This is a genomic window from Streptomyces sp. NBC_00247, assembly GCF_036188265.1.
In the GTDB taxonomy this organism is placed as follows: domain Bacteria; phylum Actinomycetota; class Actinomycetes; order Streptomycetales; family Streptomycetaceae; genus Streptomyces.
The window spans coordinates 3263403-3491682 of sequence record NZ_CP108093.1 but is presented as its reverse complement, the minus strand read 5'-3'; the positions used below and the strand labels follow the sequence as shown (position 1 = coordinate 3491682).

198 protein-coding genes, 3 tRNA genes and 5 pseudogenes (1 of these 206 running past the window's edge) are annotated in these 228280 nt (G+C 70.8%); 103 read left to right on the top strand and 103 right to left on the bottom strand.

Translation table 11 applies throughout. From position 1 onward, the window contains the following. Nucleotides 1–372: 372 nt before the first annotated feature. Nucleotides 373–2130 carry an SDR family oxidoreductase gene (locus OHT52_RS14840; protein ID WP_328720621.1) on the top strand — a complete coding sequence of 586 codons (1758 nt, stop codon included), beginning with the start codon at nt 373–375 and terminating at the stop codon, nt 2128–2130. A 728-nt stretch (nt 2131–2858) separates the two neighbouring features. Next, nucleotides 2859–3401, top strand: coding sequence for an RNA 2'-phosphotransferase (locus OHT52_RS14835; RefSeq protein ID WP_328720620.1), 543 nt, complete (start codon nt 2859–2861; stop codon nt 3399–3401). A 43-nt stretch (nt 3402–3444) separates the two neighbouring features. On the opposite strand, the gene OHT52_RS14830 is transcribed toward OHT52_RS14835, so the two are convergent. Then, nucleotides 3445–4338: an LLM class flavin-dependent oxidoreductase gene (locus OHT52_RS14830; RefSeq protein ID WP_328720619.1), complete on the bottom strand. Its 894-nt coding sequence runs from the start codon at nt 4336–4338 to the stop codon at nt 3445–3447. Nucleotides 4339–4842: 504 nt separating this feature from the next. Here OHT52_RS14830 and OHT52_RS14825 point away from each other — a divergent pair. Beyond that, nucleotides 4843–5706, top strand: a complete 864-nt coding sequence (locus OHT52_RS14825; protein ID WP_443046580.1) for a Cof-type HAD-IIB family hydrolase — start codon at nt 4843–4845, stop codon at nt 5704–5706. A 91-nt stretch (nt 5707–5797) separates the two neighbouring features. Here OHT52_RS14825 and OHT52_RS14820 read toward each other — a convergent pair whose 3' ends face one another. The 5 genes from OHT52_RS14820 to hisC form a co-directional block, all read right to left on the bottom strand. After that, nucleotides 5798–7564, bottom strand: coding sequence for a GAF domain-containing sensor histidine kinase (locus OHT52_RS14820; protein ID WP_328720617.1), 1767 nt, complete (start codon nt 7562–7564; stop codon nt 5798–5800). A gap of 128 nt (nt 7565–7692) precedes the next feature. Further along, on the bottom strand, nt 7693–11280 hold the full coding sequence (gene cydD, locus OHT52_RS14815; protein WP_328720616.1) for a thiol reductant ABC exporter subunit CydD: 3588 nt from the start codon (nt 11278–11280) through the stop codon (nt 7693–7695). Between the two features lie 110 nt (nt 11281–11390). Then, nucleotides 11391–12392: a cytochrome d ubiquinol oxidase subunit II gene (gene cydB, locus OHT52_RS14810; RefSeq protein WP_328720615.1), complete on the bottom strand. Its 1002-nt coding sequence runs from the start codon at nt 12390–12392 to the stop codon at nt 11391–11393. 17 nt (nt 12393–12409) lie between these two features. Further along, on the bottom strand, nt 12410–13921 hold the full coding sequence (locus OHT52_RS14805; RefSeq protein ID WP_328720614.1) for a cytochrome ubiquinol oxidase subunit I: 1512 nt from the start codon (nt 13919–13921) through the stop codon (nt 12410–12412). 438 nt (nt 13922–14359) lie between these two features. Further along, nucleotides 14360–15439 (bottom strand): histidinol-phosphate transaminase, encoded by a 1080-nt coding sequence (gene hisC / locus OHT52_RS14800; protein WP_328720613.1) that lies wholly within the window; start codon nt 15437–15439, stop codon nt 14360–14362. Nucleotides 15440–15865: 426 nt separating this feature from the next. Between hisC and OHT52_RS14795 the strand changes: the two genes are divergently transcribed. The 3 genes from OHT52_RS14795 to OHT52_RS14785 all read left to right on the top strand — a co-directional run bounded on the left by OHT52_RS14795 (nt 15866) and on the right by OHT52_RS14785 (nt 19288). Further along, nucleotides 15866–16978, top strand: coding sequence for a LacI family DNA-binding transcriptional regulator (locus OHT52_RS14795; protein ID WP_327176775.1), 1113 nt, complete (start codon nt 15866–15868; stop codon nt 16976–16978). 174 nt (nt 16979–17152) lie between these two features. After that, a complete protein-coding gene (locus OHT52_RS14790; protein ID WP_328720612.1) occupies nt 17153–18232 on the top strand; it encodes a metallophosphoesterase in 1080 nt (359 codons plus the stop codon). Nucleotides 18233–18415: 183 nt separating this feature from the next. Further along, nucleotides 18416–19288, top strand: a complete 873-nt coding sequence (locus OHT52_RS14785) for a hypothetical protein (protein WP_328720611.1) — start codon at nt 18416–18418, stop codon at nt 19286–19288. On the opposite strand, the gene OHT52_RS14780 is transcribed toward OHT52_RS14785, so the two are convergent. Then, nucleotides 19197–20114, bottom strand: coding sequence for a hypothetical protein (locus OHT52_RS14780; RefSeq protein WP_328720610.1), 918 nt, complete (start codon nt 20112–20114; stop codon nt 19197–19199). The genes OHT52_RS14785 and OHT52_RS14780 overlap by 92 nt on opposite strands. 46 nt (nt 20115–20160) lie before the next feature. Next, nucleotides 20161–21951 (bottom strand): phosphomethylpyrimidine synthase ThiC, encoded by a 1791-nt coding sequence (gene thiC / locus OHT52_RS14775; protein ID WP_328720609.1) that lies wholly within the window; start codon nt 21949–21951, stop codon nt 20161–20163. 196 nt (nt 21952–22147) lie between these two features. Between thiC and OHT52_RS14770 the strand changes: the two genes are divergently transcribed. Beyond that, a complete protein-coding gene (locus tag OHT52_RS14770; RefSeq protein WP_328720608.1) occupies nt 22148–23473 on the top strand; it encodes a YibE/F family protein in 1326 nt (441 codons plus the stop codon). 35 nt (nt 23474–23508) lie between these two features. Here OHT52_RS14770 and OHT52_RS14765 read toward each other — a convergent pair whose 3' ends face one another. From OHT52_RS14765 to OHT52_RS14750, 4 genes are all read right to left on the bottom strand, one after another. After that, complete coding sequence (locus OHT52_RS14765; protein WP_266706557.1) at nt 23509–23946, bottom strand: SsgA family sporulation/cell division regulator; 438 nt, start codon at nt 23944–23946, stop codon at nt 23509–23511. 101 nt (nt 23947–24047) lie between these two features. After that, on the bottom strand, nt 24048–24818 hold the full coding sequence (locus tag OHT52_RS14760; protein WP_328723744.1) for an IclR family transcriptional regulator: 771 nt from the start codon (nt 24816–24818) through the stop codon (nt 24048–24050). Nucleotides 24819–25139: 321 nt separating this feature from the next. Beyond that, nucleotides 25140–25361 carry a DUF5326 family protein gene (locus OHT52_RS14755; RefSeq protein ID WP_328720607.1) on the bottom strand — a complete coding sequence of 74 codons (222 nt, stop codon included), beginning with the start codon at nt 25359–25361 and terminating at the stop codon, nt 25140–25142. A gap of 211 nt (nt 25362–25572) precedes the next feature. Then, the gene (locus OHT52_RS14750; RefSeq protein WP_328720606.1) at nt 25573–25890 is read right to left on the bottom strand and encodes a cupin domain-containing protein; all 318 of its coding nucleotides are present in this window, start codon (nt 25888–25890) and stop codon (nt 25573–25575) included. An 81-nt stretch (nt 25891–25971) separates the two neighbouring features. On the opposite strand from OHT52_RS14750, the gene OHT52_RS14745 reads away from it, so the two are divergent. The 3 genes from OHT52_RS14745 to OHT52_RS14735 all read left to right on the top strand — a co-directional run bounded on the left by OHT52_RS14745 (nt 25972) and on the right by OHT52_RS14735 (nt 28211). Next, nucleotides 25972–26349 (top strand): phage holin family protein, encoded by a 378-nt coding sequence (locus OHT52_RS14745; protein ID WP_328720605.1) that lies wholly within the window; start codon nt 25972–25974, stop codon nt 26347–26349. An 84-nt stretch (nt 26350–26433) separates the two neighbouring features. Beyond that, the gene (locus tag OHT52_RS14740; protein WP_328720604.1) at nt 26434–27558 is read left to right on the top strand and encodes a cystathionine gamma-lyase; all 1125 of its coding nucleotides are present in this window, start codon (nt 26434–26436) and stop codon (nt 27556–27558) included. Between the two features lie 173 nt (nt 27559–27731). Next, entirely contained in the window at nt 27732–28211 is a 480-nt protein-coding gene (locus OHT52_RS14735; RefSeq protein WP_328720603.1) for an NUDIX hydrolase, read from the top strand. Between the two features lies 1 nt (nt 28212). Here OHT52_RS14735 and OHT52_RS14730 read toward each other — a convergent pair whose 3' ends face one another. Next, nucleotides 28213–29505, bottom strand: coding sequence for a globin domain-containing protein (locus tag OHT52_RS14730; RefSeq protein ID WP_328720602.1), 1293 nt, complete (start codon nt 29503–29505; stop codon nt 28213–28215). 321 nt (nt 29506–29826) lie between these two features. On the opposite strand from OHT52_RS14730, the gene OHT52_RS14725 reads away from it, so the two are divergent. Then, a complete protein-coding gene (locus tag OHT52_RS14725; protein WP_328720601.1) occupies nt 29827–30714 on the top strand; it encodes a GNAT family N-acetyltransferase in 888 nt (295 codons plus the stop codon). Between the two features lie 83 nt (nt 30715–30797). On the opposite strand, the gene OHT52_RS14720 is transcribed toward OHT52_RS14725, so the two are convergent. Further along, nucleotides 30798–31226 carry a GlcG/HbpS family heme-binding protein gene (locus OHT52_RS14720; protein WP_328720600.1) on the bottom strand — a complete coding sequence of 143 codons (429 nt, stop codon included), beginning with the start codon at nt 31224–31226 and terminating at the stop codon, nt 30798–30800. A 70-nt stretch (nt 31227–31296) separates the two neighbouring features. Further along, a complete protein-coding gene (locus OHT52_RS14715) occupies nt 31297–32511 on the bottom strand; it encodes an MFS transporter (RefSeq protein ID WP_328720599.1) in 1215 nt (404 codons plus the stop codon). 138 nt (nt 32512–32649) lie between these two features. On the opposite strand from OHT52_RS14715, the gene OHT52_RS14710 reads away from it, so the two are divergent. Both OHT52_RS14710 and OHT52_RS14705 read left to right on the top strand, forming a co-directional pair. Continuing rightward, complete coding sequence (locus OHT52_RS14710) at nt 32650–33108, top strand: MarR family winged helix-turn-helix transcriptional regulator (protein ID WP_328720598.1); 459 nt, start codon at nt 32650–32652, stop codon at nt 33106–33108. Nucleotides 33109–33148: 40 nt separating this feature from the next. Continuing rightward, the gene (locus OHT52_RS14705) at nt 33149–33601 is read left to right on the top strand and encodes a GNAT family N-acetyltransferase (RefSeq protein ID WP_328720597.1); all 453 of its coding nucleotides are present in this window, start codon (nt 33149–33151) and stop codon (nt 33599–33601) included. A 94-nt stretch (nt 33602–33695) separates the two neighbouring features. On the opposite strand, the gene OHT52_RS14700 is transcribed toward OHT52_RS14705, so the two are convergent. Further along, entirely contained in the window at nt 33696–35078 is a 1383-nt protein-coding gene (locus OHT52_RS14700) for a serine hydrolase domain-containing protein (RefSeq protein WP_328720596.1), read from the bottom strand. A gap of 74 nt (nt 35079–35152) precedes the next feature. Continuing rightward, on the bottom strand, nt 35153–35515 hold the full coding sequence (locus tag OHT52_RS14695; protein WP_328720595.1) for a MerR family transcriptional regulator: 363 nt from the start codon (nt 35513–35515) through the stop codon (nt 35153–35155). Nucleotides 35516–35574: 59 nt separating this feature from the next. Between OHT52_RS14695 and OHT52_RS14690 the strand changes: the two genes are divergently transcribed. After that, nucleotides 35575–35913, top strand: a complete 339-nt coding sequence (locus OHT52_RS14690; protein ID WP_328720594.1) for a putative quinol monooxygenase — start codon at nt 35575–35577, stop codon at nt 35911–35913. Here OHT52_RS14690 and OHT52_RS14685 read toward each other — a convergent pair. Together OHT52_RS14685 and dnaB are read right to left on the bottom strand one after the other, a co-directional pair. Next, nucleotides 35876–36082, bottom strand: coding sequence for a hypothetical protein (locus tag OHT52_RS14685; protein ID WP_328720593.1), 207 nt, complete (start codon nt 36080–36082; stop codon nt 35876–35878). The genes OHT52_RS14690 and OHT52_RS14685 overlap by 38 nt on opposite strands. A gap of 108 nt (nt 36083–36190) precedes the next feature. Beyond that, nucleotides 36191–37657, bottom strand: a complete 1467-nt coding sequence (dnaB, locus tag OHT52_RS14680) for a replicative DNA helicase (RefSeq protein ID WP_328723743.1) — start codon at nt 37655–37657, stop codon at nt 36191–36193. Between the two features lie 476 nt (nt 37658–38133). On the opposite strand from dnaB, the gene OHT52_RS14675 reads away from it, so the two are divergent. Further along, complete coding sequence (locus tag OHT52_RS14675) at nt 38134–39471, top strand: MATE family efflux transporter (protein WP_328720592.1); 1338 nt, start codon at nt 38134–38136, stop codon at nt 39469–39471. A 167-nt stretch (nt 39472–39638) separates the two neighbouring features. Here the strand turns inward: OHT52_RS14675 and rplI are convergent, their stop codons facing one another. From rplI to rpsF, 4 genes are all read right to left on the bottom strand, one after another. Beyond that, the gene (rplI, locus tag OHT52_RS14670; protein WP_266706586.1) at nt 39639–40085 is read right to left on the bottom strand and encodes a 50S ribosomal protein L9; all 447 of its coding nucleotides are present in this window, start codon (nt 40083–40085) and stop codon (nt 39639–39641) included. Between the two features lie 18 nt (nt 40086–40103). Then, a complete protein-coding gene (rpsR, locus tag OHT52_RS14665; RefSeq protein ID WP_003967857.1) occupies nt 40104–40340 on the bottom strand; it encodes a 30S ribosomal protein S18 in 237 nt (78 codons plus the stop codon). A gap of 44 nt (nt 40341–40384) precedes the next feature. After that, nucleotides 40385–40984, bottom strand: coding sequence for a single-stranded DNA-binding protein (locus tag OHT52_RS14660; protein ID WP_328720591.1), 600 nt, complete (start codon nt 40982–40984; stop codon nt 40385–40387). A gap of 71 nt (nt 40985–41055) precedes the next feature. Beyond that, nucleotides 41056–41346, bottom strand: coding sequence for a 30S ribosomal protein S6 (gene rpsF / locus OHT52_RS14655; protein WP_266706588.1), 291 nt, complete (start codon nt 41344–41346; stop codon nt 41056–41058). Between the two features lie 276 nt (nt 41347–41622). Between rpsF and OHT52_RS14650 the strand changes: the two genes are divergently transcribed. The 3 genes from OHT52_RS14650 to OHT52_RS14640 all read left to right on the top strand — a co-directional run bounded on the left by OHT52_RS14650 (nt 41623) and on the right by OHT52_RS14640 (nt 44376). Then, a complete protein-coding gene (locus tag OHT52_RS14650; protein ID WP_328720590.1) occupies nt 41623–41949 on the top strand; it encodes a hypothetical protein in 327 nt (108 codons plus the stop codon). 172 nt (nt 41950–42121) lie between these two features. Next, nucleotides 42122–43240, top strand: coding sequence for a lipid II:glycine glycyltransferase FemX (locus OHT52_RS14645; RefSeq protein WP_328720589.1), 1119 nt, complete (start codon nt 42122–42124; stop codon nt 43238–43240). 104 nt (nt 43241–43344) lie between these two features. Beyond that, the gene (locus OHT52_RS14640; protein ID WP_328720588.1) at nt 43345–44376 is read left to right on the top strand and encodes an alanine racemase; all 1032 of its coding nucleotides are present in this window, start codon (nt 43345–43347) and stop codon (nt 44374–44376) included. 34 nt (nt 44377–44410) lie between these two features. Here OHT52_RS14640 and OHT52_RS14635 read toward each other — a convergent pair whose 3' ends face one another. Next, entirely contained in the window at nt 44411–45910 is a 1500-nt protein-coding gene (locus OHT52_RS14635; protein ID WP_328720587.1) for a glycosyltransferase family 87 protein, read from the bottom strand. 131 nt (nt 45911–46041) lie between these two features. Further along, nucleotides 46042–48795, bottom strand: coding sequence for a transglycosylase domain-containing protein (locus tag OHT52_RS14630; protein ID WP_328720586.1), 2754 nt, complete (start codon nt 48793–48795; stop codon nt 46042–46044). 387 nt (nt 48796–49182) lie between these two features. Between OHT52_RS14630 and OHT52_RS14625 the strand changes: the two genes are divergently transcribed. From OHT52_RS14625 to OHT52_RS14615, 3 genes are all read left to right on the top strand, one after another. Next, on the top strand, nt 49183–49866 hold the full coding sequence (locus tag OHT52_RS14625) for a PadR family transcriptional regulator (RefSeq protein ID WP_328720585.1): 684 nt from the start codon (nt 49183–49185) through the stop codon (nt 49864–49866). 64 nt (nt 49867–49930) lie between these two features. After that, on the top strand, nt 49931–51013 hold the full coding sequence (locus OHT52_RS14620) for an inositol-3-phosphate synthase (protein ID WP_328720584.1): 1083 nt from the start codon (nt 49931–49933) through the stop codon (nt 51011–51013). Nucleotides 51014–51135: 122 nt separating this feature from the next. Next, the gene (locus OHT52_RS14615) at nt 51136–52407 is read left to right on the top strand and encodes an MFS transporter (RefSeq protein WP_328720583.1); all 1272 of its coding nucleotides are present in this window, start codon (nt 51136–51138) and stop codon (nt 52405–52407) included. A 113-nt stretch (nt 52408–52520) separates the two neighbouring features. Here OHT52_RS14615 and OHT52_RS14610 read toward each other — a convergent pair whose 3' ends face one another. Further along, complete coding sequence (locus tag OHT52_RS14610; RefSeq protein WP_328720582.1) at nt 52521–53963, bottom strand: CCA tRNA nucleotidyltransferase; 1443 nt, start codon at nt 53961–53963, stop codon at nt 52521–52523. Nucleotides 53964–54148: 185 nt separating this feature from the next. On the opposite strand from OHT52_RS14610, the gene OHT52_RS14605 reads away from it, so the two are divergent. The 7 genes from OHT52_RS14605 to trxA all read left to right on the top strand — a co-directional run bounded on the left by OHT52_RS14605 (nt 54149) and on the right by trxA (nt 63698). Then, complete coding sequence (locus OHT52_RS14605) at nt 54149–56446, top strand: DUF6049 family protein (RefSeq protein ID WP_328720581.1); 2298 nt, start codon at nt 54149–54151, stop codon at nt 56444–56446. A 49-nt stretch (nt 56447–56495) separates the two neighbouring features. Continuing rightward, complete coding sequence (murJ, locus tag OHT52_RS14600; protein ID WP_328720580.1) at nt 56496–58652, top strand: murein biosynthesis integral membrane protein MurJ; 2157 nt, start codon at nt 56496–56498, stop codon at nt 58650–58652. Between the two features lie 131 nt (nt 58653–58783). Next, nucleotides 58784–60478: a protein kinase family protein gene (locus OHT52_RS14595; RefSeq protein WP_328720579.1), complete on the top strand. Its 1695-nt coding sequence runs from the start codon at nt 58784–58786 to the stop codon at nt 60476–60478. 27 nt (nt 60479–60505) lie between these two features. Beyond that, a complete protein-coding gene (sigM, locus tag OHT52_RS14590; RefSeq protein ID WP_328720578.1) occupies nt 60506–61225 on the top strand; it encodes an RNA polymerase sigma factor SigM in 720 nt (239 codons plus the stop codon). Next, nucleotides 61222–62220 (top strand): hypothetical protein, encoded by a 999-nt coding sequence (locus OHT52_RS14585; RefSeq protein WP_328720577.1) that lies wholly within the window; start codon nt 61222–61224, stop codon nt 62218–62220. The genes sigM and OHT52_RS14585 overlap by 4 nt, the downstream gene beginning before the upstream one ends. Before the next feature lie 128 nt (nt 62221–62348). Further along, nucleotides 62349–63320 (top strand): thioredoxin-disulfide reductase, encoded by a 972-nt coding sequence (trxB, locus tag OHT52_RS14580; protein ID WP_328720576.1) that lies wholly within the window; start codon nt 62349–62351, stop codon nt 63318–63320. 45 nt (nt 63321–63365) lie between these two features. Continuing rightward, on the top strand, nt 63366–63698 hold the full coding sequence (trxA, locus tag OHT52_RS14575; RefSeq protein WP_328723742.1) for a thioredoxin: 333 nt from the start codon (nt 63366–63368) through the stop codon (nt 63696–63698). 112 nt (nt 63699–63810) lie between these two features. Here trxA and OHT52_RS14570 read toward each other — a convergent pair whose 3' ends face one another. From OHT52_RS14570 to rpmH, 9 genes are all read right to left on the bottom strand, one after another. Next, nucleotides 63811–64428: a GNAT family N-acetyltransferase gene (locus OHT52_RS14570; RefSeq protein ID WP_328720575.1), complete on the bottom strand. Its 618-nt coding sequence runs from the start codon at nt 64426–64428 to the stop codon at nt 63811–63813. A 148-nt stretch (nt 64429–64576) separates the two neighbouring features. Then, nucleotides 64577–65653 carry a ParB/RepB/Spo0J family partition protein gene (locus OHT52_RS14565; RefSeq protein ID WP_328720574.1) on the bottom strand — a complete coding sequence of 359 codons (1077 nt, stop codon included), beginning with the start codon at nt 65651–65653 and terminating at the stop codon, nt 64577–64579. Continuing rightward, nucleotides 65650–66726 carry a ParA family protein gene (locus OHT52_RS14560; protein ID WP_328723741.1) on the bottom strand — a complete coding sequence of 359 codons (1077 nt, stop codon included), beginning with the start codon at nt 66724–66726 and terminating at the stop codon, nt 65650–65652. The genes OHT52_RS14565 and OHT52_RS14560 overlap by 4 nt, the downstream gene beginning before the upstream one ends. Before the next feature lie 312 nt (nt 66727–67038). Next, nucleotides 67039–67755, bottom strand: a complete 717-nt coding sequence (gene rsmG / locus OHT52_RS14555; protein ID WP_328720573.1) for a 16S rRNA (guanine(527)-N(7))-methyltransferase RsmG — start codon at nt 67753–67755, stop codon at nt 67039–67041. Nucleotides 67756–67863: 108 nt separating this feature from the next. Then, complete coding sequence (locus OHT52_RS14550; protein ID WP_266706608.1) at nt 67864–68373, bottom strand: Jag family protein; 510 nt, start codon at nt 68371–68373, stop codon at nt 67864–67866. An 11-nt stretch (nt 68374–68384) separates the two neighbouring features. After that, nucleotides 68385–69638, bottom strand: coding sequence for a membrane protein insertase YidC (gene yidC, locus OHT52_RS14545; protein ID WP_328720572.1), 1254 nt, complete (start codon nt 69636–69638; stop codon nt 68385–68387). A 3-nt stretch (nt 69639–69641) separates the two neighbouring features. Next, nucleotides 69642–70019, bottom strand: a complete 378-nt coding sequence (gene yidD, locus OHT52_RS14540) for a membrane protein insertion efficiency factor YidD (protein WP_328720571.1) — start codon at nt 70017–70019, stop codon at nt 69642–69644. Beyond that, complete coding sequence (rnpA, locus tag OHT52_RS14535; RefSeq protein WP_328720570.1) at nt 70016–70387, bottom strand: ribonuclease P protein component; 372 nt, start codon at nt 70385–70387, stop codon at nt 70016–70018. Before rnpA ends, yidD begins: the two co-directional genes overlap by 4 nt. Nucleotides 70388–70405: 18 nt before the next feature. After that, nucleotides 70406–70543: a 50S ribosomal protein L34 gene (rpmH, locus tag OHT52_RS14530; protein ID WP_112448007.1), complete on the bottom strand. Its 138-nt coding sequence runs from the start codon at nt 70541–70543 to the stop codon at nt 70406–70408. A gap of 380 nt (nt 70544–70923) precedes the next feature. Here rpmH and dnaA point away from each other — a divergent pair, with 380 nt between their 5' ends. From dnaA to OHT52_RS14485, 9 genes are all read left to right on the top strand, one after another. Next, complete coding sequence (gene dnaA / locus OHT52_RS14525) at nt 70924–72708, top strand: chromosomal replication initiator protein DnaA (protein ID WP_328720569.1); 1785 nt, start codon at nt 70924–70926, stop codon at nt 72706–72708. 1147 nt (nt 72709–73855) lie between these two features. Further along, nucleotides 73856–74986, top strand: coding sequence for a DNA polymerase III subunit beta (gene dnaN, locus OHT52_RS14520; protein ID WP_328720568.1), 1131 nt, complete (start codon nt 73856–73858; stop codon nt 74984–74986). A gap of 139 nt (nt 74987–75125) precedes the next feature. Then, nucleotides 75126–76004 carry a phosphogluconate dehydrogenase (NAD(+)-dependent, decarboxylating) gene (gnd, locus tag OHT52_RS14515; protein WP_328720567.1) on the top strand — a complete coding sequence of 293 codons (879 nt, stop codon included), beginning with the start codon at nt 75126–75128 and terminating at the stop codon, nt 76002–76004. 38 nt (nt 76005–76042) lie between these two features. Beyond that, a complete protein-coding gene (recF, locus tag OHT52_RS14510; protein ID WP_328720566.1) occupies nt 76043–77167 on the top strand; it encodes a DNA replication/repair protein RecF in 1125 nt (374 codons plus the stop codon). Continuing rightward, nucleotides 77164–77763 carry a DUF721 domain-containing protein gene (locus OHT52_RS14505; protein WP_328720565.1) on the top strand — a complete coding sequence of 200 codons (600 nt, stop codon included), beginning with the start codon at nt 77164–77166 and terminating at the stop codon, nt 77761–77763. Before recF ends, OHT52_RS14505 begins: the two co-directional genes overlap by 4 nt. A gap of 461 nt (nt 77764–78224) precedes the next feature. Further along, nucleotides 78225–80294 (top strand): DNA topoisomerase (ATP-hydrolyzing) subunit B, encoded by a 2070-nt coding sequence (gyrB, locus tag OHT52_RS14500; protein WP_328720564.1) that lies wholly within the window; start codon nt 78225–78227, stop codon nt 80292–80294. Nucleotides 80295–80340: 46 nt separating this feature from the next. Further along, nucleotides 80341–82968 carry a DNA gyrase subunit A gene (gene gyrA / locus OHT52_RS14495; RefSeq protein WP_328720563.1) on the top strand — a complete coding sequence of 876 codons (2628 nt, stop codon included), beginning with the start codon at nt 80341–80343 and terminating at the stop codon, nt 82966–82968. A gap of 93 nt (nt 82969–83061) precedes the next feature. Continuing rightward, on the top strand, nt 83062–83628 hold the full coding sequence (locus OHT52_RS14490; RefSeq protein ID WP_328720562.1) for a DUF3566 domain-containing protein: 567 nt from the start codon (nt 83062–83064) through the stop codon (nt 83626–83628). 71 nt (nt 83629–83699) lie between these two features. Beyond that, nucleotides 83700–83776: transfer RNA gene (locus OHT52_RS14485), tRNA-Ile, on the top strand. Between the two features lie 111 nt (nt 83777–83887). On the opposite strand, the gene OHT52_RS14480 is transcribed toward OHT52_RS14485, so the two are convergent. Both OHT52_RS14480 and OHT52_RS14475 read right to left on the bottom strand, forming a co-directional pair. Next, entirely contained in the window at nt 83888–84199 is a 312-nt protein-coding gene (locus OHT52_RS14480; RefSeq protein WP_328720561.1) for a DUF6234 family protein, read from the bottom strand. A 189-nt stretch (nt 84200–84388) separates the two neighbouring features. After that, nucleotides 84389–84766: a DUF6344 domain-containing protein gene (locus OHT52_RS14475; protein WP_328720560.1), complete on the bottom strand. Its 378-nt coding sequence runs from the start codon at nt 84764–84766 to the stop codon at nt 84389–84391. A gap of 328 nt (nt 84767–85094) precedes the next feature. Here OHT52_RS14475 and OHT52_RS14470 point away from each other — a divergent pair, with 328 nt between their 5' ends. Then, the gene (locus OHT52_RS14470) at nt 85095–85229 is read left to right on the top strand and encodes a DLW-39 family protein (RefSeq protein ID WP_219818897.1); all 135 of its coding nucleotides are present in this window, start codon (nt 85095–85097) and stop codon (nt 85227–85229) included. A 289-nt stretch (nt 85230–85518) separates the two neighbouring features. After that, on the top strand, nt 85519–86877 hold the full coding sequence (locus tag OHT52_RS14465) for a hypothetical protein (protein WP_328720559.1): 1359 nt from the start codon (nt 85519–85521) through the stop codon (nt 86875–86877). Nucleotides 86878–86985: 108 nt separating this feature from the next. On the opposite strand, the gene OHT52_RS14460 is transcribed toward OHT52_RS14465, so the two are convergent. Together OHT52_RS14460 and OHT52_RS14455 are read right to left on the bottom strand one after the other, a co-directional pair. Beyond that, nucleotides 86986–88371: a serine/threonine-protein kinase gene (locus tag OHT52_RS14460; RefSeq protein ID WP_328720558.1), complete on the bottom strand. Its 1386-nt coding sequence runs from the start codon at nt 88369–88371 to the stop codon at nt 86986–86988. Between the two features lie 201 nt (nt 88372–88572). Then, a complete protein-coding gene (locus OHT52_RS14455; protein WP_328720557.1) occupies nt 88573–89121 on the bottom strand; it encodes a DNA-binding protein in 549 nt (182 codons plus the stop codon). A gap of 161 nt (nt 89122–89282) precedes the next feature. On the opposite strand from OHT52_RS14455, the gene OHT52_RS14450 reads away from it, so the two are divergent. Beyond that, a tRNA-Ala gene (locus tag OHT52_RS14450) sits at nt 89283–89355 on the top strand. A gap of 194 nt (nt 89356–89549) precedes the next feature. On the opposite strand, the gene OHT52_RS14445 is transcribed toward OHT52_RS14450, so the two are convergent. Next, nucleotides 89550–92825 (bottom strand): glycoside hydrolase family 3 protein, encoded by a 3276-nt coding sequence (locus OHT52_RS14445; RefSeq protein WP_328720556.1) that lies wholly within the window; start codon nt 92823–92825, stop codon nt 89550–89552. 510 nt (nt 92826–93335) lie between these two features. On the opposite strand from OHT52_RS14445, the gene OHT52_RS14440 reads away from it, so the two are divergent. Beyond that, nucleotides 93336–94502 carry an ROK family transcriptional regulator gene (locus OHT52_RS14440; protein ID WP_328720555.1) on the top strand — a complete coding sequence of 389 codons (1167 nt, stop codon included), beginning with the start codon at nt 93336–93338 and terminating at the stop codon, nt 94500–94502. Between the two features lie 85 nt (nt 94503–94587). Here OHT52_RS14440 and OHT52_RS14435 read toward each other — a convergent pair whose 3' ends face one another. After that, the gene (locus OHT52_RS14435) at nt 94588–95898 is read right to left on the bottom strand and encodes a PP2C family protein-serine/threonine phosphatase (RefSeq protein ID WP_328720554.1); all 1311 of its coding nucleotides are present in this window, start codon (nt 95896–95898) and stop codon (nt 94588–94590) included. Between the two features lie 318 nt (nt 95899–96216). Next, nucleotides 96217–96927 carry a DUF5324 family protein gene (locus tag OHT52_RS14430; protein WP_328723740.1) on the bottom strand — a complete coding sequence of 237 codons (711 nt, stop codon included), beginning with the start codon at nt 96925–96927 and terminating at the stop codon, nt 96217–96219. Between the two features lie 327 nt (nt 96928–97254). Here OHT52_RS14430 and OHT52_RS14425 point away from each other — a divergent pair, with 327 nt between their 5' ends. Then, on the top strand, nt 97255–97782 hold the full coding sequence (locus tag OHT52_RS14425; protein WP_328720553.1) for a peptidylprolyl isomerase: 528 nt from the start codon (nt 97255–97257) through the stop codon (nt 97780–97782). A gap of 201 nt (nt 97783–97983) precedes the next feature. Continuing rightward, complete coding sequence (locus tag OHT52_RS14420) at nt 97984–98889, top strand: rhomboid family intramembrane serine protease (RefSeq protein ID WP_328720552.1); 906 nt, start codon at nt 97984–97986, stop codon at nt 98887–98889. A 404-nt stretch (nt 98890–99293) separates the two neighbouring features. Here the strand turns inward: OHT52_RS14420 and crgA are convergent, their stop codons facing one another. After that, nucleotides 99294–99548, bottom strand: a complete 255-nt coding sequence (crgA, locus tag OHT52_RS14415; RefSeq protein ID WP_328720551.1) for a cell division protein CrgA — start codon at nt 99546–99548, stop codon at nt 99294–99296. Between the two features lie 137 nt (nt 99549–99685). On the opposite strand from crgA, the gene OHT52_RS14410 reads away from it, so the two are divergent. The 5 genes from OHT52_RS14410 (at nt 99686) to OHT52_RS14390 (ending at nt 103786) form a co-directional block, all read left to right on the top strand. Next, a complete protein-coding gene (locus tag OHT52_RS14410) occupies nt 99686–100453 on the top strand; it encodes a DUF881 domain-containing protein (RefSeq protein WP_328720550.1) in 768 nt (255 codons plus the stop codon). A 118-nt stretch (nt 100454–100571) separates the two neighbouring features. Then, nucleotides 100572–100757 carry a hypothetical protein gene (locus tag OHT52_RS14405; RefSeq protein ID WP_328720549.1) on the top strand — a complete coding sequence of 62 codons (186 nt, stop codon included), beginning with the start codon at nt 100572–100574 and terminating at the stop codon, nt 100755–100757. Further along, nucleotides 100754–101392, top strand: a complete 639-nt coding sequence (locus tag OHT52_RS14400; protein ID WP_328720548.1) for an aminodeoxychorismate/anthranilate synthase component II — start codon at nt 100754–100756, stop codon at nt 101390–101392. Before OHT52_RS14405 ends, OHT52_RS14400 begins: the two co-directional genes overlap by 4 nt. Next, nucleotides 101389–102981 (top strand): class E sortase, encoded by a 1593-nt coding sequence (locus OHT52_RS14395; RefSeq protein ID WP_328720547.1) that lies wholly within the window; start codon nt 101389–101391, stop codon nt 102979–102981. Before OHT52_RS14400 ends, OHT52_RS14395 begins: the two co-directional genes overlap by 4 nt. Nucleotides 102982–103045: 64 nt before the next feature. After that, nucleotides 103046–103786: a class E sortase gene (locus OHT52_RS14390; RefSeq protein ID WP_328720546.1), complete on the top strand. Its 741-nt coding sequence runs from the start codon at nt 103046–103048 to the stop codon at nt 103784–103786. 144 nt (nt 103787–103930) lie between these two features. Here the strand turns inward: OHT52_RS14390 and pknB are convergent, their stop codons facing one another. The 6 genes from pknB to OHT52_RS14360 form a co-directional block, all read right to left on the bottom strand. Continuing rightward, nucleotides 103931–105916: a Stk1 family PASTA domain-containing Ser/Thr kinase gene (pknB, locus tag OHT52_RS14385; RefSeq protein WP_328720545.1), complete on the bottom strand. Its 1986-nt coding sequence runs from the start codon at nt 105914–105916 to the stop codon at nt 103931–103933. 168 nt (nt 105917–106084) lie between these two features. Continuing rightward, nucleotides 106085–107539 (bottom strand): peptidoglycan D,D-transpeptidase FtsI family protein, encoded by a 1455-nt coding sequence (locus OHT52_RS14380; protein WP_328720544.1) that lies wholly within the window; start codon nt 107537–107539, stop codon nt 106085–106087. Next, nucleotides 107536–108957: an FtsW/RodA/SpoVE family cell cycle protein gene (locus OHT52_RS14375; protein ID WP_328720543.1), complete on the bottom strand. Its 1422-nt coding sequence runs from the start codon at nt 108955–108957 to the stop codon at nt 107536–107538. Before OHT52_RS14375 ends, OHT52_RS14380 begins: the two co-directional genes overlap by 4 nt. Nucleotides 108958–108980: 23 nt before the next feature. Then, nucleotides 108981–110465: a Stp1/IreP family PP2C-type Ser/Thr phosphatase gene (locus OHT52_RS14370; RefSeq protein ID WP_328720542.1), complete on the bottom strand. Its 1485-nt coding sequence runs from the start codon at nt 110463–110465 to the stop codon at nt 108981–108983. 132 nt (nt 110466–110597) lie between these two features. Then, nucleotides 110598–111113 (bottom strand): FHA domain-containing protein FhaB/FipA, encoded by a 516-nt coding sequence (locus OHT52_RS14365; RefSeq protein ID WP_328720541.1) that lies wholly within the window; start codon nt 111111–111113, stop codon nt 110598–110600. Between the two features lie 10 nt (nt 111114–111123). Continuing rightward, the gene (locus tag OHT52_RS14360; RefSeq protein ID WP_328720540.1) at nt 111124–112020 is read right to left on the bottom strand and encodes a DUF3662 and FHA domain-containing protein; all 897 of its coding nucleotides are present in this window, start codon (nt 112018–112020) and stop codon (nt 111124–111126) included. Between the two features lie 314 nt (nt 112021–112334). Between OHT52_RS14360 and OHT52_RS14355 the strand changes: the two genes are divergently transcribed. The 4 genes from OHT52_RS14355 to OHT52_RS14340 all read left to right on the top strand — a co-directional run bounded on the left by OHT52_RS14355 (nt 112335) and on the right by OHT52_RS14340 (nt 116028). After that, nucleotides 112335–112417 (top strand) — tRNA-Leu (locus OHT52_RS14355). Between the two features lie 728 nt (nt 112418–113145). Further along, nucleotides 113146–114516 carry a DUF2252 domain-containing protein gene (locus OHT52_RS14350; RefSeq protein ID WP_443046793.1) on the top strand — a complete coding sequence of 457 codons (1371 nt, stop codon included), beginning with the start codon at nt 113146–113148 and terminating at the stop codon, nt 114514–114516. Between the two features lie 60 nt (nt 114517–114576). Next, on the top strand, nt 114577–115638 hold the full coding sequence (locus OHT52_RS14345) for a J domain-containing protein (RefSeq protein ID WP_328720538.1): 1062 nt from the start codon (nt 114577–114579) through the stop codon (nt 115636–115638). Between the two features lie 45 nt (nt 115639–115683). After that, entirely contained in the window at nt 115684–116028 is a 345-nt protein-coding gene (locus tag OHT52_RS14340; protein ID WP_328720537.1) for a rhodanese-like domain-containing protein, read from the top strand. A 759-nt stretch (nt 116029–116787) separates the two neighbouring features. Here OHT52_RS14340 and OHT52_RS14335 read toward each other — a convergent pair. The 5 genes from OHT52_RS14335 to paaA are packed head-to-tail and all read right to left on the bottom strand — an operon-like array spanning nt 116788 to nt 120516. After that, complete coding sequence (locus OHT52_RS14335; protein WP_328720536.1) at nt 116788–117885, bottom strand: 2Fe-2S iron-sulfur cluster-binding protein; 1098 nt, start codon at nt 117883–117885, stop codon at nt 116788–116790. Beyond that, on the bottom strand, nt 117886–118383 hold the full coding sequence (gene paaD, locus OHT52_RS14330; protein WP_328720535.1) for a 1,2-phenylacetyl-CoA epoxidase subunit PaaD: 498 nt from the start codon (nt 118381–118383) through the stop codon (nt 117886–117888). Next, nucleotides 118377–119078: a 1,2-phenylacetyl-CoA epoxidase subunit PaaC gene (gene paaC / locus OHT52_RS14325; RefSeq protein WP_328723739.1), complete on the bottom strand. Its 702-nt coding sequence runs from the start codon at nt 119076–119078 to the stop codon at nt 118377–118379. The genes paaD and paaC overlap by 7 nt, the downstream gene beginning before the upstream one ends. Before the next feature lie 56 nt (nt 119079–119134). Continuing rightward, complete coding sequence (gene paaB / locus OHT52_RS14320; protein ID WP_328720534.1) at nt 119135–119425, bottom strand: 1,2-phenylacetyl-CoA epoxidase subunit PaaB; 291 nt, start codon at nt 119423–119425, stop codon at nt 119135–119137. Then, on the bottom strand, nt 119422–120516 hold the full coding sequence (gene paaA / locus OHT52_RS14315; protein WP_328723738.1) for a 1,2-phenylacetyl-CoA epoxidase subunit PaaA: 1095 nt from the start codon (nt 120514–120516) through the stop codon (nt 119422–119424). Before paaA ends, paaB begins: the two co-directional genes overlap by 4 nt. A 339-nt stretch (nt 120517–120855) precedes the next feature. Between paaA and OHT52_RS14310 the strand changes: the two genes are divergently transcribed. Genes OHT52_RS14310 through OHT52_RS14300 form a run of 3 tightly spaced genes read left to right on the top strand, consistent with a single transcriptional unit; the run spans nt 120856 to nt 123664 of the window. Then, nucleotides 120856–121662 (top strand): DUF5819 family protein, encoded by an 807-nt coding sequence (locus tag OHT52_RS14310; RefSeq protein WP_328720533.1) that lies wholly within the window; start codon nt 120856–120858, stop codon nt 121660–121662. Further along, nucleotides 121659–122954, top strand: a complete 1296-nt coding sequence (locus tag OHT52_RS14305) for an HTTM domain-containing protein (RefSeq protein ID WP_443046579.1) — start codon at nt 121659–121661, stop codon at nt 122952–122954. The genes OHT52_RS14310 and OHT52_RS14305 overlap by 4 nt, the downstream gene beginning before the upstream one ends. Continuing rightward, the gene (locus OHT52_RS14300) at nt 122951–123664 is read left to right on the top strand and encodes a TrmH family RNA methyltransferase (RefSeq protein ID WP_443046578.1); all 714 of its coding nucleotides are present in this window, start codon (nt 122951–122953) and stop codon (nt 123662–123664) included. The genes OHT52_RS14305 and OHT52_RS14300 overlap by 4 nt, the downstream gene beginning before the upstream one ends. Nucleotides 123665–123780: 116 nt before the next feature. Here OHT52_RS14300 and paaN read toward each other — a convergent pair whose 3' ends face one another. Next, nucleotides 123781–125490 carry a phenylacetic acid degradation protein PaaN gene (gene paaN, locus OHT52_RS14295; RefSeq protein ID WP_328720532.1) on the bottom strand — a complete coding sequence of 570 codons (1710 nt, stop codon included), beginning with the start codon at nt 125488–125490 and terminating at the stop codon, nt 123781–123783. Nucleotides 125491–125613: 123 nt separating this feature from the next. On the opposite strand from paaN, the gene OHT52_RS14290 reads away from it, so the two are divergent. Further along, nucleotides 125614–126243 (top strand): TetR/AcrR family transcriptional regulator, encoded by a 630-nt coding sequence (locus tag OHT52_RS14290; protein WP_328720531.1) that lies wholly within the window; start codon nt 125614–125616, stop codon nt 126241–126243. Nucleotides 126244–126278: 35 nt separating this feature from the next. On the opposite strand, the gene OHT52_RS14285 is transcribed toward OHT52_RS14290, so the two are convergent. Next, nucleotides 126279–126791, bottom strand: a complete 513-nt coding sequence (locus tag OHT52_RS14285; protein ID WP_328720530.1) for an Lrp/AsnC family transcriptional regulator — start codon at nt 126789–126791, stop codon at nt 126279–126281. A gap of 288 nt (nt 126792–127079) precedes the next feature. Here OHT52_RS14285 and pdhA (OHT52_RS14280) point away from each other — a divergent pair, with 288 nt between their 5' ends. From pdhA (OHT52_RS14280) to OHT52_RS14260, 5 genes are all read left to right on the top strand, one after another. After that, complete coding sequence (gene pdhA / locus OHT52_RS14280; protein ID WP_328720529.1) at nt 127080–128276, top strand: pyruvate dehydrogenase (acetyl-transferring) E1 component subunit alpha; 1197 nt, start codon at nt 127080–127082, stop codon at nt 128274–128276. Further along, a complete protein-coding gene (locus OHT52_RS14275; protein WP_328720528.1) occupies nt 128273–129295 on the top strand; it encodes an alpha-ketoacid dehydrogenase subunit beta in 1023 nt (340 codons plus the stop codon). The genes pdhA (OHT52_RS14280) and OHT52_RS14275 overlap by 4 nt, the downstream gene beginning before the upstream one ends. After that, nucleotides 129295–130641, top strand: coding sequence for a dihydrolipoamide acetyltransferase family protein (locus OHT52_RS14270; RefSeq protein WP_328720527.1), 1347 nt, complete (start codon nt 129295–129297; stop codon nt 130639–130641). The genes OHT52_RS14275 and OHT52_RS14270 overlap by 1 nt, the downstream gene beginning before the upstream one ends. Nucleotides 130642–130719: 78 nt before the next feature. Further along, entirely contained in the window at nt 130720–131595 is an 876-nt protein-coding gene (locus tag OHT52_RS14265; protein ID WP_328720526.1) for an NTP transferase domain-containing protein, read from the top strand. A gap of 44 nt (nt 131596–131639) precedes the next feature. Then, nucleotides 131640–133160, top strand: coding sequence for a molybdopterin molybdotransferase MoeA (locus OHT52_RS14260; protein ID WP_443046792.1), 1521 nt, complete (start codon nt 131640–131642; stop codon nt 133158–133160). A gap of 179 nt (nt 133161–133339) precedes the next feature. Here the strand turns inward: OHT52_RS14260 and OHT52_RS14255 are convergent, their stop codons facing one another. Continuing rightward, nucleotides 133340–134404, bottom strand: coding sequence for a potassium channel family protein (locus OHT52_RS14255; RefSeq protein ID WP_443046791.1), 1065 nt, complete (start codon nt 134402–134404; stop codon nt 133340–133342). A gap of 300 nt (nt 134405–134704) precedes the next feature. Here OHT52_RS14255 and OHT52_RS14250 point away from each other — a divergent pair. The 3 genes and pseudogenes from OHT52_RS14250 to OHT52_RS14240 form a co-directional block, all read left to right on the top strand. Further along, nucleotides 134705–135403: pseudogene (locus OHT52_RS14250) on the top strand (potassium channel family protein); the annotation flags it as partial. A 74-nt stretch (nt 135404–135477) separates the two neighbouring features. After that, entirely contained in the window at nt 135478–136473 is a 996-nt protein-coding gene (locus OHT52_RS14245) for an NAD(P)H-quinone oxidoreductase (protein ID WP_328720524.1), read from the top strand. Between the two features lie 243 nt (nt 136474–136716). Then, on the top strand, nt 136717–137229 hold the full coding sequence (locus OHT52_RS14240; RefSeq protein ID WP_328720523.1) for a DinB family protein: 513 nt from the start codon (nt 136717–136719) through the stop codon (nt 137227–137229). A gap of 57 nt (nt 137230–137286) precedes the next feature. Here the strand turns inward: OHT52_RS14240 and OHT52_RS14235 are convergent. The 4 genes and pseudogenes from OHT52_RS14235 to OHT52_RS14220 all read right to left on the bottom strand — a co-directional run. After that, nucleotides 137287–137679, bottom strand: a pseudogene (locus OHT52_RS14235) (IS630 family transposase); the annotation flags it as partial. 70 nt (nt 137680–137749) lie between these two features. Then, on the bottom strand, nt 137750–138295 hold the full coding sequence (locus OHT52_RS14230) for a bacterial proteasome activator family protein (protein ID WP_328720522.1): 546 nt from the start codon (nt 138293–138295) through the stop codon (nt 137750–137752). 150 nt (nt 138296–138445) lie between these two features. Next, complete coding sequence (locus tag OHT52_RS14225) at nt 138446–139069, bottom strand: hypothetical protein (protein ID WP_328720521.1); 624 nt, start codon at nt 139067–139069, stop codon at nt 138446–138448. A 487-nt stretch (nt 139070–139556) separates the two neighbouring features. Beyond that, on the bottom strand, nt 139557–141167 hold the full coding sequence (locus tag OHT52_RS14220; protein WP_328720520.1) for a protein kinase domain-containing protein: 1611 nt from the start codon (nt 141165–141167) through the stop codon (nt 139557–139559). Between the two features lie 400 nt (nt 141168–141567). Between OHT52_RS14220 and OHT52_RS14215 the strand changes: the two genes are divergently transcribed. Continuing rightward, nucleotides 141568–143172 (top strand): protein kinase domain-containing protein, encoded by a 1605-nt coding sequence (locus OHT52_RS14215; RefSeq protein ID WP_328720519.1) that lies wholly within the window; start codon nt 141568–141570, stop codon nt 143170–143172. A 33-nt stretch (nt 143173–143205) separates the two neighbouring features. Here the strand turns inward: OHT52_RS14215 and OHT52_RS14210 are convergent, their stop codons facing one another. The 3 genes from OHT52_RS14210 to OHT52_RS14200 form a co-directional block, all read right to left on the bottom strand. Continuing rightward, the gene (locus OHT52_RS14210) at nt 143206–144222 is read right to left on the bottom strand and encodes a phosphotransferase (protein WP_328720518.1); all 1017 of its coding nucleotides are present in this window, start codon (nt 144220–144222) and stop codon (nt 143206–143208) included. A 66-nt stretch (nt 144223–144288) separates the two neighbouring features. Beyond that, nucleotides 144289–144714, bottom strand: a complete 426-nt coding sequence (locus tag OHT52_RS14205; RefSeq protein ID WP_328720517.1) for a pyridoxamine 5'-phosphate oxidase family protein — start codon at nt 144712–144714, stop codon at nt 144289–144291. Between the two features lie 125 nt (nt 144715–144839). Next, nucleotides 144840–145502 carry a response regulator transcription factor gene (locus OHT52_RS14200; RefSeq protein WP_328720516.1) on the bottom strand — a complete coding sequence of 221 codons (663 nt, stop codon included), beginning with the start codon at nt 145500–145502 and terminating at the stop codon, nt 144840–144842. 346 nt (nt 145503–145848) lie between these two features. On the opposite strand from OHT52_RS14200, the gene pdhA (OHT52_RS14195) reads away from it, so the two are divergent. Genes pdhA (OHT52_RS14195) through OHT52_RS14185 form a run of 3 tightly spaced genes read left to right on the top strand, consistent with a single transcriptional unit; the run spans nt 145849 to nt 149464 of the window. Further along, the gene (pdhA, locus tag OHT52_RS14195) at nt 145849–147003 is read left to right on the top strand and encodes a pyruvate dehydrogenase (acetyl-transferring) E1 component subunit alpha (RefSeq protein WP_328720515.1); all 1155 of its coding nucleotides are present in this window, start codon (nt 145849–145851) and stop codon (nt 147001–147003) included. Nucleotides 147004–147005: 2 nt separating this feature from the next. Then, nucleotides 147006–147986, top strand: coding sequence for an alpha-ketoacid dehydrogenase subunit beta (locus OHT52_RS14190; protein WP_328720514.1), 981 nt, complete (start codon nt 147006–147008; stop codon nt 147984–147986). A gap of 17 nt (nt 147987–148003) precedes the next feature. Continuing rightward, nucleotides 148004–149464 (top strand): dihydrolipoamide acetyltransferase family protein, encoded by a 1461-nt coding sequence (locus OHT52_RS14185; RefSeq protein ID WP_328723734.1) that lies wholly within the window; start codon nt 148004–148006, stop codon nt 149462–149464. Nucleotides 149465–149547: 83 nt separating this feature from the next. Here OHT52_RS14185 and OHT52_RS14180 read toward each other — a convergent pair whose 3' ends face one another. Both OHT52_RS14180 and OHT52_RS14175 read right to left on the bottom strand, forming a co-directional pair. Then, nucleotides 149548–150006: an NUDIX domain-containing protein gene (locus OHT52_RS14180; RefSeq protein WP_328720513.1), complete on the bottom strand. Its 459-nt coding sequence runs from the start codon at nt 150004–150006 to the stop codon at nt 149548–149550. An 89-nt stretch (nt 150007–150095) separates the two neighbouring features. After that, nucleotides 150096–150545 (bottom strand): ATP-binding protein, encoded by a 450-nt coding sequence (locus tag OHT52_RS14175; protein WP_328720512.1) that lies wholly within the window; start codon nt 150543–150545, stop codon nt 150096–150098. 231 nt (nt 150546–150776) lie between these two features. Between OHT52_RS14175 and OHT52_RS14170 the strand changes: the two genes are divergently transcribed. Beyond that, entirely contained in the window at nt 150777–151655 is an 879-nt protein-coding gene (locus OHT52_RS14170) for a helix-turn-helix domain-containing protein (RefSeq protein WP_328720511.1), read from the top strand. A gap of 2 nt (nt 151656–151657) precedes the next feature. Next, nucleotides 151658–151822 (top strand): annotated as a pseudogene (locus OHT52_RS14165) (DUF397 domain-containing protein); the annotation flags it as partial. A 119-nt stretch (nt 151823–151941) separates the two neighbouring features. Here the strand turns inward: OHT52_RS14165 and OHT52_RS14160 are convergent. The 3 genes from OHT52_RS14160 to OHT52_RS14150 all read right to left on the bottom strand — a co-directional run bounded on the left by OHT52_RS14160 (nt 151942) and on the right by OHT52_RS14150 (nt 154170). Continuing rightward, the gene (locus OHT52_RS14160) at nt 151942–153087 is read right to left on the bottom strand and encodes an SMI1/KNR4 family protein (RefSeq protein WP_328720509.1); all 1146 of its coding nucleotides are present in this window, start codon (nt 153085–153087) and stop codon (nt 151942–151944) included. A gap of 163 nt (nt 153088–153250) precedes the next feature. After that, nucleotides 153251–153565, bottom strand: coding sequence for a DUF6980 family protein (locus tag OHT52_RS14155; protein ID WP_328720508.1), 315 nt, complete (start codon nt 153563–153565; stop codon nt 153251–153253). A gap of 104 nt (nt 153566–153669) precedes the next feature. Next, a complete protein-coding gene (locus OHT52_RS14150; RefSeq protein WP_328720507.1) occupies nt 153670–154170 on the bottom strand; it encodes a DUF1203 domain-containing protein in 501 nt (166 codons plus the stop codon). Between the two features lie 251 nt (nt 154171–154421). Between OHT52_RS14150 and OHT52_RS14145 the strand changes: the two genes are divergently transcribed. The 5 genes from OHT52_RS14145 (at nt 154422) to OHT52_RS14125 (ending at nt 159604) form a co-directional block, all read left to right on the top strand. Then, entirely contained in the window at nt 154422–156407 is a 1986-nt protein-coding gene (locus tag OHT52_RS14145; protein WP_328720506.1) for a WD40 repeat domain-containing protein, read from the top strand. A 223-nt stretch (nt 156408–156630) separates the two neighbouring features. Continuing rightward, nucleotides 156631–157767 (top strand): YihY/virulence factor BrkB family protein, encoded by a 1137-nt coding sequence (locus OHT52_RS14140; protein ID WP_328720505.1) that lies wholly within the window; start codon nt 156631–156633, stop codon nt 157765–157767. A gap of 54 nt (nt 157768–157821) precedes the next feature. Then, nucleotides 157822–158415 (top strand): phosphatase PAP2 family protein, encoded by a 594-nt coding sequence (locus OHT52_RS14135; RefSeq protein WP_328720504.1) that lies wholly within the window; start codon nt 157822–157824, stop codon nt 158413–158415. 134 nt (nt 158416–158549) lie between these two features. Next, the gene (locus OHT52_RS14130) at nt 158550–159047 is read left to right on the top strand and encodes a phage holin family protein (protein WP_328720503.1); all 498 of its coding nucleotides are present in this window, start codon (nt 158550–158552) and stop codon (nt 159045–159047) included. Then, nucleotides 159044–159604: a DUF3618 domain-containing protein gene (locus OHT52_RS14125; protein WP_328720502.1), complete on the top strand. Its 561-nt coding sequence runs from the start codon at nt 159044–159046 to the stop codon at nt 159602–159604. Before OHT52_RS14130 ends, OHT52_RS14125 begins: the two co-directional genes overlap by 4 nt. Nucleotides 159605–159797: 193 nt before the next feature. Here the strand turns inward: OHT52_RS14125 and OHT52_RS14120 are convergent, their stop codons facing one another. Further along, nucleotides 159798–160361 (bottom strand): TetR/AcrR family transcriptional regulator, encoded by a 564-nt coding sequence (locus tag OHT52_RS14120; protein ID WP_328720501.1) that lies wholly within the window; start codon nt 160359–160361, stop codon nt 159798–159800. A 235-nt stretch (nt 160362–160596) separates the two neighbouring features. Here OHT52_RS14120 and OHT52_RS14115 point away from each other — a divergent pair, with 235 nt between their 5' ends. Beyond that, entirely contained in the window at nt 160597–161505 is a 909-nt protein-coding gene (locus tag OHT52_RS14115; RefSeq protein ID WP_328720500.1) for an NmrA/HSCARG family protein, read from the top strand. Nucleotides 161506–161587: 82 nt separating this feature from the next. Here the strand turns inward: OHT52_RS14115 and OHT52_RS14110 are convergent, their stop codons facing one another. Further along, a complete protein-coding gene (locus tag OHT52_RS14110) occupies nt 161588–163615 on the bottom strand; it encodes a PA14 domain-containing protein (RefSeq protein WP_328720499.1) in 2028 nt (675 codons plus the stop codon). A 131-nt stretch (nt 163616–163746) separates the two neighbouring features. Next, entirely contained in the window at nt 163747–164646 is a 900-nt protein-coding gene (locus OHT52_RS14105; RefSeq protein WP_328720498.1) for a D-alanyl-D-alanine carboxypeptidase family protein, read from the bottom strand. A 264-nt stretch (nt 164647–164910) separates the two neighbouring features. On the opposite strand from OHT52_RS14105, the gene OHT52_RS14100 reads away from it, so the two are divergent. Both OHT52_RS14100 and OHT52_RS14095 read left to right on the top strand, forming a co-directional pair. Further along, a complete protein-coding gene (locus OHT52_RS14100; protein WP_328720497.1) occupies nt 164911–165594 on the top strand; it encodes a GntR family transcriptional regulator in 684 nt (227 codons plus the stop codon). Further along, nucleotides 165591–166898, top strand: a complete 1308-nt coding sequence (locus tag OHT52_RS14095; RefSeq protein WP_328720496.1) for an MFS transporter — start codon at nt 165591–165593, stop codon at nt 166896–166898. The genes OHT52_RS14100 and OHT52_RS14095 overlap by 4 nt, the downstream gene beginning before the upstream one ends. 127 nt (nt 166899–167025) lie before the next feature. On the opposite strand, the gene OHT52_RS14090 is transcribed toward OHT52_RS14095, so the two are convergent. Beyond that, on the bottom strand, nt 167026–167850 hold the full coding sequence (locus tag OHT52_RS14090) for a maleylpyruvate isomerase family mycothiol-dependent enzyme (RefSeq protein WP_328720495.1): 825 nt from the start codon (nt 167848–167850) through the stop codon (nt 167026–167028). Between the two features lie 212 nt (nt 167851–168062). Here OHT52_RS14090 and OHT52_RS14085 point away from each other — a divergent pair, with 212 nt between their 5' ends. Continuing rightward, complete coding sequence (locus OHT52_RS14085) at nt 168063–168875, top strand: carbon-nitrogen family hydrolase (RefSeq protein ID WP_328720494.1); 813 nt, start codon at nt 168063–168065, stop codon at nt 168873–168875. Nucleotides 168876–169146: 271 nt separating this feature from the next. Here the strand turns inward: OHT52_RS14085 and OHT52_RS14080 are convergent, their stop codons facing one another. Further along, entirely contained in the window at nt 169147–169644 is a 498-nt protein-coding gene (locus OHT52_RS14080; protein ID WP_328720493.1) for an LURP-one-related/scramblase family protein, read from the bottom strand. A 305-nt stretch (nt 169645–169949) separates the two neighbouring features. Between OHT52_RS14080 and OHT52_RS14075 the strand changes: the two genes are divergently transcribed. Together OHT52_RS14075 and OHT52_RS14070 are read left to right on the top strand one after the other, a co-directional pair. Beyond that, complete coding sequence (locus tag OHT52_RS14075) at nt 169950–170426, top strand: hypothetical protein (protein WP_328720492.1); 477 nt, start codon at nt 169950–169952, stop codon at nt 170424–170426. A 73-nt stretch (nt 170427–170499) separates the two neighbouring features. Next, nucleotides 170500–172347 (top strand): NHL domain-containing thioredoxin family protein, encoded by a 1848-nt coding sequence (locus tag OHT52_RS14070; protein WP_328720491.1) that lies wholly within the window; start codon nt 170500–170502, stop codon nt 172345–172347. A gap of 65 nt (nt 172348–172412) precedes the next feature. On the opposite strand, the gene OHT52_RS14065 is transcribed toward OHT52_RS14070, so the two are convergent. The 5 genes from OHT52_RS14065 to OHT52_RS14045 form a co-directional block, all read right to left on the bottom strand. After that, on the bottom strand, nt 172413–173114 hold the full coding sequence (locus OHT52_RS14065; protein ID WP_328720490.1) for a DUF4232 domain-containing protein: 702 nt from the start codon (nt 173112–173114) through the stop codon (nt 172413–172415). A gap of 186 nt (nt 173115–173300) precedes the next feature. Then, complete coding sequence (locus OHT52_RS14060) at nt 173301–176123, bottom strand: AfsR/SARP family transcriptional regulator (RefSeq protein WP_328720489.1); 2823 nt, start codon at nt 176121–176123, stop codon at nt 173301–173303. A gap of 165 nt (nt 176124–176288) precedes the next feature. After that, nucleotides 176289–176516: a DUF6458 family protein gene (locus OHT52_RS14055; RefSeq protein ID WP_328720488.1), complete on the bottom strand. Its 228-nt coding sequence runs from the start codon at nt 176514–176516 to the stop codon at nt 176289–176291. Nucleotides 176517–176618: 102 nt separating this feature from the next. Next, the gene (locus OHT52_RS14050; RefSeq protein ID WP_328720487.1) at nt 176619–177926 is read right to left on the bottom strand and encodes a M18 family aminopeptidase; all 1308 of its coding nucleotides are present in this window, start codon (nt 177924–177926) and stop codon (nt 176619–176621) included. A gap of 197 nt (nt 177927–178123) precedes the next feature. Further along, nucleotides 178124–179950: an acyl-CoA dehydrogenase gene (locus tag OHT52_RS14045; protein ID WP_328720486.1), complete on the bottom strand. Its 1827-nt coding sequence runs from the start codon at nt 179948–179950 to the stop codon at nt 178124–178126. A gap of 187 nt (nt 179951–180137) precedes the next feature. On the opposite strand from OHT52_RS14045, the gene OHT52_RS14040 reads away from it, so the two are divergent. The 5 genes from OHT52_RS14040 to OHT52_RS14020 all read left to right on the top strand — a co-directional run bounded on the left by OHT52_RS14040 (nt 180138) and on the right by OHT52_RS14020 (nt 184779). Further along, nucleotides 180138–180593: an SseB family protein gene (locus OHT52_RS14040; protein WP_328720485.1), complete on the top strand. Its 456-nt coding sequence runs from the start codon at nt 180138–180140 to the stop codon at nt 180591–180593. 180 nt (nt 180594–180773) lie between these two features. Next, nucleotides 180774–181730, top strand: a complete 957-nt coding sequence (locus OHT52_RS14035) for a pirin family protein (RefSeq protein WP_328720484.1) — start codon at nt 180774–180776, stop codon at nt 181728–181730. An 84-nt stretch (nt 181731–181814) separates the two neighbouring features. Continuing rightward, entirely contained in the window at nt 181815–182894 is a 1080-nt protein-coding gene (locus tag OHT52_RS14030; RefSeq protein ID WP_328720483.1) for an AI-2E family transporter, read from the top strand. A gap of 119 nt (nt 182895–183013) precedes the next feature. Continuing rightward, entirely contained in the window at nt 183014–184240 is a 1227-nt protein-coding gene (locus tag OHT52_RS14025) for a phage baseplate protein (protein ID WP_328720482.1), read from the top strand. Nucleotides 184241–184326: 86 nt separating this feature from the next. After that, complete coding sequence (locus tag OHT52_RS14020) at nt 184327–184779, top strand: hypothetical protein (protein WP_328720481.1); 453 nt, start codon at nt 184327–184329, stop codon at nt 184777–184779. 31 nt (nt 184780–184810) lie between these two features. Here OHT52_RS14020 and OHT52_RS14015 read toward each other — a convergent pair whose 3' ends face one another. After that, entirely contained in the window at nt 184811–186946 is a 2136-nt protein-coding gene (locus OHT52_RS14015) for an ATP-binding SpoIIE family protein phosphatase (protein WP_328720480.1), read from the bottom strand. A 224-nt stretch (nt 186947–187170) separates the two neighbouring features. On the opposite strand from OHT52_RS14015, the gene aspS reads away from it, so the two are divergent. Together aspS and OHT52_RS14005 are read left to right on the top strand one after the other, a co-directional pair. Next, nucleotides 187171–188988, top strand: a complete 1818-nt coding sequence (gene aspS, locus OHT52_RS14010) for an aspartate--tRNA ligase (protein ID WP_328720479.1) — start codon at nt 187171–187173, stop codon at nt 188986–188988. A 334-nt stretch (nt 188989–189322) separates the two neighbouring features. After that, nucleotides 189323–190114 carry a L,D-transpeptidase family protein gene (locus OHT52_RS14005; RefSeq protein WP_328723733.1) on the top strand — a complete coding sequence of 264 codons (792 nt, stop codon included), beginning with the start codon at nt 189323–189325 and terminating at the stop codon, nt 190112–190114. Nucleotides 190115–190263: 149 nt separating this feature from the next. Here OHT52_RS14005 and metG read toward each other — a convergent pair whose 3' ends face one another. Both metG and OHT52_RS13995 read right to left on the bottom strand, forming a co-directional pair. After that, nucleotides 190264–191871, bottom strand: a complete 1608-nt coding sequence (gene metG, locus OHT52_RS14000) for a methionine--tRNA ligase (RefSeq protein WP_328720478.1) — start codon at nt 191869–191871, stop codon at nt 190264–190266. 199 nt (nt 191872–192070) lie between these two features. Next, nucleotides 192071–193693, bottom strand: coding sequence for a VWA domain-containing protein (locus tag OHT52_RS13995; RefSeq protein ID WP_328720477.1), 1623 nt, complete (start codon nt 193691–193693; stop codon nt 192071–192073). A 330-nt stretch (nt 193694–194023) separates the two neighbouring features. On the opposite strand from OHT52_RS13995, the gene OHT52_RS13990 reads away from it, so the two are divergent. After that, nucleotides 194024–194437, top strand: coding sequence for an RNA-binding S4 domain-containing protein (locus tag OHT52_RS13990; protein WP_328720476.1), 414 nt, complete (start codon nt 194024–194026; stop codon nt 194435–194437). 74 nt (nt 194438–194511) lie between these two features. Here the strand turns inward: OHT52_RS13990 and OHT52_RS13985 are convergent, their stop codons facing one another. The 4 genes from OHT52_RS13985 to OHT52_RS13970 form a co-directional block, all read right to left on the bottom strand. After that, the gene (locus OHT52_RS13985; RefSeq protein WP_328723732.1) at nt 194512–196431 is read right to left on the bottom strand and encodes an FUSC family protein; all 1920 of its coding nucleotides are present in this window, start codon (nt 196429–196431) and stop codon (nt 194512–194514) included. Nucleotides 196432–196568: 137 nt separating this feature from the next. After that, a complete protein-coding gene (locus OHT52_RS13980; protein WP_328720475.1) occupies nt 196569–196814 on the bottom strand; it encodes a DUF2630 family protein in 246 nt (81 codons plus the stop codon). Nucleotides 196815–196873: 59 nt separating this feature from the next. After that, nucleotides 196874–197863, bottom strand: coding sequence for an NADP-dependent oxidoreductase (locus OHT52_RS13975; RefSeq protein WP_328720474.1), 990 nt, complete (start codon nt 197861–197863; stop codon nt 196874–196876). Between the two features lie 122 nt (nt 197864–197985). Then, complete coding sequence (locus OHT52_RS13970; RefSeq protein WP_328720473.1) at nt 197986–198849, bottom strand: hypothetical protein; 864 nt, start codon at nt 198847–198849, stop codon at nt 197986–197988. A 121-nt stretch (nt 198850–198970) separates the two neighbouring features. Between OHT52_RS13970 and OHT52_RS13965 the strand changes: the two are divergent. Next, nucleotides 198971–199381, top strand: a pseudogene (locus tag OHT52_RS13965) (hypothetical protein); the annotation flags it as partial. 239 nt (nt 199382–199620) lie between these two features. Here OHT52_RS13965 and OHT52_RS13960 read toward each other — a convergent pair. The 3 genes from OHT52_RS13960 to OHT52_RS13950 form a co-directional block, all read right to left on the bottom strand. Then, nucleotides 199621–200043: a universal stress protein gene (locus tag OHT52_RS13960; protein ID WP_328720472.1), complete on the bottom strand. Its 423-nt coding sequence runs from the start codon at nt 200041–200043 to the stop codon at nt 199621–199623. Nucleotides 200044–200173: 130 nt separating this feature from the next. Further along, nucleotides 200174–200848 carry an FMN reductase gene (locus OHT52_RS13955; RefSeq protein ID WP_328720471.1) on the bottom strand — a complete coding sequence of 225 codons (675 nt, stop codon included), beginning with the start codon at nt 200846–200848 and terminating at the stop codon, nt 200174–200176. Nucleotides 200849–200853: 5 nt separating this feature from the next. Then, a complete protein-coding gene (locus tag OHT52_RS13950; protein WP_328720470.1) occupies nt 200854–201942 on the bottom strand; it encodes an LLM class flavin-dependent oxidoreductase in 1089 nt (362 codons plus the stop codon). Between the two features lie 483 nt (nt 201943–202425). Between OHT52_RS13950 and trpS the strand changes: the two genes are divergently transcribed. After that, entirely contained in the window at nt 202426–203538 is a 1113-nt protein-coding gene (gene trpS, locus OHT52_RS13945) for a tryptophan--tRNA ligase (RefSeq protein WP_328720469.1), read from the top strand. Between the two features lie 20 nt (nt 203539–203558). Here trpS and OHT52_RS13940 read toward each other — a convergent pair whose 3' ends face one another. From OHT52_RS13940 to OHT52_RS13930, 3 genes are all read right to left on the bottom strand, one after another. Further along, entirely contained in the window at nt 203559–204344 is a 786-nt protein-coding gene (locus OHT52_RS13940) for a class I SAM-dependent methyltransferase (RefSeq protein WP_328720468.1), read from the bottom strand. A gap of 90 nt (nt 204345–204434) precedes the next feature. Beyond that, nucleotides 204435–205262 (bottom strand): alpha/beta fold hydrolase, encoded by an 828-nt coding sequence (locus OHT52_RS13935; RefSeq protein WP_328720467.1) that lies wholly within the window; start codon nt 205260–205262, stop codon nt 204435–204437. Nucleotides 205263–205455: 193 nt separating this feature from the next. Further along, nucleotides 205456–207480: an NAD-binding protein gene (locus OHT52_RS13930; protein WP_328720466.1), complete on the bottom strand. Its 2025-nt coding sequence runs from the start codon at nt 207478–207480 to the stop codon at nt 205456–205458. Between the two features lie 385 nt (nt 207481–207865). On the opposite strand from OHT52_RS13930, the gene OHT52_RS13925 reads away from it, so the two are divergent. Continuing rightward, entirely contained in the window at nt 207866–208939 is a 1074-nt protein-coding gene (locus OHT52_RS13925) for a PucR family transcriptional regulator (protein WP_328720465.1), read from the top strand. 31 nt (nt 208940–208970) lie between these two features. Here the strand turns inward: OHT52_RS13925 and lysA are convergent, their stop codons facing one another. From lysA to OHT52_RS13910, 3 genes are all read right to left on the bottom strand, one after another. Beyond that, nucleotides 208971–210449, bottom strand: a complete 1479-nt coding sequence (lysA, locus tag OHT52_RS13920) for a diaminopimelate decarboxylase (protein WP_328720464.1) — start codon at nt 210447–210449, stop codon at nt 208971–208973. Nucleotides 210450–210461: 12 nt separating this feature from the next. Beyond that, complete coding sequence (locus OHT52_RS13915) at nt 210462–210926, bottom strand: SAV_915 family protein (protein WP_328720463.1); 465 nt, start codon at nt 210924–210926, stop codon at nt 210462–210464. 419 nt (nt 210927–211345) lie between these two features. Next, on the bottom strand, nt 211346–211801 hold the full coding sequence (locus tag OHT52_RS13910) for a tellurite resistance TerB family protein (protein WP_328720462.1): 456 nt from the start codon (nt 211799–211801) through the stop codon (nt 211346–211348). Between the two features lie 376 nt (nt 211802–212177). Here OHT52_RS13910 and OHT52_RS13905 point away from each other — a divergent pair, with 376 nt between their 5' ends. The 3 genes from OHT52_RS13905 (at nt 212178) to OHT52_RS13895 (ending at nt 214456) form a co-directional block, all read left to right on the top strand. Then, nucleotides 212178–212600 (top strand): BlaI/MecI/CopY family transcriptional regulator, encoded by a 423-nt coding sequence (locus tag OHT52_RS13905; RefSeq protein ID WP_328720461.1) that lies wholly within the window; start codon nt 212178–212180, stop codon nt 212598–212600. 13 nt (nt 212601–212613) lie between these two features. Continuing rightward, nucleotides 212614–213648, top strand: a complete 1035-nt coding sequence (locus OHT52_RS13900) for a M56 family metallopeptidase (protein WP_328720460.1) — start codon at nt 212614–212616, stop codon at nt 213646–213648. A gap of 244 nt (nt 213649–213892) precedes the next feature. Continuing rightward, the gene (locus tag OHT52_RS13895; protein ID WP_328720459.1) at nt 213893–214456 is read left to right on the top strand and encodes a hypothetical protein; all 564 of its coding nucleotides are present in this window, start codon (nt 213893–213895) and stop codon (nt 214454–214456) included. Between the two features lie 167 nt (nt 214457–214623). On the opposite strand, the gene OHT52_RS13890 is transcribed toward OHT52_RS13895, so the two are convergent. Both OHT52_RS13890 and OHT52_RS13885 read right to left on the bottom strand, forming a co-directional pair. Continuing rightward, on the bottom strand, nt 214624–215892 hold the full coding sequence (locus tag OHT52_RS13890) for a cation:proton antiporter (protein ID WP_328720458.1): 1269 nt from the start codon (nt 215890–215892) through the stop codon (nt 214624–214626). Nucleotides 215893–215894: 2 nt separating this feature from the next. After that, nucleotides 215895–216365: a cation:proton antiporter regulatory subunit gene (locus OHT52_RS13885; RefSeq protein WP_328720457.1), complete on the bottom strand. Its 471-nt coding sequence runs from the start codon at nt 216363–216365 to the stop codon at nt 215895–215897. A gap of 212 nt (nt 216366–216577) precedes the next feature. Here OHT52_RS13885 and OHT52_RS13880 point away from each other — a divergent pair, with 212 nt between their 5' ends. Continuing rightward, nucleotides 216578–217516, top strand: a complete 939-nt coding sequence (locus tag OHT52_RS13880) for a polysaccharide deacetylase family protein (RefSeq protein ID WP_328720456.1) — start codon at nt 216578–216580, stop codon at nt 217514–217516. Between the two features lie 28 nt (nt 217517–217544). Here OHT52_RS13880 and OHT52_RS13875 read toward each other — a convergent pair whose 3' ends face one another. After that, nucleotides 217545–218906, bottom strand: a complete 1362-nt coding sequence (locus OHT52_RS13875) for a helix-turn-helix domain-containing protein (RefSeq protein WP_328720455.1) — start codon at nt 218904–218906, stop codon at nt 217545–217547. A gap of 503 nt (nt 218907–219409) precedes the next feature. Between OHT52_RS13875 and OHT52_RS13870 the strand changes: the two genes are divergently transcribed. The 5 genes from OHT52_RS13870 (at nt 219410) to OHT52_RS13850 (ending at nt 222070) form a co-directional block, all read left to right on the top strand. Further along, nucleotides 219410–219775, top strand: a complete 366-nt coding sequence (locus OHT52_RS13870) for a hypothetical protein (RefSeq protein ID WP_328720454.1) — start codon at nt 219410–219412, stop codon at nt 219773–219775. Nucleotides 219776–219920: 145 nt separating this feature from the next. Beyond that, complete coding sequence (locus OHT52_RS13865; RefSeq protein WP_328720453.1) at nt 219921–220337, top strand: sortase-dependent protein; 417 nt, start codon at nt 219921–219923, stop codon at nt 220335–220337. Further along, nucleotides 220334–221008, top strand: a complete 675-nt coding sequence (locus tag OHT52_RS13860) for a class F sortase (RefSeq protein ID WP_328720452.1) — start codon at nt 220334–220336, stop codon at nt 221006–221008. Before OHT52_RS13865 ends, OHT52_RS13860 begins: the two co-directional genes overlap by 4 nt. Then, nucleotides 221005–221532, top strand: coding sequence for an RNA polymerase sigma factor (locus tag OHT52_RS13855; RefSeq protein WP_328720451.1), 528 nt, complete (start codon nt 221005–221007; stop codon nt 221530–221532). The genes OHT52_RS13860 and OHT52_RS13855 overlap by 4 nt, the downstream gene beginning before the upstream one ends. Beyond that, the gene (locus OHT52_RS13850; protein ID WP_328720450.1) at nt 221516–222070 is read left to right on the top strand and encodes a hypothetical protein; all 555 of its coding nucleotides are present in this window, start codon (nt 221516–221518) and stop codon (nt 222068–222070) included. Before OHT52_RS13855 ends, OHT52_RS13850 begins: the two co-directional genes overlap by 17 nt. Before the next feature lie 160 nt (nt 222071–222230). Here the strand turns inward: OHT52_RS13850 and OHT52_RS31475 are convergent, their stop codons facing one another. Both OHT52_RS31475 and OHT52_RS31470 read right to left on the bottom strand, forming a co-directional pair. Next, nucleotides 222231–222452, bottom strand: a complete 222-nt coding sequence (locus OHT52_RS31475) for a DUF6281 family protein (protein WP_443046790.1) — start codon at nt 222450–222452, stop codon at nt 222231–222233. Then, nucleotides 222428–222730: pseudogene (locus OHT52_RS31470) on the bottom strand (DUF6281 family protein); the annotation flags it as partial. The pseudogene OHT52_RS31470 and the gene OHT52_RS31475, both read right to left, overlap by 25 nt. Before the next feature lie 204 nt (nt 222731–222934). Between OHT52_RS31470 and OHT52_RS13840 the strand changes: the two are divergent. Next, nucleotides 222935–224680, top strand: coding sequence for a hypothetical protein (locus OHT52_RS13840; protein WP_328720448.1), 1746 nt, complete (start codon nt 222935–222937; stop codon nt 224678–224680). 71 nt (nt 224681–224751) lie between these two features. Here the strand turns inward: OHT52_RS13840 and OHT52_RS13835 are convergent, their stop codons facing one another. The 3 genes from OHT52_RS13835 to OHT52_RS13825 form a co-directional block, all read right to left on the bottom strand. After that, a complete protein-coding gene (locus OHT52_RS13835) occupies nt 224752–226230 on the bottom strand; it encodes a flotillin family protein (RefSeq protein ID WP_328720447.1) in 1479 nt (492 codons plus the stop codon). A gap of 61 nt (nt 226231–226291) precedes the next feature. Further along, on the bottom strand, nt 226292–226816 hold the full coding sequence (locus tag OHT52_RS13830; RefSeq protein WP_328720446.1) for a hypothetical protein: 525 nt from the start codon (nt 226814–226816) through the stop codon (nt 226292–226294). Between the two features lie 199 nt (nt 226817–227015). Further along, a complete protein-coding gene (locus tag OHT52_RS13825; RefSeq protein WP_328720445.1) occupies nt 227016–227420 on the bottom strand; it encodes a hypothetical protein in 405 nt (134 codons plus the stop codon). A 105-nt stretch (nt 227421–227525) separates the two neighbouring features. On the opposite strand from OHT52_RS13825, the gene sigJ reads away from it, so the two are divergent. Next, a protein-coding gene (gene sigJ / locus OHT52_RS13820) for an RNA polymerase sigma factor SigJ (protein WP_328720444.1) crosses the window boundary here: on the top strand, nt 227526–228280 show its 5' portion. It continues 157 nt past the right edge of the window; the window shows 755 of its 912 coding nt (coding positions 1–755); the start codon lies at nt 227526–227528; the stop codon falls past the right edge of the window.

The window sequence follows — 228280 nt, the reverse complement described above, 5'->3', positions numbered from 1 at the left end:
TCGTGGGACACGGGGTTTGTGGGACACGGGGTCTGTGGGACACGGGGGACCTCGGGCAAGGGAGCTGCCGGGCAGGGGCGTCGACGGATGGCACCGCGTACCGGTCTCTCACCGGCATACCGCCCGGCTCTCCGTCCGGGACTCCCGCTCGGGCCTCTCGTCGCCGGTCTCCGCAGTGGGTTGTCCACAGGAGGTTGTCCACAAGCCGGGCTTCCCTCTTGACCCCTCGCCGGGCCTGGTCACATTCTTCAGTGTCACGTTACTGGCGCGTACAGCTCGTCAAGTGCGCTGTCCGTGGCCGGGTTTCGGGCGGCACGGGCCGAGGAAGACGGGTGGCGCAGGAGCGCCGCCCGACCGAGGAGAGGTGGCGGGATGCATCTGCCGGGAGCGCGTGAGCGCTGGGTCCGTACGGGCGGCATCGAGCTCTGCGTGGCCGAGCTGGGGAATCCGGACCGGCCGACCGTGGTGCTGGTGCACGGCTATCCGGACAGCAAGGAGGTGTGGTCGCGGGTCGCCGGGGCGCTGGCCGAGCAGTGGCACGTGGTGCTCTACGACGTACGCGGACACGGCCGTTCGACCGCGCCGAAGCCGCTGCGGGGCGGGTTCACGCTGGAGAAGCTGACCGACGACTTCCTGGCCGTGGTGGACGCGGTGAGCCCGGACCGGCCGGTGCATCTGGTGGGCCACGACTGGGGATCGGTGCAGTCCTGGGAGTTCGCCACGGTAGGCCGGACAAAGGGCAGGATCGCCTCCTTCACCTCGATGTCCGGACCCTCGCTGGACCACTTCGGGCACTGGATCCAGGACCGCCTGACCCGGCCCACCCCCCGGTCCGTGTTCCAGCTCGCCGGCCAGGGCGCCAAATCCTGGTACGTCTACCTGCTGCACACCCCGGTCCTGCCCGAACTCGCCTGGCGGGGACCGCTGGGACGCCGGTGGCCGGACATCCTGGAGCGGCTGGAGAAGGTACCGGCGGGCGAGTACCCCACCGCCTCGCTCCCCCGGGACGCCGCCCACGGCGCCTGGCTCTACCGCGACAACGTCCGTACCCGGCTGCGCAGGCCGCGCCCCGACGCCCACGCCCACGTACCGGTACAGCTGATCACGCCGACCGGCGACGCCTTTCTGTCGGAGTCCCTCTACGACGACCTGGACCGGTGGGCTCCGTCCCTGGTCCGCCGCCGGCTGCCCGCCCAGCACTGGGTGCCCCGCACCCGTCCGGATCAACTGGCCTCCTGGATCTCCGAGTTCGCCGCCGCACAGGAATCCACCGGGACCGGCCGGACGGTGGCGAAGGATCCGCTGGGCTCCGGCCCGTACGCGGACCGGTTCGGCGGGCAGCTGGTGCTGGTGACGGGCGCGGCCGACGGCATCGGACGGGCCACCGCCCTGGCGTTCGCCGAGGCCGGTGCGCGGGTGGTGGCCGTGGACCGGGACGCGGCGGGCGCCGCCCGTACCGCGCGGACGGCCCGGCTCGTCGGGGCACCGGCGTCCTGGGCGGAGACCGTCGAACCGGGCGACGAGCACGCGGTGGAGAAGCTCGGCGCGAAGGTCGCTGCGGAGTACGGCACCGTGGACGTGCTGGTCAATGTTCCGGTCGATTCCGCCGGTACGGCCCCGTCCGGGGCCTTCCTGGAGACCACGGCCGAGGAGTGGCGGGGCTTCCTCGACGCGGGGCTCATGGGTATCGTCCACAGCTGCCGGGTGTTCGGCGGGCGGATGGCCGAGCGCGGCCAGGGCGGCCACATCGTCAACGTGCTCCCGGCCAACCCCGGTGCGCAGTACCGCAGTCCGGGGTTGGCCGCCCACGGCACGGCGCAGGCCGCCGTCCTCGCGCTCAGCCTGGGCCTGCGGGCCGAGCTGGGGCCCCGTACGGTCTCGGTGAGCGCGGTGCGACCGGGGACGACCGACTCCGGAGGGGTTCCCATCGGCCGGAGTTCGGGACGAGAGGCGGGCGCCTCGTCGGAGCGGTCCGGGACCCTCGCGGCGGAGCGTGTCGTCGAGGCGGTCCTGGAGGCGGTGGTCCGCGATCAGCCGCTCATGGAGGTACCGGGCCGACGCAAGGGCCTCGCCGGACTGCTCCGGGGCGGCGGCAGGCACGGCACGGCAGTACCGCGCAAGCGGAGCTGAGCCCGACGGAGTTGGAAGCGCCTCCGCGTCCGGCGCGGGGCGGCGCGTTCTTCCTGGAGGGACTCCCGCGTCAGTGACGGCTCTGCCCGCCTGAGCACTTGGCGCCGGAACGGGCCATTCGGAATGCCAGGAGGCCGAGTTCGGGACGGGAGCGCCACCCCTTCGGGTGACCCGCTCCCGGCCGCCCGTGCACCCGCACCGGTTTCCGTCCACCTCGCGGCGCCCGGAACAAAGGGACACGCGTCCGAGCCCGGGGAGTGGATCTCCCCAGCCGATGCGGGAGAGCCCGTGGACGGAACGGCGTCCAGCGCGCGAACTGTTCGGCCTGGTTCGGCGCCGCCGTGTTCCGTCCGTACGGACGGCACCCAGAACGTCCCTCGTCCGTGCGACCGGCGGGCAGGCATGTCTCCTCCGCGCACAACGGCCGCACCAGCCCCGACGGATGGGAGGCGAGGGATGGAGGGGCACCTGCCCCGCGCCTCGAACTCAGTACGCAAGTGGGTTATTTATTATGAAACGGCACATCTTGCCTGTTTCAGGCCAAAGTTGATCAAATTGCTCATTTAGCAAGGGCGTTGTCCACAGGATCGCCAAATACCCTGTGGATAAGTCAAGTTGCTTGTGGATCAAACACGAAATCCCTCGCCAGTTCCTGGACCTCTCGCCAGTTCCTGCACAGGGGAAAGAATCCGGATGCGCGGCCAGGAGCAGCGGGGCACTCTGGCCGGATGGATGACAGACGCACCGTGAAGGTGTCGAAGTACCTCTCCCGGCACCTGCGACATCAGCCGGAGCGCATCGGGCTGACGCTCGATCCGAACGGTTGGGTGAACGTCGCGGAGCTGCTGGAGGCCGCGGCCCGCAACAACTTCCCGATCACGCGGGCCGAACTCGAGCACGTGATCGAGGTCAACGACAAGCAGCGCTTCGCCCTGGAGGGGGACCGCTTGCGCGCCAACCAGGGCCACACCGTCGCCGTCGACCTGGACCTGCCACCGGCCGAGCCGCCGCCGTTCCTCTACCACGGGACGGTGGCCCGGTCCCTGCCGGACATCCGGGCCGAAGGGCTGCGCCCCATGGCCCGCCACCACGTCCATCTCTCGCCCGACCGCGAGACCGCCACCCGGGTCGGGGCACGGCGTGGCAGCCCCGTGGTGCTCTCCGTGGACGCGGGAGCGATGCACCGCGCCGGTCACGTCTTCCGCGTCAGCGCCAACGGGGTGTGGCTTGCGGAGTCCGTACCCCCCGCATACCTGCGGTTCCCGGGCTGAGGCGCGTAGGACGCCTCGGCCCGCCCCACGACCGGTTCTCCGGTCAGCCCAGCCGGCCGAGCGCCTCGGTGGCGATCCGCTCGAAGACGACCGGGTCGGTGTCGAAGTCCGAGTCCGGGATCGGCCAGTGGACGACCAGTTCGGTGAAGCCCAGGTCCCGGTGGCGGCCCGCGAAGTCCACGAACGCCTCGACCGACTCCAGCGGACGGTTACGGTCGGGGGTGAAGGCGGTGAGCAGGATCTTGTCGAGCTCCGCCACGTCCCGGCCGGCCTCCGCGCACGCCGCGCCGAGCCTGCCGATCTGGCCGCGCAGCGCCTCCACGGACTGCTCCGGCGTGCCGTCATCGAACAGCTTCGGGTCCCCCGTGGTCACCCACGCCTGCCCGTACCGGGCGGCCAGCCTCAGCCCTCGCGGGCCGGTCGCGGCAACGGCGAACGGCAGCCGGGGCGACTGGACGCAGCCGGGGACGTTCCGGGCCTCCTGCGCCGTGTAGAAGGCGCCCTGCTGCGAGACCGCACCCTCGGTGAGCAGCCGGTCCAGCAGCGGTACGAACTCGCCGAAACGATCCGCCCGCTCGCGCGGGGTCCACGGGTCCTGGCCGAGCGCCGTGGCGTCGAAGCCGTTCCCGCCCGCTCCGATGCCGAGGGTGACCCGGCCGCCCGAGATGTCGTCGAGCGAGATGAGTTCCTTGGCGAGCGTCACCGGATGCCGGAAGTTCGGCGAGGTCACGAGGGTGCCGAGCCGCATGGTTTCGGTGGCGACGGCCGCTGCCGTCAGCGTCGGGATCGCCCCGAACCACGTCTTCTCCCGGAACGACCGCCACGACAGGTGGTCGTACGTGTAGGCGGCGTGGAAACCGAGTTCTTCGGCCCGCCGCCAGATCTTCTGTCCTTCGCCCCATCGGTGGACAGGGAGGATCACGGTGCTCAGACGCATGGCTCCGACGATACGTGGATTCGCACCACCACCGACGCCCCGATCGACCGGAGCGGTTCGGGGGACCACGCGTCCGAGCTACCGCAGGAGCTCGCGGAAGCGGACACCACCGGTGCCCTCCACGACGAGGTCGACGGGCTGAACTTCTCCACCGACTACGGGCTGCTGCGAGAACTCTTCGCAGAGCCCAGAGCCCGCCCGTGCGGGCCGCAGGCGGCACCAGGATCTGCCGCGCACGTACTCTGCGCGAGGAGTCGATCCGGCGGGCCGTCCGTCTCGCGCGGGGCGCCGGGCCGCGGGCCGGGACGCCGGAGTCCGCGCACCCGCACCCGCGCACCCGCACGCCCGCCATCCGCGTCCGGCCCCGCGCACCCCGCACCCGCACCCGCACCCGCACCCGCACAAGATCGCTCGGCTGCGGGTTGGCATATGCCGGAGGTCTATCTTCCTGATCAGAGGCGCGTGGCACTCATATGTGCGCCCCCCTGCACGCCCGTGCACCGAATGCGGGAGAATGGCAGGGTGACCACGCCTACCGACGCACCGCCTGCCGCCGTGCCCCGGCTGATAGCCACCGATCTGGACGGCACGCTGCTGCGCGACGACAAGACGTTGTCGGCACGCACGATCGCCGCCCTCGTGGCAGCCGAACGCGCGGGCGTGCACGTCCTCTTCGTCACGGGGCGCCCGCCCCGATGGATGGACGCGGTGGTGTCCCACCTGCCCGAACACGGGACCGCGATCTGCGCGAACGGCGCCGCGGTGGTCGACCTGAGCGCCGGTGGCCGGCTGATCAGGGTCCACCCGCTCGGCCGGGCCGAAGCACTCGACGTCGTGCACCGGGTACGGGCCGCCGCGCCCGGCACCACGTTCGCGGTCGAGTTCACCACCGGCCTCCACTACGAACCGCTCTACCCGCCGTTCCACAAAAACCCCTGGGCGACCGTGGCCCCCGTGGAGAAGCTGCTGGACGAGGAGACACCGGGCGCGGGCGCTCCCGTGCTGAAGCTACTCGCCCACCACACGGCGATCGCCCCCGACGCCTTCCTCGCCCTGGCCCGCGAGGCCGCCGGGGACCGGGTCTCCTTCACCCGGTCCAGCCCTTCCGCGCTGCTGGAGGCCGGTGGGGCGGGCGTCTCCAAGGCCCGCACGCTCGCGGAGTACTGCGCCGAGCGCGGGGTGCTGCCCGAGGAGGTCGTCGCCTTCGGCGACATGCCGAACGACGTCGAGATGCTGAACTGGGCCGGCACCTCGTACGCGATGGCCAACGCCCATCCGGCCGCCGTGTCCGCCGCGTCGGGACGGACGCTCACCAACGAGGAGGACGGTGTGGCGGTCGTCCTCGAACGCCTCCTCGCCGCCCGCTGACAGCTCGCGCCCGCCGCTCCCGCCGGGCGCCGCCCCCGCCGGACAGCTTTCCGGCCGGACGCCCTCACCGACGACCGGGGACACCGGGGCCTCAGAGCGGCGCCTCCCAGACCACCGACGTACCGCCGCCGTCCTCCCCGAGCCCCGGGCCGAACCAGCTCGCCCCGCCCAGCGACTCAGCCCTGCGGGCCAGGTTGCGCAGACCGCTCCGGCGGCCGCCCTCCGGGATACCGACTCCGTCGTCCGAGACCGTCAGCCGGACGGCGTCCCGCCCGTCCGGCAGGGTGGCCGTGGCGTCGACGACCACCTCGATCCGCGAGGCGTGGGCGTGCCGGAAGGCGTTGGAGAGGGCCTCGCGCAGGGCCGCGATCAGGTTCTTCCCGGTGAGCTCGCCCACCAGGGTGTCGATCGCCCCCAGAAAGCGGTGCGAGGGCGTGAAGCCGAGGGGCACCGACGCCATGTTGACCTCGCGCAGCACTCGGACCCGCAGCCCGGACGGCGCCTCGGCGGGCTCCTGCTGGAGGGCGAAGATGGCGGTGCGGATCTCCTGGATGGTGATGTCCAGCTCGTCCACGGCCCGGCCGACGCCCTCCCGCACCTCCGGCACCACCGAGCGGCGCTGAGCGCTCTCCAGCATCATCCCGGTGGCGAACAGCCGCTGGATCACCAGGTCGTGGAGGTCCCGGGCGATCCGGTCGCGGTCCTCGTACACCGCGAGCCGCTCCCGGTCGCGCTGCGCCTCCGCCATCATCAGCGCCAGCGCCGCCTGTGCCGCGAACTGCACCCCGAGGGTGCGTTCCGCCGCGCTGAACGGGCGCTGCCCCTGCGCCCGGGGCATGGACAGCGCCCCGAGCATCCGGCCGTCGCTGCGCATCGGCAGCAGCATGTTCGGGCCGTACCGCTCGGACGCGCGGCTGATCAGGCGCGGGTCGGTCGCGGCGTCGTCGATGAACACGGGCTCCCCGGCCAGCAGCGCGGACACCACCGGGCTCTCCGGCCCGATGATCACGCCCAGCGAGGTGGAGGGATCGTCGGAGGCGACCGCGACGACTTCCAGCCCGTCCGCCCCGTCCTCTCCCACCGGCAGCAGAACGGCACCGGCGGCCGAGCCGGCCAGCCTGCGGGCCTGCTCGGCGACGACGCTCAGAGCGTCGTCCGCGTCCCCGCCCGCGAGCAACGCCGTGGTGACCGCGACCGATCCGTCGATCCACCGCTCGCGCTGACGGGCCGCCTCGTAGAGGCGGGCGTTGCCGATGGCGATGCCCGCCTCCGTGGCGAGCACCCGGACCATGTGCAGGTCGTACTCGTTGAACTCACCGCCGTGGTGTTTCTCGGCGAGGTACAGATTGCCGAAGATCTGCCCCTGGACGCTGATGGGGACGCCCAGGAAGGTGCGCATCGGGGGATGCCCCGCGGGGAACCCGGCGTAGCGCGGGTCGGCGGTCAGGTCGGTCAGCATCACCGGAGCCGGGTCGTGGATGAGCGCCCCGAGGAGCCCTTCGTGGCCGCTGGGAGGGCGTCCGATCGCGCGCGCCTCCTCGGCCGACATGCCGTGGGTGACGAAGTCGAGGAGCCCTTCGGCGGACTCGTCCACGACACCGATCGCGGCGTACCGGGCGTGGGCCAGTTCGGCGGCGGTCTCGCAGATGCGGTCGAGCGTGGAGTGCAGTTCCAGGCCCGTACCGACCGAGCGCATGGCTTCCAGCAGTTGCGGCACTCGGGCGGTGAGCTCGGGGGAGAGCCCTTGCAGATCGCGGGCGGCCCGGGTGGCCGCTTCGAGCGATTCCTGGTCCCAGGCGCTCCGGCTCACCTCCCCGCGGTCCGCCGCGCCCTGCCGGTGCCCCTGCCGCTCTGCCATGCGTCGAGCGTACGGAGGGACCCTGCGCACGGAAAGTCGGAATCATCCCCTTCGGCGGGTGGGCCGCGGACGGGACAGGACCGGGCGGGGCGGGGCGGCCCGTGTGGCCGGCCTCCTCGGGGTGGGGCTCAGGCAGCCACCGTTCCGGCAGGTTCGAGCGGGCGCACCGCGCGCAGGTCCGCCTCCCGTTCGCGCTCCAGCATCCGGCGCAGCGGCCCGTCCACCGCGGCCAGCTCGGCGTGGGTGCCGCGCTGGACCACGCGTCCGCCGTCCAGCACCACGACCTCGTCCACCGCGTCGAGGCCTGCCAGACGGTGGGTGATGAGCACGGTGGTGCGCCCTCGGGTGACGTCGAGGAGGTCCTCGGTCAGCGCGTCCGCCGTGGCGATGTCGAGGTGTTCGGCGGGCTCGTCGAGTACGAGGACGGGGAAGTCGGCGAGCAGGGCGCGGGCCAGCGCGAGGCGCTGCCGCTGGCCGCCGGAGAGCCGGGCGCCGTGTTCGCCCACCAGGGTGTCGAGCCCGTCCGGCAGCGAGTCGGTCCAGTCGAGCAGCCGCGCCCCGGCGAGCGCGTTCCGCAGGTCCTCCTCGGTTGCGTCGGTGCGGGCGAGCCGCAGGTTCTCGCGTACCGAGCTGTCGAAGACGTGCGCGTCCTGGGCGCAGAGCCCGACGTACCGACGGACCGTGTCGCCGTCGAGCGCGGAGGCGTCCGTGCCGCCGAGCCGGTAGGTGCCCCGCTCCGCGTCCAGGAAGCGGAGCAGGACCTGCGCGAGGGTGGTCTTGCCGGAGCCGGACGGGCCCACGACGGCGATCCGGCGCCCCTGCTCCAGGGTCAGGTCGACCGAGTCCAGAGCGGGCCGCTCCGCTTCCGGGTAGCGGGCCGTCAGGCCGCGTACTTCCAGTGGGAAGGGGGTGACGGGGGCCGGGGCGGGGTGGGCGGGTTCCCGTACGGGGACGGGGGCGTCCAGCACCTCGTACACCCGCTCCGCGCTCCGGCGGGCCCGCCGTCGGTACTGCACGGCGAGCGGCATCCCGTTCACGGCCTCGAAGGCGGCGAGCGGGGTGAGCAGGACGACCGCGAGTTCCAGGCCGCCGAGCCGTCCGCCGTGCACGGCGGGCAGCGCCACCAGGGCACAGGCGACCACGGTCAGCCCGCTCAGGAGCGAGGAGAGACCACCGCCGAGCGCGGTGGCGGAAGCGGCGCGGGCGGCGATCCGGGTGAGGACCCCGTCGGCCTCCCGCACCCGCGCGGTGCGCGAGGGCAGAGCACCGGCGACGGTCAGCTCGGCCGTGCCGCCGAGCAGGTCGGTGACCCGGACCGCGAGGTCGGCACGGGCCGGGGCGAGCCGGCGTTCCGCCCTGTCGGCGACCGCCCCGCTGACCAGCGGCACACCCGCTCCGGCGAGCAGCAGCGCTACGGCGAGGACCACGCCCGCCTCCGGGAGGAGCATCCCGAGGAAGCCCGCCGAGGCCAGGCCGACGACCACGGCGGTACCGGCGGGCAGCAACCAGCGGAGCCAGTAGTCCTGGAGTTCGTCCACGTCCGCCACCAGCCGGGAGAGCAGGTCGCCCCGGCGGGTGGTGCGCAGTCCGGCGGGTGTCACACGCTCCAGCCCTCGGTAGACGGCGACGCGCAGTTCGGCGAGCAGCTGGAGCACGGTGTCGTGGGAGACGAGACGTTCGGCGTAACGGAAGAAGGCCCGGCCGATGCCGAAGGCGCGGGTCGCGGTGACGGCGACCATCAGATAGAGGACCGGGGGCTGTTCGGAGGCGCGGGAGATCAGCCAGCCGGACACCGCCATCAGCCCCACCGAGGAGCCGAGCGCGAGGCTGCCCAGCAGCAGGGCGAGGGCCAGCCGCCGGCGCCGGGCGCCCGCCGCCGCGCGGACCCGTGCGAGCACCTCGCCGGTACGGGGCGTGGTCTCTCGCAGGTCCTCGGTCTCCCGCAGGCTTTCGTTCCCCCGCAGGGTCTCGGTCTCCCGCAGGGTCTCGGGGGTGGTGGGGGCGGGTGCCGACCGCGCGGGTGTCTCCGCGTCCCCGGGTTCCGTACCGATAGGCCCCGTACCCACGACGGCTTCGCCGGTGGCGGCCGGCTCCAGCGTCACGACGCGATCGGCCAGCGGCAGCAGCGCGGGGCGGTGCGCGACCAGCAGGACGGTACGGCCCTGGGCCAGTCGGCGCACCGCGTCCACGATGCCCGCCTCCGTCGCGCCGTCCAGGCTCGCGGTCGGCTCGTCGAGCAGCAGTACCGGCCGGTCGGCGAGGAAGGCGCGGGCCAGCGCGAGCCTCTGGCGCTGCCCGGCGGAGAGCCCGGCGCCGTCCTCCCCGAGGAGGGTCCGCTCCCCTTCGGGCAGCAGGCCGACGAACTCGTGGGCACCCGCGTCCCGCAGCGCGGCGGCCACGGCGGCGTCGTCGGCGTCCGGCCGGGCGAGGCGCACGTTCTCCGCGACGGTGCCGGCGAAGAGGACAGGACGCTGCGGGACCCAGGCGATGTGCTCGCGCCAGCGTTCGGGAGAGAGGGTGGCGAGATCCACGCCACCCACCCGTACGGCCCCCGCGTCCGGCGACGTGAAGCCGAGGACCACATCGAGCAACGTGGACTTGCCGGCCCCGCTCGGGCCGACCAGCGCCACCGTTTCCCCCGGCTCGACCACCAGGGAGGCATCCGCCGGGGAGGCCCCGATCCGGCCCTGGTGCCGGACCGTCACCCCGGCCAGCTCGATACGGAGCGACCCCGGCACGTCCGCCGTACCCGCCACCGGGAGCTCGGTCTCCAGCACGGCGAAGATCTCCTCCGCGGCCGACAGCCCCTCCGCCGCCGCGTGGTACTGCGCGCCGACCTGACGGATCGGCAGATACGCCTCGGGGGCGAGAATCAGCACCAGCAGGCCGATGTAGAGGTCGAGTTCGCCGTTGACGAGCCTCATGCCGATCGTCACGGCGACGAGGGCCACCGAGAGGGTCGCCAGCAGCTCCAACGCGAAGGAGGAGAGGAACGCGATCCGCAGGGTCCGCACGGTCGCCAGCCGGTACTCCGAGGTGATCTTCCGGATCGACTCGGCCTGTGCCTTCGCCCGGCCGAAGACCTTGAGCGTGGGCAGCCCTGCCACCACGTCCAAGAAGTGGCCGGAGAGCCGGGAGAGCAGCTTCCACTGCCGGTCCATCCGGGACTGGGTGGCCCAGCCGATCAGCATCATGAAAGCGGGGATGAGCGGCAGCGTGATCACGATGATCGCGGCCGAGACCCAGTCCTCGGTGACGATGCGCGCGAGGACCGCGACGGGTACCACCACCGCGAGTCCGAGCTGCGGGAGATAGCGCGAGAAGTAGTCGTCCAGCGCGTCGACACCGCGGGTCGCGAGGGCGACGAGCGACCCGGTGCGCTGCCCGTCCAGCCACCCGGGACCGAGCTGTGCGGCCCGCTCCAGCAACCGGCCACGCAGCTCGGACTTGACCGCCGCACTCGCCCGGTGCGCGGCCAGCTCGGTGAGCCAAGCGACCAGCGCCCGGCCCGCCGCGACGGCGACCAGCAGGATCAGGGGGGTACGGAGACCGGAGACGCTCAGCCCGTCCTCGAACCCGCCGACCACGATCTCGGCCACCAACATCGCCTGGGCGATGACCAGCACCGCACCCACCGCGCCCAGCGCCACCACGGCCATCAGAAAGAAGCGGGTGGCACGGGCGTACCGGAAGAGACGCGGATCGATCGGTTTCACGTGAAACATCCCCTGCAGTTCGGTGCGGCCGGTACGGGCGGCTCGACGCCCGGTGTTCGGCGGCGGCCGGTCGGACCGCCGCCGGACAGGCGGGACTTCCACCACACGCGTTAATGCGCGTCGGCGATGTGCTGGGTGCCGATGCGCTTGCGGAACACCCAGTAGGTCCAGCCCTGGTAGAGCAGGACCAGGGGCGTGGCGATCCCCGCGCACCAGGTCATGATCGTGAGCGTGTAGGGCGTGGACGAGGCATTGGTGACGGTGAGGCTCCACGCGCCGTTCAGCGAGGACGGCATGACGTCCGGGAAGAGCGCCAGGAAGAGCATCGCCACGGCCGCGGTGATGGTGAGCCCCGAGAGCGCGAACGACCAGCCCTCACGCCCGGCGGCGATGGCCACGATCGCTCCGGCCAGGGCCAGGACGGCGACGGCCATCGCGAGCAGCGACCAGCCGTCACCGGTGCGCACCTGCGTCCAGATCAGGAAGCCCAGCGCCAGGACCGCGGTGAGGAACCCCAGCCGCAGCGCGAACCTCCGGGCCCGGACGCGGATCTCCCCGACCGTCTTCAGGGCCGCGAACACCGCTCCGTGGAAGGTGAAGAGGGTGAGCGTCACCGCCCCGCCGAGCAGTGCGAAGGGGTTGAGGAGGTCCCAGAACCCGCCCACGTACTCCATGTGCGCGTCGATCTTGACGCCGCGCACGATGTTGCCGAAGGCCACGCCCCAGAGGACGGCGGGGATCAGCGAGGTCCAGAAGATCGCGTGTTCCCAGTTGGTCTGCCAGCGCTCCTCCGGTCGCTTCGCCCGGTACTCGAAGGCGACGCCCCGGAGGATCAGGCAGAGCAGGATGATCAGCAGGGGCAGGTAGAAGCCGGAGAAGAGGGTGGCGTACCAGTCGGGAAAGGCCGCGAAGGTGGCGCCTCCGGCGCTGAGCAGCCAGACCTCGTTGCCGTCCCAGACGGGTCCGATCGTGTTGATCAGGACCCGACGCTCCTTGCGGTCACGGGCCAGCACCTTGGTCAGGACCCCGATGCCGAAGTCGAAGCCCTCCAGGAAGAAGTAACCGGTCCAGAGGACGGCTATGAGGACGAACCAGACGTCGTGGAGTTCCATCGTTCCGCTCCTTCCTCTCAGTACGAGAAGGCCATCGGCCGGTCGGCGTCGGCGGCGTCGTGACCACCGATCGTGGCGGGCGGGTTGAGGTCGTCCTCGGTGAGTTCGGGAGGTCCGGCCTTGATGTACTTCACCAGCAGCTTGACCTCGATCACCGCGAGGATCGCGTAGATCAGGGTGAAGGCGATCAGCGAGGTGATCACCTCACCCTGCGAGACGCCGGGGGAGACCGCGTCCTTGGTCTTGAGCACCCCGAAGACGACCCAGGGCTGCCGTCCGGTCTCGGTGAAGATCCAGCCCCAGGAGTTGGCGATCAGGGGGAAGAGCAGGGTCCAGAGCGCGACCAGCCAGTACAGCTTGGTGAGCTTCGGGCTGAGGGCCTTGTTCTTGAAGAGGACCAGATGCGGCACCTCGTCGTCGCCGGTCCGCATACCCGGCGGCAGCATGAACTTCTTCCGGGTCAGCCAGAGCCCGAGGATGCCGAGTCCGAAGGAGGCCATCCCGAAGCCGATCATCCAGCGGAAGCCCCAGAAGGCGACGGGGATGTTGGGCCGGTAGTCCCCCGGACCGTACTTCTCCCGCATCTGTTCGTTCAGCTCGTTGATGCCCGGGATGTACGAGGTGAAGGTGTCGTCGGCGAGGAAGGAGAGCACTCCGGGGACCGAGATCTCGACGTCGTTGCGGCCCTCGGAGACGTCGCCCACCGCGAAGATCGAGAAGGGCGCGCCCTCCTGCCCCTCCCAGAGCGCCTCGGCCGCCGCCATCTTCATGGGCTGCTGCTTGAACATCACCTTGCCGAGCAGGTCACCACTGATGGAGGTCAGCAGGCCGGCGACGACCACCGTGATGAGCCCGAGCCGCAGCGAGGTCCGCATGACCGGGATGTGCTTCTTGCGCGCCAGGTGGAAAGCGGCGATCCCGACCATGAAGGCGCCTCCCACCAGGAAGGCCGCCGTGATGGTGTGGAAGAACTGGGCGAGCGCCGTGTTCTGCGTCAGCACGTGCCAGAAGTCGGTGAGTTCGGCGCGTCCGCGTTCCTTGTTCATGCGGTAGCCGACCGGATGCTGCATCCAGGAGTTGGCCGCCAGGATGAAGTACGCGGAGAGGATCGTGCCGAGCGAGACCATCCAGATGCAGGCGAGGTGGATCTTCCGGGGCAGCTTGTCCCAGCCGAAGATCCAGAGTCCGATGAAGGTGGACTCGAAGAAGAAGGCGATCAGCGCCTCGAAGGCCAGCGGCGCACCGAAGACGTCACCGACGAACCGCGAGTAGTCGGACCAGTTCATGCCGAACTGGAATTCCTGGACGATGCCGGTGACCACGCCCATGGCGATGTTGATCAGGAAGAGCTTGCCCCAGAACTTGGTGGCCTTGAGGTACTTCTCCTTGTTGGTCCGGACCCATGCCGTCTGCAGCCCCGCCGTCAGTGCGGCGAGGGAGATCGTCATGGGGACGAAGAGGAAGTGGTAGACGGTCGTAATGCCGAACTGCCAGCGCGCCATCGTCTCGGGCGCCAGAGCTAGTTCCACGTCGTCGTCTCCTTACGTCGCCGTAGTGACAGCCGCGGTTCGCCCGATTGATCCCACCCATACGGGACCAATCGGGGTGCGCTTGTGAACGCGTTCACATTCACAAGCAAAGTATGGCGCACACGCTTCCGGATCTTCGAACGGGGGGTCCCCTCCTGAACGTGCCCGCCCGGCTCCGGACAGAACCGACGGGCACCGGCGGTTTCAGGACAACCACTGGCATCGCGGGCGACGCCGCGCGGTCTCGCCCGCGACGCATCGCGGACGAGTGGCCCCGCCTTCGGGAGAGACCGAGGGCGGGGCCACCGGAACGGCGCTCCGGAGACGGCCGCGACACCCCGCCTCGGCGCCCGGGGCGCCAGCAGCGCGCGACCACGACTGCGCGCGGAACGCCGGCAGCGCGGGCCACAGCCGCGCGCGGGACGTCAGGAGGGCGGGCTACAGCCGCGCGCGGAACGCCTCCGCCGACTTCAGGAAGAGGTCGTTGGCCTCGTTCTCGCCGATCGTGACCCGTACGCCCTCGCCGGCGAACGGCCGCACGACCACCCCTGCCCGCTCGCAGAACGCGGCGAAGTCGCCCGTACGCTCGCCGAGCCGCAGCCAGACGAAGTTGGCCTGGCTCTCCGGCACCGTCCAGCCCTGCTCCACCAGCCCGCGGTGCACCCGGTTCCGCTCGACCACCAGCGAGCCGACCCGTCCCAGCAGTTCGTCCTCGGCCCGCAGCGACGCGACCGCCGCGTCCTGGGCGATCCGGCTCACACCGAAGGGCACGGCCGTCTTGCGCAGCGCCGCCGCCACCGGCTCGTGCGCCACCGCGAATCCGACCCGCAGTCCGGCCAGCCCGTACGCCTTCGAGAAGGTGCGCAGCACCGCGACGTTGGGCCGGTCCCGGTAGATCTCCAGGCCGTCGGGGACATCGGCGTCACGGACGAACTCCTTGTACGCCTCGTCGAGCACCACCAGCACGTCGGAGGGGACCCGGTCGAGGAACCGTTCCAGCTCGGCCCGGCGGACCACCGTCCCGGTCGGATTGTTGGGGTTGCAGACGAAGATCAGCCGGGTCCGGTCGGTGACGGCGTCCGCCATCGCGTCGAGGTCGTGGACATCCCCGTCGGTCAACGGAACCTTCACCGAGGTCGCCCCGCTGATCTGCGTGATGATCGGGTACGCCTCGAAGGACCGCCAGGCGTAGATCACCTCGTCGCCGGGCCCGGAGGTGGCCTGAAGCAGCTGTTGCGCCACGCCCACCGAGCCGGTTCCGGTGGCGAGGTGCCCCAGGGGCACCCCGAATCGGTCGGCCAGTTCCTCCGTCAGGCCCGCGCAGGACATGTCGGGGTAGCGGTTGAATTCCGAGGCGGCCGCGAGCGCGGCTTCCAGCACGCCGGGCAGCGGCGGGTAGGGGTTCTCGTTGGAGGACAGCTTGAAGGCGACCGGCCCGTCCTGGGAGGCCGGCCGGCCCGGCACGTAGGCGGGGACACCGTCCAGCTCAGGGCGCAGCTTGGGGTTCGTCTCGCTCACCACGGGTTCTCCTCGACCGTCGACGCACTTCGATGCGTCTCACCTTATGAGGAGGCGCCGGGCCTCCGACCCGCGAACGGGAGCGGCCGGCACCGCTCCGGCACGGTGGACGGCCGCAGGACACCCGGTTCGGCCACGGAACGCGACGAACGGGGCACATCGAGAGGGGGCGTGCGTACGCTCCGTCACACGCCGGTGGCTCGCGCCGTGGCGCGCATCCCTCGAAGTGGTGAGTTGATACCTCTTCCCTCCACCACCCTCTGGGTCGACTCGGACCGATGGATGCATGACACATCCGGCCCCTTCCTGCCAACTCCCTTGCTTTACAAGGCAATCACTCCTGAATGACCTTGCAGAAACGTGCCTGTCAACAGTTGCATATGCGTCCGGTCGAGTTGGCCTCCCGAGCCCTACTATCGGCTCGCCATGACAGCAGCAGGGAAGCACCAGGTGAGCCGGACCGAGACCCCCCGGCGCAGCGGCCGGCCAGGACGCGCGGGCATTCGCGACGTCGCCGCCGCGGCGGGGGTATCGATCACGACCGTCTCCGACGCGCTCAACGGCAAGGGCAGGCTCCCGGACGCCACCCGCCGCCACGTCCGCGAGGTCGCAGAACGCCTGGGCTACCGCCCCTCGGCCGCGGCCCGCACCCTCCGTACGGGCAAGTCGGGCCTGATCGGCCTGACCGTGACCACGTACGGGGATGAACCTTTCACCTTCACCGAGTTCGCGTACTTCGCGGAGATGGCGAGGGCCGCGACCTCGGCCGCGCTCGCCCGGGGGTACGCCCTCGTGATCCTCCCCGCCACCTCGCGCCACGACGTCTGGTCCAACGTGGCCCTGGACGGGACCGTCGTCATCGACCCCTCGGACCAGGACCCGGTGGTCACCGAACTCGTCCGCCAGGGCCTGCCCGTGGTCTCCGACGGCCGGCCCGCCGGATCGCTCCCGGTGACCGCCTGGGTCGACAACGACCACCGCGCGGCCGTGCTCGACCTCCTCGACCACCTCGCCGCGGCAGGCGCCCGCCGGATCGGGCTGCTCACCGGCACCACGACCGACACGTACACCAGGCTCTCCACCACCGCGTACCTGCACTGGTGCGAGCGCGTGGGCCAGGACCCGGTGTACGAGTCCTACCCGGCCCACGACCCGTGCGCCGGGGCGGTGGCCGCCGACCGGCTGCTCGCCCGCCCGGACCGCCCGGACGCCGTCTACGGCCTCTTCGACCCCAACGGCACCGATCTGCTCGCCGCGGCCCGCAGGTACGGCCTGCGGGTCCCCGACGACCTCCTGCTGGTCTGCTGCAGCGAGTCCACGGTCTACGCCACCACCGAGCCGCCCATCACCACGCTCTCGCTGAAGCCGCGCCGCATCGGCACCGCCGTGGTGCAGCTCCTCATCGACGCGATCGAGGGCGTCGAACACGACGGACCGGTCGAGCAGGTGATACCGACCGAGCTCATCGTCCGGACCTCCTCGCAGCGCCGGCCGCCCCGCACGACGGTGAGCGCGCCACGCTCTCCGAGCAGGGACTGAACGGATTAATCCGGACCAATGGACAGGTGAACGGCGCACTCGCCCGGATTCACCGCCCCTGGTGCGTCACACGGGGCGATCCGCGTTCCTATGATGGGCGAACGACACCGCGGACCACCTCTACCAGGCATGGCCCGTCAGGTGTACGGCGGCGCGACGGTGGTGGAGGGGTCGATGACTCAGAGGGCCGGTCAGGAACCCGTGGTGCGTACGGCGACGTTGCGCGACTTCCGCGTTCCGCCGTACGCGCGCACGACCATGCCCGGAGAGGACCCGCATCCGGACGTCGCGCTCACGCATCCCGGGAACGCCGTTCCCGAAGGCGGGGTGCCGGAGGGCTACACGCCGACCGAGCGCGATCTGCCCGTGATCACCCCGGCCGGTGCGCCCGTCGTGGCAGCCGTGCCGGAAGCGGGTCCCGGCGGGGCCGACGGACTCGGCCCGCTCTACGTCGTCGGCGACGTGCACGGCTACCTCGACGAGCTGAAGGCCGCGCTCGCCGACCAGGGCCTCATCGACGTCAACGGCAACTGGTCGGCCGGCAACGCCCGGCTCTGGTTCCTCGGCGACTTCACGGACCGGGGCCCCGACGGCATCGGCGTCATCGACCTGGTCATGCAGCTCTCCGCCGAGGCCGCCGCCGCGGGCGGCTACTGCAAGGCGCTGATGGGCAACCACGAACTGCTGCTCATCGGCGCGAAGCGGTTCGCGGACACCCCGGTGAACTCCGGCGCCGGCACGGCCACCTTCCAGGCGGCCTGGCTGCTCAACGGCGGCCAGAAGCACGACATGGACCGGCTGCGCGACGTCCACCTGCAGTGGATGTCGCGGCTGGACGCGGTCGTGGAGGAGGACGGGCATCTGCTGATGCACTCCGACACGACGGCGTACCTCGACTACGGGGCGACCATCGAGGACGTCAACGACACGGTCCACGCCATCCTCACCCGTAACGACGCGGACGAGTGCTGGGACCTGTTCCGCAAACTCACCAAGCGGTTCGCGTTCCGGGACGACGACGGCGCGCAGGCGGTACGCGAACTGATGGCCGCGTACGGCGGCCGGCGGGTCGTCCACGGCCACAGCCCCATCCCCTACCTCCTGGGCGAGGTCGGCTCGGAGGACGGCGAGAACGGCGCGGGGCCGCTGGTGCACGGACCGCACGTGTACGCGGACGGGCTCGCCATCGCCATGGACGGCGGAGTGACCATGGCCGGAAAACTGCTGGTCGCCCAACTCCCCCTGCATGACTGACATTCCACCGGGTAGGGCTCCGTCGACCTGATCGTTCACGGTCGGCGGGCCTATTTCCGGAAACACCCTGTCACCCCTCGCCCTGGGCGCTCTACCATCGGCGTATCAGTAGCAGGCTCTCCTCCGTTTCGACCGAAATGCCCTGCCATGCGTGGGTATTCGGGCGCCACGGAGCATCGGGGGATGCAGATGACAAGCGCTCCGCACCTGCTGGCCGAAGACCGGCCCGAGTACGAGCGAATCCTCGGCGACGCGCTGCGCCACGCGCACGAGCGCCCGGATCTGGCCGGAGTCGGGGAACGGCTCAACCGGGAGCAGTTGCGGACCATGGCGCTGAGCGCCACCGCGCTGATCACCGCGGCAGCCGCCACCGAGTACGAGCACTACGTGAAGGCGCGCGGGGAGCTCCGGGTCCGGACCGGGGACGCCGACCAGGAGCCGGACGAGGTGCGGGACCCTCCGGGCCGGACGGGCGAGGGCGTAGGAGTCGGCGCGGTCGTCACCGCGCTCGCCCCGCTCCTCGCGGGTTCCGCCGCGGTGATCTTCCTGCTGATCGGCTATCTCCTGAAGGCGGTGAGCCCGTCCCTGTCCGTCGCGGGTCCGATGGTCACCGCGGGGTGGCTCTTCGCCGCCCTCGCCGCGCTGGCGATACTCGCCGCCGCCGTCGGACTGCTGGTCACGGCGCTCCGCAACAGCTCCAACGAGCTGGCCGTCGCCATGGAGGAGGACGACATCCCGGAGGAGATCGCCCGGGCCCGGGAGGCCTGGCGCCACGCCCTGCTGGAGCGCGGCATACTCCCGTTCCTCCGCGACGCGCTGGACGACCCGGCCGCCGCGCCGGCCGCCCGCGTCCCCCGGCAGTCTCCGAACCGCATCCCGAAGATCGGATACAGCAGCCCGGACTTCTCGAACCCGCAGGACGGCTCGCGCCAGAGCCCACGGCCCTCCTTCACGAGCCCCGATTTCAGCAGCCCGGACTTCGACAGCCCCGGCTTCGGGAGCCCCGGCATCGGCGGTCCGGGCCCCGGCACCCCGGAATCCGACGCGGGAGCCTGACCCACGGGGGCGGGCGTGGAGGGCGTCCTGCCGCACCTCGCCAGGGCGTCCTGCCGCACCCCGCCCCCGTTCGGCCCACCCCGGCCACCGCGACCCGCCCCTCGGGGCCCGCTGCCCTCAGCCCTCGCACCTGGGGCGAGAGCGGAGCTCCCGCGGTGGCCGGCACCACCAGGACCGCGCAGCCGTACAGCGCCGGTCCCGACCCCACCGCGCCCGCGACGGGCCCCGCGACCAGCAGCCCGAGCGGGGCGAAGGCGAGCGAGCCGAAGAGGTCGTACGAACTCATCCGAGAGAGGGTGTCCTCCGGGATCTCCCGCTGCACGGTCGTGGACCAGAGCACGGCGAAGACGTCACCGGCCACTCCCGCGCAGAACATGGCCGCGGCGATCACGGCGAGCGAGGCGTGAGCGCCGAGGAGCGCGATGGGCGCGGCGGCGGGAAAGGTCGCGAGGACCGCGACGAGGACGGGACGCCCCACCCGCGGACGGGCCGACGCCCCGGCCCCGGCGATCATGCCCAGCGCCTGGGCGGCCACCAGCACCGACCGGGCCCGCGCGCCGAACTCCTCCTCGGCGACCAGCGGACCGAGCACGCCCAGCATGGCGTTGAGCGCGGCCACCACGAAGGTGTACTGCCGCCGGCACCGCCAGCGCGCACATCGCCCCAGGGGCGTGTGGCCGCTCAGCACCGTCGCCGCCAGCCCTGCGTAGGCGGCGGCCCCGGTGGCATCGGCCGCCACCATCAGCCGGGACCGTGACATCCGGTCCGCGACCACCCCGCCGACCAGTACGAAGACCAACCGGGGGAGGGCCCGGCAGGCGAGCACCGCCCGCCGCCTCCCCCCGGAGGCAGCGGGCGGCCGGTCCGGCGGTTCAGTCCGCGAGCGGCAGATAGACGCGGCTGCCCGAGGCCGCGAACTCCTTCGACTTCTCCAGCATCCCGGCCTCGATCTCCTGGGGAGTGGCGGCCGCGTCACCGCCGAACTGTTCGGTGATGCTCCGGCTGATCTTCATCGAACAGAACTTGGGCCCGCACATGGAACAGAAGTGCGCCGTCTTGGCCGGTTCGGCGGGCAGCGTCTCGTCGTGGAACGCGCGTGCGGTGTCCGGGTCGAGCGCCAGGTTGAACTGGTCCTCCCAGCGGAATTCGAAGCGGGCGTCGGACAACGCGTCGTCCCAGTCCTGCGCTCCCGGGTGCCCCTTGGCCAAGTCGGCGGCGTGGGCCGCGATCTTGTAGGTGATGACCCCGGTCTTCACGTCGTCCCGGTCGGGGAGCCCCAGGTGTTCCTTGGGGGTCACGTAGCAGAGCATCGCCGTGCCCCACCAGGCGATCATCGCCGCCCCGATCCCGGAGGTGATGTGGTCGTACGCCGGTGCGACGTCGGTGGTCAGCGGGCCGAGGGTGTAGAACGGCGCCTCCTCGCAGATCTCCTGCTGGAGGTCGATGTTCTCCTTGATCTTGTGCATCGGGACGTGCCCGGGGCCCTCGACCATCGTCTGCACGCCGTACCGCTTGGCGATGGTGTTGAGCTCGCCGAGGGTACGCAACTCGGCGAACTGGGCCTCGTCGTTGGCGTCCGCGAGGGAACCCGGCCGCAGTCCGTCCCCGAGCGAGTACGTCACGTCGTACGTCGCGAGGAGTTCGCACAGCTCCTCGAAGTTCTCGTAGAGGAACGACTCCTTGTGGTGCGCGAGGCACCAGGCCGCCATGATCGAGCCGCCCCTGGAGACGATGCCGGTCTTACGACGAGCGGTGAGCGGGACGTACGGCAGGCGCACGCCGGCGTGCACCGTCATGTAGTCCACGCCCTGCTCGGCCTGCTCGACGACCGTGTCCCTGTAGATCTCCCAGGTCAGCTCCTCCGCACGGCCGTCGACCTTCTCGAGGGCCTGGTAGAGCGGGACGGTACCGATGGGCACCGGGGAGTTCCGGAGTATCCATTCACGGGTGGTGTGGATGTTGCGGCCGGTGGACAGGTCCATGACCGTGTCGGCACCCCACCGGGTCGCCCAGGTCATCTTCTCCACCTCCTCCTCGATGGAGGAGGTCACGGCGGAGTTGCCGATGTTCGCGTTCACCTTCACCAGGAACCGCTTGCCGATGATCATCGGCTCGATCTCCGGGTGGTTCACATTGGCCGGCAGCACCGCCCGGCCTGCCGCGATCTCCTCGCCGACGACCTCCGGGGCGACGTTCTCGCGGATCGCGACGTACTCCATCTCGGGGGTGATCTCCCCCCGCCGGGCATACGCGAGCTGGGTGACGGGACGTCCGTCACGGCTGCGCCGGGGCCTGCGCGCGCCGCCGGGGAAGACCGCGTCGAGGTTGCGCAGGCCGTCGCGCGAGGCGGGCGAGCGGCCGTCGTCCTCCGGCCGGACCGGGCGCCCCTCGTACTCCTCGGTGTCCCCTCGGCCCTCGATCCAGCCGCCGCGCACCGGGGCGAGGCCCCGGCGGACGTCGGTGGTGACGGCGGGATCGGTGTACGGACCGGACGTGTCGTAGAGCGTCACGTCCTCGCCGTTGGTCAGGTGCACCTGACGGACCGGCACCCGGAGGCCGGGGCGCGAGCCCTCGACGTACCCCTTGTGCCAGCCGATGGACTTACCCGCCCCGACGTTCTCGTTCGAACTGGAGACAGGCGTGATCGCGTCCGATGTGGTCATGAGACCTACTCCCTACGCCGGCATTACCCGGTAACAGGTTCGGCGGTCGGCGCAGCCTGTCCCGTGAGGAATCACGAGGTCAGCGCCCTCTCAGCCCGGTGCTCCGAGCTCCCGCGTGTGCAAAGGTGCCACCACGCTAACGCCCGCCCGGCCGTGCTGACCAGAGGGCCTCCCCCGTTCTTGCGATGATCGCCCGGTGAACTCCTCCCAGGACACTCCAGAACCTCAGGACCCCTCACACGGCCATGCGCACAGCCATGGCCCGGCGGCGCCCGTCTCGACCCATCTGCGCAAGGTCATCGCATGCGTGCTGATCCCCTTCGCCGCCGCGGTGGTCGTCGGCCTGGTGGTGCTCTGGCCCGGCGGAACTCCCGCGCACGAGCGCACCGGCGTGGGCTTCGACCGGCAGACCGAGCAGGGACAGGTGGTGAAGGTGGAACGGGTGGACTGCGCGGACGTCAACGCCGCCCAGGTGCCCGCCACGGGTGCCACGTCGACGGGCGGCGGCCCGGCCGTGACGGAGGACGGCGACTGCAAGAAGGCCACCATCGAGGTGACCAGCGGCAACGACAAGGGCCGCACCTTCGCCGAGATCGTCCAGCCGGAAGCCTCACGGCAGTTGAGGGAAGGTCAGGGGGTGGTCCTGGCATATGCGCCGGACGCCCCGCACGACCTGCAGTACTCGGTCACCGACGTGGACCGGAAGCTTCCGATGGCGCTGCTGGCCGGCATCTTCGCCGTCGCCGTCGTGGTGGTGGGACGGTTCAAGGGCGTCATGGCGCTCGTGGCACTCGCGGTCTCCTTCGCCGTGCTGACCCTGTTCATCCTCCCCGCGATCCTGCAGGGCTCCAACCCGCTGCTCGTGGCGGTGGTCGGGGCGAGCGCGATCATGCTCATCGCGCTGTACACCTGCCACGGAGTGACCGCCCGCACCTCGGTGGCGGTCATCGGCACGCTGATCTCGCTGGTGCTGATCGGTCTGCTGGGCTCGGTCTTCATCGGCTGGGCGGGACTGACCGGCAACACCGACGACAACACCGGCCTCATCCACGGCCTCTATCCGGACATCGACATGAGCGGGCTGCTGCTGGCCGGTGTCATCATCGGTTCGCTCGGGGTCCTGGACGACGTGACGGTCACACAGACGTCGGCGGTGTGGGAGCTGCACCAGGCGAACCCGACCATGGGTGCGCGCGGGCTCTACCGGGCGGGCATCAGGATCGGGCGCGACCACATCGCCTCGGTGGTCAACACCCTGGTGCTCGCGTACGCGGGCGCGGCGCTGCCCCTGCTGCTGCTGTTCTCGATCGCGCAGAGCAGTGTCGGCACGGTCGCCAACAGCGAGCTGGTGGCGGAGGAGATCGTCCGTACGCTCGTCGGCTCGATCGGACTGGTCGCCTCGGTGCCCGTCACGACGGTGCTCGCCGCTCTGGTGGTGTCCGCGGACCGTACAGGGCTCGGCGCGGAAGCCGAAGCTCCTGCACCCGTACGGACCGGGAGGGGCCGCCGCCGCAAGGCGTGAGCGCGAGGCCCAAAAGGCAACGGGCTGACAGCCTGTCAGCCCGCGTTCTGCTCCTCGGCGAGGATCCTGCCGAGCGCCTCTTCGAGATTCCCGTCGAAGTCACCCTGCGTGTGCTCCTGCCCCAGTGGCACCAGCTTGTCCGTCCTGTCGAGAAACGCCACGAGCGGTGCCGTCCCGGCCCGGAACAGGGCCCGGTCCGCGCCGACCTGGAGCCGGATGTGCACGTCGCAGAGCCCCTCCGGCTCGGTGGGACCGATGTGCACATCGCCGTCGCCGCTGGGGCTGTTGAGGCCGTCGAGCAGGAGCTCACGGCCAAAAGCCCAGGTGACAGGGGCGTCACCCGGCAGGTGGAAGGTCATCCGGATCGCGTACGGATCGCTCACCTCGTACCGGAGCTCCACCGGAATACGGAACGAGAGCTCCTCCGAGACGAGGAAACTCATCATGACCTCTGCTTGAACCGACTCGCGCATCGTTCAACCCCGCAGTAGATGAATCTGGCCAGGAATGATCCCCCATGGCCCTATTGACGCCATCGTGGTGCACGCGATAGCAGATCACAAGGAGTGATTTTTCAGATACTGATAGAGAACACGAACGAACGCAAGAGCCGCGCCACTTCGCCACGTAGTTGTTCGACTGCGGGGAGCAACTGGTCCTGCCGGTCCAGGGGTAGAGAAATGGCCATCGCCGCGACGGCCGAACCTGCGGTGATGGGGATGGCGGCACAGACTGTTCCGAGTGCGTACTCCTGTCGCTCAATGACAGGTTTCATACGCTCCATCGAACGCAATCGCTCAAGTAGGACCGGGCGATCTCGCACTGAGTAACGGGTCAGCGGACGCACCGGATGGCGGAGCAGATGGTCCTCCCGCGCCTCCTCGTCGAGCTGCCCGAGCAGACACTGCCCCAGGGCGTGCGCGTGTCCGGTCTCCGCGAAGGGGGCCCACTCGTCCACGGCCGGTGTCGCGGCCGAGTCCGCCACGGCGACCAGCTCGATCTCGCCCTCGCGGTAGACCGCGCAGTACACCGGGGCCCCCAGCTCGTCGCACCACCGCGCGAGGGAGTCGTTGAGCCTGCCGCGCCTGCTCTCCTCGGCCGCCCGGCCGGACATCCGCTCGGCTGCCGCGCCGAGGACGAAGACACCGTTCTCCCGGCGGAGATAACCCTCGTGGGCCAGCGTGCGCAGCAGGTGGTAGGTGGTCGGCAGGGGCAGACCCGCTTCCCGCGCCAACTGCTTTGCGGGAGCGCCGTCCTGATGGGTGCCCACCGCCTCCAGCAGTCTCAGGGCCCGCTGGACCGAACCGATCAGCGTCGGAGCAGTGGTGGTCGATGCCGTGGTCACGGTCACCCCCAGGCATGGTGACGGGCGGTCAGCCCTCCCGTGGAGGCCGCCCCCACGGGCGTGCCGCGAGCCCGGGGCGCACTCTCGACTGTCGCGGAACCATTGGTCAGGATGGTGACGGACAGTTATCTCCCGGGCGGCGGCAGCGAAGCGCCACTGTAGCCGCCAGGGCCATTCGTGGGGCGGTTTCGGGACTCGCTTAGCTCTGCCGGGCTAATCCGCGCGACTCTCCGTGACCATCGTGCCCGACGCGAGCCTTCCCGGGCCGTCCGCACCGGCACCGCTCGCGGGCGCCGGGGTACGCGCCCGAAGCATCCGCGCCTACCAGTCCTTCCGGGAGTCCGAGGAGGACGAGAGGAACTTCCGCACGACGAAGATCAGGCCGCCGACGAGGATGACGAACAGCAGCACCTTGAAGAGCAGCGCGACCACGAAGGTCACCACGCTGGCGATCAGCCCGCCGAACACCACGATCGCGATCACCGGCACCGCGATCCACTTCACCCACCAGGGCATTCCCGCGAATATCTCCCGGACCGCCATCGTCCCTACCTCGTCTCTCGTGTCCCTGCCCCGTCGGGCCGGGGATCTCCGGCCCTGGTCCCCGGCCTCCCGGTTCCCGCCTCCGATGCTAGAGCGGAAGAGATGGCCCCGGGGGGTCCGTACCCCCCGGACTCCCCTGATCGATCCCCTAGGGAGCGCAGCCGGGCCGGTCAGGGGCCTGGGGGCGGGGACCGCGGAACGGACGGGAGGATCAGGCTTCCGCCGGGGAGAAAACGACCATGACGCGCAGGTCCTCGGTGATGTGGTGGAACTTGTGGGCCACACCGGCCGGCACGTAGACGACGCTTCCCCGGCTCACGACGGTCGTCTCCACGCCCACGGTGATCGACGCCCGCCCGCTGACGACGAGATACACCTCGTCCTGGCTGTGCGGGCTCTGCGGATCGAGGGCGCCGGCGTCCAGCGCGTAGAGACCCACGGACATGTTCCGCTCGCGAAGGAACTGCAGGTAGGCGCCGTCGTTGGCAGCTCGTTCCGCTTCCAGCTCGTCGAGCCTGAATGCCTTCATGTGAGGTGCGCCCCTCGTGGTCGTCCAGGGTTCCCGTACGGACGGTGTACCCGGTGGTGGGTGTCTGCCACGATCAGACACATGAAGAATTTCGTAGTCAAGACGACCGCCAACGCAGCCGCACTGGCGGTGGCCATCTGGCTGCTCCAGGACATCACGCTGACCGGCACCGGCACGGGTCGCAAGGTCCTCACCCTGATTCTGGTCGCCCTGCTCTTCGGCCTGGTCAACTTCATCGTCAAGCCGGTCGTCAAGCTCCTCACGCTGCCGCTCTTCATCCTCACCCTGGGGCTGATCACCCTGATCGTCAACGCCCTCATGCTGAAGCTGACTTCCTCACTGGCCGGTGCCGTCGACCTCAGCTTCCACGTGGAGGGTTTCTGGACGGCCGCGCTGGGCGCCCTGATCATCTCCGTCGTCTCCTGGGCCATGCACGTCGCGCTCCCCGACGAGGACTGAGACACCCCGGCGGGCCTCTCTCCCGGGCTGAGAAGGTGCATACAGCACCGGCGACGGCCCGGGAAGGAACCAAGGGAGCGCAGCATGAGCACCATCGGCGACGGAACTCGGGCGGTACGGGCAGGTCTCCCCGAGCCGCAGCAGTACGAACCCACCCTTCCCGGGCCGGTCTTCGCCGCGCACTTCCATCTCTCGGGAGAGCCGGTCGGACCGTACACCTACGGCCGGGAGACCAACCCGACGTGGACGCACCTGGAGAAGGCCATCGGCGAGCTGGAAGCGCCGGGCGAGGAGGTCGTGACGACCGTCTTCGCCTCCGGCATGGCCGCGATCTCCGCCGTCCTGTTCTCCCAGACACGCGCCGGCGACGTCGTCGTCCTGCCGGACGACGGCTACCAGGCACTGCCGCTGGTCCGGGAGCAGCTGGAGGCGTACGGCGTGGAGGTCCGCACCGCGCCCACCGGCGGCGACGCCCAGCTGACCGCCCTCGAAGGGGCCAAGCTGCTCTGGATCGAGACGCCGTCCAACCCGGGCCTCGACGTGTGCGACGTCCGGCGGCTGGTCGAGGCGGCACACGCGGGCGGCACCCTGGTGGCCGTCGACAACACCCTGGCCACCCCGATCGGCCAGCGCCCCCTGGACCTGGGCGCCGACTTCTCGGTGGCCAGCGACACCAAGGGCATGACCGGTCACGGAGACATCCTGCTCGGCCACGTGACCTGCCGGGACGCCGATCTCGCCGCAGGGGTCCGCCGCTGGCGCAAGGTCGTCGGCGCGATCCCCGGCCCGATGGAGGCCTGGCTCGCGCACCGGTCGCTCGCCACGCTCCAGCTGCGCATCGAGCGCCAGTGCGCCACCGCGCTGACCCTGGCCGAGGCGCTCGTCGAGCGGCCCGAGGTGACCGGGCTGCGCTACCCGGGCCTCCCCTCCGACCCCTCGTACGCGGTCGCCGTGCGGCAGATGCGCCGCTTCGGCTCGGTGGTCTCGTTCGAGCTGGCCGACCGGAAGACCGCAGAACGCTTCCTGCAGGCGCTCAGGCTGGTCGACGACGCCACGAGCTTCGGCGGACTGCGATCCACCGCGGAGAGGCGCGGGCGCTGGGGAGGCGACGCGGTGTCCGAGGGTTTCGTCCGTTTCTCGGTCGGCGCCGAGGACCCGGAGGATCTGCTCGCCGACGTGGCGCAGGCTCTGGACGCGGCCACCGCCTGACCGCGCGGCGATCATCCGGAGTTCCGGTGCGCACGGGTGGAGGTCTCCGTGCGCACCGGAGCCCTTCCCCTTCCACGCGGGCGCGTACGGATGACGGACCGGTGCTGCCGCTCACCACTCGTGAAACGGCCGCCGGGAGTTTCGGAAGGGTGCCGACGGGCCACTCTCTTGCCATGACCGAACGCCCTGTGGTCAAGCGCACCGCACGCGCCATCCTGCTCGACGGCGACCGACTCGTCCTGATCAAGCGGACCAAGCCGGGGGTGGACCCCTACTGGGTGACACCAGGCGGCGGGGTCGAACCCGAGGACGCGACCGTCGTCGACGCCCTGCACCGGGAGATCGACGAGGAGTTGGGAGCCAAGATCGTCGACGTGGTGCCCTGCTTCGTCGACACCGTCGAACACATCGCGGAAGGCGGGTCGGCGGGGGTGAAGGTCCAGCATTTCTTCGTCTGCCGGCTGGCGTCGATGGACCTCTCCAAACGCCACGGCCCCGAGATCGAGGCTCCCTGCGGGGAGTACGAGATCGTCCGGATCCCCTTCAGCCGGGTCGGGATCGCCGCCGTCCACCTCGTCCCGCTCTCCCTCCGCCACTACCTGGACGGCAACATCGAAGGCGTACGGGCCATGCACGCTCCCGACCTGGGTTGATTCAGGCCGGGTCGGTCCGTACCGGCTCCTCGACGGTGTCGTGGTGGATGCGCCCCGCCGGGACGCCCACGTCCCGCAGGGCGCGCACGCCCCTGCGGATCATGCCGGGCGGTCCCGCGAGATAGGCGTCCCGTCCGTCCCACGGTCCCGTCTCCCGTACCGCCTGCGGGATCTCCCCGGTCCGGCCCCGGGTCGGACCGCCAGCGACCACCGGGTGCACGGCGAGCCAGGGGTACGTCCGCTGAAGTCGCAGCATGGCGTCGAGGTCGTAGAGGTCGCGCTCGCTGCGGGCCCCGCAGAAGACGTCGACGCGCCGGCGGTCGCCGTGTTCGGCGACATCCTCGACCAGCGCCCTGATGGGCGCCATGCCCGTGCCGCCACCGAGGCAGAGCAGCCCGGTGTGGCTGGTGTGGTCGACCGTCATCGCCCCCTCCGGGGCGCCGAGCCTCAGCACGTCGCCGGGTCCCGCCCGGTGCACCAGGGCCTGGGAGACCCAGCCGGCCGGGACCGCTCTGACGTGAAAGGTGAGCAGACCGTCGGGGCGCGGCGCGGAGGCGAAGGAGTACTGCCGCCAGACACGCGGCCACCAGGGTGTCTCCACCGCCGTGTACTGCCCGGCGAGAAAGGGGTAGGCACGGTCCGGCCGCACGGTGATCACCGCGATGTCCGGAGTTCTCCGCTCGTGCGTGACCACCTCGGCCTGCCACCAGGCCGGGGTCCGCGCCTCCTCCTCGGCCGCCGCGTCGATCATGATCTGCGAGATGGTCGTGTAGGCGCGGACCCAGGCGGCCTCGCTCTCGCTGTCCCAGGTGAGTGGCGCGTGGCGGCGCACCGCGGCCAACAAAGCTTCTCCGAGAGCGGGGTAGTGCGTGGGGTGCGTGCCGTACCGGCGATGTCCCCTCCCCAGAGCCGACAGGTGAGCGGTCAGCGCCACCCGGTCGTCGAAGCGGTCGGCCGCGGTCAGCAGTGCGTGGAAGAGCCGTTCACGTTGTACGTCCATGGCTGCCGGAAACATCTCGCGCAGTTCGGGACTGCCCAGGAAGAGCACCGCGTAGAAGTGCGCCGTGGCCCGGTCGGCGCGCGGGCCGATCTCCGCCAGATTCCGTCGGATCAGTACCGCGTCGGCCGACGGTTCGCCGTCCTGCGGAGGGGCGGCCGGTTCACCGTCCTGCGGAGGGCCCGGCCGGGGGAAACCGGCGGGTTGTGGGATGGCGGCCCGCGCCGCACGGCGCGGGCGGGGTGGTGGGGGCGGCTGCGGAGATCCGGCAGCCGGACCACTGGTCGGAGCGTCCATGACTGTGCCTCGCCTCGAACTGTCTCTCGGTCGACTGAATGGCCCGACACTGTTCGCGGCTCCCCGGCTCGTAGTCTGCCGGATTCTTCGCCCCAACGGACACCTAACGGGCATACCGGCACGCCCCGACACCGCACCCCGGTGGCGTTTCACGTGAAACACGCCCTACGGCTAGCCCGGCGCAGCGCCGACGCCGCACCTCGCACCTCGATCCGACGCGCGGACGGAAGGCGAGCCGCCCGGGACAGGCGCGGAAAACCTTGGCGAAGGAAGGGACAAACGGGTGGACGGGCCGCCTCACGGTCGGACAGCCTGGCTTCCATGCCCAGCATCCGGCACGCCCTGCCCGACAACCTGCCCATCCGGCTTCTCACCCGGGACGACTTGGTCGCCTGTGCCGATCTCAGCGAGGACCGGGGATGGCCCCGGGACGAACACCGGTGGGGCCTGCTCCTCGCGGCGGGTACGGGCTACGGCATCGACGATCCCACCGGCAAGGGGCTGGCGGCCGCCTGTGTGGTGACCTCCTACGGACCCACTCACGCCGCGCTCGGCATGATGCTGGTCGCGGAGCGGTTCGCACGACAGGGCGCGGGCCGCCGTCTGCTCGTCCATGTTCTGGCCGCACACGGGGACACACCCATGACCCTCTTCGCGACGGATCAGGGCCGTCCTCTCTACGAGAAGCTGGGCTTCGCCGTCGTGGGGAGCGTGGAGAGGCTGGTCGGACGTTTCCTGGAGGACGTGCGGGCGGAGGCCGAAGGAGCGGACGACGCGTCCGCGACGACGCGTCGGGCGACGGCCCGGGATCTGCCGGCGGTCATGGCGCTCGACGCCCCGGTCTTCGGCGGCGAGCGGACGCAGGTGCTCGCCCGGTTGCCCGCTTTCTCGGATCACTTCCGGGTAGCCGAGCGGGCGGGCGAGCTGGTGGGATTCGCAGCGCTCTGGCCCAGCGACGGGAGCCACGTGGTCGGGCCGCTCATCGCCCTGGACACGGAGACCGCGAAGGCGCTGGTGGCCTCGCTCGCCTCCGTCACGGAACTCACCCTGCGGGTGGAAGTCGACGCCCGGCACACCGAGCTGCGGCGCTGGCTCGCCGAGCACGGCCTGACATCCGTGTCCAGCACGGCGCTGATGGCCAAGGGGTGCCCGGATGTGCCCGGCGACTGGAGTCGTAGATTCGCCCCGCTGACCGTCGCGACGGGCTGACGGGGCGGCCGCTCCCTCGCGGCTGCCGGGTCAACGGGACGCTCCGCGACCGGACCCGGCCGCGGAGCGTCGGGAGAAAGACGTCAGACCAGCGAGGCCACGGCGCCGGTGGCGAATCCGTGGTCCTGCTGGGGAGCACCGCCACCGACACCCACGGCGCCGATCAGCTGACCGTCGCGGTGCACCGGCACTCCGCCCGCGATGAAGAGCAGCGGACGGTCGAGCGCGGTCGTCAACGAGTGGAAGATCCCGCCGGGCTGGACCGCCTCCACGAGGTCGGCCGTGGGGGAGTTCAGCTGCAGGGCGGTGTAGGCCTTACGGGTGCTGGTCTCGCCCGCGATGAGGACGGCGCGGTCGTCCCGGCGGAAGGCGAGCAGGTGCCCACCGGCGTCGAGCACGGTGACGGCGGCTGCGACGCCGGCCGCCTCGGCGGCGGTACGGGCTGCCTCGATCAGAGCCTCCGCGTCCTCGATGGTGAGCGGCGCGACGGCGGTGCGGGTGGTGGTGCTCAAGGTGTTCTCCTGGGTGTTGCGTGATGCGGTGCGAGGTACGGGCCGTCGTGGGGACGGCCCGGGGGGAAAGTCAGGACTGGGCCGTCGCCGGCACGGCTGCCGGTTCGGGGACGTGGGTGGCGGCGATCCGGCTGTCCCGCGCCTGGTGGCGCTCCAGCAGGCTGGAGACCACCGCGAGGATCAGAGCGGCTCCCGCGAGTGCGGCACCGACCCAGTTGGGCGCGGTGTAGCTGAAACCGGCCGCGATCACGATGCCGCCGAGCCAGGCGGAGAGCGCGTTGCCCAGGTTGAAGGCGCCGATATTAACGGCGGAGGCCAGTGTCGGAGCACCCGACGCCTGGTCCAGCACCCTCTTCTGCAGGGGCGGCACGGTGGCGAACCCCAGGGCGCCGATGAGGACGATGGTGACGGCCGCGGCGATCTTGTTGTGCGCGGTCACGGTGAACAGGGCCAGGACGACGGCGAGTGAGCCGAGCGTGACGAAGAGCATCGGCATCAGATGCCGGTCCGCGAACTTCCCGCCCAGCAGGTTGCCGCCCACCATGCCGACTCCGAAGAGAACCAGCAGCCAGGTGACCGAGGACGGCGCGAAACCGGCGATCCCGGTCATCATCGGAGTGATGTAGGTGATCGCGGCGAAGACGCCCCCGAAGCCCAGCACCGTCATGGCCATGGCGAGCAGGACCTGAACGTTCCGGAAGGCCGCCAGCTCATGACGGAGTCGTACGCCTTCGGGACGGGGCTGTTCCGGCACGAGCTTCGCCACGCCGAGCAGGCCGATCACTCCGAGGCCGGCGACGACGAAGAACGTGACCCGCCATCCGGCGGTCTGGCCGATGTACGTGCCCAGCGGAACGCCGACCACGTTGGCGACGGTGAGACCGGTGAACATCATGGCGATGGCGCCGGCCTTCTTCTGCGGGGCCACCAGGTCGGCCGCGACGACCGATCCGATACCGAAGAACGCTCCGTGGGCGAGCGAGGCGATCACTCGTCCGACGATCATGACGCCGAACACGGGGGCCAGGGCGGACACGACGTTACCGATGATGAAGAGGCCCATCAGCAGCATCAGCATGCGCTTGCGACTGATCTTGGTACCCAGCAGCGTCATGAGCGGGGCGCCCGCGACCACACCGAGCGCGTACCCCGTGACCAGGAAGCCCGCGGCCGGGATGGACACCTGGAAGTCCGCGGCCACCTCGGGGAGCAACCCCATGATCACGAACTCGGTGGTCCCGATTCCGAAAGCCCCGATGGCGAGGGCGAGGAGCGCTAGCGGCATGGGTTCACCTCTTCTGAAGATTGCGTCTGCGCCTTACAGGCGTCCACAATAATTGCAGACGCTGGTTAATTGCAAGCGCGGGCTATTGCACGCGTCCCCTATCCTGGAGGCAAGCAGCTCCCGCACGGAGGAGAGACGATGACCGCCACGGACCCCGCCCTGACCGCCCTTTCCCAAGGCTGGTGCGCTCTTTCCCTGCTGCACGGAAAGATCGAGGCGCACATCGAGCGGGCTCTGCAGGCCGGTCACGACCTCAGCGTCCGCGAGTACTCCCTGCTGGACGTACTGAGCCGACAGCACCAGGGACCCGGCGGCCATCTCCAGATGAAGCAGGTGGCCGACGCGGTGGTGCTGAGCCAGAGCGCCACCACTCGCCTGGTGACCCGCCTGGAGGACAGGGGGCTGCTCACCCGGTACCTCTGCGACACGGACCGCCGGGGCATCTACACCGACGTGACCGAAGCGGGCATCGCCCTGCTCACGGAGGCCCGGCCCACCAACGACACCGCGCTGCGGGCCGCTCTCGACGAGGCGGCCGAGCATCCCGAACTGACGCCGCTGGTCAGGGCGGTCGAGGGGCTCAAGGTCCCCGCGTAGGCAGTGTTCGTCGGGACGGCCGCTGCATAGGGTGTTGATCATGAAGGAACTGCTGATACGGCCCGCGACCCTGGCCGACATCCCGACCATCGTCGCGCTGCTCGCCGACGACCCATTGGGCGCACAACGCGAGTCTCCCGACGACCTCTCACCGTACGAGAAGGCGTTCCACCGGCTCGCGGGCGATGCGAATCAGCACCTGATGGTCGCCGTGCGCGGCGACCGGGTGGTGGGGACCGCCCAACTCACCATCGTCCCCGGCCTGTCGCGGCGTGGCGCCACCCGTTCCGTCATCGAGGGGGTCCGGGTGCACAGCGAGGAGCGCGGCAATGGTCTCGGAACGCGGCTGATCCAGTGGGCCGTTGACGAGTCCCGTCGCCAGGAGTGCCAGTTGGTCCAGCTGACCTCCGACGCGTCCCGGACGGACGCTCACCGGTTCTACGAGCGCCTGGGCTTCACCCCGAGCCACGTGGGCTTCAAGCTCGCGCTCTGAACCAACGTCCATGGTCCTCCCGGTCCGGTTCGGCGTTTCACGTGAAACGCCGAACCGGACCGGGAGGACCGGATACGGAGACCGGATGCGGCTCTCAGCGAGCCAGCCCTCGCCAGCCCTCCGGGTCGACACCGCCGGGGATGGCCGCCACCGGGTCGTAGGGCTCACGGGTGAAGACGAAGGATCCCAGGTCCAGATGGGCCACCGACCCGTCGTCGTTCCGTACGATCCGCAACCGCTCCCCCGCGTGGTATCCGCTGAGACCGGTCCAGCCGCCGTCCTGCTCCGCCCGGAACGTCGCCCCCCGGCCGGTCCCCGCCAGCGGGGCCAGCTCCAGACCGCGGTCGTCGAGCAGCTTCACCACGTACCGCTGGGTGCCCCAGTACCAGGGTCCCGTCAGGGCCAGCAGGTCCTGGTCGACCTCGGGCAGCGGGCGCCAGGGCTCCGGGATGCGGGGTTCCGCCTCCGCGACGATCCGTACGAGGTCCTGGGCCACCTCGGTGATCGGGGGACCCGACGTCGCGTTGGTGAGCACCACGGCCGCCACGTCGTCCTCCGCGCACACCCAGAGGCAGGCCAGGAACCCGGGCAGCGAGCCGGAATGCCCGAACAGAGTGCGCCCGCCCCTGCGGACGACCTGGAGCCCGAGACCGTACGTACCCTCCCAGTCGCCGCTTTCGAGCGGCACGGAGGGGGCCCGCATCTCCTGGACCGAGGCAGCGCTCAGCACCCTGTCGTCCCCCTCGGCGAGGAAGCCCGCGAAGGTGAGGAGATCCCCGACGGTCGACCAGAGCTGCCCGGCAGGAGCCATCAGCCCCAGATCGTGGCTCGGCTCGGGCAACATCACATCCGCCCAGGGGTGCACTGCCCAGCCTCCCGCGTGCGGAGCCCGGGGCTCCACGCTCGTACGGCGCATCCCCAACGGCTCCAGGATCTCGCGCTGCAGGACCGCCTCCCAGGAGTCACCCCGTACGGCCTCGACGAGGGAACCGAGCACGGTGTAACCGGGGTTCGAGTAGTGGTGACGGAGGCCGGCCGGGTGCCGGAAGGGCTGCTCGCCCAGGACAGCGGCCAGGTCCGGGCGAGTCTCTCCGGGCGTCCGTTCCCACCACGGGGACGGTGTCTCGGCGGTGAGGCCCGCACCGTGGCCGAGAAGCTGGCGGATGCTCACCCCTCCGACTCCGGAGCCGGGCAGGTGCTTCTCCACCTGCTCGTCCAGGTCGAGCAGCCCCTCGTCCCTCAGCCGGAGGACCAGGACGGCGGTGAAGGTCTTGGTGATCGAGCCGATCCTGTACTGGGTGTCGCTGTCGGGTTCATGTCCGTCGACACCGCTGCGCCCCCCGCTCCAGCCGATCCGCCCGTCCCGGAGCACTCCGGCCACCATGGAGGGGGTGCGCCCGTCCCGCTGAGCGGTGGCGGTGCGGTGCAGCAGGGCCCGGCGGGTAGCCGGCAGCAGTTCTTCGTTCCACGACGTCATGGAACGAAGAATGGTCGAGACGAGCACCGCCCCGCGAATCCATTCCGTGCCGGGGCGTTCAGGCCCCGGCACCGTCATGGGGCGGACGAACCCTCGTGGGCCTGAGTGGCGGTGATGAGCCCGGTCAGCGAGGTGCGCGCCTGCGACAGCGCGGAGATCCGGTCGTCCAGACCCCCCAGGTGGTCCTGAAGAGCCTCCAACTTGCAGCCGTCGACCGTGCCGTCAGCGTCGACGCACGGCAGCAGGTCCCGGATGACCCGGGTCGGCAGGCCGGCGTCCAGGAACGAGCGAATGCGGCGGACCTCGACCGGGGCGCCGTCCTCGTAGCGGCGGTGGCCGCTCGCGAGGCGATGAGACTCCAGGAGGCCCTGCTCCTCGTAGTAACGCAGCAGCCTGACGGAGGTGCCCGTCGCCTCGGACAGCTCACCGATCTTCATGTGGCGCTCCTCACAACCCCTTGAACCTCACACGGATGAGAGATCCTAGTCTCGCCGCCATGACCACCACGACGAACACGGCTCGCCCCATCGCCCTCTACGGCTTCCTCCGGCCCCGGCCGGAGCGCGCGGACGAGGTCCGGCGCCTCCTCCTCTCCTTCGTGGCGCCCACCAGGCAGGAGCCCGGCAACCTGCAGTACCACCTGCACGAGCACGAGGACGGCCGCATCTTCCTGTACGAGGTCTGGCGCTCCCAGGAAGACCTCGACCGCCACAACGCGACGCCCCCGCTGCGCGCCTTCCTGGAGAACCTGTCGACCTACCTGGACGGGCCCTCGGACGGCTTCTTCGACACCATGATCAGTCCGTACCCGGAAGGCGGACCGGCAGCCGTGTGAACGGGCCGCGACCGGCCCGGACCAGCGACCCGTGCCGTCTGCGGCAGGCCCGGCCTCCGACGGCCTGCGGCCAGAAACTCCAGCCGTAGAGACCGCCGCCCGTGCGCACCGCGGACGTCGCGACCCGGACCGCTCCGTGCAGGACCGCCAGCAGATCATCGTCGGTCATTTCCCCGTCGGCAGACCTGAGCCTCGCGGTCCAGCGATCTGCCGGCTCCTCCAACTCGGTGGAGTGGCGTCGGCCGGCTGCGGCCACTCTCGTCGTCCGGAGCGGGGATCAGGTCTGCGCCATGTCCACGAAGCGGGAGTAGTGGCCCTGGAACGCCACCGTGATCGTCGCGGTCGGACCGTTACGGTGCTTGGCGACGATCAGGTCCGCTTCGCCGGCGCGAGGGGACTCCTTCTCGTACGCGTCCTCGCGGTGCAGCAGGATCACCATGTCGGCGTCCTGCTCGATGGAGCCGGACTCACGGAGGTCGGAGACCATCGGCTTCTTGTCCGTACGCTGCTCGGGACCTCGGTTCAGCTGCGAGAGCGCGATCACCGGCAGCTCCAGCTCCTTGGCGAGGAGCTTCAGGTTTCGGGACATGTCCGAGACCTCCTGCTGACGGCTCTCGGCACGCTTCGAACCACCGGACTGCATCAGCTGCAGGTAGTCGATGACCACCAGCTTCAGGTCGTTGCGCTGCTTCAGACGACGGCACTTCGCCCGGATCTCCATCATGGAGAGGTTGGGCGAGTCGTCGATGTACAGCGGGGCCGCCGAGACGTCCGGCATCCGCCGGGCCAGTCGCGTCCAGTCCTCGTCCGTCATCGTGCCCGAGCGCATGTGGTGCAGCGCTACGCGCGCCTCCGCCGAGAGCAGACGCATCGCGATCTCGTTCCGCCCCATTTCCAGGGAGAAGATCACGCTCGGAAGGTTGCCCTTGATCGAGCATGCCCGTGCGAAGTCCAACGCCAAGGTCGACTTACCCATGGCGGGGCGGGCTGCGATGACGATCATCTGGCCGGGGTGCAGGCCGTTGGTCAGTGCGTCGAGGTCGGTGAATCCGGTGGGGACACCGGTCATCTCCCCGCTGCGGGAGCCGATCGCCTCGATCTCGTCGAGCGCCCCCTCCATGATGTCGCCGAGCGGCAGGTAGTCCTCGCTGGTGCGCTGCTCGGTGACGGCGTAGATCTCGGCCTGGGCGGAGTTGACGATCTCGTCGACGTCTCCGTCGGCCGCGTAGCCCATCTGCGTGATCTTCGTACCCGCTTCGACCAGACGGCGCAGCACGGCACGCTCATGGACGATCTCGGCGTAGTACGAGGCGTTCGCCGCGGTCGGCACCGACTGGACGAGGGTGTGGAGGTACGGCGCGCCACCGACCTTGGTGATCTCGCCGCGCCGGACCAGCTCGGCGGCGACCGTGATCGGGTCGGCGGGCTCGCCCTTGGCGTAGAGATCGAGAATCGCCGTGTAGACGGTCTCGTGGGCGGGGCGGTAGAAGTCGTGCCCCTTGATGACCTCCACGACCTCCGCGATGGCGTCCTTGGAGAGCAGCATGCCGCCGAGCACCGACTGCTCGGCGTCCAGGTCCTGCGGAGGAACCCGCTCGAATCCCGGAGAACCGCCGTCCCAGCCGTTGTCACGGTCCCGGTCGTGCTGGTCGTCCCGGCCACCGCGGTCACCGCGGTCACCGCGGCGCTGACGGGAGACAGGCAGACGGTCGCTGGGACCGACGTCGGCCCAGGGCTCGTCCAAAGGCTCCGGAATGCTCACCGGGCCACCTCCTCCCGTCCGCTTCGCGGACCTAGCCATGCCACTCTTTCTTACGGCACAGCACCGACAAACAGGACACCCGACTCCGCTTCCTGAGCTTCGACTTCAGCTCGTTTCGAGGGACGGCCGGAGTACGGGCGACGGTCCACGGTAGGCCGCTCCGCACCGTCAGCCAATCCGGTTATCCACAGGGCATGTGGACGACGGACCAGATGCTGTGGAGAAGTCCGCCGATCCTGTGCACGGACCGGGGGACAGCACTGTGGACAAACTCATAGCATCGGCATACACACTCCCCTGACCTGGTGTTTTTCCATCCACCGACTGTGGGGGAGAAAAACTTTCCCGCTCCGCCCGAGATCACCGCGAGCGGCGCGTGGTCCCGCGCGCAGACCCTTCGAAAGTAAGGATCGCAAAGGGCTTGCGTGTATTACCTGTGGAAGATTGGATTGGCTCTTATGACCAAGGCCCCCGCGACACCGGCATCAGGCCGCCGACGCCACGACCGAGAGATCGTCGCACTCGCCGTGCCCGCCTTCGGCGCACTCGTGGCCGAACCCCTCTTCCTCATGGTCGACAGCGCGATCGTGGGTCACCTCGGCACCCGGCAACTGGCTGGACTCGGGGTGTCCGCCGCCCTCCTCTCGACCGCCGTCAGCGTCTTCGTCTTTCTCGCGTACGCCACCACCGCTGCCGTTGCCCGCCGCCTCGGAGCGGGTGATCTCGCCTCCGCGATCAGGCAGGGCATGGACGGCATCTGGCTCGCTCTCCTCCTCGGTGCCCTGGTGGTTGCCGCCGTCCTTCCGACCGCCCCATGGATCGTGGACATCTTCGGCGCCTCCGGGACGGCGGCCCCCTACGCGACCACCTATCTCCGCATCTCGACTCTCGGGATACCGGCCATGCTGGTCGTACTGGCGGCGACCGGAGTTCTGCGCGGACTCCAGGACACCCGCACTCCGCTGTACGTCGCCATCGGCGGCTTCTCCGCCAATGCGATCCTCAACGCGGTCCTGGTCTACGGCGTCGGGCTGGGCATCGCAGGGTCGGCCTGGGGCACCGTGATCGCGCAGGTGGCCATGGCGGTGGCCTACCTGATCGTGGTCGTCCGGGGCGCCCGACGGCACAAGGCGTCTCTCCGCCCCGACGCGGCAGGCATCCGCGCGAGCGCTCGGGCCGGAGTTCCGCTACTGATCCGTACCCTTTCCCTGCGCGCGGTCCTGGTCATCGCCACCGCCGTTGCCGCCCGGCTCGGAGACGTGGACATCGCGGCGCATCAGATCGTCCTCTCGCTCTGGACTCTCACAGCCTTCGCCCTGGACGCCATCGCCATCGCCGGCCAGGCGATCATCGGACGCTATCTCGGCGCCGGCGACGCCAAGGGCGCGCGTGAGGCGTGCCGTCGAATGGTGGAGTGGGGCCTCGCCGCAGGGGTGCTGCTCGGCGCGCTCATCGTGCTCGCCCGGCCCCTCTTCATCCCGCTGTTCACCAGCGACTCGTCGGTACGGGACACACTGCTGCCCGCGCTGCTGGTGGTGGCAGTCTCCCAGCCGATCGCCGGCGTCGTCTTCATCTTGGACGGGGTGCTCATGGGCGCAGGGGACGGGCGCTATCTGGCTCTGGCGATGCTCGTCACCTTGGCCGTTTTCGCCCCCGTCGCCCTGCTGATCCCCACCCTCGGCGGCGAGCTCACCGCACTCTGGTGGGCCATGGACCTGATGATGACCGTGCGGCTCATCACCCTCTGGCTACGCGCCCGCTCAGGGCGATGGCTGGTCACCGGTGCCACCCGCTGATCCCGGGCGGAAGACGCAGAAAGCTCCGAGCACACGCGCGAAATGCCATGTTTCACGTGAAACGACAGCAGTTCTCGCAGAAGCCCGCGTTTCACGTGAAACGCGAAACGACGAAGGGCCGTACCCCGCGGGGTACGGCCCTTCACCTAACTCGTACGAGCACTGCCTCAGGCAGCGACGACCTCGACGCCGAGCTGCGCCGCAACCTCAGGGTGCAGGCGCACGGACACCTGGTGTCCGCCAAGCGTCTTGATCGGCGAACCGAACTCGACGCGACGCTTGTCGACCTCCGGGCCACCGGCAGCCTTGATCGCCGAAGCGACGTCGGCCGGGGTGACGGAGCCGAAGAGGCGGCCGGCGTCGCCGGAGCGAACAGCCAGACGAACCTTCACGGACTCGAGCTTGGCCTTGATCTCGTTGGCCTGCTCGATCGTCGCGATCTCGTGGATCTTGCGGGCGCGGCGGATCTGGGCCACGTCCTTCTCGCCACCCTTGGTCCAGCGAATGGCAAAGCCACGCGGGACCAGGTAGTTGCGAGCGTATCCGTCCTTGACGTCGACGACGTCGCCGGCGGCACCGAGGCCAGTGACCTCGTGGGTGAGGATGATCTTCATGTCTGCGTCACCCTTCCCTTATCGCGCGGTGGACGTGTAGGGCAGCAGCGCCATCTCACGGCTGTTCTTGACTGCCGTGGCGACGTCACGCTGGTGCTGAGTGCAGTTGCCCGTAACGCGGCGGGCACGGATCTTGCCGCGGTCGGAAATGAACTTCCGCAGCATGTTCGTGTCCTTGTAGTCCACGTACTGGGTCTTGTCCTTGCAGAACGCGCAGACCTTCTTCTTAGGCTTGCGCACAGGCGGCTTCGCCATGGTGTTTCTCCTGTGTGATCAAGAAGTGGGGGTACGAGCCGGACCTAGAAAGGGGGCTCGTCCGAGTAGCCGCCGCCGCTGGAACCGCCGGAGCTTCCGCCCCAGCCGCCCTGGCCCCCGCCCTGCTGGCCGCCGGAGGGTGCGCCGGTTGCCCACGGGTCAGCGCCGGGAGCGCCGCCGCCGCCCTGCTGGCCACCGCCACCGGGACCGCCGCCCCAGTTGCCGCCGCCCTGCTGGCCGCCGCCGCCGTATCCACCCTGGCCGCCCTGGCCACCGCGACCAGCGGTCTTGGTGACCTTGGCCGTGGCGCTCTTCAAGCTGGGGCCGACTTCGTCGACATCCAGCTCGTAGACCGTGCGCTTGACACCCTCACGGTCCTCGTAGGACCGCTGCTTCAGCCGGCCCTGCACAATGACGCGCATGCCTCGCTGAAGCGACTCCGCGACGTTCTCCGCCGCCTGACGCCAGACCGAGCAGGTGAGGAACAGGCCTTCGCCGTCCTTCCACTCGTTGGTCTGCCGGTCGAAGATGCGGGGTGTGGACGCGACACGGAACTTCGCGACCGCCGCACCGGAAGAGGTGAACTTCAGCTCGGGGTCGTCGACGAGATTGCCGACGACCGTGATGACGGTCTCGCCTGCCATGGATGAACCTCTCGGCGGGGATTGCTTACTGCTGGCTGCTACTCGAACCCGATGACCGCTGAGCTAGATGCTCAGTGGGTCTCGGGACGGAGGACCTTGGTCCGGAGGACCGACTCGTTCAGGTTCATCTGGCGGTCGAGCTCCTTGACGACCGCAGGCTCGGCCTGCAGGTCGAGGACCGAGTAGATGCCCTCGGGCTTCTTCTTGATCTCGTAAGCGAGCCGACGACGGCCCCAGGTGTCGACCTTCTCAACCTTTCCGTTGCCCTCACGGACGACGGAGAGGAAGTTCTCGATCAGGGGAGAGACAGCGCGCTCTTCCAGATCGGGGTCGAGGATGACCATCACTTCGTAGTGACGCATGTGGAACCCACCTCCTTTGGACTCAGCGGCCACGGTCGTTCCGTGGCAGGAGGGTCGTGATGCGTACGCATCGGTGTCCGTCGGGCGGAACAACGAGCTCGGCAGGCGCCTCAGGGAGAGGGCCGCCGGGCAGGCTCAAGGCAGACACCGGTGCAGACCGTACAGACTACCTGCCATGAACCCCCGGGTTGAAATCCTGGGCCAAGGATGCGCAATCTGTACATATCGGATGTGAGCGGCGTCTCAGCGCGCCGCCCCTTCGGCAGGAGGCACTTCATGGCCCAGGTAGCGCACACCCGCCCGCGGAACCGCCCCACCGGTTCCCTCTTCGCCACGGACGGCAGGCCCCATCCGCTCCAGGACATCCTGATGGTGGTGACCGGGGTCCTCGGCGTCCTCGCCTTCGTGACCGCCATGTTCCACAACCTGCACCTGCTCAGCTCGTGGGCCGGGCTCATGGGCATCCTGACCGGCGGCTACGGGATGTGGGTGTCCAGGACCACCTGGGAGCGGTTCGCCCTGATCATGGGGCTGGGCTCCGCCGCGGTGGGCTTCTACCTCGGAATGGCCCACGGAGGCCTCTTCGGCAGCGTGATCAGCTGACCCACCACGTCCCGTCCGGGCCCCGGCGGCAGCTCCGCCGGGGCCCGCGGGCCACCGGCTCGCAGCCAAGTGCCGTACGGGCCAGAACGGGCGCTCCCCGCTCACAGTAGGCTTCGGCGCGAGAGCCGGAGCCCCTGACCGATGGGGACACACCTGCCGAGGAGCGCCCCGCATGAGCCTGACCCTGAGGACCATCAGCCGCGAGCAGCATCTGGCGTACATCCAGAGTCTGCCCGCGGCCAGTCACTGCCAGGTCCCGGCGTGGGCTGACGTGAAGACGGAGTGGCGGTCGGAGAGCCTCGGCTGGTTCGACAACAACGGTCAGATCGTCGGCGCCGGACTGGTGCTGTACCGACAGCTCCCGAAGATCAAGCGGTACCTCGCCTATCTCCCCGAGGGCCCGGTCATCAACTGGTACGCGCCCAACCTGGACGAATGGCTCCAGCCGATGCTCGCCCACCTCAAGCAGCAGGGCGCCTTCTCGGTGAAGATGGGCCCGCCGGTCGTCATCCGGCGCTGGGACTCCACGGCGATCAAGGCCGGCATCCAGGACCCGGACGTGAAGCGCCTGCGGGACGTGGAGGCGACGGTCATCGAACCGCGGGCCTTCGAGGTCGCCGACCGGCTGCGCAAGATGGGCTGGCAGCAGGGCGAGGACGGCGGCGCCGGTTTCGGTGACGTGCAGCCCCGCTTCGTCTTCCAGGTACCTCTCGCGAACCGCTCCCTCGAGGACGTCCTCAAGGGCTTCAACCAGCTCTGGCGCCGCAACATCAAGAAGGCGGACAAGGCCGGTGTCGAGGTCGTCCAGGGCGGCTACGAGGACCTCGCCGAGTGGCAGCGGCTGTACGAGATCACGGCCGTGCGCGACCACTTCCGCCCGCGCCCCCTCTCGTACTTCCAGCGCATGTGGTCCGTCCTCAACTCCGAGGACCCCAACCGCATGCGGCTGTACTTCGCCCGCCACAACGGGGTCAACCTCTCCGCCGCGACCATGCTGGTCGTCGGCGGACACGTCTGGTACTCCTACGGCGCGTCCGACAACATCGGCCGCGAGGTCCGGCCTTCCAACGCCATGCAGTGGCGCATGCTGCGCGACTCGTACGCGATGGGCGCGACCGTCTACGACCTGCGAGGCATCAGCGACTCCCTGGACGAGACCGACCACCTCTTCGGCCTGATCCAGTTCAAGGTCGGTACGGGCGGGGAAGCCGTCGAGTACGTCGGCGAGTGGGACTTCCCGCTCAACAAGCTCCTGCACAAGGCACTCGACATCTACATGTCGCGCCGCTGACGCCGCCGGGCCCGGCGAACGACCGGGCCCGTCCGCACCGTTGACATCTCCGTACGCTCTGCGATCTCAGACACCGCAGCCACCAGAAAGGTTCCGGGCCGGCCATGGCGCTCTCCCTCTACGTCGACACCGCGCGCTGGCGGGCGCACCAGAAGTCCGTGATCGATCAGTTCCCGGGACTCGTGCCGGTCTGCAAGGGCAACGGTTACGGCTTCGGGCACGAGCGTCTGGCCGACGAGGCCATCCGCTTCGGCTCGGACATGCTGGCGGTGGGGACGACGTACGAGGCCGCACGGATCAAGGACTGGTTCAGCGGCGACCTGCTCGTCCTCACGCCGTTCCGGCGGGGCGAGGAGCCGGTTCCGCTGCCCGACCGCGTGATCCGCTCGGTCTCCTCCGTCGACGGGGTGCACGGTCTCGTCGGCGCCCGGGTCGTCATCGAGTGCATGAGCTCGATGAAGCGCCACGGGGTCAAGGAGGAGGAGCTCGGACAGCTCCACGCCGCCATAGAGGACGTACGTCTCGAAGGCTTCGCACTGCACCTCCCGCTGGACCGCACCGACGGTTCGGACGCGGTGGAAGAGGTCATCGGCTGGATGGACCGGCTGCGCAACGCCCGGCTGCCCCTGCACACCATGTTCGTCAGCCACCTCAAGGCGGCGGAACTGGCCCGGCTGCAGCAGCAGTTCCCGCAGACCCGCTTCCGTGCCCGCATCGGCACCCGGCTCTGGCTCGGCGACCACGAGGCCACCGAGTACCGGGGCGCCGTGCTGGACGTGACGCCGGTCGTCAAGGGCGACCGGTTCGGCTACCGGCAGGGCAAGGCGGCGTCGGACGGCTGGCTGGTGGTCGTCGCCGGCGGTACGTCGCACGGGGTCGGACTGGAAGCGCCCAAGGCACTGCACGGCGTGATGCCGCGCGCCAAGGGCGTCGCCCGGGCGGGGCTGGCCACGGTCAACCGCAACCTGTCGCCGTTCGTCTGGTCGGGCAAGCAGCGCTGGTTCGCCGAGCCGCCGCACATGCAGGTGTCGATCCTGTTCGTGCCGTCGGACGCCCAGGAGCCCCGGGTCGGCGACGAACTCGTCGCGCACCTGCGGCACACCACCACGCAGTTCGACCGCATCGTCGAGCGCTGAGAAGAACCCCGGACGTCTGTCGCGGCGGGGCCGGTCAGTCGCCGGCCCCGCCGCCGCGCACCGGTTCCCAGTCGGCCGGCTCGCCCCAGAACGCCTCGTCCTCGAACTCCCGGGCGCCCATGGGCGCCAGCACGAACACGTCCGGCGCTCCGTCGAGCACGCCGCCCGAGGGATCGTCCGTGCCGTCCTGGCGCACGACGTCCCGGTCCGGCAGCACGATGTCCCGCACGACCAGGGCGACGAGGTAGAGGGTGCCCAGCAGGTGCAGGACGATGGCGAGCTGGTAGCCGTCCTGCGGCAGCCCCTGGTGCTTGTCGCCGCTGCTCGTGTACGCGAGGTACATCCAGATGCCGAGGAAGTACAGCACCTCGCACGCCTGCCAGATCAGGAAGTCACGCCAGCGCGGACGCGCCAGCGCGGCGAGCGGAATCAGCCAGAGCACGTACTGCGGCGAGTAGACCTTGTTCGTCAGGACGAAGGCCGCCACCACGAGGAACGCGAGCTGGGCGAACCTCGGCCTGCGCCGCCCGACCAGTGCCAGGGACGCGATGCCGAGGCAGCAGAGCCCCATCAGCACCACCGAGGCCACGTTCACGACGGAGGGTTCGATCGGGCGTCCGACGCGCTGCGTGATGATCAGCCAGAACGACCCGAAATCGATGCCGCGTTCCCGGCTGAACGAGTAGAACTTGTTCCACCCGTCGAAGGCGTACAGCATCACCGGCAGGTTCACCACCAGCCAGGCGACCGCGGCCGAGAAGGCGGCGACGAGGAACGGCCGCCACTTCCCCGCGCGCCAGCAGAGCACCAGGAGCGGTCCGAGCAGCAGAGCGGGATACAGCTTCGCCGCCGTCGCCAGCCCGATCAGGACGCCGAACGCGACCGCCCTCCCACGCGACCACATCAGCATCGCCGCGGCGGTCAGGGCGACGGCCAGCAGGTCCCAGTTGATCGTGGCGGTGAGCGCGAAGGCGGGCGCCAGGGCGACCAGCAGCCCGTCCCAGGGGCGGCGGCGGTGGGTGCGCGCGACGCACACGACCGCCACCACCGCGCAGATCATCAGCAGGCCGGCGTTGACGAGCCAGTACATCTGCTCGCGCTGCTGCATCGGGTCGCTGTCCGGAGTGAGCGTGAGCCAAGAGGCGACCTGCATGAACAACCCGGTCAGGACCGGGTATTCGAGGTACTGCATGTCGCCGCCGAGCCGGTCGAAGTACGGCAGCAGCCCGTCCGCGAAGCCCCGCCCGACGAAGAGGTGAGGGATGTCGGAGTAGCAGGCATGGGTGTACTGCGAGCTGGTGCCTCTGAACCACGCCCAGTCGTAACAGGGGAGCTTCTGCACCATGCCGAGCGCGAACATCCCGATCGCCACCAGGGCGACCACCCGCACGGCCGTCAGCGCTCCGCCGCCGAACCGTGCGAACCGGCCCGCCGGCCCGCCGATCAACTCGGCACCGGCAGCGGCGATCTCGTCCCGCCGGGTGGGTGCGACGGCCTGCTCCTGGTCCTCGCTGGTCTCTTCTGCGCTTGGCATGCGCCACATCCTGCCGTACCGGGCTGTGCGGGGTGCGGGGGACCGCCGGACACGGCGGAGGGCCGCCCGCACCTGGCTGGGTGCGGACGGCCCTCGTACACGGCCCGGTGCGGGCCCGACAGCGGTTTCGGCTATCCGCCGCCTCCGCCCGTGGTGATGAAGCCGTTGGAGCCGTTGGAACTGTTGCCGTTGCCGTTGCCATTGCCGGTGGAGCTGGAGTCCGTGCCCTCGGTATCGCTGCCGTCCGTCGTACCGGCGGTGTCGCTGCCGTCGGTCGTACCGGTCGTGTCGGTGCCGCTGTCCGTCCCCGTGCCGGTCGCCGCTTCCGGGGCGCAGGTGTTCCAGCCCCAGGTGGTGCAGGTGTCGCTGGGCGAGGGGGTGGGCGACATGGTCGACGGCGTCGGCTCCACCGTCGGCTTCTCGGACGGCGTGGGCGACGCGCTGCTGGGGGTCGGCGAAGGGGTCGGGCTGGGGCTCGCGCCGCCTCCGTAGACCTTCTCACCGATGGGCTCGGGCTTGGGGAAGTCCACGACCTTCGTGCCCTTCACCGCGCCGACCATGTAGTCGTGCCAGATCTGCGCCGGGAACGACGCACCGTGGATCTTGTCCTCGCCGGCGGTGCCGAACATGCTCTCGAACTCGCGGTCCTTGTGCTTCTCGTTGTCGTCCAGCCGGAACATGCTGACGGCGGTGGAGATCTGTGGGGTGTAGCCCACGAACCAGGCCGACATGTTCTCGTCCGTGGTACCCGTCTTACCCGCCACGGACCTGCCGGGAAGCTGCGCGGAAGTACCGGTGCCGTGCTCGACGACGTTCTTCAGCACGTCGGTGACGTTGTCGGCGATGGCGGAGTCGAAGGCGGTCCTGGTCTTCTTCGCGTGCTGGTAGACGACCTCGCCCTCCTGCTTGACCTCGGTGACCGAGTAGGGATCGTTCTGCCTGCCGCTGGTGGCGAACGTGGCGTACGCGCCGGCCATGCGGATCGCGCTGGGCGAGGAGGTGCCGATGGAGAACGACGGAAATTCGTCGTCGGCCATGTAGTTGTCGTCGCGCAGGCCCGCCGCGATGGCGGCTTCCTTCACCTTGTCCGTACCGACGTCCATACCGAGCTGGACGAAGGGCGAGTTGATCGATTCCTGCATGGCGTACCGCAGGTCCACATCACCGTAGGAGGTGTGGTCGTCGTTGGTCTGGAGCCACTGCTCGCCCTTCTTGTTCTCCCAGGGCGTGCCCGTGTAGTCGTTGATCTTCAACTCGTTGTCGCCGTTGTAGATGCTCTTGGGCGAGACCGGGGTGCGCTCGGACTCGCTCTGCTGCTCGCCCAGGTCCGGGTCCCGCTTGCCGTACTCCATGGCGGCCGTCAGCACGAACGGCTTGAACGTGGAGCCGACCTGCGCGCCCGTGGCGTCGGCGTTGTTGGTGTAGTGCTTGGTGGCGTCCTGCCCGCCGTAGATGGCGAGGATGGCACCGGTGGCCGTGTCGACCGAGGCGCCGCCGAACTGGACGTGGGTGTCCTTCGTCGGACGCTTCTTGGGGTCGATCCTCTCGTCGTAGACCCGCTTCACCGCGGTGTTGAGCTGCTGGACCTTCTTCTTGTCGAAGGTCGTGTGGATCTCGAAGCCGCCCTGCGCGAGGATGTCGGCGTCGATGTTCGCCTTGTTGTTGGCGAGGAAGTACTTCTTGGCCAGGTCCACCAGGTAACCGGTCTGCCCGCTGAGCTGAGCGCTCTTCTTCGGCTCCACCGGCATCGGGAACTTCGTGTACTTGGCCCGCTCCGCCGCGTCGAGGTGGCCGTCCTTGACCTCCTCGTCGAGGATCCAGTTCCAGCGCTTCGTGGCACGGTCCAGGTTCTTGTCGGCGGTCGCCTCCACCGGGTCCACGTCGGGGGACCCGGCCGGGTCGTAGTAGCTGGCGCCCTTGAGCAGGGTGGCCAGGAAGGCGCACTCGCTCGGGTTCAGCTCGGTGGCGTCCTTGTCGTAGTACGTACGTGCCGCGGCCTGGAGGCCGGAGGCGCCCCGTCCGTAGTAGGAGACGTTGAGGTACCCCTTCATCACCTCTTCCTTCTTCATCTTGCTGCCCACCTTCAGCGTGATGAAGAGCTCCTTGAACTTACGGGTGACCGTCTGCTCCTGGGTGAGCATCGAGTTCTTCACGAACTGCTGCGTGATCGTCGACCCGCCCTGGGTCTCGCCGCCCTTGGCCATGTTGAACAGGGCGCGCGCGATACCCATCGGGTCGATGCCGTGGTCCGTCTCGAACGACTTGTTCTCCGCCGAGATCACCGCGTAGCGCATGGCCGAGGGGATCTGCGCGTAGCTGATCTCCTGCCGGTTCACCTCGCCACCGGTCGCGACCATCTGCGAGCCGTCGGCCCAGTAGTAGACGTTGTTCTGCGCCCTGGCCGCGGCGCTGACCTTGGGGGTCTGCACCAGTGCGTACGAGACCCCCGCGATACCCATGAGGAGTCCGAGGAAGCTCAGGCAGAGGCCGGAGACCAGCTTCCACGACGGAACCCAGCGCCGGAAGCCGTACTTGCCGTGGCGCGGGTAGTCGATGATCCGCTTCTTGCCCGGCCGCCCGTCTCCCCGGCCCCGGCCGGGTCCCTCGGAGCCCCCGCCTCGACGTCGGCCACCTCCTCCGCCGCCGCCCGGGCCCCCGGAGCCGGGCCCCTCGGCTCCACGCCGCCGGCCGCCGCGCTGGGCGGCACGACGCGCTTCGGCGCGGCCACCTGGCGGCCGTTCTTCGGGATACGAGCCTGAAGGTGACTCATTCGTCACCCTCTGTGATGATTCCGTGCGGCGTCCTGCTGACTGCGGCGCGGCTCGTCGGGCCGCGGCACGCCCCCCGTCTTGCGGTTGAGGCGTTTTACGACGGTGCTCGCTCATCGAACGACTACTCCTCGGGCAGGCGAGAGCGCCTGGAAGCGGCAGGTGAGATCCGGTCCCCCCGAATTGCGGACAGGCCCTGCGGAAGGCTCACCCGCAGTACATCCGGCAGTCCGCGAAGACTGACGCACGAAGGCGCCTCGCGGTTCCCGGTGATCTGCATGCCGGACAGACTACGCACGGTCAAAACCCATCTAGGGCCGAACTTCACCCCAAATGACGCAAGTCGCTTGCTACGAATTAGTGATGTGACGCCGTTCACGAAGGCAGCCCTTGTCGAACCCTGCGGACCGATCTATCGTGCTGATGTATCGAGTCGATACATCAGGGCGGCATAAGCAAGCCGCTCGAACATCACGGGACCACCCGGCAGCGGAGGAGGCGAAGATGAGCAGACGCTCCGGCATCCTCGAGTTCGCTGTCCTCGGACTGCTCCGTGAGTCCCCGATGCACGGCTATGAGCTGCGCAAACGCCTCAACACCTCGCTGGGCATCTTCCGTGCCTTCAGCTACGGCACCCTCTATCCCTGCCTCAAGACGCTGGTCGCCAGTGGCTGGTTGATCGAGGAGCCGAGCACCGCCCCGGCCGATCTCCCGACGCCCGCTTCTTCACTCGCGGGGCGCAGGGCGAAGATCGTGTACCGGTTGACGGCGGAGGGCAAGGAGCACTTCGAGGAGCTGCTCTCGCACACCGGACCGGACGCCTGGGAGGACGAGCACTTCGCCGCTCGCTTCGCCTTCTTCGGCCAGACCGAACGCGATGTGCGGATGCGCGTCCTGGAAGGCCGCCGCAGCAGGCTGGAAGAGCGCCTGGAGAAGATGAGCGCCTCTCTCGCCCGCACCCGTGAACGACTCGACGACTACACACTTGAGCTGCAGCGACACGGCATGGAGTCCGTGGAGCGCGAAGTGCGCTGGCTGAACGAGCTCATCGAGAGCGAGCGCTCGGGACGGGACCGGCGACGGTCCGCACCCGAGGGCTCCCCTCAGCAGGACACAGCAGAGGAAACGGGCGGCCTGCCCCGGCGCCGGGCTGACACCCCGCCGGATCCGTCCGATGACACCGCCTGACGGAGTCCCCGCACATCGCGGGAGCCTTCGTCGGGACCACCATTACACACAGGGAGCAACCGGAATGGGTTCGGTTCGCGTAGCCATCGTCGGCGTGGGCAACTGCGCCGCCTCACTGGTGCAGGGCGTCGAGTTCTACAAGGACGCCGATCCGGCCGGCAAGGTGCCCGGTCTGATGCATGTCCAGTTCGGCGAATACCACGTCGGTGACGTCGAGTTCGTCGCTGCCTTCGACGTCGACGCGAAGAAGGTCGGCCTCGACCTCGCGGACGCCATCGGTGCCAGCGAGAACAACACCATCAAGATCGCGGACGTGCCCACCACCGGCATCACCGTCCAGCGCGGCCACACCCACGACGGTCTGGGCAAGTACTACCGCCAGACGATCGAGGAGTCCGCCGAGGCCCCCGTGGACATCGTCCAGGTCCTCAAGGACAAGCAGGTCGACGTTCTCGTCTGCTACCTCCCCGTCGGTTCCGAGGTCGCGGCGAAGTTCTACGCCCAGTGCGCCATCGACGCCAAGGTCGCGTTCGTCAACGCCCTCCCGGTCTTCATCGCCGGCACCAAGGAGTGGGCGGACAAGTTCACCGAGGCCGGTGTCCCGATCGTCGGCGACGACATCAAGTCGCAGGTCGGCGCTACCATCACGCACCGCGTGATGGCCAAGCTCTTCGAGGACCGGGGCGTCGTCCTGGACCGCACGATGCAGCTGAACGTCGGCGGCAACATGGACTTCAAGAACATGCTCGAGCGTGAGCGCCTGGAGTCCAAGAAGATCTCGAAGACGCAGGCCGTCACCTCGCAGATCCGTGACCGCGAGCTCGGTGCCGACAACGTCCACATCGGTCCTTCGGACTACGTGGCGTGGCTGGACGACCGCAAGTGGGCGTACGTCCGCCTCGAAGGCCGCGCCTTCGGTGACGTCCCGCTGAACCTGGAGTACAAGCTCGAGGTGTGGGACTCCCCGAACTCGGCCGGTGTCATCATCGACGCCGTCCGTGCCGCGAAGATCGCGCTGGACCGGGGCATCGGTGGCCCGATCCTCTCCGCTTCCTCGTACTTCATGAAGTCCCCGCCGGTCCAGTACTTCGACGACGAGGCTCGCGAGAACGTCGAGAAGTTCATCGCCGGCGAGGTCGAGCGCTGATCCGGCCGAACGGCTGACAGCGTCGCCGTGAGCGGGTGCGGCAACGCCTCCTCACACGCCTGACGTCCAAGGTCCCCGAGCCGCGCGCTCGGGGACCTTCGGCGTATGTGACCCTTGCTCACATGGCTGTCGCGCGTGATCTGCGCATACTCCTGCGCCTTCGGAACTTCCGTCGCCTCCTCGCCGTGCGGCTCCTCTCCCAGGCGGCGGACGGCGTGTACCAGGTCGCGCTGGCCGCGCACGTCGTCTTCTCGCCCGAGAAGCAAGCGTCGGCCGGCGCCATCGCCTCGGCCATGGCGGTCCTACTCCTTCCCTACTCCCTGGTCGGGCCGTTCGCCGGCGTACTGCTCGACCGCTGGCCGCGCCGCCAGATCTTCCTCCACGGGAACCTGCTCAGAGCCGCCCTCGCCTGCTGTACCGCGCTGCTCATCCTCGGCTCGGTGCCCGACTGGCTCTTCTACGCGTCGGCGCTCTGCGTCACGGCGGTCAACCGCTTCGTCCTCGCCGGGCTCTCCGCCGCCCTGCCACGCGTCGTCGACGCCGACCGGCTCGTACTCGCCAACTCGCTCTCCCCGACCGCTGGAACACTGGCGGCCACGGCCGGCGGCGGACTTGCCTTCGCCGTCCGCCTGGTGGCCGACGGCTCCGACGCCGCGGTGGTCCTGCTGGGCGCTCTGCTCTATCTGTTCTCGGCCCTGGTCTCCCTGACCCTGCCCCCGAAGCTGCTGGGACCCGACACCCGGGAGAGCGTGTTGCGCCTGCGCGCGGCGATGGGCGTCACCGCACGAGGGCTCGTCGCGGGCATGCGACATCTGGTGGACCGCAAGGACGCGGGCCGTGCGCTGATGGCCATGACGGTTCTCCGCTTCTGTTACGGGGCTCTGACGGTCATGGTGCTCATGCTCTGCCGCTACACCTGGTCGGACGACGAGTCCGAGGGGCTGGCGCTGCTCGGGCTTGCGCTGGGCATCTCCGGGGCGGGATTCTTCGTCGCCGCGGTCGTGACGCCCTGGGCCGTGGGCCGGTTCGGCCGATACGGATGGATCGTCACCTGCGCGGGGGCCGCAGCCGTCCTGGAACCCGCCCTGGGCCTGTCCTTCACTCTCGCGCCGATGATGGTCGCGGCGTTCGTGCTGGGCATGGCCACTCAGGGCTCCAAGATCGCGACGGACACGGTGGTACAGACGTCGGTGGCCGACGCGTACCGAGGGCGTGTCTTCTCCCTCTACGACGTCCTCTTCAATGTGGCGTTCGTGAGCGCGGCAGGTGTCTCCGCGCTCGTACTGCCGTCGGACGGCAGGTCCGTCTTCGTGGTCACCGGAGTAGCGGTGCTGTACGCGGTCGTCGCCGTGACGATGTTCCGGTGGCGGCACACCGCCACCACCGCTCCCTGACCCCGCGCGTCGAACTCTCGTTTCACGTGAAACATCACTGTCCGTGGCCCGTCCGACACCACTCGTCGCGGTGGTGTTTCACGTGAAACACCACCGCGGAAGCGGCCACGGGCTCAGCCCTGGGTCCGCCACCACTCGACGAGAGCCGCGGCAGCGGCCTCTTCACCCATCGGGCCGTTCTCCAGGCGCAGCTCCAGCAGAAACGCGTACGCCTGACCGATGACGGGCCCCGGGCCGACGTCGAGAATCCGCATGATCGCGTTTCCGTCCAGGTCAGGGCGGATGGAGTCCAGCTCCTCCTGCTCCTGGAGCAGCGCGATGCGCTCCTCCAGGGCGTCGTACGTCCGCGAGAGCGCGTTCGCCTTGCGCTTGTTCCTGGTCGTGCAGTCCGATCGCGTGAGCTTGTGGAGCCGCTCCAGCAGGGGTCCCGCATCGCGTACGTACCGGCGGACGGCGGAATCAGTCCACTCACCGTCGCCGTAACCGTGGAAGCGAAGGTGGAGTTCGACCAGCCGCGAGACGTCCTTGACCATGTCGTTGGAGTACTTCAGCTCCGTCAGCCGCTTCTTGACCATCTTGGCGCCGACCACCTCGTGATGGTGGAAGGAGACGCGGCCGTCCTTCTCGAAGCGCCGGGTCCGGGGCTTGCCGATGTCGTGGAGCAGCGCGGCCAGTCGCAGCACCAGGTCCGGACCGTTCTCCTCCAGGTCGATCGCCTGCTCCAGCACGGTCAGGGAGTGCTCGTAGACGTCCTTGTGGCGGTGATGCTCGTCACTTTCCAGCCGGAGTGCCGGCAGTTCCGGCAGCACGTATCGCGCCAGCCCCGTGTCGACCAGCAGCCCCAGTCCCTTGCGGGGGTGCTCGGAGAGGAGCAGTTTGTTGAGCTCCTCCCGGACACGCTCCGCCGAGACGATCTCGATGCGCTCCGCCATCTCCGTCATGGCCGCGACGACCTCGGGGGCCACCTCGAAGTCGAGCTGCGCGGCGAACCGTGCGGCCCGCAGCATGCGGAGCGGGTCGTCGGAGAAGGACGCTTCGGGTGTCCCCGGAGTGCGCAGGACCCGGTCGGCGAGGTCCTTCATCCCGCCGTGCGGGTCGATGAACTCATTCCGCGGAAGCGCGACGGCCATCGCGTTGACCGTGAAGTCCCGGCGGACCAGATCGTCCTCGATGGAGTCTCCGTAAGAGACTTCGGGCTTCCGGGAGGTCCGGTCGTACGCCTCCGAACGGTAGGTCGTGACCTCGACCTGGTAACCGTCCTTCTGCGAGCCCACCGTGCCGAAGGCGATCCCGATCTCCCAGACGGAGTCGGCCCAGGGGCGGACGATCTTGAGTACATCCTCCGGGCGAGCGTCGGTGGTGAAGTCGAGGTCGTTCCCGAGCCGCCCGAGCAGTGCGTCCCGGACCGAGCCACCGACCAGGGCAAGGGCGAACCCCGCTTCCTCGAAGCGGCGGGCGAGCTCATCGGCGACGGGGGAGACCCGCAGCGGTTCGCCGGCCTCACGGGGCTCCGTTTGGCTCAGGGCGCTGGACTTGTCTTCGTTGGCGTTCGGCACAACAGAAAAGGGTACGTGCACGCACCGGCCCGGGCGTCATCGTTTCCGTGAGCCCTGCGAGACTCTGCCGATCATGAGGGGCGGTCCGGAGCACTCCGCCACAGCGCACCTCGTTACCATGCGGGGACGCAGAACCGACAGCGATCGACACCCCCAGCTGACGACGACGAGGGACGGGTACACGCGTGGCCGAGGCGGCAGACTCTCAGGGGACACATCCCTCTCCTGCTCGCCGGTGGATGAGGCGTACAGCGTCCGTGATGCTGGGGGTGCCCCTGGCGACCGGTCTGCTGGCAGGACCGGCGGCAGCGGCCCCGCCCACCGGCACGGTGGAGAAGGCCGCCCCCGTCTCCAGCACGGTCGATGTCTCACTGAACTCGCTCACCCCCAGCGCACCGGTGGAAGGGGACACGCTGGTCGTCTCCGGCACCCTGACCAACAGGGGCAGCGAGACGATCGACGAGGCCGAGGTGGACCTCCGTGTCGGCCCGAGGCTCTCCGGACGTTCCTCGATCGATGCGAACGCCAAGCGGACCGGATACCTGCCGGGTGTCGACGCGGAACCTCTCGGCGATCCGTACACCCTGGAGGTGTCCTCGCTCCGCAAGGGCGTCAGCCAGGACTTCTCGATCTCCGTCCCGGTCGACAAGCTGCCACTGGACTCCGCCGGCGTCTATCAGCTCGCCGTCTCCCTGACGGGCCAGACCTCCAGCAGCTCCTACGAGCGTGTCCTCGGCATTCAGCGCACCTTCCTCCCCTGGGAGCCGGATGAGAGCGACGCCAAGTCCAAGCTCACCTTCCTCTGGCCCTTGATCGCCTCCGCGCACATCACGGCCGAGACCGCTTCGGACGAGCAGCAGACCCCGGTGTTCCAGGACGACGAGCTGGCAGACGAGCTGAAGCCCGGAGGCCGGCTGGAACAGCTGGTGTCCCTGGGCAGCGATCTGCCGGTGACCTGGGTGATCGATCCGGATCTGCTGGCAAGCGTCGACGCGATGGCGGGGACCTACCGGGTCAGGTCCGGGGACACCACCGTCCCGGGCACCAGCCAGGACGTCGCGAAAAAGTGGCTCGACGCCCTGCAGAAGGCCGTGAGCGGCGACAAGATCGTCGCCCTTCCGTTCGCCGACCCCGACCTCGCGTCCATCGCGCACCGGGGCAAGAACGTCTCGGGCACTCTCAGCCATCTGCAGACCGCCACCGAAGCGGCGACGACCACGGTGGAGACGGTTCTGCACACCACGCCGACCACCGACTTCGCGTGGCCCGTGGACGGTGCCATCGATCCGTCGATCGTCGACGTCGCCACCTCGGCCGGAGCCCACAAGGTGATCGCCCGCAGCGACAGCCTCGCGGAAACCGGCAACCTGATGTACACGCCGACGGCGGCCCGGCCCATCGGCGGCGGCACGAGCGCCGTGGTGGCCGACTACCGCCTCTCCACCGTCTTCGGCGGTGACATGACGGGGGGCGAACGCTCCACTCTCGCCGTCCAGAACTTCCTCTCCCAGACCCTGGCTCTCACCAAGCAGGACGAGGACAAGGAACGCAGCATCGTGGTGGCTCCTCAGCGGATGCCCACCGCCGCACAGGCGCAGACCATGGCCCGCGCCCTCCGGGCGCTGGACGACGACCGCTGGACCCAGTCGCTGGACCTCGTGGCGGCAGCCGAGGTGAAACCGGACTCCAGAGCGACCACCAAGGTGCCAAGCTCGTCGGCCTACCCGAAAAAGCTCCGCAGTCAGGAACTGCCCACTCAGGCATTCCAGGACATCAGGGGAATCCAGGATTCGCTGAACAGCTTCCAGGTCATCCTGACCCAGCCCGAACGGGTGGTGACGCCCTTCGGCAACGCCATCAACCGCTCCATGTCGACCTCCTGGCGAGGAAAATCGCTGGAGGCCCAGAAATACCGTGACGCGGTGCGGACCTACCTCCAAGGGCTCGTCGGCCAGGTGAACCTGATCGCCAAGTCGGACGTCACCCTCTCCGGGCGTAGCGCTACGATCCCGGTCACCGTGCAGAACCAGCTGCTGCAGGGGGTCGATCATCTGGTACTCCGGCTGACCTCCGACAACGCCACTCGTCTCAAACTCAACGACGGCGGCGCGGTCGCGCAGCAGCCGGTGGCGATCGCGGGCGGGCACAGCCAGTCGGTGAAGTTCGACGCGGACGCCAACGTCAACGGCCAGGTCCAGATCAAAGCCCGCCTCTTCACTCAGGACGGGACCCCGTACGGCGACGAGATGACCTTCACCGTGAAGGTCTCCGAGCTGACGCCGACCGTTCTGCTGGTGATCGCCGGTGGCCTGCTGCTGCTGGTCCTGGCAGGTGTGAGGATGTACAGCCACCGGAAGCGTGCCGTCGCAAGCGACACGTCGGAAGGAGGCGGCGGCGAACCCGAGCAGCCGAGTGACCCGGCACCGGACACCGGGCCGGAAAGCGGGGACCCGTCCGGGACGGGTGAGAAAGTGGACCGTTGAGCGATGTCTGTCGAGGCCGGTCGGCCGGGGACGATGAGGTGGGGTTTCGATGAACGCGCCGTACGACGGTGACCGCGTGCACGGCGCGGGCGGGACGGGCGCCGACCGTGTGCCCCCGGAGACGGGACCGGACGGGACGGCCCCGGCCGACCCGTACCTCCAGCACGCCTACGACCACGACCCCTACCGGGCGCGGGACCTCGCCGCCCAGGACCCGGTCGGTGAAGCCCTGTACGACCGGGCCTCCCATCCGCCGCCGCCCCCGGGCACCTACCAGGAGCCGCAGCCGCTCTACCAGCAGCCTCCCGCGGCCCAGTACCCCCCGGACCCCCGGTTCTGGGCCCAGACGCCCGCACCGGAGCCCGCAGGGCCCTCCCGGCACCTCCCCTACGGCGACGACGCTCTGACGACCCAGTTCGTCGGCGTCGACGACCTCGTCACCCGCGCCTCGGAGGACGAAGTGGAGCCGGACGCGTTCGCCCACCTCTTCCGGGACCAGGAAGGCTCCGGCGGTGGCCGGCACGCCGGCAGTCCCGAGCCCGAGCCCGCCAAGGCACCCGCGCCGCAGAAGTCCGGAGGACGGGCTTCGGGACTGCTCAAGTCCAGCGCCCTGATGGCCGCCGGCACGCTGGTCTCACGGCTCACCGGATTCGTCCGGAGCCTCGTCATCACGGCGGCGCTCGGCGCCGTCCTGCTCGGCGACAGCTTCACCATCGCCTACACGCTGCCGACGATGATCTACATCCTCACCGTCGGTGGCGGCCTGAACTCCGTGTTCGTGCCCCAGCTCGTCCGCTCCATGAAGGACGACGAGGACGGCGGTGAGGCGTACGCCAACCGTCTGCTCACCCTGGTGATGGTCGCGCTCGGCCTGATCGTGGCCGCGGCGGTGTTCGCCGCGCCCTTGCTCATCCGGCTGATGTCCCTGCCCATCGCCAACGATCCCGCCGCCAACAGTGTGGCCGTGACCTTCGCGCGCTACTGCCTGCCGACGATCTTCTTCATGGGCGTGCACGTCGTGATGGGGCAGATCCTCAACGCGCGCGGCAAATTCGGCGCGATGATGTGGACCCCGGTCCTCAACAACATCGTCATGATCACCACGTTCGGCCTCTTCATCTGGGTCTACGGCACCGCGGCCGAGTCCCAGATGGGGGTACGGACCATCCCGGCGGACGGCGTGCGCCTGCTGGGCATCGGCACCCTGCTCGGCCTCACCGTGCAGGCACTGGCGATGATCCCGTACCTGCGCGAGGCGGGTTTCCGGTTCCGGCCGCGCTTCGACTGGAGGGGCCACGGCCTCGGCAAGACGATCAAGCTGGCCAAGTGGACCGTGCTGTTCGTCCTCGCCAACCAGGCGGGCGTCCTGGTCGTCACGCAGCTCGCCACCTCGGCCGGCAAGTCCTCCGGCCAGAACGGCACCGGTTTCCTCGCCTACTCCAACGCCCAGCTCATCTGGGGCATGCCGCAGGCCATCATCACCGTCTCCGTCATGGCCGCGCTGCTGCCCCGCATCGCACGAGCCGCGCACGACAACGATCCCGGTGCGGTCCGCGACGACATCTCCCAGGGGCTGAGAAATTCCGCCGTCGCGATCGTGCCGGTCGCCTTCGGCTTCCTCGCGCTCGGTCTGCCGATGTGCACCCTGCTCTACGGAGCGAGCGGCTCCGAAGCGGCCCGGTCGATGGGCTTCATCCTGATGGCCTTCGCCCTCGGCCTCATCCCGTACTCCGTGCAGTACGTCGTGCTGCGCGGCTTCTACGCGTACGAGGACACCCGCACGCCCTTCTACAACACGGTCATCGTGGCGACCGTCAACGCCGCCGCGTCGGTCGTCTGCTTCCTGGTCCTCCCCGCCCGCTGGGCGGTGGTCGGCATGGCGGCGTCCTACGGCCTCGCCTACGCGGTCGGGGTGGGCGTCGCCTGGCGCCGGCTGCGCAACCGCCTCGGCGGCGATCTGGACGGCGCCCGCGTCGTCCGTACGTACGCCCGCCTCTGCCTGGCGGCGATCCCCGCCGCACTCGTCGGGGGCGTGGTCGGGGTCGCACTCCTCGAACTTCTCGGCGAAGGTGTACTCGGTTCGGTCGTCGCGCTGATCTGTGGCGGTCTGTTGCTGCTCGGCATCTTCTTCGCCGCGGCCAAGAAGATGCGGATCGAAGAGGTGAACGGGCTGATGGGTATGGTCCGGGGACGGCTCGGCCGCTGAACGAGAGCCGCAGCACACAACCATCGCCGCTCTCCGTGTGTCGTGCATAGCGCCGGAGTGTGGGCACAATTGGCGTGACTGTGAGCAGAGCTGGCTGGCATCGCGCAACGGATGGGGAGGCAGGAACGACGGTGGCGGAACGTAGCACGGCTGCCGTCGACGTGGCCGACAACAGCGGCGACGAGCCGCTGGCCGCCAAGGCGGACGAGGCCACGACCGACGGGACGGCTGAAGCCAAGAACGCGGCGGGCGAGAGCCCGGACGGCGTGGACGACAAGGACGCCGGCTCCCCCGCGGAACCACCGGCACCCGACCTGCACAGCGGTCACAAGCTGGCCAAGCGATACCGGCTCGAGGAGTGCGTCACCCGACTGGACGGTTTCAGCAGCTGGCGGGCGATGGACGAGAAGCTGCGGCGCGCGGTGGGAGTCCATCTGCTCACGGCGAACCATCCCCGCGCCCGGCCCGTCCTGGCAGCGGCCCGCTCCTCCGCCCTGCTCGGCGACCCCCGTTTCGTGCAGGTGCTGGACGCCGTGGAGGAGGGCGACTTCGTCTACGTCGTCCACGAGTGGCTCCCGGACGCCGTCGAGCTCACCGCACTGCTCGCCGCGGGCCCCATGGAGGCTCACGACGCGTTCCAGCTCGTGAGCCAGCTCTCCCAGGCCATGGCTGCCGCACACCGCGAGGGCCTCGCCCACTTGCGCCTGACGCCCGGCGCCGTCCTGCGCAGTTCTACGGGGCAGTACCGCATCCGCGGTCTCGCCGTGGACGCCGCGCTGCGCGGCGTCACGGCCGAGCGCCCGCTGCGTACGGACACCGAGGCCATCGGCGCCCTGCTGTACGCGGCGCTGACGCAGCGGTGGCCCTACGAGAACGACGCCTACGGACTCGCCGGCCTGCCCAAGGGCATGGGCCTCATCGCCCCCGACCAGGTCCGGGCCGGGGTCCACCGCGGGCTCTCCGAGCTCGCCATGCGCGCGCTCGCCAACGACGGTGCCACGGCCTCGCGGCAGGAACCGCCCTGCACCACCCCCGACGAACTCGCCAAGGCTGTCGCCGCGATGCCGCGCATCCTGCCGCCCGAACCGACCTTCGCCGCTCCGCCCGAGTACCAGAGGACCACCTACCAGCAGGGGACCTACGGACGCCCGTCCGTCCGTCCCGCGCCAACGGCACCGACCGTCATGGCCGTGCCGCCGGCCCCGCTCCAGAGCCGCACCGGCAGAGCCTTGAAGTGGGCCGTCTCCGCACTGCTGATCGCTGCCCTGGGTCTCGGCAGCTGGCAGCTCGCCGAGACGCTCCTGGACAACAAGAAGACCGAGGAGCCGGGCACCACCCGCACGACGGACAGCGGCAGCACCGACAAGAACGCCCTCGTCTCCGGCAAGCCCGTCCCCATCGTGACGGCCCGGGACTACGACCCGCTCGGCACCGACGGCGGCGAGAAGCCGGAGGCGATAAAGAACGCCTACGACGGTGACCCCAGCACCTACTGGTCCACGCAGAGCTACTACACCGCGAAATTCGGCGCCCTCAAGACAGGCGTCGGAGTCGTCCTCGACCTCGGCAAGGTGCAGCAGGTCGGTTCGGTGGACGTGTCCTTCCTCGACGGCACGACCTCGGTCGAGCTGCGCAGCACGGAAGACGCCACCCCACCGTCCATGCCCGACGGCTTCACCAAGGTGGCCGCGGGCTCGGGAACGAACGTGACGCTCAAGCCCGAGAACCCCGTCCAGTCGCGGTACCTTCTCGTCTGGCTCACCGAGCTGCCCGGCAGTGGAAAGCAGTACCGGGGCAAGATCTCCGAGATCAAAGTCACCAGCTGACGTACGCAGGGAGACGGGGGCTCACTGTTGGACGACGCCATATTCGCCGGCATCGGTGACCAGGAACTTCTGGCACTGCACGTGGCGGGCGAACCGGACGCCTTCGGTGAGCTGGTGCGGCGCCACCGGGACCGCCTCTGGGCGGTGGCGCTGCGGACTCTCGGAGACCGGGAGGAAGCGGCTGACGCAGTCCAGGACGCCCTCGTCTCGGCGTTCCGGTCCGCCCACACCTTCCGGGGGCAGTCCGCCGTCACCACCTGGCTGCACCGGATCACCGTCAACGCCTGCCTCGACCGCGCTCGCAAGGCGGCTTCCCGCAGGACCTCGCCGGTGGACACCGCGGAGCGCCTCGATCAGCTGCTGGAGCCGCACGAATCGGCCGAGGCACCCGCCGAACGCCAGGATCTGCACCGTGAGCTGCTGGCCGCGCTCGCGACCCTCCCCGCCGACCAGCGGGCCGCATTGGTCCTCGTGGACATGCAGGGTTATCCGGTCGCGGAAGCGGCCCTGCTCCTCGGCGTTCCGAACGGCACGGTGAAAAGCCGTTGCGCACGCGGTCGGGCCAGACTCTTGCCGCTGCTGGCTCATCTGCGCGGCCGTGACGCAGAGGACGCACCGACGGGCAAGGGCACCACGGGTGCCGAACGGAACCTGTCGCGAGGTCCATCCGTCCCACGAGCAGCAGGGCCGAGGGACGCGGGAGCGCATGATCCTGCCGCAGCGCAGGGCGGAGGCGGACACGTATGACATCCACGACCGGTACGACTGAGCACCCGGACGTCTCGGAGATCGCAGATCTGGGCGAGGGCCTTCTCTCCCTCCCCCGAGCCGCGGAAGTCCGGCGTCATCTCCTCTCCTGCGTGCTCTGCGAGGACGTGCGGTCCTCCCTCGAAGAGATCGAGTCCCTGCTCGGCTCCATGCCGCTACCCGCACCCATGCCCTCCGATGTCGCGGCGCGCATCGACGCGGCTCTGGCCGCCGAGATGCGTACTCATGACCGGGTGGCCGTGGGCGCTTCTTCCGAGGACCTCGATGTTTCACGTGAAACATCGAGCGGTGAAACGGCGGTGCAGACGACTGAGCAACCAGCAGCGCGGATCACGGACGCCCATCCTGCGGTTCAGCGGCAGCGCAAAGGCCCTTCGGTATCCCGCTCCACCACCCGGCCGTCGCCCGACTTCACGCGTCCGGGCCGTCGTTCCTCGGTGTCCCGCCGCCGCATCGTTCTCGGCGCCGCGTTCGGCGCGGGGATTCTGGGCGTGGGAACCCTCCTCTTCCAGACGGCCGACGCCCTGCCCGACAGGGCATTCTCGTCCGACGCCTCGTCAAAGGCCGCAGGCCCGACGTCCCAGACGGCTGCAGCGTCAGAAGCCGGCGAGTTCACCGCAGCCAGACTCCCCGAGCAGGTGCGCGACCTCCTGGACAGCGCGCCCACACTCCGCCACACCGAGAAGCCCGACAGCTCGGCGCAGGAGGCGCACCCCTCGGCAACACCCCTGGTCGGCGATCCGCTGTCGGCGCCCTACGTACCCGCCTGCGTCCAGCGGGCGCTCGGACGCACCGACGCCGTCCTCGGGGCGGAGTCGGGTGAATACGAGGGGACCGAGACCTACCTCGTGGTCCTCTCCCACCCGACGGACAGCACTCTGGTGACCGCCTACCTCGTCGATGCCCGCTGCACCGCGTCCGATCCCTCGGGTACGGGCTCTCTGATGTTCTCCCACTCCTACCCCCGCTCCTGACCCGAGGTGCCCCGTGCCACGCGGGGAGATCGGGAATGCACGCCCCGTAGGATCCGTTGGGTGGGGTGAGAGTCGTTGAACCGACCACCTCAGACAGTAGGCAGACCGCAGAGACGAGGAAGACACCCGTGAGCGACGTCCGTAATGTGATCATCATCGGCTCCGGGCCGGCTGGGTACACGGCCGCCCTGTACACCGCTCGCGCCTCGTTGAAGCCCCTGGTCTTCGAGGGTGCCGTCACCGCTGGTGGTGCGTTGATGAACACCACCGACGTGGAGAACTTCCCCGGCTTCCAGGACGGGATCATGGGCCCCGACCTCATGGACAACATGCGTGCTCAGGCGGAGCGCTTCGGCGCGGAGCTGATCCCGGACGACGTGGTCGCCGTGGATCTGACCGGTGAGATCAAGACGGTCACCGACACGGCCGGTACGGTCCACCGTGCCAAGGCCGTCATCGTGACGACCGGGTCCCAGCACCGGAAGCTCGGCCTGCCGAACGAGGACGCTCTCTCCGGACGCGGTGTCTCCTGGTGCGCCACCTGCGACGGGTTCTTCTTCAAGGACCAGGACATCGCGGTGATCGGAGGCGGCGACACCGCCATGGAGGAGGCGACCTTCCTCTCCCGCTTCGCGAAGTCGGTCACGATCGTCCACCGCCGTGACACTCTCCGCGCCTCCAAGGCGATGCAGGAGCGTGCCTTCGCCGACCCGAAGATCAAATTCGCCTGGGACAGCGAGGTCGCCGGGGTCCACGGGGAGCAGAAGCTGTCCGGTCTGACCCTGCGCAACACCAAGACCGGTGAGACCTCCGAGCTGGCGGTCACCGGCCTCTTCATCGCGGTCGGTCACGACCCGCGGACCGAACTCTTCAAGGGCCAGCTCGACCTCGACGAAGAGGGTTACCTCAAGGTCCAGGCTCCCTCGACGCGCACCAACATCACGGGCGTCTTCGGTGCCGGCGACGTCGTCGACCACACCTACCGTCAGGCCATCACCGCTGCCGGTACGGGCTGCTCGGCCGCCCTCGACGCCGAACGCTTCCTGGCCGCCCTGGCGGACGAGAAGCTCGCCGAGCCGGAGAAGACCCCGGCCGTCTGAACTGCTCCACCCTCACCCCCACCCGCTGTGTACAAGGAGGCCGCCGTGGCCGGCACGCTGAAGAACGTTACCGACGCTACTTTCGAGGAAGAGGTCCTGAAGAGCGGCAAGCCCGTTCTCGTGGACTTCTGGGCTGCCTGGTGCGGCCCGTGCCGCCAGATCGCCCCCTCCTTGGAGGCCATCGCCGCTGAGCACAGCGAGATCGAGATCGTGAAGCTCAACATCGACGAGAACCCGGACACCGCCGCCAAGTACGGCGTGATGTCCATTCCGACTCTCAACGTCTACCAGGGTGGCGAGGTCGCCAAGACCATCGTCGGTGCCAAGCCCAAGGCCGCGATCCTCCGCGACCTCGAAGACTTCATCGTCTCGGAGTAAGCACTCTGCTCCGTGCGCGCCGGACAGCCCGCGCGGAACATGTTTCACGTGAAACGGGTCGGCCTCATGAAGAGGCCGACCCGTTCTGCTGTGCTCCGAGCTCCGCCGCACTTCAGAGCGGCCGGAGCACGGGTTCCTTCTGCACCGCTCCCAGCAGGCGGTCCAACGCCAGCTCGACGTCTTCCCTCCAGGAGAGCGTCGTACGCAAATCCAGTCGCAGACGCGGATGGACGGGGTGGGGCCGCACGGTCTTGAAGCCCACCGCCAGAAGGTGATCCGCCGGAAGAAGACAGGCAGGTTCCTTCCACCGTGCCTCGCCGAAAGCCTCGATGGCCTTGAAGCCACGCTGCAGAAGATCCTTCGCCACCGTCTGGACCATGACTCTTCCCAGCCCCTGCCGCTGGTACGCGGGGTCGATCCAGCCGGTGATCAGCTGAACGGCGTCCGGTGAGACCGGACTGGTGGGAAAGGCGATGGAACGCGGTACGTAAGCCGGCGGCGCGTAGAGCACATAGCCCACCGGCACATCGTCGACATGGACCAGCCGCCCGCAGGACCCCCATTCCAGGAGAACGGCGGAGAGCCAGGATTCCTTGGCCGACTCCGTGGTACCTGCCTTGACCGCGGTGTCAGCCCTCACGGGGTCCAGCTCCCAGAAGACACACGACCGACAGCGCTGGGGGAGATCCGAAAGATTGTCCAGGGTGAGCGGTACGAGCCGACGCCCCATGAAGGCGATCCCTCACTTCCTTGGATCCGGGGAGATGCGCCCTACCAGAACGCATCGTATCCACGCAGACAGGGAGCGCATACCCGGGAACGAGCAAAGGACGGGCCTCAAGGGCCCGTCCTTCTACACGCTGCGGGAGGTGGAAGCGTCAGCTCGCCGCTTCGTCCTCAGCAGGCTTCGCGGAGGTGCCGCGCTCCAGCACACGCCCCTCACCCGGCGCGAGACTGCCGAGAATACGGTCGAGGTCCTCCATGGAAGCGAACTCGACCACGATCTTCCCCTTCTTCTGGCCGAGGTCGACCTTCACCCGAGTCTCGAACCGGTCCGAAAGTCGTGACGCCAGATCACTCAGCGCGGGCGAGACCAGACTTCCCGCCCTCGGCCCCTTCGACTTCGCGGGGCGGTCGTCCTTCGACTCCATGACCTTGACGATTTCCTCGGTCGAGCGGACCGAGAGCCCTTCACGAACGATGCGGCGGGCAAGCTCCTCCTGCTGCTCGGGATCCTCCAGCGAGAGCAGCGCCCGCGCATGGCCGGCCGAGAGAACCCCTGCGGCCACCCGGCTCCGCACGGAAAGAGGCAGACGCAACAGACGCAGCGTGTTCGAGACCTGAGGCCTTGAACGGCCGATCCGGTCGGCCAGCTGCTCCTGAGTACAGTTGAACTCCTTGAGCAGCTGGGAGTACGCGGCTGCCTCCTCCAACGGGTTGAGCTGAGCCCGGTGCAGGTTCTCCAGAAGCGCATCCAACAGAAGCTTGTCATCGTCGGTCGCCCGGACGATCGCGGGGATACGCTCCAGACCCGCCTCCCGGCTGGCCCGCAAACGCCGCTCGCCCATGATGAGCTCGTAGCTGTCGGCCCCCACCTGGCGCACGACGACGGGCTGGAGAAGGCCCACCTCCTTGATGGAGATGATCAGCTCGTCGAGCGCCGCTTCGTCGAACACCTCACGAGGCTGCTGTGGGTTGGGACGGATCGAGTCCGGCAGCAGTTCGGCGAAGTACGCGCCTACGGCCTCCGGCTCCGGCTGCTCCACCGACGGCTCCGCCGGCTTCGGCTCGGGCACCAAGCGCCCGTTTGGCAGAGGGGGGAGCTTCGCGGCCGGCACTCCCCGCTCCGCCGCCAGCACCTGACCGGCACCCATAGGCGCCACCTGCTTCTCCGAAGGAGCTGCGGGAATCAGCGCAGCGAGCCCGCGCCCCAGCCCTCGACGACGGTCACTCACTGGATGCCCTCCGAAATGCTCCGCTGGGTGCTCTGATTGCCCAAGTGGGCGGGCTGGGGCTCGTACTGCACTCCCACGCCCCGCAGCGCGATCTCACGCGCCGCCTCAAGGTACGACAGCGATCCGCTCGACCCCGGATCGTACGTCAGGACGGTCTGCCCGTAGCTGGGGGCCTCCGAGATGCGTACCGACCTCGGAATGCTCGTCCGCAGCACCTCCTTTCCGAAGTGGCTGCGTACCTCCTCCGCGACCTGGGAGGCGAGGCGAGTCCTGCCGTCGTACATGGTGAGCAGAATCGTGGACACGTGAAGGTTCGGGTTGAGGTGACCGCGCACCAGCTCAACGTTCCGCAGCAGCTGGCCCAGGCCCTCCAGCGCGTAGTACTCGCACTGAATGGGAATCAGCACCTCGGCGCCGGCGACCATCGCATTGACCGTCAGCAGGCCCAGTGAGGGCGGACAGTCGATGAGGATGTAGTCGAGCGGCTGCTCGTAGGCCTGAATGGCGCGCTGGAGACGGCTCTCGCGTGCCACCAGGGAGACCAGCTCGATCTCAGCACCGGCGAGATCGATGGTGGCGGGAGCGCAGAAAAGACCTTCCACGTCCGGGACGGGCTGCACGACTTCGGAGAGCGGCATGCTCTCCACCAGGACGTCGTACACCGAGGGGACCTCGGCGTGGTGATCGATCCCCAGAGCCGTTGAGGCGTTCCCCTGCGGATCGAGGTCGATCACCAGAACGCGGGCACCGTGCAGCGCGAGCGAGGCGGCAAGGTTGACGGTCGACGTCGTCTTGCCCACACCGCCCTTCTGGTTGGCGACCACCATGACGCGCGTCCGGTCAGGGCGTGGCAGCCCCTCGCCGGCACGGCCCAGGGCCTCCACCGCCAGCTGGGCCGCACGACCAATAGGAGTGTCATCCATCGGCGGCGGTGTTTCACGTGAAACACCGTCCCCCAGGGATTCGGTACGGGGACCGGGGACCGGATCGGTCATCGGTCCCGCGATGTTGGCGTCGGACCGCAAGGATTCACTCTCCTCGACTTCAGGCTCGCAATAGGCAGAGCCTGCCATGCTTTCGGGGTTGTGAACCAGCGAGGCCCGCTGTTCTGTGGATGGCTCCACCGATGTGGACAACTTGGTAGCTCGTTCGGGGTTGCGGTCCCGCGGCGTGGCAGCCGCACGGCCACGGCCGATGATTCCCTGCAACAGAGAGCGACGTTTCACGTGAAACACGATGCCTCTGCGGAACAACTACCCAGCACCGACACTCCGCGTGGAGGGGTCAGGGCTACTTCTGTGGAGCATCGCTCCACAAGCCGACAGACCGAGCCCAGCTGGTACTTCTTCCACGCCCGGGCCCCCGCCCCGGCCGTGAAACCCGGATCAGCGGCGTCGGCGCGTCCGGCTCACCCTGGCCGCCTTGGCCCGCTTTGCGGCGAACCTCACACCGCCCGGGCTCTCACCGACGACCACGCGGACCACCGTCGTGGTGGGGTCCACCACACCGGCTCCGGCGTGCAGCACTTCGGTCTCGACCACGCCCAGCTTGCTCAGCGCGGCGCGCGCGCCGTTGATCTCCTCCTCGGCGGTATCGCCCTTGAGCGCCAGCATCTCGCCGTACGGCCGCAGCAGAGGCACCCCCCAGCCGGCCAGGCGATCCAGCGGTGCGACCGCCCGTGCCGTCACCACGTGGACCGGCTGGAGTTTCCCCAGCACTTCCTCGGCCCGGCCCCTGACGACCGTCACGTGGTCGAGCCCGAGCAGTTCCACGACCTCCTGGAGGAAGTTCGTCCTCCGGAGCAGCGGTTCCAGCAGGGTGATCTTCAGGTCGGGCCGAACCAACGCCAGCGGGATTCCCGGCAGTCCTGCTCCGGACCCCACGTCGCAGACCGTCACATCCCGGGGGACCACCTCGGAGAGAACGGCGCAGTTCAGCAGGTGCCGCTCCCACAGACGTGGGACCTCACGCGGACCGATCAGCCCACGCTTGACGCCCGCGTCCGCGAGCAGCTCCGCGTACCGGACGGCTTCCGGGAAGAACTCGCCGAAAACCGCCTGGGCCGCCTCAGGTGCCTGAGGGAGCGCTGCTTCCTCCGTCACGGGGACCGTCCTTCCCTACCGCACTAACGCACTGTGGATGGCTGACTAACAGGCTGACAAAGATCGGCCCCGCCTGCGAACAGACGGGGCCGACAGAACACGTTCCGGTCAGGCCGGAAGGACGACGACGAAGCGCTGCGGCTCCTCGCCCTCGGACTCGCTCCGCAGACCGGCCGCCGCGATCGCGTCGTGCACGACCTTGCGCTCGAACGGCGTCATCGGCTCCAGTCGCACCGGCTCACCGGAGCTCTTGACCTCGTCGGCCGCCTTCGCGCCGAGCGCCGCCAGGACCTCGCGCTTCTTGGCCCGGAAGCCGGCGATGTCCAGCATCAGACGGCTGCGGTCACCGGTCTCCCGGTGCACCGCGAGCCGGGTCAACTCCTGGAGCGCCTCCAGCACCTCACCGTCGCGGCCCACCAGCTTCTGCAGTTCACGCGCCGACTCACTGATGATCGAGACCGCGGCCCGGTCCGCCTCGACGTCCATGTCGATGTCGCCGTCGAGATCGGCGATGTCGAGAAGACCCTCGAGGTAGTCGGCCGCGATCTCGCCCTCCTGCTCAAGGCGGGTCAGGGTGTCGCTGCCCTCAGCGGCCGTGGAGATGGTGCCTTCCGACACGGATGGACTCCTTACTTCTTGGACGGGTGCTTGGGCCGCTGCGGGCCCTTGCGCGGTCCGGACTTTGCCTGGCGTGAGGAGCCCGACGCGGGCTTGCCCGCCGGCTTCGACTTGTCGTCCTGCTTCTGGAGCGAGGTCTTGGGCTCAGCGGTGTCGTCGGAGGCCGGCTCCTTGGCCGTCTCGGCCTGACCGGCGGCGGCAGTCCTCTGCGCCTTGCTCTGCCGCTTGGGCTGGTGCCGCCGCTGTGCGGTGCCCTCAGCCTCGGCCACTGCCGACTCGCTCTTCGCCACGTTCCCGTCCTCCTGGGCGGCGAGGCCCAGCTTGGAGAGTCCGTTGATGAACTTGCGCTCGATGTCGTTGCGCTCCGCGCCCTTGGCGTAGATGCGCTTGACGGTGTTGCGACGCGTCCGACCGCGGACCTCGCCGTGCTGGGTGACGCTCTTCAGCAGTCGTCCGAGGTACTGGTCCTGGGCCTTGCTGCCCGGCGTCGGGTTCTGGTTGATCACGTACATCTGCTGACCCATGGTCCAGACGTTGGTGGTCAGCCAGTAGACGAGGACACCGACGGGGAAGTTGATGCCCATCACGGCGAAGATCAGCGGGAAGACGTACATCAGCATCTTCTGCTGCTGCATGTACGGGGTCTTCACCGTGAGATCGACGTTCTTCGTCATCAGCTGGCGCTGGGTGAAGAACTGCGAGGCCGACATCATGACGATCATGACCGCGGTGACGACCCGGACGTCCGTGAGGGAAGCGCCGAGCGCCGATACCTCGGCCGAGCTGTTCATGAACTTCGCCGCGAGCGGGGCACCGAAGATGTGGGCCTGCCGCGCGCTGTCGAGCAGCGGCTGGTCGATGACACCGATCGTCTTGCCGTTGGCGATGGCCGCGAGCACGTGGTACAGGGCGAAGAAGAACGGGGACTGCGCCAGGATCGGAAGGCACGAGGAGAGCGGGTTGGTACCCGTCTCCTTGTACAGCTTCATCATCTCTTCGGACTGACGCTGCTTGTCGTTCTTGTAGCGCTCCTGGATCGCCTTCATCTTCGGCTGGAGCACCTGCATGTTCCGCGTCGACTTGATCTGCTTCACGAAGAGCGGGACCAGGCAGATACGGATCAGAACCACGAGGGACACGATGGACAGGCCCCAGGCCCAGCCCGTGTCGTCACCGAAGATCGCCCCGTACACCTTGTGGAACTGGACGATCACCCAGGAGACGGGTGTGGTGATGAATTGGAACAGACTGGCAATCGTGTCCACTAATCAGGCTCCTTGAGCTTTGGGCGAGGTCTCTGTGGCCGGGCCCGGCAGCACGGCCGGCGCCGTCGCGGCGGCTGCCGTGCTCCCGGGAGGCACATCAGTGGCGGAGTCCCCGCCCTTGTCACCGCGCAGCGCGTTGCGCAGCAGTTCGTGCCAGCGCGGACGCTTACGCGGCGGGACATGGTCCACACCGCCCGGCGACCACGGATTGCATCGCAGAATGCGCCAGGCGGTCAGCGCTGTTCCCTTGATTGCCCCATGCCGGTCTATCGCCGTGAACCCGTAGTGCGAACACGACGGGTAGTAGCGGCAGACAGGGCCCAGCAGTGGGCTGATCGTCCACTGGTACAGCTTGATGAGAGCCAGCAGCGGGTACTTCATCGCGCGCCCCCTCCCAGCAGCCGCTCGAAGGCGGCGTCCAGGTCTCGGGTCAGCTGAGCGTGGTCGGCATCGCCCGAACCGGGCAACGCTCGCACCACAACCAGGCTACCGGGGGGCAGCTGAGCCAGCCGGTCCCGGACCAGGTGGCGGAGCCGGCGCTTCACAGCGGTGCGTACGACCGCACCACCCACGGCTTTGCTGACGACGAAACCCGCACGCGGTGGGGGAGGGTTCTCCCCCGACACGTGCGGGTCCGTAGTACCGCTGCGTAGATGAACGACGAGCAGAGGGCGACCGGCCCTGCGTCCTCGTCGTACCGCGGTCGCGAAGTCCTCGCGCCGCCTCAGCCGATTCTCGGTAGGCAGCACGTCATGACCTGTTGGCGATCAGGCCGACAGGGCGCTGCGACCCTTGCCACGGCGGTTCGCGAGAATCGCGCGGCCGGCACGGGTACGCATGCGAAGGCGGAAGCCGTGGGTCTTGGCGCGACGACGGTTGTTCGGCTGGAAGGTGCGCTTGCTCACTCGGGGGCTCCAGAATAAATCGGGTGATGGCGGGACATCGCCTGGCTGTCACCGTGCGCCCACGAGGAACTCGCGTAAACGCCTTAGTGCACCGCTTCACAATCACAGATCGTGATCTTTGCCCATCGGAGGCAGGCGGCAGCAGCCATCGACAACTCGACCTGGTCACGGTACGCGCGGCTACGCCATCCGGTCAAACTCGCCGCGTCCGACCCCCCACTATGCACAGGCTGTGGACAACGACTTGAACCGGGCGGGTCGGCGTAGCTACCGTGGCTGAACTCCGGTTTCTTTTCGTTCCCCATGCCGGGCCCGACCCCACCCGACCCATTCCGTCCCGGGAACCACATATTCGTGGGACATGCGAGAGAGCGTGCCTTGTGGCTGACGTACCTGCCGATCTTGCCGCAGTGTGGCCACGCGTGCTGGAACATCTCCTCGGTGAGGGCCAGCAGGGCATCGAGCCGAAGGACAAGCAGTGGATCGAGCGCTGCCAGCCACTCGCGCTGGTCGCCGACACCGCGCTGCTCGCCGTACCCAACGAGTGGGGCAAGCGGGTGCTGGAGGGACGGCTCGCGCCGCTCATCAGTGAAACGCTGACGCGCGAGTGCGGCCGGCCGATCCGGATCGCGATCACCGTCGACGACTCGGTCGGCGAGCCGACCCCTCCGGCGCCGCCGCTGCACCAGAGCCAGCAGGGCCGGCAGAACCACCGGTACCCGAACCCCTCGCACGACGAGCAGAACCACGTCGACCCGTACGACACGTACGGTCACCGCCCGACGGACGACGGGATGCCGACGGCCCGCCCCGCCTACCCGGAGTACCAGCAGCGGCCCGAGCCGGGCGCCTGGCCGCGCACCCAGGAGGACCTCTCCTGGCAGCAGCCGCGGCACGGCGGCTACCAGGACCGCGAGCAGCCGGCCGACCAGTGGCGCGAGCCCTACGGCACCGGACGCCCGCAGCAGCCCTCGCACGACTACCGCCCGCAGCCTCCGGAGCGTCAGGGGTACGAGTCCCAGCGGACCGAGCGGCACGACCTCCAGGACCAGCAGCACCGTCCCGGGCGGAACGGCGGCGGGATGCCGGGGCCCGGCTCGCAGCAGGCCCCCGCGCCCGGACCGGGTGAGCCGCATGCCCGGCTGAATCCCAAGTACCTCTTCGACACCTTCGTCATCGGCGCCTCCAACCGGTTCGCGCACGCGGCGGCGGTGGCGGTGGCCGAGGCGCCCGCCAAGGCGTACAACCCGCTCTTCATCTACGGGGAATCCGGGCTCGGCAAAACCCATCTGCTGCACGCCATCGGGCACTACGCGCGGAGCCTCTACCCGGGGACCCGGGTGCGGTACGTGAGCTCCGAGGAGTTCACCAACGAGTTCATCAACTCGATCCGCGACGGCAAGGGCGACACCTTCCGCAAGCGGTACCGCGACGTGGACATCCTGCTCGTGGACGACATCCAGTTCCTGGCGAGCAAGGAGTCGACGCAGGAGGAGTTCTTCCACACCTTCAATACGCTGCACAACGCGAACAAGCAGATCGTGCTCTCCTCGGACCGGCCGCCCAAGCAGCTGGTGACGCTGGAGGACCGGCTGCGCAACCGGTTCGAGTGGGGGCTCACCACCGACGTGCAGCCGCCCGAGCTGGAGACCCGGATCGCGATCCTGCGCAAGAAGGCGGTGCAGGAGCAGCTGAACGCCCCGCCGGAGGTGCTGGAGTTCATCGCGTCCCGGATCTCGCGGAACATCCGTGAGCTGGAGGGCGCGCTGATCCGGGTGACGGCGTTCGCCAGCCTCAACCGGCAGCCGGTGGACCTCGGCCTGACCGAGATCGTGCTGAAGGACCTCATCCCCGGTGGGGAGGACTCCGCTCCGGAGATCACCGCTCCGGCGATCATGGCGGCGACGGCCGACTACTTCGGGCTGACGGTGGAGGATCTCTGCGGTTCGTCGCGGAGCCGCGTACTGGTGACGGCCCGGCAGATCGCCATGTACCTCTGCCGTGAACTCACGGATCTCTCGCTGCCGAAGATCGGCGCGCAGTTCGGCGGCCGTGACCACACCACGGTCATGCACGCGGACCGCAAGATCCGCGCGCTGATGGCGGAGCGGCGCTCCATCTACAACCAGGTCACCGAACTCACCAACCGCATCAAGAACGGCTGACCACCCGCGCAGCCGGGGGCAGCCGCCCAGCCGGTCACCCCGGTAGTTCCCGTACGGGCACCGCCCCCGGCGTACTCCGCCCACAGCCGGTGGACAACGAGGCGCCCCGCCAGACCCCTTCACGGTCCGGCGGGGCGCCTCTTCCTGTTCTCGCGCAACTGGCCACCGGCGCCGCGGATGCCGCCGCGGTCCTGTCCCGGAGATCCCGGACCGCTTCTCCCCGTGGCTTCCAGAGCGTCCAGGACGAGCCGCGGGCTGCTGCCGGCGCTCCTCTCCGCCCGTCCGGAGGAACTCCGACGGAGGCGTTTTCGGGGCTTGGGGAGCGCACGGAACCTTCATTCCGGGCGGCTGCGGGGCTTGTCGCTGTTCGAACAGAAGGTCACAGAAGCGCCGACACGGTGCTTCTCCACAGATGTGCCGGAAATCTTCTCTCCACAGCCTGGGGACCGGGAAGTTGTCCAGATTGCGTCCACAGGGCTCGCTGTCGATACTCCATCAGGCCAGGTCAACCGCCTGGGGATTTGTGGTCAACCTTGATCCACAGCCTGTGGATAAAAAATCTGTCCACAGACCGCTCTCCGGGTTGTCCACCACCAACTCACAGGATCGGCTCTCTTGTCCCCAGGAGGAACCCTCTTCTCCACACCTCTGTCCACTGTTCGGCAACACGACACCCGGCCTCACTGCCGAGAGTGAAAGGCGTCACACCGAGGGGGTCGATTGGGCTGTGGGGAACCCGGGTAAAGCTGGGGACCGCCCTGGGGAGAAGTACCCCGGCCCTGTGCATCGGGTGTGCAGAACTTTCGTGTGTCCACAGAAGAGGCTGGTTATCCACGGATCGCACCCACAGGGGCGGTGGACAAAAAACTGGCCCTGACCTGCGAAAACGACGTTATCCACGGTTTCCACAGGGCCTACTACTACTACCCCTCAGAGTTAGCCAGGAATCAGCTTCGAAGTGGGGGCTGTGCACAACTTGGCCCGCCGAGCTCTCGGACCGCTTCGGGCGACTTGACCCCGAGCAGCGACGAGTGTCGGTGCCGTACGTCAGACTGGACCCCGGCGTCCTCCCCGGCCCCTCGGCCGACGGACCCGAATCGACGACGAGGCCAGCAGGGCGAGCTAGCAACAGCAGGAGGCGGTTCCGGTGAAGATCCGGGTGGAGCGCGATGTACTCGCGGAGGCGGTGGCCTGGGTGGCCCGCAGCCTCCCGGCCCGTCCGCCGGCGCCCGTCCTCGCGGGCCTTCTGCTGAAGGCCGAGGACGGTGCCCTCAGCTTCTCCAGCTTCGACTACGAGGTCTCCGCGAAGGTCTCCGTCGACGCCGAGATCGAGGAAGACGGCACGGTCCTGGTCTCCGGCCGGCTGCTCGCCGACATCTGCCGCGCGCTGCCCAACCGCCCGGTGGAGATCTCCACCGACGGTGTGCGCGCCACCGTGGTCTGCGGCTCGTCGCGCTTCACCCTCCACACACTGCCTGTGGAGGAGTACCCGGCGCTGCCCCAGATGCCGGTCGCGACCGGCACGGTGCCCGGCGAGATCTTCGCCTCGGCCGCCGCGCAGGTCGCCATCGCCGCCGGCCGCGACGACACCCTCCCGGTGCTCACGGGTGTGCGCATCGAGATCGAGGGCGAGACGGTCACGCTGGCCTCGACCGACCGCTACCGCTTCGCCGTACGCGAATTCCAGTGGAAGCCGGAGAACCCTGACGCCTCCGCCGTGGCCCTGGTGCCCGCCAAGACGCTGCTGGACACCGCCAAGGCGCTCACCAGCGGCGACACGGTCACTCTGGCGCTCTCCGGCGCCGGTGCGGGTGAAGGGCTGATCGGTTTCGAAGGGGCCGGCCGCCGTACGACCACCCGTTTGCTCGAAGGCGACCTGCCGAAGTACCGCACGCTCTTCCCGACCGAGTTCATGTCCGTCGCCGTCATCGAGACCGCGCCGTTCGTCGAGGCCGTCAAGCGTGTGGCCCTCGTCGCCGAGCGGAACACCCCGGTGCGGCTCAGCTTCGAGCAGGGCGTGCTCATCCTGGAAGCCGGTTCCTCGGACGACGCACAGGCTGTGGAGCGCGTCGACGCGGTGCTGGAGGGCGACGACATCTCGATCGCCTTCAACCCGACCTTCCTGCTGGACGGGCTGAGCGCCATCGACTCCCCGGTGGCCCAGCTCTCCTTCACCACCTCCACGAAGCCCGCCCTGCTCAGCGGCCGTCCGGCCGTCGACGCCGAGGCGAACGACGCGTACAAGTACCTGATCATGCCGGTCCGCCTCTCCGGCTGACCGCTGCTCGGTATCCGTACCCACGACAAGGGATCCGGCGGGCAGGCTCGGCGCTGAGCTTGCCCGCCGCTCCGTGTTCCGGCGCCGGGCGTAGGCTCGGAGCTGGGAACGTATCGGCACAACGCTTAAGGAATCTCTGATGGAGCTCGGTCTCGTCGGCCTCGGCAAGATGGGCGGCAACATGCGCGAGCGCATCCGCCGCGCAGGCCACACCGTCATCGGTTACGACCGGAACCCGGACGTCGCCGATGTCCACAGCCTCGAAGAGCTTGTGGGCAAGCTGAAGGGCCCGCGTGTCGTCTGGGTCATGGTCCCGGCCGGCGCCGCCACGCAGTCCACCATCGACGAGCTGGCGGAGCTGCTCCAGCCCGGCGACATCGTCGTCGACGGTGGCAACAGCCGTTGGACCGACGACGAGAAGCACGCCGTCGAGCTGGGCATCAAGGGCATCGGCTTCGTCGACTGCGGTGTCTCCGGCGGTGTCTGGGGCCTGGAGAACGGCTACGCCCTGATGTACGGCGGCAAGCCCGAGGACGTCGAGAAGGTCCAGCCCATCTTCGACGCGCTCAAGCCGGAGGGCGAGTTCGGTTCCGTCCACGCGGGCAAGGTCGGTGCCGGCCACTTCGCGAAGATGGTCCACAACGGCATCGAGTACGCCATGATGCAGGCCTACGCCGAGGGCTGGGAGCTCCTGGAGAAGGTCGACTCCGTCACCGACGTGCGCGAGGTCTTCCGCTCCTGGCAGGAAGGCACCGTCATCCGCTCCTGGCTGCTCGACCTCGCGGTCAACGCCCTGGACGACGACGAGCACCTCGACAGCCTCCGCGGCTACGCCGCCGACTCCGGCGAGGGCCGCTGGACGGTGGAGGCCGCGATCGACAACTCTGTGCCGCTGCCCGCGATCACCGCGTCGCTCTTCGCGCGCTTCGCCTCGCGCCAGGACGACTCGCCGCAGATGAAGATGATCGCCGCGCTGCGCAACCAGTTCGGTGGCCACGCGGTGGAGAACAAGAAGTAGTACGCACATACAGCAGGACGGACGGAAGGCCCGCGACCATGCACGTCACGCATCTCTCGCTGGCCGACTTCCGCTCGTACGCCCGGGTCGAGGTACCACTCGACCCGGGCGTCACCGCGTTCGTGGGGGCCAACGGCCAGGGCAAGACCAATCTTGTCGAGGCGGTCGGCTATCTCGCCACCCTCGGCAGCCACCGGGTCTCCTCGGACGCCCCGCTGGTACGGATGGGCGCGGAGCGGGCCGTCGTGCGGGCCTCGGTGACCCAGGGCGAGCGCTCCCAGCTGATCGAGCTCGAGCTCAACCCAGGACGGGCCAACCGTGCCCGGATCAACCGGTCCTCGCAGGTCAGACCGCGGGACGTGGTGGGCATCCTGCGGACCGTGCTGTTCGCCCCGGAGGATCTCGCCCTGGTCAAGGGCGACCCCGGCGAGCGGCGCCGCTTCCTGGACGAGCTGGTCACCGCCCGCTCCCCCCGGATGGCGGGGGTCCGTTCCGACTACGACCGGGTGCTGAAGCAGCGCAACACCCTGCTCAAGTCCGCCGCGATGGCCCGCCGCCACGGCGGGCGTTCGATGGACATGTCCACGCTCGACGTCTGGGACCAGCACCTGGCCCAGGTCGGCGCCGAGCTGCTGGCCCACCGGCTGGACCTGATCGCGGTGCTCCAGCCACTCACCGACAAGGCGTACGGCGACGTCGCCCCGGGCGGCGGTCCGGTGGGTCTGGAGTACCGCGGTTCGGTGGCCGAGGAGCCCGCGCGGACCCGTGAGGAGCTGTACGGGCAGCTGCTGGCCGCGCTCGCCGACGTGCGGAAGCAGGAGATCGAGCGGGGCGTGACCCTGGTCGGGCCGCACCGGGACGATCTGCTGCTGGGTCTTCGCCAGATGCCCGCGAAGGGGTACGCGAGCCACGGGGAATCCTGGTCGTACGCGCTCGCGCTGCGGCTGGCCTCGTACGAGCTGCTGCGGGCCGAGGGCAACGAACCCGTGCTGGTGCTCGACGACGTCTTCGCCGAGCTGGACGCGCGGCGCCGCGAGCGCCTGGCGGAGCTGGTGGCCCCGGCCGAGCAGGTGCTGGTGACGGCCGCGGTCGACGACGACGTGCCGGGGGTGCTCACCGGCGCCCGGTACGAGGTCGCCGGCGGCGAGGTGACCCGGCTGTGAGCGCGTCCGCGGACCGTCCGAAGGGTGCCCCCGACGGCGGTGCACCGGGTGGGGCGGCCGGCGGTGCGGGCTCCGGGGGCAAGGCGCCCGAGCCGTCCGGGGTGGACCTGGCCCGGGTGGCGCTGCGGGCCGCGAAGGAGCAGGCCGCGGCGCGGGGCGCCGCCGCCCAGCAGCGGAAACAGGCCAGACGCGGAGGCGGCCTGCGCTCCGGCGCCCGGTCGGACGGCCGGGACCCGCTGGCGCTCGGCTCCGCGATCAACCGGCTGATCACCGAACGCGGCTGGGAGACGCCTGCCGCGGTGGGCGGGGTGATGGGCCGGTGGCCGCAGATCGTGGGCGAGGATCTGGCCAAACACTGCGTGCCCCTGAAGTACGACGAGGCGCCCGAAGCCCGGGTGCTGACCGTCCAGTGCAGTTCGACCGCCTGGGCGACGCAGCTGCGGCTGCTCGCGCCCCAGCTGGTGGCACGGCTCAACGCCGATCTCGGGCAGGGAACGGTCCGCATGATCAAGGTGCTGGGGCCCGGCGGCCCACAGCGCACCTACGGGCGGCTTCGCGCGCCCGGTTCGACCGGTCCCGGCGACACGTACGGCTGACCGAGCGCCGTCCCACCGGCGGGCGACTTCCGTCGGCACCCCCTGTGAGCTGGCCCTTCGTGACCGTTCGACGCGCATCGACCGTGCCCGCCGCGCTGTCGGCGGGCCTGCGGCGCTGCCCCGGTCCCGTGCCGCCCGCCTGCTCCGGCGACCCCCGGGGCCTGCGGCTTGTGCCGTTGTGTGGTGATTGAAACCTCCGAGGGCCGAGCGGGTGTCCCTCACCGTAGCGGGAGGTTGACAGGCAGAAGCGCTCAACGCCCGTGTGAGCCTCTCAGAGCCCCGTCCTGAATATGGGGAGTCGTCAGCCGCTGGTTCAGGGCGGCACATGCGGACTCAGGTACCGCCAAACCCCCATTCGGGTCGGCGCTAGCGGTAGACTGATGAACAATCCCGCTACTGAGCGGGTGTCGTCGATTACCAGCCGAACGACGCAGCCGCTCCCGCCTGCCGGAGAACGGCCTGTGCTGTGCCAGAAAGGGCGCTTCGTGGCCGATTCCGGCAACCCCAACGAGAACAACCCGTCCACAGCCGGCGAACACGGCGAGGTCACCGCCTCGTACGACGCCAGCGCGATCACCGTCCTCGAAGGACTGGACGCGGTCCGCAAGCGACCTGGCATGTACATCGGTTCGACCGGTGAGCGTGGACTCCACCACCTCGTGCAGGAGGTCGTCGACAACTCCGTCGACGAGGCCCTCGCCGGGCACGCCGACACGATCGACGTCACGATCCTTCCTGACGGCGGGGTCCGCGTGATCGACAACGGGCGAGGCATCCCCGTCGGCATCGTGCCGTCCGAAGGGAAGCCGGCCGTCGAGGTCGTGCTGACCGTCCTGCACGCGGGCGGCAAGTTCGGCGGCGGCGGTTACGCCGTCTCCGGCGGCCTGCACGGCGTCGGCGTCTCCGTCGTCAACGCCCTCTCCACCCGCGTGGCCGTCGAGGTCAAGACCGACGGCCACCGCTGGACGCAGGACTACAAGCTGGGCGTGCCGACCGCGCCCCTGGCGAAGCACGAGGCCACCGAGGAGACCGGCACCTCGGTCTCCTTCTGGGCCGACGGTGACATCTTCGACACCACCGAGTACTCCTTCGAGACCCTCGCGCGCCGCTTCCAGGAGATGGCGTTCCTCAACAAGGGCCTCACGCTCAAGCTCACCGACGAGCGGGAGTCGGCGAAGGCGACCGTGGGCGCCGACGAGGCCGAGGCCACGGCGTCCACCGAAGAGCCGCCGGCGCGGACGGTGACGTACCACTACGAGGGCGGCATCGTCGACTTCGTGAAGTACCTGAACTCGCGCAAGGGCGACCTGATCCACCAGTCGGTGATCGACATCGAGGCCGAGGACAAGGAGCGACTCCTCTCGGCCGAGATCGCCATGCAGTGGAACACGCAGTACACCGAGGGCGTGTACTCCTTCGCGAACACGATCCACACGCACGAGGGCGGTACCCACGAAGAGGGCTTCCGCGCCGCGCTGACCTCGCTGGTCAACCGGTACGCGCGCGACAAGAAGCTGCTCCGCGAGAAGGACGACAACCTCACCGGCGAGGACGTCCGCGAGGGCCTCACCGCGATCATCTCGGTGAAGCTGGGCGAGCCGCAGTTCGAGGGCCAGACGAAGACCAAGCTGGGCAACACGGAGGCGAAGACCTTCGTGCAGAAGGTCGTCCACGAGCAGCTCACGGACTGGTTCGACCGCAACCCGAACGAAGCGGCCGACATCATCCGCAAGGGCATCGCCGCCTCCACCGCCCGCGTGGCGGCCCGCAAGGCGCGCGACCTGACCCGCCGCAAGGGTCTGCTGGAGAGCGCGTCGCTGCCGGGCAAGCTGAGCGACTGCCAGTCGAACGACCCGACGAAGTGCGAGATCTTCATCGTCGAGGGTGACTCCGCCGGTGGTTCGGCGAAGTCCGGCCGTAACCCGATGTACCAGGCCATCCTGCCGATCCGCGGCAAGATCCTGAACGTCGAGAAGGCCCGGATCGACAAGATCCTGCAGAACACCGAGGTCCAGGCGCTGATCTCGGCCTTCGGTACCGGGGTCCACGAGGACTTCGACATCGAGAAGCTCCGCTATCACAAGATCATCCTGATGGCTGACGCCGACGTCGACGGCCAGCACATCAACACCCTGCTGCTGACGTTCCTCTTCCGTTTCATGCGCCCGCTGGTCGAGGCCGGCCACGTCTACCTCTCGCGCCCGCCGCTCTACAAGATCAAGTGGGGCCGGGACGACTTCGAGTACGCGTACTCGGACCGCGAGCGGGACGCCCTGGTGGCGCTCGGCAAGCAGAACGGCAAGCGGATCAAGGAAGACTCGATCCAGCGCTTCAAGGGCCTCGGCGAGATGAACGCCGAGGAGCTGCGCGTCACCACCATGGACATCGACCACCGGGTGCTCGGCCAGGTCACCCTCGACGACGCGGCGCAGGCCGACGACCTCTTCTCGGTGCTGATGGGTGAGGACGTCGAGGCACGGCGCTCGTTCATCCAGCGCAATGCCAAGGACGTCCGCTTCCTCGACATCTGAGTCGGCCGTACAAGCAAGCCGCCGCTCGAAAGGACTTTGACCAGCAATGGCCGACGAGAACACCCCTGTGACACCGGAAGAACAGCCCGTCGTGGCCGGTGTCGGCATGCGTGTCGAGCCCGTGGGGCTCGAGACGGAGATGCAGCGCTCCTACCTCGACTACGCGATGTCCGTCATCGTCTCGCGTGCGCTCCCCGACGTGCGGGACGGCCTCAAGCCCGTCCACCGCCGGGTGCTGTACGCGATGTACGACGGCGGGTACCGCCCCGAGAAGGGCTTCTACAAGTGCGCCCGCGTCGTCGGTGACGTCATGGGTACGTACCACCCGCACGGCGACTCCTCGATCTACGACGCACTGGTGCGCCTCGCGCAGCACTGGTCGATGCGCATGCCGCTGGTGGACTCCAACGGCAACTTCGGGTCCCCGGGCAACGACCCGGCCGCGGCCATGCGGTACACCGAGTGCAAGATGATGCCGCTGTCCATGGAGATGGTCCGGGACATCGACGAGGAGACCGTCGATTTCAAGGACAACTACGACGGCCGCAACCAGGAGCCGGTGGTACTGCCGGCGCGCTTCCCGAACCTGCTGATCAACGGCTCGGCCGGTATCGCGGTCGGTATGGCCACCAACATCCCGCCGCACAACCTCCGCGAGGTCGCGGCCGGCGCCCAGTGGTACCTGGAGCACCCGGAGGCCTCGCACGAGGAGCTGCTGGACGCGCTGCTCGAACGCATCAAGGGCCCGGACTTCCCCACGGGCGCCCTGGTCGTGGGCCGCAAGGGCATCGAGGAGGCGTACCGCACCGGTCGTGGCTCCATCACGATGCGCGCGGTCGTCGCGGTCGAGGAGATCCAGAACCGGCAGTGCCTGGTCGTCACGGAGCTTCCGTACCAGACCAACCCGGACAACCTCGCGCAGAAGATCGCCGACCTGGTGAAGGACGGCAAGATCGGCGGGATCGCGGACGTCCGCGACGAGACCTCCTCGCGCACCGGTCAGCGCCTGGTCGTCGTGCTCAAGCGCGACGCGGTCGCCAAGGTCGTGCTGAACAACCTCTACAAGCACACCGACCTCCAGACGAACTTCGGCGCCAACATGCTGGCGCTCGTCGACGGGGTGCCGCGCACCCTCTCGATCGACGCGTTCATCCGCCACTGGGTGACGCACCAGATCGAGGTCATCGTCCGGCGGACGAAGTTCCGGCTGCGCAAGGCGGAGGAGCGGGCGCACATCCTGCGTGGCCTCCTGAAGGCCCTGGACGCCATCGACGAGGTCATCGCCCTCATCCGGCGCAGCCAGACCGTCGAGGTCGCGCGCGAGGGCCTGATGGGCCTCCTGGAGATCGACGAGCTCCAGGCGAACGCGATCCTGGAGATGCAGCTGCGCCGGCTGGCCGCGCTGGAGCACCAGAAGATCACCGCCGAGCACGACGAGCTCCAGGCGAAGATCAACGAGTACAACGCGATCCTGGCCTCGCCCGAGCGGCAGCGCCAGATCGTCAGCGAGGAACTGGCCGCGATCGTCGAGAAGTTCGGCGACGACCGGCGTTCCAAGCTGGTGCCCTTCGACGGGGACATGTCCATCGAGGACCTGATCCAGGAAGAGGACATCGTCGTCACGATCTCGCGTGGCGGCTACGTGAAGCGCACCAAGACGGACGACTACCGCTCGCAGAAGCGCGGCGGCAAGGGCGTGCGCGGCACGAAGCTCAAGGAAGACGACATCGTCGACCACTTCTTCGTGTCGACGACCCACCACTGGCTGCTGTTCTTCACGAACAAGGGCCGGGTCTACCGCGCGAAGGCGTACGAGCTCCCGGACGCGGGCAGGGACGCGCGCGGTCAGCACGTGGCGAACCTGCTGGCCTTCCAGCCGGACGAGCGGATCGCCCAGATCCTCGCGATCCGCGACTACGAGGCCGCGCCCTACCTGATCCTGGCCACCAAGGGCGGCCTGGTGAAGAAGACGGCGCTCAAGGACTACGACTCGCCCCGCTCCGGCGGTGTCATCGCGATCAACCTGCGGGAGACCGGGGACGGCAGCGACGACGAGCTGATCGGAGCCGAGCTGGTGTCGGCCGAGGACGACCTGCTGCTCATCAGCAGGAAGGCCCAGTCGATCAGGTTCACCGCGACGGACGACGCGCTGCGCCCGATGGGCCGCGCCACCTCGGGCGTCAAGGGGATGAGCTTCCGCGAGGGCGACGAGCTGCTCTCGATGAACGTGGTCCGGCCCGGTACGTTCGTCTTCACCGCGACCGACGGTGGGTACGCCAAGCGCACCCCCGTCGACGAGTACCGCGTCCAGGGCCGTGGTGGCCTCGGCATCAAGGCCGCCAAGATCGTGGAGGACCGCGGGTCGCTCGTGGGGGCCCTGGTGGTGGAGGAGACGGACGAGATCCTCGCCATCACCCTCGGCGGTGGTGTGATTCGCACGCGAGTCAATGAAGTCAGGGAGACGGGCCGTGACACCATGGGCGTCCAACTGATCAATCTTGGCAAGCGGGATGCCGTCGTCGGCATCGCGCGCAACGCCGAGGCCGGCCGTGAGGCGGAAGAGGTCGACGGGACCTCCGAGGCCGAGGACGGTACGGACGAGGCATCGGCCGAAATTCAGGCCGAGGGCACTGTCGAGGGCACGGAGCCCTCGACCGGGGAGCACGAGGAGTAGAGCGTGAGTGGAGCCACGGGCGCCGATTCGGCCGCTTCTGGAGACGGAGCGAACGGTGCCCGTGGCCCTGCCACGGACTCCCAAGGGGGCACTGTGACGGACACTCGGGGCCCGCAGCCCCAATTCGAGGGCTACGCGAACGGGCCACTGCCCGGTGAGCGGGAGCCCGCGCAAGGGACGGCGGGGCCCTACCACCCGCCGCAGGCGTACGAGTCGCCGGCGGGTGGCCGAGGGGCCACCGGCGGGCAGGGAGTGCGCCTGCCGCGGACGGGGGCGCGGACCACTCCGCGTACCCGCAAGGCACGACTGCGGGTGTCGAAGGCCGACCCGTGGTCGGTGATGAAGGTGAGCTTCCTGCTCTCCATCGCGCTCGGCATCTGCACCGTGGTCGCGGCCGCGGTCCTGTGGATGGTGATGGACGCCATGGGCGTCTTCTCCACCGTGGGCGGCACGATCAGCGAGGCGACGGGTTCCAACGAGAGCAACGGCTTCGACCTGCAGTCGTTCCTCTCGCTGCCGCGCGTCCTCATCTTCACGTCGATCATCGCGGTGATCGACGTGGTGCTGGCCACCGCGCTGGCGACTCTGGGCGCCTTCATCTACAACCTGTCGGCGGGATTCGTGGGCGGCGTGGAGCTCACGCTGGCCGAGGACGAGTAGCCCGCGGGCTATCGATTTTGGGACTGGCCCCGACGTGCGCTAATCTTCAGAAGTCAGCGCAGCAGCGCGGCGGGGCTATAGCTCAGTTGGTTAGAGCGCATCCCTGATAAGGATGAGGCCACAGGTTCAAATCCTGTTAGCCCCACCAGTACGAAGGCCCCCCACCGGAAACGGTGGGGGGCCTTCGGCGTTCGTGGACGGGCGGGCGTCGCCGCCCTCTCCCGCGCTTCCGCCTCGGGCCTGCTGGGCGCCCGGCGAGTCACCCGCCGCCGGCGGCCAGGCTGGCGAGCAGGGCCGCTCCGGAGCCCAGGACGAGCAGCTGCACGGTGCCGCACGTACGCCGGCGCAGGAGATGGAAGCCGCCACCCGTGACGATCGCGGCGCCGAACAGGAGCCAGGTCGCGCGCACGGCCTCGTGGGGGGCTTCGGGCGGGTTGCTGTCGTCGTAGGAGTCGGCCCACCCGGTCATTCCGTAGCGGAACACCAACCAGCCGATGACGGTCAGGTCGACGACGAGGAGGACCACACTGATGCCGGCCTGTCGGCCGGTCGACGGACGACCCTGTTCCACGGCAACCACCCCTTCGCCTGCCGCACCTGCCCGCTGTACGCGTTCCAGCGTGCTCGGGCGCCCGACGGCGCGCATGAGCACGGCTACTCAGCTCGGGTCGCGTCGTGTGCGGGGGGTACCGGCACACGGGAAGGCCCCCGGCCGGTGGGTACCGGGCCGGGGGCCTGAAGTCCTTGGTGGTGCGGGCCATCAGGGAGGGGGGAGCGGGGACTCGCCTTCCGTGGCCTCGTAGTTGGTGCGGGCGGCTTCGGTGCCGGGGGTGCTCGCGGTGTCGGCGGGCAGATGCCTGGTGGCGGGTGAGGAGCCGTGCGCCTCGGCGCGGATGCGCTGCTTCATCGTCGGTGGGAGCGCCCTGTCGCGCGGAAGGGTCCATCGGACCGACGGGGTGGTCGCGGTTGCCGCGGTCGCACCCGTGTGCTCCTGGGTCGTCGTGTGCGTCGGCTGCTGCTCCGTGGCCGAGGCGTTCGACGCCGAGGCGTTCGACGCGGCGAGGCCGAGCGAGGCGAGGAGGGCGAAGAAGGCGGTGATGAAGGCTGTCCAGAGGTTCTTGACCTTGAAGGCGCTCATGGCCCCTCACTTTCAGGTGGTCCGGTTTGCTTACCTTTCTGATGATGTGGATGTCGAAGCGCATTTCTGGGAGCGACGCCACCGGTGCGCCGATCTTCTGATGAACACCACTCGTATGGTGCAACCGGGCTGGTGAAGCGCCCCAGGACCTGTCAGTGGGGCCGCCGGAGGGTTTCTCCGAGGGCGGCCCGAGGGTTCCGCCGGCCTCGGAAATCGCCCGGGGCGGGGCCCTCGGCGAGGGCTCGGGCAGGTCACCGATCGGTATCGGCCGGTGTGTATAGTCGGGCGGCAGAAGTCCCTTAAAACCTAGGAAAGACGAGGTCGCGCGGTGAAGAAGCTTCTCCTGGTCGCACTGGCCGCCATCGGCGGGCTCCTCGTGTACCGCCAGATCCAGGCGGATCGCGCCGAGCAGGATCTGTGGACGGAGGCGACCGACTCCGTGCCCGCAGGTCCGGGCGTGTGAGACGACGCAGTCCGTGAGAAGCCCCGGCCGCCGAGCGGCCGGGGCTTCGTGCTGTCCGGGGCCCGTTCCCGGCGCTTCCTCGCAGGTCTCCCGGCCCGTCGGCCCATCGGCCCGCCGTCCGGAAACGGCACTGATCCGCCGTGGTCGCAGACAGCGGAGGGGCCCCCGGGGCAGGATGGACGCGCATCGAGGCCGCCGCAGTGGCGAGCGCTCCGGTGGCGTCGCCGCGGGATGCGTGCGGGGGACGGCCGGGGCGCCGGGCGGTCGCCGGGACGACGAGGGGGAGCGCGTGAAGAGGCAGATCGGCAGGGGCGTCCGGGCGGCGTCGGGGGCCGTCGCCGCGATGTGTGCGGTACTGGCCCTGACCGGGCCCGCGTACGCGGCCGACCCGGCTCCGTACGCCTTCGATCCGGGCGCGGAGCGGGTGACCGGGAAGGTGGCCAACGCCGACGCCTCGGTGCTGGACGCCGGTTCGGTCTACCGCAGTTCGATCAAGCCCGGGGAGAAGCTCTATTACCGGGTGAACCTGGACGCCGCCTCGGACGCGTACGTCTCGGCGGTCGTGGTGCCCAGGTCTCCGGAGGCCGAGGTCGCCTACGGCGACGGGATCACCGTGTCCATCCGTGATCGCAACGACTCGCAGTGCGGTTCGGGGGACGCCCTCGTCGGTTCGGCGGAGTTCGCGCGCCCGATCTCCGCGTACGCGGTCCGCACCGTCAAGGAGGGGAGTTCGTACTGCCAGGAGGCGGGGGCGTACGACGTCCTGATCGAGCGGAAGAGCAAGCAGACCTCCTCCCCCGAGGAGTGGGACCTGGAGATCCGCCACGACGTCGAGCCCGCGCTGAAGGCGGCCGGCTCCCAACCGACCACTGCGCCTTCGGAGTTCGCCTCGGCACCGCCCGCACCGCTGCCCACTTCGGCCCCCCGCGCCGACCGGGCCGGCGGCACCGGTTTCAACGACGCGACCGGTCTGGAGCCGGGCGAGTGGAAGGACACCGTCTCGCCCGGCCAGACCCGCTTCTACCGGGTTCCGGTGGACTGGGGGCAGCAGCTCTACGTCACCGCCGAGCTGAGCAACGACAACGCCTCGACCACCTTCCTCGGCAACGCGCTCTCGCTCGCGCTGGCGAACCCCGCGCGCGGACACGTGGAAGGGGAAGTCCTCTCGTACTCCGGAAGGCCCGCTTCCGTCTCCCTCGACCCGCTTCCCCCGGTCGGCTGGAGCAATCGCTACGCCTCGGCGACCGGCGTCTCCGGCATGCGTTTCGCCGGCTGGTACTACGTGTCGGTGGGCCTGAGCCCCAAGGTGGCGAAGGAGTACGGCGCCGGTCCGATCAAGCTGACCCTCACGGTCCAGGTGAAGAACGAGGCGCAGGCGTCTCCGTACGCGGGTGACGCCGGGATCTTCGGTGTCAGCGACGGCGACCGGGACATGGCACGCAGCGGCCAGAGCGGGCCGCAGGCCGCGAAGAGCGCGACCATGCGGCTGGTCGGTGTGGCCGGGATCGGCGCGGGGACGGTGCTGGTGCTGGGGCTCGGCGTCTGGACGCTGCTGGCCCGCCGCCGGCAGGGGGCGGGAGCGCCGGTGGCCGCCGACGGGACGACCGGGCGGCCCTCGCCGTACGGAGGGCCGCCGCAGGCCTGGTAGCGGCCCGCCGGTCCGGCGACCTCCGCGCCGGTGCCTCGCCGCTGCCGTGCGGTGCCGTGCGGTGCCGTGCCGTGCGGCACCGGCCGCCCGGTGGTGGACCGGCCGCGGTCAGGCCTGGGTGAGCGCCCAGATACCGACGGCGAAGCAGACCAGCGCGACCAGCAGGACCGGGACGGCCACCCGCGGGGAGGGGCCCGGCCGTGCCGAACGGGCCCGTGGGCCGGTGGGGAGCGGCTGGGCGGCGGGTGCCGCCGGTGCCGCGCCGGCCGGGTGGCCCTGGGGTGCGGTGTAGCCGCGCGTCGGGGCCGGTCCGGGGTGCCCCGGGGCCGTCGCGGCGGTGGCCGAGGAGGGCGCGGGGCCGGTGGGCCACGACGCCGGGGCGGGCGGCGGGGCCAGATGGAAGCTGCCGGTCTCCGACATGGACGGCATGGGCGAGGTGGCCGGCGCGGGGGCCGGAGCCGGCGGGCCGGGCTGGTGGGACACCGGAGCCGCCTGGTGCGGGAGTTGACCGCCGCCGGGGGCCGGGGCGGCGCCACCGGGCCCCTGGTGCCCCGCCTGCGGGGCGCTGGGCTGGTTGCCTGGAATCCCCCCGGGCGAGCCGCCGAACGGGCTGTTGAGCGGGCCCTCGGGGCCGAAGCCTTCCGGCAGTGGCCCGATCTGATCGAACACCTCCACCGGCTCCTCCGCCGCCGGGGACTCGGGCAGCATCTCCACGGCCGCGGCCAGCGCCTTGCGCGCACCGGTCGCGGTGCGGAAACGGGCCTGCGGGTCGGGTTGGAGCAGTCCGGCGAGCACCTGCCAGAGGGGCTCCGGCACCCCCTGAGGGGCGCCGGGGGTGCCGTGGGCGACGAAGTGCTCGATGATCGCCCGGGAGTCCGGCTTGCGGCCGTGCAGGAGGTAGAGCGCGACGAGCCCCACCGCGAAGAGATCGGCGGGGAAGTCGGGCTCGGCGCCCATCATCTGTTCCGGAGCGAAGTAACCCGGTGTGCCCACCACGTAGTTGGTCTCGGTCAGCCGGGGTTCACCCTTGCGCATCGAGATGCCGAAGTCCGACAGCCGAAGGTGCGGACGTCCCGAACCAGTCGCCTCCATCAGGATGTTGGCCGGTTTGATGTCGCGGTGCACCACGCCTTCGGCGTGCACGGTCGACAGCCCCGAGAGCAACTGGTCGAGCAGAAGGCAGACGAAGCGCGGCGGCAACGCGCCGTAATCGCCTATGACATGGGCCAGGGAGCCGCCGCTGACCAGGTCCATGGTGAAGAGGACCTTGTCGTCGTCGGCCGCCCAGCTGGCGGGTGCGAGCACATGGGGATGCTCGATGCGCAGTGCCTGCTCGCGCACGAAACGCAGGAGTGTGTGCGCGTCGCTCTGCTGGAGCACCTTGGCCGCGACGTACCTGCGGCGCCGGTGGTCCCACGCGCGCCAGACGGCGCCCACGCCGCCGCGTCCGATCGGATCGACCAGTTCGTACCGGCCGGCGAATACCTCACCCATTGCGCTGTGTCCGCTCCCCGTCCTGTGCCGGATGGTGCCGGATGCCTGAACTCCGGTTGCGACCGGCTGCCAGGGTGTCGCGTGAGCCCCGGCACCGATGCGCGGCGTGCGGCCGGTCCTGGTGTCGCTACCTGCCCGCCCGCCCGCGGATCGTCCGGCCCGGCCGGCGTGACGCCGCCCGGTCCGGCCCGGTCCGAACCCTCAGTTCTGGTGTCCCTCGTAGTGCGCGACGGCGTCCGCGGTGCGGCCCGCGCCGTACACCCGGAGGAACTCTGCCAGTTCGGGGTGGGTCGGGGCGAGGGAGTCCGCCGCGTCGATGATGTCGCCCGCCGCCGAGACCGACCGCAGCAGCGACTGGATCTCGCGGACGACCCGGCGCACGGTGGGTGCTCCGCCGGTGGTCGTGGTCTGGCCGGTGGTGGACAGAACCGATCCTCCTTGGGACTTCTTGACCTGGTCCATCCGGTCGGTGGCCTCGCCCGCGCTGACGCTGCCGTCCGCGACCTGGACCGCGAGTTCCTGGAGCGCCTGGACGCGCTGGACCACCGCGGGGTTGCCGATTTTGGCCCGCTGGCCGCTCATCAGCTGGGAGAGCATGGGTGCGGACAGCCCGAGTACGGCCGCGAGCCGGGCCTGGTTCAGGCCAAGATCATCGATCAGGCGGCGGAAGAGTGCGCCGAGCGGCTCCCCGTACCAACTGCGCTGGAGTTCTCTCGCTCTTGCGGTTGCCTCTTGCTGCGCTGCGTCCATCACGCCTCCCCTTCGCTGCTGCGAACCTAGTCGGACATCTTACGGAGAGTGGTCGTCCCCCGGGAGTCCCCATCTCTTTGCGGGAAACCCGCCGGGACCCGGTACTCTGGTCTGCGACGGGCGCCCCACGTACGGATCGTGGACGGCGGCATTCGTTGTCCGGGGCCTTAGCTCAGTTGGTAGAGCGCTGCCTTTGCAAGGCAGATGTCAGGAGTTCGAATCTCCTAGGCTCCACGTATCGAGACACCAGGACCCCTCCGAACTGCGGAAAGCAGTGCGGAGGGGTCTTTTCCGTCTCTGTGGGGCTCGATCTGCGGGTGCCGGGTGCTGTGACGCCGGAGCGCCCCGACCCGAGGGGAAGCGGGTCGGGGCGCTCCGGAGATGCCTGGTGGGAGGCGGCACCCGACGGGGTGCCGCCTCCCGGGGGATCAGTGTCCCGAGTGGCCCTTGTTGTCCGAACCGTGGCTGTGGTTGTCCGAATCGTGCCCCTTGTTGTCGGAGCCGTGCTCGCTGCCGGACTCCCTGGAGACCTTGCTCAGCGTCGCGGTGACCGCGGGTTCCAGGTTCTTGAACTGCGAGGTGTAGGGGCCGACCTTGATGCCCTTCACGCCGTTCAGGCCGGCGAGCTCCTCGAACGCCGAGCTCTGCGAGGCGGTGGTGAGGACGCGGATCGCGCTGCGCTGGAGGTCGCCGAGGCGCAGCGGGTAGCCCTGCGCGGGGTAGTCGCCCTTGATCGCGACGGTGTAGGCGACCACGGGGCTGGTGTCGTCGCCGGCCGTGGCGTGCTGGACGGCGGTGAGACTGATGCCGGCCTTCTGGGCGGCGGTCAGGCCGGCGGCGCTCGGGTCGAGCAGTGCGGCGACCGCCTTGTACGCGGCGTCGACCGAGGTGAACTTCGCGTTCGGGGTGAACACCTGGTTGTTGTACGCGTCCCGGACGGTCTCGCCGGACAGCGGGGTCTTCGTCAGGTCCGTCTTGCTGTCGACGGTCGTGTTCAGGGTCGTGCCACCGGTGGCCGACGGGGTGAAGCCGCCGAACTGCCAGGTGTAGGAGGTGCGGGTGGTGGTGACGGTCCTGTTGTACACGGGCAGGCCCGTGACGTCGGTGGTCGGCGCCACCTGCTTGATGGCGTTGATGACCTCGGCCGGGTTGCCACCGGGCTCGATGAGGTCGTTGCCGGCGTACATCGAGGTCAGCGAGCCGTGGCTGCCGCCCCAGTCCGACATGACCGTGCCCTTGTAGCCCCACTCGCCGCGCAGCAGGTCGGTGAGCAGGTCGTAGTTGCTCGCGGTCCACGTGCCGTTGATCTTGTTGTACGAGCTCATCACGGACATCGGCTGGGCGGCCTTGACCGCGATCTCGAAGCCCTTGAGCTCGATCTCGCGCAGCGTGCGCTCACCGATCACCGAGTTGCTGGTGGTGCGGTTGGTCTCCTGCGAGTTCTCCGCGAAGTGCTTGATCGTCACACCGACGCCGGGGATGGACTGCACGCCCTCGGTGGTGGCCGCGGCGGTCAGGCCGGAGACGAGCGGGTCCTCCGAGTAGTACTCGAAGTTGCGGCCGTTGAGCGGGTCGCGGTGGATGTTCATGCCCGGCGCGAGCCAGAGCTGGACACCGTACTCCTGCATCTCCTCACCGACGGCCGTACCGACCTCGGCGACCAGGTCGCGGTCCCAGGTCTGTGCGAGCAGGGTGCCGACCGGCCAGGCGGTGCCGAACTGGTAGGTGGCGGTGGAGCCGGTGCCGATCTGCTGGGTGAGGCGGAGGCCGGCGGGGCCGTCCGAGAGCGCCATGCCCGGGATGCCGAGCTTCTCGTAGTTCGGCGTGGTGTAACCGGCGGCGCCCTTGGCGGTGAGCGTGGTGCCCGCGGCGCTGGAGCCCTCGACGATGTCGGCGAGCTGGGAGACGCTCAGGCCGGCGACGAACTGCTCCATGGTCGCCTTGCCCTTGGCGACGTCGTACAGGGTGGTCGCCGTGTTCGTGGACACGTGCTTGACCTGCTCACCGGTCTTCGGGGCGTACGCCGAGCCGGTGCCCTCCCAGTTCTTCTGCTTCGGGTCGAGGTAGACCGTGGTGGAAGAGATCTTGTCGCCGTCGAGGGCGTAGTACGGGGACGAGGAGTCGACCGGGACGTTCTGCTGGTACGGCGACGCCTTCTTCTCCGTACGGAACGAGGACGGGTTCAGCTTGATCCGGCCGGCTCGCGCGATCTCGGCCTGCTCACCCGGGTAGGTGAAGAAGTCCTTGGTGGAGCTGGTGAGCTCGGTGGCGGGCTTCTGGTCGGCCAGCTCGGTGTGGTCCTGCTCGGTGACGACGGACTTCGCGAGGTTGAGGCGCGCCGCGACGTGCGTGTTCCGGGAGGAGTTGCCGACGCGCACCACGTAGTCGCCGGCGTCCAGGACGTAGGCGGCGCGGGACTCGTCGTAGGCGGCGAGCGAGGTGGTGTCGAAGCTGATCGTCACCGTCTGGGACTGGCCCGGGGCGAGGTTGTCGGTCTTCGCGTAGCCGGTGAGCTGCTGGTAGGCCTTGTCGAGCCCGGTCTGCGGGGCCGAGACGTAGACCTGGACGACCTCCTTGCCGGAGTAGGTGCGGCCGGTGTTGGTGACCTTGGCGGTGACCTTCACGGTCTTGGCGTCGGCCTTGACCTGCTGCGCCTTGATGTCGAAGTCGGTGTACGACTGGCCGTAGCCGAACTCGTAGTTGACGACGCTCGACGGGTCGGCGGGGTTGAGCTTCTTGTAGAGCGAGTCGAAGTAGCGGTAGCCGACGTAGATGCCCTCGGTGTACTGCTCCGTCAGCGGGTCGTTGTCGTTCTTGCCGAACGTGGCGGACGCCGGGTAGTACGAGTACTGCGAGGCCCAGGTGTCGGTGAGCTTGCCCGAGGGGGTGACGGTGCCGTTGAGCACCTCGGCGAGGGCGGCGCCGCTCTCCTGGCCGGCCTGGCTCAACAGCAGCAGCGCGTCGAGCGCCTGTCCGCCGGGAGCGTTCTCGACCTCGCTGTTGATCTCCTGGAAGAACGACGTGTCGACGATGCCACCGGTGTTGAGCACCACGACGACGCGCTTGTACGTCTGGCCGAGTAGCTTCAGGTTGGCGCGCTCGACGTCGGTGAGCTGGTAGTCGCCCTTGCCGGAGGTGCGGTCGGAGCCTTCGCCGGAGTTCCGCGCCACGACGAAGACCGCGGTGTCGGTGGCGGCCGAGGGCGCCACGTTGGCGGCGGTCAGCGGCTGCTCGACGGAGGAGTAGTCGACATTGGCTCCGAAGACGCTGCCCGTCGCGCTCGCGGGGTACTTGGTGTCGTACGCCTGGGTCATCGCGGACCAGTAGGCGTCACTGGTGGTGATCTTGTAGCCGGCGTCGGTCAGGCCCTGCCGGGCGGAGATCGTGTACCGGTTGTTGACGTTGCCCGAGCCCGTACCGCCCTTGACGGTCTTGTAGGCGCCGACACCGAAGAGCGCGACATTGCCCTTCTTGGCGATCGGGAGCGCGTGGTCGTGGTTTTCGAGGAGGACCATGCCCTGGGTGGCGGCTTCCCGCGACAGCGCCGCGTTCTTCAGCTCCAGCGCCGCCGGGTTGGGGTCGGAGGTGGCCGCGGTGGCCGCGGGAACTCCGGTGAAGACGATGCCGGCGACGACCGCGGTGGCGGCGGCGATCGCGATGGCCCGGCCGCGGCGCGCACCTCTGGGGAGACGTGTGGTGTGCATGTCAGTAGTCCTCTCTCAACCGCAATGTCCAGATAGGAGGTTCACGCCGGACGGGCAAACCTCCTGCCCGGAGGTCTGCGGAAGGATCGTCCGCTCGGCGTGAGCTGAGCTGACCCTAAGAGCGACTTTTTCTGTGGTCAATGGCAAAAACATGATGAGTTTCGCGAGGTTTTCGACCTTTGATTGGTCGAATGGTTGATGGGGGTTCCCGTCGTTCGGACACCGTGACACTGGACGGTCCGTCTGCTATAAGGGCACGTCAGGAGGGTTGTTGAGAGTAAACCGGGCTCGGAACCGGTTCCGGAGGCACCGGAGGAACGGGACCGCCGGGCGCCCCGAGCACCGTCAATGCTCCCGAACTCGGTTCACAGGTTGGCGGAAACAGGTCCACCGGACGACTTCCGCGGGCTTCCGTGGAGGGCTATCGGGTTACGGGCGGCGGTACTTGAGGGTGAACGGGGGTCGTCGCACACCCGCCGCCGACGGGCGGCATGACCATAGGATCTGCGCATGCCTCAGACGCCAGCAGGCTCCTCGCCCCGCGACCGGACCCGCGAGGACGTCTTCCTGCACATCCAGTCGGCGGGCCATCTGACCCGTGCGCGGATCGTCGAACTCAGCGGACTCTCCCGGAGCACCGTCAACCACGCCGTGACCAGGCTGCTCGCCGACGAACGCGTCACCGAGACACAGGCGGAGGGCGGTGGACCGGGGTCCGGCAGCGGCCGGCCCGCAGCGGTGCTCCGGGTCGTCCCCCGGGACGGGGGCGCCCCCGTGGCTGCCATCGACTTCGGCCACAACCACATCAACGTGGCCCTGGGCGACTCCCTCGGCCGCCCCGTCGCCGAGGAACGGGTGGAACTCGACGTCGATCTGCGGGCCGTCGAGGCCATCGACCGTGCGGTGGGTCTGCTCGGCGGCCTGCGTGGATCGCTCGGGGTCGACCGGCTCGGTGCCGTCGTCGCCGGAGTGCCCGGCCCGCTCGACACCGCGTCGGGGCTCGTCCGCTCCCCCACCATCCTGTCGAGCTGGGTGGGGCTCGCTCCCCGCAAGGAGCTCGAACAACGCCTCGGCGTGCCCGTGCACGCGGAGAACGACGCGCTGCTCGGCGCGTACGGCGAACTGCACCTCGGAGTCGGCCGTCGCTACACCGACTTTCTCTACGTCAAGGTCTCGCACGGTATCGGCGCGGGGATCGTCGTCGGCGGACTGCCGTACCGGGGGGCGCTGGGGTACGCGGGCGAGATCGGGCACACCCAGCTGCCGGGACACACCGAGATGTGCCGCTGCGGCAATCGGGGCTGCCTGGAGACCGTGGTGTCGGTCTCCGCCCTCGCGGCGCAGATCGCCCACACCCACCCCGGAGTGGTGTCCGGTCCGCGCTTCCTCCCTCAGGTGGACGACCCTGTCACCGAGCGCATTCTGGACGGTGCGGGACGGACGCTCGGCGGTGTCCTCGCCTCGTTCTGCAACCTCCTCAACCCCTCCGCCCTGATCGTGGGCGGGGAGCTGGGTACCACCTCCACCGGGGCGTTCGTCGCAGGCGTCGCCACCGCGGTGCGCCAGCACGCCCAGCCGGCCATAGCGGCGGGGTTGGTCATCCTCCCCGCCGGGCTCGGCACCCGCGCCGAGCTGCTGGGAGCACTCCGGCTCGCCACGACGCTCGTACCGCACTGAGCTGCCCGTACCGCATTGAGCTGCTCGTACCGGGCTTCAGCGCGTGTGCCGCGCACCGCGGTGGGGGCCGTGTCGGCGGGGCGAGTCAGCGGGGCGGTTCGACCGAGTCCTCGCGGCGGGGCAGGGCAGCGGAGTCCTTCCGGCCGGGCAGGGCGGTGGTGGTCGAGGACGTCTCCGTCCACCGGGTGAACGAGAGCATCGGCTCGACCGGTTCCGAGGACGGAGACGCGAGCCTGACGGCGAAGATCGTGGTGTCGTCCTGGAGCCGTCCGTAGACGTGCTGCAGCATCCTGTCCCGCACCGCCCTGACCAGTCGGTACGGCGAGTCGGCGAGATGCGGCTCCTGGGCCACGGCCACCTCCAGCGCCTCGGCCAGCGGGAAGAAGTCGCCCGCCCGGTCACGGGCCTCGGTCACCCCGTCCGTGGTGAGCAGCAGCGTCTCGTCCTCCGCGATGCGCACCCGGTGCGGCCCCGAGGGCCGGTCCGGCAACGGGACCAGCTCGTTGAGGCCGAGCGGAAGCCTGCTACTGCCCGCGTCCAGTCGGCGTACCCCCCGCGCGCTGACCGCGAAGGGCGGATCGTGCCCGAAGTTGATGACGTCGACGTATCTGTCGGCCGAACCTGGCGGCGGGAAGTCCAGCAGCACGGCGGTGGCGAACCGGTCGCCGTCCTTGTAGCCCATCGCCCGCTCGTACAGCCGGTTGCGCTCCATCCTGATCTCCATGCGCTCGGCCACCACCTGCAGATCCGGTTGGTGGAAGCCCGCCTCGCGGAAGGTGCCCAGCAGGTTGGCGGCCACCGCCACGGCTCCGAGTCCCTTGCCCTGTACGTCACCCAGCAGTGCGCGGGTTCCCCAAGGGCTCGGCTGGATGTCGTAGAAGTCGCCGCCGAGCCTGGCTTCCGCGTCGGCGGGCAGGTAGATGTGCGCATGGAGCAGCCCGCCCCAACTGGGCGGGAGCGGCCGGATCACGGTTGCCCGTGTGGTGTCCGCGACGTTCCGGACGGAGAGCGCCCGGCGTTCCCCCCGGCGGCGCAGCCACGCGGCCGCGACGGCGAGCAGCCCGCCCATGGTGACGAGGATGAAGTCGGGCAGTCCCGCGCGGTACTCGTGCTCCCACGCCTGGTCGATCCCGCGGTACGCCACCACCGCGGCGACCGCGAACAGTGCGGTGGTGCCCACCGGGCAGAGGGCGGCGGCCACGACCGGGACCACCACGAGCCAGGACAGCACCCGGAAGTCGCCCGAGGTGTTCCAGTCGGCGAAGCAGACGACCACGAGCAGCGTGAGCGGCAGCAGCCAGCCGAGTCGGCGGCGGGGCCGGCCGAGGATCACCAGCAGCGCCCTGTCCAGCCGAGGCTGCCGACGGAAGAGCCCGCTTCCATGGGGAACGGGCACCGGATCGGACCCCGGCGGGGAGGCGTGCGCAGAAGAGCGGGAGGGCACGTGGCCAGCGAATCACGGTCTGCGACGCCACGCATCCGCGCGTTCGGGCGGGTCGTCGGCCGTCCCGGCCGCACACTCGGGGCGGAGCGGAGAGGTGTTCCCGGGACGGATCACGGGGGCGGATTCCGGATACGACTAAGGGGCGTCGGACGACTCTCTGTGGTCGTCCGACGCCCCTCGACGAGGCGGAAACGGTGGAGCGATGCCGATCAGGTAGGTGCGCCGTTTCACGTGAAACATGGGACGGCACGGAGGATCCGGCCGGACGGCTCAGGGGCGGTCGTCGCGGTTCTTCCCGTTCGGGTCGCCTGCTTCGGCTTCCGCCTGCTTCGCCCTGACCTCGGGGTCCAGGTCGGTGCCGTCGACCGAGGTCAGGGGCGACTGGCCGTCACGGACCGCGGTGGGCTCCGACGGCTCCACCAGCCAGTCGGGGTTGGCCTGCCGGTCCCACCAGCGCCAAGCGGCGCAGGCGCCACCGGCGACCAGCGAGAGGACGAGGAATCCCTTGACGAACCGGCCGGTCTTCGCCCGACGCGCGTTCTTCCTCGCGAGCCGGTTGATGTCCTTGGCGGTCACCTGACCGCGCAGCGCGGCCAGAGCCGCGGCGCTGCGTACCTGGGCCTCCTCGGCGACCGGGGTGGCCGCGGCCACCGCGTACTCGAAGCGGGGCACCGTGTAGCCGGCCGCGTTCTTGGCCACCTTGCGGGTCCGTACGGCGGCGCCCCGCGCAACGTCGTCGACCTTCGGGGGTACGTGGGCGAGAGCCTGGTCGATGCGCGGCGCGACATGCGCGACGTACTGCACGCGGGCCTGCTGCGCCGCAGCCGACACCTTGGGTGCGAGGCGCACACGTGCCTCGTTGGCGTAGTGAGCGGCCTGGATCTTGGCTGTGTCGGCGTAAGGCGCCACCACTTCCGCGGCGTGCTGCGCGCTTTCCTTCGCCGAGTCGGTTGCGGCGCGCACGCTGTCGATGCGGGTCACGGGATCCTCCTCCTTGGTGGCGGGTAGGTACTCCGCCTGTCCGCCCATGCCGAAATCATGCCTGCGGGGGTTCTGCGCGGCATGCGGGACGGGCATCCGGGTCATGGGACAAATCGGTCAATCCGAATCATGGAGTGCGTGGACGACGATGCCACGGTTCGGGTGGAGGCGCGCCGTACGGGCGCCTGCCCGCAGGGTGTGTCCTGGTGAAGCGCCCGGACGGGGCACGGGGAGAAGTGCGGTCCGCAGCCGCCGCGCAGGGGGAGTCCGCCGTGCGAGGATCGGGGAGTTTCACCGCGCGGACCGAGGATCGATGGAAGGCAGACCGTGGCCGAGCAGCTGTACGCCACCCTGAGGACGAGCCAGGGCGACATCGAGATCCGGCTTCTGCCGAACCACGCCCCCAGGACGGTCCGGAACTTCGTCGACCTCGCCACCGGTGCCCGGGAGTGGACTCACCCGGCGACGGGCGCCCGGTCCGCCGGCCGGCTCTACGACGGGACGGTCTTCCACCGGGTGCTGGAGAACTTCATGATCCAGGGAGGCGATCCGCTGGGAAACGGCACCGGGGGGCCGGGGTACGAGTTCCCGGACGAGTTCCATCCCGATCTCGCGTTCACCCGGCCCTACCTGCTCGCCATGGCCAATGCCGGACCGGGGACGAACGGTTCGCAGTTCTTCGTGACCGTCTCCACCACGGCGTGGCTGACGGGCAAGCACACGATCTTCGGTGAGGTCCCCGGCGCGGCGGGCCGCAAGGTCGTGGACGCGATCGCGTCGCTTCCGGCGAACCCGCGGACCAACCGGCCGATTCAGGACGTCGTGCTGGAATCGATCCTGATCGAGCACCGGTGAGGTGCCGGACCGCGGGCGGCTGAGCGGTGGACAGCCGGACCGCGGGCCGCCGAGCGATGGCCCGCCGGCCGGGGACCGCAGACCTTCCGATCGCCTGTCAGTCCCCTGGTGGGTTTCCGCGCGGGGAACCGTCGGACCGATGGCCCGTACGGTTACATGGCGGACCAGGACTGGCAGTGACGGACCGAGAGGTCGGTACCGATGGACCAGCAGCCGCCGGCAGACCGCGACCCGTCCGAAGAGGGCGGGGCGACGCGGTTCTGCTACCGCCATCCGGACCGCGGTACCGGAATCCGCTGCGCCCGGTGCGAGCGTCCGATCTGCACCGAGTGCATGATCAGCGCCTCCGTGGGTTTCCACTGCCCGGAATGCGTCCGGACCGGGGCGGGTGCGGGCCACCATCCGGCTGCCGCGCGGCCCCGTACGCTCACCGGCGGCGCGGTGGCGTCCGATCCCCGGCTGGTCACGAAGATCCTGCTCGCGATCAATGTGGCCGTCTTCGCCGCGGTGTGGCTGACCGGCAGGTCGTGGCTGCTCCAGGACCTGCTGCTGGTGGGGCGCGCCTGGGATTCCCAGCCCTTCCCCGGCAGCCTGACGGGGGTCGCCGAGGGGCAGTGGTACCGCCTGATCACCTCGGTCTTCCTCCACGAAGAGCTGCTGCACATCGCCTTCAACATGCTCGGGCTGTGGTGGCTGGGCGGGCCTCTGGAAGCCGCGCTCGGGCGGCTCCGCTTCCTCGCGCTGTATCTGCTGTCGGGGCTGGCGGGCAGCGCGGTCACCTACTGGATGAGCGCCCAGAACCAGGGTTCCCTGGGAGCCTCCGGGGCCGTCTTCGGCCTTCTGGGCGCCACCGTCGTGCTCATGCGGAGGATGAACTACGACCTGCGGCCGGCCTTGGTCATCCTCGCGTTGAACGTGCTCTTCAGCCTGCGGCCCGGTGTCGCGTGGCAGGCCCATCTCGGTGGCCTGGTCGCCGGAACGCTCATCGCCGTCGCCTTGGTGCACGCGCCTCGCGCGCGGCGGAACCTGGTGCAGTTCGGGGCCTGTGCCCTGGTGCTGGCGGTGTCGGTCCTGATCGTTCTTGCTCGAACTGCGGCGCTCACCTGACAGATTCTGTCCACTCCCAAGGCAGAGTTATCCACAGAGCGGGACTGCGAGGAAGCGGAGAGTGGGTACTGGCGTTCGTGCTGTCGCTGAACAGGGTCTTTCTGGCCCGGAAAGGCGGTACAGCCTCCCTCGATGAGGGAGGCTGTAGTCACACCGGCGTCAACTTCGGCGTAGGTTATCCACAGATCGTCTGACCTTTTCCCCCGACTGTGGATAACCCTGTGGGTAACTTCCGGACGGGACCTGGAAGCGGGCAGGGGCGGGCACCCGGAAGGCCGGTCGGACGCCGCTGTCGCACGGGTTCCGCCGGTATCTCGGGTGACGCGGTCCTTCGGGGTCAGGCAGTTGTCGCGCATGCCGCGGGGAAGAAGCGGCAGGAGCAGGGGGAGAGCCGGGTCAGCGGACTACTTCCACTGTGTGGAGACGGCGAAGCCGCCGCCGATGAGTCCGAAGCCGACCACGATGTTCCAGTTGTGGAGCGCCTCGATGGGGAGCGAGCCGTCGGTCACGTAGAACAGGACGATCCAGGCCAGCCCGATGAGGAAGAGCCCCAGCATCACCGGAGCGATCCAGCCGCGATTGCCCAGCTTGATGGTGGTCGCCTGGTTCGCCGCGATCGGCGTGAAACCGGCCTTCTTGCGGATACGTGACTTCGGCACGAGGAACGCTCCTGTCGATGCGCTGCGTGACCGCGCAGTGATCTTTGGCTGGCGCCCGAGGGCGCTAGGGGGAAGCTGCCTCCCCCGGGCGTCCGTTAGCGTAGTGCTTCCATGGCGCCTGATGAGATAAGGGTACGTTGAGCAATCTCGCGGACTCTCCCGAAGGGGCGGCCCGGCGCACCTCGAAGTGGCCGGTCCGGGTGCTCACCGCTGCCGTCTTCGCGCTCGCCGGTCTCATTTTCGTGACCAGTGCCAATACGGCCAAGGGCACCAACATCCGCAGCGACTCCTCCCTGCTCAAGCTCTCCGACCTCATCGGTGAGCGGAGCGACAAGAACGGGTCGCTGACCGACTCGAACGCGGCCGTGCGCGCGCAGATCGACGCGCTCGCTCAGCGCGACGACGGCAGCACCGAGGCCCAGGACACCCGGCGCGAGGCGCTGGAGAAATCGGCCGGGACCACGGCGATCGCCGGGAAGTCGGTCAGCGTGACGCTCGACGACGCCCCGCCCGACGCCACCGCGAACCCCGGCTACCCGGAGCCCCAGCCCAACGACCTGGTGATCCACCAGCAGGACCTGCAGGCCGTGGTCAACGCGCTCTGGGACGGTGGCGCACAGGGCATCCAGGTCATGGACCAGCGGCTCATCTCCACCAGCGCCGTCCGCTGCGTGGGCAACACCCTGATCCTCCAGGGCCGCGTCTACTCGCCTCCGTACAAGGTCACCGCCGTGGGTGATCCCGACAAGCTCCGTGCGGCGCTCGACGCCTCCACCGCCCTGCAGAACTACCAGCTGTACGTGAAGGCGTACGGGCTCGGCTGGAAGCTCGACGAGGACGACGGCGCGACCCTGCCGGCGTACTCGGGCCCGATCGACCTCCACTACGCGCAGCCCGCCGGATAGCCGCGGTCCCGAGCGGGACGGAGGGCGGCCTTCCGCCGGCGCCCCGTGGCTTTCCACAGCTGCCCCACGTCCGGGCCGGCGCCCTTTAGTCTGGTCCCGAACCGAATGGAGGGGCAGCATGTACGGCTGGATCTGGCGCCATCTGCCGGGCAACGCGCTGGTGCGGGGAATCATCTCGCTCGTGCTCGTCCTGGGAGTCGTCTACGCACTCTTCCAGTACGTCTTCCCCTGGGCGGAGCCGCTGCTCCCGTTCGGTGACGTGACGGTGGACGGCCAGAGCGCCGGAGCGGAGGCAGGGCAGTGAGCGCACGCATTCTGGTCGTGGACAACTACGACAGCTTCGTCTTCAACCTCGTGCAGTACCTCTACCAGCTCGGCGCGGAGTGCGAGGTGGTCCGCAACGACGAGGTCACCACCGCCCACGCCCAGGACGGTTTCGACGGGGTCCTGCTCTCGCCCGGCCCCGGCGCTCCCGAACAGGCCGGTGTCTGCATCGACATGGTGCGCCACTGCGCGTCGACGGGCGTTCCCGTCTTCGGCGTCTGCCTCGGCATGCAGGCGATGACGGTGGCGTACGGCGGGGTCGTCGACCGGGCGCCCGAACTGCTGCACGGCAAGACCTCGCCGGTGATCCACGACGGGCAGGGCGTCTTCGCGGGGCTGCCGTCCCCCTTCACCGCCACCCGCTACCACTCGCTGGCCGCCGAACCCTCCGCGTTCCCCGCCGAGCTTGAGGTCACCGCGCGTACGGCCGACGGCATCGTCATGGGGCTGCGCCACCGCGATCTGCCGGTCGAGGGAGTGCAGTTCCACCCCGAGTCGGTGCTCACCGAGCACGGTCATCTGATGCTGGCCAACTGGCTCGTCCGGTGCGGCGACGCGGGCGCGGTCGACAGGTCGGCGGGGCTCACGCCGGTGGTGGGCAAGGCCGTCGCGTGACCTCCCTCCGTCCCGAGCACGACGCCGGGCAGGAGTACCCGCCCGGACGTGGGAGGGACGGTTCGTTCGAGGACGCGGTGGGCCGGCTGGCGGACCCGTTGAACGACCCGTTGCCGGGCGGCTACGCCCCGCCCCGGGCCCGCCACGCCGGGGACGGGCCGGTGGAGAGCGCACCGGGCGGGCCGTCGGCCGAGCGTCCGCCCGCGGGGGGACGCGTGGTCGAGGGCGTGGTGGTGGAGAGCTCCCTGCGAGGCCGTACGGGGCGATCACAGCCGCCGCAGCGGCCCGCCCGGCCCCATCGGCGTGAGAACCCCCAACAGGCCGCGTACGGGCCGCAGGAGGGCCTCGGGCCGTCCGGTGAACCCGGCGAGTGGTACGACCCCGAGGGTTACCGCCGCGACTGGTACGGGCAGGAGCGGCAGCCGGCCGCTTCCGGCCCCACCACGTCGGGCGCCGGGTCCGGTCCATCCGGCCCCACCACGTCCGGCTCCGGCACGGGAGCCGCGACCGCTTCGGGTGGCACGCCCGCTCCGGGCGTCCCGACCGCCGGAGCGGCACCCGGCACGCGGCACCCCTCCACCCCGTCGTCCTCCGGCGCGTTTCCGGACGAGGCGGCGACCACCGTCCTGCCCGCGCCGGACGGGCCCGAGGACGACCCCGGCCAGCTCCCGCCGCACGACGAGACCGTCGTCCTGCGGACGGTGGGCCCCGCCCGTGCGGACGGGGCTCCGGAGGGCGTACCGGCGGCGGGCGGTCGGGCGGAGCGGCGCAGGGCGGCCAAGGCGGGCGGGCGCCGCAGGGCGCCGCAGCAGCCGGGCCCCTCCCGGGGGAGCGGTGCGGGTGCGGGACCGGGGGGTACCGAGGCCGCCCGCCCGATGTCGCGGGTGGAGGCCCGCAGGGCGGCCCGCGCGGCCAAGGACAGTCCGGCCGTGGTCGTCAGCCGGGTCGTCGGTGAACTCTTCATATCGCTCGGTGTGCTGATGCTGCTGTTCGTCGCCTACCAGCTCTGGTGGACCAACGTCCGGGCCGACCGGATCGCGGGGCAGGAGACCCACAAGATCCAGGACCAGTGGGCGGCGGGCGAGCGGGATCCCGGGACCTTCGCACCGGGCCAGGGCTTCGCGATCATCCACATCCCGAAACTCGACGTGGTCGCGCCCGTCGCGGAGGGCACCAGCAAGGAGAAGGTGCTCGACCGGGGCATGGTCGGCCACTACGGCGAGGGTGCGCTGAAGACCGCGATGCCCTCGGACCCCCAGGGCAACTTCGCGCTGGCCGGCCACCGCAACACCCATGGTGAGCCGTTCCGTTACGTCAACAAGCTGAAGCCGGGCGACAAGGTCGTGGTCGAGACCCAGGACGCCTACTACACGTACGAGATGACGAAGACCCTCGCGCAGACCTCGCCGTCCAACGTGTCGGTGATCGACCCGGTGCCCGCGGGGTCCGGTTTCACGGCGCCCGGCCGGTACATCACCCTGACGACGTGTACGCCGGAGTTCACCAGTACCTACCGTCTGATCGTCTGGGGCAAGATGGTCGACGAGCGGCCTCGGAGCAAGGGCAAGCCCGACGCCCTCCTGGACTGACGGCAGTGCGCTCGGGGGCGGAACGTCCCGGCGACGGACAACCCCACGACAAGGGACGGCTGCGGTGGCGACGAGGACCGAGTACGAGGCGCGGGCCGACGAACCCGCGCCCACTCCCGCGACGGAGCCGGACAGGCGTCATCCGGTCGCGGCGGCCGTCAGCGTCTTCGGTGAACTCCTCATCACCGCGGGCCTGGTGCTCGGCCTCTTCGTGGCGTACTCCCTGTGGTGGACCAACGTGGTGGCCGACCACGAGGCCGACAAGCAGAGCCACGCCGTCCGCGACGGCTGGACGGCGGACGGCGGACCGGGCGAGCTGAACACCGAGGGAGGCATCGGCTTCCTGCACGTGCCTGCCATGAAGAACGGCGAGGTGCTGGTCAAGAAGGGCACCGAGACCTCGGTGCTCAACGACGGTGTCGCCGGCTACTACACCGATCCCCTCCCGGCCGCGCTCCCCTCGGACGAGCCGGGGAACTTCACGCTCGCCGCGCACCGGGACGGTCACGGCGCGAAGTTCCACAACATCGACAAGCTGCACGACGGTGACGCGATCGTCTTCGAGACCAAGGACACCTGGTACGTCTACAAGGTCTTCAAGACGCTCCCGGAGACCACGAAGTACAACGTGGACGTGCTCCAGCAGGTGCCGAAGGAGGCCGGAGTGACCAAGCCCGGCCACTACATCACCCTGACGACCTGCACGCCCGTCTACACCTCGAAGTACCGCTACGTCGTCTGGGGCGAGCTGGAGCGCACGGAGAAGGTCGACAGCGACCGCACGCCCCCGGCCGAGCTGCGCTGACCGCCCGCCGCGTCCCCGGCCCGGTACCGCACGCACCGCATCGCTCGGGCCGCGCGGTAATCGCCGTTCCGGCGTACCACCCGTAGAACATACGCATGGGCCCGGACCACCTCAGGTGGTCCGGGCCCATGCGCGTGGCGGGGGTCAGTGCCCCATGTTGCCGAAGAGGCCGTCCCCGCCGCCGCCCACGGTCTTCACGTTGACCGCGCTGCCCTTGGCGACCTGCTGGCCGACCTGCGGGTCGACGTTGAGGATGCGGGCGTTGTCGTCGGACGAGCCGTCGACGCTGCCGAGGACCAGCCCACTCTGGGCGAGCAGGTTCTTCGCGTCGCCGAGGGTCTGCCCGGCCAGGTTCGGGACGGCCACCTGCTCGGGCTGCGGCGGTCCCTTGGAGACCTTCAGCACGATCTGGACGTCCTTGGGCTGCTGGGTGTTGGCCTCCGGGGTCTGCCCGACCACGGTGCCCGCCGGAGACGTCGAGTCGACATCGGTCCGCGAGACGTTCGTGAACTCGAGCGCGACCAGCTGGGCCTGCGCCTGTTCGAAGGTGCGGCCGGACGTCGACAGATCCGGCATGGTGATGAGCTTCTCCTCGGCGACGGTGATCGTCACCTCGGAGTCCTTCTCCGCCTCGGAACCGCCTTCCGGACTCTGCTTGGTGACCGTGCCCGGCGTCGCGTCGGACTGCTCGCTCTCCACCTTGACGGTGAAGCCCTTCTCTTCGAGCTGCTTGCGGGCGTTGTCCTTGGACTTCTCGGTCACGTCCGGGACCTCGACCTTGGGCGCACCGGAGGAGACGTGGACCGTGACGGTCGCGTTCTTCTGGATGTCACCGCCGGACGGGTCCTGGTCGCAGATCTTGCCCTTCTCCTGGTCCTCGCACGGCTTCTCCTCGCCGACCTTGAGGACCAGATCGGAGTTGGTGGCGAGCCGTTGGGCCTCCGTGACCGTCGATCCGACCATGTTCGGCACCGGGACGGTGTCGGCCCCCTCCTTCTCGCTGAAGACCGCGCGGCCGATCAGGATGGCTCCGATCAGCACGAGCACGCCCGCCACGACGAGGAGGATCGTCGAGGTGTTGTTCTTCTTCTGGCGCCGCCGGCCGGGGCGGTCGTCGTAGCCGTAGCCGCCGTCGTCGGGGTTGAGCGGCGGCATCATCGACGTCTGCGGGCCGCCGCCGTTGTCCGCGGCGCGCAGGGCGGTGGTGGGCTGGTCGCCACCGTAGCCGCCGTCGTAACCGCCGTAGCCCCCGTAACCGGCCGCACCCATGGCGGCCGCCGCGGCGACGGGGCGGCCGTCGAGGCAGGCCTCGATGTCGGCGCGCATCTCGTCGGCGGACTGGTAGCGGTAGTCGGGGTCCTTGGTGAGCGCCTTCAGCACGATCGCGTCCATCTCGGGCGTGATCTCGGGGTCGAAGTTGCTCGGCGGCTGCGGTTCCTCGCGGACGTGCTGGTAGGCCACCGCGACGGGCGAGTCCCCGATGAAGGGCGGCCGGACCGCGAGCAGCTCGTACAGCAGGCAGCCGGTGGAGTACAGGTCGGAGCGGGCGTCGACCTGCTCGCCCTTGGCCTGCTCCGGGGAGAGGTACTGGGCGGTGCCGATGACCGCGGCGGTCTGCGTCATCGTCATACCGGAGTCGCCCATCGCGCGGGCGATGCCGAAGTCCATGACCTTGACCTGGCCGGTGCGCGTCAGCATGACGTTGGCCGGCTTGATGTCGCGGTGCACGATCTGGGCGCGGTGCGAGTACTCCAGCGCCTGGAGGATGCCGACCGTCATCTCCAGGGTGCGCTCGGGCAGCAGTCTGCGGCCGGAGTGCAGGAGCTCCCGGAGCGTCGAGCCGTCGACGTACTCCATCACGATGTACGGGATCGAGACCCCGTCCACGTAGTCCTCGCCGGTGTCGTAGACGGCGACGATCGCGGGGTGGTTGAGCGAGGCGGCAGACTGGGCCTCACGGCGGAACCGGGCCTGGAAGGACGGATCGCGGGCCAGATCGGCCCGGAGTGTCTTCACGGCTACGGTGCGGCCGAGCCGGGTGTCGTGCGCGAGGTAGACCTCGGCCATGCCACCACGGCCGAGCACCGAGCCCAGTTCGTACCGGCCGCCGAGGCGACGCGGCTCTTCCATCACTGTTCCAGCCCTCTCCGTCAGTCCCGACCGCACCCGTGTGTGGTCCGGCGGTGCGCTGTCCGCGCATACGCTACCGGGCACGCGCGACGCGTTCGGCCCGCACCCGTCAGCCGATATCCGACCGGTATCCCGATGTCCGGTATGACGGTCAGGGGTCGGGGCCCGCTACTTGTTGTCGATGACCGCCTTCATGATGGCCCTCGCGATCGGGGCGGCCAGGCCGCCACCGGAGATGTTGTCGCGGTTGGCCTTGCTGTCGGCGACCACGACCGCGACGGCGACCGGGGAGCCCTTGTCCGTCTTCGCGTACGAGATGAACCAGGCGTACGGCTTCTTGCTGTTGTTCACGCCGTTCTCGGCCGTGCCGGTCTTGCCGCCGACGGTGACGCCGTCGATCTGGGCGTTGGTTCCCGTGCCCTGCTCGACGACGGTCTCCATCATCTGCTGGATCTTCTGGGCGTTGGCGGCGGAGAGAGGCTGGCTCATCTCCTTCGGCTCGGCCGTGTAGATGGTGTCCGTGTTCGGTGCCTGCCGCGCGGCGACCATGTACGGCTGCATGAGCTTGCCGTCGTTGGCGATGGTCGAGGCCACCATGGCCATCTGGAGCGGGGTGGCGCGGTTGGACGCCTGGCCGATGCCCGCCATGGCGTTCTGCGACGGGTTGTCCTCGGGGTAGACGCTCTTGTCGGCGCGGACCGGGGTGAAGATCTCGTCGTTGAAGCCGAACTTGTTGGCTTCCTCGATCATCTTCTTGTTGCCGAGGTCGGCGCTGATCTTGCCGAAGACGGTGTTGCAGGAGTACCGCAGCGCTTCCCGGAGCGTGGCGTTCTTGCAGGGGATGGTGCCCTCGTTGTTGAGCGGGCGTGACGTCTGGGGCAGCGTCCAGGGGAGCGGGGAGTCCGTCGGGTCGTCGATGGAGTCGTAGAGGCCGTTCTCCAGGGCGGCGGCGGCGGTGACGATCTTGAACGTCGAGCCCGGCGGGTAGGTCTCGCGCAGGGCCCGGTTGAGCATGGGCTGGTCCTTGTCCGCGAGGAGCTTCGCGCGGGCTTCGGAGTCCTTGTCGGAGTTGCCGGCGAAGACCGAGGGGTCGTAGGACGGCGTGCTGGCCAGGGCCAGGATGGCGCCGGTCTGCGGGTCGAGGGCGACGGCCGCGCCCTTCTGGTTGCCGAGCCCCTCGAAGGCGGCCTTCTGCGCGGCGCCGTTGAGGGTGGTGACGACGTTGCCGCCCTTCTTCTGCTCCCCGGTGAACATCGACAGGGTGCGGTTGAAGAAGAGCTGGTCGTCGTTGCCCGTGAGGATGCCGTCCTCGAGGTTCTCCAGCTGGGTGGAGTCGAACGCCTGCGAGGAGAAGCCGGTGACGGGGGCCCACATGGGCCCGTCCTTCCAGACCCGCTTGTACTTGAAGTCGCTGCCGTTCGTCTCGACCGAGCCCGTGACGGCCTTGCCGTCGACGATGATGTCGCCGCGCTCGTGGGCGTACCGCTCGATCCGGACGCGACGGTTCTCCTCGCGCGAGTTCAGCTCGTCGGCGCGGACGTACTGCAGGTAGTTCGTGCGGACCAGCAGGGCCAGGATCAGGACCCCGCAGAAGATCGCGATCCTGCGCAGGGGCTTGTTCACGGACGGACCACCTGAGTCATCTCGGCGTCGGGCGAGGGGGCGGGGGCGGGCGCCGGGCGGCGCGCGGTGTCGCTGATCCGGATGAGGATCGCGATCAGCGCCCAGTTGGCGAGCACGGACGAACCGCCGTACGCCAGGAACGGCATCGTCATACCGCTGAGCGGGATGAGGCCCATCACACCGCCGGCGACGACGAAGACCTGGATGGCGAAGGCGCCGGAGAGACCGACCGCCAGGAGCTTGCCGAACGGGTCGCGGGCGGCGAGGGCGGTACGGATACCGCGCTCGACGATCAGGCCGTAGACCAGCAGGACCGCCATCATTCCGGCCAGGCCGAGCTCCTCGCCGACGGTGGAGAGGATGAAGTCGGCGTTGGCGGCGAACATGATCAGGTCCGAGTGGCCCTGGCCGAGGCCGGAGCCGAGGGTGCCGCCGGAACCGAACGACATCAGGGACTGGGCGATCTGCTCGCTCGCGCCGCTCGCGCCGGTCTGGCCGAAATTCTTGAACGGGTCGACCCAGGCGTCCACGCGCTGCTGGACGTGCGGCTCGAAGGTCGCGACACCGACCGCGCCCGCCCCGGACATCAGCAGACCGAAGACGATCCAGCTGGTCCGCTCGGTCGCCACGTAGAGCATGACGATGAAGAGGCCGAAGAACAGCAGTGAGGTACCGAGGTCGGTCTCGAAGACCAGGATCAGGATCGACAGCGCCCAGATCGTCAGGATCGGGCCGAGGTCACGGCCGCGGGGGAGGTACATCCCCATGAAGCGCCGGCTCGCCAAGGCCAGCGCGTCGCGCTTCACCATGAGATAGCCGGAGAAGAAGATCGCGATGAAGATCTTCGCGAATTCTCCGGGCTGGATCGAGAACGGACCCAGGCTGATCCAGATCTTCGCGCCGTTGACCTCGGGGAAGAAGATCGGCGTGATCAGCAGGACCAGCGCGACGACCATGGAGATGTACGTGTAGCGCTGGAGGACACGGTGGTCCTTGAGCACCATCAGCACGGCGACGAAGAAGGCGACCCCGATCGCCGAGTACAGCAGCTGCTTGGGTGCGTCCGGGCTGTAGGTGTACCCCCGTCGCGCCGCGTCCTGGATCAGCCGCTGCGACTGGTCGAGGCGCCAGATCAGCACCAGCCCCAGGCCGTTGAGCAGGGTGGCCAGCGGCAGCAGCAGCGGGTCGGCGTACGGCGCGAACTTGCGCACCACGAGGTGGGCTACGCCGCCGAGCAGGACGAGCCCGGCGCCGTAGCCGAGCATGCCGGACGGCAGCTTGCCGTCGATGGCGAGACCGACGTTGGCGTACGCGAACACCGAGATGGCGATGGCGAAGACCATCATGATCAGTTCGGTGTTGCGGCGGCTCGGTGCGTCGATCGCGCCGATGGTGGTCGTGTTGGTGACAACGCTCATGGTGCTGTGGGCCCCCTACGGCCTTACTGCTTACCGCACTGCGGGACCAGCTTCTGCTCTTCCTCCGAGAGGCTGGGGCCGGGAGTGGGGGTCGCTGCGGTCGGCTTCGTCTCCTTGGCGGTCTCCTTGTCGGAGGCCGTCGTGGAGGTCTTGTCGGCGGAAGCGGCTGCCTCGGCTGCCTGCTTCTCGGCCGCTCGGCGCTGAGCGTCCTTCTTGCAGGCGGTCGCCTGGAGCGACAACTGGTCGACCTTCTCCCGGGCGTCGGCGAGGTTGCCCTCGGCGATCGTCTCCTCGACCTGCTTGCGCTGGTACGGCGGCAGGTACTTGAGTTCGATCTCCGGGTGGTCCTTCTCGACCTTCGAGAGTGAGATCCAGCCGAGGTCCTGGCTGATGCCCTGGAACAGGGCGACGTTGTCGTTCTTCGCGCCCACGTAGTACTGCGTCTGCGTCCAGCGGTAGCCGCCGTACACACCGCCGCCGACGACCGCCAGGGCGAGCACGACGTAGAGCGACCGCTTGAGCCACCTGCGTCCGCCGGGCTTGACGAAGTCGTCCTCGGTGTACGAGTCGAAGGAACCGTGCGGGCCGTCGCCGTAACCGGAGTCCGAACCGCTGCCGGGCGGACCGAAGCCGCCGGCGGGGGGCGGCACGGGGCGTCCGAGGCCGGCCGCGCGGCCGGCCGGGGTCTGCATGGCCCCGCCGTCGCTGAGCTGAGCCTGGTTCTCCGCGACCGCGCCGACGATCACCGGGGTGTCGCTGAGGTGACCGGCCAGGGTGTCGTTGCTGTCGGCGTCCAGGACGTCGGCGACGATGCAGGTGATGTTGTCCGGTCCGCCGCCGCGCAGGGCGAGCTGGATGAGCTCCTGGATGGTCTCCTGGGGGCCCTGGTAGCTGGCGAGCGTCTCTTCCATCGTCTGGTGCGAGACGACGCCGGAGAGGCCGTCGGAGCAGATGAGGTAGCGGTCGCCGGCCCGGACCTCGCGGATCGAGAGGTCGGGTTCGACGTGGTCGCCGCTGCCCAGGGCCCGCATCAGCAGGGAGCGCTGCGGGTGGGTGGTGGCCTCCTCCTCGGTGATCCGGCCCTCGTCCACCAGACGCTGCACCCAGGTGTGGTCCTGGGTGATCTGGGTGAGGAGTCCGTCGCGCAGCAGGTACGCGCGGGAGTCACCGACGTGCACCAGGCCGAGGCGCTGGCCCGTCCAGAGCAGGGCGGTGAGCGTGGTGCCCATGCCCTCCAGCTGGGGGTCCTCCTCGACCATGACGCGAAGCTGGTCGTTGGCCCGCTGCACGGCGGTGCCGAGCGAGGTGAGGATGTCGGAGCCGGGCACGTCGTCGTCGAGCTGGACGAGTGTGGAGATCACCTCGGAGCTGGCGACCTCACCGGCGGCCTGGCCGCCCATGCCGTCGGCGATCGCGAGGAGCCGGGGACCGGCGTAGCCGGAGTCCTCGTTCCCCTCCCGGATCATGCCCTTGTGCGATCCGGCGGCGAAACGCAAGGAAAGACTCATGCGCACCTCGCCCGTCGGTTCGGGGTACAGCCGGTCTTGTCGAGCCACACTGCCCACCCTCCGGTCGGGAGCCGGGCCGCGTCCTTCGTCAGGACCGCCGCGGCTCGCTCGCTCCGCTCGCTCATTGTCGTACTACTTCCGCAGCTCGATGACGGTCTTGCCGATACGGATCGGCGCACCCAGCGGAACAGGCGTCGGGGTGGTGAGACGGGTCCGGTCGAGATACGTGCCGTTGGTGGACCCGAGATCCTCGACGATCCACTGGCCGTCCCGGTCGGGGTAGATCCTGGCATGCCGACTGGACGCGTAGTCGTCGTCCAGCACGATCGTCGAATCGTGGGCCCGGCCCAGCGTGATGGTCTGGCCCTGGAGCGCGACCGTGGTGCCCGTGAGGGAGCCTTCGGAGACGACCAGTTTGGTCGGTGCGCCGCGGCGCTGACGCGCCGGCTGCTGGCGCTGTTGCGGCGGTGCGGCCGCCTGCTGGCGGGCCTGCTGCGGACGCGTCTCGGCACCCGTACGGCGTGAGCCGCGCTGGGTGACGCGCGTTCCGAACAGATCGCTGCGGATGACCTGTACGGCCACGATCACGAACAGCCACAGAACGGCCAGGAAACCTAGCCGCATGACCGTCAGGGTCAGCTCTGACATTGCCCCCGCTTCACCCTTCGGCTTGCCGGTAAACGATGGTGGTGTTGCCCACGACGATCCGCGAGCCGTCGCGGAGCGTAGCGCGGGTGGTGTGCTGCCCGTCCACCACGATGCCGTTGGTGGACCCGAGATCCTGGATCGTCGAGGGCGTTCCGGTCCGGATCTCACAGTGCCGGCGCGATACGCCGGGATCGTCGATCCGCACGTCGGCTTCGGTGCTGCGTCCCAGCACCAGCGTCGGGCGGGAGATCTGATGGCGGGTGCCGTTGATCTCGATCCAGCGCCTGACCTGCGTCTCCGGCAGAGGGCCGGAGGGCACGGGAGGGCGGCGCCGGTCGTTCGAGGGGCCGGCCGTCCGTCCGGCGCCCGGCGGCGGGGCCGCGGGCATCGGAGGAGCGGCGGCGGGGGGGTAGCCGTAACCACCGGGGGGCTGGTGTCCCGGTGCCGGGCGCTGGGCGCCGTAGGCGTCGGGACGGCCGCCGTAGGGCTGGTCGGGCCTGCCCTGCGGCGCGGCGGGGTCCTGCTGCGAGGTGCTCGAAGCGAGGGTGCGGCTGCGCACGCGGTAGAGGCCCGTGTCCAGGTCGTCCGCCTTCTCCAGGTGGACCTTGATCGACCCCATGAAGGTGTAGCGCTGCTGCTTCGCGTAGTCCCGCACGAGCCCGGACAGCTCGTCGCCGAGCTGTCCGGAGTACGGGCTGAGCCGCTCGTAGTCGGGAGCGCTCAGTTCGACGATGAAGTCGTTCGGGACGACTGTCCGCTCGCGGTTCCAGATCGTCGCGTTGTTGTCGCACTCGCGCTGGAGCGCACCCGCGATCTCGACCGGCTGGACCTCGGACTTGAAGACCTTGGCGAAGGTGCCGTTGACCAGACCTTCGAGACGCTGCTCGAAACGCTTCATGACTCCCATGGGGCACCTCCTCCGGTGTCATCGTCCCTGTACTGCTTACTGATCGTATCCACGCCCGGGGAAAACGGCTGGTTCCCCTTGTCTGCCCGGTGGATGAGTGTCCCCTCTCACACGGATCGTAGAGGTGGCCACATGACAGTGTCCCGCACACGAGGTGCTCCCGGCGGGAGTGGGGGAGATGGTTCCGCGTTCCCGCTTCCCGCTGCGGAGTCCTCGAAACAACGGATGTGAATCCTCCCCGCTCAGCGTGCTAATCTTCCGTTGTCGCCAGGGAGAAGCACCGCGAAACGGTGCGAGGAACTGGACACCACTTTGCGCGAGTGGCGGAACGGCAGACGCGCTGGCTTCAGGTGCCAGTGTCCTTAGGGACGTGGGGGTTCAAATCCCCCCTCGCGCACAACGAGTAGCTGGAAACAGTTACTGAGTTGGATTCGACAGAACCCCCGTACCGGAGAGATCCGGTACGGGGGTTCTTCGTTGTGTCGGTGCCTTCGGCCGGGGTTGCCGGTGGGCCGGAGCGATCCCGGTCGGGGTCGGGTGCTGTGCTCTGTTTCACGTGAAACATGGTCACTCGATGTGCGGGCGGCGATGGGTCATTGATGCGTGCGGTGTCGTTCAGTGCGGTGTGGTTCTGCGCCATGTGGTTCTGCGCCATGTGGTCCGGCGCGATGCCGTCCGTCATGAGCCCGTCGTTCTGCGCGTGCCCCGCGCTGCCTTGAGCTTCGACGTCTTTCTGCCGGGCTCGTGCCCGCGCCGCCCGCCCGGCGCCTGGGACGTCTCGTTCCGTCACGGCTTTACTCGCTCTTTGGGCTGCTCAGGGACTTGTCCACAGGTTGGAGCGGTAGTTGTCCACAGGGGCCGACGGCCCCGGACGAACGGCGGTACGGTCATGGCCCGTTGAGGACGAACAGGACCGCTGGTGGGCGGGGGAGGCGGTTTTCCATGAGTGGGACCGATGCGGGGACCGGTGTGCTGGGCCTGTCGGGGCTGGCCGGCCCGTCGGACGCGAGCGTGACGGGTGCCCGGGTGTCCGCGAGCGGCTTGGCCGGTGTGGCCGCGGCCGTGGGCGGTTGGGCGGCGGGGGTCCCGGTTCCGGGGGTTCCGGTGCCCGGGGCGCGCATTCCGGTGGTGGCGGGGTTCGCACGGCGGACGGAGGAGTCCTCGCGCAAGGCGGCGGGCCGGGCCTTGCGCGAGCGGGTGCCGCGAGCCGCCCACGCGTCGCTGGTCCTTCCCGCGGGGCGGCCGGACGCGGTGCGGGCGGTCGAGGAGTCGAACCAGGGCCGGGTGCCGGGTCTGACTCCGATACGGGTGGGGCGGATGGCGGCCACCCCCTTCGCGTTCCTGCGCGGAGCGGCGGGGCTCATGGCCCACGACCTCACGGGAACACCCGTCACCGGTGTGGGCGCGCAGCTCTGCGGCGACGCGCACGCGGCGAACTTCGGTCTGTACGGGGACGCCCGGGGAAACCTCGTCATCGACCTCAACGACTTCGACGAAACGGTCTTCGGCCCCTGGGAGTGGGACCTCAAGCGGCTGGCGGCCTCCTTCGTGCTCGTCGGCCGGGTGGCCGGCGCCGACGAGGACACCTGCCGCAAGGGCGCGTACGACGCGGTGGGCGCGTACCGGCGGACGATGAGGTTGCTCGCCCGGCTCTCCACGCTCGACGCCTGGAACGCCATCGCGGACGAGGCGCTCGTCTCGCACGCGGACGCGCGGGATCTCCTGGGGACGCTGGAGCGGGTCTCCGAGAAGGCCCGGAAGAACACGAGCGCCCGGTTCGCCGCCCGGTCCACCGAGGAGTCGGAGGATGGCGGGCGCCGGTTCGTGGATGCCCGGCCGGTGCTGCGCCGGGTGCCGGACGCGGAGGCGGCGGCCGTCGCGGCGGGGCTGGGCGGCTATCTGGAGACGCTTCCGGAGGACCGGGTACCGCTGCTCGCCCGCCACGCGATCCACGACGTGGCGTTCCGGGTGGTGGGGACGGGCAGCGTCGGGACCCGTTCGTACGTGGTGCTGCTGCTCGATCACCGGAGGGAGCCGCTGGTGCTCCAGGTGAAGGAGGCCCGGCCGTCCGCGCTGACGCCCCATCTGCCCGCCGTCGGATTCGATGTGCCCGCGGTGGAGCACGAGGGCCGCCGGGTGGTGCTCGGGCAGAAGCGGATGCAGGTCGTCAGCGACCATCTGCTCGGCTGGGCCGAGGTCGAGGGCCGGCCCTACCAGGTGCGGCAGTTCAGGAACCGCAAGGGCAGCGTCGATCCGGCGGCACTGGCCCCGGCCGAGGTGGACGACTACGCGCGGATGACCGGTGCCCTGCTCGCGCGGGCCCACGCGCACAGCGCCGATCCGCGTCTCCTCGCCGCGTACTGCGGGAAGAACGACGAGTTGGAGGAGGCGGTGGCCGATTTCGCGGTGACGTACGCGGACCGGACCGAGGCGGACCACTCCGAACTGCTCAAGGCCATCAAGTCCGGACGGATAGCCGCGGAGCTGGGGGTCTGAGCGCGGGCGGCGACCTCCGCCGGGTCTTCGGCGGGCCCGGCGGGGCCATACGCTGGACGGGTGACCGACGAAGCCGCCGGGGTGGACACCTCCCGGAACGACGATGACCGGCAGAACCCCGACCAGGTCCAGGACCTGGAGAGTACGAGCGGGGACCGGCCGCAGGACGCCGAACCCACCGTGGAGGGGGACGCGCTCATCACGGGCACGCCCTCGGCGGACGCGCCCACGGGCACGTCCACGGACGATCTCTCCGCGGACGCGCCCTCCGTGGACGCGACAGCGCCGGGAACGGAGGGCCGGGCCCCCTCGGGCGAGGACGCGGGCTCCGGTGCGGACGAAGCCGGCGCCCGGCCGGAGGCGCGGCTCGCCAGGGCCGTGCAGGCGGCCGAGCAGGCGTTGATCGAGTTCGAGATCGCGGTGGAGACCTTCCGGGTCGAGGTGGAGAACTTCTCCCGGTTGCATCACCAGAAGCTCGGCCCGATGTACGCCCGTCTGGACGAGTTGGACGCCCTGATCGCGGAGGCCACGGCAGCCAGGAGCGGCGACCCGGAGGACGCCCGCAAGGCACGGGAGGCGCGTGCCGCGGTCATGCCGATGCCGGGGGTGGACGAGCTGTTCCACGGCTGGATGGACTCGGAGGGGCTCTACCCCGAGGCCGTCGCCATGCTCACCGAGCAGTCGGTGCGGCCGCCGAAGCGGGTGCGGCCCAGTGATGAGGCCCGCAAGCTCTACCGTGAGCTGGCTCGCAAGGCCCACCCCGATCTGGCGCGGGACGAGGCCGACCGGCAGCGGCGGGACGAGTTCATCGCCCGGGTCAACGCGGCGTACGGACGCGGCGACGTGTCGTTGCTCCAGGAACTCGCCGCCGAGTGGGCGGCGGACCCGGTGCTGCCACCGGTGCTGCTCAGCGAGAGCGAGGAGCTCTACGCCCGGCTGGAGTGGCTCAGCCGTCGCAAGGAGCTGCTGACGGTGCTGGCGCAGGAGCTGGAGCAGAGCGCGATCGGCTCGATGCTGCGGATGGCGCCGGACGACCCGGACCAGCTGCTGGTGGACATCGCCGACCAGCTGCTGGGCGAGGTGTCCCGGCGGGAGGCAGAGCTCGCGGAGCTGGTGCAGTAGCGTTCGACAGACGGTGTCCCGTATGTACGAGAGAAGGCATGACCCATGAACTTCGCCCCGCTGCCCTCGGTGGACGTCGCTGCGGTGCCGTCGGACGGCTTCGTGCTCGACGTCCGTGAGAACGACGAGTGGGCGGCCGGTCATGTCGAGAGCGCCCTGCACATCCCGATGAGCGACTTCGTCGGGCGCTTCGGCGAGCTGACGGAGGCGGCCGAGGACGGCCGTCGCGTGCACGTGATGTGCCGCGTCGGCGGGCGGTCCGCGCAGGTGACCCAGTACCTCGTCCAGCGGGGCATCGACGCGGTGAACATCGACGGCGGCATGCTCGCCTGGGACGGCGCGGGCCGTCCGATGGTCGCGGACGGCGGCGCGTCGCCCTTCGTGCTCTGAGAGTGGTTGCGGGGCCCCTGGGGATCTGAGACCGGCTGTGGGGTCTCTGGGGTCTCTGGAATCTCCGGGGTTTCCGCGGTCCTTGGGGTGTCCGGGGCGTCCCGGGTGTCCGGGGGGTCCGGTGCTTCGGAGGCTTCCGGGGGCCGGGGGTTTTCCGGGCCCCGCCCCCGTAGGTCGGAGCGGTCGCTCTTGAGCCGTGGAGGTGGGGGAGCGGAGGCCGTGGGGCGCACGCCGCGACGTCGCCCGCTGCCGGTCCCGTTCCCTGCCGGTCCCGTTCCCTGCGGTTCTCGGACATGCGCGGACCGGGTGCGGCCGTGTGCGCACGCGGCTGTCCGGCCCGTGAATCCACTACAAGTACGCCAGGCAGGGCCGCGCACTCCTGTCCCGACAGCGCCGCTTCGCCGCCCCCTGCCTCCCACGACCCTGCCGCCGTGAGCGGAATGGGCTTGGCGGGGTGTCCGTTCAGGGCGGTCCGCGTCCCGGTCCGGGGGCGCTTGCGCGAGCGGCGGCAGGCCGTGGTGGGGCGGTCACCTGCGCCGCCCCGTCGCGGATCTCCGCCACGGACGTGCGGTACGGCTGCGGGAGCACGAGGTCGTCGGGACGCCACGGCAGTGGGCGGTCGCAGGGACCTCCGGGTCCGCGCGGCTGCTGAGGCATGCGGCTGTCGGAGCATGCGGCTGTCGGGGCACGCCGCCGGAGGCCCGGAGCCTGAGGACCCGGTCCTGAGGCCTGGAAGCGGCGTGGGCCGGCCCACGCCGGTCAGCGGTCGAAGTCGATGGCCACCTCGGGGGTGAGCGGGTGCGACTGGCAGGCCAGGACGAACCCCGCCTCGGTCTCCTCCGGCTCCAGGGCGTAGTTCCGGTCCATCCGTACCTCGCCCCGGACGAGGAAAGCACGACAGGTGCCGCAGACACCGCCCTTACAGGCGTACGGAGCGTCCGCACGCCTCCGGAGCACCGTCTCCAGGAGGGAGTCGCCGTTCTCGACCGGCCAGCTGCCCGAGCGGCCGTGCAGGGTCGCGGTCAGCGTGGCCTCCGGGGGGACCTCCACCCCGGGGGCGCCCCCGGGGAGGGTCGCGTCCGGGGACGTCGTCTCCGTGGCCGGGGGCGTGGCGTCCGCCACGTGGAAGATCTCCTGGTGGATACGACCGCGGTCGACGTCCATCGCACGCAAGGCCCGTCGGGCGCCCCGCACCAGTCCGTACGGCCCGCAGAGGAACCACCCGGCCACGTCCGTCACCGGCAGCAGGGCGGGCAGCAGCGAAGTCAGCCGCTCCTGGTCGAGCCGTCCGGCGGGCAGCCCCGCCGCCTGTTCCTCCCGGGAGAGCGCGGTGACGAGGTGGAAGCGTTCCGGGTAGCGGTCCTTGAGGTCCGCCACCTCGTCGAGGAACATCGTCGACGCCACCGTCCGGTCTCCCCGCACGAGGCAGAACCGGGCCAGGGGTTCGCGTGCGAGCAGGGTCGCGGCGATCGACAGGACCGGGGTGATGCCGCTGCCGCCGACCACCGCCGCGAAGAGGCCCGGCCGGGGCTCCAGCGTGAAGCGGCCGGACGGCGCCATCGCCTCCACCCGGTCGCCGACCGCGAGTTCTTTGAGCGCGTACGTCGAGAAGGTGCCACCGTCCACCAGACGGATGCCGACCCGGAGCACCGGCGGGTCCGGTGCGACCGCGGCGGGGGAGCAGAGCGAGTAGGACCGCCGGATCTCCTCGCCGCCCGCTGTTTCGTAGCGGACGTTGAGGTGCTGGCCCGGGACGTGGCGGAAGGTTTCCCGCAGGGCGGCCGGAACGTCGAACGTCACGGCCACCGCGTCGTCCGTGATGCGTTCGACGGCGCCGACCCGGAGCGGATGGAACATCTACAACTCCTTGAAATGGTCGAAGGGTTCGCGGCAGTCGTCGCATCTGCGCAGCGCCTTGCAGGCGGTGGAGGAGAACCGGCTGAGCAGTTCGGTACGGGTCGAGCCGCAGTGCGGGCAGCGCACGGCGAGGGTGAGCGGCACCGCCCCGTCCGGAGCCCGCGAGGGGCGCGGGGGTGCGATGCCGGACGCGGCGAGTTTGCGGCGGCCCTGCGCCGTGATGTCGTCCGTGGACCACGGCGGTGCCAGCGTGGTGATCACCGATACCCCGGTCATGCCGTGGTCCCGGAGGGCCTCTTCGATGTCGTGGGCCATGGTTTCCACGGCGGGGCAGCCGGTGTAGGTCGGGGTGAGGGTGACGGTGACGCGGTCGGGTCCGTCCATCCGCACGTCGCGCAGGACGCCGAGTTCTTCGAGGGTCACCACCGGAAGCTCCGGGTCCGGTACGGCTCCGGCGATCCGGCGCAGTTCTTCCTCCAGCGGGGTCGTGGTCACCATGACGCCCCCGGGTGGCTGCGGTGGAGGTGCTGCATCTCGGCGATCATCCGTCCGAAGGGTTCGGTGTGCAGTCCCTGGCGGCCGGCTCCCGCCTTCCACGCGCCGCTCCTCGGGCCGCTGGGCAGCACGAGGGTGGCCCGCTCCACCACGTCCGTGACCGTGGCGAGCCAGTCGTCGCCGAGGGCCTGCCAGTCGACGTCCACGCCCTCGACGGGCTGGAGGAGTTCGCCGGTGAACTTCCAGAGCCCGTCGAGGCCTTCGCCCATCCGCCGGTGGCTCTCCTCGGTGCCGTCGCCGAGGCGCAGCGTCCACTGCTCGGCGTGGTCCTGGTGGTAGGCGACTTCCTTGACCGCCTTCGCGGCCAGGGCCTGGAAATCGCTCCGGCCGGCCGCCAGCCGCTCGTACAGCAGGCGTTGGTAGACGGAGAAGTAGAGCTGGCGGGCGATGGTGCGGGCGAAGTCGCCGCTCTCCTGCTCGACCAACTGGGTGTTGCGGAAGGCGCGTTCCTCGCGGAGGTAGGCGAGTTCGTCCTCGTCGCCGACGAGGGAGAGGAGCACGCGGGCCTGGCCGAGCAGGTCCAGCGCGATGTTGGCGAGGGCGACCTCCTCCTCCAGCACCGGCGCGTGCCCGGCCCACTCCCCCAGCCGGTGCGACAGCACGAGCGCGTCGTCGCCCAGTGCGAGGGCGCCGGCCAGGAGCCGGGGCGGCGCCGCGTCGCCGACGCCGGATGTCGCGCCGTGCGGGGTGGCGGTCACAGGTGCCGCACTCCTTCCGGGATCTCGTAGAAGGTGGGGTGGCGGTAGGGCTTGTCGGCGGCCGGTTCGAAGAAGGAGTCCTTCTCGTCGGGGGAGGAGGCGGTGATCGAGGTGGAGGGCACCACCCAGATCGAGACGCCCTCCGCGCGGCGGGTGTAGAGGTCGCGCGCGTTGCGCAGGGCCATGGTGGCGTCGGGGGCGTGCAGGCTGCCCGCGTGGGTGTGGGAGAGCCCTCGGCGGGAGCGGACGAACACCTCCCACAGGGGCCAGTCGGTCGAGCCGCTCATGCCGTCGCCTCCGCGTTCGCGTTCCGGGCCGGGGTGGTGGGTGCGTGTGCCGCCGGGCCCGCTCCGGCCGAGGAGGGCGGGGGGTGCGGGCCCGCGTGGTGCCGGGGCGCGCGTCGCTCCTCCTTCGCCGCGTACGCGGCCGCGGCGTCACGGACCCAGGCGCCCTCTTCGTGGGCGTGACGGCGCTGGGTGAGCCGCTCGTCGTTGCACGGGCCGTTGCCCCGGAGCACCTCCTGGAACTCGGTCCAGTCGATGGCGCCGAAGTCGTGCCGGCCCCGGGCTTCGTTCCACCGGAGACCGGGGTCGGGGAGGGTGAGGCCGAGAGCCTCGGCCTGCGGGACGCAGATGTCCACGAAGCGCTGGCGGAGTTCGTCGTTGGAGTGCCGCTTGATCTTCCAGGCCATCGACTGCGCGGAGTGCGCGGACTCGTCGTCCGGCGGGCCGAACATCATCAGCGACGGCCACCACCAGCGGTCCACCGCGTCCTGCGCCATCGCGTGCTGGGCCGGTGTGCCACGGCTCAGCGTCAGCAGGAGTTCGTACCCCTGGCGCTGGTGGAAGGACTCCTCCTTGCAGATACGGACCATCGCGCGGGCGTACGGGCCGTACGAGCAGCGGCACAGCGGCACCTGGTTGGTGATGGCGGCGCCGTCCACCAGCCAGCCGATCGCGCCCACGTCCGCCCAGGTCAGGGTGGGGTAGTTGAAGATCGAGGAGTAGCGCTGACGGCCGGCGTGGAGCTTGTCGAGCAGCGCGGCCCGGCTGGTGCCCAGCGTCTCGGCCGCGCTGTAGAGGTACAGGCCGTGGCCCGCCTCGTCCTGCACCTTGGCCATCAGGATGGCCTTGCGGCGGAGGGAAGGGGCCCGGGTGATCCAGTTGGCCTCGGGCTGCATGCCGATGATCTCGGAGTGCGCGTGCTGGGCCATCTGGCGGACCAGGGAGTCCCGGTACGCGTCCGGCATCCAGTCGCGGGGCTCGATCCGCTCGTCCGCGGCCACCGTGGCCTCGAACGATGCCGCGCGGCCGTCCTCCCCCGCTGCGGCGGCGTCCGCGCCGTCCGCTCTCTGCCGTCCTGCGGCCACTGTCGCCATGACCACTCCGTCCCGACCGATCGTTCGGTTCATCGGCTTCAATGGTCGGCCGGTGGACCGTAGGGTGTCAACCCTGTGGATGACCGAGGGATGATCGACGACGATCGGGGCGGGATGGAATCGGATCGCGGGGGGCGCTCGAACCGGTTGGCCGACGAGAGCGAGGAGTCGGCCGGAGAACGCGGGGGCGTGTCGTCCGGAGAGGCGGCACCGGGCCGCGCCGGGCTTTCCGCGGCAGGGGTGGGAGCAGGTGGACCCGCCGACTCCGAACCGGTCGGTGAACCGCTCGGTGAACGACCCGAAGAGCGACCCGCCGGGGAACGGCCCGAGGAACGCTCCGTGGAGCGGCCCGGCGGTGCCGGTTCCGCCGGGCCCCGTGCGGAGGAACCGGGTGCCTGGGCGGCCGGCGGTCCGGGTGGGCCCGGTACCGGGACCGGGACGCTGTCCGGCGCCGCGCCGGGCCCGGCGCGGGCCGGGATAGCCGGGCTGTCGACTCCGTACCGGGTCCTCGCGGGGGCCGTGATGGTCGTCGTCGGCCTGGTCACCTGCGTCCACCTGGCCATGGTCTTCCTGCACGTCGCTCCCTCGAACACCCTGTCCAAAGAGGGCGGCGCGACCATAGACGACTGGATCTATCCGGAGTTCGAGCAGAATTGGAAGCTTTTCGCTCCCAATCCGCTCCAGCAGAACATCTCCGTGCACGTCCGGGCCGAGATCGTCGACGCGGACGGGGACCGCCGCACCACCCGCTGGATGAGTCTCAGCGCGGAGGACGGCGAGGCGATCCTGCACAACCCGCTGCCCAGCCACGCGCACCAGAACGAGCTGCGCCGGGCCTGGGACTTCTACGTCAACAGCCATGACGACAAGAACCGTTCGACCGGGTCGCGCGGAGCCCTCGCCGAGGCCTATCTGCGGCGCATCGTGATGCTGCGTCTGGGCGCGCACGACTACGGCGGGACCGTCGACCGCATTCAGCTGCGTTCGTCCGCACGCAGGGTCCAGGCGCCCTCGTGGAGCACCGAGAAGATCGGCACGCAGCCGATGTACCGCTTGCTCGCGTGGTGGACCGTGTCCACCACCGATCTGCCCGAGGGCGGCGTGGCGGCGGCCGGCGCCGCGCCCGGCGAGGAGGCCCACCGGTGAACACCGTCCCCACGGCAGACGCCGCCGCCCCCCGCAGGCCCGCGGGTCCGATCGGCCGTTCCGCCCAGCGGATCACCGCTTTCGCCCTCGGTCCGTACCAGAGCGCGGTGATACGGATCGGCTTCGCCGTCACGTATCTGCTGTTCCTGCTGCGGGAAGTGCCGTACCGGCAGGAGCTGTACGGGCCGGACAGTCCGTGGGCGTGGGACCTGGCGCACCGGCTGATATCCGAGAACGGCGCCTTCACCGTCCTGATGTGGTCGGACGGTTCCGTGTGGTTCGAGGTGGTCTACGCGCTCGTCCTCGTAGCGGCGTTCTGCACGATGATCGGGTGGCGCACCCGGACGATGTCCGTCCTGTTCATGGTCGGGGTCCTGTCGATCCAGAACCGCAACGTCTTCATGGGCGACGGCGGTGACAACGTCGTCCATCTGATGGCGGTCTACCTCGTTCTGACCCGCTGCGCCCAGGTGTGGTCCCTCGACGCGCGGCGGGCCGCACGGAACGCGGCGCGCCGGGCCCAAGGGCTGCGCCCGGCCCGGGACGTCGTCGGTCCGGCGCTCTGGGCGGTGCTCGGGCCGGTGCTGCTGGTCGCCCATGTGCAGGGCGGCCTGGGCGGCACCTGGTGGTTGCCGACCCTGCTGTGGGTGCTGTGGCTGGGGGCCGCCGCCCGGTGGGCCGTGGACCGGCACGCGCCGGACGGGGAAACCCGGGTGCTGCTCGACGTGGTGGCCAACATCGTCCACAACGCCGCGCTCGTGGTGATCATGGCCGAGGTCTGTCTGATCTACGCCACCGCCGGCTGGTACAAGATCCAGGGATCGCGCTGGCAGGACGGCACCGCGCTGTACTACCCCCTCAAGCTGGACTACTTCACCCCGTGGCCCGAGCTCTCGAACGTGATCGCGGCCAGCTCGCTCATGGTGATGGTGGTGACGTACGCGACGGTGATCGTGCAGGTGGCGTTCCCGTTCACGCTCTTCAACCGGCGGGTCAAGAACGTCCTGCTGGTCGTGATGATGGGCGAGCACGCGGGGATCGCGGTCCTGCTGGGGCTGCCCTTCTTCTCCATGGCGATGATCTCGGCGGACGCCGTCTTCCTGCCCACGGTCTTCCTCGTGTGGTTCGGGGGCCGGGTCGGCCTCGGCCGGGACCGGCTGCTCTCCCGGTTCGGCCGCGGGGGCGGGGTGCGCGTACCGGGTCCGCGGGAGCCCGTGGGCGCGGGAGCCGCGGGGCCGGGCGGGGAGGCCCCGCCACGTCCCGGCGACGGGGGCCATACGCTCGTCGGGTGAGCAGTGAGACCGGCAGTACAGAGGAATTCGTGCCCTTCGTGGCCGAGGGGCCCGATCCGGCCCTGGAACCGGCGCAGTACGACGACGGGTTCGGGAACGAGATCGGTGTCGGACCGCACCCGTCCCCCTGGCCGGAGGGGGAGCGGTACGACCCCGAGCTGCTGGCGGGCGGCGACCGGCGCAACGTGGTGGACGGGTACCGCTACTGGACGCGCGAGGCGATCGTCGCCGACCTCGATCTGCGGCGCCACGATTTCCACGTGGCGGTGGAGAACTGGGGCCACGACTTCAACATCGGCTCGGTCGTCCGCACGGCGAACGCCTTCCTCGCGAAGGAGGTCCACATCGTCGGCCGACGTCGCTGGAACCGGCGCGGCGCGATGGTCACCGACCGCTATCAGCACGTACGTCACCACCCCGACACGGCCGGCCTGACCGCCTGGGCGGCGGCGGAGGGGCTGCCGATCATCGGGATCGACAACCTCCCCGGGGCCGTGCCGCTGGAGCGGACCGTGCTGCCCAGGCGCTGTGTGCTGCTCTTCGGTCAGGAGGGTCCGGGCCTCACGGAGGAGGCCCGGACCCACGCGTCGATGGTCTGCTCGATCGCGCAGTTCGGCTCGACGCGTTCGATCAACGCGGGTGCGGCCGCCGCCGTCGCGATGCACGCGTGGGTGCAGCGGTACGCGGAGGTGTCGGGCCCCCCGGCCTGACACGGCCTGACACGGCCTGACACGGCCTGACACGGCCCGACACGGCCCGACACGGCCCGACACGGCCCGACACGGCCGGACCCTGTTGGACCCGGCCCGGCCCCCCGGCCCGGCCCTCAGGCCTGGCGGCGGACCTCGATGGTGCGGAAGCGTCCCGACACGAAGGCGCCGTCGCACAGGGCCGCGTTCGCCGCCGGGTTGCCCCCCGAGCCGTGGAAGTCGGAGAAGGCCGCGGTCTGGTTGACGTAGACCCCGCCGGTGAGGTTCAGCGAGAGCTGGGCCGACTCCTCCAGGCAGACCTCCTCGATGGCGCTCTCCACCTCGGGGGAGATGGTGTACGCGCCGACCGTCATCGCGCCCTTCTCCCGGATCGTCCGGCGCAGCAGCTCCACCGCGTCGTCGACGGTGTCCACGGCGACCGCGAAGGAGACCGGGCCGAAGCACTCGGAGAGGTGGACGGGTTCGCCGCCGTCCGGGCCGGGCTCCTTGGCGAGGACCTTGACGATGACCGGCGTCCGGACCACCGCGTCGGGGAATTCGGGGTGCGGCACCTCGCGTGAGGCCAGGGCCACCTCGCCGAGACCGGGCGCGGCTTCGATCCGGGCCCGCACGTCCGGGTTGACCAGTGCGCCGAGGAGGGCGGTGGCGCGGGCGTCGTCGCCGAGGAGCCCTTCGACCGCCCCCGCGAGGTCGGCGACCACCTCGTCGTACGTCCGGGGGCCGGATTCGGTGCTGATGCCGTCGCGGGGGACGAGGAGGTTCTGCGGGGTCGTGCACATCTGGCCGCTGTAGAGGGAGAGCGAGAACGCGAGGTTGGCGAGCATGCCGGGGTAGTCGTCGGTGGAGTCGATCACGACCGTGTTGACCCCGGCCTTCTCCGTGTACACCTGGGCCTGGCGGGCGTGGGTCTCCAGCCAGTCGCCGAAGGCGGTGGAGCCGGTGTAGTCGATGATCCGGACCTCCGGGCGCACCGCCAGCTCCTTGGCGATCCCCTCGCCGGGCCGCTCGGCGGTCAGCGCGACGAGGTTGGGGTCGAACCCGGTCTCGGCGAGCACCTCCCGCGCGATCCTCACGGTGAGCGCGAGCGGCAGCACGGCGCGCGGATGGGGCTTGACGAGGACGGGGTTGCCGGTGGCCAGCGAGGCGAACAGGCCCGGGTAGCTGTTCCAGGTGGGGAAGGTGTTGCAGCCGATCAGCAGCGAGACACCGCGGCCGACCGCCGTGAACGACTTCCGCAGCCGGAGCGGGTCGCGCTTGCCCTGCGGCTTGGACCAGTCGGCCGCGGCGGGGGTGCGCAGCTGCTCCTGGTACGCGTACGCCACCGCTTCCAGACCACGGTCCTGGGCGTGCGGGCCGCCCGCCTGGAAGGCCATCAGGAAGGCCTGTCCGCTGGTGTGCATGACGGCCTGCGCCAGCTCGTGCGTGCGGGCGCCCACGCGCGCCAGGATCTCCAGGCAGACCAGTGCCCGCGCCTCGGGCCCCGCGTCCCGCCAGGCCGCCGTGGCTGCGCGCATCGCCGGCAGCAGGACGTCGGGGTCGGCGTGCGGGTACTCGATACCCAGCTCGGGGCCGTACGGGGAGACCTCGGCGCCCGTCCAGCCGTCCGTGCCGGGCTGGCCGAGGTCGAACCGGGTGTGCAGCAGGGCGTCGAACGCCGCCTTGCCCTCGGCCGCTCCGAGGCTGCCGGGCGCCCCGCTCTCGCCGTAGGCCTTGGGGTGCTCCGGGTGGGGCGACCAGTAGGCGCGGGTCGAGAGGGCGTCGAGGGCCTGGTCGAGCGTGGGCCGGTGGGTCTCGGACAGCTTCTGGAGGGAGAGCGCGGCGGCCATGGCGGACCAACTCCTCATCGAGCCGGGCGGGGACGTGCTGACGGAGTCAGAGTAACCGAACGATCGGTCGGTACAAGGGGGCCCGGACGACCTGTGGACGGCTCATGGGGGAGGATCGCGTTCATGACCACGGCCAAGCGGGACACGTACACCCCGGAGACTCTGCTGGCCGTCGCCGTGCGGGTCTTCAACGAGCGCGGATACGACGGCACGTCCATGGAGCACCTCTCCCGGGCGGCGGGCATCTCGAAGTCGTCGATCTACCACCATGTGGCGGGCAAGGAAGAGCTTCTGCGCCGTGCGGTGAGCCGGGCGATCGACGGGCTCTTCCGGATTCTCGACGAGCCGGGCGCGGTCCGGGGGCGCGCGGTCGAGCGGGTCGAGTACGTCACGCGCCGCACGGTCGAGGTGCTGATGGCCGAGCTGCCCTACGTCACCCTGCTGCTGCGGGTGCGGGGCAACACCAAGACCGAGCGCTGGGCGCTGGAGCGGCGCCGCGAGTTCGACCAGCGGGTGTCGGCCCTGCTGAAGGCGGCCGTCGCGGACGGGGACCTGAGGGCCGACGTGGACATACGGCTGGCCACGCGGCTGCTGTTCGGCATGGTGAACTCGCTGGTCGAGTGGTACCGCCCGCAGCCCGAAGAGGGTGCCGGCGGTACGGGTGGCGGCCCGGAGGTGGCTCCCGCGGCGGACGATCTGCCGGGGACCGTCGTGCGGCTGGCCTTCGAAGGGATGCGTTCCGTCGGCCGGTGACGGGACGCGGGCCTCACCGAGCCGGTACGGGTGGTTCAGGTGAGGTCGGTGGGGCGGTCCGGACCGTGGCCCAGCTCCGTCTCCTCGAACACCAGCAGGGTGCGGGTGGAGAGCACCTCGTCGATGGCTTGAATGCGCGTGAGGACGAGCTCGCGCAGGGCGCGGTTGTCGGGCGTGTGGACCAGCAGCAGCACATCGAAATCGCCGCTGACCAACGCGATGTGGCTGGCTCCCGGGAGCGCCCTGAGCTGCTCGCGCACGGTCCGCCAGGAGTTCTGCACGATCTTGAGCGTGATGTAGGCGGACGCTCCCTGCCCGGCCCGCTCGTGGTCGATCCGGGCGCTGAACCCCCGGATGACCCCGTCCTCCACCAGCCGGTTGATGCGGGCGTAGGCGTTGGCGCGCGACACGTGCACCTCCTCGGCGACGGCCCGTATCGAAGCCCGGCCGTTGGTACGGAGGATGCGCAGGATGTCCCGGTCGACGGCGTCCAGCGGGCGGGCCGGTGGTGTCTGCCCGGCCCCCTCGGCCATTCGTTCAGCTGACATGCCCCCGCGCCTCCCTGTTGTGGACGAGCTGCCTCCATCCCAGGCCGTGCGCGACCGATTGTCCACAGGGCGAGGGTGGCTGTAGCCAAAATGCGCCCACGACCGAACAATCGGTAGGTGAGACACGTCACCCGGGCCCGCCTCGGGCGACGTCCGCGTGCGTCCGCTCCCACTCCCACGTAGACCCCGACGTAGGGCACGACCCGGGCCCGGCGGGATTCCGTTCTTCTCGGGCTCCGTATCCGGGTGTTCCCGTGTGCCGGCCCCTGTTGCCAGGAGGTGCCTCCCATGACGGTCCAAGAGCTGCCCGGTGCGGCCGGCTACCGGCCCGTGCCGCCCCCGGCCTGGAAGCCGCTCACCGATCCCGCGCCGCTGCTCCCGGACCCGGAGCCGTACCGGGTGCTCGGCACGGACGCCGTGGCCGGGGTCGATCCGCGGCTGCTGTCGCGCCTTTACACCGAGCTGGTGCGGGGACGCCGGTACAACGCGCAGGCCACGGCGCTCACCAAGCAGGGGCGCCTCGCCGTCTATCCGTCCAGTACGGGCCAGGAGGCCTGCCAGGTGGCCGCCGCACTGGTGCTGGAGGAGCGGGACTGGCTCTTCCCGAGCTACCGGGACACGCTCGCCGCCGTGGCCCGGGGGCTCGACCCCGTCGACGCGCTGACGCTGTTGCGGGGCGACCGGCACACCGGCTACGACCCCCGCGAGCACCGGATCGCGCCGCTCTGCACCCCGCTGGCCACACAGCTGCCGCACGCGGTCGGCCTGGCGCACGCGGCGCGGCTCAAGGGCGACGACGTGGTGGCGCTGGCGATGGTCGGGGACGGCGGGACCAGCGAGGGCGACTTCCACGAGGCGCTGAACTTCGCCGCCGTGTGGCGGGCACCGGTCGTCTTCCTCGTGCAGAACAACGGCTTCGCCATCTCGGTGCCGCTGGCCAAGCAGACGGCGGCACCGTCGCTCGCCCACAAGGCGGTCGGGTACGGCATGCCCGGGAGGCTGGTGGACGGCAACGACGCCGTGGCGGTCCACGAGGTGCTGGCCGGGGCGGTGGCGCGCGCCCGCGGCGGCGGCGGGCCGACGCTGGTGGAGGCGGTCACCTACCGCATGGACGCCCACACCAACGCCGACGACGCGACCCGCTACCGCTCCGAGGACGAGGTGGCCTCCTGGCGGGACCACGATCCGGTGCTGCTCATGGAGCGTGAGCTGACCGGGCGCGGCCTGCTCGACGAAGCGGCCGTGGGCGCGGTGCGCCAGGAGGCGGAGCGGATGGCGGCAGCTCTGCGGGAGCGGATGAACGCCGATCCGGTGCTCGACCCGGCGGATCTGTTCGCGCACGTCTTCGCGCGGCGGACCGGACCGCTGCGGGAGCAGGAGGAGCGGTTGCGCGCCGAGCTGGAGGCCGAGGGCGAGCAGCGGGGAGCCGAGGGGCAGCGGGACGGCCACGGGCAGGACGAGCGGGAAACGGAGGGCGGGCGATGACCACTGCGGTCCGTGCGCGGGCGGGCCGCCCGGGGCCGGCCACGATGGCCCAGGCACTGGGACGGGCGCTGCGGGACGCGATGGCGGAGGACCCCTCGGTGCACGTGCTCGGCGAGGACGTGGGCACGCTCGGGGGAGTCTTCCGGGTCACCGACGGGCTGGCGGCGGAGTTCGGCGAGGACCGGTGCACGGACACCCCGCTCGCGGAGGCGGGGATTCTCGGCGCCGCGGTCGGGATGGCGATGTACGGCCTGCGGCCCGTGGTGGAGATGCAGTTCGACGCGTTCGCGTACCCGGCGTTCGAGCAGCTCGTCAGCCACGTGGCGCGGATGCGGAACCGGACCGGGGGAGCCCTTCCGATGCCCCTGACCGTGCGGATTCCGTACGGCGGCGGAATCGGCGGGGTCGAGCACCACAGCGACTCCTCGGAGGCGTACTACATGGCCACCCCGGGGCTCCACGTCGTCACCCCGGCCACCGTGGAGGACGCCTACGGGCTGCTGCGGGCCTCGATCGCCTCGGACGACCCCGTGGTGTTCCTGGAGCCGAAGCGGCTGTACTGGTCGAAGTCCGACTGGTCGCCCCAGGCTCCGGCCGAGGTCGGGCCCATCGGACGGGCCGTGGTCCGCAGGCCGGGGACGAGCGCGACGCTGATCACCTACGGCCCGTCGCTGCCGGTGTGCCTGGAGGCGGCCGAGGCGGCGGTGGCGGAGGGCTGGGACCTGGAGGTCGTCGATCTGCGGTCGCTGGTGCCCTTCGACGACGGGACGGTCGCCGCGTCCGTGCGGCGTACCGGGCGCGCGGTGATCGTCCACGAGTCCGCCGGGTTCGGCGGGCCGGGGGGCGAGATCGCCGCGCGGGTGACGGAGCGGTGCTTCCACCATCTGGAGGCGCCGGTGCTGCGGGTCACCGGCTTCGACATCCCGTATCCGCCGCCGATGCTGGAGCGGCACCATCTGCCGGGGGTGGACCGGGTTCTGGACGCGGTCGCCCGGCTCCAGTGGGAGGCGGCGCGCTGATGCCCACGGTGCTCGAATTCAGGTTGCCGGACCTCGGCGAAGGGCTGACCGAGGCGGTGATCGTGCGGTGGCTGGTGGAGGCCGGCGAGGTCGTCGTCGTGGACCAGCCGGTGGTCGAGGTCGAGACGGCCAAGGCCCTGGTGGAGGTGCCGTGCCCGTACGCGGGTGTGGTGACGGCCCGCTTCGGCGAAGAAGGGGCGGAACTCCCGGTCGGAGCCCCGCTGATGACGGTCGCGGTCGCACCGACCCCGGTGCGGGCGGACGAGCCCGCGTCGGCGGGGGCCTCGGGGAACGTACTGGTCGGGTACGGCACGGCCGCCCCGGCGGCGCGCCGGCGGCGGGTCCGCCCCGCGCCGGTACCGGCCGCGTCCCCGGTCCCGTCCGGCGAACCGGCCCCTCCCGCCGCCCCGGTCGTCGGGGGCGCCGCGGCTCGTCGGGACGTGGCGGGTGCTCCGGTCGCGGTCATCTCGCCGCTCGTCCGCAGACTCGCCCGGCAGCACGGGCTCGACCTCCGTGAGCTGGCGGGATCGGGGCCGGACGGGCTGATCCTGCGGTGCGACGTCGAGGCGGTGATCGGCCGGGCGTCGAAGGCGCCCGACCGGGACGCCACCGCCGTCATCGAGGGTGCCGCGGTTCCCCCGCGGGACGGTGCGGCGGCCGGCGAACGGATCGCGTTGCGCGGTGTACGGGGTGCGGTCGCCGACAAGATGACCCGCAGCCGGACCGAGATTCCCGACGCGACCTGCTGGGTGGACGCCGACGCGACCGAGCTGATGGCGGCCCGCGCGGCGATGAACGCGGCCGAGGGTCCGAAGGTGTCGGTCCTCGCCCTGCTGGCCCGGATCTGCGTGGCCGCGCTGGCGAAGTACCCGGAGCTGAACTCCACCGTGGACACCGCTGCCCGGGAGGTCGTACGGCTGCCGTCCGTCCACCTCGGGTTCGCCGCGCAGACCGGCCGGGGGCTCGTCGTGCCGGTGGTCCGCGACGCGCACGCGCGCACCGTGGACTCCCTGGCGGCCGAGCTCGCCCGGCTCACCGGGCTGTCCCGCGACGGGAAACTGACCCCGGCCGAGCTGACGGGCGGCACGTTCACCCTGAACAACTACGGCGTGTTCGGGGTGGACGGTTCCACGCCGATCATCAACCATCCCGAGGCGGCCATGCTCGGCGTCGGCCGCATCGTGCCCCGTCCATGGGTCCACGAGGGCGAACTGGCGGTCCGTCACGTGGTACAGCTCTCGCTCACCTTCGACCACCGGGTCTGCGACGGCGGCACGGCGGGCGGCTTCCTGCGGTACGTCGCCGACTGCGTGGAACAACCGGCGGTCCTGCTGCGGGCCCTGTAGGCGGGGGTCGCGGGTCCGCCCCGCCCGTCGTCCCGCCCGGGTGGGACGTGCTCCGGGGCGGGCGCCCATACTCGTCGCATGACCGCCTATGACGCCATCGTCCTCGCCGGAGGGGCCGCCAGACGGCTCGGGGGAGCGGACAAACCCGGGATCGGCGTCGGCGGCCGGACGCTGCTCGACCGGGTGCTCGCCGCGTGCGCCGGTGCCGCGAGCACGGTCGTGGTCGGGCCCCGCAGAGCCACGGTCCGGCCGGTGAGATGGACCCGGGAAACACCGGCGGGCGGCGGGCCGGTGGCCGCGCTGGGTGCGGGCGTCCGGGAGACCGACGCCCCCTGGGTCGTGGTGCTCTCGGCCGACCTGCCGTTCCTCGGCGCCGCCACCATCGGCGCGTTGCTGGCCGCCGCGGAGGAGGGCGGCCGGGAGGGCGCCCTGTGCACGGACCCCGACGGGCGCCGTCAGCCGCTGGTCGCCGTCTACCGGGCCGAACCACTGCGGCGCGAGCTCGCCCTGCTCGCCACCGAGCACGGCGGCCTCGCCGGACTTCCGCTGCGCCTGCTGACGGCCGAGCTCGATCTGGCCACCCTGGCCACACCGGAGTTCGCCTCCTTCGACTGCGACACTTGGGACGACATCAAGCGGGCGAGGGCACACATCAGGGAGCATGAGGCCGTGCTGGACGAATGGATCACCGCAGTCAAGACCGAACTGGGCCTCGAACTCGACGTCGACACCGATGTTCTGCTCGACCTGGCGCGCGACGCCGCGCACGGTGTCGCGCGACCCGCCGCCCCGCTCACCACCTTCCTCGTCGGGTACGCGGCCGGGCTGGCGAGCGCGAACGCCGGACCCGGCGACGCTCCCGGCGCCGTGGCCGAGGCGGCCCGCAAGGCGACTGCTCTCGCCCTGCGCTGGGAAGAGGAGTCGGGCGACGGCAAGGGGGCCGGAGCCTCGTGACCGGCCGGGAGCCGATTCCCGCTTCGGAGGCCCCGACCGTGCGGATTTCCGGCTCGGGAGCGACGGGTGACCTCTTCGTGCTTCCGGAACTGGACGACTGCCCCGTACCCGCGCGCACGGCCTCCTCGGCGGAGGACGAGCGTGCCGTGGAGCAGGCGTTGGCCCTGGCCAACCGGGTCCCCCCGCACGAGTCGTCGCGCTACGACCTCTCTCCCCCGGACTCCTCCCACCGGGGCGACGCACCCCCGGCCGGAGGCCGCTCGGAGGGGACGACGAGGCCGCCGGCCCCTCCGGAGCCGTCCGGCTCGGTGAAGTCCGCCTCGGCCGGGTCCGTACCGGCTCGTGGTGCCGCACCCGTGCACCACTCCCCCGGCGCCTCCTGGGAGCAGGCCAGGGCGCTGGCCGTGCGAGCCGGCCGGAGGACCTCGCTGCCCGCGATCCGGCTCCCTCTCGACCGTTCCCCGGGCCATGTGCTCGCCGAGGGGCTCGCGGCGTTGACCGACCTGCCGTCCTTCGACACCTCGGCCATGGACGGCTGGGCCGTCACCGGACCGGGCCCCTGGTACGTCCGTGCGGGCTCCGGACTTCTGGCCGGGGACGGCGGCCTCGACCGGCTGCCGGACGGTGAGGCGGTACGGATCGCCACGGGCGCCCGTATGCCTGCGGAGGCGACGGCGGTCATCCGCTCGGAGCACGCCGAGGTGGACGAGGCCAAGGGGATGCTGCACGCCCGGCGGACCGTCGTTCCCGGCCAGGACGTCCGGCCGCGCGCGACGGAGTGCCGGACCGGCGAGCAACTGCTCGCGCCGGGAACGCTGGTGACCCCCGCGGTGCTCGGCCTGGCCGCCGCCGCCGGGTACGACGCGCTCGCCGTCGTGCCCCGTCCCCGGGTGGAGGTGCTGGTGCTCGGTGACGAGCTGCTCACCTCGGGCCTCCCCCACGGCGGTCGCATCCGCGACGCGCTCGGGCCCATGCTCGGCCCGTGGCTGCGGGCGGCCGGTGCCGATGTCGCCGATCCCCGCTGCCTCGGGGACGACCCGGAGGCGTTGCGGCACGCGCTCACCACCACCGCCGCGGACCTGGTGCTGACGACCGGGGGGACGGCGGCCGGTCCGGTCGACCATGTGCACCCGGTCCTCTCCGGGATCGGCGCCGAACTGCTGGTGGACGGGGTGGCGGTACGCCCGGGGCACCCGATGCTGCTCGCCAGGCTGGCCCCGGACGGCCCCTTCCTGGTGGGGCTGCCCGGCAACCCGCTCGCCGCGGTGTCCGGACTCCTCACGCTCGCGCTTCCGCTGCTCGGCGGCCTCGCGGGCCGCATCGCGCAGGAGCCGTACCGGGCGCTCGCCCATGACGCGGTGCAGGGGCACCCGCACGACACCCGGCTCGTACCCGTGGTGCACCGGGCCGGGCGCGGAGACACCAGGGACCAGGTCGTGCCACTGCGCTACAACGGTCCCGCCATGCTGCGGGGAATCGCCACCGCCGACGGTATGGCCGTCGTACCGCCGGGCGGTGTGCGCCCCGGTGCCGAGGTGGAGATCCTCGACCTGCCGTGGGCTTAGGCGGCCAGGCGGCCAGGCGGCCCGGGGGCCGGGGAGTCGGGCGGTCCGGCGGCCGACCGGTGTCCGCACACACCGGAGACGTTGGCCGTTTCACGTGAAACATCCGCCGGACGGGTGCCGGACGGACCGGGCCCGGCATCGGCGGACCGGACAGCCCACCGGACGGACCAGGCCCGGCGTCAGGAGGCCGGTGCCCCCGACCGGCTGATGGTGATGACACGGTCGTCGCGCTTGAGGCCGGCGATCGCGGGGTCCGTGTAGTCGAGCAACTTCCTGTTGCGGAGCACCGCGACGATCAGGTCGGCGCACTCGCGCGGCGAGCGGCCGATCTCCTCCTCGGTCACCGCGCGCTCACCGAGATCCAGTCCGCTGCCGTGGGTCATCAGATCCTCCAGCGTCCTGGCCACCGGCGGGCTGGCCATCGACACCCCGAGCAGACGCCCGGCCGAGCTGGAACTGGTGACCACGGTGTCCGCGCCGCTCTGCTTGAGCAGCGGTACGTTCTCGTCCTCCCGGACCGCGACGACGATGGTGGCGTGCTTGTTGAGCTGGCGGGCGGTCAGGGTGATCAGGGTGGCCGTCTCGTCGCGCTGAGGCGCGATGATCACTCGCCTGGCCGTCTGCACCTCGGCCTTGAGCAGCGTTTCGGAGCGTGTGGCGTCGCCGACCACGGCCACCAGCCCGTCGTCGCCGGCCGCGTGTGCGGCCTTCTGCTGCGGGTCCACCACGACGATCTTGTCCTTGCCGATGCCGGTGGAGAGCAGCGACTCGATGGCGTGCCGGCCCTTGGTGCCGTAACCGACCACCACGACATGGCCGCGCGTACGGGAACGCCACCGGTGGATGCGCACCTGCTGGCGGGTCCGCTCGGTGAGGACTTCGAGGGTGGTGCCGACCAGGATGATCAGGAAGAGCACCCGAAGGGGGGTGATGACCAGCACGTTGGTGAGGCGGGCACCGTCGCTCACCGGGGTGATGTCGCCGTAACCGGTGGTGGAGAGGGTGACGGTCGCGTAGTAGACGGCGTCGAGCAGGTCGACGCTGCCGTCGGAGGTGTCGTTGTATCCGGCGCGGTCGGTCCAGACGATCACCACCGTGACCGCGAGGACCAACAGGGCCATCGCCAGCCGCCGAAGCACCTGTTGGAGCGGCGGCAGGGCGCCCTGCGTCGGCATGGTGATGGCGCGACTGGCCTCGTTGTCGTCCCGTGCTTCCGAGCGCGAGCGGTGCCAGAGGGTCCGCAGGATGGAGAACCTGCCGGTCTTGGCTGCTGGGTGGTTCTCGTCCTTCAAGGCATGTCCTCTGGCGGCGGCGGGCAGGTGGTCACGTCGTGGCCCATGGTCCTGGATCGACGACGAGGACGGATGCCGAAGTGCCCGGCGCGCGGTGTTTCTCCACCGGTCGCGCACCGTCACCGGCGGACAGAAGCGTAAGGGGTTCCGCGCGACCGTTCCGTCCCTCGTCCTTCCGTACCCTGAGAGCCGCGCCGTACCGCGCGATACGCCGAACAGGGCGACCTGTCGAACCGTCGAGTTCCTGAATGCTGGAGAAGCAACGTGCGTGATCACAGTGTGGTCGTCGGGTTCGGTACGAAGGGCCGCTCGGCCGTGCAGACCCTCTGCGCGACCGGCCTGCGGAAGGACCGGATCGTCATCGTCGATCCGTCCGGCAAGGTGGTCGACGCGGTCAACGCGCAGGGGTTCACCGGGGTGCAGGGGGATGCCACCCGCAGCGAGGTCCTCCTGCGGGCCGAGGTCCAGAAGGCGCGCCAGATCATCATCGCCACCCAGCGCGACGACACCGCGGTGCTGGTGGCGCTGACGGCTCGGCAGCTGAACCAGAGCGCGAAGATCGTCGCGGCGGTGCGCGAGGAGGAGAACGCCCCGCTGCTCCGGCAGTCCGGAGCGGACGCGGTCATCACCAGCGCGAGTGCGGCGGGCCGGCTGCTGGGTCTCTCGGCGCTCAGCCCGAGCGCGGGCACGGTGCTGGAGGACCTCATCCAGCACGGCAGTGGCTTGGACCTCATCGAGCGGCCGGTGATAAAGAGCGAGGTCGGCAAGGGAGTTCGGGAGACCGATGACCTGGTGGTGAACGTGGTGCGGGGCCACCGGATGCTCAGTTACGACGATCCCGCGGCGAGCCCTCTGCAGATGACGGACCGGGTGGTGGTGGTCGTGCGTGCCTCCCCGCTGCCCTCCCCGCTGATCCCGAACCGGCCGCCGCAGGGCCCGCAGCGGCTGTAGCGCAGGGTCGCCCGGTCGGCGGGGGAGGCGCTGCCTGCCGGGTGGGGCGGTGGCCACGGAGTAGCCTCGCGGCCATGTATGCGATCACGATCCCGGAACCCGGTGGCCCCGAGGCACTCGTCTGGACCGAGGTGCCCGATCCCGTACCCGGCGAGGGCGAAGTCCTCGTGGAGGTGCTCTCCAGCGCGGTGAACCGCGCCGATGTCATGCAGCGCCAGGGCTTCTACGATCCGCCGCCCGGCGCGTCCGCGTACCCGGGTCTCGAATGCGCGGGCAGGGTCGCCGCGCTGGGCCCGGGCGTGAGCGGATGGGCGGTGGGCGACGAGGTCTGCGCGCTTCTCGCCGGCGGCGGTTACGCGGAGAAGGTCGCGGTGCCTTCCGGGCAACTGCTGCCGGTGCCCGCGGGCCTCGACGTGGTGTCGGCGGCGGCACTGCCCGAGGTGACGTCCACGGTCTGGTCCAACGTCTTCATGGTGGCGCATCTGCGCCCTGGCGAGACCCTGCTGGTGCACGGCGGTTCCAGCGGCATCGGCACCATGGCGATCCAGCTGGCCAAGGCGGTCGGCGCCCGGGTCGCGGTGACGGCGGGCAGCGCGGAGAAACTGGCGAGCTGCGCGGAACTCGGCGCCGACATCCTGATCAACTACCGCGAGCAGGATTTCGTGGAGGAGATCCGCAAGGCGACGGACGGCGCGGGCGCGGACGTCATCCTGGACATCGTCGGCGCGAAGTACCTGGGGAAGAACGTCGAGGCACTCGCCACCAACGGGCGGCTCGCCATCATCGGTCTCCAGGGCGGCGCGAAGGCCGAACTGAACCTGGGCGCCCTGCTGACCAAGCGGGCCGCCGTCACCGCCACCTCGCTCCGGGGCCGCCCGGCGGCCGAGAAGGCCGCGATCGTGGCGGCCGTGCGCGAACACGTCTGGCCGCTGATCGAGGGGGGCGTGGTCCGGCCGATCGTCGACCGCACGGTTCCGATGGCCGAGGCCGCCGAGGCCCACCGGGTGTTGGAGTCCAGTACTCACATCGGCAAGGTCCTGCTGCTGGCGCCCGCCACGAACCAGGTCTGACCGGCTCCGGTCCCGCCCCGGGGGCCTGCCATGAGGAGAGCCCGGCCCGCACGGAATCCGCATCGGATTCCCGCGGTCCGGGCTCTGCCGGTTCCCGCGCGCGGAGGGCCCGCGCGTCGGCGTGGTGATCGGCCCGAGGCGTGTTCCGCCCGGGGCAGTACACCTGGTGCCGCATCGGGCAACGGTCGCCCGGTAGGTTGGCCCCGCCTGTCGACGGCTTCGGGCGCTGGCGATAATCCACCAATGAGCGCCATCGATCGTCCTATGCCGCCCCTGAACGCCGACGAGCGCACGACGCTTGAAAGCTGGCTCGACTTCCACCGCACCACACTGGCCATGAAATGCGAGGGCCTGGACGATGAGCAGGCCGCCGTCGCGTCCGTGCCGCCGTCCGGCTTCACGTTGACCGGACTGGTCCAGCACATGGCGGAGGTGGAGCGGAGCTGGTTCCGCCGCGTGCTCGCCGGAGAACAGGCCCCGCCCATCTACGACCCGCAGGCCGACCCGGGCGGCCCCGACGGCGGGTTCGACCTTGCTGCGGGCGCCTCTCTCAGTGATGCCCTCGCCACCTGGCACGCGGAGATCGCCCGCGCCCGCGAGCACTGCGCCGACCGTGCTCTGACCGATACGGGCCGCTTCATGGAGCAGGACGTCAACCTCCGCTGGATCTACGTCCACATGATCGAGGAGTACGCCCGCCACAACGGCCACGCCGACCTGGTCCGGGAACGCATCGATGGCACCACCGGCGTTTAGGCCGTGTGTCGGTAGTCCCGCCTGTCCGGCGACGCCCGGCACGCACGCTCGCCGCGCGTCGACCACCCCTTCGGCGACCAGGAAGTCCGCCGGCTTGGTCAGGCTCCAGGTCGCGAACGCCAGATCGTGCTCGGCCGGCTTGGACTTCGCGAGCTTCTTGATCTCGCGCCGCTCGGGCAGGGTGAAGGTCCTGGGCCGACCGCTCTCGTACTTCGGATACAGGGAGTCGAAGCCGTCGGTGTCGAAGCTGTGGTTCACGTCCCGGACCCGATCCGCGCTCGTGAACGTCACCTGGGCAATGTCGCCATGGGCCTACCCTGCGCGGACAGCAGCACCCGTCTGGGCGCGCCGCCAGGTGACCACCGACCCCGTGCCTTTGCGGATGGTCCGCAGCAGGCGTCGCCCCTCGTGACCCGTACTCGTTCTGCCACCCGGACACCCTGGCGACACCGCGCCGTCCGGACCAGCATCCGAACGGCGCGTCACGTGACTACGGGGCAAAGGGTGCCTGACACACGCCCTAGAGGTACGGGCCGGAGCGGATCGCGCCGTGCGGGTCGCCGCCGGCGCCTTCTTCGTCGCCGGAGCCGGGCGGCAGCGCGCGCCGCATCTGTTCCAGCTGGGCCCGGGCCGCCATCTGCTGGGCGAACAGCGCGGTCTGGATGCCGTGGAACAGGCCCTCCAGCCAGCCCACCAGCTGGGCCTGTGCGATCCGCAGCTCGGCCTCCGAGGGGACCGATTCCTCCGTGAAGGGCAGCGAGAGGCGTTCCAGCTCCTCCACCAGTTCCGGTGCGAGTCCGTCCTCCAGCTCCTTCACGGAACTGGCGTGGATCTCCTTGAGCCGGACGCGGCTCGCCTCGTCGAGAGGGGCTGCTCTGACCTCCTCCAGGAGCTGCTTGATCATGCTGCCGATGCGCATGACCTTCGCGGGCTGTTCGACCATCTCCGTCACTGGGACCTCGCGGGACTCGTCGCCACTGGCACCGCCGCCGACAGCCATTCCGTCCTGTCCCACCACGAGGACCTGGGGGTGCTCCTGCGACCGGTCATTCCTCGGCATCTCCATGCCGCCATTGTCTCGCACCTGCTCCGTACACAAGGGTGGTGCCCCTTCTTAGGCGTGATCCACCGTCCCCTACGTACCTGAATGCGTGATCGGTCCCCCGAGATGTCCGGCGCATCCCCGGGTGCGGACCCCGGGAGCGCGTGTTTCACGTCAGCCCGCGCGGCGCACACGGACGGCGAGAAGGAACAGTCCGAGGCCGACCAGGGTGATTCCGCCGCCCAGGGACAGCCCGCGGAGCCGCTCGGCGGTCCGGGCGCGCAGTGCGCGCCGGTGGGCCGTCGTCAAGGGCTCCGAGGACGGGAAGGGCGGCGCGACGGAAGCCGGGGCGGGCGGGGGGGTCTCCTCGTCGTCGTCCTCCAGAGCGGCGACCGCAGAGGCGAGCTCGTCGGGGGTCAGCGACCTTCCGGGGCGTACCCGGCCCTCGCCGGCGAGCCGCCCGGCGAACGGTGCCCCGTCCTTCGGCGGGCCGGTCGACGCCTCGTCGGACGGACCGACGGACGGCGGAACCAGCGGGGTGGCCGGGGGCGTGATCGTGGAGGGTCCCGTGGAGATGCTCGCGTCGGTTCCGCCCGCCGGGGCCGACGCGGCGGAAACCGGTAGCCCGGAAGCCCGTGGGTGGACGCCCGCCGAAGGCCGCCCGGAGGACGCCGAGGCCGCCCGAGAGGGCCGGATCGACGAAGCGGGCGCCAGGGGAGGGCCGGACGCGGGGAGACCTGCCGTCGGCCGGCCGGTCGCGCCACGACTGCCGGCCGCGCGCGCCGGAAGCGAGGGCACCGAAGGGAGCGAGGGCACTGCGGCCGAGGGCACTGCGGCCGAGGGCGCTGCGGACGTGAGGGCCGAGGGCGAGCGCGCCGCGGACCGGGAACCCGAGGGTGCGGCCGCCTCCGCTCCGGAGGGGGCTAGGGCGCCCGTACGGGGGGACGCGAAGGCGTTCCCGCCCGCCACCGGAATCGGCACGGCGGTCAGGGCGAACAGGACACAGGCCGCCGACCTCGACATCCGCACGGAGCGTGAGGGAAGAGGACCTGGAGCCATGGGATCAGCGTCACACGCCCGCACATTCCCGGCATCCCGGATGGAAAGATGTCATCCGCCCTGATGACGGCGAGTGCCGTCCTCACCCGAACGGCCGATCGGGGCCACGCGCGAACGGCTGATCAGGGCCACGCGCGAACGGCCGCTCAGGCCCCTGCCCGTCCCCGGACGCCGTCCCCTGATCCCGTCCCTGTTCCCGGCACCGGGTCCCGCCCGTCCGCCCGACTCAGTTCGGGTCGCCCGTGGAGACGCTCAGCTCGATGTGGGCGCTGTGCGGGTCCATGGCCGTACCGGCGGTCGGGAACTGCTTGACGATCTGGTCCTCGGCGTAGGTGTTGCCGGGTTCCTCGATCACCTTGAGGGTCCACCCGGCGGCGTCCGCGCAGGCCCTCGCGGAGAGCAGGTCCTTGTAGACGAAGTCCGGCGCGGAGACCTTCTCCGGATCGCGGATGTCCGTACTCGGGTCGGTGCAGTCCTCGATGTCCATCGTCCGGTTGCGCTCGGGGCCCTTGTGCTCCCCCGCGACCGCCGGCGCGCTGCTCCCGGAGCCGCCGGTGGCCTCCGGTTCGTCGTCCCCGCCCCCGCCGATCAGGAAGACCGCCCCCAGGCCGATGACGGCGATGAGGGCGACGGCGACCGAACCCAGGACCACCCCGTTCCGGCGGGGCCTGCCGCCGCCCCCGGCACCCGTGCCGCCGCCGGTCGCGGCCACGGCGTACGGCGGCGGGGTCTGCTGGTACGCCTGCGGGGCGGCCTGCGGGTAGCCGTAGCCCGCCGCCGGGGTCGGGACCCCGTACGGGCCGGGCTGCTGCGGTTGCTGGTGTGCCGGGTACGGGGTCTGGACGCCGTACGGGGTGGGCGGGTTCTGCTGGTCCACCGGTGGGAAGACCGTCGCGCCGACCCCCGACCCGCTGTTCGCGGGGCCGCCGGCGACGATCACCGGGGCGGCGGCCGGGCCCGACGCGTTCAGCACCCGGAAGACCTCGTCGCGCATCGCGGCGGCGCTGGGGAAGCGTTCGTTCGGGTTCTTCCGCAGCGCGCGGGCGACGAGCGCGTCCACCGCGGGGGAGACGGCGCGGTTGAGGGTGGACGGGGCAGGAGGCTGCTCCTGCACGTGCGCGTACGCGATGGCGAGCGCCGATTCCGCGTCGAACGGGAGGCGTCCGGTGAGCAGTTGGAAGAGCATGATGCCGACCGAGTAGAGGTCGGAGCGGGCGTCCACGCCTCTGCCGAGGGCCTGCTCGGGAGAGAGGTACTGGGGGGTGCCGACGACCATGCCGGTCTGGGTCATCGAGGTCACGCCGGACTGCATGGCGCGGGCGATCCCGAAGTCCATGACCTTGACCACGCCGCGCTTGGTGATCATGACGTTGCCGGGCTTGATGTCGCGGTGGACGAGCCCCATCTCGTGGCTGGTCTCCAGTGCGGCCAGCACGTCGGCGGTCACCTTGAGGGCCTTGTCGGCGGGCATGGCGCCCTGGGCGGCGATGTCCTGGCGCAGCACCGCGCCGAGCGGCAGGCCCTCCACGTACTCCATGACGATGTACGGCATCAGGGCGCCGCCGAGTTCGTCCTCGCCGGTGTCGAAGACGGAGACGATGTTGGTGTGCTGGAGCTTCGCCACGGCCTGGGCCTCGCGGCGGAACCGCTCGCGGAAGGACTGTTCGCGCCCGAGCTCGGTGTGCAGGGTCTTGATCGCCACGTGGCGGTCGAGTGCGGCGTCGTAGGCGAGGTAGACGGAGGCCATGCCGCCTTCACCGAGCAGATCCCGGAGCTGGTACCGCCCACCGGCGACGGCTCCGCCCGCGTAGCGCCCGTGCGAACCGTCCTGGCTCATGACGTGTCTCCCCCTCGGCGCACCGGTGACCCCGGTTTCGCGGGTGTCGCGGCATTCGCGGAAATCTGTTCCGAAACTTCGGTGAACAGCGAGCGCCGGTGCCCGGAAATCCGCGAAGATCCGTATTACGGGCCAAGTCTGCCCGAGGGGCGGGACACGTCAAGCCAGGTGCCGGTTCCGTGACCCTGACCACACGAACCGTCTCGGAAGCGTTACAGGAACCGCCCGGTATGTGCCCGTGCGGCACGCCGGCCGATCGGACGACCGGTTTCGCTCCGGACCGAGGGGCGCGGCGGAGGCTGTAGCGTGGCGTGGCAATGCAGCTGCCCATTCAGCTGATGCAGGTACCAGGCACCGTGAGGACCCGCGGACGCGCGGACAGATACGACGGCGAGGACTGATGGCACCCGATTCCGAAGCAAACGGCGGCGGAGTCTCGGATGGCACCGACTCCTGGGGCGTCGGCGGCGTCGTCGGGGACGGCCGTTACCGGATGACCCACCGCCTCGGCAGGGGCGGCATGGCGGAGGTCTACGCCGCGGAGGACGTCCGTCTCGGACGTACCGTCGCGGTGAAGCTGCTCCGTTCCGATCTCGCCGAGGACCCGGTTTCCAAGGCGCGGTTCACCCGTGAGGCGCAGTCGGTGGCCGGGCTCAACCACCATGCGATCGTCGCCGTGTACGACTCCGGCGAGGACGTCGTGGGCGGTCAGACCGTCCCCTACATCGTGATGGAGCTGGTCGAGGGCCGCACCATCCGCGAGCTGCTGATCAGCGCGGAAGCGCCGCCTCCCGAGCAGGCGCTCATCATCGTCTCGGGTGTGCTGGAGGCTCTGGCCTACTCGCACCAGCACGGCATCGTGCACCGGGACATCAAGCCCGCGAACGTCATCATCACCCACTCCGGCGCGGTCAAGGTCATGGACTTCGGCATCGCCCGTGCGCTGCACGGCGCGCAGTCGACGATGACGCAGACCGGCATGGTCATGGGCACGCCGCAGTACCTCTCTCCGGAGCAGGCGCTCGGCAAGGCCGTCGACCACCGCTCCGACCTGTACGCGACCGGCTGTCTGCTGTACGAACTGCTGGCGCTGCGGCCCCCGTTCACCGGTGAGACGCCGCTCTCGGTGGTGTATCAGCACGTCCAGGACATTCCGGTGCCGCCCTCCGACGTCTCGGACGCCGTGCCGCCGGAGCTGGACGGCCTGGTGATGCGGTCGCTCGCGAAGGAGCCGGACGACCGGTTCCAGAGCGCCGAGGAGATGCGCGGGCTGGTCCAGTACGGCCTGCAGATGCTCCAGGTGCAGGGCGGCCACACCGGTACGTGGAACACCGGACCGGTCGCCGGGTACGACGGGGCCCGCACCCCGGCGCAGGGTTACGCCGGCGCGACCCAGGTGATGGGGGCCGGCGGCTACGCCTCGCACGGGGACACCTCGAAGGGGGCGATCCTGCCCCCGGCGAACCCGGACGACGGCGGCTACGGCGGCGGTTACGACGGCGGCCGGGGGGACGGCGGCGGCAAGAGCAAGATGTGGCTCCTCGCGGTGCTCGCGCTGGTCGCGATCGGCGTCGGGATCGCGATCGCCGTCAACGCGTCGAGCGGCAACGACACCGACAAGGGCCGGGTGGAGCAGACCACGTCCGACTCGCCCTCTCCGGACGAGACCTCGGCCGAGCCGAGCGACGATCCGACCACGGAGTCGCAGGCGCCCGGGGACTCCTCGGGCGGGCAGTCGCAGTGGTCCGAGGAGCCGAGCTGGACTCCGACGCCGACGGCGACGAAGCCTTCGGACACGCCGAAGCCGACCCAGACGACGCAGGCGCCCGCCACGTCCACCGGTGGTGACGACTCCGGCTCCACGGGCGAGACGTCCGAGGAGCCGACCACGGACCCGACGGGCGACGACGACGACGGCTCCGGCGCGCTGGGCGGCCTGGTCGGTGGGGGCGGCCCCACCGCCGATCCCACCGACGCGTCGAGCACGGCCGGCACCGCCCCCTGACCCGGGGCTCCGCCACGGGTACGCGGGGGCCGCTCACCCGGTGAACGCCTCGTTCACCGCCTCGTACTCCCGGGTCCACCACACCACCAGGGCCGACACCGCAGGGAACTGCGGGTCGGCCCTTCGGTCTCCCAGGGCGTAGCGCCAGCGCAATATCCAGAAGTCGTTGAGCCGCTCCCACCAGACCCGGTGCACCGCGGCGGCGAGTTCCGCCGAGCCGACCCCGGCCGCCTCGCGGTAGGCGCGCGCGTACGCCTTGACCTTCTCCAGCTCCAGCTTTCCGGCCGGCTGCACGAAGAAGATCGCCGCGGCGCGTACCGCTTCCTCGGCGCGCGGCTGTACGCCGAGCCGGTCCCAGTCCACGATCGCCACCGGGTCGCTGCCCCGGTAGAGCAGGTTCAGCGGGTGGAAGTCGCCGTGCACCCAGCCGTGGGCGGGGCCCACGGGGGTCGGCGGGCGGCGGTGGGCGTGGCGTTCGAGCAGCGCCCGGCGTTCGACGAGGCGGTGCACGGCCAGCTCGTCGAAGGCGTCCAGCGGGGTGTCGCGGGGGCGTACGCCGCGTGCCGCGTCGAGCAGCTCGTCGATGAGGGCGAAGGTGTCGGCCGGATCGGGGCTGCCGTGTCCGCGCCGCGTGGTCTGCGTGCCGCTGCCGGGGCCCATGACGTGTTCGAGCCCGGTGTGTACGGCTCCGAGGAGCGCCCCGAGACGTGTGGACTGGTCGGGGGTGAGCTGGGCGCCGATCCGGTGGCGGCCGTCGACCCAGGGGTGCAGGGCGAAGCAGTGGCCGTCGATCACCGTGACGGTTTCGCCGTCGGCGTCGGCCAGTGGTGGTGCGACGGGGACGCCGATCGACTGGAGGCGCTGGGTCGCCCGGTGCTGGCGGGCGATGAGGGAGCGTTCGCCGGTGGCGTCGTCCAGGTGCTGCTTGTCCAGGTGGTGCTTGAGGAAGTACGCGCCGCGTGTGGTGGCGACGCGGTATCCGTGGTTGAGCAGTCCCTTGGTGATCGGCTCGCAGGCGAGCGGTTCACCGACCGCGGGATAGCGGCGCATGACCTCGCCGACCGGAGGTTGGGGAGGATGGGTTACATATGAGCGCGGCACTTACCAGATGGTAGATCACGCAACGTGGCCCGGATGCGGACTTGAATTCCAGCCCAGAGTGTGCCAAGAGACGAAGTGCGGGTGCAGCCGGAGGTACACCGGATCGAAGGTCTCGCCGTTGACGTCGGCGGGCAGGGTGCCGAAGCGGGCGCGCTGGACGCGGGAGGGTTCCGTCAGCTCGGCGGTGCCGGTGAACTGCACGGCCCACAGGTCGCGGTCGCCCGGTGCGGCGGTGTTCAGGTTGTCGGCTCCGTAGGCGACGACGCTGCCGTCACAGGCCTCGTGGTGGCCGAGCCCGCCGTGCATGCGCAGCAGGAGTTGCCCGTCGCACACGATGTGACGGGCGAGGGCCAGCAGCGGGAGCGCACGCCTGCTGGTCGCCAGCCGGCCGTACGGGACCCGGTCGAGCAACTCGATGGCATGCGATTCCTCTGGAGACATGCCCTCCACTGTCCGACGGCGCCCGGCCCGCGCGTAAGGGCCGGCGGCCCCGTGCACACCGGGACCAAGGTCCCCGGGGGTCCCGCCGGACCCCGGCCCGCCCCGGTGCCCGCGCGGGGCTCGGGTCAGCGTTCGCCCTCGGCCTGGATCCGGGCGACGTACGCGGCAGCCTGCGAGCGGCGCTCCATGCCGAGCTTCGACAGGAGGCTGGAGACGTAGTTCTTGATGGTCTTCTCCGCGAGGTGCAGACGTTCCCCGATGACCCGGTTGGTGAGTCCCTCGCCGATCAGGTCGAGGATCTTGCGTTCCTGGTCGGTCAGGTTGGCGAGCCTGTCGTCGCCCTTGCCGTCCTTGCCGTCGCGCAGCCGGGCCAGCACCCGGGCGGTGGCCGCGGGGTCGAGCAGCGACTTTCCGGCCGCCACGTCGCGTACCGCGCTCAGCAGCTCGTTGCCCCGGATCGCCTTCAGCACGTACCCCGAGGCCCCGGCCATGATCGCGTCGAACAGGGCCTCGTCGTCCGCGTACGAGGTGAGCATCAGGCACTTGATGTTCTCGTTCCGGGAGCGGATCTCCCGGCACACCTCCACCCCGCTGCCGTCCGGCAGGCGCACGTCCAGGACGGCCACGTCGGGGCGGGTGGCGGGGATACGGACCAGGGCGTCGGCGGCGGTGCCGGCCTCACCGACGACCTCGATGTCGTCCTCCACCGCGAGCAGGTCGTGGACGCCCCGGCGGACTACCTCGTGGTCGTCGAGTAGAAATACGGTGATTTTTCCATCTTCGGACACATTCGCAGTCTCACACACTCCGCTCCGCTCCGCCCTTCCCTGTGCCGTTCCCCCGGGATAACGTGCCGTTGTTCCGGCGGCCTGCCAGGCTGTTACCAGTGCTGTGACCAGCGAGAGTTCGGGTTTTCGCGATTTACTTGGAAATCCAAGCAAAAACGCAGGTCAGAGAGGGTTTCGCGTATCTGCGACCCACTGGGTAACGTGCCTGTGACAGGGTGCTCGCCGGGGCACCTGTCACGCCTGTTCCCGGCCGAGCGGCACCCACCCCGTGCACGGGTCCGGACACAGGCGAGCCGCACTGGTTCCCGGCAGACCCCGGGGTCCGGACCGACGGAGGAGCACGCACGTGACCGTGGAGAGCACTGCCGCGCGTAAGCCGCGACGCAGTAGCAGCAGCAGGCGCACCAGCGCCGCGAAGGCACCACAGAGTTCCGAGCCCCAGCTCGTACAGCTCCTGACGCCCGAGGGCGAGCGCGTGGAGCATCCCGAGTACAGCGTCGACCTCTCCCCCGAGGAGCTGCGCGGGCTGTACAGGGACATGGTGCTGACCCGCCGATTCGACTCCGAGGCGACCGCGCTGCAACGCCAGGGCGAGCTGGGCCTGTGGGCATCGCTGCTGGGCCAGGAGGCCGCGCAAATCGGTTCCGGACGGGCGCTCAACGACGACGACTACGTCTTCCCCACCTACCGCGAGCACGGCGTCGCCTGGTGCCGCGGGGTCGATCCGACGAACCTGCTCGGCCTGTTCCGCGGCGTGAACCACGGCGGCTGGGACCCGAACAGCAACAACTTCCACCTGTACACGCTCGTCATCGGCTCGCAGACCCTGCACGCCACCGGCTACGCCATGGGCGTCGCCAAGGACGGCGCGGACTCCGCCGTGGTCGCGTACTTCGGTGACGGCGCCACCAGCCAGGGCGACGTCGGCGAGGCGTTCACCTTCGCCGCGGTCTACAACGCCCCGGTCGTGTTCTTCTGCCAGAACAACCAGTGGGCGATCTCCGAGCCCACCGCGCGCCAGACCCGGGTGCCGCTCTACCAGCGCGCCCAGGGCTACGGCTTCCCCGGCGTCCGCGTCGACGGCAACGACGTGCTCGCCTGCCTCGCCGTGACCAAGGCTTCGCTGGAGCGGGCCCGCCGCGGTGAGGGCCCCACCCTCGTGGAGGCGTTCACCTACCGCATGGGCGCGCACACCACCTCCGACGACCCGACGAAGTACCGGGCCGACGAGGAGCGCGCCGCGTGGGAGGCGAAGGACCCGATCCTGCGGCTGCGCACGTACCTGGAGAAGCAGAAGCTCGCCGACGCGGCCTTCTTCACCGCCCTGGAGGCGGAGAGCGACGCGCTGGGCAAGCGCGTGCGGGAGGGTGTCCGGGCGATGCCGGACCCCGAGCCCCTCGCCATGTTCGAGCACGCGTACGCCGACGGGTCCTCGCTCGTCGACGAGGAGCGCGCCGAGTTCACCGCCTACCAGGCATCGTTCGCCGAGGAGGAGAACTGACCATGGCCGCGGAAAAGATGTCCATCGCCAAGGCGCTCAACGAGTCGCTGCGCCACGCCCTCGACACCGACCCCAAGGTACTGATCATGGGTGAGGACGTCGGCAAGCTCGGCGGTGTCTTCCGGATCACCGACGGACTCCAGAAGGACTTCGGCGAGGGACGGGTGATCGACACCCCGCTCGCCGAGTCCGGCATCGTCGGCACGGCGATCGGCCTGGCCCTGCGTGGCTACCGCCCCGTCGTCGAGATCCAGTTCGACGGCTTCGTCTTCCCCGCGTACGACCAGATCGTCACGCAGCTCGCCAAGATGCGCGCCCGCTCGCTCGGCAAGATCAAGCTGCCCGTCGTGGTCCGTATCCCCTACGGCGGCGGCATCGGCGCGGTCGAGCACCACAGCGAGTCGCCCGAGGCGCTGTTCGCGCACGTCTCCGGCCTGAAGGTCGTCTCGCCGTCGAACGCGCACGACGCCTACTGGATGATGCAGCAGGCCCTCCAGAGCGACGACCCGGTCATCTTCTTCGAGCCGAAACGGCGTTACTGGGACAAGGGCGAGGTCGACACCGAGGCCATTCCGGTCCCGCTGCACCGCGCCGTCACCGTCCGCGAGGGCAGCGACCTGACGCTCGTCGCCTACGGGCCGATGGTGAAGGTCTGCCTGGAGGCCGCCGCGGCGGCCGAGGAGGAGGGCCGGTCGATCGAGGTCCTGGACCTGCGGTCGATGTCCCCGATCGACTTCGACGCCATCCAGACCTCGGTCGAGAAGACCGGCCGGCTGGTCGTCGTGCACGAGGCCCCCGTCTTCTACGGCTCCGGCGCGGAGATCGCCGCCCGGATCACCGAGCGCAGCTTCTACCATCTCGAAGCACCGGTCCTGCGGGTCGGCGGCTACCACGTCCCGTACCCGCCGGCCCGGCTCGAAGACGAGTATCTGCCGGGTCTCGACAGGGTGCTCGACGCCGTCGACCGCTCGCTGGCGTACTGAGGAGAGGGGTCGTGACGATGACCGACACATCGGTTCGTTTCCGCGAGTTCAAGATGCCCGACGTGGGCGAGGGACTCACCGAGGCGGAGATCCTCAAGTGGTTCGTCCAGCCCGGCGACACCGTCACCGACGGCCAGGTCGTGTGCGAGGTGGAGACCGCCAAGGCGGCGGTGGAGCTGCCGATCCCGTTCGACGGGGTGGTGCACGAGCTGCGCTTCCCCGAGGGCACCACGGTCGACGTGGGCCAGGTGATCATCTCGGTGGACGTGGCGCCCGGATCGGCCGCCGACGCACCCGTGCAGGAAGCGGTGACCGCTCCGGCGGAGCCCGAGGCGGCTGCCGCCGCTCCGGAGGAGGCGCCCAAGGGCCGGCAGTCCGTGCTGGTCGGTTACGGCGTCTCCGAGGGTTCCACCAAGCGCCGCCCGCGCAAGGGCGCCGAGCAGCCGGCGGCTGCCGCGCTCCAGGCGATCCAGGGCGAGCTGAACGGCCAGGGCGCCGGTGCCGCACAGGCGGTGGCGAAGAGCCGCCCGCTGGCCAAGCCCCCGGTCCGCAAGCTCGCCAAGGACCTCGGCATCGACCTGGCCTCGGTCACCCCGACCGGCCCGGACGGTGTCATCACCCGCGAGGACGTGCACGCCGCCGCCGCTCCGCCGGCGCCCCCGGCGGGCGTTGCCCCCGCCGTGGCGGAAGCGCTCGACGAGCACGCGCCGTACGACACCGGAACGTACTACGGCGCTCCGGCCGAGGCGCCGCGGCCGGTGGCGCAGGTGCCGGGTGCGCGGGAGACCCGCATCCCCGTCAAGGGGGTGCGGAAGGCCATCGCCCAGGCGATGGTCACCAGCGCCTTCACCGCGCCGCACGTCACCGAGTTCGTCACGGTCGACATCACCCGCACGATGAAGCTCGTCGCGGAGCTCAAGGAGGACAAGGACCTCGCCGGGGTCCGGGTCAACCCGCTGCTCCTCATCGCGAAGGCCGTCCTCGTCGCGGTCAGGCGGAACCCGGGCGTCAACGCCGCCTGGGACGAGGCCAACCAGGAGATCGTCCAGAAGCACTACGTGAACCTGGGCATCGCCGCCGCCACCCCGCGCGGACTGATCGTGCCGAACATCAAGGACGCGCAGGACATGACCCTGCCCGAACTCGGTTCGGCACTGGCCGAGTTGATCTCCACCGCCCGCGAGGGCAAGACCTCCCCGGCGGCGATGGCGGGCGGCACGCTCACCCTCACCAACGTGGGCGTCTTCGGCGTCGACACCGGCACGCCCATCCTCAACCCGGGCGAGTCGGCGATCCTCGCGATCGGCGCGATCAAGCTCCAGCCGTGGGTCCACAAGGGCAAGGTGAAGCCCCGTCAGGTCACCACGCTGGCCCTGTCGTTCGACCACCGACTCATCGACGGTGAGCTCGGTTCGAGGTTCCTGGCGGACATCGCCGCGATCCTGGAACAGCCGAAGCGCCTGATCACCTGGGCCTGACCGCTCATACATGTAAGAGGTGGGCCCGCACGCAGCAGTGTGCGGGCCCACCTCTGCTTCCGGGGGCGCCCCCGGGGGAGGCGCTACCGGGGCTTCCTGGTGACGGCGGTCCAGCGCGGGTCGACGCGGTCGAGCCAGACGTCCTGATCGTCGGCGAGCGGCTGCCGGAGGGGAAGCGCGAGGAACCGGCAGCGGAACACGAGGCCGGCATCACCCCCGTCGCCGTGCACGTGGTGTTCCCGGACATCCGGGGTGTCGGCGGGTACCTGAAGTGAGAAGAAGCTGGTCCGACGCGGCTGTCCCGTGTCGGGGTGAGGCTTGTCCTCCACGGCGATTCGCCCCACCACCGTCGCCGTCGACAGACCTGTTTCCTCGGCGACTTCCCGGAGGACCGCTTCCTCCAGTCCTGCGCCCGCCCCGACCCCGCCGGCAGGGACTTGGGTGCCCGCCTCCGGGACACCCACGTGGTCGAAGACCAGGAGTTCGGGGGTCGCGCGGTGTCTGACCACGTACGCGGCCACACGGATTCTCGGCCGATCCATCTCGGCGTTGTCCGTCATGAACGCTGGTCGAGCCGTGGGGCCGGTACGCCTGGTGGTGTGCGCGAGGGCTCGCGGGGGTTCGCGTGGACTTACGGGAGCAGAGCGGGACCGGACTCGCGTACGAGGGACATCTCGGCGAACACCGTCTTGCCGACCGTGCGGTGCTCGATGCCCCACCTGTCGGCGATGTGCGCCACGATCAGCAGCCCCCGCCCGTAGCAGTCGGTGTCGACGGGCTCGCGGGTGTCGGGGAGCCGTTCCGACCGCGGGTCGCTGACCTCGATCCGCACGGCGGTCGCGGTGATCAGGAGCCGCACACGGAAGAGGCGGCCCCGCAGAGCGCCGTGCAGCACCGCGTTGGTGGCCAACTCGCTCACCAGCAGGCCCACATCGTCGGCCAGGTCGCCGTACCCCCACTCCACGACGAGCCGCGCGGCCCTGTGCCGGCTGCGCCGGACGCTGCCGGGTGTGGGCGGGTAGCTGAGCACGTCCTCATGGAGAACGGGTTCGGGGGCGGGGATTTCCTGGGCGGGCGTCATGGACACGTACCTCCGTGGAAACGGGCGGTGGCGATGCCGAGCCGGCGCCGGGGCCGGGAGGTATCCGGCGCAGGGCAGGACGGTGCACTTCCGCCGGGCGGCTCCGCTGAGCGAGCGGTGGAGCACTGAACGTAGCGACCCCAGGAGTCTGGGCACAAGTGAAACGGAGACAATTGTCCCCAACGGGGGATCGTTGTCGACGTGGACTGGGCCGGCCGCCACACTTGTCTTGTGAATCGAGCAACCCAACTCGGGAACCGGACCTCAACCGTGCTGGGCCGAAGGCTCGGTAGCGAGCTGCTTCGCCTGCGGGACGCGTCGGGCAAAACACAGCAGCAGGCCGCGCAGACGATCAGTGCTACCAACTCGAAGATCGTGAAAATGGAGCGCGGATGGGTCCCGATGCGGGACCCGGACATCCGCACCCTGTGCGAGTTCTACGGCGCCGACGACGCGAGGCTCGTCGGCCGCTTGATGGAGCTGGCCGGGCTCGACCGGGAGCGCCGCAAGGCGAAGGGCTGGTGGAACCAGTATCCGGAGCTGCGGTCGCTGGTCGAGTACGTGGCGCTGGAGGACATCGCTACCGGCATCCGCACCTGGCAAGGCGCTTTTGTTCCCGGCCTGTTGCAGACGCCGGACTATGCGCGGGCCCTCGCGGTGGGCAATGCTGAGTGGCGGGAGCCGGAAGAGATCGAGCGCTTCGTCGAAGCGAAGGTGGCTCGGCAGGCTCGTCTGGCGGATGATCAGCCCCTCGCGCTGTGGGCCATCATCGGAGAGGGCGCGCTGCGCCAGTTGGTCGGGGGACGCGAGGTGATGCGTACTCAACTTGCCCGCCTTGCCGAAGCGTCGGCGGAGCCAAATGTCACTGTGCAGGTTGTCCCGTTCCTGGCGGGGTCCCATCCGGGGATGACCAGCGCATTCAGCGTGGTTTCCTTCGCCGAACCAGGGGCGTTGGACGTGGTTTACATGGACACCACGTCGTCTACGCTGTGGTTGGAGAGCGAGACGGACGCCACCCGCCACAACGTCACGTTCGGCCGCATTGCAAGAAGCGGACTCGCTCCCCGCGATTCCATCGCTCTCATAGAGCGTATTCGCAAGGAGCTGTAGCTGTGCCCCACTTCGATTTCGTCAAGTCCAGCTATAGCAGCGGAGATGGCGAGTGCGTCGAGGTGGCCCGCAACGTCCCCGGCTCCGTGGCTGTCCGTGACTCCAAGCGCCCCGATGGCCCCGTCCTCGTCGTGGCCCCCGCCACCTGGGCGGCCTTCGCCGCCGACCCGGTCCATCGTCAAGGCCATCCTGACGCTGGAGCGGCGGCGCTGAAGATCCTTAGTGAGCGCTTCGTCCGGCGATGACCGCCACATGAAGCACGCACGCGGAACCGAAACCCATGGGGTCAGTCCTGATCTTGGCTGTACTGGGCCGCGTACCAACTGGAGTCGATGGCGGGGTTGCGCAGCGCCCCCCAGAATCGGTCGTCAGGTATCGGTGGCAGGGGCTGATTACCCAGGTCCGCATGCAGATCCGCGCGCCAGTCGAGAGTGAGGTGGCTCCGGGTCTCCGCGCTCTCGCACACGGACCTGTACGGGGACCCCCAGATCCCGAGGGCTATCTTCTCCGCGGCCCACCTGCGCGTGTGGTCTTGGCCGGTGTCGGCCTGTGCGAGCACCGCGCGGAGTCGCAAGGCGAGCGGGCCGGTCTGGTCAGGCTGCGGCAGGGCCACACCGCACTCCCACGCGTCCAGCGCTGCGTTGACCTCCGGGTAGTTGTTCAGACCCGTTTCGACCGCCAGTCTGCGCAGTTGCTTACGCGCGGCGTCGACCACCTGCTCGTACGGCAGAACTGCGATCAACGCACCGAGTTCCTCATGCCCGTCCAGGTGGCTCACGTGGAGGAGGTCGGTGGGACTGTAGGACAGATCCAGCTCTTGCAGCTGCGCATCCGGTGCGGGAAGGGGCTCGTCGGCACTGTACTGCGGCCTGGCAGGCGGACACGCCTCCCAGAACAGCCGGCCGTTGAAGGTGACGACACCAGCGTCCTTGCCGCGCTCAAGCGTGCCGGCCAGTTCGGCCAGATACTCACCCAACGAGTCGGCCTGCCCGAAACTGGAACCGGTCTCGTCGAAGAACCGTCCGATCACACCGAAGGAGTCCCGCCCGGTACGGCAATCCATCAGAAGACCGTCCGACGTCACGTCGTAAGAACCGAACTTCACGTAATCGTGGAGCCAGTAGTCCTCGGTCTCCCCGTCGCGGCCCTGGTCGATGCCGCGCATGAACCCGGTGTCCCCGAGGATTCCGCTCACTCCGAGCAGCCGGTCGCCCGTGCTGAAGCGGAAAGCCTCAGGTCCCTCCAGCGCCCCGTTGTGCCGGAGGAGTGAAGCGACCAGGTCCGGAGGAAAGGTGACTCCCAGATCCTGTTGCGCTGCTGCGATCTCCTCGCCGCCTGCAGGCGGCCCAAGCGTGGCGAAAGTGCGGGGCGCGTGCTCGCGCAGCCACGCGTCGATGCGAGTCCATGAGTCCTGGACCTTGTCTGATGCCATAGGGCCGACCTTAGAACCAGCGGCTGACAACAGCTTGATCGTCGCTCACCGGCCGTGCCGCCGGGTTGGCGTTCAGGCCGGCAAGCTTCGAGCGGCCAGTACACGCATGCGAACCTGCGGTACTCCGGAGACTGCAACCCGTCCGTCTGACGCGGTTCGCCGCTCAGTCTCGCGACGGGAGGGCGAGCCAGCGGTCGTTCTGGTACGCGGCGGGGATCTCGTCCTCCCCCGGATCGACCCCGAGTCGTTCCAACTCGTCGAACCAGCGGTCGCGCTGGGATTCCGGGAGGCGTCGTCCGCACCAGGGACAGAAGTCGATGGTGCTCGCCGAGGTGCCCCCGTCGTGGATGATCAGCCCGTACTCCTGGAACCGGGCGTCGAAACTGATCAGCGTGTCCGGGCAGGCGAAGGGGTCGTCGTGCTGGTCGCAGTCCGCGCTCGCGTACCGGGTCATCGTCTCGCAGCAGTGATCGGACACGGTCCGGGTCTCGCTCTCATCGGGAATGCGGGTGAGGGTACCCGGGCGATCCGAATCTGCCGCATCCTTTCTCCCCCGCGCGCGGCAGCACGGGGTCCGAGGCGCTACCCCCGCCGTACCTCCGCCATGAAGCACCCGAACTCCACCGCCCGTACGTGCACCACTGCCACGGCCCGGTCCGCGAAGACCTCGCGCAGGGCGTGGTCCATCTCCCCCGCCCGTTCGCGCGGCAGTTCGACGAGGTGTCCGCCGAGGATGTGCCCCCGGGCGTCGTAGAGCCGAAGTGTGCGGAGCGGCCCGTGGAGTTCGGCCGGGTAGCCGGCCCCGGAGGTGGGGCCGCCGCAGTCGTCCGCATGGATGAAGACCGGGCCGCATTCGTCGTACGGTCCTGGTTCGGCGCCGGTCTCCTGGGCCCAGCGGCGCAGCGGGGCGTACGAGACGAGCACGATGCGCTCGCCGGCCTTGCTCCGGCCGAGGCAGCACCGCAGTGGGGCGCCGCCCTCCGGGTCGGTGGCCGCGGTCCGGGTGTGGCCCGCGTCGTCCCGTCGGCGGAGCTGGTCCAGGACGGTGGGGGCGATGGCCCGCACTTCGTAGGTGGTGTTCACGGGACGAGGATTCCGGCGCGTGACCCGGAGTGCCGGCGGAAAACGGACATCAGGCCTTCAGGCCCCAACGAGCGTCACAGCCAACGGGGTTGCGGTTTCGCAGGGTGTGACGAACATCGTTGGGGCTCTCGCGGTATACCGGTGCTCAGTTGTCACAGGGGTCGCATAGGCTGCGCGTCAGCGGCAACGCTTACACACTTTCTTCACCCCGGGGGGGTTTGATCATGGTGCGCAGACAGAAGCGCAGACGCGTGATCACGACTGCGACGGCGCTCGCGGTTCTTTTCAGTTCCGCGACGTTGAGCGTCGTGACGGCCGGTTCGGCCGCGGCCGACACCGCGAAGGTTCTCTCCCTGAAGTCCGCTGGAGACGTCGTGGTGGACGGCGTCCACCAGCGGGTCTACATATCGGACCCGACAGCCGGCAAGATCGTCGTCACCGACTACGCGGGCACCGCGGTCGCCACGCTCGCCGGCCTGACGGGCGTGGACGGCCTGGCGCTCTCCGAGGACTCCGGTCACATCTACGCGGCCGTGGCGGGCGCGGACCGGATCGTCTCCGTGGAGACGTCCACCTACACGGTGAGCGCGAGTTACGACCTGGGCGGCGCCGACCGACCGCGCGACCTCGCGCCGGCCGGAGGCAAGCTGTGGTTCTCCTACGGCGCGGCCCCCGACGGAGCGATCGGTTCTCTGGACCTTTCCGGCCCGGAGCCCGTCGTGACCCTGGACCAGGACGGAAACGCCTCGTTCTACACGGCGCCCGTGCTGGCGTCGGACCCCGACTCGGGTGTGCTCGTCGCAGGGGAGGAGAGCACCTCCGCAGGCATTCTCGCGGTGTACGACGTCTCGGGCGGGACCGCGGTCCTGGGCGCGAACAAGTCCGTCGAGGGGAGTTTCTTCGACCAGCTCGCGGTCTCGCCGGACGGCACGCAGGTCGTGACGGCGAGCGGATACCCGTACGCCCACCCGGCGTACTCCACCACCGACCTCTCCGAGGTCGGCCGCTACCCCTCGGGCGACTACGGCAGCGGTGTGGCCATCGCCCCGGACGGTACCGTCGCGGCGGGTACCTCCTCCTGGTACGGCCCGGACGTGCACGTCTACCGGCAGGGCGCCACCACGCCCGTCCGTGAGTACGACTTCCCCAACACGGGGGCCAGCAGCGGCGGTGACACTCTGGCCGACGGAGCCCTCACGTGGGCGCCCGACGGCAGTCGGCTCTTCGCCGTGTCGGTGAACAGCGACAACGTCTACACACTGCGTGTGCTCACCGACCCGAACAGGTCGCTCCCGACGCTCACCGTCAACGCGCCCGCGACCGCGACGCGCGGCAAGGCCCTGACCGTCACCGGCAAGATCACCGCGAGTGTGGCGATCCCCGTCGGGACCAAGCTGACCGTGACGCGCACCGACCTCGAATACCCCAAGGGCAAGGTGCTGCCCGCGGTCGTCACCAAGGCGGGCGGTGCGTTCTCCTTCGCCGACACCACCTCGGCCGGCGGCAACGTGACGTACAAGGTCGCGTACGCGGGCGACGCCACGCACTCCCCGGCGAGCGGCTCCGACGTCGTCGCGGTGTCCCGGACCGCGGTCACGCTCACGGTGAACAACAACAAGAAGGTGTTCGCCTACGGGCAGCCGGTCGCCTTCACCGCGGTCCTCGGCAAGACGTACAAGAACCGCACGGTGAAGCTCTACGCGGACCGTGCCGGGGACGGCAAGGGCAAGTACCTGCTCAAGTCCGGCACGGTCAACAGCGCGGGCAAGCTCTCCGGCACCCTGACCATGTACCGGGACTCGGTCGTCTACGCCGTGTACGACGGCGACGCGCGGACCGCGGCCAAGACCGTCATGGTCTGGTCGGGGGGCCGGGCCAAGGTCGTCACGGCCATGTCCAAGTACTACAAGACGGGCAAGATCGGCGCGACGAACTACTACTGGGTCCACAAGACGTCGACGCCCTGGTTCCACACCGCGATCAACGCCTACCCGGGCCGCAAGCAGCGGATGGACATCCAGGTGTACTACGCCGGCGCCTGGCGCAGCGGCGACTCGCAGTACTTCAAGCTGGACTCGGCGGGCAAGACGATCGTCAACCTGGGCAAGCCGGGGGCGGGTTCCGTCGGATTCAAGTTCCGTATCCGGTCCGCGTACATCAGGGGTGCCGACTACTCCGGTGACGCCGTGAACTCGACGGCCTACAGCGCCTGGAAGTACATGTACGTCACCAACTGATCGCGCGCTCGCCGCGCTGCGGGAGTCCGTCCTGCGGACGTCGCTCCCGTCGGAGGCCCGGAGTACCGAAGCTTTCGAAGCCCCCGTGGACCCGTCGGTCTCGTTCGCCCCGTCCGCCTTCTCCGGCGGGCGGGGCGATGCCGTACCGTCCCGGCGACCGGCTCCCCCACCGGAATGGACGCGAAATCGTTTCCGATTCCGCGATGCGGACATTCGTGGGGTCATGGAACCGACTCCCGAACCACCTCATGACCAGGAAGAACCCGCCGGGCACCACCTCGCGGGGCGCCGTCGCGCCGAGGCCCGGGCGGACGCGGGGGAGCGCGAGGAGACCGCCCGCGAGGAGACCGCCCGCGACGGCACGGCCGGGGAGGAAGGGGAGAGCGCCGGCCCCGGCCCCGAGGTGGAGGCCAACGCTCCCGACACCCCGACCGACATGCCCAAGCGCTCGTGGTGGGCGGTGCTGAAGCGGACGGTCAACGAGTTCAAGAACGACGAGTTGGCCGACCGGGCGGCCTCGCTGACCTACTACGGGATCCTCGCGCTCTTTCCGGCCCTGCTGGTGCTGGTGTCGATCCTCGGCCTCGCCGGGGAGTCGACCACCCAGAAGGTCATGGACAACGTGAAGAAGCTCGCTCCCGGGCCGGCCCGTGATCTGCTGACCGACGCCGTCGAGCAGTTGCAGAACAACGGCGGCATCGGTTCTCTCATGGCCGTCGTGGGTCTGGTGCTTGCGGTGTGGTCGGCGTCCGGGTACATCGCGGCGTTCATCCGTTCCTCCAACGCCGTCTACGACGTCCCCGAGGGGCGCCCGGTGTGGAAGATACTGCCGTTGCGCCTGGGACTGACCGTGGTCCTGATGGTGATGGCGGTGATCAGCGCGCTGATCGTGGTCTTCACCGGCCCCCTCGCCCGCCGGGCGGGCGACACCCTGGGCGTCGGCGACACCGCGCTGACGGTGTGGTCGCTCGCGAAGTGGCCGGTACTCGCCCTGCTGGTCACGCTGATGATCGCGATTCTCTACTGGGCCGCGCCCAACGCCCGTGGGCGTGGATTTCGTTGGGTCTCTCCCGGCAGCGTCCTGGCGCTGTTGATCTGGCTGGCCGCCTCGACGGGCTTCGCGCTGTACGTCGCCAACTTCGCCTCGTACAACAAGACGTACGGCGCCCTCGCCGGGGTAATCGTCTTCCTGGTGTGGTTGTGGATCACCAACCTGGCGACCCTTCTCGGGCTCGAATTCGACGCCGAGATGAGCCGGGAGCGCGCCATCGTCGGCGGCCATCCCGAGACCGAGGAGCCGTACGTCGAGCCGCGCGACACCGCCAAGTGGTCCGACGAGGACCGCCGCAAGCTGGGCTGAATCCAGGGGCCCGGGAGCCCGGGGCCCCCTGACGAGCAGAGGGACGGGACAACGGTGTACGGAACAGCGGACGAAGGCACGGATCGGACTCTTCTCGTCGGGGCGGCGGCCCTGCGGCGGGGTGACCGCCTGCTGACCCGCCGGGTGGCGCGGTGGCGGTCGCCGGTGACGCGGGAGGTGCTGCCCGCAGTGGAGTCGGCGGCCGAGCACACCAAGCTGTGGTGGGCCGCCGCCGGCGCCATGGCCGCGCTCGGCGGCGGCCGGCAGCGGAAGGCCGCGGTCGCCGGACTGGCCGCCATGGGGATCGCGGAGTTCCTCTCCAACGGCGTGGGCAAGCGGCTCTACGAGCGTCGCAGACCGCCTGCCGAGCTGATCCCGCACGACGGCGTCCACGACCGGCCCGACAGTTCGTCGTTCCCCTCCGGCCACACCGCCGCTGCCGTCGGGTTCGCCGCGGGGGTCGCCGCCGTCTCCCCGGTCGCGGGCGCGTTCTGTGCCGTTCCCGCCGCGCTGGTGGCGGTCGAGCGGGTGCAGTCCGGAGCGCACTATCCGAGTGACGTCGCTGCCGGAGCGGTCCTGGGACTGGCGAGTGCCTGGCTGGTCCACCGCGCTCCGAAGCCGTGGTGGAGCCGGCTGCTCCGAGGGTGAAGGCCGGCCGACCGTGCATGCGGGGGACGCCCCGGGGTACCCGCCTCCTAGATGCATTCATGACAATCAGTACATATGCGGCAGACGAACTCCCTTTCGGGGAGTGACTCAGCGAGGAAAGGCGGGCGCGCGTCATGAACACGATCGAGCATGCCGGCGACCGGCACGGCACCGACTACGCCGCCGACCACGGCAAGGGTCGCGCCACCGGCGCCGGCGGCACCGGCCCCGAAGGAGGCCGACGGGCCGAGGACTCCTCGGTCGGGGCACTGGTGACCCAGGCGTCCCAGCAGCTGTCACAGCTGGTACGGGACGAAATGCGCCTCGCCCAGGCCGAGATGACGCAGAAGGGCAAGCGGTTCGGTCTGGGCGGCGGCCTGTTCGGCGGCGCGGCCACCGTGGGTTTCCTCGCGCTGGCGTCCCTGGTCGCCGCTGCGATCGCCGGTCTGGCCACCGCCCTTCCGGTGTGGGCTTCCGCGCTGGTCGTGTGCGCGGTGCTCGCGGCGGTCGCCGCGTTCCTCGCCGTCAAGGGGAAGAAGGAGATCGCTCTGGCCACCCCGCCCAAGCCCGAGCGGACCATCGACAACGTCAAGGCCGACATGGCGGAGATCAAGGAGAAGGCGCACCGATGAACGACATGCCCCATTCCCGGCCCGCGCACGACGAACCCCTGACCCCCGAAGAACTGCGGGTGGAGGCGGAAGCGACGCGCGAGCAGCTCGGCCGGACCGTCGAAGCCCTGGCGGCGAAGGCGGACGTGAAGGCGCAGGTCCAGCGCAAGGCCGAAGACGCCAAGGCGCAGGTCCATGGCAAGGCGACGGAAGCCAAGGTCCAGGCCCGGCTGGCGGCGATGGACGCCAAGGCCCAGGTGCGGGAGAAGGCCGGGACGGCGAAGGTCCGGGCGCGGGAGAAGGCGGCGCTCGCCAAGGACCGGGCGGCCCGGATCGCCCGGGACGCCCAGGAGAAGCTTCCGCCTCCGGTGGTGGACAAGGCGATGCGCGCGAAGGCCCGGCTCGGGTCGACGGCCTCGGCCGTTGCCGCGAAGGTCGAGGCGAAGACTCCGGACGCGTTCGCGGAGCAGGCGGGCCGTGCTCAGCGCGCAGTCGGCCGCCGAAGCGGGCCGTTGCTCGCCGTGGGCATCGTCGGCCTGCTCCTGGTGGTCGGCAAGCGCCGTGCCGGGAAGCGCTGAACGGGCGACAGTCGCCGAGGCGCGGAGGGCGGGGCGGACCGGGTCACCGGCCCGCCCCGCCCTCCGTTCCCCACCGGGTCTCCGCCGTCCTCGGGCGACGGCCGGGCACCGGGGGCGCCCGACGGCCGGGCACCGGCCGGCGCCCTGTGTCGCGGGGCGGGATCGGTCGCCGTGAATCGGACGCCACGTCCTCTCACCCCCGAGGGCTGATGCCCCCCACCGTCAGGCCGAGCAGCCGGTGCGCCTCGGCGACGGAGTCCGGGTGGTGTTCCGTGGCGAGGGCGATGCCCGTCACCAGCGCGACCAGGTCGGCGACGGTCACCTGGGGGGCCACCGCGCCCGCCCGCGCGGCATGCCGCAACAGCGGGTCGGCCGCCCCGGTGAGCTTCGCCGCACAGGCGTTGACGTGCTCCGGGTCGCCCGTCATCCCTTCCTGGACGAGCGCGTCGGCCATTCCCCGCGCGGAGGCGGCGTACGTGGTGAGCGCGCCCAGCCACTCCAGCAGTGCGGCGCGCGCGTCCGCCGCTCCGGCCAGCTCGCCCGCGCGGGCGCACAGTGCCTCGATCCGCTCGCCGAACACCGCCTCCAGCAGCGCGCGCCGGCCGGGGAAGTGCCTGCGCACGGTGGCCGAGCCGACCCCCGCGACCCGGGCGATCTGCTCCAGGGACGCGTCACGGCCGTGCGCGGCGACCTCCTCCTCCGCGACGGCGAGGATGCGCGCGTAGTTGCGCCGGGCGTCCGCGCGCTGGGCGGTCATGAAGTCATCTCCGTACTTGCTAAGTGGCGGGGCCCTCCGTATCGTACCCGAGCATAAGTGGCGGGCCACGCCGCTCAGGGTCCGTATCGAGTACCCGGCCGGGCTCGCGGCGTCGTGCGACTCCGCCTCCGGCGGTGTGGTCGGCCTTGGACAGGACGGCCGTATGCCGCCGCTCACCGATCCGGCCCGGAACTCGGCACAGCCCCAGGTTGTGCGTCACCGCCCGAGGGGAACCATGACTACTCGATCCGCTCCCGTCCTGGTCGTCGGTGCCACCGGCCGGCAGGGCGGCGCCACCGCCCGCGCCCTGCTCGCCTCGGGCTTCGCGGTCCGGGCGCTGGTCCGCGACCCGGCGACCGACCGGGCGAGAGCCGTCGAATCGCTCGGCGCCGAACTGGTCACCGGCGACCTCGACGACCGCTCCTCCCTGACCAGGGCCGCCGCAGGGGCCCGCGCCGTCTTCTCCGTCCAGATGCCCGACGTGAACGGACGCGCTTTCGAAGGTGAGGTCGAACAGGCCGTCAATCTGATCGAGAGCGCCAGGGCCGCCGGGGTGCCGCAGTTCGTGCACACCTCCGTCTCCGGTGCCGGGCGCCACACGGACCGGGTCAGGGGCGACTGGGCCTGGATGGAGCCGTACTACGCGGCGAAGGCCGGGATTCAGGACCGGGTGCGGGAGGCGGGCTTCGACCACTGGACGCTGATCAAACCGGGCTTCTTCATGGAGAACTTCCTCCTCGACGCGGGCATCATGTTCCCGCGCGGGATCGAGGGCGGCCTCGTGAGCCTTCTGAAGCCCGCCACCCGGCTGTCGCTGGTCGCGGTCGAGGACATCGGCGCGGCAGCCGCCGCGGCTGTCGCGGAGCCGGAGCGGTTCGACGGGGTCGAGCTGGAGCTGGCGAGCGACAGTCTGACCATGGTGGACATCGCCGGGGTCCTCTCCCGCCGGCTGGGCACCGAAGTGACCGCGCCCGACCTGACCGGGGAGGAGGCGGTCGCCGCCGGGATGCCGGACATGGGCTTCGGACAGGCGCACATCAACGAGTACCCTCAGCCCGCGCTCCCCGAGTTCGCCCGATCCCTCGGTATCCCCCTCACCACCTTCGAGGCGTGGACCCGCGCACACCTGCGCGCCGTCGCCTGACGCCCGGCGTCGCCCGTACGCACCGGGCCCCCGCGCGATCCTCCGCGCGGGGGCCCGGTGCTCGTACCGTCCGGTGATCAGCTCACGCGGCAGGCTCCAGCACCACCCAGGCGGTGCCCGGGACCGAGGCGGTGCCGTCGGCGTAGAGGGCGGCCACGCGGTAGAAGTGCGTGGTGCCGGCGGCGGCTTCGGCGTCGGTGAAGGAGAGGCCCGTGTACGGCGTGCCCGCCGCCGAGATCTCCTCGTACGCTCCGGCCTCCGGGTTCCAGCGCTCGACCGTGTAACCGGCGGCGCCGGTGACCGGCTGCCAGGCGAGCCGGACGCCACCGGCGGCGCCGTCGTCGGCGGTGAGGGTGACCGGGGTGCCCTCCGGGGTCTCGACGGTGGGCGTCAGATCCCGCTCGGTGACGGTCACGACCGGGTTGGCCTCCGGGTCGCTCATGCTGTGGTTGCCGGAGGTGTCCTGGACGTCGATGAAGTAGCAGCGCTCTTCACCGTCGGGCAGCCGGACGTCCCGGTACGAGGTGACGGTGGGGCCGACGTACGCGGACGACACCGCGTAGCAGACCGAGGTGCCCTCCTCCTCGTCCGTGACCAGTTCGCCGATCAGCACCCGCTGGCGCGCGATGTCGGGCTCGGTGTCGATCTTCCAGCGCAGTTCGACGCCGTAGTCGGTCGCCTCGGCGGCCAGGCCGGTGACGGGCGCCGGGGGCGTGAGGTCCTCGTGGAGGGTCGTGGCGGTGACGTTCGCGGCGGCCGCGGACTCCTTGCCGGTGGAGTCGAACGCCTTGACCACGTAGTGGTACGTGGTGTCGCCCACCGGATAGTCGTCCGTCCAGGTGAACCGGCGGCTGCCGTCCGCGAGCAGGGTCGAGGCGACGACGTCCGCGACGGGCGCGGCCTTGGTGTCCACGGGCAGGGCCGTGGAGCGGTACACGTGGTAGCCGGAGACCGAGCCGTCGGTGGTCGCCCGGAGCCAGGAGAGCGTCACGGAGGACGCGGCGGGGACCGCCGTCAGGCTGTGCGGGGCGGCGACCGTGCGGTGCGCGGAGGCGGCCGTGCTGGTCGCGGGGGTGTAGGCGGAGGTGCGGCCCGCACCGTCCACGGCGGCCACCCGGTACTGCCACTGGGCGGACCGGGCGACGGTGGTGTCGCTGAAGGAGGTGCCGGTGACCGACACGGTGGTGGCGGCTCCGGAGCCGCTGCGGTTCAGCAGATAGCGGGTCGCGCCCGCCACCGGCTTCCAGGTCACCGTGATGCCGGTGTCCGTGCCCGTCGCGGCGAGGCCGGTCGGGGTGGTCATCAGCGGCGAGACCACGGGGACGTCGGCCGAGCCCGTGGAGACGTTCCCGGCCTTGTCGACGGCACGGACCTCGTAGTAATAGGTCTTGCCGGGCTCGGGGTTGAGGCCCGTGTAACTGGTGGCCGCGCCCGAGGCGACGAGGGTGTAGGTGGTGGTGCCGGCCAGGCGGCGGTAGATCCGGTATCCGGCGAGGTCCATCTCCACGCTCGCCGGATAGGTCATCTTCACCTTGCCGGAGGCGGTGTCGTGGACGACCTTCACGCCGGTGGGCGTGCGCGGCTCGACCTTGTCGTACGTCTTCGACGTGCGGGGCGCGTAGCCGAACTTGACGGCGGCGGAGCCGGTCCAGTTGACGTAGTCGACGCGCAGGGTGTGCTTGCCGGACGGGACGGTGAGGTTGACGGACTTCGACACCGTGGCCGAGCCGTTCTTCCAGATGTCGATCTTGCGTACGCCGTCGAGGTACACCCGCACCCCGTCGAGCGCCGAGGCGGCGAGGGTGAAGGGGCCGCCGGAGCCGAAGTCGCGGGTGACGGAGTAGCGGACCGCGAAGTTGTCCTTCGGCAGACCGGACACGGGTGCGCCGGAGCCCCAGTTCTGGTCCATCGCGTTGTCGCAGTCGGTCTTCTTCGGCGTACCGGCGAACGTGGTGTTCGCGTAGTAGGTGCGCGTGAAGTAGTTGGTCTTGCAGGTCACCGCGGCGGCAGCCGCCGGGGTGGCGCCGACGGCCGAGAGCAGGGTGCAGGAGGTCGCCGCGACGGACACGGCGGCGGCCGTGCGCAGCCGTACGCGGGAGAAGGGGGTCACGTGCGGAGGGAGCCTTTCGGAGAAGGGCCGTCGGGCGACGGGGAAGCGGCGGGGGCGGAGCGGGGGAAGGGGCCCGGTGCACGGAGCGCGCGCGGCCGGACCCCTTCCCGGGCACCTGTACGGTGCCCGGACTACTTCTTGAAGCCGTAGTCCAGGAGCTTCTTCACGTCGGTGGTCCGGGTGGCCTCGGAGGTGGAGGCCAGGACGGCGCCGATCACCGTCTTGCCGTTGCGGGTCGCGGCGAAGACCAGGCAGTACTTGGCGTTGCTGCCGGAGCCGGTCTTGACACCGATCATGCCGCTGTAACTGCTCAGCAGCTTGTTGGTGTTGGTCCACGACATGTAGCGGTAGCCACCGCTCTTCGTGATGACCTTCTGCTTCGTCGACTTCGTGGCGACGACGGCGCGGAAGGTGGAGTTCTTCATGGCACTGCTGGCGATCTTGGTCAGGTCGCGCGGCGTCGAGTAGTTCGAGCCATTGCTTATGCCGTCGAACGAGTCGAAGTGCGTGTTCTTCAGGCCGAGGGCCTTCGCGTCGGCGTTCATCTTGCCGAGGAAGGACTTCACGCGGGCCGCGCGGGTCGTGCCGACGCCGAACTTGTCGGCCAGCGCGTACGCCGCGTCGCAGCCGGACGGCAGCATCAGGCCGTACAGCAGCTGGCGCACGGTGACCTTGTCGCCGACGATCAGGTGCGCCGAGGACGCGCCCTTGGCGACGATGTAGTCGCTGTACGCCTTCTGGATCGTGACGGTGCTGTTCAGGTTGAGGTTCTTCTGGGCCAGCACCACCTTGGCGGTCATGATCTTGGTGGTGGAGCCGGTGGCGCGGCGGGTGTCGGCGCCCTTGGAGTAGAGCGTCGAGGCGTTGGCGTTGTTCATCACGAACCCGCCGGGCGCGACGACGGTGGGCGTCGGAACCGTGGCCGCCTGCGCGGTGGTGGCGAGCGCCCCACCTGCGATGACGGCACCGGCCGTCAGGGTTACGGTCGCCGCGACAGAAGTGCGACGAATGCCCGCAATGCGGAATTTCAAGGTAAACGCTCCAAATGCCCTTGGAATGCGGCTGCATGGGAGCCGCTGATGGTGAGACTCCTGAGAAGGCCGCTTGGATGTGCTGATGCCGGAACGGGTTTGAGCGGCGTGCGGAGCGCTGCGCATCGTAGCGCGCGGGGTCGGCCGCCCGGCCGCCTCCGGGGCGGGTGGTGCGCCTGGTGCGAAAGAGTCCCGGGGGCCGGGGAAGCGTCCGGATCGCGGACGGCTCCCCTCATGCGTCCATGTTGTATCTATGCTGTGTGCATGCCTGCAGCTCCTCCCGCGTCCCCTGCTGCCCACCGGGCGGAACCCAAACCACCCCCCGCCGCCGAACGCGTCTACTCCCACGTCAAGGAGGCGGTCCTGGACCGCCGCTACGAAGGCGGGACGCTCCTGACCGAAGGGGACCTCGCCGAAGTGGTCGGCGTCTCCCGGACCCCGGTGCGCGAGGCGCTGCTCCGCCTCGAAGTGGAAGGGCTGATCAAGCTCTACCCGAAGAAGGGCGCCCTCGTCCTCGCCGTCTCCGCGCAGGAGATCGCCGACGTCGTCGAAACCCGCCTGCTGGTCGAGGAGTTCGCCGCCCGCAAGGCGGTGCCCGCCTCCCCGCGGCTGATCGGCCGGCTCGAAGAGCTGCTGGCCGAACAGCGCACCCTCGCCGAGGCGGGGGACCTGGCCGCGGTCTCCGTCGCGGACCGCTGCTTCCACGCCGAGATCGTGCGCAACGCCGGCAACCAGATCCTCTCCCGCCTCTACGACCAGCTGCGCGACCGGCAGTTGAGGATGGGCGTCGCCGTGATGGAGGCGCACCCCGGCAGGATCGCCGCCAACATCGCCGAGCACGGCCGGCTGTTGGAAGCCATTCGATCGGGTGATGCCGACGAGGCCGCACACGTTGTCCGGCAGCACGTCGGCCGGGTCAGGGTGCTCGTGCGGGGTGAGGACCGATGAGTTCGGCGGGCGCACCCACCCTCTCCTTGCCCGGCGACCCGCCCGGCGGACGCCGCGCCGTGTGGACATGGGGCGTCGGCGTCGCCGTCTACTTCGTCGCGATCATCTTCCGTACGAGCCTGGGGGTCGCCGGACTCGACGCCGCCGAGCGGTTCGACGTCAACGCCTCCGCCCTGTCGACCTTCTCCATACTCCAGTTGCTGGTGTACGCGGGGATGCAGATACCCGTCGGCCTGATGGTCGACCGGCTCGGTACCAAGAAGGTCCTCACCCTCGGGGCGATCCTCTTCACCGCGGGCCAGCTCGGCTTCGCGCTCTCCCCGTCGTACGGCACCGCGCTCGCCTCGCGCGCGCTGCTCGGCTGCGGCGACGCCATGACCTTCATCAGCGTGCTGCGGCTCGGCAGCCGATGGTTCCCGGCCCGGCGCGGACCGCTGATCGGGCAGGTCGCCGCGCTCTTCGGGATGGCGGGCAACCTCGTCTCCACCCTGTTCATCGCCCGCGCCCTGCACGGCTTCGGCTGGACGACCACCTTCGTCGGCAGCTCGGCGGCGGGCGTGCTGGTGCTCGTCCTGATGCTGCTGTTCCTGAAGGACCACCCCGAGGGCCACGAACCCCCGCCCGCGGAGCACGCGGGCGCCGCGTACGTACGCCGTCAGATCGCCGCGTGCTGGCGGGAGCCCGGCACCCGGCTCGGGATGTGGGTGCACTTCACCACGCAGTTCCCGGCGATGGTGTTCCTGCTCCTGTGGGGGCTGCCGTTCCTCGTGGAGGACCAGGGGCTGAGCCGGGGCACCGCCGGCAGCCTGCTCACCCTCGTGGTGCTGGCGAACATGTCGGTGGGGCTCGTCTACGGGCAGATCATCGCCCGCCACCACGCGGCCAGGCTGCCCCTCGCGCTCGGCACGGTCGGGGCGACGGCGCTGTTCTGGGCGGCCACCATCTTCCACCCGGGCCACGCGCCCATGTGGCTGCTGATCGTGTTGTGCGTGGTGCTGGGCGCCTGCGGCCCCGCGTCGATGATCGGGTTCGACTTCGGCCGTCCCGCCAACCCGCCCGAACGCCAGGGCACCGCCTCGGGGATCGTCAACATGGGCGGGTTCGTCGCCTCCATGACCACGCTGTTCCTGGTCGGTGTGCTGCTCGACGCGACGGGCGACGACTACACGGTCGCGTTCTCCTCGGTGTTCTTCCTGGAGGCGCTCGGGCTCGTACAGATCCTGCGCCTGCGGAAGCGCGCGGCGGTGCGCGAGAGCGAGCACCACGTGATCAGCCGGGTCGAAGCGGTGCACGTACCCGTGTGAGCGCGGGCGGAGGGGGGCGTACGGGGCCACCCGCCCGAGCGGGTGGCCCGCCGCGCGCGGGTGAACCCCGGCCGACGAGCGCGGCGGCCACGGCGGCGAGGGCGAGGCCCGCGACCGTGACGGACTCCTACGGGGTCACGGCGAACCGGTGCAGGATGGCCGCCGCCAGGTCCTCGTCGCCCTCGACCTTGATCCGGTCCGCGACGCTCGACGGGCGCACCCGCCCGCAGGCCAGCCGGTAGAACGTCTCCCAGTCCGTCGCCAGCGTCACGGCGGGACCCAGCGACGGCGAACCGTCGATCGAACCGCGGCCCTCCGCGTCCACCCGGATCGTCCGCAGGAACTCCAGCGGCCCCTGCACGTCGAGCACCACGGCCGAGTTCGGCGGGGCGCCCGCGTCCTTGGCGACGACCTTCGGCAGCGCGTCGAGAAGGCAGTCGCGGACGACGTGGGCGCCCGGGGAGTCCAGGTTGCCCGGCTGCCCGAGTGCCACGCGCAGGTCCTGCTCGTGCACCCACACGTCGAAGGCCCTCATGTGCAGCGCCACTTCGAGGGTCTGCTCGGCACCCAAGGGGGCCCGGACCATCGTCTCGGGGGCGCGCGACTCGTTCCGCAGCTGGCGGGAACGGCGGATGATCGTGTACTCCAGCTCCGAGGTCATCTCGGGCGAAGTGTGGTGGCGCCGGACGTCGACCTGCATCTCCATGTACCGCGCCATGTCGCTCCGCACGTGGTAGAGGTCGCGCGGCAGTGTGTGGATCGGCCGTGGGTCGCCGAGCTGCTCGCACTCCATGCCGATGATGTGCGACACGATGTCGCGCACCGACCAGGCGGGGCACGGCGTACGACGGTTCCAGTCCCCCTCGGCGAGCGGCAGCACCAGCTCCGTTATCGCCTCGATGGAGTGGGTCCAGGCGTCGGCGTAGGTCTGGAGGCTGGGATGGACGGTCACGGGACCCCTCGTGCGGTTCTTCGGAACATGGGCTGGAGACGCAGGCACTGCCGGCGGGTGAGCCGGCACTGACGGCACTGTCTGGCGAGCTGCGTGGGAGGTTCGTTCCTTCGGAAAGTTCCAAGTTACGCTGCGAGCAGGCACCCCGGCAGTGCTTTCGTGTGACGATCGTAGGCCGGTGTTGACGGCTCGAATGCCAGGACGGTGGTACTGTGCGCGCCTCTCTCATCCAGATCGCGGTAAACCCGGACGAACCCGTCAATTACCGTAGGGCGAGGGTGGCTTCCCTCGTAGCGGGCGAGGCGTCAGGTCCGAATCCGGCCGACTTGGTGGTCCTTCCCGAACTCTGGCCGGTCGGCGCCTTCGACTTCACCGCGTTCGCGGCGGAGGCCGAGCCCCTCGAAGGACCCACCCACGAGGTGATGTCCCGCGCGGCGGCCGAGGCGGGCGTCTGGCTGCACGCCGGATCGTTCGTCGAGCGCGCCGAGGACGGCACCCTCTACAACACGTCCCTCGTCTTCGACCCCCGGGGCGAGCGGGCCGCCACCTACCGCAAGATCCACCGCTTCGGCTTCGACCAGGGCGAAGCGGCCCTGATGGGGGCCGGCGAGGACCTCGTCACCGTCCCCCTCCCGGACACCACCCTGGGCCTCGCCACCTGCTACGACCTCCGCTTCCCGGAACTCTTCCGCGGCCTCGTCGACGCGGGCGCCCAGACCCTCGTCGTCCCCGCCGGCTGGCCCGAACGCCGCCGCGCCCACTGGACCCTCCTCGCCCAGGCCCGAGCCGTGGAGAACCAGGCGTACGTCCTCGCCGTGGGCACCGCCGGCACCCACGGCGGCGTCCCCCAGGCGGGCCACACCATCGCGGTCGACCCGTGGGGCGAGGTCCTCGGCGAGGCGGGGGCGGAGGAGGAGATCCTCCGCGTCGAGTTCGACCCGGCCAAGGTGGAGAAGACCCGCGCGCGGTTCCCGGCCCTGAAGGACCGCCGGCTGGGGTTGGAGCGGCCGGGGGCGGCGGGGTGAGGGGCGAGGGTGCGGTGTCCGGGTCGGTGAAGCCGGCCGACTCGGGGGCGGGAGCCGGGTAGCGGTCCGGGGCGGGAAGAGTCCGCCCCGCGTGTGCGGGGACGGCCCACGGGTGGCAACGGCCCGGCCGCTCCGCGGACCACAGGACGTGCGGGGCCCGAGTGTGCGCGCACCGGCCCGACCGGCACGGTCGTGGCGTACCAGGAACTCTCGGAGGGCACCTTGACCGTCACCCCGCACCACCACCCGCAGACCACCCCGCCCGCAGCCCTCAGTCGTCCTTGTCGTGTTCCTTCTCCGCCAGCACGATCACGCACATCGCGACCGCGATCAGCAGCGAGGCGTCCGCGTCCTCGCGGACGATGTCGATGCCGTACGTGTCACGGATGCTGAGCCACCGCCGGGAGATCTGGGCCAGCAGCTCGCCGTCGTGGTCGACGGCGAACTCGCGGTCCAGGATCTTCCCGCTGACGTCGAGCTCGGTGCCGTCCGCCATCACCACCCGGTAGTGGTTGCGGAGCAGCGACAGGTGCTTCTTCTTGACGCGGGCCAGCTCTTCGCCGGCCCGCTCGATGATCATCGTGTCGCGGATGCTGATCAGCTTCTGCCGCAGTTCCACGAGGACCCGGCCGTTCGCGTCCTTCAGCTCGAAGGTGTCGCGTACCCGCAGGGCCTTGCCGTCGACGAGGAACACCTTGCGGCCCTCGGTGTCCTCGATCCAGTAGTCGTCACCGATGGCGAACAGTCGCTCGCGTACGAGAAGTCTCATGCAGCACAGGTTCCCGGAGCGCCGCGCGGAATGCATGGGGGCGCGCGAGGTGCCGGGCTGTGCCGAGGCTCCACCCGCGAGCGCCCGCGCGACGGGCGAACGGCGAGGCGGAGTGAACGAGGGATGAGCGCGTCATGAACAGGGGTGTCCGTCCCGGCGACGTCTTCCCGCTCCTCGCGTACGACGGGAACCAGGACCGGGCGTGCGGAGTCACGGTCGTGAGGAAGGGCCGGACAGACACGCCGTGTCCGACGCCCCGTCCGTACCGATCCGTCACGCACCGCGGGACACCACGAGGAGAGAACGTGATCCACCGTCCGAAGCGGACAGCGGCGTTGTTCACAGGGGTGCTGCTGGTCGGCGGGCTGACCGCCTGTGATCCGGAGGGGCTGCACTCCGCCGAGCACGCCGGGCCCTTTCCGTACGAGTCTCCGGCGGACACCGCGGACGTCGACCTGCGCGAAGCCTTGTCCGACTACGGCGTCCGCCTGCCCGAGGGGGCCGAGAAGATCACCTACGGTGCGCTCAAGGCGCTGGACGGGTACCCGTTCCGTGTCGAGTTCTCGATGCCCTGCGACGGCGTTCCGGCCTTCGTCCGGGACAGCCGGCTCGTCTCCGTGGGGAAGGAGACCCCGGACGCGGTGGAGATGAGCGTCCTGGACGCGGGCTTCCCCCTGGACGAGGACCCCGCCTACGTCCGGGCGAAGGAGTCGAAGCTGCTCACGGTGTACGCGGCGGTCATCGAGCGGTCGGGGACGTGCCAGGTGTTCCTCAGCAGCTGAGGCCGTCGGAAGCCCGTGTTGCCGTGCCACCACCCGTGATCGGCGACGCCGCCGCGAGTGGCACCCTTGAGGCATGAACGATGCCGCCCCGGCGCCCACCCCCGCGCCCCACCGTGCCCGTGTCCGCGCCCCCGAGCTCATCGGCAAGGGCGGCTGGCTGAACACGGGTGGCCAGCAGTACACCCTTGCTGACCTGCGAGGACGCATTGTCGTCCTCGATTTCTGGACCTTCTGCTGTGTGAACTGCCTGCACGTGCTCGACGAGCTGCGCGAGCTGGAGGAGAAGCACCGCGACACCGTGGTGATCATCGGTGTGCACTCGCCGAAGTTCGTGCACGAGGCGGAGCACCAGGCCGTCGTGGACGCCGTGGAGCGGTACGGGGTGCACCACCCGGTGCTGGACGACCCGGAGCTCGCGACGTGGAAGCAGTACGCGGTCCGCGCCTGGCCGACGCTCGTGGTGATCGACCCCGAGGGGTACGTCGTCGCCCAGCACGCCGGTGAGGGCCACGCCCACGCCATCGCGAAGCTGGTGGACGAGCTGGAGGCGGAGCACGCGGCGAAGGGCACGCTGCGGCGCGGGGACGGGCCGTACGTGGCGCCCGAGCCGGTCGCGACCCACCTGCGGTTCCCCGGCAAGGCGCTGCTGCTGCCGGACGGCGGCTTCCTGGTCTCGGACACCACCCGGCACCGGCTGGTCGAGCTGGAGGCGGACGGCGAGACCGTACGCGGCCACTACGGCACCGGCGAGCGCGGCTTCACCGACGGCGGCCGGGACGAGGCGCGGTTCAGCGAGCCACAGGGACTCACCGTGCTGCCGGACGGCCGGATCGCCGTCGCGGACACCGTCAACCACGCGCTGCGCGCCCTGGACCTCACCACCGGCGTCACGGTGACGCTCGCCGGCACCGGCAACCAGTGGTGGCAGGGCTCGGCGACCTCCGGCCCGGCGCACGAGGTGGACCTCTCCTCGCCGTGGGACGTGGCCTGGTTCGGCGACCGCCTCTGGATCGCCATGGCGGGCGTGCACCAGCTGTGGACGTACGACCCCGGGGCGGGGACCGTCGAGGTCGCGGCGGGCACCACCAACGAGGGCCTCGTGGACGGCCCGGTGGCCGAGGCGTGGTTCGCGCAGCCCTCCGGGCTCGCGGTCTCCACCGACGGGGAGCGGCTGTGGATCGCCGACGCCGAGACCTCGGCGCTGCGCTCCGTGGACCGCGAGGGCGTGGTGACCACGGCCGTGGGCACCGGTCTCTTCGACTTCGGGCACCGGGACGGGGCGGCGGACCAGGCGCTGTTCCAGCACCCGCTGGGTGTCACGGCGCTGCCGGACGGCTCGGTGGCGGTCTCCGACACGTACAACAACGCGCTGCGGCGCTTCGACCCGGCGAGCGGCGAGGTGACCACGCTCGCGACCGAGCTGCGGGAGCCGAGCGACGCGGTGCTCGTCGACGGCGACCTGGTGGTCGTGGAGTCGGCGGGGCACCGGCTGACCCGGCTGCGGCTGCCCGAGGAGGCCCTGCGGGTCGACGGCGGCGCGCACCGCACCCAGCGCGCGGCCACCGAGGTCGCCGCGGGGAACCTCCGGCTGGACGTGGTCTTCCAGGCGCCGGCCGGTCAGAAGCTCGACCTGCGGTACGGCCCCTCCACACGGCTGCTGGTCTCCGCGACCCCGCCGGAGCTGCTGGCCGAGGGCGCGGGCGCGGGTACGGACCTCTTCCGCGACCTGGTCCTCGCGGACGGGATCACCGAGGGCATCCTGCACGTCTCGGCGATGGCGGCGTCCTGCGACGACGACCCGGCGAACGAGTACCCGGCCTGCCACGTCCACCAGCAGGACTGGGGCGTACCGGTCGTGGTGACGACGGGCGGTGTGGCCCGGCTGCCGCTGGTGCTGGCCGGGATGGACGAGCAGGGCTGAGCCCGGGGAGTCTGCCGGGCGCGCGGCCGGGGGACGCCCCCGGCCGGAGACCGCCCGGCAGGCTCTCAGAACTCGTCGGCGCCGTTGCGCAGTTCGGGCGTCCAGTAGCCGGTCGCCCACTTCGTCGGGTCGACGGAGAGGCCCCCGGAGTTCGGGGCCTTCACGGTGGCCATGCCGGCGCCGCCCGGGAAGGTGAGGGTGAAGTCCTTGGCGGTCCTGACGTTCTCGTCCGTCCCGCCGTCCGACAGCCGTACCACCGCGTACGCGGGGGCACCGGCGGTGAGCACGACGGCACTGGCGGGCTTGCTCTTGGCGACCGCGGGCGTGGCGCCGAGCGCGTTCTCCAGGAACCGGATCTCGGGGAAGTCCGGCATCAGGCAGCTGTGCCCCGAGGTGTTCTCCGCGGTCAGCACGATGTGGGTGTAGGGCGGGCCGTCCTGCATCTCGGCGCTGATCGTGAGGCCCTTGGTGGTGCAGGCGGGAGTGGCGGCGGAGGCTTCCGTCCCGCCGCCCCCGGTCGTGCCGGTGCCCTTCGTGTCACCCGTGTTCTGCCCGGAGCCCGAGTCCTGCGCGGCGCCCGAGTCCTGTGCGGCGCCCGCCGAGGCGGTGGGCGCCGCCGATCCGCTCAGCGCCGTACCGGCGGCCTGTGTACCGGCGGATTCGGCGGCGGAGTCGGTCTCGTCGCAGGCGGTGAGGGTCAGGGAGAGCGCGGCGGTGGCCGCTGCGGCGATGACGGTGGCGCGGGTGCGGAAGGCGGGCGTACGCATGGAGGTTCCCCCGGAAGCGGTGAGAGGCGGCGGGCCGGTCGGGCCGTCACACCTGTGAGCTGCTGACATCCATGACTCTGGATGCCGTCGCTCACGTTCCGCTGACGTCCTGCTGACGTCCCGCTGACGCCCGTCGGCCGTGGGCGTCAGGCCCCCTCGGGCCGTCCCGCCGGGCTGCGGGGCGGCTCAGTTCTCGTCGGTGAGCCTGCTCAGAGCCAGCCAGTGACGGGTCCGGTAGTCCGCCCGTGCCGAGACGCGCAGCAGGACCTCCAGGGCGCGTACCGCTCCCTCGTCGTAGTCGGCGCGTTCCGCCTCCTCGGCCGCCCGGTCCAGCAGCCGGATTCCCTCGTCCTCCTCGCCGAGCGCCAGCCGGGCCTCACCGGCGATGGTCAGCAGCAGGGTGCGGCGGGCGGCCTCTTCGGGGCCGGGGCCCGGCTCCAGGGCCGCGCGGGTGGATTCGAGAGCGTCGGCGGGGCGGTGGGCGGTGAGCTGGAGCCGGGCCAGGTGCTGGAGGGCGAGCAGTTCCGTGTGCCGGTCGGGTTCGTCGCGTGCCAGGGCGACCGCGCGCCCGCAGCCCTCCAGCGCCGTGTCCAGATCGCCCTGCTCGGCCTGTACGGCCGCCAGGTTGATCAGTGCCGTCGCCTCGCCGAGCCGGTCACCCGCCTGGCGCGCGAGGCCCGGAGACCGTTCCAGGAGTGCGGCGGCCTCGGCGGTCCTGCCCTCCTCCGTCAGGACCCACCCCAGGAGGTTGAGCACCCTCGACTCGGCGTACGGGTCCTTCTCTTCGCGCGCGGAGTCGAGGGCCAGTTCCAGCAGGGGGACCCAGCTGTCCCGTACCCGCCACACCACCTGCGGCCACTGGAGGAGGATGATGCGCCAGGCCCGGTCGTGCAGGCCCGCCTTCCGGGCGGCGACGGCGGCCCGGGCCAGGTCGTCCCGTTCGGCGGCCAGCCAGCGCATTGCCGCGGCCCGGTCGGCGAAGTCCCGTACGGCGGAGGGGCGGTGGTTCTCCGGCAGGACGAAGCAGGGTTCGCCGCCGGGCTCCGCGGCGTCGGAGGCGGCGAGGGCGGTGGCGACGCAGTGGTCGAGGACGACGATCAGCGCTTCGGGCCCGGACGCCGGGTCCAGGCCGCGGGCGTACAGCCGCACGAGGTCGTGCAGCACCCAGTGGCCCGGGGCGGCCTCCGTGACGAGGTGGGCGGAGCCGAGGCGTTCCAGGGCGGTCGCGGCGGCCTGGGGGCCCGTGCCCGCGAGGGCCGCGCAGGTGTACGGGTCGACGTGGCCGCCCGGATGGTGGCCCAGCCGGGCCAGGAGGTGTGCGGCGTCCGGCGGAAGCTGCTGCACAGTCAGTCGCAGGGCGGCCGAGACACCGACGTCGTCCACGTCGAGGCAGGCCAGCCGGCCGTGTTCGTCGGCCAGTTCGTCGGCCAGCCCGGCCAGTGTCCGGTGCGGGCGTCCGGCCAGCCGGGCGGCCGTGACCCGCAGAGCGAGCGGAAGTCCTCCGCAGAGCTCGGCGACGCGGCGGGCCGCGACGGGTTCGGCGTGTACCCGCTCCTCGCCGAGCACCCCGGCGAGCAGTGCGGTGGAGTCCCTCGGCCGAAGGGTGTCGAGGGGAACGGGCCTGGCCGCGTCGGAGGCGATGAGTCCTTCCAGCCGGTTGCGGCTGGTGACGACGGTGACGCAGTCGGCGCCGCCGGGGAGCAGGGCACGGACGCCGGCGGAGTCGCGGGCGTTGTCGAGGACCACGAGCAGCCGGCGGCGGTCGGTCAGGGAGCGGAAGAGGGCCGCCGCGGCGTGGACCGACTCCGGGACGCTGCGCGGTGGGACGCCGAGGGCGAGCAGGAACTCGCGCAGGACGTCGCCGGGCCGGGCCTCGCCCGATTCGCTGAACCCGCACAGATCGGCGAAGAGACGCCCGTCCGGGAAGGCGGCGGGGTTGTGGTGGGCCCACTGGAGGGCCAGCGAGGTCTTGCCCACCCCGGCGGGCCCGGTGACCAGGCACACCGGAGCCTCACCCGCGGCGGCCCGGGTGAGCGCGGCCAGTTCGGCCGTGCGCCCGTGGAAGCCGCGGGGCGCGCGCGGCAGCAGATCGGCCGGGTGCGGCGCGCCGGGGTGGGCGTCGGCGGGGGGCCAGCCGGTGGCGCGCGGTGCGGCGGCCGGTACGGGTATCGCGGTCGAGGCCGCTCCGGTGCCCGGCCCTTCCGGGCTGTCCGGCTCCGTGGAGGCGCCTCCGGTCGCCCCGGGGCCGCCCGGCGCGCTTCCGGGTACGGGGCCGCCGCGCAGGATCAGCGCGTACGCGTCGGCCAGTTCGCGGCCCGGGTCGATGCCGAGTTCGTCGGCGAGCAGCCGCCTCGTGCGGTGGAACCAGTCCAGGGCCTCCGACTGGCGGCCCGCCCGGTACAGCGCCAGGATCAGGGCCGCCGCCAGGGACTCCCGCAGCGGGTGCGCGGAAGCCTCCGTGCGCAGGACGGCGGCGGCCCGGTGGTGCTCACCGAGCGTCCCGTGGGCGCGGGCGAGTTCCTCCACCGTCGCCAGTCGTGTCTCCTCCAGGGTGTGCGCCGCGACCTGGAGCGGAGGACCGGCGAACACTCCGCTGAGCGCGGGCCCCTGCCACAGGGAGAGCGCGTCCCGGAACATGAGGACGGCGTCGGTGGCGCTGCGCTGCTGCCGGGCCAGCATCAGCAGCTCCTCGAACCGCTGCGAGTCCAGCAGGGTTTCGGGGACGCGCAGGAGGTAGGCGTCGCCGAGGGTGAGCAGTTCCACCCCGTACGCCTCCGCCTCCGCGCCCACGAGCAGGGCCCGGAGGCGGGACACGTGCCCCTGGATGACGCCGCGGGCACGCGGTGGAGGCGAGTCCTCCCACAGGGACTCCGTCAGCCGGGCGACGGAGACGGGTGTGTTGGCACAGAGCAGCAGGGCCGCGAGAAGGCTGCGGCGCTTCGCGGGGCCGAGCGGCAGCGGCCCGGTGCGGGTGTCGACGGAGACCGTACCGAGCAGCCGGAACTCCACGAGCGGCTTTCCTTCCGGGCCGTACCCACCCGGGGCGGGGGCCCGGACCGGGGCCCAGGATATCGGGCCCCGCCGGGCGGCCTGCGGCCGTCTCCCCCGCGTTCGGGGGCCTACGAGCGGTTCTGTGCGGTGCGCCGGACGCCGTTGCGGGCGACCGGCGGGCCGTCACAGGTAGCGCTTCTCGTCCTCCGCGCTGGGGACGACCGTCGTGGTGGGCGGCACGATCATGCGACGGCGCCGCGCGATGCTCATGTAGGCGAAGACCCCGACGAGGCCGACGAGCATCATGATCCAGCCGACCAGGTCGACGTTGACGGTGTCGATCTGCCAGTCGGTGGCGAACGCCAGAATCGCTCCGGCACCGATCAGGAGAATGCATCCTCCGAGTCCCATGATTCCCGCCTCCTCGACGGCCCGGTGACTCCGGGCCGGTGTACGGATCGCGTACCCGGCCCGGGGTCAACCATGTCTTCGAGGAGGACGGGTGACGTGACGTCAGCCCGCCAGGAACTCGGTCAGTGCGTTGGCCAGCAGGAACGGGTCGTCGGCGCCGCAGAGTTCGCGGGCGCTGTGCATCGAAAGGATCGCCGCGCCGATGTCGACGGTCTGGATTCCGTGACGGGCGGCGGTGATCGGGCCGATCGTGGTGCCGCACGGCATCGAGTTGTTGGAGACGAAGGTCTGCATCGGCACGCCCGCCCGCTCGCAGGCGGCGGCGAACACGGCCCGGCCGTTGCCGTCCGTCGCGTACCGCATGTTGACGTTGACCTTCAGCATCGGGCCGCCGTTGACGACGGGGTGGTGCGTCGGGTCGTGGCGCTCCCCGTAGTTGGGGTGGATCGCGTGACCGGTGTCGGAGGAGACGCAGACGGTCCCGGCGAAGGCGCGGGCCCGGTCCTCGTAGCCGCCGCCCCGGGCGTACACCGAGCGTTCCATGACGGTGCCGAGCAGCGGGCCGTCGGCGCCGGTGTCGGACTGCGAGCCGTTCTCCTCGTGGTCGAAGGCGGCGAGCACCGGGATGTACGGGAGGTCGGCGCCCTCGGAGGCGTGCCGCCGGGCGACGGCGGCCAGCGCGGCGGCGCCCGCGTGCACGGAGAGCAGGTTGTCCATCCGGGGGCCGGCCATCAGCTCCTGGTCGCGGCCCAGGTAGGCGGGCTTCTCGACGGCGTGGGCCATCAGGTCCCAGCCGGTCACGTCCTCGGGGTCGACGCCCGCCTCCTCGGCGACGAACCGGATGAGGTCGCCCTCTTCCACCCGGCCGAGCCCCCAGATCGGCTGCATGTGCTTCTGGCGGTCGAGCTTGAGGCCGTCGGTGTTGGCCGAGCGGTCGAGATGGACGGCCAGCTGCGGGACACGCATCAGCGGGCGGTCGACGCAGGCCAGCACGTCGGTGCCGTCGCGCAGGCTGAGTCGGCCCGCGATGCCGAGGTCGCGGTCGAGCCAGGTGTTGAGCAGGGTTCCGCCGTAGATCTCCACGGCGACCTGGCGCCAGCCGTGCGCGCCGGTGTCCGGCAGTGGCTTGACCCGCAGGTTGGGGGAGTCGGTGTGGGCGCCGACGATACGGAACGGGGTGTGGGGGGAAGCGCCTTCGGGGACGAACCAGGCGATGATGGCGCCGCCGCGCAGGACGTACTTCCCGCCGCTCGTCGCGTCCCAGGCCGCGGTCTCCTCGACCTGCCGGAACCCTGCCTCCTCCAGACGGGCGGCGGTGTTGGCCACGGCGTGGTACGGCGACGGGCTGGCGGCGAGGAAGGACATCAGGTCATCGGTGTGGGACCTGTCGAAAGGGTGGGAGGAACTCATGTTCTTCACTGTAACGACGCGTGTTGGGAACCATTCACGCTCGTGCCCCCGGCGGCGTGCGGGCCCGGCGAACGGCGACGGCCCCGGCGAACGGCGACGGCCCGCTGAACGGTGGCACGGCGAACGGCGACGGCCCGCCCCCCCGGTATGCGCCGTGTGCGGGGGCGGGCCGTCGCCGTGACGGAGTGCGCGAAGGATCAGAACGCGGCTTCGTCCAGCTCCATGAGGGAGTTGTCCACGGACTCGGCGAGCGCGCGCTCCGTGGAGACGCCGGGCAGGACGTTGGCGGCGAAGAACTTCGCGGCCGCGATCTTGCCCTGGTAGAAGGCGATGTCCTTGCCGGAGGCGGTCGGCAGCTTCTCCGCGGCGACCGAGGCGCCCTTGAGGAGGAGGTAGCCGACGACGACGTCGCCGGAGGCGAGTAGCAGGCGGGTGGTGTTGAGGCCCACCTTGTAGATGCTCTTCACGTCTTCGCCGGTGGCGGTGAGGTCGGTGATCATCGTGCCGACGATCGCCTCCAGGTCCACGGCGGCCTTGGCGAGGGAGTCCAGCGCGGGGGCCAGCTCCTCGTTGCCCTGGGCACCGGCGAGGAACTTCTTGATCTCCTCGGAGAGCGTGTTGAGCGAGGCGCCCTGGTCGCGGACGATCTTCCGGAAGAAGAAGTCCTGACCCTGGATGGCCGTGGTGCCCTCGTAGAGGGTGTCGATCTTGGCGTCGCGGATGTACTGCTCGATCGGGTACTCCTGGAGGTACCCGGAGCCGCCGAAGGTCTGGAGCGACTGCGCCAGCTGCTCGTAGGAGCGCTCGGAGCCGTAGCCCTTCACGATCGGGAGCAGCAGGTCGTTGAGGCCGTGCAGCGCCTTGGCGTCCTCGCCGGCGGCCTCCTTGACCTGGATCGCGTCCTGGACGGAGGCGGTGTGGAGCACGAGGGAGCGCATGCCCTCGGCGTACGCCTTCTGCGTCATGAGGGAGCGGCGCACGTCGGGGTGGTGCGTGATGGTGACCTTGGGGGCGGTCTTGTCCATGAACTGCGACAGGTCCGAGCCCTGGACGCGCTCCTTGGCGTACTCCAGCGCGTTGAGGTAGCCGGTGGAGAGGGTGGCGATGGCCTTCGTGCCGACCATCATCCGCGCGAACTCGATGATCATGAACATCTGGCGGATGCCGTCGTGCTTGTCGCCGATCAGCCAGCCCTGGGCGGGGTGCTGGTCGCCGAAGGTCATCTCGCAGGTGTTGGAGGCCTTGAGGCCCATCTTGTGCTCGACGTTCGTGGCGTAGACGCCGTTGCGCTCGCCCAGCTCGCCGGTCTGCCAGTCGAAGTGGTACTTGGGGACGAGGAAGAGCGAGAGGCCCTTGGTGCCCGGTCCGGCGCCCTCGGGGCGGGCCAGCACGTAGTGGAGGATGTTCTCCGACATGTCGTGCTCGCCGGACGTGATGAAGCGCTTCACGCCCGTGATGTGCCAGGAGCCGTCGTCCTGCTGGACCGCCTTGGTGCGGCCGGCGCCGACGTCCGAACCGGCGTCCGGCTCGGTCAGGACCATCGTCGAGCCCCACTGCTTCTCGACGGCGATCTCGGCGACCTTCTTCTGCGCGTCGTTGCCCTCGGCGTGCAGGATGCCCGCGAACGCGGGGCCCGAGGAGTACATCCACAGGGCCGGGTTGGCGCCGAGCAGCATCTCCGCGTAGGCCCAGATCAGGGAGCGGGGCGAGGTGGTGCCGCCGATCTCCTCGGGGAGGCCCAGGCGCCAGTACTCGGAGTCCATGAAGGCCTGGTAGGACCGCTTGAAGCTCTCCGGGACCGGTGCGGTGTGGGTCGCGGGGTCGAAGACCGGCGGGTTGCGGTCGGCGTCGGCGTAGGAGTCGGCGAGCTCGTTCTCCGCGAGGCGGGTGACCTCGTCCAGGATGCTCTTCGCGGTCTCGACGTCCATCTCCGCGAACGGACCGGTGCCGTACAGCTTGTCGCGCCCGAGGACCTCGAAGAGGTTGAACTCGATGTCGCGGAGATTCGACTTGTAGTGCCCCATGGGAAGGCTCCGTAATCAATAGCAGTGGCGCGCAGCGCCCCGGGGAGTGGTGCGGGTCGGGCGACGGGCTGTGCGGAAGGCCGGCCGGCTGTGTGACGCGTACCAGTCGACCTCTCCGATGATGCTACCCGTCAGTAATAAGGCGCAACCCCTCAAGCCGGAGATGTGTCCGATTACTCTTTGGGGCATGTACGGCTACGACCAGAACCCGGGTGCACAGCAGCAGATGGGTCAGATGGGGCAGATGGGCGGCTACGCCGAGCAGCCGCTGTACCCCGAGCCTTCGCCGCCTTCCCTGGCGGACGCGGTACGGGCCTTCACCACCGGCACCCTCGCGGCGGAGGACTTCCAGCAGATCTTCGCGACCTCGAAGGTCTACTGCCCGCGCGGCGACGGCCCGGGTTTCCTCGCGCTGCACAACACCCAGCACCCGGTGATCCCGATGTTCAGCACGCTCAAGGAGCTGCGGCGGTACGCGGGCAAGGAGTCGAAGTACTTCGTGATCACCGGCGCCGAGGTGATCGACCTGCTCCCGACCGGGTACGGCTTCGTCCTGGACATGGAGGGCGACCACCGGATGGTCTTCGACGCCAAGGCTGTCGAGCAGATGGTCGATTTCGCGATGCGGCGCATGTACGGCTGACGCCCTCGATCCGCCCGCCCCCAAGGCTCGTACCCGGGTGGTGCGGGCCTTCTCCGTGTGCGCCGCCGTGCTTCCGTTGCCCGTGGCCGCCGCCCTCGCCCCGCCGGGAATGAATGACGCCTTGCAAGATGTTCACTGTTCAACTAAATTGGAAGCAGATCCCGCCCGGAGGTGGCTCCCATGCCCGCAGTGACCGTAGAAAACCCGCTGACCCTGCCCAAGGTGGCCGCCTCGGGCGACGCCGTCGCCCGTCCCGTCCTCGCGGTCACCACCGCGCCGACCGGCTTCGAGGGCGAGGGCTTCCCGGTGCGCCGCGCGTTCGCCGGGATCAACTACAAGCACCTCGACCCGTTCATCATGATGGACCAGATGGGTGAGGTGGAGTACGCGGCCGGCGAGCCGAAGGGGACCCCCTGGCACCCGCACCGCGGCTTCGAGACCGTGACGTACCTGATCGACGGCAGCTTCATCCACCAGGACTCCAACGGTGGCGGCGGCACCATCGAGAACGGCGACACCCAGTGGATGACGGCGGGCTCCGGTCTGCTGCACATCGAGGCCCCGCCGGAGTCCCTGGTCATGTCCGGCGGCCTCTTCCACGGCCTCCAGCTCTGGGTGAACCTGCCCAAGAGCCACAAGATGATGGACCCCCGCTACCAGGACATCCGCGGCGGTCAGGTCCAGCTTCTCGCCTCCCCGGACGGCGGCGCGCTGCTCCGCGTCATCGCCGGTGAGCTCGACGGGCACGAGGGCCCCGGCATCACGCACACCCCGATCACGATGATCCACGCGACCGTCCGGCCCGGCGCCGAGGTCACCCTGCCGTGGCGCGAGGACTTCAACGGCCTCGCGTACGTGCTCGCCGGCCGCGGCACCGCGGGCGCCGAGCGCCGCCCGGTCCACAGGGGACAGACGGCCGTCTTCGGCTCCGGTTCCTCGCTGACCGTCCGCGCGGACGAGCAGCAGGACGGGCACACCCCCGACCTGGAGGTCGTGCTCCTCGGTGGGCGTCCCATCCGTGAGCCGATGGCGCACTACGGGCCGTTCGTGATGAACAGCCAGGCCGAACTGAAGAAGGCCTTCGAGGACTTCCAGGCCGGCCGCCTCGGCACCGTTCCGGCGGTCCACGGCATGTGATCCACCCCGGGTGCGGGTGACGGATCGTCACCCGCACGCCCCGCGGGGCGGGACACCGTGTCCGCCCCGTGGTCGGGTGGGGGAGTGCCGAACCAGAAGCCCCTCCTGCCCGACGTCGCACGGCGGACGGCCGCCTGGTGCGGTGTCCTGCTCCTCGTCGCCGCGGTGGCGGGCGTCGTCGTCTGGCTGTCCGTCTACCTCAAGACCGCCGTCACCCCCGTGCTCCTCGCGCTGCTCGGTACGGCTCTGCTCGGCCCCGTCCACCGCTGGCTGACCGCCCACCGCGTGCAGCGCTCGGTCTCCGCCGGGCTGACCTGCGCCGCCCTGGTCGCGGTCGTCGGCGGGGCCGGGTACATCGTCGTCACCGCGCTCATCGACACCGGCGACCAGATCGTGGACTCGCTCAAAGACGCCGCGCAGTGGGTGATCGACCACTTCGACCTGGGCGACGAGGCGTCCGTGGACAACCTCGCGGGCAGCGCCAAGAACCTCGTCGAGAAGTTCGGCGCCACCGCGGCCGGTGGCGTCCTCACCGGGCTGAGCCTGATCGGCTCGCTGATCGCGACCGCCGTCCTCGCCCTGCTGCTCACTTTCTTCTTCCTGCGCGACTCCGACCGGGCCGTACGCCTCGCCCACTCGCTCGCCCCGCACGGTTCCGGCGACCTGGTCGAGGCGATGGGGCGCCGGGCCTTCGAGGCGGTCGAGGGGTTCATGCGCGGCACCACGTTCATCGCGCTGATCGACGCCCTCTGCATCACGGTCGGCCTGCTGATCCTGCGGGTCCCCGGCGCGGTGGGGCTGGGCGCGCTGGTCTTCGTCGGCGCCTACATCCCGTACCTCGGCGCCTTCCTCTCCGGCGCGGTCGCCGTCCTGGTCGCGCTCGCCGACCGGGGGTTCGTCATCGCGCTCTGGGCCCTCGGCGTCGTGCTCGCGGTCCAGGTGCTGGAGGGCCACGTGCTCCAGCCGATGATCCAGAGCCGCACCGTGCGGATGCATCCGGCCGTCATCCTGATCGTGCTGACCGCCGGAGCGAGCGTCGCCGGGATCCTCGGCATGCTGCTCGCCGTCCCGCTCTGCGCGGCGGCTTTCGGTGTCGTCGAGGAGCTGCGGCACCGGAACACGGCGCCTGCGGACGATCCTCCGGCGGGGAGCGCTCCGGCCTGATCCCATCAGCGGCGTTCTCGTCCCACGGCGCCCGGCGGGTCCCCCGATCATGCCGTGGCGGAGCACATACGATCTTCGCGCGCGGCCCCCCACGGGCCCGTGGGGAGGGGACACCGTCCGTGGCGGTTACGGATCTCATCGACCTGGCCGGGCCCTGGGGCCGCGTCCTCGGCGGTACGCCGCTGAACCACGAGAAGCACACCCGGGCACCCCAGTCCATGGCCGTCGACCCGGTGACGCACGACCTCTTCGTCGTGCAGATCCGTGACGCGCTGGAGTACGGGAACCTCTGCGTCTACCGCATGGACCGCGCCACCGGTCGGGCGATCGACCACATGCACCTGAACGGCTTCGGCCACGGCTACCAGATCGGCGCGCAGCACATCGGCGGCACGACCTACCTGTGGACCGAAACCGGCCCGCTGCACGAGCAGTTCGGTACACGGATCGCCCGGTTCCCGTACCTCCCCGGGCAGACGGTCGACCTGAACTCCTCGGTGCTGTCGGAGCCGTTCAGCCCCGTCCCGGACGCCCGGTTCGTCGCGCCCAACGTGGACCCGGTGTTCCAGCGCCTCACGGTGCGGTACCTGACCGGGCAGGGGTACCTCTTCACCCAGTACCCGATCCATCCGGTCACCGGGCAGGTCACCTGGACCGCGCTGCGTACGATCGCGCATCCCCCGGCCGCGCTGGTGCCGCGCCTGGCCGACACCTTCCAGGGCTTCGCGTCGCTCGGCGACCACCTCTACCTGTACACCGGCAACCCGGACGTGGACGACACCTTTCTCACCGCCCTGTCCTGGACGGACGGGTCCGTCCTCGCCGGTCCCCGGCACATCACCGCGGTGCCCGGGCTGGAACGCCGGGAGCCCGAGGGGCTGAGCATCGAGCCGATGGGCACGGAGGCGCGGCTGCTCTTCGGGTTCAGCGGGAGCGACACCACCCCGCGCGAGGTGACCATCTGCTTCCTCTCCACGGACGCGCCGGTGCGGGGGCTGAAGGTGCTGGCCGACTGGTCCGCGTTGACCCCCGCCGCCGGGATCACCGCGCAGTCCGGCCTCCGGAGCCCGCGCGGACGCCTGGTGGACATCGCCGGGACCACGTACCTCCAGCTGCGCGGGGGCTTCGAGGGGACTCTCGCGAAGGACACCCGGATCGCCCAGCTCCCGCCGACGCTGACGCCGAGCCGTACGGTCCGGGCCGAGGTGCCCCGCGACAACCGGGCCGGGCGCTGCGTGTGCCGGGCGGAGGTCACGTCCGACGGCGGGCTCACGGTGTTCGGCGCGACCTCGGACAACCCGGTCACCTGGGTCGATCTGGACGCCTTCTCGGCGGCCTGGCGCTGACGGCCTTCCGTCCCGCACCCCCCTTCCCGTCCCTCCCTGCCGTCCTTCCCGTGCCCCATGCCGTCCGAGGAGCAGCCATGCCCGTCATGCCGCAGAGAACCCCCAGCCGTCGCGCCCTGCTGACCGCGGCCGTCACCGCCCCGGCCCTGCTGGCCGCCGCCCCCGCCGCGGCGGCCACCACCGGCACGGGGGGTATCGAGGTCGTCCACCCGTGGACGGCCCTCACCCTGGCCTCGGGGGTCACCGCCTCCGCCGACGCTCCGGCCGCCCGTGTGATCAGGATCGCCGGTACGGACTTCCTCCAGCTGCGTGGGGGCGTCACCTGCGCCTTCGCCGGGGACGCGGTGCTGGGAGCGGTGCCCGCCTCCCTCGCCGTGCCCAAGATCTCCCGGGGTGTGTGCCCGCGCAACAACAAGGCCGGCGTCAACGCCTGCCGGGTGGAGATCGGCACGGCGGGGCGCGTCACGGTGTTGGGCGGTACGACCACCAACGCCATCACCTGGATCACCCTGGACGGCTTCTCGGTGGTGCTGGTCTGAGGCGCGTCGCCTCCCGGCGGGGCGGGGCCGGTCAGATCTGCTCGAACGGGATCGGCCGCGCGCCGAGTTCGTCGGGCTCGGTGGACTCGTACAGCTCGAACCAGGTCGACTTGCCCTCGCCGCGCGGATCGACGCCCCAGTTGTCCGCCAGCATCTCCATCAGGACCAGTCCGCGTCCGCTGGACGCCATCTCGCCGGGGCGCCGCTTGTGCGGGAGTTCGTCACTGCCGTCCGCGACCTCGACCCGCAGGCGCCGCTCGCCCCGCTCGCCGGTCACCTCCGCCACCATCAGGGCGTCGCCGTCCGTGTGGACCAGCACGTTGGTGGCCATCTCGGAGAGCATCAGCACCGCCGAGTCGACCTGTTCCGCGTCCGCCCAGTCGTGCAGCAGCTCGCGCAGCAGCTGCCGGGCGACGGAGATCCGTTCCGGTTCGGCTTGCGCGATGGTGACGGCGGCCCGGCGCGGCGGGGTCTTCGCCAGGGTGCCGGGGGTGTCCCGGCGGAGCAGCAACAGCGCGATGTCGTCCTCGTGCCGTTCGGCGAGGGGGCCGGTCGTGTAGTGCGAAGTGGGGCCGTGGACCGCCTCCACGAGCGCCTCGGCGAGGGTCTCGGGATCGGCTCCGGGAGTCTCCAGGACCGGGCGCAGCCGGTCCCAGCCGGTCATGAGGTCGTGGCCGCCGGTCTCGATGAGCCCGTCGGTGCAGAGCATGATCGTCTCGCCGGGCTCCAGCACCACCTGCGTCGTCGGGTAGTCGGCGTCGGTCTCGATGCCCAGGGGCAGCCCGCCCCCCGTCTGCCGGATGACGGCGGTGCCGTCGGCGCTGATCACGACGGGATCGGGGTGGCCGGCCCGGGCGATGTCGAGGGTGCCGTCGGCCGGGTCGACCTCGGCGTACAGGCAGGTCGCGAAGCGCGGGGCACTGGATTCGTCGCCGTCGCCGTCGTACTCGTACGCCTTGGTCAGTCCGGACAGGAAGCGGGAAGCCCGGGCGAGCACCGCGTCCGGGCGGTGCCCCTCGGAGGCGTACGCGCGCAGGGCGATGCGGAGCTGGCCCATCAGCCCGGCCGCGCGCACGTCGTGGCCCTGGACGTCCCCGATGACGAGCGCGACCCGGCCGTTGGGCAGCGGAATCATGTCGTACCAGTCGCCGCCGACCTGCAGGCCGCCGCCGGTGGGGATGTAGCGGGCCGCCACGGTGATGCCGGGAGCGCTGACCCCCAGGGACGGCAGCATCGCCCGCTGGAGCCCCAGCGAGAGTTCCCGCTCGGTCTCGGCCTCCCCGGCGCGGGCGAGGGCCTGGGCTAGCATCCTGGCGACGGTGGTGAGGACGGCCCGCTCGTCGGGGGAGAACCCCACCGGCTGGTGGAAGCCGGCCATCCAGGCGCCCATGGTGTGCCCGGAGACCACCAGCGGCAGGAACGCCCACGACCGCCGGCCGAAATTGCGGGCGAGCGGCCAGGTGAGCGGGAAACGCCGGGCGTACTCCTCGGGCGTGGACATGTAGATCGCCCGGCCGCTACGGGCGACCTCGGCGGCGGGGTAATCGGTCTGGAGGGGCATGTCGGCGAAGGGTTCCTCGTCGCCGTCGTTGTGGCCGTGGTGGCCGACGACGGTCAGCCGGTCCCCCTCGATGCCGAAGACCGCCAGCCCGTCCGGCGAGAAGCCCGGCATCGAGAGCGATCCGGCCACCCTCAGTACCTCTTCCGTCGACCGGGCCTCGGCCAGAGCCCTTCCCGCGTCCAGCAGGAACGCCTCGCGGGAGCGTCGCCAGTCGCCGGTGACGGGGGTCTGCACGGACGTGCCGGGGATGGGCTCCGCGACCTCCTGGAGCGTGCCGTGGAGGACGACCTGTTCCACGGTCTTGCCCTCGGGCACGTGGGGCCGGGACCGCGTCCGCACCGTACGGACCACCCTGCCCCGCTCGTCGACGACCCGGAGCCGGGACTCCGCGACGGTGTCCTCGGCGACCGCGAGGCCGACGACGCCGCGGACCTCGTTCCAGTCGGCCGGGTGGTAGCGCGCGCGTACGGCGGCCTCCCGGTACGTTCCGCCCCCGGGCAGACCGAGGAGACGGGCGGCCTCCGCATCGATCACGACCGTCCCGTCCGCGGTGTCCCAGCGCCAGAGCCCCGTCTCGATGGCTGCCAGGATGTCCTCGGTGCGCATTGCCCCACTTTAGGAAGGTGTGTCCCCGGGACGCCACCGTTGATCTCCGCCGCGGGGGCCTGACCGGCGTGGCGAGGTCCGTCCCCCGGTGCCCGGCGGGCCTGCCGAGGCCGCGCGACGGCTCCGGATGATCTTGAAGTGCTTATGGCAATGAAGTGGCCGGGCTCCGGGCGGTAGCCTGGGGTGGCTCACAGACCCCAACCGCGAAGACTGGATGAACGACGATGCATCGGTACAGGTCCCACACCTGCGGCGAGCTCCGCGCCTCTGACGTCGGCACCGACGTCCGGCTGAGCGGATGGCTGCACAATCGCCGAGACCTGGGCGGCATCCTCTTCATCGATCTCCGCGACCACTACGGCCTGGTCCAGCTCGTCGCCCGTCCCGGCACCCCGGGGAACGAGGCGCTCTCGAAGCTGACCAAGGAGACCGTCGTCCGGATCGACGGCAAGGTCTCCGCGCGCGGTGCCGAGAACGTGAACCCGGAGCTCCCGACCGGTGAGATCGAGATCGAGGTCACCGAGGTCGAGGTGCTCGGCGAGGCGGCCCCGCTGCCCTTCACGATCAACACCGAGGACGGTGTGAACGAGGAGCGCCGCCTGGAGTACCGCTTCCTCGACCTGCGCCGCGAGCGCATGCACCGCAACATCATGCTGCGCTCGGCCGTGATCGCCTCCATCCGTTCGAAGATGGTGGCCCTCGGCTTCAACGAGATGGCGACCCCGATCCTCACCGCGACCTCCCCCGAGGGCGCCCGTGACTTCGTCGTGCCGTCGCGTCTCAACCCCGGCAAGTTCTACGCGCTGCCGCAGGCCCCGCAGCAGTTCAAGCAGCTGCTGATGATCTCCGGCTTCGACCGCTACTTCCAGATCGCGCCCTGTTTCCGCGACGAGGACGCCCGCGCCGACCGTTCGCCGGGCGAGTTCTACCAGCTCGACGTCGAGATGTCGTTCGTCGAGCAGGAGGACGTCTTCCAGCCGATCGAGAAGCTGATGACCGAGCTCTTCACCGAGTTCGGCAACGGCCGCGAGGTCACCTCGCCGTTCCCGCGCATCCCGTTCCGCGAGTCGATGCTGAAGTACGGCAACGACAAGCCCGACCTCCGCGCCAAGCTGGAGCTCGTCGACATCTCGGACGTCTTCGCCGACTCCGGGTTCAAGGCGTTCGCCGGCAAGCACGTCCGCGCGCTGCCCGTCCCGGACACCGCCGGCCAGTCCCGCAAGTTCTTCGACGGCCTCGGTGAGTACGCCGTCGAGCACGGCGCCAAGGGCCTCGCCTGGGTCCGCGTCGGCGAGGACGGCACGCTGGCCGGTCCGATCGCCAAGTTCCTCACCGAGGACGACGTCAAGACGCTGACCGACCGCCTCTCGCTCGTCCCTGGGCACGCGATCTTCTTCGGCGCCGGTGAGTTCGACGAGGTCTCCAAGATCATGTCGGCCGTCCGCGTCGAGGCCGCCAAGCGCTCCGGTCACTTCGAGGAGGGCGTCTTCCGGTTCTGCTGGATCGTCGACTTCCCGATGTACGAGAAGGACGAGGAGACGGGCAAGATCGACTTCTCGCACAACCCCTTCTCGATGCCCCAGGGCGGCCTGGAGGACCTGGAGACGAAGGACCCGCTGGACATCCTCGCCTGGCAGTACGACATCGTCTGCAACGGCATCGAGCTGTCCTCCGGCGCGATCCGCAACCACGAGCCCGAGCTGATGCTCAAGGCCTTCGAGATCGCCGGCTACGACCGCGAGACCGTCGAGCAGGAGTTCGCGGGCATGCTGCGCGCCTTCCGCCTCGGCGCCCCGCCGCACGGTGGCATCGCCCCGGGCGTGGACCGCATCGTGATGCTGCTCGCCGACGAGCCGAACATCCGCGAGACGATCGCCTTCCCGCTCAACGGCAACGCCCAGGACCTGATGATGGGTGCCCCGACCGTGCTGGACGAGGCCCGTCTGCGCGAGCTGAACATCCAGCTCCGCAAGCCGGCCGCCGTGTCGAAGGGCGAGGCCGCCAAGGCCGAGACCGCCGCCGCGGAGAAGAGCGAGAAGTAGCGGGACGGGGCAGTCGCCGCCTCCGGCGGCGCGTGCCCTGCCGTTCGCCACGTTTCACGTGAAACAGCCCCCGATCGACCGGTCGGGGGCTGTTCCGTCGTTCCGGGGTGTGTCACCGGCCCCTGGCCGCCGCCGTGGCACCACGTGGGCGGGTGTACCGCCGGATGGCCCCCGCCCGGATTCGCGAGGGCCGGGCGCGGCGAAGAGTGGCTTCTGAGAGGCCGTCAGTCAGAACCACTCAGGAGCCCGCCCCGTGTCCGTCTCCCTCCGTCCGCGTGTCTCCCTCCGTCCGTCCACTCCCCCCGTCTTCCGCCGGGGCACCGTCCCCCGCGGGGTGCCACCCCGTCGGCGGTCCCGTCTGCTCGTCGCGCCGGTCTTCGCGCTGCTCCTGGTGCTCGCCGGCTGCGGCGCCCACACCGCTCCGGGTGCCCCGCCGCAGGTGGTGGCCGGGGTCCGGTCGGACGACGAGGGCAGCCGGGGGCCCGCCGGTGCCCCCGCAGCTCCCGCCCCGCCCGCCCCGCCCGTACGGCCGCTGGAGATTCCGGGGCTGGGACCCGGGACCCGGGCGCAGATCCCGGTCGACGCCCGGCAGGCGTTCGTCGTGACGGGCCGGGGCGCGGACTCCAACGAATCCACCGCCGTCCTCTACGCCCGCGACGCCCCCGACCGGAGCTGGACGCCCGTCTTCGCACCCTGGGCCGCCCACAACGGCATGGAGGGGTGGACCGACGAGCACTACACCGGCGACCTCAGGTCCCCCGTCGGCGTGTTCGGCCTCACCGACGCGGGCGGCAAACTGCCCGATCCGGGCACGCTGCTCCCGTACGACGAGGAGGAGTACTTCGCGGTGGAGGGCGACGGATTCTTCGGTGAGCCGCTCGCCGGCTCCTTCGACTACGTGGTGGCCATCAACTACAACCGCGTCGAGGGCGTCAGCCCGATCGACCACGAACGCCCGCTCGGCGAGGACCGGGGCGGCGGCATCTGGATCCACGTGGACCACGGGGGGCCGACGCAGGGCTGTGTCTCGGTCTCCGAGGACCGGATGAAGGAACTGCTGCTCACGCTCGACCCGGAGAAGAAGCCGGTCGTCGTGATGGGCGACAAGGCGTCACTGGCCCGCTGACCCGTATCCGGTCCTGACGTGCGCCTCCCCCGGCGGAGGTCCAGGACCCGGGTACGCCGGAAGGGCGGGGCCACGGGGGTCCCGCCCTTCCGGCGTGTCCGCTGCGCGCGGCCGGGTCGTGCACGGGCCGTGCACGGGCCGTGCACCGGCTACGCGGCCGGCTTCTCCTCCAGGCGCGGGAAGAGCACCGCGCCCTTGGTGACCGTGGCGCCGGCGGGCAGCCGGCCCCAGGTGCCCGCGTCCTGGACGCGCTGGTCGGCCAGGGGCCCCAGGGCGGGCTCGGCGCCGAGCGACTCCCACAGCTTCTGCGAGGTCTCGGGCATCACCGGATTCAGCAGCACCGCGACGCCGCGCAGGGCCTCGGACGCCGTGTACAGGATCGTCGCGAGACGGGCCTGGCCCTCGGGCGAGGTGTCCTTGGCGACCTTCCACGGCTCCTGCTCCGTGATGTAGCCGTTGACCTGCTTCACGAATTCGAAGATCGCCAGGATGCCGGCCTGGAAGTCGAGCTCCTCGCCGATCTTCAGGTCCGCCGCGGCGACGGCCTTCGCCAGACCGTCCTGGACCGCCTGCTCGGCGTCACCGGCGGCGGTCGCCCCGGGGAGCGTGCCGCCGAAGTACTTGCCGATCATGGCGGCCACGCGGGAGGCGAGGTTGCCGTAGTCGTTGGCGAGCTCGGAGGTGTAGCGGGCGGTGAAGTCCTCCCACGAGAAGGAGCCGTCGCTGCCGAAGGCGATGGCGCGCAGGAAGTACCAGCGGTACGCGTCCACGCCGAAGTGCGAGGTCAGGTCCTGCGGCTTGATGCCGGTCAGGTTCGACTTCGACATCTTCTCGCCGCCGACCATCAGCCAGCCGTTGGCCGCGACCCGGCCCGGCAGCGGAAGGCCCTGGGCCATCAGCATCGCGGGCCAGATCACCGCGTGGAAGCGGAGGATGTCCTTGCCGACCAGGTGGACGTCGGCCGGGAAGGTCGCGTCGAACTTCTCCTGGTTGGCGCCGTAGCCGACCGCCGTCGCGTAGTTCAGCAGGGCGTCGACCCACACGTAGATGACGTGCTTCTCGTCCCACGGCACCGGGACGCCCCAGTCGAAGGTCGAGCGGGAGATCGAGAGGTCCTGGAGGCCCTGCTTGACGAAGTTGACGACCTCGTTGCGGGCGGACTCCGGCTGGATGAAGCCCGGGTTGGCCTCGTAGAACTCCAGCAGCTTCGGGCCGTACTCGCTCAGCTTGAAGAAGTAGTTCTCCTCCTTGAGGATCTCCACCGGCTTCTTGTGGATCGGGCACAGCGGAGTGCCGTCCTCGGCCTGGATGAGGTCCCCGGGGAGCTTGTACTCCTCGCAGCCCACGCAGTACGGGCCTTCGTACCCGCCCTTGTAGATCTCGTCCTTGTCGTACAGGTCCTGGACGAACTCCTGCACCCGGTCGGTGTGACGCTTCTCCGTGGTGCGGATGAAGTCGTCGTTCGCGATGTTGAGGTGCTCCCAGAGGGGCTTCCACGCCTCTTCGACGAGCTTGTCGCACCAGGCCTGCGGGGTGACGCCGTGCTGCTCGGCCGTGCGCATGATCTTCTGACCGTGCTCGTCCGTGCCGGTGAGGTACCACACCTTCTCGCCGCGCTGGCGGTGCCAGCGCGTGAGCACGTCGCCTGCGACGGTCGTGTAGGCGTGGCCCAGGTGAGGAGCGTCGTTGACGTAGTAAATGGGGGTGGAGACGTAGAACGACGTCTCTCCCTGCTTCTCGGATCCAGTGGCCGCCATGGTCAAAATCCTAACGGTCCGCACGGGGTTCCCCCGCCTCCCTTTTCCTCCCCCACCGTGGACCGGAGCCTGGTGGGCCCCGGAGCGGCCGGTTCGTCCGCGGACGCGGACGGCGGGCCCGGTGACCGGGCCCGCCGTGACGTGCGGTGGAGCGTTGGTGCGGGTGCGGGGTGCGCGGGTACTCCGCCGGCTGCCGGGGTCAGCCGGCGGAGCCGCCCGACCGGGCCGCGATCCAGGCGGGGAGACCGGCGAGGATCTCCCGGTAGAACGTGGCGTCCGGGATCGTGGCGGGCGCCGGGCCGGCGTGGAAGAAGCCGGCGTGCTCGGCGTCCAGCTTCCGCAGGAAGTCGAAGCCCTTCGCGTCGTGGTCGCCGAACGCGACGAACTGGAAGAAGAGCGGCAGCCGGGCGGCCTCGGCCAGTGCCTGCTTGGCCGCGACCTTGGCGTCCGGCGGACCGTCCGTCTGGAAGACGACCAGTGCGGGGCCGGTGGCGCCGGACTTCTCGTAGTGGGAGACGACCTCTTCGACGGCCCGGTGGTAGTGGGTCCGCCCCAGGCGTCCCAGACCGGCGTTCAGCTCGTCGATACGGCCCTCGTGGCCTTCGAGCGCGACCGTTCCGGTGCCGTCGACGTCGGTGGAGAAGAAGACCACGTGGACCGAGGCGTCTTCGTCCAGATGCGCGGCGAGGGCCAGCGTGCGGTCGCCCAGGTGCTGTGCGCTGCCGTCCTTGTAGAACGGCCGCATCGAGCCCGAGCGGTCGAGGACCAGGTAGACGGAGGCCCGCAGCCCGGTCAGCCCCTCGGTCTTCAGCGCGGCCTGCGCGGACTTGTACGGGGCCACCAGCCCGGGGGCACGCGACTTCACCCGGGCGAGCGAGGTGGCGGGCTTGGCGGTGGCGGTGCTCGTGGCCGGGGTGGCCACCGCGGCTTCCGGGGCGGCGGGCCCGGCCGGGGCTTCCGCCGCTGCCTCGGGTGCGACCGCGGGTTCCGGGACGGCCGGGGCCGCTGCCTCGGGTGCGGGAGTTCCGGCTGCCGGCTCGGGCTCGTAGTCGATGATGATCGCGTCGAGGGCCGCCTCGGCTGCCTTCTTCGCACCCTCGGCCTCGGTGGCCTCGGGGGTCTCCGCCTTCGGAGTGTCGGCGTTCTCGGTGGGTGCCGGTGCCGGTGCCGGTGCCGGAGCGGCTTCGGGCTCGGGCTCCGGGTCCATGTCGATCGTGATGGCGGCGGCGGCGAGGATCTCGGGCTCGATGACCGTGGCTTCCGCGCTCTCGGCTTCCGCGGCCGGCTCGGCGGCGGGCTCGGCCTGGGAGGCGGGCTCAGTGGTCTGCCCGGCTTCTGCGGCCGGCTCGGTGTCGGGCTCGGCAGCGGGCTCGGCGATCGGATCCGATTCGGCGACCGGCTCGGCGACCGGCTCCGGCTCGGCGGCCGGTGCGGGCGTGGCTTCGGACGCGGGCCTCGTCTCGGACGCGGGCTTGGGGCCCGTGTTCTGGGCGGGGACCGTCGGCGTCGGGGTGGTGACCGGCTGGTCGAAGGCGGCGGCCACCAGATCTGCCGCGTGGCCCTTGTCCGGCCGGTCTTCCCCGTTCGTACCGGCCGACCCGCCCGTACCCGCGTCCGACGAGGAGCGCGAGGCGGAGGAGAGGGGGGATGCGGCGGGCGCGGGAACGGTCACCTTGGTCTCGACAGCGGGAGCGCTGTCCTGGAGCGTGTCCGATTCCGGCTCCGTCGATCGGGCGCGCTCACCCTGGGGAGGAACGGTGGCCGTGGTCGGCTCGTCCTGCTCCCGGCCGAACACCTTGCGCAGCAAGCTCCGAATGCCCATGGGCGAGGCCTTTCGCGTGAGTTGGGTGCGGGATATGTCCGACCCGTGGAAAATCATCCCTGGCCAGGACGGATACGTAAGGTTAGCGGCCGGATCAGGCCGTTCGGCTGTCCGGCCCGCACGCGGGTGAACCGACGCGCAACCGTTTCCTGGCGAGAACCCAAGAGTTCGGCGGTCAGGCGGACTTCGCCGCAGGTTCATGGGCTCGTTCCTCAACACCCGGACGGACGTACCTCGTCACGGTGCGCACACGTCACGGGCCTGCCGGGCGCCCGGTGGCCCTCATGGCAGAGGTCTTCGCGCGACGGGCTCCCCCGTTACAGTCGGACCATGGTTTCGGTTTCCGGTGAGGCTCCGCAGACGGCAGGAAGTGTCCGGGTCGATGTGTGGATCTGGTCGGTCCGGTTGACGACGACCCGGGCGCAGGCGGCTGCCGCCTGCCGTGCCGGGCACGTCAGGGTCGCGGGGGAGCGCGCGAAGCCCGCGCAGTCCGTGCGGATCGGCGACGAGGTGCGGTTGCGGCACGAGGGCCGGGACCGGATCGTCACCGTGTCGAAGATCGTGAAGAAGCGTGTCGGCGCACCGGTGGCGGTGGAGTGCTTCGTCGACAGCAGCCCGCCCCCGCCGCCGCGTGAACTGGCGCTCCAGGTTCCGGTCCGTGACCGGGGTACCGGGCGCCCGACCAAGCGCGACCGCCGCGAGATGGACCGGTTGCAGGGGGGCCGGGACGCCGGTCCGCGCTGAACACGGTCTGCTCACTCCGACAGTGGGGCGGGCCGTGCCCGTTGATCACTCTCCGTGTTTCACGTGAAACGGTCTCAAGGCTGCGGTGAGGCGATGGCCCGGGCTGCCGCGACTTCTTGGCAGAGCGGGCCGAGCGCGCTCTCCTCCACGCCGGAGAGGTCGGCCCGCACACCCACCAGCGTTTCGCTGGAGCGGATTCCGGCGGCCAGTTCCCGCAACTGGCCCTCGATCATGATGGCTTCGCCGGGTTCGGGTGGCGGGGCGCCGTGATTCAGCCGTACCCGGGCCGCTGTTGCGGCGTCGACGATGCGCTCGACCGCGACGACCAGCGGCCACCAGGCCGCCGCGCGCGTGCCCACGGGCGGCGGTTCGGTGAGGGCGCGCTGGAACTCGGAGCGCACGGCCGACAGGTCGCGGTAGAGCCGCCGCCGCGCGCGGACCCGCTCGGCCCGGTCGTGCTCGCTGGCGAAGTCGAAGGCGTAGGCGACGTAGTCGGCGATGTCCTCCACCGCGTCCGCGAGCCGGTCGCCGACGCGGGTGTGCCAGCTCTCCGGCCAGAGCAGATAGCCGGCCACCAGCACGATCGCGCAGCCGAGCAGGCTGTCCAGGAAGCGGGGCGGCACCAGGTCGACGCCTTGATGGTTGAGAAGGTCGGAGAGCAGCAGGATGGGCGGCGTGACGGCCGCGGTCTGGAAGGCGTACCCCTTCGCCGTCAGCGCCGGGATCAGCGCGGCGAGCACCACCATCGCCGGGACGAACCACCAGCCGGTCGGTACCTCGGCCAGTACGGGAGCGGCGACGACCAGCCCGGCGGTGGTGCCCACGGCCCGGAGTACGGCGCGGGAGAACACGGAGCCGTAGTCCGGCTTGAGGACGAAGGTGACGGTGAGCGCGACCCAGTAGGAGCGTTCCACGGGGATGAGCGAGGTGAGTGCCTGGGCCAGCCCGATGCAGAGGGCGAGGCGCAGCCCGTAGCGCCAGGACGCTTCGGAGAGCAGGACGGACCTCAGTGACCGGCGGATCCGGACGCGCAGGGCGGCGGGCCGGCCGAGCCGGTCGTCCACGTTGTACGGGTCGGGATCCGCCCGGTGCACGACGGTCGCGGTGTGGCGCAGCGCGCTGTCCACGGCGTGGGCGGCGGGCGAATCGGGCGGGGGAAGTTCGGGTTCGGGGCGTCCGGTGCGGCCCTGTTCGATGTCGTCCGCCAGTGTGCGTACGGCTGCGGGGACGGCGTCGGGCAGTGTGCGGCCCTCGCCGTGGGCGGCGGGTGCCGCTTCGACGAGCGGGATCACGACGTTGAGCTGGGAGAGCGTCCGCACCATGGCGGGGCTGCGGCCGTGGTAGCGGGCCCGGCGGGCGAGGATCAGGTCGTAGGAGGTGTTGAGGCTCTCGGTGACGTCCTGGCGGTGCAGTTCGTACGCGGGGGTCCCGGCGGCTTGCAGCAGGGCGGCGACCGAGCGGTAGGTGCGGGCGACCGCGGCGCGTTCGGGGAGCCTGCGGCGGAAGGGCCACGAAAGCAGCGCGAGTGCCAGGACCACCAGTCCGCCGAAGGCGAGCAGCACCGGGGCGACCCACCAGGGGTCGGGCATCGGGAGACCGGCGCCGATCACGGAGTTGAGCAGGAGCAGCAGGCCGGAGACGGATGCCACGGCGCCGATCGTGGACATCATCCCGGAGACCAGCGCGAGGGCGGTCAGCACGCCCACGGCCGCCCAGCCGGTTCCGTACACGAGTGAGCCGAGGGTGACACCGAGGGCGCCGAAGAGCTGCGGCACGGCGATGTTGAAGATGCGCATCCGGTAGGCGTCGGCGGTGTCGCCGATGACACCGGAGAGCGCCCCCATGGACACGAGGGCGCCGTAGGAGGGGCGGTCGGCGGCGAATCCGACGGCGAGCGGTGCGGCCATGGCGACGGAGGCGCGGAGTACGGCCGCCCAGGGGATCGGGGTGGGCTGTGGGCGGAGCCCGTTCAGCAGCCAGGGCGGCGGCGTCACGCGTCGCCTTCCGCTGCTGGTGCCGGCATCGGCCGTGGCCACTGCTCACTCTCCTCACGGGTCTGCCCGGAGCACGGCGGCGTCGACCGGACGGGACCGGGAACGGGACCGGGCCGGGCGGGTGCGGGCCGCGCGGCTCAGCTCTGGTACCCCTCCACCTCGTCGGCCGGGCGTACCCGGGCCTTCGAGGGGTCGTCGCCGTACTCGCTGAGCGCTCGGCGCTGCCGCAACAGGTCCCAGCACTGATCGAGTTGGACCTCCACCGTACGCAACCTGATCTTCTCGTCCGCGGAGAGGCCGAGGGCGGCGGTGGACCGGTCGCGCAGGGACCGTTCCTCGGCGACGAGTTCGTCGATGTCGGTGAGGATGTCGTTGTCGGGCACGGGGGTTCCTTCCGGGCGGGGTGAGCGGGAGCGGGCCGGGCAGAGGCGCGGGGAGCGGGCTACCGGTGGTGGTGTCCGGCGCCGCTGGGCCCCAGGGCGAAGACCGTCTTGCCCCGGGCACCCCCCGCGCGGTTCTGCGCGAGTGCCTCGGGGGCCTTCTCCAGGGGAAGTTCGATGTCGATGGGGACGACGAACGCCCCGCTGGTCACGGCCGCCGCGAGGGCGTCGAGCAGGAGGGCGGACGGGGCGAGCCGGAAGTCGACGGGGGGCGGGCCGACGTTGCGCGCAGGGTTCCCGGCGCCGCCGGTGGCGCCACGGGTGGTGAGGGCGACGCCGCCCTCCCGGACGAGCGCGGCGTGCGCGGCGAAGGCCTCCGGGGTCTCGGAGACGAGGTCGGCGAGGGCGTCCACCCCGTCCGGGCACAGCTCCCGTACGGCCGCGGGGAGCGATTCCGGTCCGGCCGAGACGTCCAGGGTGTGGGTGGCCCCGAGGACGGCCATCCTGCGGCGTTCGTCGCCGCGTACGGCGGCGAGCACGTGGACGCCCCGGGCGGTGGCGAGCTGGGTGAGGTAGCTGCCGATGCCGCCCGCCGCTCCGACGATCAGCAGGGACTCGCCCTCGCCGGCACCGGTGGCGCCGAGGATCTGGCAGGCGGCCGTCCCGGCGGTCGGCAGTGCGGCGGCGACCTTGAGGGACAGTCCGGTCGGGACCGGGGCGATCGGCGAGTCCTGGTGCACCGATACGTAATCGGCGTAGGCGCCACCGCCACGCAGGGGGTGGGCGACCCGGCCGAACACCGGGTCGCCCACCCGGAAACGGCTGGGGCCCCGGCCGACCATGTCCACCCGGCCGGCGAAGTCCGCCCCGAGCACGTGCGGGTGGCCCTGGAGGGACGAGCGGGCCGCCGGGTCGTCGGCGCACTGCCAGTCGCACGGGTTGAGGGCCGCGTACTCGACGCGCACCCGCACCTCGCCGGGTGCCGGATCGGGCTTGGGGAGTTCGACGAGCGCGGCCTCCCCGGGGAACGCGGTGATGGCGACGGCACGCATACGGCAACCTCCCAGTCACCCCCGGCGTTCAGGCTCCTACTCTCGCCCGGCCCGTTCCGTGCCGCACGTCGGAGGCGGCCCCGGCCGGTGCGTGGTCCGGGGCCCGCCGGGCCACCTCCGTGTCACCGCGGACGGCGCGAGGTCAGCAGGTACCGGGCGGTGAGTCCGGCCACCAGCAGTACGGCGCCCACCCCCAGGAGCCACCAGAACGTGGTGCGCAGCGAGGCGGTCAGCGCGTCGGAGATCGCCGCCGCACCGTCGCGGTCGCTGTCCGGCACCGCGTCCAGCACCTCGGAGCGGCCCACGGCGATCAGGACTCGCAGCACGACCGCGCCCAGGACGAGTCCGCCGCCCGCGACGGCGGTGGCGAAGAGGCCGGCGCGCCGGCCGCCCCGGACCGTCGCCAGTCCCACCACCAGCACGAGGAGGACCAGGGTGGCCACGGCCGGCCAGACGCTGGCGTACCGCAGCCATCCGAACGTCTCGCGCACGTGGTCGGCGCGGTCCCCGGAGAGGACGGTGAGTTCGGTGTGCTCGACGGGGATCTGGTCGGCGAAGGGCACCCCGTTGTCCTCCAGCTCCTTCTTCACCTGCTCGATCACCGGGGCCAGGTCGATGGTCACCGCCTCGCCGGAGTCCCCGTCGAGAGCGGCCGTGATCGACTCGTGGGCGGTGCGGTTCGCCGCGTCCCACGCCGAACGGAACGCGTCCGTCGTGGTGAACGACAGCACGCCCTGGTGCAGGAAGTCCCGCATCGCGTCCTGGAGCGTGCCCAGGTCGATCTGCTTCATCGCCTCGTCGGTGATGAGGTCGGCGACGGTCTCGCGCACGGCGGGGTCCGAGGAGAGCGGGGAGACGGCCGCCACGTACCGGTCGGTGTCGTCGATCTCCAGGTCGACCCAGGCCGAGAGCGCGCTCAGCGGCACCAGGACGGCGAGCAGGACGAGCAGAACGGCCGACAGGGTCGCGACGAGAGAGGTCCGCATCCCCTCAGGGAATCCCGGCCGCCGGTGGCGCGCCCCGGGCCATCGTCCATTCGAGTTGCCGGGTGGCGCGGCCGGGTGTGCGCTGGAGTCAAAAGGGGGCGACGGAAGGGAGCTCTCCGCCATGGCCACACACGCAGCCACGCACGCCGGGCCGAGGACCCGGGCACCGCGTGCCCGGACGCCGGCCCACCACCACACCGCGATGGCCTGGGCGGTGCCCGTGCTGCTGGGCGTCATCTACGGCTTCTACGCCGCGTTCATCCGGCGTGACGGCGGCCCGAGCACGGGCGGACAGGTGGCACTGGGCTTCGCCGCCGGTGTCGCGTTCGCCGTGCTCTGTTTCGCCCTGGCCCGATTCCAGTACGTGATCCCGCGCGAAGCGCGGGCGGCGGCCTACGGGGCGCTGACGGCGTGCGCGATCGGGTTCCTGGTGAGTCTGACCGACACCAGCGTGTTGCGCTCGACCATCCTCGGTCTGGTGGTCGGCGTCCCGGTGGGGCTCGCCATGTACTACTTCTTCTACTCGCGGGAGGACTGGCCGGAGGAGAGGACCACCGACCGCACCACCGGCGGGACGGTCTACCGGGCCACCGACAGGACCGCCCACCGCATCACCGACGGGCCTTCCACCGGGCCGCGCGCGGGCCGGCGCCGAATCGGCCGTCGCGAGGACCGGACCGGTGAAGGCCTCGGCTGACCTTTTCCACGGAGAACGAGGGCGGCCCCCTGCGGGACCGCCCTCGCGCCTCGGCCTCTCGTCCCCGGCGGCTCTCAGTCGCGTACGACGGTCACCGGGCAGGGTGCGTTCTGGGTGACGTGGAGGCTGACCGAGCCCAGCAGGGTCGCCTTGAATCCGCTGTAGCCCCGTGCGCCGACCACCAGCAGGTTCGCGCCCTGCGCCCGGTCGATGAGGTTCTGGGCCGGGTTGCCGATCACCACGACCTTGCTGATCCCCGCCGCGCGCTCCGCGCCGAGCGCTTCTTCCAGGGCCTCCGTGAGGGCGACCGTCGCGAGGGCCTGCGGGTCGAAGTCCTCCGGCGTGCCCGGCATCATCGAAGCCCAGCTGGTGGCGGGGTACTCCCAGCTGTTGACGGCTTCGACGGTGTCGCCGGTCAGCTCGCCCTGGCGGACTGCCCAGTGCAGTGCCTTGATCGACGATGCCGAGCCGTCCACGCCTACGACGATCCTGCCCATGTTCTGCCTCCCACGCGGTCCCGCTCGATCCGATGTCCGGTCCACACTCTCAGCAGACCGGACATGTGGGATGTCAGAGCTGGGTGTCCGCGTGTCCGTGCGACGCGGGCCCCGGAGCGGGGCGCCCGGATCAGTCGAGCCGCAGGTCGGCGAGCTGCTGCGCGAACGGCACGATCGCGTCGAGCCCGTCGTCCAGGCCCAGCGACCGGGAAGCGCCGGAGACGGTACGGCCCAGGACGGCGGAGGCCAGCTCGCCGCCGGCCCGCCGGATGCGGGACGGCAGGCCGTCCGTGTACTCGTCGCCGGACGAGCCCCAGTCCTCCGACGCCGCGTACACCGACGTCGGTACGGTCACGGCCCGAAGGTAGGCGAAGAGCGGTCGCATGGCGTGTTCCAGGACGAGCGAGTGCCGGGCCGAGCCGCCGGTCGCGGCGATCACGACCGGCTTCCCGGTCAGCGCGGTGTTCTCGATCAGGTCGAAGAACGACTTGAAGAGACCGCTGTACGAGGCGCTGAACACGGGGGTCACCGCGATCAGTCCGTCCGCCTCGGCCACCGCGTCGACGGCTTCCCGCAGGTCGGCCGGCGGGAAGCCGGTGACCAGGTTCTTCGCTATGTCGACGGCCAGGTCGCGCAGCTCGATCACGCGTACCTCGACCTGGCGGTCCTGCCCGGTCTCCAACTGCTCCCGGGCGGCCGACGCCAGCCGGTCGGCCAGCATCCGGGTCGAGGACGGCTGACTCAGCCCGGCCGACACGGCGACGATCCGGAGCGGGGTGGTGGTGAAGCCGGTGGGCGTCGTCATGACGGTCAGACCTCCTTCGAGGCGGTGCGGGCTGCGGTGACGGCCGGGTGGACGGGGGCGTCCGGGACACCCGCGGGGCGCAGGGCGGCGAACTCCTTGCGGAGCACGGGGACCACTTCTTCGCCGAGGATGTCGAGCTGCTCCAGGACCGTCTTGAGCGGGAGCCCGGCGTGGTCCATCAGGAACAGCTGGCGCTGGTAGTCGCCGACGGCGTCACGGAAGGACAGGGTGCGCTCGATGACCTCCTGCGGGGAGCCGACGGTCAGCGGCGTCTCGCGGGTGAAGTCCTCCAGCGTCGGGCCGTGGCCGTAGACCGGGGCGTTGTCGAAGTACGGGCGGAACTGCTTGACGGCGTCCTGGGAGTTCTTGGCCATGAACACCTGGCCGCCCAGTCCGACGATGGCCTGGTCGGGGGTGCCGTGGCCGTAGTGGGCGTACCGCTGCCGGTAGAGCGCGACCATCTTCTTGGTGTGGGACATCGGCCAGAAGATGTTGTTGTGGAAGAAGCCGTCGCCGTAGTAAGCGGCCTGTTCGGCGATCTCGGGCGAGCGGATCGAGCCGTGCCAGACGAACGGCGGGACGCCGTCGAGCGGGCGCGGGGTGGCGGTGAAGGACTGCAGCGGGGTGCGGAACTTCCCCTCCCAGTCCACGACGTCCTCGCGCCACAGCTTGTGCAGCAGGGCGTAGTTCTCGATGGCGAGCGGGATGCCCTGGCGGATGTCCTTGCCGAACCACGGGTAGACCGGGCCGGTGTTGCCGCGGCCCATCATCAGGTCGACGCGGCCGTCCGCGAGGTGCTGGAGGGTGGCGTAGTCCTCGGCGATCTTCACCGGGTCGTTCGTCGTGATCAGCGTGGTGGAGGTCGAGAGGATGAGCTTCTCGGTGCGGGCGGCGATGTAGGCGAGCGTCGTGGTCGGCGACGACGGGACGAACGGCGGGTTGTGGTGCTCGCCGGTCGCGAAGACGTCCAGGCCGACTTCCTCGGCCTTCTGCGCGATGGCGAGGGTCGCCTTGATCCGCTCGTTCTCGGACGGAGTCCGGCCGGTCGTCGGATCGGTGGTGACGTCCCCGACGGTGAAGATCCCGAACTGCATGGCGCCCGCCTCCTGTGCTGTGTCGCTTCAATGTTGTTGAAGCTTGAACTAACTGGTCCCACCCTACAACGGGGACCCCCCACTGGCTATTCCGTCCGCGCGCGACCTGTCGCCCGTGCGGGAACCCTGCGGGACCGTCGCGCCTGCCGGTGGGCGGAACCGGGCGCCGCGGGGGCCGTGGCCGGAGGACCGGAACCGCGGGCGGCGACCCGGTCCCGAGGCGGCGGGCCGCCCTTTTCCCAGGGCGCGCGAAGGGGCGCGCGTTACACTCGGCCCATGACCTCCGTACCGTGCCGGAACTGGTGGCGCTCCTCCTAGGAGCGGCACCCCTTCTGCACGGAACCAGGGCCGTTCGACATGGACGGCCCTCTTCTGTTCCCGCGTACGGCGCCCGCAGCGCGCACGGCGTGTGCGGCAGGGACACGGATCAGCTCCACCGGCGGGCCGTCCTCCACGCAGTCGCACCTCGCGAGGAGAGATCCCATGACCACCGTTTCGCCGCTCACGAGCCCCGCCCCGGGCGACGGCACGTCCGCCGCGTCCCCGCTTCCCCCGTCCGCCGTGGCCGCCGCGCTCCGGCGCGGCGCCGAGCTGGAGCGGGAGATCGCCGCCGCTCCCGACCGCTTCCGTGTGGTGACCGGGGACCGGCCGACCGGCCCCCTCCACCTCGGGCACTACTTCGGCACCCTGCACAACCGGGTCCGGCTCCAGGACCTGGGTGTGGAGGTCTTCGTGCTGATCCCCGACTACCAGGCGCTGACCGACCGGGACGTGGTCGACCGGCTCGCAGGGACGATGGAGGGGCTGCTGCTCGACTACCTCGCCATCGGTATCGACCCCTCGCGTTCGACGATCTTCAACCACAGCGCCGTGCCCGCCCTGAACCAGTTGCTGCTGCCCTTCCTCAGCCTGGTGTCGGTGGCCGAACTGGGCCGCAACCCCACCGTCAAGGACGAGATCGCCCACTCCCGCCAGGCCGCGGTGAGCGGCCTGATGTACACGTATCCCGTCCACCAGGCCGCCGACATCCTCTTCTGCAAGGGCAACCTCGTCCCGGTGGGCCAGGACCAGCTGCCGCACCTGGAGCTCACCCGGACCCTCGCCCGCCGCTTCGGCGAGCGGTACGCGCCGGTCTTCCCGCAGCCCGACGCGCTGCTCTCCGCCGCCCCGCTCCTGCTCGGTACGGACGGCGGGAAGATGAGCAAGAGCCGCGGCAACGCCATCGCCCTCGGCGCGACCGCCGACGAGACCGCTCGGCTGATCAAGGGGGCGAAGACCGACACCGACCGGAACATCTCCTACGACCCCGAGAACCGCCCCGCCGTCTCCAACCTCGTGCTGCTCGCCGCGCTCTGCCGGGACCGCGACCCGTACGAGGTCGCCGAGGAGATCGGTGGCGGCGGGGCGGCCGTGCTCAAGCGGACCGTGACGGACGCCGTCAACACCCGGCTCGCGCCCATCCGGGCCCGGCGCGCGGAGTACGCGCGGGACATGGGGTACGTGCGGTCCGTGCTGCGGGCCGGGAACGCGCGCGCCAACGAGATCGCCGAACGCACCCTGGAGGAGGTGCGGGAGGCGATGGGGACGCTGCGGTAGCCCCTGCCACGGTTCGGGCGCTATCGGCGGGACAGGGCGGGGCGGCGGGCCAGCGTGATGATCTCGCGGCTCGTCGCCGTGACCGGGGTGCGGTCCCAGTCCCCGTACCGGCCTTCCACGAGGAAGCCCGCCTCGGCGAGGAAACCGTCCAACGCGCTCTCGTCGAGGAAGCGCAGCCGCGAGCGGTCCCTGCGCAGCACGGTGGCGTCGGGCCCGGCGCTCGTGGTGGTGGTCGTGAAGGCCACCACGCCGTCCTCCGCCGACTCGACCTCGTGCCAGACGCGGAGCCTGCGCCCGGAAGGGGCCTCGACGGTGGAGGCGTGGTCCGGAGTCCAGTTCTGCCAGGCGCGGGCGCGCGGGTGGCGGGTCTCGAAGGCGAACAGCCCGCCGGGGCGCAGCGCGGCGTGGATCGCGGCCAGCGAAGCCCGCAGCGCGTCGTCGGTCACCAGGCACTGGAACGCGTGGCTCACCATCGTCACCAGCGCGAAGCCGGACGGCCCGTCCCGCGGGCCGGGTCCGCGCACGTGCTGCCGGTCCGCGTCCGCCGCCGTGCCCTCGATCCATTCGATGTCGGTGCGGCGCCGGGCCCGGGCCAGGGCGGCCCGGTCCGGTTCGAGTCCGACGAGACGGCCGGTGTGTCCCTGCTCCCGGGCGCGGACGAGCATCGCCCCGGTGCCGCAGCCCACGTCCAGGACGGAGTCGGCGGTGCCGACCAGCGCCTCGTAGAGGGCGTCGGCGGGCCAGGCTCCGGGGTCCCAGGGGTTCAGTACGTCGTACAGGGCTGCGGCGTCCGCGTCCGAGAACATCGGCGCAGTGTGGCACGCCATGGGCCGGTCCCCCAGGGGGCTGGGGCCGTTCCCGTCTCCGTTCCGGCCGCTCCCGGTCCGGCGCCCGGGTCACTTCTTGAGGAAGTCCAGCAGGTCCTGGTTGAACTTCTCCTTGTCGCCCGGCACCAGAGCGATGCCGTGCGAGCCGCCCTCGTAGACCTTCAGCGTGGCGTCCTTCACCAGCTTCGCCGTCTTGCGGCCGGTGGCGTCGATCGGGACGACCTGGTCGTCGTCGCCGTGCACGACGAGGGTGGGGACGTCGAACTTCTTCAGGTCCTCGTGGAAGTCCGTCGAGGCGAAGGCGTCGACGCAGGCGACCGCCCCCTCGATGGTCTCGGCCATGGCCATGTACCAGAACGCGTCCTTGTTGCCCTGGGTGGCCTTGGTGCCCTCGCGGTTGGCGGAGTGGAACCCCACCGCGGTGTCCTTCCAGAACTGCGAGCGTTCCGTCAGGATGCCCTTCTTGATGTCGTCGAAGACGCTCTGCGGGACGCCCTCCGGGTTGTCCGGCCCCTGGAGCATCAGTGGCGGGATCGCGGAGAGCAGGACGGCGGACCTGATCCGTCCGGTGCCGTGCCGGCCGATGTACCGGGCCAGTTCGCCGCCTCCCATGGAGTGCGCGACGAGGGTGACGTCCCGCAGGTCGAGCTGGGTGATCAGGTCGTCGAGGTCGTCGGCGAACGTGTCGAAGTCGTAGCCGTCCCACACCGGGGTGGAGCGGCCGTGGCCCCGGCGGTCGTGGGCGATGCCGCGGTAGCCGGCGTCCGCGACGGCCTTGACCTGGTCCTGCCAGGCGTCGCCGTTCAGCGGCCAGCCGTGGATGAAGACCACGGGCCGCCCCTGGCCCCAGTCCTTGTAGAAGATCTCGACTCCGTCGCGCGTGGTGCAGACAGGCATGAACTTTCCCTCTCCTGCGGTCTGCGGTACGGGGACAACACGGTCCATTACCGCATGACGGAACAATCGACGGGGAGCGTTCCTGGGCCGAACGGGTGAGGGGCGCGGCCCGGGGACGCGTCCGTCCGGGTGTGCCCATGTTTCACGTGAAACAAGACAGCTCCCGGAGTCGAGGCCCGTCTTCCCCCGGTGGTCAGCGCCGTGCGGCCGCCGAGCGCTGTCGGCGGAGCAGCTCTGCCAGCCCGCGCCGGGTCGCGGCGATCACCACCCGGTCCTCGGCGTTGAGTACGTACTCGGGCGGGAGGTCCCAGATCAGCCCCGAGGTGCGCTGCCGGCTTCCCTCGGTGTCGTAGGCGCGTGCGCCGGCCAGGTCGGGTACCCGGTCACCGAGCGGGGTGGTGTCCAGAGCCAGCACCCGCCAGGCGCCGGCCCGGAACGCCTGAGCGACGGTGTGGCCCTCCAGTTGCGGATGTCCGCCCACCACCAGGGCGGCGAAGAGCATGACCTTCCGCTCGACCGGAACGGCTCCGAGGATCTGCCGGCCCATCATCGCCACGGCGAAGGAGGGGGCGGCCAGGTGGGTCACCGACCGGGAGCGGGTGGTGGCCTGCGGGTGGGCGGTGCGCAGGGTGCGGTAGACGACGGTCGCGAAATCGTCGTCGTAGAGCCGGAGCGCCACCCGCAGGTCGGGCTTGATCGACCGGGCGTAGAGCGTCGCTTCGAGGTTGGTCGTGTCGCGGCTGGTCAGGGCGAGCAGTGCGCGGGCCCGGCCGATCTTGGCCGCTTCCAGCACGCCTTCCTGGGTGACGTCGCCGATGACGGTCGGTACGTGCAGGGAGCGGGCCACCGGGATGCCCCGGGCGTTCGGGTCCTCCTCCACGACGACCACGGGGATGCCGAGCTCGCGGAGGCGTACGAGGACCCGGGTACCGATCTTGCCCAGGCCGAGCAGGACCACGTGGCCCGAGAGGCCGCGGGGTGGACGGCGCAGCGAGGAGGCGGTGCGCAGGGTGCCGAAGGCCTCCAGCACCGCCGCGATCAGCAGGGGGAGCAGCAGGAGCCCGGCCACCCCCGACAGCAGCTGGATGATCTTGCGCGCGGAAGGGGCCGTGTCCTCCGCCGGGTCTCCCATGGCGACGAGGTCGAGCAGGGTCAGGTACACGGAGTGCGGTGCGCTGTCACCGGTCGTCCGTACCGAGGCCACCGCCAGACAGACGACCGCTGCCGCGACCCCCAGCGCCGACCAGCGCAGCCGTCGCGAGAACACCTGGCTCAGCGGGGCGCCCCTGCCGCCCATCCGGACGGCGGGCCGGTCCGGGACCGACCGGCTGACGGCCTCCAGGACGACGGTGCCGCGCCCCGTCGCCGCCGCCACGGACCGCTCGTCCGGCAGCAACCGCGGCCCTTCGTCGCCGCTGCTGTCGGAGCCTTCGGCGCCGGCCGGGTCGACGCTGGTGGACGAGAGGAGCGCGAGGGTGCAGAGTCCCGGATCGGCCCGCTCGCCGGGGCCGGGCGGGGTGCGTTCGACCGCTCGCAGCAGCAGCCCCTCCGCCTGGACGACCTTGCTGCTGCCGGTCAGTGCCGTGGCGGCGAGGGCCGGGGCGACCGTGTCGGCGTCGGAGAGGACCGTGGTGCTCGCGTCCAGCGCGGCCGGGTCGAGCCCGGGGGCGGCGACGGCCGCGGCCTGGTCGAGCAGAGTCTCCAGGTGCAGGCCGAGCTTGCGGTTGTAGAGCCGGATCACCAGGCGGAGCCGGGGGTTGAGGCGCCGGGCGGTGAGCGCGGCCCGGATGTTGCGTTCGTCGTCCTCGTAGACGAGGGCGAGGGCGGCGGCACGGCCGATGCCCGCCTCCTCCAGAGCGTCGTCGGAGGGCTCCGCCGCCTCCAGGATGAGGACGGGCTCCACCCCGGCGTTGGTGTCGCTGTCGCCCGACCCGACGCCGTCCACGGGTGCGGAACCGGCACCGTTGCGGCTCATCGCCGCGGACATCCGGCCGAACAGGGCGGAAGCGCGTGCCCGTTGGTTCATCGGGAGGTCGGGCTGTGCGGAGTCCGGGCCGGGCGGAAGGATCAGGGCGACGCGTTCCCCGTAGACGTAACGCAGTTCCACCGCGAGTCGTCGGGCGAGTGCGTCGTCGCCGCAGACCACCATGTGGCCGGACACCGGTGGGCGTGGGGGGCGCTGCGGCTGCTGGGGTAGAGGGGACACGAAACCCAGCATGCCGTGCTCCTGTCGGGTCGGTGCGGGACTCGGCGATCCGGAGGCGGAGGCAGGGTCCGGCGGGAGCACGGAGGAGCGTGCGGCGGCGCGGACTCGCGTGCGGCGACGGCCGGAGAGCGGGCGCCCGGTCCGCCGACGGGGAGAGGGTGGGGAACCCGGTACCGGGTCCCGCGATGGGACCCGGTCGCCGGGCCGTTCCCCCGTCCACACCCCCGTTGTCACACCTGGTCGTTCCCCCGTGTGGTGCGGTACGGATCGTGTCATCCAAAGCGGCCCCCGCGCACTGCCGGAAACCGGCAGTCCTGGAGCGGGGGACTTGCCGGGCGGTGGCAGGGACGGTTGTGGGTTACATATATGTACGGGAAACGAGGGAGGGGAAGGGTTGATGGCGGAGTCGCGCATACCCGACGAGGTGCTGGGGAACTACGTCCGCGTCCTGGAGGAGGTGGCCGGGACGGGGAGGCGGTTGACGCACAAGGAGCTGGAGGAGCACCGCGACCTGGGCCGGGAAGCGGCGGAATCCGGGCTCCGGCTGCGCGAGCTGATCACCTTCCACCTCGCCCAGACCCGCGCGCACTGGCCGCGTACGGCGGCCCGGGGCGGTGCGGGCGCGACCGACGCGGTGCTGCACGCCGTGGAGCAGGCCGTGGACGTCTTCGCCGAGGGCTTCGAGCGGGCGCAGCGGCTGACGGTACGTCGTGAGGAGGCGGCCCGGCGCGAGTTCATCGACGACCTGCTCTACGGGCGCAGCGACCTCGGCCGCCTCGCGGAGCGGTCCACCCGGTTCGGCCTGCACCTCTCGCGGGCGCACGCGGTCGCGGTGGCCGTGGGCCCGGAGGCGTACACCGAGACGGACCTGGTGCCGCGCAGTGTGGAAGCGGCGATGCTGGCCCGGTTCAGCGGGCGGGAGATCTTGCTGACGACCAAGGACGGCCGTCTGGTCTGCGTCGCGCCGGGCAGCCGGCCGGAGGTGCTGCTCCACTTCGCCCAGCAGTCCCGTTCGGCGACCGGCGGCGGGCAGGTCGCCATCGGCCGCTCGCACCACGGACCCGGCGGTGTCGTCCAGTCGTACGACGAGGCCCTGGAGGCCCACGAGCTCGCCCGGCGGATGGCGCTCGACGATCCGGTGCTGCACGCGGCCGACCTGCTCGTCTATCCCGTGCTGACCCGGGACCGCCAGGCCATGGCGGACCTGGTGCGCAGTCGGCTGGGGCCGCTCCAGAAGGCCAGGGGCGGCGCCGAACCGCTGCTGCGGACCCTCTCGGCGTACTTCGACTCGGGGTGCGTGGCGGCGGAGACGGCCCGCCGCCTGTCGCTGAGCGTTCGGGCGCTGACGTACCGGCTGGAGCGCATCCACGAGCTGACCGGGTCGGACCCGTCCGACCCGGTGCACCGCTACACCCTCCAGACGGCGGTCATCGGCGCCCGGCTGCTGGACTGGCCCACGAAGGAGATCTGAACCCGCGCCCAGGGACCCGCGCACCCGGACGTCAGACCCCGACGTCCCTGCGCCGGAGGTCGTCGAGGGACTCGCGGCGTACGAGCAGCCGCGCGCTGCCTTCCGACACGGCGACCACCGGTGGCCGGCCGACGAGGTTGTACCCGGAGGCCATCGACAGGTGGTACGCCCCCGCCGCCGGGACGGCCAGCAGATCGCCCGGGTGCACGTCGCCGGGGAGTTCGACCGCGTCGGCCAGGACGTCGCCGGCCTCGCAGTGCCGGCCGACCACGGTCATCGTCCGCCCGGGTGCGGTGGAGGCCCGTCCGACCATGCGGGGCGCGTACCGCACCCCGTACAGCGCCGGGCGGGGGTTGTCGCTCATGCCGCCGTCGACGGCGACGAAGGTGCGGGTACCGGTGCGTTTGACCGCGAGTACCCGGTACACGGCGACGCCCGCCGGGCCGATGACCGCCCGCCCGGGTTCGACCGTCAGCCGGGGCACCGGCAGCATGGACCGTGCGCAGCCGGCGGCCAGTTCGGCGCGGATGCGCGAGGCGAGGGCGGGGATGTCGAGCGCGGGTTCGCCCGCCCGGTAGGCGATCCCGTGCCCGCCGCCCATGTCCAGTTCGGGCAGTACCACCCCGTGCTTGTCCCGGGTGCGGGCGAGGAGCCCCACCATCCGGCGCAGGGCGGACACGTACGGCGTGATCGAGGTGATCTGCGAGCCGATGTGGCAGTGCAGGCCCACGAGTTCGAGCCCCGGCTGACCGAGGACGCGATCGATGGCGTGCTGGGCCGAGCCGTCCATGAGGGAGAGGCCGAACTTCTGGTCGTCCGTGCCGGTGCGTACCGACGCGTGGCCACCGGCCGAAATGCCGGGCACGACGCGGATCATGACGGGCTGACGGGTGCCGTGCGGCACCAGAGCGGAGAGGCGCGCGATCTCGGAGGTCGAGTCGAGCACGATCCTGCCCACTCCGAGCCGCACGGCGGTGCTCAGGTCCTCCGGGCTCTTGGCGTTGCCGTGCAGCACGATCCGGTCGGCGGGGAAGCCCGCGCTGATCGCGAGGAGGAGTTCACCGGCCGAGCAGACGTCGAGCCCGAGGCCCTCCTCCCTGATCCACCGGACGACGGCCCGGCTGAGGAACGCCTTCGCCGCGTAGACGACGTCCGCCTCTTCGGGCGGGAAGGCGGCCCGGTAGGTCCGGCAGCGGTCGCGGACCTCGTGTTCGTCGAGCACGTACAGCGGGGTGCCGAACCGTTCGGCGGCCTCGGTCAGGGAGACCCCGCCCACGGTCATGTCCCCGTGCGGGCCGGGGCGGGTGGAGGCGGGCCAGACGTCCTGCGGATACGCCTGCCACGCCGGGGAGGCGCACGGGGCGAGGGCGGAGGGCGCGGTAGGGGAGGCGGCTGAGCGGCGGACTTCCCCGGCCGGGTCGTGGGACCCGGCCGGGGCGGGGGCGCCGGTGGGGCTTGGGGACCCGGCCGGCGCGGGGGTGGGGACGGGGACGAGCGGGGTGGTGGTCATGGCGCGGTCCCTTCAGCGTCCGTGGCGGACGAGCGCGGAGGCGTCGGGGACGCCCGGCGCGGCGGGAGTCGGGTCCGGCGCGGACGACGTGGTCGCGGCGGGTTGCGTGTGGGCGGCCCGCGCCGCGGTGTGCGGCACCGAGGGGTGCGGATCGGCGGCGCGCGGCGCGGAGAGCTGCGGGTCGACGGTGAGGGTACGGACGCCGAGCGGCGCGGCGAGGGCGCGCAGGGCGGGTTCGCAGAGGCGTACCCACGGCTGTCCGGCGCCCAGGGTGGCGACGAGCCGCACCTGAGAGGTGAACGCGACGGCGGTGCGCGCGCCGAGCGGGGTGCGGAAGAACAGCGCCCGGACGCTCGACGGACAGCGGGCGGAACCCGACCGGACGGGTACGAACAGGGGCCCGGCCGGGACGGATGCGAGTGGAGGTCCGGCCGGGACGGGTTCGAGGGGGTCGGGATCCTGCAGCGCGCTTTCCATGGTGCCTCCAAGCGTCGGCACGGGTCGCGGACGCGACCCGGCGGTTCGTCTTCGACGCTAGGTCCGCGGGCAGGAGGTGGCGCGGGTGGACGCCGGGCCCTGACGGGTACTTGACGCCGGACCGGGGTCACGTTGACGCGACCCTGATGCGGAGGGACTTCCAGCGTCCTCCGGGGCCCTTTCCGGGCCCCTTTTCAGGGACCCCTTCGGAGCAGCGGAACGCGGCCCGGTCGCGCGGAGGCAGGCGCCACGGTCCCGGTCGCGCGGAGGCAGGCCACGGTCCCGGTCGCGCGGAGGCAGGCGCCACGGTCCCGGTCGGGCGGAGACGGGACACGCCCCGGCCGTGGGGGCCGGGGCGTGTCGGGGTGCGGCTGCGGCTGGGTGCGTCCGGGGAGTCGGACGCGCCGGGGTGGTCCGGCTCAGAGGTCGAACTCGTGCGGCGGCAGGTCGAGTGCGAAACACGCCTCCCGGACCACGGCCTGCTCCGACTTGTCGAAGTCGCCGTCGGCGCCGCCGATGACGATGCCGATCTGGATGACCGCGCGCGCCTCGGCAGGCTTCTTCTTCGCCTTGCCGATCTCCTGGAGCACGGAGACCTTGCCGAAGGCGAAGTCCGCGGTGAGCTTGTCCACGTACGCGTTGAAGCGACGCTGGAGGTCGTCCGCGGGGAAGTTCTGGAGCACGTCGTTGCTCATGATCAGCTGGGCGACGCGCTGACGCTCGGACGGGTCGATGGAACCGTCGGCCGCGGAGACCAGGGCGCACATCGCCATGCTCGCATCGCGGAACGCCCCGCTCTTCAGGTCGTTCTTCTTCGCCTCCAGCTGCGTCTGCATCGTCGAGGCGGATTCCTTGATCCGGTCCCAAAGGGCCATGACGTCTCCATACGTTGCTTCGTGGTGCGTTGGCTGAACCGAAGGGAACTCTACAGACGTGTAGAAGGTGGCGCTCGACCCGGCGGGCTTTGCCCCGGAAAGACGGCTCAGTAGGATGCGGCGAATCGCTGAGCAGTGCCGGGGCCGCCCCGCCGTGACTGCGAGGGCTCGCACGAAGGGCGGACACCGCATGGGAAACGCCGGAAGGCACCAAGACGTTCCACCGGGGCGTGACACCTCACCGGGACCCGGCGTTCCGCCGGGCCGGCAGGGTTCGCCGGGGCACGCGGACGGGGTGGGCCCGGACGTCTCGCCGGGCCGTTCTCCGGACGTACCGTGCGACGGTGCTCCGGACAGCTCCCCGGACGGTTCCCCGGTGGGCGGCGCTCCGTCGGGCGCTGGGCGGCTGCGCAGGCGGGCTCAGGGCGAGCTGGAGGCGCAGGTGCTCGCGGTGGTGCGTGCGGGCGGCGGGCCGGTGACGGCGGGCTGGGTGCGCGAACGCCTCGAAGGCGGCCTCGCCCATACGACCGTCATCACGATCCTCTCCCGCCTCCACGAGAAGAACGCGGTCACCCGCACCCGCGCGGGCCGTTCCTACACCTGGACGAACGCCTCCGACGAGGCCGGCCTCGCCGCGCTGCGGATGCGCCGGGTACTCGACGGCGAACGGGACCGCGAGGCCGTCCTCGCCCGCTTCGTCTCCGCGCTCACCCCCGGCGACGAGGAGCGTCTGCGCGCTCTGCTGTCCCGGGCCGCGCAGGCCGGGCCGGACGCGGCCGACGCCACGGAAGGCCGATGACGATGAGGGAACGATGGGTGTCTTCGTCTACCTGCCACTCGTACTGCCGCTGACCGCGCTTCCCGTCGCGAGGCTGGCCGCACACCATCTCCACCCGCGCAGCGCGACCCGTCTGCTGGCCGCCGCCGGTACGACGCTCGCCCTGTGCAGCACCCTCTGTCTCGCCCTGCTGATGGTGATCGGTACGGCCCGGCTCCCGGGCAATCCGCTGCCGGACGGCTGGTCGGACCCCGAGGTCCGGGCCGCGCTGCCCTACGAGGACCGGACGGGCCTGGTGGCCATCGGCGTTCTGGCCGTGGTGGTGGCCGGTTGCGGGGCGACGCTGGTACGCCATGTCCGTACCCGGTACGCCGCGACCCGCGCGCTGAAGGCGTCGGAGCGGGCGGCGGGGCAGAGGCCGGAGGCGGCGGGCGAGGTGTACGGGAGCGGGGCGTGCGTGGTGGAGTCCCCCGTCCCCTACGCGTACGCGCTCCCCGGGCGCTGCCGCCCGGCCCACCGCCGTGGCGCCCGGACGGGTGGCCGCAGGAGTGGACGGAGAGGGGGCACGGGCCGGGTCGTCGTCTCCAGCGCCCTGCTCGGCTGTCTCGAACCGCCCGAGCGCCAGGCCTTGTTCGCCCATGAGCGGGCCCACTTGGCGGGGCGTCACCACCGCTATCTGCTGCTGACCCAACTCGCCGCGCGCGCCAACCCGTTCCTGGTGCCCCTGCGTACGGCGGTGGCGTACAGCACCGAGCGCTGGGCCGACGAGGAGGCGGCACGGGTGGTGGGGAGCCGTCGCGTGGTGGCGCGGGCGGTGGGCAAGGCGGCGCTGGTTTCGGCCGGATCGCCGTACGAGGGCCTGGCCGCCTTCGCGGTGGAAGGGCCCGTACCGCGCCGCGTCGCCGCCCTCCTCGACCCTGCCCCGACCGCCCGTTTCTGGCCACCCGCATCGACCCATCTGTTCCTCGCCGCGCTGACGGCGACGGTGGGCACGGCGGCGTCGGCGCTGTCGTCGGTGAACGCCACGGTTGCCCTGGTGCGCATCCTGCACGCGGCCACCTCGTTGTAGCCGTCGCACCCTGCGGTGCCGTGCTTGGGGATTCCGGGGTCGGCCGGTAAAGACGGCGCGCCGCGTGCAGTACACAACTGTTGCTGTGTACGGGAACGATGACAGCGGTGTCGTGGGTCCAGGACTTCCGGGCAGGGGGTCGCCCGGATGGCTCATAGTGATCACACAGCAGGTCCCCCCAGCAGATCACCGGCAGCCCGTGGAGACGTCTCTCCCCGGCCGCCCTCTCCCCGGGAGCGTCACCATGGCTTCGGCCCTCCGCACCAAGACCGCCGTCCTCGTCGCCGCGGCCTTCGCGAGCACCCTGCTCCTCACGGCCTGCCAGGGCAGCGACTCCGACGCGGCCTCGGACACCGGCGCGCAGGACACGAACACCGGCGCACCGCTGGAGACGGCTCCCTCGGCGTCGGCCGCGCAGGACGCCCCGTCCGCCACCGCCTCCGAGAGCGGCAGCGGAACGAGCGGTGGCAGCGCCACCTCGGGCGGGGACACGGCGTCGGGCGACCCGGAGACGGTGATCGAGGGCATCGACCAGGGCAAGGGCGTCAACGGCACCTGGAACGGGAAGGTGACCTTCCTCGCCCCCGGCAAGTACACGGTGGTCGGCTCGGACGGCACCGAGCAGCAGTTCTTCGTCTCCGAGGACACGGACATCGAGGGCACCGGCGACATCTGCGGCGTCGAGGACGGCCAGGCGGCGATGCCGTGCAGCGAGGAGATGCTGGAGTCCGCCACCAAGGGGGACGGCGTCGCCGCCGAGGTCGTCGTCGTGAACGGGATCGCCAAGAGCATCGTCGACAACCACTGACGCGCACCGCCGGACCGCCGGCGGGTCAGGACCGAGGTCTCCCGCTCCCCGGGAACAGCATCGGCTGTTCCCGGACGAGGAGCGGGAGACCTCGTGGCGTCACGGGCCCGGGCCGCCGACGCCTGTGCGGCCGAGGCTGGTGCCGTCGGGGCTCGTGCCTCGGAACGTCAGTCGCGGACCTCCCCGGCGTGCTCGGGCGTGAGGTCGTCGTGCGTGGGCCGTACGTACGTGGTGGCGGTGTCCTTGGATGCTTCGGTGGTGCCGGCGGAGCCGGTACGGGTGCCGCGCATCGCCTTGATCCGGAGGACCGCCGGTTCGGTCCAGCGGGCGGTGAGCGGACCGAGGATGACCAGGATCAGTACGTACGCGGTGGCGATGGGCCCGATGCGCGGCTCGGTCGCGACGGCCAGGCCGGCGATGACGATGGAGAACTCGCCGCGGGCCACGAGCGTGCCGCCGGCCCGCCACCTGCCACGGGACTTGATGCCCGCGCGACGGGCCGCGTACCAGCCGGTGAAGATCTTGGTGAGCATGGTGACGACCGCGAGCAGTGCCGCCGGGAGCAGGACCGGCGGGATGTCGGCCGGGTTGGTCGAGAGCCCGAAGAAGACGAAGAACACCGCCGCGAAGAGATCCCGCAGCGGCGTGAGCAGCTTGCGGGCTCCCTCGGCGACCTCGCCCGAGAGCGCGATGCCGACGAGGAACGCGCCCACGGCCGCCGAGACCTGGAGCTCCTGCGCCAGCCCGGCGACGAGCACGGTCAGACCGAGGACGACGAGGAGCAGCATCTCCGGGTTGTCGGAGGAGACGGCCCGGCTGATGAGCCGGCCGTGGCGCAGCGCCAGGTAGAGGACGAACCCCACGGTCCCGAGCGCGATCAGCAGCGCGATGCTGCCTCCGGCGAGCCCGACTCCGGCGACCATGGCGGTCAGCAGCGGCAGGTACACCGCCATCGCCAGGTCCTCGATGACGAGGACGCCGAGGATGACCGGGGTCTCCCGGTTGCCGAGGCGCCCCAGGTCCGTCATCACCTTGGCGATCACACCGGACGAGGAGATCCAGGTGACCCCGGCCAGTGCGACGGCCCCGGCGGGCCCCCAGCCGAGGATCAGCGCGGCGACGGCGCCGGGGGTCGCGTTGAGGACGAAGTCCACGAGACCGGAGGGGTACTGGGTCTTGAGGCTCGTGACCAGTTCGGAGGCGCTGTACTCGAGCCCGAGGAGGAGCAGCAGCAGGATCACGCCTATCTCGGCGCCGACCGCGGTGAACTCCTCACTCGCGCCGAGCGGCAGCAGCCCGCCCTCGCCGAACGCGAGACCTGCCAGGAGGTAGAGGGGAATCGGCGAGAGACCTATCCGGCCGGCGAACCGTCCGATGATCCCCAGCCCGAGAATGACGGAGCCGAGCTCCACCAGCAGTGCGGTCATGTCGTGCACGATCAGCCCTCCGCAATGATCTCGGAGAGCGTGTCGACGCCCTCACGGGTACCGACGACGACGAGCGTGTCGCCGATGGCCAGCCGGAAGTCGGGCCCCGGCGACGGGTGCGCACTGTGCGTCCGCAACACCGCGACGATCGACGCCCCGGTCCGGGTCCGTGCCCGCGTGTCCCCCAGCACCCGTCCTCCGTAGGGCGAACGCGAACCGAGCGGGATGTGCTCGGTGACCAGGTCGATGCCCTCGGTCCGTACGGCGTCGATCGGCGCCGTATCGATGAGGTGGGCGAGCGCGGTCGCCTCGTGCGTCGTCAGGGGTACGGACAGCCGGCACGAATCTGGGTCGTCCTGCTCGTAGAACCCGATGAACCGGCGCCCGTCGTGGTGGACGACGACGGAGATGTGCTGGCCCGACTCGGTGATGAAGTCGTACTGAGTGCCGACTCCGGGCAGCGTGGTGCGGCGGGTTCCCATGGCTTCCTCCCGAGAGGCGCGCCGGTGCGTGCGGCGCCCCTTGTCAGCTCTTGGTGATCTCTTTACCTTTCCATACCTTAACGCGATCCATACGCGGGGCCGGGAGCCAGGGGCGGTAGTGGGGTGTATAAGGGCGTCGGCGGACAGCCCCGGCCGCCCGGCGGCGGGAAATCCGTTTCCGACGTCGGGCGGAGTGGCCGCACACTGCGGGCATGGACGAGACGAGTGTCACTTCCCGCAGCCGTACCTGTGGCACCACCACCGAGGCCGAGATCCCGTCCACGCGCTCCGGCGAACTGCTCGGTCACCCGCCCGGAGAACGTCTGTTGATCGTCAACTGTGACGACTTCGGGATGTACCCCGCCATCAACGAGGCGGTGGTGGAAGCGATCGAGCAGGGCGTCGCGGGCTCGTGCAGCCTGATGGTTCCGTGCCCGGCCGCACCGGACGCGATGCGGCGACTGCTCCGGCGGCCGGAGGTCTCGTTCGGCGTCCACCTCACGATGGTCTGCGAGCTGCCCGGTGCCCCCTGGGGTCCGGTGAGCGACAGGGGGCAGGTGCCGTCCCTGCTGGACCCCATGGGCAGGTTCTTCGCCCCGACCCCCTCCGGCCGTGGGGTGCTCCTCGCCCAAGCCCGGATCGAGGAAGTGGAGCGGGAGTTCCGGGCCCAGATCGACACCGTGGCGGACGCCGGGCTCACCCCCACCCACCTGGACTTCCACTGCCTCGCCGACGGTGGCCGCGACGACATCTTCGACCTCACCGTGTCCCTCGCCGCCGAGTACGGCCTCGCCGTCCGCGCCTGGCTGGGCCCCGCGCGCGAGGCCATGCGCCGGCGCCGCCTGCCCGTCAGCGAGAACGACTTCCTGGACAGCTACGCCCTCCCGCTCGACGGCAAACCTTCCCGGTACGTCCAGCTCCTGCGCGATCTGCCGCCCGGCCTCAACGAATGGGCGGTCCACCCGAGCCTCGGCACCCGGGAGTCCCGGGTCCTGGACGAGGGCTGGCGCGTACGACGTACGGACTACGAGTTCCTGGTCTCGCCTCAGGCGCGCACGGTACTGGCCGAGGAGGGCATCCGGCTGGTCGACTACGCGGAGGTGCGGCGGGTCTGGCAGGAGTGGGCCCGCGGGGGACGCCTCGGGCGTTGAGCGGAGCCGTGGCGTGGTGGCCGAAACGTCACCCGCCCCCGGCCGGAGCCCCCACCCCCGTGGGTACGTGGCTTTCCGCGCGTGCGCGCAGCTCCTCCACGCCGGGGACCTTGCGGTACTTGTCGAGTCGGGTGCGCATGTCCTCGGTGGCTTCGGTGACCTTGACGGAGCGGATGCCTTCGGCGCAGTCGAGGAACTCGGTCCAGGTGGCGAGGGCGGCGTCGAGGTGGCCCTGGCGGAGGTGGATCTGGCCGAGGTCGGCGAGGATGATGGCCCGGCTGCGGCGGCGGTCGATGCCGTGGATCTCCAAGGACTCGCGGAGGTGGCCGGTGGCGCTGTCCAGGTCGCCGAGGCGGGCGAGGATCATGCCGGAGTGGTGGGCCCAGCGGCCGATGCTGAAGTGGGAGGCCCAGGATTCGCCGGGGGCCGCGTCGGGGGTCTTCTCGATCGCGGTCTGGGCGGCGGTGAGGGCCCGGGTGGCGAGGCGGTGGTCGCCGTCGAGGGCGGCGGCGTCGGCGAGGGTGGTCTGGAAGTAGGAGACGGCGCGCGGGTCGTCCAGCGCTTTCGCGCTGTCGACGCAGCGTTCGGAGAGGCGCAAGGCCATCGCGCCGTATTTGGGGCCGAGGTCGATCGCCTGAACGGCCAGTCCCCGCAGTGCCGTTGCGGAGAGTTCGGCTTCGTCCGCGGCGACGGCGAGGCCGTAGGCGTGGGCGTAGTACTGCTGGGCCATGCCCTGGTTGCCCTCGTCCTGGGCCATCCAGCCCGCCAGGTGCACGAGTTGGGAGGTCGCGGCGAACAACTCGCGGCCGATGGCGTCCGTGTAGCTGCCGTCGAGCCAGGGGGCGACGTCCTCGGTGAGATAGCGGACGGCGAGGTGGCGGGCGTGTCCGCCGCCGAGTTCGGCGGCGGTGTCGCCGAGGGCGCGGGTCATCTGGCGTACGGCGGCTACCTCGCCGGTGCCGACGCGTAAGCCGCCGACGCGGTTGGTCCGGCGGGTGACGCTCTCCGGGTCGGGCAGGTTCAGAGCGCCCAGAGCGTGGGCGCCCGAGGCGGCCAGGAAGTTTCGCCGAAGCACGTCGCTCCTCCCCAACTCGACGACTGACGCCACGGTATCGAGGCCCGCAAGGGGGCGGGAGGCGGATCGTTGAGCGGGTACGGAGGGTGTGGGGCGTGGCGGGTCGGTGTCGAGGCCGAGTACGTCGGCGATGTACGGCAGCCAGTAGTCGGGTTTCCGGCGGCCTGCCATCCATCGCCGTACCGACTGGCGGTCGAGGCCGTTCGGTCCGCGCCCTTCGGCGATGCCCAACTCCCGGGCGAGTTTGCTCGGACCCCAGCCTCGTGCCGCGCACGCCTGGCGGATCAGCTCGCCGATCTCCTGGGATTCGGGCACCTTGCGCTCACTCCTTCACCAGGGCGGGTCCTCCCGGCCTGGCCTACGCGGGACTACATGTGGCCCACAGCCTGGCATCTCCTCACTGTGCGTGTGCGCGAGTTCACTGAACGGCATCCCTCCGGGAGTTCAGATCCACCCTTCGCACCGAAAGAGGTGAGTTCGCGATGGGCTCAGCCAGCGGAACCAGCGGAAACAACCGGACGAGCGGGAGCAACCGGACGAGCGGGAGCAACCGGACCGGCGGAAGCAACCGGGCGAGCGGGAGCAACCGGACCGGCGAAAGCAACCGGACCAGCGGGAGCAACGGGACCAGTGGGAGCAACGGGACCGGCGGAAACAGCGGGGCGGGCGGTGGCACTGGTGCGGGCGATGCCGGCACGTCCGGTGCGGCTCCGGGGCACTGCACGCCGCCCGGCATCTGCGGTTCGTACGGTGGGGCGCCGTACGGGGGGGCCGGAGGGGCCGGGTACGGCGGTGTGACGTACGGGGTTCCGTCGTACGTGGGTACGCCGAACACGGGTGTGCCGGTCAGTCGCGCGGATCTGGCCGCCGACGTGCAGCTGGCCCTCGACCTCGCCCGGGGGCGGGCGACGGGCGAGGCGGCGGACGCCCTGCGGGCCCGTCTGCGCCGCGCCATCGTCGCGTACGCCCCGATGGCCGACGCGTACGCCGCGCAGCTCGCGGACTCCCGGGCGCGGGAGATCGTCACGCACATGGTCTGCCACGCGTGGGCCGTGGCGCAGGACCCGGGGCAGGACCCGGCGGTCAATCTCCGGCTGCTGGCGAAGGCCGTGGACCATCTTGCGCGGTACGCGGCGGCGGCACGCCACATGGCCCCGAACGACAGAGACGCGGGGGCTTGTTGAGCGTCCGGGACCCGCACCGCTCGGCCCGGTGGCCGAGCGGCTTTGCCATTTCTTTACAACCCGGGGTGCCGCTGCCTCGTCTCTCCGCACGTTCCGTTTCCCGGCCCGCCCGTCCCGGTGGGCCGACGACGAAGGAGAGCAGTTCATGCGCCGAACCACCCTGAGTCTGATGACGCTCGTCTGTGCCGCCGCGCTTGCCACCGCCGCCGGCCCCGCCTTCGCGGACGGGCCGACGCCGGCCCCGGTTCCGACCGCCTCGGTCTCCGCCGTCCCCGGCGAGGCTCCGACCGCTGCCCCGGCCCCGGCCACCGCGGAGCCTCAGGTCGCCACGGAGGCCGCCACGGAGCCTCCCTCCCCGGTCCCCGCCGAGGACGCCCAGGTCTCCGCCGTACCGGCCGGAGCGCCGAACACCGGTGAGGTCGCCGGGCAGTCGGGCGGCGGTGACGGGGCGTTGATCGGCGGCGCTGCCGCCGTGGTGCTGGGGGCCGGCGCGGCCGTGTTCCTCGTACGTCGCCGCCGCTCCCTCGCGGTGAGCGGCGTGAACGGGGCGGCCGGGGCGTGACCTCGTACTCCAGGCGGGCCTTCGGGATCGCCGCCGTGGCCTCGCTGCTCGCCGGTTGTGGCAGTCGTGCGGGCGGTGGGAGCGGTACGGGTGATGTGCGGGCGGGGGCTGCCGTCACCCCCGCGCCCGGTGGCGGGCCGTCCGCGAAGGGCTCGCCCCATGTCGGGGCGGAGCCGGACGCGTTGGCGCGCTCGCTGCCGCTGCGGTTGGAGGTTCCGGCGATCGGGGTGGACACCCCGGTCGTCCGGCTGGGCCTGGAGGCGGACGGCACGGTGGAGGTGCCCGCGATCACCGCGCACGACCGGGCGGGCTGGTACGAGCACGGGCCGACCCCCGGCCAGAGGGGCCCGGCTGTGATCCTGGGACACGTGACGGTCGGGTCGTACGGCGACGGGGTGTTCCGGCGCCTCGGGGAACTGCGGGCGGGGGACCGGGTCGTGGTGCGCCTGAAAGACGGGACGGCGGCCGAGTTCTCCGTCTTCGCCACCCGGACGGTGGCGAAGGCGGAGTTCCCCACCCAGCAGGTCTACGGCAACGTGGACCGACCCGAGCTGCGGCTCATCACCTGCGGTGGGGCCCGCGACGACGACGGCGGCTACCAGGACAACGTGATCGTCTTCGCGGCCCTAGCCGGGTCGGGCGGGACCGCGTCCCACCCGGGAGCCCGATGAAGCGGGCCCTCGGGAGGAGCGACAGGAGCGACCGGCGCGGCCGGCACGACCAGGCCGCGTCGGAGCTGTTCGCCGTCCTCTATCCGCGTCTCGCCGGGTGGTGCCGCCGCCTGGTGGACGACGACGGGACGGCGCACGAGATCGCCTCGGAGGCGTTCACCCGGCTCTGGGCGCGGTGGACTTCGGTGGACGAGCCGCGCGGGTACCTCTACGTCACCGCCGCCAACCTCGTACGCGACCACTGGCGTTCGCTGGAGCGCGAGCGCAAGGCGGTACGCCGGGTGGTCGCCGAGGAGGTCGTCGGCGGTCACGCCGAGCAGGCCGACCCCTCGGTGCGGATGATGGTGCAGTCGTTGCCCGAACGGCTGCGCGTGCCGATCCTGTTGCATTACTACGCGGACATGCCGATCCGGGAAGTGTCCGCGCTGACCGGGCGGAAGGAAGGGACCGTCAAGGCCGATCTCCACGCGGCCCGCGAACTGCTCCGCGCCCACCTGAGGAGAAGCCTTGATCACACGCGTTGACGAGGAGCCGGAGTTCGAGCCCGACGACCCGCTCGCCGTCATCCTGCGGCCCACCGGCGACCGTCTCGGTCCGCCCCCGGGCCGGTACGAGGCGATCCGCCGCAGCGCGGCCGGCCGGAGGTACCGTCGGGCCGCCGCCGGGGTCGGTGTCGCGTGCGCGGTCGCCGGGCTGGCGGTCCTGCCGTTCCGCCTGGCGGCGGGCGGGGACTCACCGGGCGTGCCGGTCCTCCCCGCGTCTCCGGCCTCCCCCCTCTCCCCCGCGTCACCGGTGCCGTCCCCGGCCACCCCGGCCCCGTCCGGACCTCCCTCGACCGGGCAGCCACCCACACCGGCCCCCACCCCGACGGTGTCCGGAGCGGGGCCCGTCCCGCAGGAGCCCTCCGCCGGGTCCTCGGCCTCCGCCGTGCCGTCCCCGGTCGCCACGGACCCGAACTTCACGGGCCCCGTCGCCACGGTCCCGGCTTCCGCCGACCCGGGTGGCGACGCCCCCGCCGCCGTCGCCACCGCCGCGCCCACCAGCACACCCACCGGCCGCTGAGCGGCGAGGGTCGCCTGCGGCCCCCTGGTCGCACGGCCTGCGCGGGGTCCGGTGCGGGGGTCCGGTACGGCGTCAGCCGTGGAACCACACCGGGCCCCGCCTGCCGTTGCCGGGCGGGGCACCGTGCCTCTCCGAACACCGTGCCCCGTCCGGCACCGGCTCAGGAGCCGTCGATCGGCTTCCGCACCTCGGGCGGGAACTCGGCGTCGTCCGCGTCGGAGTGGACCGCGAAGAACGTGGCGGTCTCCGGTGTGTCGCCGACCCCGACGGCGAGTTCGGGCGAGATGCCGTCCACCGCGTAGGCGGTCCCCGTCCCGCCGGGGGCTCCTCGGCCCTGCCGGGGGACTCCTCGGTCCTGCCCGTTCCGCCGGTGTCGTCGCAGGGGTTCGAGGTCGCGGCGCCCAGCTTCTTCCCGGCGGTGAATTCCACCTTCGCCGCGTCCCAGTACGACCTGTCCGGGTGGGCGAAGTCGGCGACGCGCGGTCCCCCTGTCGCCACCACCCACGCCCCTGGCCGCGCACGCGGCAGGGGCCCGACTCCGCCCCGGCCGCGCGGTGTCGGCCGCCTCTCCCGGACCGCCCGCGAGGAGCGAGGTACGGGGCGCGGGAACGCGGGAGTCCACCGCTCACCCTTTCGAACTGATGACCCGTCCGGAGCCATGACTCAAGCGGCAGTTGGGGTCTCTGGGTGCATGTGTCCGGTGGCGGGCCGTTCGTGTCCTGAGGGGTGTTACGGGTGTTGTACGGTGACCCCGTCATCACGCTATGTGTGCGAACGCGCACATAGCGCGGCCCCCGGCGGTGTAACAGCACCGTCCCGAGGGCCTTCACCGCTATGGACAAGCAGAGAGAAAGGTCCACAGGGATGCTTTGGCATGCTATCTCGCCGGTGTCGGACACCGGCAGGCGTTCGAGGTCACTGGTCGGCTCGCGCCGGATGAACAGCGACGCGAAGATCATCGTGTTGTACGTGGAGGGGCTCCCCGACGAGGAGCGTCTCGGCTTGCTGGGACCGCTGTCGGATTACGCCCGGGCGGCCGGCATCGATTCCGGTCCGTACAAGAGGGCCAAGAGGTTTCTGAAGCGCGAGGGCTACTTGCACCAGTGGTCCTACCCCTACGACGGGGGCCGGTGGGCGACCGCGCAGATCCTGGCGAACGCGCCTATCACTCCGCAGGAGGCGAAGGCGGTCTGGGCGCGCCGGGAGCATGAGACGGTCTGGTCCGACGAGGGGCCGGGCGAGGGACCGGGCGAAGGGCCGGGCGAGGTGTCGGGAGAAGGGCCTGGCGGCGGCTCGGACAGTTGCTCGCACCGGGGGCCGGGCAGGAGGTCGAGCTGGGGACCGGCCGGAGGGTGGGCGCCCCGGGACAGTGCGTTGCCGCAGGTCAATCCGAGTGACGTGGGTCCGCCTGCCGGTCGGCTGCACGGGCGGAGGGGCGGCGGCTACCCACCTGACGGACAACTGATGGCGCGCTCGTCCCACCTACCTACCAGCGTGGTGGAGAACTCGAACGCCGAACGAGTCGGGTACGCACGCCGGTTCGAGCTGGGGCCCCTGCTCACGGACGAGTCCGACAGCGGCTTCTGGGCGGATCCGCCGGAGTGGCTGATCGAGCAGGACCCGGTGGGGGTCCCGGCGGCGCCGGTCGTGCGGGCCGAGGTTCCGCAGCCGAGGACCGCCCCGGTGATCGCTGCCGCGCCCCCAGGGGCGTACGTACGGGCGACGGAGGACGGGCGGGTGCGTGCGCCGTGGACCGAGCCGGTGCGCGTGTGCGGGCCTTCGGCCGCCCCCGCCGCCGCCCCCGCACCCGTCCCGCAGTCGGTGGACGGGCCCGCCCCCGCGCCCGCGGCCGCCTCCGTTCTTGAACCCGAAAGCGTTCCCGTACCCGAACGCGTTCCCGTGGCCGTTCCCGTAGCCGCTCCCGCTCCCGTGGCGGAGGCCCCGGAGGCGGCGCGGGGGAAGGACTGGACGTCCGAGATGGTGCTGGCGGAGCAGGTGCTGCTGTCGCTGAGGAAGGAGACGAAGCAGCTGCACCTGGGGCAGTACGAGGTACGGGGCCTGGTGGACAAGGCGGCGGAGTGGCTGCGGCGCGGTGTGTCGGCCGCCGACATGCGATACGTGCTGAGCTCTCAGCTGCCGAAGGACGGGGTGAGATCGGCCGTCGGGTTCGTGCGGCACCGGCTGACGGAGAAGATGCCGCCCGAGCCGGGCCGCAGACGTGTCGTGGGGGGAGCCGTGGCGCCGGGGGCCTCGCGTCCCCGGGGTGTGGACCGGCCCGGCAGCGTGGTCCTGGTGCCGGGCCGGGGGTGGGTGTCCGAATCGGGCGAGGAGCTCGACCGGGAGGGACCGCCCCAGGTGCCCCTGGTGGTCTGCGAGGGGCCCGGGGACGAGCACATGCTCCGGGCGCACGGCGGGCGCACGAAGTGCGAGAAGTGCCAACAGGCGGAGGCGTTCGCGCTGTGGGCGGCCCGACGGGACGCGGACGCGCGGGCCCGGGGCGAGGACGGGCTTGCCGGGGACGGCTCCGGCGGCTGGCGCGACCGCCTCGCCGGGCTCGCCTCACCGGTCGGCGCGGGTGCACGACCCCCGGAGCACCCGGCGGACGAATGAGGCCGCCCGCACACCTGAAGGCTGCGGGACGGCCTTCGGGCGCGGACGGCCCCACTCGGAGCGGGCAGCCCTCAGTCGGTGACCTCGATCTTCCCGTCGCCCTTCGCGTTCCCCCCGTCCGTGCCGCTCGGCTCCGCAGCCGCCTCGGAACCCGCCGCCACGGCGGCTGCCGGTGCGCCGGTCCGGGAGGCGGTGAGGTTCTTGAGGAGCGAGGCGAGGTCGACGCCGGTCGTGGAGGTGAGCAACTCCATGCCCTGCGCGACGTTGTCGGTGACGGTGCGTGCCAACTGGCTCGCTCCGTCGGTGGAGATGACCGTCAGCTTGTCGATGGCGCTCAGCGGCTCCGCCGCCTTGGCGACGACCTTGGGCAGCACCTCCACCAGCATCTGCAGGACGGCCGCGTCGCCGTACTGCGCGAAGGCGTCGGCCTTCTTCCGCATGGCCTCGGCTTCCGCCGCACCCCGGGCGGCGATGGCGGCGGCCTGGGCCTCGCCCTCGATGCGTACCGCCGCCGCCAGTGCCGAACGCTGGAGCTTCTCGCCCTCACCGGTCAGCCGTGCGCGGTCGGCGGTGGCTTCCGCCTCCTTGACCTTGGCGATACGGCGGGCCTCCGCCTCCTGCTCGGCCTGGTACCGGGCGGCGTCGGCGGGCTTGCGGACGCGGGTGTCGAGCTCGCGGTCGGTCAGCGCGGCCTGGCGCTGGGCGACCTTCTCCTGCTCCTGGAGAACCTCCTGCTGACGGGCGGCCTCGGCGAGCGGCCCTGCGGCGTTCGCCTTGGCGGCGGCCACCTCGGTCTCCACCCGGATCTCGGCCTGCTTCAGGTAGAAGGTCCGCTCGGCGACGGCGATGTCCTCGGCCGCCTTCAGCCGGGCCTGCTCGGAGGTCCGCCGCGAGTTGGCCTCGGCGATGTCCGCCTCCTGCTTGGCGCGGGCTGCCTCGGGGCGGCCCAGGTCCTCCAGATAGGTGCCCTCGGTGGTGATGTCGTGGATCTGGAAGGCGTCCAGGATCAGACCCTGGCCGGAGAGGCTGGCCTCGGCCTCCTCCGCGACCTGACTGGCGAAGGCGGCGCGGTCGCGGATGATGTCCTCGACCGCCATCCGGCCGACGATCGCGCGCAGCGAACCCGAGAGGACCTCCTGGGTGAAGCCCGCGATCCCCGCCTGCTGGCGCAGGAACCGCTGCGCGGACGCCCGGATCGCGTCCTCGCTGCCACCGACCTTGACGATCGCGACGCCTTCGAGGTTCGCCTTCACCCCGCGCAGGGTGACGGCCCCGCGCACCTTCACCGGGATCTGCCGGCTGGAGAGGTCGAGGGTGTACCGCTGCTGCACGAACGGCACCACGAAGACGCCGCCGCCGACCACGACCTTCTGGCCGGTGTTGTCGATGCTGGTCAGACCGGTGACCGGGTCCGTGTGCTTCTTGCCCCGGCGGCCGGTGATGATGAACGCCTCGCTCGGGCCGGCGACTTTGTACCGGGTGACGACGGCGAGGCCGAGAAACACGAACAGAACGACGATGCCGATGACGGAGATGACGACTGGACTCATGTGGTGATGCCCCCTGGCCCGCCGTCCGTTCGGGCGGCGGATTGTTCAACGACCGTATGTTTTACGGGCGTTCTACCGGGCGTACCGTGACCGACGAGGTGGACAAGGTGGCCTCCACCCAGATCTCGGTGCCCTGTGCGACGGGTGCGGCGCTCTTCGCCGCGTACTTGACGGTGTGCCCGGCGTGGCGCAGCAGCACCTCGCCGTATCCGCCTGCCGGAATGGCGGTGACGACGGAACCGGTGGTGCCGATCAGGTCGTCGCCGCGCGGTGTGGGGTCCGTGCGGTCCTGCATCAGGGACCGGCTGAACTTCCAGGTCAGCCAGGCCGCGACCAGTCCCGCGAGGCCCCCGCTCGCCAGGGCCGCGGCCAGTCCCGCCCCGGTGGTGCCCTGCACGATCGCTCCGCCGAAGCCGAGCATCGAGAGGAATCCGGCGATCACCGGGAGCGAGAGCAGGCCGTCGAACAGTCCGTTGAGCAGGCCCCCGAAGAGCCCCCCGAAGATCCCCTCCAGGATGCCGTCGAAGAGCAACGACAGAGCGAGCAGGGTGAGTCCCGCCGCACCCAGTGCGAGCAGAAGCGTCACTTCGTACCCCCTTGAGCTTTCGGGCCCCCCGGCCCGGCTCCGTGGCGAGACGACCGGAGCGTCTCACGGCCCGGGGCCCACCGTCACTGCCGGGAACCGGCAGTCTTGGAGCGGCCTCGATGCCGGATGATTGCCCGGTCGGACGGGGGGACGAACCATTCCGCGCCCGTGGTTCCCGCGCCCGGGGCGCGTACGGCTCTCAGCGCTTGACCAGTGCGAGCAGGCTCAGGCCGAACATCAGCACCCCGAGCGGGAGATGGACCGAGGGGACGTGCGCGATACCGAGCACGACCTGCACCGACGCGAGGACCAGGAAACCGCTCGCGTGCCAGATCGGCCGGACCGGACCGCCGCCCGGCTTCCACGCCAGTACCGCCGCGAGGAGGTACAGCATCGACGCCGCGTACATCACCCGGGCGCCCACGCCGTGCAGCGTCTCGCCGTAGGAGGCGGTCAGCAGCAGCCCGGCGGAGACCGCTTGGAGGAAGATGGTCAGGGTCTGCAGGGCTATCGCGATCCGCAGGAACGAGAAGCGGCGCTCCGCCGCCTGCCGTGCCGTCGCCCGCTCCGTCGTCGTGTGCTCGGTCGTCGCCCGGGTCGTCATGGCCACGGTCCCCCTTCTGCTCCGCCCCGGAGGGCAGTCGGTCGGTAAGGTCTTGACCGCCCGACGACACGGGCCCGGGAAAGGTAAGGCGAGGGGGCGGCAGGGATGGGTACGGCGGGAGCGCGCACCGACGAGGTCGCCGGAGAACGGCGCCAACTCATCAACATCGCCTACCGGTTGCTCGGCTCGCTCGCCGAGTCCGAGGACGCCGTGCAGGAGGCGTACACCCGCTGGTACGCGCTGGCGCCCGCACGGCGGGACGAGGTCGCCGCCCCCGGCGCCTGGCTGACGACCGTGACCGGCCGGATCTGCCTGGACGTACTCGGCTCGGCGCGGGCGCGACGCGAACGGTACGTCGGCTCCTGGCTGCCCGACCCGCTGCGCGATCCGCTGCCCGGCCCGGCCGGGCGGGACCGGGACGGCGGGGCCGACCCCGCCGATCTGATGGTCCTGGACGAGTCGGTGACCATGGCCTTCCTCGTCGTACTGGAATCGATGACCCCCGCCGAGCGCGTGGCGGTCGTCCTGCACGACGTGTTCCGCTACCCGTTCGCCGAGATCGCCGACGTCCTCGGCCGGACCCCGGCCGCCTGCAAACAGCTCGCCGCCTCGGGACGGCGGCGGTTGCGCGAGGAGCGCGCGCCGGTGACGGCGGCCGGCCGGGGCGACGTGGTGCGGCAGGTCAAGGAGGCCTGGGAGACCAGGGACATCGCGGCCCTCGTCGGCCTCCTCGACCCGGCCGCGGTGCTGACCGCCGACGGCGGCGGCCTGACGAGCGCCGTCCTGCGCCCCGTCGAGGGCGGTGCGCGCATCGCCGCCTACATGGCCGCCATCGCCGACCGGGCTCCCGGCCTCGAACT

What these genes read in the sequence shown, in the direction of transcription:
- OHT52_RS14840 (WP_328720621.1), top strand. Translation starts at nt 373, where the DNA reads ATGCATCTGCCGGGAGCGCGTGAGCGCTGGGTCCGTACGGGCGGCATC.
- OHT52_RS14835 (WP_328720620.1), top strand. Translation starts at nt 2,859, where the DNA reads ATGGATGACAGACGCACCGTGAAGGTGTCGAAGTACCTCTCCCGGCAC.
- OHT52_RS14830 (WP_328720619.1), bottom strand. Translation starts at nt 4,338, where the DNA reads ATGCGTCTGAGCACCGTGATCCTCCCTGTCCACCGATGGGGCGAAGGA.
- OHT52_RS14825 (WP_443046580.1), top strand. Translation starts at nt 4,843, where the DNA reads ATGCGGGAGAATGGCAGGGTGACCACGCCTACCGACGCACCGCCTGCC.
- OHT52_RS14820 (WP_328720617.1), bottom strand. Translation starts at nt 7,564, where the DNA reads ATGGCAGAGCGGCAGGGGCACCGGCAGGGCGCGGCGGACCGCGGGGAG.
- cydB (WP_328720615.1), bottom strand. Translation starts at nt 12,392, where the DNA reads ATGGAACTCCACGACGTCTGGTTCGTCCTCATAGCCGTCCTCTGGACC.
- OHT52_RS14795 (WP_327176775.1), top strand. Translation starts at nt 15,866, where the DNA reads ATGACAGCAGCAGGGAAGCACCAGGTGAGCCGGACCGAGACCCCCCGG.
- OHT52_RS14790 (WP_328720612.1), top strand. Translation starts at nt 17,153, where the DNA reads ATGACTCAGAGGGCCGGTCAGGAACCCGTGGTGCGTACGGCGACGTTG.
- OHT52_RS14785 (WP_328720611.1), top strand. Translation starts at nt 18,416, where the DNA reads ATGCAGATGACAAGCGCTCCGCACCTGCTGGCCGAAGACCGGCCCGAG.
- thiC (WP_328720609.1), bottom strand. Translation starts at nt 21,951, where the DNA reads ATGACCACATCGGACGCGATCACGCCTGTCTCCAGTTCGAACGAGAAC.
- OHT52_RS14765 (WP_266706557.1), bottom strand. Translation starts at nt 23,946, where the DNA reads ATGCGCGAGTCGGTTCAAGCAGAGGTCATGATGAGTTTCCTCGTCTCG.
- OHT52_RS14755 (WP_328720607.1), bottom strand. Translation starts at nt 25,361, where the DNA reads ATGGCGGTCCGGGAGATATTCGCGGGAATGCCCTGGTGGGTGAAGTGG.
- OHT52_RS14750 (WP_328720606.1), bottom strand. Translation starts at nt 25,890, where the DNA reads ATGAAGGCATTCAGGCTCGACGAGCTGGAAGCGGAACGAGCTGCCAAC.
- OHT52_RS14745 (WP_328720605.1), top strand. Translation starts at nt 25,972, where the DNA reads ATGAAGAATTTCGTAGTCAAGACGACCGCCAACGCAGCCGCACTGGCG.
- OHT52_RS14740 (WP_328720604.1), top strand. Translation starts at nt 26,434, where the DNA reads ATGAGCACCATCGGCGACGGAACTCGGGCGGTACGGGCAGGTCTCCCC.
- OHT52_RS14735 (WP_328720603.1), top strand. Translation starts at nt 27,732, where the DNA reads ATGACCGAACGCCCTGTGGTCAAGCGCACCGCACGCGCCATCCTGCTC.
- OHT52_RS14730 (WP_328720602.1), bottom strand. Translation starts at nt 29,505, where the DNA reads ATGGACGCTCCGACCAGTGGTCCGGCTGCCGGATCTCCGCAGCCGCCC.
- OHT52_RS14725 (WP_328720601.1), top strand. Translation starts at nt 29,827, where the DNA reads ATGCCCAGCATCCGGCACGCCCTGCCCGACAACCTGCCCATCCGGCTT.
- OHT52_RS14715 (WP_328720599.1), bottom strand. Translation starts at nt 32,511, where the DNA reads ATGCCGCTAGCGCTCCTCGCCCTCGCCATCGGGGCTTTCGGAATCGGG.
- OHT52_RS14710 (WP_328720598.1), top strand. Translation starts at nt 32,650, where the DNA reads ATGACCGCCACGGACCCCGCCCTGACCGCCCTTTCCCAAGGCTGGTGC.
- OHT52_RS14705 (WP_328720597.1), top strand. Translation starts at nt 33,149, where the DNA reads ATGAAGGAACTGCTGATACGGCCCGCGACCCTGGCCGACATCCCGACC.
- OHT52_RS14700 (WP_328720596.1), bottom strand. Translation starts at nt 35,078, where the DNA reads ATGACGTCGTGGAACGAAGAACTGCTGCCGGCTACCCGCCGGGCCCTG.
- OHT52_RS14695 (WP_328720595.1), bottom strand. Translation starts at nt 35,515, where the DNA reads ATGAAGATCGGTGAGCTGTCCGAGGCGACGGGCACCTCCGTCAGGCTG.
- OHT52_RS14690 (WP_328720594.1), top strand. Translation starts at nt 35,575, where the DNA reads ATGACCACCACGACGAACACGGCTCGCCCCATCGCCCTCTACGGCTTC.
- OHT52_RS14685 (WP_328720593.1), bottom strand. Translation starts at nt 36,082, where the DNA reads ATGACCGACGATGATCTGCTGGCGGTCCTGCACGGAGCGGTCCGGGTC.
- OHT52_RS14675 (WP_328720592.1), top strand. Translation starts at nt 38,134, where the DNA reads ATGACCAAGGCCCCCGCGACACCGGCATCAGGCCGCCGACGCCACGAC.
- rplI (WP_266706586.1), bottom strand. Translation starts at nt 40,085, where the DNA reads ATGAAGATCATCCTCACCCACGAGGTCACTGGCCTCGGTGCCGCCGGC.
- rpsR (WP_003967857.1), bottom strand. Translation starts at nt 40,340, where the DNA reads ATGGCGAAGCCGCCTGTGCGCAAGCCTAAGAAGAAGGTCTGCGCGTTC.
- OHT52_RS14660 (WP_328720591.1), bottom strand. Translation starts at nt 40,984, where the DNA reads ATGGCAGGCGAGACCGTCATCACGGTCGTCGGCAATCTCGTCGACGAC.
- rpsF (WP_266706588.1), bottom strand. Translation starts at nt 41,346, where the DNA reads ATGCGTCACTACGAAGTGATGGTCATCCTCGACCCCGATCTGGAAGAG.
- OHT52_RS14650 (WP_328720590.1), top strand. Translation starts at nt 41,623, where the DNA reads ATGGCCCAGGTAGCGCACACCCGCCCGCGGAACCGCCCCACCGGTTCC.
- OHT52_RS14645 (WP_328720589.1), top strand. Translation starts at nt 42,122, where the DNA reads ATGAGCCTGACCCTGAGGACCATCAGCCGCGAGCAGCATCTGGCGTAC.
- OHT52_RS14640 (WP_328720588.1), top strand. Translation starts at nt 43,345, where the DNA reads ATGGCGCTCTCCCTCTACGTCGACACCGCGCGCTGGCGGGCGCACCAG.
- OHT52_RS14635 (WP_328720587.1), bottom strand. Translation starts at nt 45,910, where the DNA reads ATGCCAAGCGCAGAAGAGACCAGCGAGGACCAGGAGCAGGCCGTCGCA.
- OHT52_RS14630 (WP_328720586.1), bottom strand. Translation starts at nt 48,795, where the DNA reads ATGAGCGAGCACCGTCGTAAAACGCCTCAACCGCAAGACGGGGGGCGT.
- OHT52_RS14625 (WP_328720585.1), top strand. Translation starts at nt 49,183, where the DNA reads ATGAGCAGACGCTCCGGCATCCTCGAGTTCGCTGTCCTCGGACTGCTC.
- OHT52_RS14620 (WP_328720584.1), top strand. Translation starts at nt 49,931, where the DNA reads ATGGGTTCGGTTCGCGTAGCCATCGTCGGCGTGGGCAACTGCGCCGCC.
- OHT52_RS14615 (WP_328720583.1), top strand. Translation starts at nt 51,136, where the DNA reads ATGGCTGTCGCGCGTGATCTGCGCATACTCCTGCGCCTTCGGAACTTC.
- murJ (WP_328720580.1), top strand. Translation starts at nt 56,496, where the DNA reads ATGAACGCGCCGTACGACGGTGACCGCGTGCACGGCGCGGGCGGGACG.
- OHT52_RS14585 (WP_328720577.1), top strand. Translation starts at nt 61,222, where the DNA reads ATGACATCCACGACCGGTACGACTGAGCACCCGGACGTCTCGGAGATC.
- OHT52_RS14570 (WP_328720575.1), bottom strand. Translation starts at nt 64,428, where the DNA reads ATGGGGCGTCGGCTCGTACCGCTCACCCTGGACAATCTTTCGGATCTC.
- OHT52_RS14560 (WP_328723741.1), bottom strand. Translation starts at nt 66,726, where the DNA reads ATGGCAGGCTCTGCCTATTGCGAGCCTGAAGTCGAGGAGAGTGAATCC.
- yidD (WP_328720571.1), bottom strand. Translation starts at nt 70,019, where the DNA reads ATGAAGTACCCGCTGCTGGCTCTCATCAAGCTGTACCAGTGGACGATC.
- gnd (WP_328720567.1), top strand. Translation starts at nt 75,126, where the DNA reads ATGGAGCTCGGTCTCGTCGGCCTCGGCAAGATGGGCGGCAACATGCGC.
- recF (WP_328720566.1), top strand. Translation starts at nt 76,043, where the DNA reads ATGCACGTCACGCATCTCTCGCTGGCCGACTTCCGCTCGTACGCCCGG.
- gyrA (WP_328720563.1), top strand. Translation starts at nt 80,341, where the DNA reads ATGGCCGACGAGAACACCCCTGTGACACCGGAAGAACAGCCCGTCGTG.
- OHT52_RS14475 (WP_328720560.1), bottom strand. Translation starts at nt 84,766, where the DNA reads ATGAGCGCCTTCAAGGTCAAGAACCTCTGGACAGCCTTCATCACCGCC.
- OHT52_RS14460 (WP_328720558.1), bottom strand. Translation starts at nt 88,371, where the DNA reads ATGGGTGAGGTATTCGCCGGCCGGTACGAACTGGTCGATCCGATCGGA.
- OHT52_RS14455 (WP_328720557.1), bottom strand. Translation starts at nt 89,121, where the DNA reads ATGGACGCAGCGCAGCAAGAGGCAACCGCAAGAGCGAGAGAACTCCAG.
- OHT52_RS14445 (WP_328720556.1), bottom strand. Translation starts at nt 92,825, where the DNA reads ATGCACACCACACGTCTCCCCAGAGGTGCGCGCCGCGGCCGGGCCATC.
- OHT52_RS14440 (WP_328720555.1), top strand. Translation starts at nt 93,336, where the DNA reads ATGCCTCAGACGCCAGCAGGCTCCTCGCCCCGCGACCGGACCCGCGAG.
- OHT52_RS14420 (WP_328720552.1), top strand. Translation starts at nt 97,984, where the DNA reads ATGGACCAGCAGCCGCCGGCAGACCGCGACCCGTCCGAAGAGGGCGGG.
- OHT52_RS14405 (WP_328720549.1), top strand. Translation starts at nt 100,572, where the DNA reads ATGTACGGCTGGATCTGGCGCCATCTGCCGGGCAACGCGCTGGTGCGG.
- pknB (WP_328720545.1), bottom strand. Translation starts at nt 105,916, where the DNA reads ATGGAAGAGCCGCGTCGCCTCGGCGGCCGGTACGAACTGGGCTCGGTG.
- OHT52_RS14375 (WP_328720543.1), bottom strand. Translation starts at nt 108,957, where the DNA reads ATGAGCGTTGTCACCAACACGACCACCATCGGCGCGATCGACGCACCG.
- OHT52_RS14370 (WP_328720542.1), bottom strand. Translation starts at nt 110,465, where the DNA reads ATGAGTCTTTCCTTGCGTTTCGCCGCCGGATCGCACAAGGGCATGATC.
- OHT52_RS14365 (WP_328720541.1), bottom strand. Translation starts at nt 111,113, where the DNA reads ATGTCAGAGCTGACCCTGACGGTCATGCGGCTAGGTTTCCTGGCCGTT.
- OHT52_RS14360 (WP_328720540.1), bottom strand. Translation starts at nt 112,020, where the DNA reads ATGGGAGTCATGAAGCGTTTCGAGCAGCGTCTCGAAGGTCTGGTCAAC.
- OHT52_RS14340 (WP_328720537.1), top strand. Translation starts at nt 115,684, where the DNA reads ATGAACTTCGCCCCGCTGCCCTCGGTGGACGTCGCTGCGGTGCCGTCG.
- OHT52_RS14335 (WP_328720536.1), bottom strand. Translation starts at nt 117,885, where the DNA reads ATGTTCCATCCGCTCCGGGTCGGCGCCGTCGAACGCATCACGGACGAC.
- paaD (WP_328720535.1), bottom strand. Translation starts at nt 118,383, where the DNA reads ATGGTGACCACGACCCCGCTGGAGGAAGAACTGCGCCGGATCGCCGGA.
- paaB (WP_328720534.1), bottom strand. Translation starts at nt 119,425, where the DNA reads ATGAGCGGCTCGACCGACTGGCCCCTGTGGGAGGTGTTCGTCCGCTCC.
- paaA (WP_328723738.1), bottom strand. Translation starts at nt 120,516, where the DNA reads ATGGCGACAGTGGCCGCAGGACGGCAGAGAGCGGACGGCGCGGACGCC.
- paaN (WP_328720532.1), bottom strand. Translation starts at nt 125,490, where the DNA reads ATGGCCGCCGCGCTCTCCCTCCAGAAGCTGTCCGAGACCCACCGGCCC.
- OHT52_RS14290 (WP_328720531.1), top strand. Translation starts at nt 125,614, where the DNA reads ATGACCACGGCCAAGCGGGACACGTACACCCCGGAGACTCTGCTGGCC.
- OHT52_RS14285 (WP_328720530.1), bottom strand. Translation starts at nt 126,791, where the DNA reads ATGTCAGCTGAACGAATGGCCGAGGGGGCCGGGCAGACACCACCGGCC.
- pdhA (WP_328720529.1), top strand. Translation starts at nt 127,080, where the DNA reads ATGACGGTCCAAGAGCTGCCCGGTGCGGCCGGCTACCGGCCCGTGCCG.
- OHT52_RS14275 (WP_328720528.1), top strand. Translation starts at nt 128,273, where the DNA reads ATGACCACTGCGGTCCGTGCGCGGGCGGGCCGCCCGGGGCCGGCCACG.
- OHT52_RS14270 (WP_328720527.1), top strand. Translation starts at nt 129,295, where the DNA reads ATGCCCACGGTGCTCGAATTCAGGTTGCCGGACCTCGGCGAAGGGCTG.
- OHT52_RS14265 (WP_328720526.1), top strand. Translation starts at nt 130,720, where the DNA reads ATGACCGCCTATGACGCCATCGTCCTCGCCGGAGGGGCCGCCAGACGG.
- OHT52_RS14245 (WP_328720524.1), top strand. Translation starts at nt 135,478, where the DNA reads ATGTATGCGATCACGATCCCGGAACCCGGTGGCCCCGAGGCACTCGTC.
- OHT52_RS14240 (WP_328720523.1), top strand. Translation starts at nt 136,717, where the DNA reads ATGAGCGCCATCGATCGTCCTATGCCGCCCCTGAACGCCGACGAGCGC.
- OHT52_RS14230 (WP_328720522.1), bottom strand. Translation starts at nt 138,295, where the DNA reads ATGGAGATGCCGAGGAATGACCGGTCGCAGGAGCACCCCCAGGTCCTC.
- OHT52_RS14220 (WP_328720520.1), bottom strand. Translation starts at nt 141,167, where the DNA reads ATGAGCCAGGACGGTTCGCACGGGCGCTACGCGGGCGGAGCCGTCGCC.
- OHT52_RS14215 (WP_328720519.1), top strand. Translation starts at nt 141,568, where the DNA reads ATGGCACCCGATTCCGAAGCAAACGGCGGCGGAGTCTCGGATGGCACC.
- OHT52_RS14210 (WP_328720518.1), bottom strand. Translation starts at nt 144,222, where the DNA reads ATGCGCCGCTATCCCGCGGTCGGTGAACCGCTCGCCTGCGAGCCGATC.
- OHT52_RS14205 (WP_328720517.1), bottom strand. Translation starts at nt 144,714, where the DNA reads ATGTCTCCAGAGGAATCGCATGCCATCGAGTTGCTCGACCGGGTCCCG.
- OHT52_RS14190 (WP_328720514.1), top strand. Translation starts at nt 147,006, where the DNA reads ATGGCCGCGGAAAAGATGTCCATCGCCAAGGCGCTCAACGAGTCGCTG.
- OHT52_RS14185 (WP_328723734.1), top strand. Translation starts at nt 148,004, where the DNA reads ATGACCGACACATCGGTTCGTTTCCGCGAGTTCAAGATGCCCGACGTG.
- OHT52_RS14180 (WP_328720513.1), bottom strand. Translation starts at nt 150,006, where the DNA reads ATGGATCGGCCGAGAATCCGTGTGGCCGCGTACGTGGTCAGACACCGC.
- OHT52_RS14175 (WP_328720512.1), bottom strand. Translation starts at nt 150,545, where the DNA reads ATGACGCCCGCCCAGGAAATCCCCGCCCCCGAACCCGTTCTCCATGAG.
- OHT52_RS14160 (WP_328720509.1), bottom strand. Translation starts at nt 153,087, where the DNA reads ATGGCATCAGACAAGGTCCAGGACTCATGGACTCGCATCGACGCGTGG.
- OHT52_RS14140 (WP_328720505.1), top strand. Translation starts at nt 156,631, where the DNA reads ATGGAACCGACTCCCGAACCACCTCATGACCAGGAAGAACCCGCCGGG.
- OHT52_RS14130 (WP_328720503.1), top strand. Translation starts at nt 158,550, where the DNA reads ATGAACACGATCGAGCATGCCGGCGACCGGCACGGCACCGACTACGCC.
- OHT52_RS14125 (WP_328720502.1), top strand. Translation starts at nt 159,044, where the DNA reads ATGAACGACATGCCCCATTCCCGGCCCGCGCACGACGAACCCCTGACC.
- OHT52_RS14120 (WP_328720501.1), bottom strand. Translation starts at nt 160,361, where the DNA reads ATGACCGCCCAGCGCGCGGACGCCCGGCGCAACTACGCGCGCATCCTC.
- OHT52_RS14115 (WP_328720500.1), top strand. Translation starts at nt 160,597, where the DNA reads ATGACTACTCGATCCGCTCCCGTCCTGGTCGTCGGTGCCACCGGCCGG.
- OHT52_RS14100 (WP_328720497.1), top strand. Translation starts at nt 164,911, where the DNA reads ATGCCTGCAGCTCCTCCCGCGTCCCCTGCTGCCCACCGGGCGGAACCC.
- OHT52_RS14095 (WP_328720496.1), top strand. Translation starts at nt 165,591, where the DNA reads ATGAGTTCGGCGGGCGCACCCACCCTCTCCTTGCCCGGCGACCCGCCC.
- OHT52_RS14080 (WP_328720493.1), bottom strand. Translation starts at nt 169,644, where the DNA reads ATGAGACTTCTCGTACGCGAGCGACTGTTCGCCATCGGTGACGACTAC.
- OHT52_RS14070 (WP_328720491.1), top strand. Translation starts at nt 170,500, where the DNA reads ATGAACGATGCCGCCCCGGCGCCCACCCCCGCGCCCCACCGTGCCCGT.
- OHT52_RS14065 (WP_328720490.1), bottom strand. Translation starts at nt 173,114, where the DNA reads ATGCGTACGCCCGCCTTCCGCACCCGCGCCACCGTCATCGCCGCAGCG.
- OHT52_RS14055 (WP_328720488.1), bottom strand. Translation starts at nt 176,516, where the DNA reads ATGGGACTCGGAGGATGCATTCTCCTGATCGGTGCCGGAGCGATTCTG.
- OHT52_RS14050 (WP_328720487.1), bottom strand. Translation starts at nt 177,926, where the DNA reads ATGAGTTCCTCCCACCCTTTCGACAGGTCCCACACCGATGACCTGATG.
- OHT52_RS14045 (WP_328720486.1), bottom strand. Translation starts at nt 179,950, where the DNA reads ATGGGGCACTACAAGTCGAATCTCCGCGACATCGAGTTCAACCTCTTC.
- OHT52_RS14040 (WP_328720485.1), top strand. Translation starts at nt 180,138, where the DNA reads ATGTACGGCTACGACCAGAACCCGGGTGCACAGCAGCAGATGGGTCAG.
- OHT52_RS14035 (WP_328720484.1), top strand. Translation starts at nt 180,774, where the DNA reads ATGCCCGCAGTGACCGTAGAAAACCCGCTGACCCTGCCCAAGGTGGCC.
- OHT52_RS14020 (WP_328720481.1), top strand. Translation starts at nt 184,327, where the DNA reads ATGCCGCAGAGAACCCCCAGCCGTCGCGCCCTGCTGACCGCGGCCGTC.
- OHT52_RS14015 (WP_328720480.1), bottom strand. Translation starts at nt 186,946, where the DNA reads ATGCGCACCGAGGACATCCTGGCAGCCATCGAGACGGGGCTCTGGCGC.
- aspS (WP_328720479.1), top strand. Translation starts at nt 187,171, where the DNA reads ATGCATCGGTACAGGTCCCACACCTGCGGCGAGCTCCGCGCCTCTGAC.
- metG (WP_328720478.1), bottom strand. Translation starts at nt 191,871, where the DNA reads ATGGCGGCCACTGGATCCGAGAAGCAGGGAGAGACGTCGTTCTACGTC.
- OHT52_RS13995 (WP_328720477.1), bottom strand. Translation starts at nt 193,693, where the DNA reads ATGGGCATTCGGAGCTTGCTGCGCAAGGTGTTCGGCCGGGAGCAGGAC.
- OHT52_RS13990 (WP_328720476.1), top strand. Translation starts at nt 194,024, where the DNA reads ATGGTTTCGGTTTCCGGTGAGGCTCCGCAGACGGCAGGAAGTGTCCGG.
- OHT52_RS13975 (WP_328720474.1), bottom strand. Translation starts at nt 197,863, where the DNA reads ATGCGTGCCGTCGCCATCACCGCGTTCCCCGGGGAGGCCGCGCTCGTC.
- OHT52_RS13970 (WP_328720473.1), bottom strand. Translation starts at nt 198,849, where the DNA reads ATGCGGACCTCTCTCGTCGCGACCCTGTCGGCCGTTCTGCTCGTCCTG.
- OHT52_RS13960 (WP_328720472.1), bottom strand. Translation starts at nt 200,043, where the DNA reads ATGGGCAGGATCGTCGTAGGCGTGGACGGCTCGGCATCGTCGATCAAG.
- OHT52_RS13955 (WP_328720471.1), bottom strand. Translation starts at nt 200,848, where the DNA reads ATGACGACGCCCACCGGCTTCACCACCACCCCGCTCCGGATCGTCGCC.
- OHT52_RS13950 (WP_328720470.1), bottom strand. Translation starts at nt 201,942, where the DNA reads ATGCAGTTCGGGATCTTCACCGTCGGGGACGTCACCACCGATCCGACG.
- trpS (WP_328720469.1), top strand. Translation starts at nt 202,426, where the DNA reads ATGACCACCGTTTCGCCGCTCACGAGCCCCGCCCCGGGCGACGGCACG.
- OHT52_RS13940 (WP_328720468.1), bottom strand. Translation starts at nt 204,344, where the DNA reads ATGTTCTCGGACGCGGACGCCGCAGCCCTGTACGACGTACTGAACCCC.
- OHT52_RS13935 (WP_328720467.1), bottom strand. Translation starts at nt 205,262, where the DNA reads ATGCCTGTCTGCACCACGCGCGACGGAGTCGAGATCTTCTACAAGGAC.
- OHT52_RS13930 (WP_328720466.1), bottom strand. Translation starts at nt 207,480, where the DNA reads ATGCTGGGTTTCGTGTCCCCTCTACCCCAGCAGCCGCAGCGCCCCCCA.
- OHT52_RS13925 (WP_328720465.1), top strand. Translation starts at nt 207,866, where the DNA reads ATGGCGGAGTCGCGCATACCCGACGAGGTGCTGGGGAACTACGTCCGC.
- lysA (WP_328720464.1), bottom strand. Translation starts at nt 210,449, where the DNA reads ATGACCACCACCCCGCTCGTCCCCGTCCCCACCCCCGCGCCGGCCGGG.
- OHT52_RS13915 (WP_328720463.1), bottom strand. Translation starts at nt 210,926, where the DNA reads ATGGAAAGCGCGCTGCAGGATCCCGACCCCCTCGAACCCGTCCCGGCC.
- OHT52_RS13910 (WP_328720462.1), bottom strand. Translation starts at nt 211,801, where the DNA reads ATGGCCCTTTGGGACCGGATCAAGGAATCCGCCTCGACGATGCAGACG.
- OHT52_RS13900 (WP_328720460.1), top strand. Translation starts at nt 212,614, where the DNA reads ATGGGTGTCTTCGTCTACCTGCCACTCGTACTGCCGCTGACCGCGCTT.
- OHT52_RS13895 (WP_328720459.1), top strand. Translation starts at nt 213,893, where the DNA reads ATGGCTTCGGCCCTCCGCACCAAGACCGCCGTCCTCGTCGCCGCGGCC.
- OHT52_RS13885 (WP_328720457.1), bottom strand. Translation starts at nt 216,365, where the DNA reads ATGGGAACCCGCCGCACCACGCTGCCCGGAGTCGGCACTCAGTACGAC.
- OHT52_RS13880 (WP_328720456.1), top strand. Translation starts at nt 216,578, where the DNA reads ATGGACGAGACGAGTGTCACTTCCCGCAGCCGTACCTGTGGCACCACC.
- OHT52_RS13865 (WP_328720453.1), top strand. Translation starts at nt 219,921, where the DNA reads ATGCGCCGAACCACCCTGAGTCTGATGACGCTCGTCTGTGCCGCCGCG.
- OHT52_RS13855 (WP_328720451.1), top strand. Translation starts at nt 221,005, where the DNA reads ATGAAGCGGGCCCTCGGGAGGAGCGACAGGAGCGACCGGCGCGGCCGG.
- OHT52_RS13840 (WP_328720448.1), top strand. Translation starts at nt 222,935, where the DNA reads ATGCTTTGGCATGCTATCTCGCCGGTGTCGGACACCGGCAGGCGTTCG.
- OHT52_RS13835 (WP_328720447.1), bottom strand. Translation starts at nt 226,230, where the DNA reads ATGAGTCCAGTCGTCATCTCCGTCATCGGCATCGTCGTTCTGTTCGTG.
- OHT52_RS13825 (WP_328720445.1), bottom strand. Translation starts at nt 227,420, where the DNA reads ATGACGACCCGGGCGACGACCGAGCACACGACGACGGAGCGGGCGACG.